The organism is Micromonospora sp. RTBAU3-60 (genome assembly GCF_054963695.1).
Window position 1 is genome coordinate 55740 of the sequence record NZ_JBUEGB010000007.1, and the last position, 183692, is coordinate 239431.

Sequence of the window (183692 nt, forward strand, 5' to 3'; positions counted from 1 at the left end):
CGCACCAGGTTCTGCGCGGCCCTGGTGAAGAGCTCGTAGAAGGCGCCCTCGGTGGGACGGAAGGAAAACTTCACAGCACGGACCTCGTCGTGTCGGTGGAAGGGTGGCCGTCGCCCCGCGGGGCGTCCGCTCTGCGCATGCTAGGTACCCGGCGTAACCGGGCATCCGTCGGCCCACCCCTGGTCAGGGGCGATTCACCACTCGTTCACCTGCCGTTCACCTTGATCTTCTCGCCCCTCACCCCGCAACCGCTCGCGCTCCCGCTCGACGTCGAAATCGGCGGGCGGATACCCCAGATCCAGCCCGTCGAACGTTTCCCGGAGCAGGTGGGCCACCGCCCAGTCGCGGTACCACTTCCGGTCCGCCGGCACCACGAACCAGGGCGCGGCGTCCGTGCCGCACCGGCGGAGCGCCTCGGCGTACGCGGCCTGGTAGCCGTCCCAGCGGGCGCGGGTGTCGAGATCGCTCGGGTTGTACTTCCAGTACTTCGTCGGGTCGGTGAGCCGCTCCAACAGCCGCTCGCCCTGCTCGGCGTACGAGATGTGCAGCATCACCTTCAGCAGGGTGACCGAGTTCTCGGTCAGCTCCCGCTCGAAGGCGTTGATCGCGTCGTAGCGGCCCCGCCAGGTGGCCTCGTCGACCAGCGACTCCACCCGGGCGATCAGCACGTCCTCGTAGTGCGAGCGGTTGAAGATCCCGACGTACCCGGGCGGCGGCAGGGCCCGGCGGATCCGCCACAGGAAGTCGTGCCGCCGCTCCTCCTCCGTCGGCGGCCCGAACGAGCGGATGTGCAGGCCCAGCGGGTTCATCGCGCCGGCCACCCGCTTGATCGTGCCGTCCTTGCCGCCGCAGTCCATGGCCTGGAGCACCAGCAGCACCCGGCGCGGGCGGTCGCCGGCCAGGTACGCGCCGGCCTGGGTCGGGGCGCTGGTCGGCGTCTCCGGACCGGCGGCGGCCTTCGCCCCGGCGTACAACATCTCCTGCTGGCGGCCGAGCGCCACGCCGAGCAGCTCGACCTGCCCGCGCGCCCACTCCTTGCGCCGGCTGCCGCTCCCGGCCGCCACGGGCAGCCCCGGCGTCGACCGGGGATCGATGCCCGCGAGGTCCACGGCCCGGCCGCCCGGCGCCACCCGCAGCAGCTCCCGCATCGCGCCGCCCTCGGGCCGCACCACCTCATCGACTCCGCTCATCCCCCGATCCTCACCCACCGCGCCCACCCCCGCCTCCCGAGCGCGCCCCGCCCCAAGATCCACACCCTGCGCTGATCGTTAACCTGACGGCGGAACGTGGCGACGTGTCACGTTTGGGGGCGGCGGATCGTCCAGAGGTACGGGGAGAATGTGTCTCCGGCGGGAGGGAGCGGACCGTGACGGACCTGGCCACGGAGTTCGAGGCGGAGCGTGGCCATCTCATGGCGGTCGCGCACCGGATGCTGGGCAGCCGGAGCGAGGCCGAGGACGCCGTGCAGGAGACCTGGCTGCGGTACGCGGGCGCGCTCGCCGACCCCGCCGCCCGCGCCCAGATCCGGGAGCTGCGGGCCTGGCTGACCACCACCTGCTCGCGCATCTGCCTGGACGTGCTCCGCTCCGCCCGGGTACGCCGCGAGGCGTACCCCGGTCAGTGGTTGCCGGAGCCGGTGGTGACCGACCTGCCCGCGGCGGACGGGTTCGCCCCCGACCCCGCGGAGCGGGCGGTCCGCGCCGACCAGCTCGGCACCGCGCTGCTGGTGGTGCTGGAACGGCTGAGCCCGGAGCAGCGGGTGGCGTTCGTGCTGCATGACGTCTTCGCTGTGCCGTTCGCCACGGTCGCGGAGGTGCTCGGCACCACCCCGGTCGCGGCCCGGCAGCTCGCCTCCCGGGCCCGCCGGGCGGTGACCGCGCCGGACGTCCCGCGGCACACCGCCGACCTGGCCGAGCAGCAGCGGGTGCTCGCCGCGTTCACCGCCGCCGTGGAGTCCGGCGAGCTGGAGCGGCTGGTCAAGGTGCTCGCCCCGGACGTGGTGCTGATCGGCGACAGCGGCGGGCACTTCCCGGCGGCCCGCCGGCCGGTGGTCGGGGCCGAGGCGGTGGCCCGCTTCATCCTCGGGCTCTTCGGCCAGGCCGCCCGGTACGCCGGTCGGGTCCTGGCCCGGCCCGTGCTGGTGGACGGCACGCTGGGCTGGCACGCGGAGACGGCGTACCGGGACGGGCGGACGATCCGCATGGTCACCTCGTTCGCGGTGCACGAGGGCCGGGTCACCGGCGTCTACAACCAGCTCAACCCGGAGAAGGTGACCCAGCTGCCGGCGGTGGGGACGCAGGCGGGCTGGCCGCCGCACGGGTGAGGCCGGCTCAGACCACCAGGGCCAGCCACTTCCGGTACGACGTGGCGAACGGCTCGGTGCCGTCGCCGAGCGCGCCGAACAGCCAGCGGGCCGCCGCCTCGGCCTCGACGACCACGTCGTCCGGGTAGCCGAAGCGCTCCCGGTGCTCGGCGAACTCGTCCTCGTCGCGCAGCTCGACGACGCCGGTCTCACGGCGGCGCACCACGTCCAGGTCGAGGTCGATCAGGTGGACCGTGTCCTCGCCCTCCCAGTGAGCCGGGGTGGTGATGTCGCAGTAGACCTCGCTGGTCCGCGGCGGCGGGTTGAACATCCCGGTCCACCAGTTGTGCCGGGGCACCAGCAGGACGAACGGGATCTGCTCGACCGACGGCCGGCCGTGGTAGACCGATTCGGTGCCGGCCGGCACGCCGAGCCAGACGCCGAGGTCGTCCTCGGCGAGCCGGCGGGCCGGGTAGTCGCGGTGGGCGCTGCCGTCGTACTTGCGGTAGATCACGCGGACCACGTCGCTCGGCATGACTGGCACCCTAACCGATTCCGGCCACGCGACGCGATCGGCAGGTAACCGGACGCGACCCCGGATCGCGCCACGCGGCCGGATGGGCGGGACCGCCGTCGGCCGCGGCGGGTACGGTCGCACGGTGACCCCGCCCCGTACCGCCACCGGTCCCACCGTCGGAAAGCAACGTCGGGGCACCCGGCCCAGCGGCGACGAGCTGCTGGCCGCGGCGGTCGGCGCGGTCCCCGGCGGCGCGGCGCGACCCGGCCAGCAGCAGATGGCCGAGGCGATCGAGCGGAGCATCGCCTCCGGCGAGCACCTGCTGGTCCAGGCCGGCACGGGCACCGGCAAGTCTTTGGCATACCTGGCCCCGGCGCTGACCGTGGACGGCCCGGTGGTGGTCTCCACCGCCACCCTGGCGTTGCAGTCCCAGCTGGTCGACCACGACCTGCCCCGGCTGGCCGACGCGGTGGAGCCGCTGCTCCGCCGCCGCCCCACCTTCGCCGTGCTGAAGGGCCGGCACCACTACCTCTGCCTGGCCCGGCTGGACAGTTCGGTCGAGGACGAGCCGGAGGAGGCCCTCTTCGACGCGCCCCGGCCCGGCGGCGGCACCAAGTGGCTCGGCGAGGCGGGCCGGCTGGGCAAGCAGATGCAGCGGTTGCGCGACTGGGCAGAGGAGACCGCCACCGGCGATCGGGACGAGCTCGACCCGGGCGTCGACGACCAGGTCTGGCGGTCGGTCTCGATGCCGGCCCGGGAGTGCGTGGGCGCCACCCGCTGCCCGTTCGGCCAGGAGTGCTTCGCCGAGGCGTCCCGGGCCCGGGCCCGCGAGGCGGACATCGTGGTGACCAACCACAGCCTGCTCGCCGTCGACATGCTCGCCGGCCGGCACATCGTGCCGCCGCACAAGCTGCTCGTGGTGGACGAGGCGCACGAGCTGGCGGACCGGGTGTCGTCCGCCGCCCAGGCGGAGCTGGTCCCCGAGCTGATCGACCGGTCCGCCCGCCGGGCCCGGCCGCTGCTCCGCCCGGAGGTCGCCGAGCGGCTCACCGAAGCGGGCGACGCCCTCGCGGTGGGGCTGGCCGAGGCACCGGCCGGGCGACTCACCGCCGGCCTGCCGCCGGCCCTCCGGGAGGCGTGCACGCTGCTCGACGCGGCGACCCGGGCCGCGCTGGAGGCGATCGGCGAGGTCAAGGCCGACGACCCGGACCCGGTCCGCAAGCAGCAGGCGAAGGCGGTGCTGGACGAGCTCTCCACCACCGCGCAGCGGCTGCTGGAGGAGGCCGACCACGACGTCGCCTGGGTGGAGAGGCCGGAGAACGGCAGCCGGCGGGCGCTGGTGGTCGCGCCGCTCTCGGTCGCCGGCACGCTCGCCACCCACCTGTACGACGAGCGCACGGTGGTCGCCACCTCGGCCACGCTGGCGCTGGGCGGCCGGTTCGACACCGTCGCCCGGGCGCTGGGGCTGGAGGCGCCGCCGCCCGCCCCGCCCTCCCCGGCCGCCGCCGCGCTGGCCAGCGCGGCCGCCGCCGGCCGCACCGGCACCGCCGCCGCGCCGGTCGCGAGCACCGCGGGCAGCCGCGCCGCGGTCGGCACCGTGCCTGCCACCGACGGACCCGGCTGGCGGTCGCTCGACGTCGGCTCGCCGTTCGACTACGCCCGGCAGGGCATCCTGTACGTCGCCGCGCACCTGCCCCGGCCCAGCGTCTCCGGGCTGCCCGAGGCGGCCGGCGAGGAGCTGCTGGCGCTGGTCGGCGCGCTCGGTGGGCGTACCCTCGGGCTCTTCTCGTCGCGACGGGCCGCGCAGCAGGCGGCGGAGCTGCTCCGCGCGCGGACCGACCTGCCGGTGCTGCTGCAGGGCGAGGAGGCGCTGCCGCTGCTGGTCCGCCGGTTCCGGGAGGAGCGGGAGAGCTGCCTGTTCGGGGTGATGTCGCTCTGGCAGGGGGTCGACGTGCCGGGTGACGCCTGCCAGCTCGTGGTGATCGACCGGCTGCCCTTCCCCCGGCCGGACGAGCCGCTCGCCGCGGCCCGGGCGGCCGCGGTGGACGCGAGCGGCGGCTCCGGTTTCGCGGCGGTCAGCGTGCCGATCGCGGCGGTCCGGCTGGCGCAGGGCGTCGGCCGGCTGATCCGGGCGACCGGCGACCGAGGCGTGGTGGCGGTGCTCGACTCCCGGCTGGAGACCGCCCGGGGCTACGGCCCGTTCCTGCGGCGCTCGCTGCCGCCGTTCTGGTACACCACCCGGCCCGATGTGGCCCGGGGCGCGCTGGAACGCCTCGGCAAGTCCTGATCCCGGCGTTGCTCCACTCCGGGTGCGGCGGGCGCCCTCCGCACCGCCCTCGGCCAGGTCGCGGCCTCCGGCCGGGCGGCCGCGCCGGGCGGCACCCGGAGTGGCGCGGGACAGGGTGGGTCAGGGGGCCTGGGAGGCGACCACCACGGCGTCCGGTGGGGTGTCCGGCACGGTCCGGGCGGCGAGCCGGCGGATCGCGGTGTTGAGCACGGCGATCAGCGGCACCGCGACGAGCGCGCCGGCGATGCCGGCGAGGACCACCCCGGCGGCGATTCCGATGATCACGGCGAGCGGGTGGATGGCGACCGCCCGCCCCATGATCAGCGGCTGGAGCACGTGCCCCTCCAGCTGCTGCACCCCGATCACCGCGCCGAGGATGATCAACGCGGTCACCGGGCCGCTGTCGACCAGCGCCACCAGCACGGCCACCCCACCGGAGAGCGCCGCCCCGACGATCGGGATGAACGCCCCCAGAAAGACCAGGGCGGCCAGCGGGAAGGCGAACGGGATGTTGAAGACGACCAGGAAGATGCCGATGCCGACCGCGTCGATGAAGGCGACCAGCACGGTGGCCCGGACGTACGCGCCCAGCGTCGACCAGGAGGCCCGGCCGGCGTCGTCGACCTTCCACCGGGCGGCCACCGGCAGCAGCCGGACCAGGAACCGCCAGATCTTGTTGCCGTCGCGGAGGAAGAAGAAGGTCGCGAAGAGCACCAGGACGGTGCCGGTGAGCACTTCAGCCAGCGTGGCCGTGGCGGAGAGGGCGCTGGTGGTGAACGTCTTGGAGTTGCCGCTGATCCAGGTCTGCGCCTCGTCGATGTAGTGGTTGATCTGGCTGTCCGACACGTGCAGCGGGCCGGTCTTGAGCCAGTTCTGGATCTGCCGGACGCCCTGCGACGACTTGTCGCTCAGTTCCGGCACGCCCTGGATGAACTCGTTGACCACCAGGGTGAGCGTGCCGACGACCGCGGCCAGGCCGCCGACCAGCACCACCCCGGTCGCCAGCGACCGCGGGAAGCGGGCCTTGAGCAGCCAGCCGACCGCCGGCGCGAGCAGCGCGGAGAGCAGCAGCGCGATCGCCAGGGGGATGATCACGATGCGGATGGTGCCGATGATCTTGAGCAGCGACCAGGCCACGATGCCGATCACGATCAACCGCCAGGACCAGGCGGCGGCGATCCGCATCGCGTGCGGCACCTCCGCGTCGTCGCGGCTACCGGTCGAGGTGTGCAGGGCGGCCGGGGGCTCCACCCCGACCACCGTCGCCGCAGCGGGAGCGGCCGGGCCCGGCGTGGACGGCGAGGCGGCCCCCGACTCCCCCGGCGCGTGGTCGGGGTCGGTCCGGCCGGCCCGCGCCGAGTGGCGACCGGACTCGTATGCACGGCGGAGCCGTCTGCGCATCCGCTCGAAGCGGCTCAAGCGCACCTCCCGCAAATCTGGTCCGCCCACGCACAGGGGGGACAGGATACGTCCGTCCGTCCCACCCTAGGGCGAGATCGCCACACATTGCCCGTGTCGCGCCCCGATCAACCACGCCGACGGTCAACTCCGGGGCACGCGGTAGCGTCTTCGCGTGACCGCCGACCAGAACCTCGACTCCGGCCTGCCGATCCGCCTGCTGCACGACCGCGTACTGGTGCGTACGGAGGGCGCCGACGGTGAGCGCCGCTCCACCGCCGGCATCGTGATCCCGGCCACCGCGGCCGTGGGCAAGCGACTGGCCTGGGCGACCGCGATGGGGGTGGGCCCGCACGTGCGCTCCATCGTCGCCGGCGACCGGGTGCTCTTCGACCCCGACGACCGCTCGGAGGTGGAGCTGCACGGGCGGGCGTACGTCCTGCTGCGCGAGCGGGACGTGCACGCCGTCGCCGCCGAGCGGGTGGAGAACGAGCCGACCGGATCGACCGGCCTCTACCTGTAACCGCCCGCCCCGGGGTGCCGTTTGCGCCGCTTTCCGCTGGGAAGCCAGGCAACCACCAGCGCCCTGGGGAGGGACCATGCCGGTATTCCTGAAGAAGCTGCTGATCGTGGGAGCGGTCGGCTTCCTGATCTTCTTCATGGCGTTCCGGCCGGACGGCGCGGCGCAACTGTTCAAGTCGATCGGCGCCGTCCTGATGGCCATCGCCCAGGGTCTCGGCGACTTCCTCACCAGCGTGATGACCTGACCCTCCCCACGCTCGGCCGGACGAGGCCGCCAGGCGCCGGGGCGCGGCGTTCTCGGGCCGGACCAGCCGGTGGGCGCCGTCAGGCGCCGGGGGGCCAGGGCGCGGCGGTTCTCGGGCCGTACCAGCCGGGTGGGCCGTAGGCGCCCGGGTGGGGCGGGGGCGGCGGCTGGGTCAGCACCACCGGGATCGGCACCACGGGCTCGTCCGGAGCCGCCACCGGGCGCTGCGAGCCGTCCGGGAACCGCAGGTGGTAGCGCTGCCCGTCCCAGACCCCGACCGGGGCCTGCGGGTCCCGACCCACGAAGAACGCCCGGTACGCGGCGATCGCGTCCAGCAGCTCCCGTTCCTCCCGCAAGGTCCGGTCCCGTTCGGCCGGTTTCCGGTCCAGCCCGCGGCGCATCCCGTCGCGCAGCAGCGCCAGTCGGGTGGCGGCGAACTGGTAGCCCCGCATCGCCTTCACCCCGCCGTCGCCGGCCACCCGCCGGGCCCAGGTACGCGCGGCGTGCCGCCGCCCGAGGCTGCCCAGCGCCGCCACCTCCGGTGGGGTGAGCCAGCCGGCCCGGACGTAGTCCGGCAGGATGCGCTCGGTGAGCCGCCCCTCCCACGCCCGCAGCCAGATGGCCAGCCCGACCATGCCGAAGAAGATCGGCACCATCACGCCGATGTAGCCGTACAGCACGATGATCGGCTGCCCGGTGGCGGCGGCCAGCGACGGGAGCAGGTTCCAGGTGCCGTGCAGCATCATCGCCAGCAGGAGGCCGGCGATCAGGGCGAGGACGCGGATCCGCCGGTCGGCCGTACGGGCGGCGACGCCCAGCCCGACCCCGGTCATCGAGGTGAACAGCGGGTGGGCGAAGCCGAAGAGCAGGATCCGCACGATGAAGATGGCGATCACCTGCTGGGCGCCGGTGGCCGGCCCGTACTCCTCGACGCCGGTGCGGTAGCCGTATCCGCCCAGGTAGAGGATGTTCTCCACCATGGCGAAGCCGACCGCGGAGAGCCCGCAGTAGACCAGCGCGTCGGTGATCCCGGAGAACTCCCGGCGGCGGAAGATCAGCAGCAAGATCGGCCCGGCCGCCTTGGTCAACTCCTCGATGAACGGGGCGACCAGCACGGCGGTCAGCGCCGTCGGCAGCCCCCAGTCCTTGAACAGCCGGGCGCCGGTCTCGTTGACCAGCAGCGAGATGGCGGTGGAGACGAACGCGCCCCAGGCGAAGCAGAAGATCAGGTATTTCAGCGGCTCCGGCTCGTACCGGTCCAGCCAGAGGAAGCAGGAGACCAGCACCGGCACCGGCAGGATCGCCGCGACCACGCCGACCAGCAGGGCCTCGGCACCCAGGCTCTCGCCGAGGGTGAAGACCATGAACACCACGCCGGCGGCGATCAGCAGCACCACCGCGGCGAGCGCCAGGATCCGCCGCCAGCCGAGCCGGCGCAGCGGCATCCGGGGGGTCGACGACCCCGGCGGCGGGAGGGCGGGCGCGGACGGCGGCGGCAGGGCGCCGCCGGGCGGGGTGTCGGCCATGCGGTCAGCGTAGTCACCCGTGCCCCTCTGGTCCGGCCGCATCCGGCCCGCTATGCTGCGGGGCAGGTCACGAGCGCCAGCGTCAAGCCCCGGCTTGCTGGCCGGCAACCCTCGTCGAGTTCGCGGTGGGGTGCCCCGGGTGATGACCGGGCCCAGCCCGAACCGCGTGCTGGGCAAGCGCGGACCCCGTCCCGGTAGCCCACCCCGGGGTCCCCTGGACCCGGGAGATTCCGGCATGACCGTCACCCTCGTACCCTCGCTGCCCTCGCTGCCGGCGCCGACCCGGCCGGACCCGCTGGGCGTGCTCGGCGTACCCGGAGAGATCAACCTCGACCACGCCGCCAGCGCGCCGTGCGCGCAGGCCGCGGCCGACGCGGTGGCCGAGCTGCTGCCCTGGTACGCGAGCGTGCACCGCGGCGCCGGGGCGCTGTCGCGGCGCTGCACCCTCGCCTACGAGCGGGCTCGGCAGACGGTCGCGGACTTCCTCGGCGCCCGCCCGGACGATCACCTGATCTTCACCCGCAACACCACCGACGCGGTCAACCTGCTGGCCCGGGCGCTGCCCGCCGGCACCACCGTGGTCACCTTCGCCGGTGAGCACCACGCCAACCTGCTCCCCTGGCCGCGTGGCTCGGTCCGGCTGCCGGTGCCGGCCAGCCCCGCCGAGGCGGTCCGCGCCCTCGACGCCGCCCTCACCGAGCTGCGCCGCGGCACCGCCACCGGGTCGGGTACGCCGGCCGGGCGGTCGCGGCCGCCGGCCGGTGCCGAGAGCCGGCCGGGCCTGCCGGTGCTGGTCGCGGTGACCGGCGCGAGCAACGTGACCGGGGAACGCTGGCCGGTGGCCGAGCTGGCCCGGGTGGCGCACCGGCACGACGCCCGGATCCTGGTGGACGCGGCACAGCTCGCCCCGCACGTCCCGGTGGACCTGGCCGCGCTGGACGTCGACTACCTGGCCCTGTCCGGGCACAAGCTGTACGCCCCGTTCGGGGCGGGCGTGCTCGTCGGGCGCGGCGACTGGCTGGACGCGGCCCCGCCGTACCTGGTCGGCGGCGGGGCCACCAGCCACGTCGGCACGGCCACCCACGAGGTGCGCTGGGCCAGCGGGCCGGCCCGACACGAGGCGGGCACCCCGAACCTGCTCGGCGCGGTGGCCCTCGCGGCGGTCTGCACCGCGCTGGCCGAGGCGGACCGGGACGCGCTGCACGCCCAGGAGCAGGCCCTGCTGACCCGGCTGCGGACCGGGATCGCAGCCCTGCCGCACGTGGTGGAGCTGCGCACCTTCGGGCCGGACGCGCCCCGGGTGGGCATCGTCTCCTTCGTGGTCGCCGGGCGGGACTCCGCCGAGGTGGCCGCCCACCTGGCCGACGCGCACCGGATCGGGGTCCGGGACGGGCTCTTCTGCGCCCACCCGCTGGCCCGTCGGCTGCTCGCCGAGGCGGCCGCGCGCAGTGGCCGGCGCGACCTGCCGCCGACCGCGCTGCGGGCCAGCCTCGGCCTCGGCAGCACCGCCGCCGAGGTCGACGCCCTCCTCACCGCGCTGGCCACCCTCCCCTGACCGGCCGCCCCGACCACCGGGGCGGGTCAGCCGACCGGGGGTGCGGTGGGGGGCGGGGACGCGCCCTGGTCGGGCTGGCTGGCCGCCCGCTGCTCCCGTTCGCCGAACGCCTGCCGGATCAGCCGGTTCGCCTCCTCCTGGTCGATGCCGGAGGCCACCATGAGGTCACTCGCCGCGGTGCGGACCTGCGCGATCACCACGCTGCCGGAGAAGCCCACGCCCTCGGCGTACGCCCGGCTGGCCTCGCTGACCGCACGCAGCGACCGCTCCCGGGCCTTCTGCGGCTCCTGTCCCGCGGAGAACTCGTGCCGCAGCACGCGGACCGACTCCGCGAGGTGGGCGATCGCGTCGGGCATCGGCTCGGGGATGGGCTCCTCGTCCTCGATCAGGGTGACCGAGCGACGGATCAGGGTGCCGCTGTTGCGCATCGCTCGGTCGATCGGGTCGGCCGCCTCCGCGTAGTGGGTCAGCTCGCTGCGCCGGTGCCAGCGGGCCGGCGAGATGGTGGCGGTCTCCTTGGCGCCCTCGATCGCCTCGGAGAGCGCGGCCAGCTCCTCCTTGTTCTCCCGGAGCCGGAGCAGCGCCTGCTGCGCCGCGTTCCGGTCCCGTCTGCGCAGCGCCTCCGCGCAGGCGTCGAGCTGATCGGAGAGGAGGTCCAACGCCGGCCGGGCGGCCCGGTTGATCACCCGTAACGGGTTCAGCGGCAGCAGGATCGCCGTGACGATCAGCGCGATGCTCCCGCCCACGAACGCGTCGATGAAGCGTGGCACCTCCAGGTTCTTGGTGGACGGGCTCAGCGTCACGATCAGCACGGCGGTGGCCGCCGCCTGGATCACCACGGCCACGCTCGCCCCGGCGAAGATGCTCAGCAGGATCGCCGCGGTCACCACCAGACCGAGCTGCCAGGCACCGGTCCCGAGGAGGTAGACCAGGCCGTCGCCGAGCGCCACCCCGATGGCCACTCCGACGATCAGCTCCACGGTCCGGCGGAACCGCTGGCCGACGGAGGCGGCCAGGGTGCCCACCGCGGAGATCGGCGCGAACACCGGTTGCGGGTTCTTGAGCAGCCGGTGGGAGACCAGGTAGGCCAGGGCAGCGGCGAGACCCGCCTGGACGGCGAGGCCGGCGGCGGTACGCACCCGGTGCAGCCGGTCGTGCCAGGTGGCCTTGCTCCGGTGGCGGAGCTCGTCCATCGCCTCGGCGATCCGGGCCCCGTCGACGTCGACCAGCCCTTCGCGCAGCCGTTTACGCCGCAGGAACGGCAGTCGTCGGTCCCGGGCCCCGGCCATGGCCGGGACTACCCGGTCCGCACCCGGTGAATCCTCCTTCTCGCCGATGGTGGGGCAGACTGCACCGGGTGGAGGAGCTGATCGAGCGGTGGCAGGACGCGGCCCGGGCGGCGGGGGCGGCCGATCCGGCCGCCGTGGCGCGCGCCGGGGCGCGGCTGCTGGCCGGGTGGCGGGAGCCGCATCGGCACTACCACACGGTGGCGCACCTGCGGGCGGTGCTGGACGTGGTCGACGCGTACGCCGGGCAGGCGCGGCGGCCGGAGCTGGTCCGGCTGGCGGCCTGGTGCCACGACGCGGTGTACGACCCGCGGGCTGGCGGGGACGCCAACGAGCGGGCCAGCGCCGAGCTGGCCGGCGACCTGCTCGCCGGGCTCGGGCTGCCGCCGGACGCGGTGGCCGAGGTACGCCGGCTGGTGCTGCTCACCGCCGGGCACGCGGTGCGGGCGGACGACCCGGACGGCGCCCTGCTCTGCGACGCCGACCTGGCGGTCCTGGCCGCCCCGCCCGAGGGGTACGACCGTTACGCCGCGTCCGTCCGGCGCGAGTACGCCCACGTCCCCGACCCGGACTTCCGCGCCGGCCGGGCGGCGGTGCTGGCCGGCCTGCTGGCCCTGCCCGCCCTCTACCGCCTGCCCGAGCCGCACGCCCGCTGGGAGGTCCCGGCCCGCGCCAACCTCACCCGGGAACTCGCGACCCTGCAGGCCGGGTGAGGTGTTTGGGGCGGCGGAGTCCGGCGTCCCGCAGCAGCCGGACGAGGTCCCGGGAGGGGACCACCCGGGCGCCGAGCCAGACGGCCATCGGGAACCGCTCCGCCGGCAGGTCGTAGTGGTCCCGGTCGAAGCCGCGGCGGGGCGCGCCCAGCGCCTCGGCGAAGGCGTGCAGCTCCGCGTACGAGACGTCGCTGATCAGGTGCGACCAGAGCCGTCCCCGCGAGGGCACCGCCGGCCGGTCCAGGTACAGCATGGCGACCAACGGTACGCCCGGTTGATGATCACGACGATCACGACCTAGCCTTCCCGGCATGGCCGCCATCCCCCTCCTCGACGATTTGCGGGCCGCGCTCGGCGACGCCGCCGTGCTGACCGACCCGGACCTGCTCCGCACCCACGAGCGGGACGAGGCCGACCTCTGCACGGCCGGTACGCCGCTGGCCGTGGTCCGCCCGCGCACCACCGGGGAGGTCGTGGCGGTGGTCCGGGCGGCGGCCCGGCACGGCGTACCGGTGGTGCCGCAGGGGGCGCGGACCGGGCTGGCCGGCGCGGCGAACGCGGTCGACGGTGCGGTGCTGCTGAGCACGGTGGCCATGGACCGGATCCTGGAGATCGACCCGGTGAGCCGGATCGCCGTGGTGCAGCCGGGCGTGGTCAACGCCGCGCTGGCCGACGCGGTGGCGAAGCAGGGGCTGTGGTACCCGCCGGACCCGGGCTCGTGGGAGTCGTCCACCATCGGCGGCAACGTGGCCACCAACGCCGGCGGCATGTGCTGCGTCAAGTACGGCGTGACCACCGAGTACGTGCTCGGCCTGGAGGTGGTGCTCGCCTCCTGCGAGGTGCTGCGCACCGGTCGGCGCACCGCCAAGGGGGTCGCCGGTTACGACCTGACCCGGCTCTTCGTCGGCTCCGAGGGCACCCTCGGCGTGATCACCGAGGTGACCGTCTCGCTGCGGCCGGCGCCGGAGGACTCGCTGACCCTGGTCGCGGTCTTCCCCACCACGGCGGCGGCCGGCACGGCGGTCGCCGGCATCGCCGAGCGCGGGCTCACCCCGAGCCTGCTGGAACTGCTGGACCACACCCACCTGCGGGCCATCGAGGCGTACCGGCCGATGGGGCTGCGGACCGACGCGCAGGCGCTGCTGCTGGCGGCGGTGGACACCGGCGGGCGGGCGGCGGACGACCTGGCCGGGATCGCCGAGGTGTGCACGGCGGCCGGAGCGGACGAGGTCTACGCGGCCACCGACGCGGCGGAGGCGGCGGCCCTGCTCCAGGCTCGGCGGCTGGCCCACCCCGCGATGGAGAAGTTCGCCGCCGACACCTTCCCCGCCGGCAACGGCGGCCTGGTCATCGACGACGTGGCGGTGCCGCGCGGCGCGCTGGCGGCCCTGCTCGACGGGGTGGCCCGGATCGCCGAGGAGTGCGGCGTGCCGATCGGCGTGGTGGGGCACGCCGGCGACGGCAACATGCACCCGAACATCGTGGTCGACCGGGCCGACCCGGCCAGCGTGGCGCGCGGCCGGCGGGCCTTCGACGAGATCATGCGGCTCGGGCTGGAGCTCGGCGGCACCTGCACCGGCGAGCACGGCGTCGGGCTGCTCAAGCGGGACTGGCTGGCCCGGGAGATCGGCCCGGTGGGCATCCGGGTGCACCAGGCGATCAAGCAGGCGCTCGATCCGGCCGGCCTGTTCAACCCCGGCAAGGTGTTCTGACGCTCAGCCCTTGTCCTCGGCCGGGGTGACCTGGGTGAGCAGCAGCAGGATCCGGTTGGCCACCGGCGGCTTCTCCTCGCCCGGGCAGTCCTGCGAGGTGATGGTCAGCCCCGGCGGGATCAGCAGGGTGGAGGTCAACGCGTCGATGCAGCTCTGCTTGTAGCGGCGGGCCTCGTCGGTCTCCTGCGCCAGGGCCGGGTCGGCGAGCATCCGCTGCAACCGCCGCGTCTGCTCCGGGTTGAGCGACCCGGTCGATTCGACCCCGTCACCGGCGCAGTCCCGGCACTGCCACCGCCCGCTCGGGTCCACGTCGAGCGTCCGGACCGGGCCGTCGATGCCCAGCCGCTGCACCAGCGAGACGCGTCGGGCGTCCGTGGTGGCGCTCGATGCCTGGCCCGCGTCCGGCGTGGTGGCGCCCTCGGCCGGACCGATCAGCGAGCAGCCGGTCAGGGCGGTCGCCAGCAGGACGCCGGCGGACACGGGGAGAACGCGCGACCATGATGGACGAAGCACGCAGGGAACCTACACTTCCATAGGTAGCGCCGGTACCCTCCGGAGCGACGTTACCCGCTGGTCACCGTGGGGACGACGGAAGCTCGTCCCCGCCCCGGTCCGCCGCGAAGCCGCGGACGTCCGGGGCGCCCAGCCGCGCCGCGTCGGCGGCCACGTCGTCCGGCATCGCCTGCGACCGCCGCTCGGCCTCCACCCGGGCCCGGTAGTGGGCGACCTCGCGGGCCCGGGTCGCCTCGTCCCAGCCGAGCACCGCGCCCATCAGCTCCGCGGCGTGCTCCGCCGACTCCAGGCCGCGGTGGCTGGTCTCGATGGAGATCCGGGTACGCCGGGTCAGCACGTCCTCCAGGTGCAGCGCCCCCTCGGCGCGGGCCGCGTAGGTCACCTCGGCGGCCAGATATTCGGGGGCCCCGGCGAGCGGCGAGCCGAGCAGCGGGTCGGTGCCGACCAGGGCGAGCACGTCGAGGGTGAGCGTGCCGTACCGCTCCAGCAGGTGCTCGACCACGCCGACCGGCACCCCGTGCCGGCGGGCCAGGTCGGCCCGGTCCCGCCACATCGCCGCGTACCCGTCGGCACCGAGCAGCGGCAGGTCGGCGGTACGCGACGGGCGCGTCCAGCCCAACCGGTGCACCGCCCGGTCGACCACGTCCGAGGCCATCACCCGGTACGTCGTGTATTTGCCGCCGGCCACCAGCAGCAGCCCGAGCATCGGCTCGACCACCGCGTGCTCCCGGGAGAGCTTCGAGGTGGAGTCCGCCTCGCCGGCCAGCAGCGGGCGCAGCCCGGCGTACACGCCCTCGATGTCGTCGGTGGTGAGCGGGCGGTCCAGCACCGTGTTGACCTGCTCCAGCAGGTAGTCGATGTCCCGCGCGGTGGCCGCCGGGTGGGACCGGTCCAGCCGCCAGTCGGTGTCCGTGGTGCCGATGATCCAGTGACCGCCCCACGGGATGACGAAGAGCACGCTGGTGGCGGTCCGCAGGATCAGCCCGGCCTCGCCGGTGATCGCCGAGCGGGGCACCACCAGGTGCACGCCCTTGGAGGCCCGGACCCGCAGGCCGGGGCGCAGCCCGACGTCGTTGAGCATCCGCGACATGTCGTCGCTCCACACCCCGGTCGCGGCGATCACCGTGCGGGCGCGTACCTCGAACTCGGCGTCCGGCGAGCCGGTGGGCGCCTCCAGGTCGCGGACCCGGACCCCGGTGACCTCGCGGGCCTGCCGGAGCAGCCCGACCGCCCGGGCGCTGGTCACCACGGTCGCCCCGAGGCTGGCCGCCGTCCGGGCCAGCGTCACTACCAGGCGGGCGTCGTCGACCTGCCCGTCGTAGTAGCGGATCGCCCCGGCCAGCTGGTCGGCGCGCAGGCTCGGGAAGACCCGGCGGGCGCCCTCGCGGGTCAGGTGCCGGTGCAGCGGCATGCCACGGCCGCCGCCGAACACCCCGGCGAACGCGTCGTAGGCGGCCACCCCGGCGCCGTAGTACGACCGGCGGAAGAACCGCCTCGGCAGGTCCCGCGGCCCGCCCTCGGCGGGGAGCGGCACCAGGAACGGCACCGGCCGCACCAGGTGCGGGGCGAGCCGGGTGGCGAGCAGCCCTCGCTCGGTCAGCGCCTCGTGGACCAGGTGGAACTCCAGCTGCTCCAGGTAGCGCAGGCCGCCGTGGATGAGCTTGCTGGACCGGCTGGAGGTGCCCGCGGCGTAGTCCCGCGCCTCCACCAGGGCCACCTTGAGCCCACGGGACGCCGCGTCGACGGCGGCACCCGCCCCGGTCACCCCACCGCCGATGACCAGCACGTCGAAGCGCTCGGCGCGGAGTCGGCGCAGGTCGTCGGCGCGGCGCTCGGCGGAGAGCTGACCGGCCACGGATCGGGACACGTTCGGGTCGCGCACCCGTCCACCGTAACCGTCCGCGCGCTTCGACGACACGTGCCGCCCGGGCCGTACGGTGATGGTCATGGACGTCGGTCCCCCCGCTGCCCCGGTCCCGCCGCCGGCTCCCGCTCCCCGCCAACCCGGGCCGTGGCCGGTGGTCGCCGCCGTGCTCACCGGCGCCTGGGCCGTTCTCGTGACCGTGCCGAGCCAGGTCGCCGGCTGGTTGGTCGACCAGGTGGTGCTGACCACCGGCCTGCCCCGCGCGGTGCTGGCCTGGCCGGTGGTCGCGCTGGCCAGCGTGCTGCTGGTGGGCGCGCCCACCCTCGCGTTGGCGCTGCTGCCCCGGTCCCCGGCGGTCCGCGCCACCGGCCGCGCCTGGCTGGCCGGGACGCTGGCGCTCGGCGCGCTGACCCTGCTGCGGACAGTGCCGCCGGTGCACGAGGAGGCGTACCTGGCCGCGCTGGCCGCCGCGGCCGCCCTGCTCGCACTGGTCGTCGGCCGGCTGTCGCGCGGCCGTGCGGAGGCCGCGCCCGCCCCCCTCGTAGCCGGCCGGGGCGGGCCGGCGGCGGGCCCGGAGCACGGCCCGGCTGGCCCGGTCGGCGGGCCGCCGGGCTCGGCCCACGCGCCGGCGGGTGGCGGTGGGCCGGCCGGCGGGCGGCGGTTCGACGCCGCGACCCTGCTCGCGGTCGCCGCCGGGCTCGCCGTGCTGCTGCCCTGGGCCTGGGTGGGCGCGCTCGGCGGGGCGCTGGAGACGCTGCTCGCCGCCCTCGCCGCCGCCGCGCTCGGCGCGCTCGCGGCGGCCCTGCTCGACGCCGCCTTCTGGGCCCGGTTCGCCGTCGGCGCGCCGCCCCGGCCGGTCCGGCTGGTGCTGGTGGGCGGGCTGGTCGCCGGCGTCACCCTGGCGCTGCTGGCCGCCGCGGCGGGGCAGTCCGGGGCGCAACTGCCGGCGCTGTTCCTGCTGCCGCCGCTCGGCGTCGTGCTGGGCGCGCTGGAGGTCGCGGCCCGGCGTGCGGGCCGGCCAGCCGGCCGCCGTCCGGTCCGCTGGCTGGTCGGCCTCGCGCTGCTCGGGCCGCTGGCGTTCACCGACCCGGAGGAGATCACCGTCCTGCTGGCCGCCAGCCGCGACGTGCCGTACTGGGTGGCGGTGGGGACCGGCGCCGCGTTCGCCGTCGCGGTCCTGCTCGCCGTCGGGTACGGGGTGCTGCTGGCCCGGCCCCGCGCCCGCGCCCCGCGCCGGGGCGCGGCCGGGCTGACCGCCGCGGCGCTGCTCGCCGCCGTGGCCGTGGTGTACCTCGTCCCCGGCCAACCCGGCCTGCACGGCGAGCGGCTGTTCGTGGTGCTGCGCGAACAGGCCGACCTGACCGGGATCCCGACGGCGCCCGGGCGGGCCGGCCGGAACGCACGGGCGGCCGAGGTGTATCGGCGGCTGGTGGCCACCGCCGACCGGACCCAGGGCGACCTACGCCGCGAGCTGAGCCGGCTGCGCCTGCACCCGACGCCGTACTACCTGGTCAACGCCATCGAGACGGACGGCGGGCCGGAGGTGCGGGCCTGGCTGTCCGGGCGGCCGGAGGTCGGCCGGGTGCTGGTCAGCCAGCGACTGCGCCCGTTGCCGGCGGCGGCGCCCCCGGCGCGCGGCAACCAGCCGGCGCCGACCGGTCCGGTCTGGAACGTGTCCCTGATCGGCGCCGACCGGGTCTGGTCGCAGCTGGGCGTGACCGGCACGGGCGTGGTGGTGGGCAGTTCCGACTCCGGAGTGGACGGCCGACACCCGGCGCTGGCCGCCGGCTTCCGCGGCGGCGACGACTCCTGGTACGACCCGTGGGAGCACCGCCGCACGCCGGGTGACCGGGGTGGTCACGGCACCCACACGGTCGGCAGCGCGGTGGGCCGCGGCGGGATCGGCGTGGCCCCCGGGGCGGACTGGGTCGCCTGCGTCAACCTGGACCGCAACCTGGGCAGCCCGGCCCACTACCTCGACTGCCTCCAGTTCATGCTGGCCCCGTTCCCGCCGGGCGGAAACCCGTTCACCGATGGCCGGCCGCAGCGCGCGCCCGATTTGCTGACCAACTCCTGGGGCTGCCCACCGATCGAGGGCTGTGACCCGGGTGCGCTGCGGCCGGCGACCGCCGCGCTGGCCGCGGCCGGCATCCTGGTGGTGGCCGCCGCCGGCAACACCGGCCCGCACTGCGGCTCGGTGTCCGACCCGCCGGCGCCGTACCCGGACGTGCTGACGGTCGGCGCGGTGGACCGGGACCGGCAGCTCACCCGCTTCTCCAGCCGGGGACCGGCCGCCGGGGGCGTCGCCAAGCCGGACCTGGTCGCGCCCGGTGCGGGGGTGCTGTCGGCGTTCCCCGGGGGCGGTTGGACCACCCTGGACGGCACCTCGATGGCGACGCCCCAGGTGGCGGGGGTGGTGGCGCTGATGTGGTCGGCGAATCCCGCGCTCGTCGGCGATCTGGCCCGGACCCGGCGGATCCTCCTCGACACCGCCGCCCCGGCCGGCGTACCACCGGACGCGGCGCGCTGCGGCGGCCCCGCCGACGAGATCGGCGCCGGCCTGGTCGACGCGTACGCGGCGGTCCGCGCCGCGCAGCGGGCCGGGGCCGCATCCTGACGGCGGGTCTCCGGTCGACGGCCGGTCGGGCGGTGCCGGACGGCCGCCGGATGACCTAGGGTCGGCGACCATGGACGCGGAGATCATCGAACTCGGCCCGCACCGCCTGCCCGCGGTCGTCGACCTCTGCCGGCGGGCCCTCGACCTGCCCGAGGACGCGGCCGAGGCGTCGGCCATCGTGGACACCCTCGCCGCCCGCGCGGCGGCCGACCGGCCGGTGCTGCGGCTCGGCGCGGTACGCGGCACCGAGCTGATCGGGGTGCTGGTCGGATCGCGATCCGGACGGGACCCCCGGCTCGGCCACGTGGACCTGCTGGCGGTGGCGCCGGGGGAACGGCGCCGGGGCGTCGGGCGGGCCCTGCTGGCCGAGGCGGAACGGCGGCTCGCCGGGCTGGGCGCGGCCGAGCTGCTGCTCGCCGGGAATCCGCCGTACTACGCCTGGCCGGGGATCGACGTGCGGTACACCCCGGCGGTCTGCCTCGCGCTGCGGCTCGGCTACCGGCAGGACCGTACGGCGTGGAACATGACCGCGGACCTGACCGACGGCGCGCCGGCGCTGCGTACCACGGAACCCGCCGAACGCCGGCTGGCCGACCAGGGCGTCACGGTACGCCGGGCCGAGCCGGCGGACCTGCCGGCGCTGGCGGCGTTCGCCCGGTCCACCTTCGGCGGGGCATGGGACGGCGAGTTGGCCGGTTCGCTGGGGCGGCCGGACGCGGGGACGCACCTGGCCGAACGGGACGGCGAGATCCTCGGCTTCGCCGCTTACGGCTCGTCCCGGCCGAGCTGGTTCGGGCCGATGGGCACGGCCCCGGCGGCCGAGGGCTCGGGCATCGGCGGAGTGCTGCTCCGGCGCTGCCTGCGCGACCAGGCGGCGGCGGGAATCGGCACGGCGCAGATCGGCTGGGTGGGTCCGGTGCCGTTCTATGCGAACGCGGCGGGGGCCCGGATCGAGCGGGTCTTCTTTCTGTACCGGAAAGCGCTGGCCGGACAAGAATGACTAATAGGGCGAAAAGTGCATAGACGCTAATAATGCCATTCCGGCCCGTGGCCATTGACCGCCCCCTACGGTCGAGTCATAAGGAGGCAGCCATGACCACGGACGACGAACGGACCGATGACCAGCCCACGAGCTGGCACCCGGTCGGCGAGGTCTCCGGCCAACTGCCGTTCGACCGGCTCGACTACGGCGACGCCGAGCAACTGGTGGAGATGGCCGGCGTCGACGAGCCGTCCGGCGACGAACCGCTGCAACTGGTGGACGAGCCGATCCGCATCCCACCCCCGTACGAACGGGCGCACAAGCGGCGGAACCAGCGGCGGCTGCCGACGTGAGACACGGAAAGGGGGCGGACCGCTGACGCGGCCCACCCCCTTTCGGCGTGCTGGTGGAGCTGGACTCAGAAGTCCATGTCCCCGCCACCCGGGCCAGCCGGGGCGGCCGGGGTCTTCTCCGGCTTGTCCGCCACGACGGCCTCGGTGGTGAGGAACAGCGCGGCGATCGACGACGCGTTCTGCAGCGCGGAACGGGTCACCTTGGCCGGGTCGATGATGCCCGACGCGAGCAGGTCGACGTACTCGCCGGTCGCAGCGTTGAGGCCGTGGCCCGCCTCGATGTTGCGGACGTGCTCGACGACGACGCCACCCTCCAGGCCGGCGTTGACGGCGATCTGCCGCAGCGGGGCGTCCAGCGCGATCTTGACGATCTGGGCGCCGGTCGCCTCGTCGCCGGTCAGGTCCAGCTTGTCGAAGGCGGTCTTGCCGGCCTGCACCAGCGCGACGCCACCACCCGGGACGATGCCCTCCTCGACGGCGGCCTTCGCGTTGCGGACGGCGTCCTCGATGCGGTGCTTGCGCTCCTTCAGCTCGACCTCGGTGGCCGCGCCGACCTTGATCACCGCAACACCGCCGGCCAGCTTGGCCAGACGCTCCTGCAGCTTCTCCCGGTCGTAGTCGGAGTCGCTCTTCTCGATCTCGGCCCGGATCTGGTTGACCCGGCCCTGGATCTGCTCGGCGTCGCCGGCGCCGTCGACGATGGTGGTCTCGTCCTTGGTCACCACGACCTTGCGGGCGCGGCCCAGCATGTCGAGGCCCACGGCGTCGAGCTTGAGGCCGACCTCCTCGCTGATGACCTGGCCACCGGTGAGGATGGCGATGTCGGCGAGCATGGCCTTGCGGCGGTCACCGAAGCCCGGCGCCTTGACGGCGACCGACTTGAAGGTGCCCCGGACCTTGTTGACCACCAGGGTGGCCAGGGCCTCGCCCTCGATGTCCTCGGCGATGATCAGCAGCGGCTTGCCCGACTGCATGACCTTCTCCAGGATCGGGAGCAGGTCCTTCACCGACGAGATCTTGCTGTTGACGATCAGGAGGTACGGGTCGTCGAAGACGGCCTCCATACGCTCCGGGTCGGTCATGAAGTACGCGGAGATGTAGCCCTTGTCGAAGCGCATACCCTCGGTGAGCTCCAGCTCCAGGCCGAAGGTGTTGCTCTCCTCGACGGTGATGACGCCTTCCTTGCCAACCTTGTCCATCGCCTCGGCGATGATCTCGCCGACGCTGGTGTCACCAGCCGAGATGGAGGCGGTGGAGGCGATCTGCTCCTTGGTCTCCACGTCCTTGGCGAGCTTCAGCAGCTCCTCCGAGACGCTGGCCACGGCGGCCTCGATGCCCCGCTTCAGGGCCATCGGGTTGGCACCGGCGGCCACGTTGCGCAGGCCCTCGCGAACCAGGGCCTGGGCCAGGACGGTCGCCGTCGTCGTGCCGTCACCGGCGACGTCGTCGGTCTTCTTCGCGACCTCCTTGACCAGCTCGGCGCCGATCTTCTCGTACGGGTCCTCGAGCTCGATCTCCTTGGCGATGCTCACACCATCGTTGGTGATGGTGGGGGCACCCCACTTCTTCTCGAGCACGACGTTGCGGCCCTTGGGGCCGAGGGTCACCTTCACGGCGTCGGCGAGCTGGTTCATGCCCCGCTCGAGGCCGCGGCGCGCCTCTTCGTCGAACGCGATCATCTTGGCCATACGGCGTTGTCCTCCTGGACACTCACGGGCCACCCGCGGGGGTGCCCCCCGGATGGGCCGCCTGGTGTACGCACCTTGGGACGCCGCCACCTGGCGACGACGACGTCCGCCGGCCGGGCCGGATAGCCCGCGACGACCGGCCTCGTGCCACCCCGGCGCCATCGAGACACCGGCGTGGCCGTGGCCCTACCGCCCCGACCATTTGGCACTCAACGTACGCGAGTGCCAATGACCTGTTTAGCACTCTCCCTAGCCGAGTGCAAGCACGATGCCCCCGCTCAGCCGAGTTCCGTGGCCAGTCGGGCGGCGTTCACCGGGCCTTCCTGGGCCCGCTGCTCGGCGTACGTGACGACCAGTCCGACCAGCTGCGCCAGGTAGACCGGGGTGACCAGCACGGCGGCCACCAGGGACACCGCGACCGCGCCGGCCGCCGTACCCGGGGCGGACATCGGATCGACCCCGAACGGGAGCTGGCCGACGCCCTCGATGATCCCGCCGACCAGCGAGCCGACGATGACCGCCGCCGCGACCAGCGCCACCCGGCCCAGCACCATCCCGAACCGCTGGTGGAACATCCGGAAGGCGCGGCCGATCGGCTCCTGCCGCTCGAAGAGGTAGACCGGACCGAACAGGGCGACCGCGAAGGCCGCGTAGATCCCCGGCAGCACGCAGAGGCAGAACCCGACCGAGATCAGCAGGGTCGCGACAATGGTCCAGCCCCAGACGCCCAGGGCGCGGCGCCACCCGTACCGGAGGGCGGCCCCGACACCGACCGGCTCGCCGGCCGCCTGGCGGGCCACCACCCAGGTGCCCGCGGCCCAGCCCGCGCTCTGCAGCGGGCCGAAGATCAGGGCGGCCAGCAGGATCAGGCCGTAGAGGGCGAAGATGTCCTGGAAGTAGCCGTCCGGCAGGACCGGCGCGCCGTCCGGCGCGGTGGTGGGCTCCACCGCCGGGACGAGGACGAGCGTGAGGACCGAGATCACCGCCGCCGGGAGCGTCTGGGTGAGCAGCATGATCGGCAGCAACTGACGCCAGCCGCGCTGCATCGCCCCGCTGCACCGGGCGAACCAGCCGCCGATGCCCGCGTGCGGCGGCGTGACCAGCGGGTCACCCGGGTCCGCGCCCGGATACCAGCCGTACGGCTGGCCCGGCATGGGGGCACCCGGCCAGGCGCCGGCCGGCACCGGTCCGCCCGCGGCCGGCCACACCCAGCCCGCCGCCGGCCCGGCCGGATCCGTCGGGTACGTCCCCCAGGGCTGCCCGCCGGGCACGCCATACTCCGGCTGACCCGGCACGGCGTACCCGGGCTGGCCTGGCACGGCGGGTTGGTCGGGCGGCGCGGGCGGCGTGAACTGGCCCGGCACGACCGGCTGGCCATAGTCGCCGGGCACCGGCTGGCCGGGCGGCGCGGCTGCCACGGGCTCGGCCGGCACCACCGGATACCCGGGCTGGCCTAGTTGGCCGGGCACCGCCGGATGCCCGGGCTGGCCGAACTGGCCGGGCACCGCCGGATATTCGGGCTGGCCGGGCGCCACCGGAAACCCGGGCTGGCCGGGTTGCGCCGGCGTGGCCGGGTAACCGGCGGTGGGCTGGGCGGGCACACCCGGCGCTGTCGGGGTGGACTGTCCGGCTGTGGCCGGTTCGCCCGCGTGGCCCGGCGTCGAGGCCGGCTCGTGGGCCGGCGACGTCGACCGGGTCGGGTCGGCCGGAGGACCGGACGACGCCGGGGGGACCGGCTCGGTGGAACCCGACGGGGGCTGGTCGGACATGAACCCTCCTCAGCGTGGCGGCTGGAACGGCTCATGATCTTTCACGGTGCACGCCGGCACCGCAGCCCCTGATCGGGTGGAAAGGCCGCCGGTCGGGCGGCGACGGGGTCAGGCGATGACGCGGACCCGCTCCGCCTGCGGGCCCTTCTGGCCCTGAGCGATCTCGAACTCGACCCGCTGGCCGTCGTCCAGCGCCTTGTAGCCGTCCATCTCGATCGCGGAGAAGTGGACGAAGACGTCCTGCCCGCCGTCGACGGCGATGAAGCCGTAGCCCTTTTCGGCGTTGAACCACTTGACGGTGCCCTGTGCCACGGTGCACTTCCTCACTCTGCGCGGCGTTCCACAACCCGGAGACCGGCGGACCGGCACCGGCGGACCACCCGTTTCGGCGGATCGGTGACGACCGCTGAATCGGTGACCGAAATCGCACGCTACACGAGGCGTGACGACCGCGCACGACCCCAAATCGGGCATATTCGGGCCAGCACTCGACCCCGGCGGGCAGGGACGGTGCCTGGTCCGGTATGCAGGCGACATGAGCAGCGCGCCGATCACGACCATGGCCCGCACCGCGACCGTCCGCCGGGTCCGTGCCGAGGACGCCGCGCGGATGCGGGCGCTCCGGCTGGAGATGCTCGCCGACTCGCCGCTGGCGTTCATGGAGACCGTCGCCGAGGCCGCCGCCCGGCCGCACGCCGACTACGCGGCCCGGATCGCCTCGGTCGCCGAAGGTGCGGTGACCGCCCAGTTCGTGGCCGATCCGGGCGGTCGGCTGGTCGGCCACGCCGGCGGCACGGTCGTGCCGGGCGAGCCGGGGCTGACCGTGATCTATGCCGTCTACGTCACGCCGGCCTGGCGCGGCAACCGGCTGCTCGGCGCGCTGGTGGACGAGGTGGCCGCCTGGTCCCGCGCCTGCGGCCGCCCCGAGCTGATGCTGGAGGTGGTGGTCGGCAACGACCGCGCCTACCGGGCCTACCAGAAGCTCGGCTTCGTCGACACCGGTGTACGCGTCCCACACCCCAAGATCCCCGCCCTCAGGGAACTCCAGATGCGCCGCCCCGCCTAGACCCCGCCCCGCTGACCGAGGGCCCATCCCACGGCGGTCACCCCCGGAGACCACCCGCTGACCGCGGACCTGACCCAAGGCAGCGCCCCTGAGATCAACACCCTGGCCGAAGCGGTGCGCTCAGGGTGACGCGGACGGGTTTCCGGGGCAGGCCGCCTCGCGGAGGGGATCAAGCCTGATCGCCCGGAGCGAGGTGGCCTGCCCCGGAAACCCCAACAGCAACAGGATCAGACGTGCCGGCGCGACTGCACGATCCGGAACCGGTTCGAAACGTACGCCCCGTCCGTCAGCGCGGAATTCGCCGCCGGGTTCGCCCCCGAGCCATGGAAGTCGGAGAACGCCGCCGACTGGTTGACGAAGACCCCGCCGGTCAGGTTGCAGGACAGGTGCACCCCCGCGTCGATCGCCGCCCCCTCGGCCGCGTCGAGCACCGCCTCGTCGGTGGAGTAGACGCCCGCGGTCAGCGCGCCCTTCTCCCCCACCGTGCTGCGCAGGATGTCCAGGCTGTGCGCGGTCGAGTCGGTCGCGATGGCGAACGAGATCGGCCCGAACCACTCCCGCGAATAGGTCGCCGTGTCCGCCGCGTCCAGCTTGACGATGGTCGGCGTACGCACCACGGCGCCGGGGAAGGACGGGTGCTCGACGGTCCGCGACTCCAGCACCGGCTCGCCGACCTTGGTGACCTCCTCCAGCCGCTCCAGCACGCCGTCGTTGACGATCGCGCCGGTCAGCTCCACGCCGCGGGCCGGGTCGGCGGTGAGCTTGCCGACCGCCCCGGCGATGCCGGCGGCCACCTCGTCGAAGCTCTTGTGCCCCTGGTCGGTCTCGATGCCGTCCCGCGGGATCAGCAGGTTCTGCGAGGTGGTGCACATCTGGCCGCTGTAGAGGGTGAGCGTGAAGCCCAGGTTGCGGCACATTCCGACGAAGTCGTCGGTGGAGTCGATGACCACCGTGTTCAGGCCGGCCTTCTCGGTGTAGACGGCGGCCTGCCGGGCGTTGGCCTCCAGCCAGTCGCCGTACTCGGTGGAGCCGGTGAAGTCGACGATCTTCACGGCCGGGTGCAGCGCCAGGGCCGACGCAAGCTTCTCGCCCGGCGCCTCCGGCGCGAGCTGCACCAGGTTGGGGTCGAAGCCGGCCTCGGCGAGCACCTGCCGGGCGTACTTCACGGTGATCGCGAGCGGCAGCACCGCGCGCGGGTGCGGCTTGATGATCACCGGGTTGCCGGTGGCCAGCGAGGCGAAGAGCCCCGGGTACGAGTTCCAGGTCGGGAAGGTGTTGCAGCCGATCACCAGCGCCACGCCGCGCGGCACCACGTGGAAGGTCTTGGTCATCCGCAGCGGGTCGCCCTTGCCGGCGGCCTTCTCCCAGCCGGCCGTCGCCGGGTGGCGGGTCATCTCGGCGTACGCGTAGGCGATCGCCTCCAGCGCCCGGTCCAGCGCGTGCGCGCCGCCGGCCTGGAAGGCCATCACGAACGCCTGGCCGCTGGTGAACTGCACCGCGTTGGCCAGCTCGAACACGTTCCGGTGCAGCCGGTCGAGGATCTCCAGGCAGACGCCCGCCCGGGCCTGCGGGCCCGCGTCCCGCCAGGCCGGCAGGGCGGCGGAGGCGGCGGCCACCAGCTGGTCGGCGGTGGCGTGCGGGTAGCGCACGTCCAGCTCCACGCCGAACGGGCTGACCTCGGTGGCGACCGTCTGCCCGTCACCCGGCTGGTCGAGCGGGAAGTCGGCCTTCAGGTACGCCTCAAACGCCGCCTTGCCGTCCGCGGCGGCGGTCTCGCCGTACACCCGTGGGCTGGGCGACTCGGGGTAGGCGGACCAGTACCCGCGCTCCGTGATGGCGGTCAGCGCTCGGTTGAGGGTGTCGGCGTGCCTGTCGTACAGGGGGTGCGGGGTCTCCGTCATGCCCGCCATCATGCAACAGCGAGCCACCAGATCAGTAGGGGCGTGTCACAAGTCAGATCGTCAGCTGCCAGTCCGTCCAGGCGTCCACCGGCCGGAAGCCGAGTTGCTCGTTGATCGCGATCATGTGCCGGTTCTCGGCGGCGTTCCAGGTGTCGATCGTCCGCAGCGCCGGCTCGTAGGCGAGCGCGTACCGCAGGTTCTCGATCTTGACGAGCAGGCCGAGCCGGTGCCCGCGGTGCGCCGGGTCGACGATGGTGATCTGCTGCCAGGCGTGCCAGTCTGCGCTCGGGCCCAGGTCGATCAGGGTCCAGGCGACCACCCGGCCGGACGCCTCGTGCACCGCCGCCTGGTGGTAGCGGCGGCGTCCCCGGGCGTCCAGGGCCCGTTCGGTCGCCCGCAGCCGCTCGACGTCGATCCGCTCCGGCTCCCACTCCAGGTCGCCCAGCGGCGCGTCGGCCATCAGCCGGCCGTCCAGGTACGCCACGTCGGCGGCGTACTCCTCCGGCGTGTCACCGCGCCAGCGGACCACGCGGTAACCGGTCGCGTGCGCCCGCGCGTCGGAGGCCAGGCGGTCCAGCGCCGCCCGGTCGAGCCGCCCGGTGTCCAGCCGGCGGCGCACCTCGGCGAGCGCCGGCCGGGCCCCCGTGGCGGCGGCGAAGGCATCGCCGGCCTGCGGCCGGGCCACGCCGCCGGGCAGCGCCGAGACGGTCACCCCGATGACCCGCTTGCGGCCGTGCTCGCGCAGCAGGCGCAGGCCGTGCTCGTGCAGCGCCCGCCCGACGCCCCGGCGCCGGTACGCCGGATGCACCACCAGCTCGGCGTCGGCGTTGTCGGTGTTGTCGAGCTGCGGCAGGTCGAGTGCGAGGTAGCCGGCCGGCACCCCGTCGAGCCGGGCCAGCGCCCAGAGCCGCACGGTGCCCGGCATCGGGTGCCGGACGCTGGCGGTGAACCGCTGCCGGCAGAACGGGGGGAAGTCCGGCAGGTCGGCCCGCTCGGCCGCCGCGCCGATCCGGTACGCCGCGTCGATCGCGGCCGGGTCGGCGGCGTCGAACGGCGCGATCGTGATGCCCATGCGTTGAGCCTGCGTCACGCACAGCGAAGGGGCCAGCGGTTTTCCGCTGGCCCCTTCGGACGTTGGTCGGGAGGGACGTCCGCACAACGCCTCCGGCGTTGGGTCGTAAGAACTTGAAGTCTCCGGCGGATGCCCTCCCGCACCGAGCATCTTGCGCCGTCCAATTCCTGCCGTCAAGTCCTTGTCGGCGGGTTTTCCACACTCACAGCGAAAAGCCAGTTACCCGGCGGATCGACCCGATCCCCCGTCCGGGCGATCCGCCCCTCCCCCACCCGGCCCCGGCGGCCTCCCGGTCGCCGCCAGCGGGCCATGATCAACACCAGGTGCGGGACATCGCGGTGTCAGGGCAGCGGGACACCGCACCCGGAGTGGATCACGACTGGGCAGGACGGCCAGGCAGGCCGGACGGGACCCGAGGGGGCCGGGCCCGTCGGCCGGCGAGCGTCGGCGTCAGCTGAGGAGGCCGGCGTCGCGGGCGGCGCGGAGCGACGGCTTGATCCGGTGGGTGGGGCCGACCTGGGCGGCCACCGCGTCGAGGGTCTTGAGACCCTCGCCGGTGTTGAAGACGACCGTCTCGGCCGCCGGGTCAAGACGCCCGGACTCGACCAGCTTGCGCAGCACGGCCACGGTGACGCCGCCGGCGGTTTCCGCGAAGACCCCGGTGGTACGGGCGAGCAGCCGGATGGCCGACCGGATCTCGTCGTCGTCGGCGTACTCCATCCAGCCGCCGGTGCGGCGGACCGCCTCCAGCGCGTAGAGGCCGGCGGCGGGGTCGCCGATGTTCAGCGACTTGGCGATGCCGGTGGGCTTCACCGGCACGATGGTGTCGCTGCCGTTGTGCAGCGCGGTGGCGATCGGGTTGCAGCCGGCCGACTGGGCACCGAACACCCGCCAGCCCCCGGCCGGCGCCTCGACCAGCCCGACCTCGACCAGTTCGGAGAACGCCTTGTCGATCTTCGTGAGCAGCTCGCCGCTGGCCATCGGGATAACCACCTGGGCCGGGATCCGCCAGCCGAGCTGCTCGGCCACCTCGTACCCGAGGGTCTTGGAGCCCTCGGCGTAGTACGGCCGCACGTTGACGTTGACGAACGCGGTGTCCTCAAACTCGTCGGTCTCCACCAGCTCACCGCAGAGCCGGTTCACGTCGTCGTACGAGCCGTCGATGGCGACCAGGTCGCCGCCGTAGACGGCCGTTGTCACCACCTTGCCCTGCTCCAGGTCACTGGGGATGAAGACCACCGACGGCGCCCCGGCCCGGGCGGCGTGGGCGGCCACCGAGTTGGCCAGGTTGCCGGTGGAGGCGCAGGCGTACCGGGTGAAGCCGAGCGCCCGGGCGGCGGTCAGCGCCACCGAGACCACCCGGTCCTTGAACGAGTGCGTCGGGTTGGCGCTGTCGTCCTTGATCCAGAGCGGGGCGGTGAGGCCCAGCTCGGCGGCGAGGTGCGGGGCGGCGACCAGCGGGGTCAGCCCCGGGTTCAGGGTCACCCGGGCAGCCGGGTCCTGACCGGCGGGGAGCAGGCCCGCGTACCGCCAGAGGTTCTTCGGGCCAGCCTCGATCTGCTCGCGGGTGACCGTGGCGAGGGCGGCCGTGTCGTAGTCGACCTCCAGCGGCCCGAAGCACTCGTAGCAGGCGTGCTGGGCGGCGAGCGGGTAGCGCGCGGAACAGCCGCGACAGACCAGGGCGCGGGCCGGGCTGAGCGTGGTGTCGATGCCGGAGCTGGCGGGAAGCGTCGACGTCATGTCGAGGGTCCTCTCATCTTCCCCCGCATCGCCTCGTGCGGCGGGGACGGAATTGGCACCTGCCGGCGTCGCTCGTCGTCGAGCACGCGGGTGGTTGCCGGGGCGTCATCGGGCCGTATCCCTCAGCCCCTCTGGATGAGGTATGCAGTTGTGCCACCGAGTTTAAGCAGACTCCGTCCCGCCGCCGAGCCGGGTTCCCACGCTGTGAGCTACCGCGCCGGATGCGAGCACGGAAAAGAGTGGCCTGCGAGAACGGCAGACCACTCTTTCCGGGCAACTGTCCCCGCCGGTCCCGTCGGCGGTAAGGAGGGTGGCGGTCAGCGGGCCGCGACGGCGACCGGGTCGACCACCGCCGGGTGATCGGTGACGGCGACCCGGGCGGGACCGGCGGCCGCCGGAACGGCGCCGGCGGCCGGGCGCGCCGTCCGGGCACGGCCGGCGAAGTTCGCGGCGACCAGGGCGGCGATGGTCAGGGCCGCGCCGGCCAACTCCACGGCGCCGGGCCGGTAGCCGCGGAGGGTCTGCACCGCGAACGTGGTCACCGGGACCAGGTTCATGAACAGCGCGGCGTCGGCGGCGCCGAGCCGGCGTACCCCGGTGTTCCAGGCGAGCACCGCGAGGACGGCGGCGACCACCACGGCGTACGCGAGCTGCGGGGCGACCGCGACGAGGTCGGCGGCGGCCGGGGCGTGCTGGAGCCCGGTGAGGTCGGCGACGGCGCTGGCGGCCAGCATGGCGACCGTGCCGGCGACGGCGGTCAGCGTGGTGTAGCGCACCGGGGAGTACTCGGGGAAGCGACTCGCGCCGTGGGTGTAGATCGCCCAGCTGACCACCGCACCGATCATGAGCAGCCCGCCGACCCCGAACTGGCCGAGCCCGTCGAGCCGGCCGCGGGTGATCACCAGACCCACGCCGACCAGGGCGACCAGCGAGAGGCCGAGCAGCGCCGGCCGGGGCCGTACGCCGTCGCGCGCCCAACGGACAAGCTGGGTGACCAGGGGCGTGGTGGCGGCGAAGAGGGCGATCTGCTGCGGTGCGGCGTGCCCGAGGGCGAGGTTGGTGAGCACGTTGAAGCCGGCGAACCCGACCACGCCGAGCAGCACCGCCTCGGTCCCGCGCCCGTCCGCGCGCAGCGCGGTCCACCCCTCCCGGGCCAGCAGCAGGGCGACGAGCACGGCGGCGGCGAGGACGTACCGGGCGGTGGTCAGGTTGAGCGCGTCCACCCGGGTGAGCGCGCTGGCCAGGACGGGAAACATGACGCCCCAGCTCAGCACGGCGAAGAGCGGGAAGGCGGCGTGACGAGAGCGCATGTTAGCTCCAATGTTCGAGTATCGTCGAACCAGCACGGCCGACTCTAGGGGCTTGTTCGACGATTGTCGAACATGGGTTACCCTGGTCACATGGAGCTGCACGAACCCGAACTGCGCGAGGTACCGGTCACCGCCGTGCTGGCCGCCCTGGCCGACGACGTACGGCTGCAGATCGTGCGCGCCCTCGCCGAGGGCGGTGAGTACGCCTGCGGCACCTTCGAGTTCGGCGTCTCCAAGGCGACCCGCAGCCACCACCTCAAGGTGCTGCGCGAGGCCGGCCTGACCCGGACCCGGGTGGCCGGCACCAGCCGGTACGTGCGGCTGCGCCGGGACGAACTGGAGCACCTCTACCCCGGCCTGCTCGACGCGGTCCTCAGCCGCAGCACCACGCCCGCCGAGCGCTCCTGACGCGGCGCGCCGACCGCCCCCGGCCCCCCTCGGACGGCGCCTGGCAGGATCGAGCGGGTGAAGGTGACGGCACGGTTCGGCGCACTGGCCGGCACGGCCCTGCTCGCCGCCTGCGCTCCCGGGCCGTCGCTTGACCCCCCGGCCGGCGGCCCCGCCGCACCCGGCCGGTCCGCCCCGGCCGCCACCACCACCGCCCGGCCCGCCGCCGCCTGCTCCCCGGAGGGGATACGGATCACCGAGCTCGGCGTGAGCGCTGCGATGGGCCTGCGGGCAATGGGCCTGGAGCTGGTCAACTGCGGTAGCCGGCCGTACGTCCTGGAGGGTCATCCGGCGCCGCACCTCTGGGACGCCGGCCGGCAGCCGCTGGCCGTCCGGGTCATCCCCGGGGCCGCCCCGATCACCTCCGGTTTCGACTACCCGCCCCGACGGATCGTGCTGCGCCCCGGCGAACGGGCCAGCGCCGCCCTGCTCTGGCGCAACCTGGTAACCGACCCCACGGTGGTCGCGAGCAACGGCGCGTACCTCGAGGTCAGCCCGGTGGCGGGGCAGCCGGCCCAGCCGGTGGACCTGGACGGGCCGATCGACCTCGGCAACACCGGCCGGCTCGGGGTCAGCGCCTGGAAGCGGGACGACCGCCCGGCCCCGACGCCCAGCGCACCGCCCGACGCCCCCGACACCACCCCGACCCCGGACAGCCGCCTCTGACGGCCGACTGGCGCGGTCCAGATCTTGGTAGGAAATGGCCCCTCCAGGGGCGATTTCCTACCAAGATCTCAAAGGAACGGTCAGCTCGTGACGTCCTTGCGGGTGAACCGCCAGAAGGCCAGGCCCCAGAAGACCGTGGCGTAGACGATCGCCGAGATGGCGCCGCGTACCACGTCGTCGGTCTGCATCGGGGTGGAGAGCAGGCCCAGCCAGGCGCTGCTGTAGTGGGTCGGCAGCAGGGCGCGCAGGCCGCCCAGCGCGGTGATCTGGTCCAGGATGCTGGAGAGGATCCAGAGCAGCACCGCCCCGCCGACCGCACCGAGCGCGGCGTCCGTGCTCACCGAGAGCAGGAACGCCAGCCCGGCCACCACCAGCAGGACGACCGCCAGGTAGCCGAGGATCGCGAGCAGGCGGACCAGCCCGTCGGCCGGGGCCAACTCGGCGGCGACCTGGCTGCGCAGCGGGGACCAGCCGTACCGGAGGGTGCCGGCGAGCAGCGCGGTGGCGGCGAGCAGCAGCAGGGCCAGCCCCGAGTACGCGAGCGCGACCAGCAGCTTCACCGTGAGCAACCGAGCCCGGGGCACCGGGACGGCCAGCAGGTAGCGCAGGCTGCCCCAGCTCGCCTCGCTGGCCACCGTGTCGCCGCAGAACAGCGCCACCACCACGACCAGCAGGAACGACGCCGAGACCAGGATGGTGAACAGGGTGAAGTTCAGCCCGCCGGAGGTGGCCAGGTCGGCCAGGCTGGAGAACTCCCCCCGGCCGCTGCGGTCGTCCTCGCCCGAGTTGAACTGGAAGGCGACCAGGATGATCAAGGGCAGCAGCACCATGAACCCGAGCGCGAGCTGGGTACGCCGGCGCGACGCCTGCCGGCGGAACTCGGCCAGGAACGGCAGGGTCGCCGACGGCCGGTAGCCCCGCGCCGCCCCGCCACGGTCCACCGTGGCCACGGATGACGACTGTCCCATCACCGGTCCCCGCTTCCTCGGGAGTTCTCGCCGACCAGGGCGAGGAACGCGTCCTCCAGGCGACGGCGGGGCACCACCCGGTCCACCCCGATGCCGGCCCGGACCAGCTCGGCCACCACCTCGCTGCGGGCCGTGCCGTTGGTGTCCACCACCAGCCCGCCGTCACCGTCCGGCAGCACCCGTACGCCGTGCAGCCGCCTCAGCACGCCGCGCGCCGCGTCCGGGTCGCTCACCTCGAACAGCACGCTCGGCGACTCGCCGACGATCTCCCCGACCGGCCCGGAGGCGACGATCCGCCCCTTGTTGACCACCACCGCGTGGGTGCAGGTCTGCTCCACCTCGGCCAGCAGGTGGCTGGAGACCAGCACGGCCCGACCGTCGGTGGCGTACCGCTGGAGCACCCGGCGCATCTCGGCGATCTGCGGCGGGTCGAGGCCGTCCGTCGGCTCGTCGAGCACCAGCAGCTCCGGCAGGCCCAGCATGGCCTGGGCGATGGCGAGCCGCTGCCGCATGCCGTGGCTGTACTTGCGGGTCTTGCGGTGCACCGAGTCGCCCAGCCCGGCGATCTCCAGCGCCTCGTCGAAGTGCGCGTCCGCCCAGGGCCGCCCGGTCGCCCGCCAGTACGCCTTCAGGTTCTCGAGGCCGGACAGGTGCGGCAGGAAGCCCGGCCCCTCCACCAGCGCCCCGATCCGGGAGAGCACCGGCGAGCCGGGCACCAGCCGGTGTCCGAAGACGTAGATCTCGCCGGCGGTGGGCTGGGTCAGCCCCATCAGCACCCGCAGCGTGGTGGTCTTGCCGGCGCCGTTCGGGCCGAGCAGGCCCATCACCTGACCGGGATGCACCTCGAAGTCCACGTTGGAGACCGCGACGAAGCCGTCCGCGTACTCCTTGCGGAGTTGGCGGACGGCGAGCGGGACGCCCGCGTACTCCGGGTGGACCGAGCTGTCCTGGCGGCGGTGCCGGCGCCGGGCGACCAGGACGACCACGGCGAGCCCGACCGCGATCGCGGCGAGCAGGCCGACCAGCACCCAGCGCCAGACCGTGGCGGTGGTGGGGATCGGCTGGGCGTCGACGGTGGGCAGCACCAGCGGACCGCCGCCGAGGGCCACGGTGTGCACTGCCGGCTCGGCCGGGGTGGCGTACGCCTGGTCGGAGGTGGCCACGACGACCCGCAGCCGGTGCCCGGCCTCGACCCGGCGGACGATCGCCGGCAGGGTGACCGTCACCGGCTGCGCGGCGTCGAGCGTCTTCGGCAGGCCGGTGAGCCGGACCGGCGCGACCAGCCCGTCGGGGAGGGTGGCCGCGCCCTTCGGGTCGACGTCGTAGAGCTTGACGAAGAGCACCGCCTCGCCGGTGGGCGAGGCCGCCCGGGTCCGCACGGTGGGCGCGCCGACCACGTCGACCGCGTCGGTCAGCGGGGCGGACTCGAACCGGGCGTGCTGGCCGGGGATGTCGCCGGCCACCCCGTCCAGCAGCGAGCCGATCGCCCCGGCGAACGGCACCGCGGAGATGGCCGCCGGGTTGCCGTTGGGCGGGTTGGCGATCGACTGGGCGGGTCCGGCCAGGGCGACCTCGTGGCGGCTCTGGCCGGCCACGCCGGGGTAGTCGGTGGTGTGGTAGCCGGTGGCCACCAGGCCCCGGTCGAGCGCGTCGAAGCCGGCGATCCGGGAGAAGGTGAAGGACCCGCCCGGCGCGGCACCGTCGCCCTTGACGTAGTGGTCGAGCCACTGGGCGGTGAGGAACTTCACCCGGTCCGAGTCGGAGGTCGGGCCGGTGCCGCCGTCGTGGCCGCCGGTGAACCAGGCGACCCGGACCGGTGTGCCGGCGGCGGCGATCCCGCGCGCGTTGGCGTCCGCCTCGGTGAGCGGGAAGAGGGTGTCCGCCTCCCCCTGCACCAGCAGGGTGGGCGCCTTGATCCGGTCGAGCACCTCGGCCGGGGAGGAGCGGCGCAGCAGGTCGACCGCCTCGGCGTCGGCCCGTCCGGTGGTGGCGATCCGCAGGTACGCGGCGCAGACGTCGGCGGCGAACCGGCCGCAGGACGGGTCGGCGGCGCTGCCGGGGGCGCGCCCGGAGCCCGTGCCGGGCCCGGCGCCGGGCTGCGGGCTCGGCGCACCGGCCGACGCCGGGGCGCCCTCGGGCTGGCCGGCGCTGGTGCCGGAGATGCCGGCCGGGCCGGAGCCGGCGTTGCCGCCGCCACCGAAGAACATGCCGGCCCAGCCCTTCTTGAACACGCCCTCGGTGGGCGCCTTGCCGGTGCTCTCCGGCAGGAAGGCCCGGGACAGGTCGTTCCAGGTGATCATCGGGACGATCGCGTCGACCCGGCGGTCCTGGGCGGCCAGCAGCAGCGCCAGGCCGCCGCCGTACGAGCCGCCGACCACGCCGACCCGGGGGTCGCCGGCCGCGTCGAGGCGGATGTCCGGGCGGGCGGCGAGCCGGTCGAGCAGTCGCTGGGCGTCCCGCACCTCGTAGTCCGGACTGTCCAGGTGGATCTCGCCGCCGCTGCGGCCGAAGCCCCGGGCGGTCCAGGTGAGCACCGCGTACCCCCGGTCGGCCAGGTCCTCCGCGTCGGAGCGGACCGACTCCTTGGTGCCGCCGAAGCCGTGCGCCAGCAGCACCGCCGGCACCCGGTGCCGGGCCGACGCGTCCCCAGGCAGGTAGAGCGTGGTGTCCAGGTCGACCGGCTGGTCGCCGGCGGGTCCGGAACGGACGGTCACCAGCGCCGACTCGGTCCGGAAGCCGGGTCGCTGCGGCCGGGCCGCCCAGGCCACGGCGGCGGCGACCAGGGCGACCACCACCACCGCGGCGACGACCCGACGACGGCGGGTGGCCAGGGCACGCCGGAGCCGCGCGACGGCGAGCGGTGATCTCATGCGGCACACGCTACGGCCCGGACGCTGAGCGTTCCCTGAGATCCGCCGTACGTCCGTCCGGGTGCACTGTTCGGTGCGCGGGATCCGTCGAACGTGGTCCGTCGAGGCCGGCTCAGCGGGACGACTTCGGATGCCGTGCAATCGCATCTACGTGCGCAAACCCCGTCGATCCCGCCATCCCGGCGACCATCTGCGGAACGCAACGTGCCCGACCGGCCGACGACCGGTCACCCGCCCCGAAGTGACGCTTAGCCGACTCGGTGTCGGGGATCACACCCGAGCCTGTGCTGCTACGTTCCGGTCCGGTGCACGGGACGCTTAGCGCCGAACTGGAAGCCGTCCGTGCTTCGCGCGAGGCCGTACGAGCCGCGGCTCTTCGCCGACCGGCCGGCGGGCCGCTCAGCCCGCGGTAGATCGCCGAGTTGACGAACCCCGCAGCGATGCTGGAGTGGTTTGGCGCGGAACCGGGTACCGGACCCGTCGCTGCCTGCACGGTCCGTTCTCGACGAAAGGGGTGGACACGATGAGAGGCGATCTGGACGAGACCCTGGCCCGGCTGGCGCGCCGCGAGGAGGCCATGCGCCGCCGGGAGGCCGGCGACGGGGCCGAGGCGCCGCCCACGGTGGCGCGGCGGGACGGGCACGGCGCGTACCGGCTGCGCGGCGGGACCGGGCCGGATCAGGTGCACCCGGTCGAGGAGGTGGCCGAGGCGGTACGCCAGGTGGTCGCCGAACACCCCGGGCTGGCGGTCACCCTGCGGGTGGAGCACGGCGGGCAGGCGTACCCGCTGCGGGTCGCCTGGACGGGCCGGGAGGTGACGGTCGGCCCGGTGCCCGCGCCACCGCCGGCCCCGCCGGCCTGGCCGGTGCCGGTGACCCCGGTGCCGGCCCCCGGGCCGGACCGGGAAGGCCCGGACCCGGCGGCCCGGCTGGCCGAGATGGTCCGGCGCGACCCCTCGCTGCTGGAGGACCCGGGCCCGCGCTGACCCGGCGGGACGCGCGCCGCGGACGCCAGTGGTGCCGGCGGCTACTGTCGGGCGGGTGGCGGAACCCGAGCTGACCCTGACCGCGAGCCTGCGCCCGGCGGCGCTGGACGCCCGGCGCGGTGTGGTCCGCCTGCACCCCGAGGTGCTGACCGCGCTGGCGCTGCGCCCCGGCGACCCGGTACGCCTGGCCGGCCGCCGGGTGACCGCCGGCATCGTGGCCGCGGCCGAACCGACCGCGAGCACCGCCCTGCTCTACGCCGACGACCTGCTGCTCGGCAACCTCGGCGTGCGGGATGGCGGGCAGGTGACGGTGAGCCCGCTGCCGGTGGCCCCCGCCCGCCGGGTGGCCCTGAGCGGGCCGGTCGCGATCGTCGCCGCGGTCTCCCCGGAGATGCTCCGCCTCGCCCTGCTCGGCAAGGTGGTCACCGCCGGGGACGACGTCTCGCTGCTGCCCCAGGACGTGCTGCCCGACGCGGCGGTCCGCGGCCTGGTCGAGGCCGCCCGGCGCAGCCTCGCCAACACCGTCGGATACGCGTGGACCAGCACCCTGCTCACCGTGGTCAGGGCGGAACCGGAGGCCGGCGCGCTGGTCACCATGGACACGGTGGTCGGCTGGGAGCACGGCCCGGCCACCCACGGCCCCGGCACCGCCGGCCCGTATCCGAGCGGCCGGCCAGCCGCCGAGCCCGGCCGCCGGGCCCCGGTCAACCGACCGTCCGGCGCCGGGACCGAGTGGGCCGCCCCTACCCCGACGGAGCCCGAACTCGTCGAGCCGGCCGAGGCGCCGGACGTCGACGAGCTGCCCGGGCTGCGGTCCCAGGCCGAGGAGCTGACCGAGCTGCTCGACCTGGGCTTTCACCACCGGGAGGTGCTGCGGCGGCTGGGCACCACGGTCGCGCTGGGCGTCCTGGTCAGCGGGCCGGCCGGCTCGGGCAAATCGGCGCTGGTCCGCGCGGTCGCCGCCCGGGTACGCGCCCGGGTTTGCCCGCTCTGGGCGCCGGAGCTGGCCGCGCTGAGCAACGACGCGGCGGCCCGCCGGCTGCGCGAGGCCGCCGCCGCGGTACGCGCCGACGGAGCCGCCGTGCTGCTGGTCACCGACGTGGAGGCGCTCGCCCCGGCGGACGAGCCGGGCCCGGTGGCCACAGTGTTCCGCCAGGTGGTCGCCGAGACGGTCGCTTCCGGGGCGGCGGTGGTCTGCACCACCGGTCGCCCGGAGGCGGTGGATCCCGCCCTGCGCGCCCCGGACCTGCTCTCGCTGCGGATCACCGTGCCGCTGCCCGACCAGCCGCTGCGCCGGGAGCAGTTGACCGTGCTCACCCGGCAGGTGCCGCTCGCCGAGGACGTCCGGCTGGACGAGGTGGCCGCCCGTACGCCCGGCTTCGTCGCCGCCGACCTGGCCGCGCTGGTCCGCGAGGCCGGCGTACGGGCCGCCCTACGGCAGAAGACGGCCGAGACACCGACGGTGGCGATGGCCGACTTCACCGCCGCGCTGGAGGTGGTCCGGCCCACCACGATGGCCGCGTCCACCCTGGAACTGGCCTCGGTGACGCTGGACGACGTCGGTGGCCTGCACGAGGTCAAGGAGACGTTGACCGAGTCGGTGCTCTGGCCGCTGACCTACCCGGACACCTTCGCCCGGCTGGGCGTGACGCCGCCGCGCGGGGTCCTGCTGTACGGGCCGCCCGGCTGCGGCAAGACCTACCTGGTCACCGCGCTGGCCGGCTCGGGGCGAGCCAACGTGCTGTCGGTGAAGGGTGCGGAGCTGCTCTCCAAGTGGGTGGGCGAGAGCGAACGCGCGGTCCGGGAGCTGTTCCGCCGGGCCCGGGAGGCCGCGCCCACCCTGGTCTTCCTGGACGAGGTGGACGCGCTCGCCCCGGTCCGGGGGCAGGCCACCGACGGCGGTACGACCGACCGGGTGGTGGCCGCCCTGCTCACCGAGCTGGACGGGGTGGAGGCGCTGCGCAACGTGGTGGTGGTCGGCGCGACCAACCGGCCGGACCGGGTGGACCCGGCGTTGCTGCGCCCCGGCCGGCTGGAACGCCTGGTCTACGTACCGCCGCCGGACGGTCCGGCCCGGGCGGAGATCCTCCGCGCGGCGGCCCGGAACGTGCCACTCGCCCCCGACGTGGACCTGGCCGCGCTCGGCGCAGAGCTGGACGACTTCTCGGCCGCCGACTGCGCGGCCCTGGTCCGCGAGGCGGCGCTCGCCGCGATGCGTGAATCGCTGGCCGCCGCCACGGTCACCGCCGCCCACGTCGAGGCGGCCCGCACCCGCGTCCGCCCCTCCCTCGACCCCACCCAACTGTCCGCCCTGGCCGCCTACGCCGCCGCCCACCGCTGACCTGCGTTGATCATGAAGTTGTTGCGCGCCGCACCGGCGTGTCGGGGCAACAACTTCATGATCACCGCGTGAGGGGTCAACCGGGTCAGTCGGTGGGGAGGAGGGGGCCGAGGGGGCCCAGGTCGAGGTTGAGGTCCTCCGGGGAGAGGCCGAAGTGGTCGCGGAGGTGGGCCATCTGCTCCTCCAGGGCCATCAGCGTGGTGCCGATGCGTTCGACCTGCTCCTCGGTGAGGTCACCCAGGTCGACCCGGCGCAATGCCTGGCGTTCCATGAGCTGCCGCAGCAGCTCGATGATCGTGAGCACCAGGCTGGCCAGCCCGCGTTCGACGGAGTCCTGGTCGACGGCGAGCCGGCGGTCCAGCGGCCGGACCCGCGGTTCCTGCCACTGCGCCTCCCCCAGCGCCGCCGCCAGCTCGGCCGCCTCGTCCCGGCGCGCCACCCCCGTGCCCTCCCCGGCCGCGTCGTCCCGGCCGGTCACGGCGCCGCCCTCCTGGTCCCGCCCGGTCACGGCGTCGCCCTCCTGGTCCCGCCCCGTCACGGCGCTGTCCTCGTCGCCACGGCCGGTCCCGACTCGGCCTCCAGAGGCGGCGGCGCCGTCCTCGTCGCCACGGCCGGTCCCGGCTCGACCTCCAGGGGCGGCGGGGCGAGCGCGCCGACCGAGGCGATCAGCGCGCGCAGCGAGATCCGGACCAGGTCGACGTCGGCGATGGCGATGGTGATGTCCCCGGTGATCACCACGCCGGTGGCGAGCACCCGGTCGAGCAGGTCCACCAGGGCCACCGGCCGGTAGGTCAGCGGGTCGTCGGCGCTGCTCGGGACCAGCGAGGTCACGCCCATGCCGACCGCCACGGTCCAGGGCCGCCCGGGGCCGGGCGGGCCGCCCCCGCAGTCACGCCGCCCCCCGGACCGGGTGCGGCTCCGGTTCCGCCACGAAGGAGTACGGCGGCCAGGGGCCGGTCAGCTCCAGCCGGATCTCCGGGTGCCGGTCCGCCAGCGCGCCGATCAGCGCGGAGAAGGCGTCCAGCCCGTCCCGGTCGATCAGGTACGCGCCGTTGAGCACCATGGCCGTGGGCGCGCCCGACAGCCGCCGGTCCTGCGGGGCGTGCCGGCGGGCGGCGACCGCACGCCCGGCGAGGGCGGTGTGCACGGCGGCCGCCGCGTCGGCGGCGATCCGCTGCCCCTCCTCGCGGGCACTGAGCTGGGCCTTGCGCCGCCGCAGGTACGCCGCACCGGCCCCGCCCCCGCCGGCCGGTTCCTCGGCGCGCGGCGTCGCCCCGGGCACCACGTACCCCTTGACGCCCCACTCCTCGCGGCCGGTGAGCCGGGCCAGCGCGCCGGTCAGCTCGTCGCGCCGCTCGACCAGCGCCCGGGCCGCCCGGTCGTCGTCGCGGTAGACGGTGGCCAGCCGGGCCGGCACCACTGCGCCGGCCCGGGACAGCGCGTCGACCACGGCGTGATGACTGCGGGCGGCCCGTTCCAGCCAGGCCAGGTCCTCCAGGTTGCGGCGCAACGCCTCCTCGCCGTACTCGGTCAACGGGGCATCGCTCACCACGGCGACCAGACCGGCGGCGGCAATCGTCCGCACCGGCGTGCCGGCGATCCCGGTGATCCCGGCCAGCGTGGCCGGGTCCGCCTCGGCGACCACGCCGTGCAGCCAGACACCGGTGCCCAGCGCGGCGGCCGAGGTGGGGTCAGCCGTCGTACTCATCCCACTCCTCCCTCGCGGCCCGCTCGGACCGGCCGGCGACCCGCGGCCGGCGGGCCGCCTCGACCTCCTCCGGGTCACGGGGACCCGGCTCGACCGGCGGGCGGGCCCTCGAACTGAGCCACGGGTCGTGCTCCCACCAGTCGATGCCGATCTGCCGGGCCGTGTCCACGGAGGCGATGACCAGCCGCAGCTTGAGCGTCAGCAGCTCGATGTCGAGCAGGCTGACCCGGATGTCACCGGCGATGACGATGCCCCGGTCGAGGACCCGTTCGAGGATGTCCCCGAGGTTCGCCGGTTCGTGCCCGGCCGGCAGCACCTGACCGGAGTTCTGCACCACCGCAGGAGTCCGCCCAACGGTCATCTCAGTCCCCCTTGCCCCGCTGGTAGCGACGCGTCCGCCGGTAGGCGAGCAGGCTGCCGGCCATGTCCAGCTCGACCTCATAGAGGCCGAGCAGGTCGGTCGACGCCGGGATACGGCGGTCCTCGACCACCTCCACCCCGATCAGCCAGCCGTCGTCGGTGGGCTCGATCGAGGTGATCCCGAGCGGGTCCCTGCCGGTCAGCCCGACGATCTGGCGCAGCCCCTCCCGGGCCGCCTCGGCGGCCGAGATCTCCTCGTACTCCTCCTCGTCGGCGTACCGGCCGGCTTCCCGGTCGTCCGGGTCGCGCCGGCGTTCGCGGTCGCCGTCGCCGCGGATCCGTCCTGGTGCCATCTCATCTCCCTCGCCCGCGGTGCGGCCCGTCCCGTCGGCCGCCGGTCCGCCGCCGCACGGGCGGCTGCCGTCGGCCGGCGGCGGTGCCGCGGGACGGGGTCGGGCTGGTGGAGCCGGTGGGCTCGGTCAGCCGGTCCAGCACCCGCTGCTGGGCCCGGTCCCGCTGCCGCGGGCTGATCTCGCCGGCCGCCGCCGCCCGGTCCAGCTCCTCCAGCTCGTGCCGGATGTTGACCGGGTTGTACTGCTGCGACTCCGCCTCCCGGGCGATCACCTTGACCACCACGGTGAGCCCCCGCACCGGGGCGTACGGCAGGGTGAGCAGCCCCCAGAGGATGTCCACGGCTCAGTCCACCAACTGGTGGGCGCTGACGAAGTCGTACGGGGCGAGCGGGCCGAGCAGCCGCATCCGGACCAGGTCCCGCCGCCGCTCGGCGAAGCCCTCCACCGCCTGGATGAACTCGTCCTCGTCGTCCGTGGCGACCAGGAAGGCCACGTTCACCGCGTCCAGCTCGTGGCTGGGCGGGCGGGCGGCGTTCGCCACCGCGTACCGGCCCACCGCGTCGACGAGGTCACGGTTCTCCGCCTCCCGCCGCAGCTCCACGGCCTGCGCGATCATCTCGCCGAGCCGGATCCGCTCCTCCCGGCACTCCACCTCCGACCGGCCGCGCACCTGGTCGGCGAGCGCGGCGGCGGGTGGGTTCTGGGCCAGCAGCCCGCTGATGAACTCCGCCTCGTCGAACCGCCCGTGCACCGTGTACTGCACGCGGTCCTCCAGCTCCGCCAGCGCGGCGGCGAACCGGTCGTGGTGCGCGTCCAGCAGGTCGTCGACCGCGTCCTCGCCGGTGACCACCGTGCCGAACCGCACCGGCAGCACCGGCGCCACCGCCGCGGTCGCGTCCAGCAGCCGCTGGTACGCGGTCAGGTCGGCCGGCCGGCCGATCGGTTCCTCCAGCCCGACCTCGCTGACCAGCACGGCGAGGTCACCCTGCCGGATGGCGGTCACCTCGCCCGGCGGGGAACCGACCCCCTCCGCGTCCGGAGTCGGCTCCACGTCGGACGGCATGATGCCGTAGAGGAACAGGCCGGTCTCGCCGGCCGGCTGCTTCCGCTCGTCGGTCATGTCAACGCTCCTCGTCCCGGCGCCGGCGCGGTCGCTCGTGGTCGGCGTCGCGGTCGCCGAGCGAATCCACCACGGCACCGCTGATCTCCTGGGCCGCCTTGCTGAGGCCGGAGACCGCCTTGCCCTTGGTCGCCGCCCCGGCCGCGTCCCCCACCATGTCGGGCAGGCCCTTCGTGCCCTTCGGGGTGATGCTCAGCCGGTCCACCGTCTCGGCGAACCGCAGGTACGTCTCGACGCTGGCGATGACGATCCGCGCGTTGATCTCCAACAGCTGGATGCCGACCACCGCGACCGACACCTGCGCGTCGATCACCACGCCCTTGTCCAGCACCGTCTCCACGACGTCGGCGAGGCCACCCCCACCGCTGCCGCTGCGCTCCAGGGCGCTACCTGACTGACTTCCGGTCGTCGTGGCTACCGTCATTCGTGACGCTCCTCTCGCCGGCGGCGAACCACCGGCCGTCGGGGGGATTCCGGGGTACGCCGGGCCAGCCGGGACCGCTGCGGCTCCGGGCGCGGCTCCCGCTCCTCGCGGGGCTGCGGGCGGCGGGCGCGCTCGGGCGGCCGGTGCCGCCGCTGCTCCTCCTCGGGCTCCTCGGCGTACTCGTCCTCGTCGTAGTCGTCGCCCTCGTCGTAGGCGTCGTACTCCTCCTCCTGCTCGGGGGGAAGCCGACGCTGCGGGGTACGACCGCGGCCGCGCTCGGCGGGCGGGCGCTCCGCCTCGCGGCCCGCCTGGACCTGCTGCTCCTCGCGGAGGGCGGTCTCGTGGTCCTTGACCACCCGCGAGTCCTCGATCTCGCCACGCCAGCCCTCGACCGCCTCGGGGTCGAGCACGGTGTGGGTCATCACGTGCCGGACGAAGCGCTTCAGCTCCAGCCGCACCCGGCGCCCCTGGGCCCGCCAGAGGTTGCCGGTGCGCTCGAAGAGGCCCTGCGGGTGGTATTCCAGGACGACCAGGATCCTGGTCAGTTCGGGGCCGACCTCGTGGAAGCTGACGGTGCCGTCGACGTGCCCCTTCTCGCCCTTGGACCGCCAGTGGATCAGCCGGTCGGGGACCTGCCGGACGATCGTCGACTCCCAGGTCCGGTGCGACCAGAAGACCTGCGCCTTCCAGGTCATCTTCTCGTCCGACTCGCAGTCGGCCTGCGCCACCTTCTTCATGAAGCTCGGGAAGTCGCCGAAGGTCGTCCACTGGTTGTACGCGACCCGGACCGGCACGCCGACCTCGATCGTCTCGACGATGTTGGTGACCTTGAGCTTCTTGCCGCCCTTGGCACCCTTGCCGCCGCCGCCACCGAACGCCGACATCAACTTCTCCTTACCGCCGGCCAGGCCGGCATGGAACATGGCCTTCATCGGCGAGTGGCCCTCGGCGAGCTTCTGCATCCCGGTGGCGGCGGCGATCAGGCCGGGGCCGCCGCCCTGCTGCGCGTACTCGCTGAGCCGGCCGGTGGCGCCGGTGATCCGGTCGGTGACCACCTGCACGGCCCGTTCGCCGATCGCCGCGGCCAGGTTGCGCAGCTCGTCGCCGAGTTGGTCACGCGCCTTGTCGGCCAGGTTGCTGGTCGCCATGCTCACCGCCTCCGTCGCCGGCTGCCGGCCTCGGCCCGGTCCTCGTCGTCGTCCCTCGCCTCCGGCTGCTGGTCGAGCTCCTGCTCCTCGTCGGGGGCCGAGCGTTCCCCGGCGGCCGCCTCCGTGCCCTGCCGGTCACCGCCGGACCTGCGGCGCAACGCGTCGACACTGCCGCGCAGCTTGCCGCTCAGCGCGTCGATGCCGCTGCCGGCCGCGGCGGTCGCCGCGGCCTTGCCGGCCGTGGCGAGCGGTCCGCCCAGCTTGCTGAGATTGCTCAGCTGGGGCGAGGAGTTCACCAGGTCACTGCCGTACCGAAGCAGGCCGCCGGGGTCCTTGCTGGCCCGCCCGACGGCCACCGCGGCGGCCAGGGTGAGGGCGGTACGCAGCTTTCTGCGGCGGCCGAGGAGGTAGCCGAATCCCACCGCCAGCGCTACCCGTGCTCCGCTCTTCATTCGTTCTCCTTCGCTCCCCGGCGGACGCGGACACCGCTCGTGAGGGGCAGGCCGGAAAACAGCTACCGGGGACCAGCGGAAATGGGCCTGCGACCGGGCGTCCCGTATCAGCGGACCCGGCGGGCAGTACCCGGGACCCCATCCGCAAAACCTGCCCGCGCAATTCGCGAGAGGCGCGTCACCCGGTAATCGGACAGCCGATCATGACCGGGCACCGGGCGGGCAAAGCGGACAGGCGTAGCGCCACGAGCAGGGAGAAGGCGATATCGCCCAGAAAGGAGAGGATGAACTCAGCGGGCAGGAAGCGCGGAATCGAGACACATTTCCGCGCGCAACTTCCCGTCCTTTTCGCGCAATTCTGCGCCGCATTTCTTCAGCACGGATATCGCACCGTGGTTGTCCGGGGTTGTTTCCGCGACCACGGTACGCATGCCGGCCGCGGCGGCGGCGTTCAGCAATTCACGCAGGGCGGCCGCGCCGAGCCCCTGGCCCCGGGCCGAGCGCCCCAGCCACATCCCGGTCTCCACCGTGCCGGGTTCCTCGCAGCGGGTCATCCGGACCATGCCGACCACCTCGCCACCCGCCACGATCGCGAACATCAGGGTGCGGGTGGGGCCGTCCAGGCCGCCGAAGCTGGCCCGGTGAAACTCTCGGAACGCGTCCCGGCGGGCCAGCGACCAGCCAGCCGGGGCCTCCACCGGGGGCATGACGTCCTCCGGCTCCGCCTCGGCCGCTGCTACGGAGAGCAACGGCTCCAGGTTTCCCTCGTCCACCGGCTCCAGTCGAACGGCACGCGTCACGAGCCGCAGTCTGCCGGTCGTACCGGCCCAAGTCCACCCCTTTGGTCCCGGACTGCCGGTCCGGCGGAGCGTACCGGCCGGTCGTACCCCCTCGGTGTTCCGCATCACGCTCCGTTGTCAGCCGACCGGACCTTCTTCAGTCCGCCGGGCCGAACTCGCAGAACACCACCGAGGCGTCGTCGGTCCGTTTGTGCCGACGCAGCCGGTCCGGATGGTCCCGTTCGGCGGCCCGCACCCGGCCGATCAACCCCGCCGGCCCCGCCGCGGCCGTCACGTCGAGCAGGCCCGCCCAGTCGAAGAGGCCGAACTGCTCGACCGCGCAGGACGCGCCGTCGCTGAGCAGCGCCGCGCGCCGCAGCGCCCCCGGCCCGCGCAGCGGCAGCGTCCCGGTCACCGCGTGGTACGCCGCGTCCGGGTCGGCGGCGGCGGCCCAGTAGCCGTGGGTCCGGTTCATCCGGGCCCGCTGCACGGTCACCGACCGGTGGAACCGGGTCGCCGGGTCGATGTCTCCGTCGGGCAGCGCGGCAGCGGCCCGGCGCAGGTCCGCGAGCGCCGCCTCCAGCCGCTCGTCGGAGACCACGCTGACCTCGCCACCGGCGTCCAGCACCAGCGGGCTGTCGCAGAGCACCAGGTAGTCCACCTGCTCGCCGCCCTCCCGGAGCAGGCAGACCGTGGACGACGGGGTCCCCGGGTGGTCGAGGTCGCACTCCCCGCCGTGGTCGGCCCGGACCGCCAGGATCGCCGCCGCGAGGCTGCTCATCAGCGTGGCCGCCGGCCGGGCCGCGACGGCCAGGCCGATCCGGGCGGCCAGGTGCCGGACGTACCAGGCCGGACCGTGCACGCACCCGGTGTCGAAGCCCTCCGGCACGGTGGCTCCGTCGAGGACCCCGACCAGCGGCCCGAACTGGAAGACGACGTCCTCGTTCTCCAGGCGGCCCGGCGCGGGATCGGAGGCGGACCGAACCCGCATCATCGGCGCCGTGCCGACCGGCCGCGCCGGCCGGCTCCCCGTCGGGTACCGGTGATCTGGTGCCCCCATCCGTCAGCTCCCTCCGTACCGGCGCTCCCCCTCGGCGCGGCCGACGCCGCGCAGCACCCCGGGAGCCGTCGCCTCCCCCGGCCTACCCGGAGCGGCGGACGCCATGCGGGCGGTGACCGGGACGGCAGCCCCGCAACTCATTGGCACGCACCCCGACCCCGCCGCCGCCATCCTGCACCGGCCGCACGCGGACGGGAAGGTCAGCGCCGCCGGTTGCGGGCCCGGGAGGAGCGCAACCGCCGCAACCGGCCGATCAGCACCGGCTCGGCGGCCAGCGCGGCCGGGTGGTCGAGCAGCGCGTTGAGCAGCTGGTAGTAGCGGGTGGCGGAGAGCCCGAAGGTGTCCCGAATGGCCTGCTCCTTGGCGCCGGCGTGCTTCCACCACTGCTGCTCGAAGGCGAGGATCTGCCGCTCCCGCTCGGTCAGGCCGTCCGCGCCGTCGGCCGGCTCGGGAGCGCGGTCGGCGGCCTCCGCCGGCCGGGTGTCGGGGGCAGCGGCCGACGGCGGATCGGCGGGCGGTGCCGGATCGGCCTCGACGGCCGGGGCGGAGCGGGGCGGGGGGACGGTGACGCCGGCCTCCCGGCGCGCGACGTCGGCGGGCCCGGACGGCTCGGGCCGGTCGGTGGCGGCCGCGGAGGCGTCGGCGGGCATGGCGCTCCTCGGGAGGCGGACGGCCGGCACGGCGACCGCCGGCCGGGGGGGACCCCAGCCTAACCAGGGCCCGCCCCGGCCGCATCGGACGTGGTGTCCGCGCCGGTCAGCGGCACGGACACCGGCGGGCGGTCAGGAGATGTCCCGCCGCCGCATCAGCCAGAACGCGGCGACCAGCACCAACGCGCCACCGAGGCCGAACACCAGGGCGGAGTCCTGCCAGGTGACCAGCAGCTCGGCGGGTTTGCACTCGCCCTTGGTGAACTCACACGCCCGGAAGTCGAACAGCTTCACCTGCTTCATGAACCACGCCTGGGCGTACGTGGAGAGGACGTACCGTTCGCCGAACGAGACCTCCAGCACGCCGACCGCGATGCGGACGGCGACCTCGCTGATCGCGAAGACCGCCACGGCGGCGCCGAGCGCCATCGCGGTGTGCCGGCCGAGCGAGGCGAGCGCGAAGGCGACCGCGCTGACCGCCAGGATGAGCCCGACCGCCCGCACGCCGTCCAGCCCGATCGAGCGCCAGACTCCGGCGGTCACCTTGGCGGTGGTCCCCTTGTAGCTGCCGATCAGCCAGAAGGCCAGCGTCCAGAACGCGCCGAGCACGACGCTCACCCCGAGCACCGTGGTGAGCAGCGCGGCCAGCTTGGTGCCCAGCACGGCGAGCCGTTTCGGCCGCCAGAGCAGCAGGTTCATCATCCCGCCGGTGCTCCACTCGGCCCCGACGAAGGAGGCGCCGACGATGAACGCGAAGAGCGCCACCGCGCCGGCGAACACGGCGATGAACATGGGAAACTCGGCCCGGAAGTCGAACTGGTATGGCAGGTTCCACTTCGGGTCGAACATCTCCGGCTGCGGCATCCAGTCCCGGCCGCAGTTCGGCCCGTACCGCTCCTCGGTGTTCTGCTCCCCGCGGGCCTTGGCCGCGTCGCAGTCGGCGACGCTCCGCTTCCAGTCCTCGACCGCCTTGCGGTACTGGGTGTCGGCCTCCGCCTGGGCGGCCGCGACCCGTTCCGGGGAGAGCTGCTGGCTGGAGAAGCTGAAGGCGGTGGCCACGCCGGCCAACCCGAGCAGCAGCAGGACCAGCAGCAGCCGGGTGAGCCGGCGCTTGGTCAGCCGGCGCAGTTCGGTGACATAGAGGCTCATGCGCCCCAACCTCCTCCGGTCGAGCCGGAGCCCGGCTCACCGACCTTCGTGGACTGGTCGACCTGCCGGTGCTGGCCGGGGACCGGCGCGGTGGCGGTCAGTTCCAGGAAGACGCTCTCCAGGTCGACCGCGACCGGCGTCAGCTCGCTGACGTACAGGCCCTGCTCGGCGAGGAGGCGACTGACCGTGGCCGGCTTGTCGACGCCGGTGAGCAGCAGATGGTCCGGTTCCGTGGTGCCGACCCGGATCCCGGCCCGGGTGAGCGTGTCGGCGGCCCTGGGCAGGTCGGTGACCGCCTCCAGCCGGACCCGCACGGTGCCCTGCGAGTGGGCCGCGAGCACCTGCTCGACCGGCCCGAACGCGACCCGCCGCCCCAGCGAGATGATGGTGACCGAGTCGCAGATGAGCTGGATCTCGCCGAGGATGTGGCTGGAGAGCACCACGGTCATGCCCGCGGCGGCGAGGTCTCGCATCAGGCTGCGCATCTCCCGGATGCCGCCCGGGTCGAGGCCGTTGGCGGGCTCGTCCAGGATCAGCAGCCGCGGGTTCTTGAGCAGCGCGGAGGCGACCGCGAGCCGCTGCTTCATGCCCAGCGAGTAGGTCTTCACCCGCTCGCCGGCCCGATCCCGGAGCCCGACCAGCTCCAGCACCTCGTCGACCCGCTGCCGCGGCAGCTCGCCGGCCTGGGCCAGCAGGCCCAGGGTGTCCCGGGCCGAGAAGTGCGGGAAGAACTGCGGACTCTCCACGATGGCCCCGACCTGCCCGGCCACGACGGGCAGCGAGTGCGGCAGCTCCTGACCGAGGATGGCCATCCGGCCGCCGTTGGGCTTGATGAGGCCGAGCAGCGTACGCAGCGTGGTGGTCTTGCCCGAACCGTTCGGGCCGAGGAAGCCGTGCACCTGCCCGGCCTCGACCCGCATGTCGAAGCCGTCGAGCGCGTGTCGCACCCCGCGTTTGCGGCTCCGGTACGTCTTGCGGAGACCCTCGATCTCCAGGACAGCCGACAAGCTGACCTCCCCCGATGTGTAGGTGACAGCCGACACCATACTTGGTATGCAGCGGGCGGCAATACCGGGTATGCAGCGACTCGCCCAAGTGAGCTAGTCGAGAGGGGTTTCCTGGCCGATCAGGCGCAGACGACCTGCACCCCGGCGTCCCGGAACGCCTGCACCACAGCTGGGGCCGCGCCGGAGTCGGTTACCAGCGTCTCCACCCGGTCCACCGGGCAGATCCGGGCGAAGGCGTGACCACCGAGCTTGGACGAGTCGGCGATCACCACCACCCGCTTGGCCCGAGCCACCATCAGGCTGTTCATCGCCGCCTCGCCCTCGTGGTGCGCGGCGGCGCCGAGCTGCGGGTCGATCGCGTCCACGCCGAGCAGCGCGACGTCCAGGGTCACCTCGCGCAGCAGCGCCCCGCCCAGCGGGCCGACCAGCTCGAACGACTTGGGCCGAACCACGCCGCCCGCCACCACCACCTTCATCCGGGAGCGGACCAGCAGCTCGTTGGCGATGTTCAGGGCGTTGGTGACCACGGTGAGCTGGGCACCCTCGGCGTTGGTGTTGAGATCCGGCCGCACGGCCAACGCCCGGGCCACCTCGGTGCTGGTGGTGCCGCCGTTCAGGCCGACCACGGTGCCCGGGGACACCAGCGCCGCGGCGGCCGCCCCGATCCGCTGCTTCTCGGCCGAGTGCTTGGCGGTCTTGTAGCGCAGCGGCAGGTCGTACGACACCCCGTTGGCGACCGCCCCGCCCCGGGTACGCGTGATCATCTGCTGCTGGGCGAGCTGGTCGAAGTCACGCCGGATGGTGGCCTGGGAGACGTCCAGCCGCTCGGCCGCCTCCTCGACGCTGACCCGACCGCTGTCGGTCAGCATCTCGAGCAGGGCGTTCCATCGGGCGTACCGGTCCACCGCGGGGGCCTCCACTGACTCTGCACGAACGGTGATTGATTGCGTGCACAGTAGTGCGCGAAACTACCAACACGCAAAACCCTGACCTGCGCAATCTGGGAGGCGGTTGCCACGGCCACCCCGGCTCGCGCAGAATGACGCGCGAAAGGCGGCCATAACGCGCCGTATTGCGCAAGTTCTCCCCTGGCGAGGAGTTGTCATGGCGTACGTGCACGCGGAGATCGCGAGCCAGCCCGACTGCTGGCGGGAGGCGGCGCGGCTCGCCCCGACGGTCGCCGACAGCCTGCCGCGCCCCGGCGAGCGGGTCGCCGTCGTCGGCTGCGGCACGTCGTGGTTCATGGCGACGGCGTACGCCGGGCTGCGCGAACGCGCCGGCCTGGGCGAGACGGACGCCTTCCAGGCCAGTGAATTCCCCACCGGCCGCCGCTACGACCGGCTCATTGCCATCACCCGCTCCGGCACCACCACCGAGGTGCTGGACCTGCTCGCCGCGCTGCGCGGCCAACTCCCCACCACGGTGCTGGTCGGCGATCCGGCCTCCCCGGCGGTGGAGCTGGCCGACGCCGCGGTGACCATGCCCTTCGCCGACGAGCGCTCGGTCGTGCAGACCCGCTTCGCCACCAGCGCGCTCGCCCTGCTCCGCGCCCACCTCGGCGAGGACCTGGGCCGGCTGGCCGCCGACGCCGAGGTGGCCGTCCGGGCCCCGCTGCCGGTCGACCCGGCCGGGATCGAGCAGGTCACCTTCCTCGGGCGCGGCTGGACGGTCGGGTTGGCCCAGGAGGCCGCGCTGAAGTGCCGCGAGGCGGCCACCTTCTGGGCCGAGGCGTACCCGGCGATGGACTACCGGCACGGCCCCATCTCGATCGCCGCCCCGGGCCGGCTGGTCTGGGCGTTCGGCGGGATCCCCGAGGGGCTGCCCGAGGACGTCGCCGCCACCGGGGCCACCTTCGTGCACAGCCGTACCCACGGCTGCCACACCGTGCTGACCAGTTGGGCGGCCGGGCGTACCCCGGTCGACCCGATGGCCGACCTGATCCTCGCCCAACGCTTCGCCGTCGCGCTCGCCACCAGCCGCGGCCTCGACCCGGACGCGCCCCGGCACCTGACCCGCTCCGTGGTGCTCGCATGAGCGAGCGCCAGCGAGCGAATCATCAACTCAGTGCGTTGGTGCCTCACGGCGTCGGCGAGCGAAGCGAGACGACGGCGTGAGCTCAGGCGACGAGGTCGTCGTCGCGCTCGACGTGGGCGGCACCGGGATGAAGTGCGCCCTGGTCCGCTCCGACGGGCGGACCGCGCACACCGAACGGCACGCTACCGGGGCGGCCCGCGGCCCCGAGGCGGTGGTGGGAACCATCCTCGACGTCGCCGAGGGGCTGGCCGAAAAGGCGCGCGCCGATGGCCTGACCCCGGTGGCCTGCGGGATCGCCGTACCAGGGGTGGTCGACGAGGCCCACGGGATCGCGGTCTGGTCGGCGAACGTGGGCTTCCGGGACGTACCGGTGCGGGACCTGGCGCAGGCGCGGCTCGGCCTGCCCACGGCGCTCGGCCACGACGTGCGGTCCGGCGGCCTGGCGGAGGCGCGGCTCGGCGCCGGCCGCGACGGCGGCCACGTGCTCTTCGTCGCGATCGGCACCGGCATCGCCGCCGCCCACGTGGTCGACGGCTCGGCCACCGTCGGCGCGCACGGCGCCGCCGGGGAGATCGGCCACATCCTGGTACGCCCCGACGGCCCGCGCTGCGGCTGCGGCCGCCCCGGCTGCCTGGAGGCGGTGGCCTCGGCCTCGGCGATCGGCCGCCGGTACGCCGAGCTGTCCGGCGCCCCGGCCACCGCGGCCGAGGTGGCGGACCGGTCGGCGGCCGGTGAACCGCTGGCCGGCCGGGTCTGGCGGGAGGCGGTCGAGGCGCTCGCCGACGGGCTCGCCACCGCCCAGGCGCTCTTCGACGTCGAGACGATCGTGATCGGCGGCGGGCTGGCCCAGGCCGGGTCCCGGCTGCTCGACCCGCTGCGCACGGCGCTGCGCGAGCGGCTGACCTTCCACCGGGAGCCGCGACTGGTCGCGGCGGCCCTCGGCGACGAGGCCGGCTGCCTCGGTGCCGCCCTGCTCGCCCTGGACACCCTGGATTAAGGAGAGTCGATGACCCTGCGCGTGACCGGCAAGGTGGTGACCCCGACCGGCGTGATCCGGCAGGGCTGCGTCGAGATCGTGGGTGACCGGGTCCGGGCCGTCGCCGAATACCCGTCGGTGCGCGACGGGCACTGGATCGTGCCGGGCTTCGTGGACATGCACACCCACGGCGGGGGCGGGCACACCTTCACCACCGGCGACGCCGGGTCGGCCCGCGAGGCGGCCGCGTTCCACCTGCGGCACGGCACCACCACCCTGCTGGCCAGCCTGGTCAGCTCCCCGTACGAGCTGATGCGGCAGGCCACCGCCGCGTACCGGCCGCTGGTCGAGTCCGGCGTGCTGGCCGGGGTCCACTTCGAGGGGCCGTACCTGTCGGCGGACCGCTGCGGCGCGCAGAACCCCGAGTTCCTCCGCGACCCGTCAACCGACGAGGTGACCGAGCTGATCGAGCTGGGCGGCGGCGCGGTCCGGATGGTCACCCTGGCCCCGGAGCGGGACGGCGCGCTGGAGGCGATCAAGCTACTCGTCTCGCGCGGCGTGGTGGCCGCGGTCGGGCACACCGACGCCACCTGGGAGCAGACCCGGGCGGCCGTGGCCGCCGGCGCGAGCGTCGGGACGCACCTGTTCAACGGGATGCGCCCGGTGCACCACCGGGAGCCCGGACCGGTGGTCGCGCTGCTCGACGCGTCGAACGTGGTCTGCGAGCTGGTCGCCGACGGGGTGCACCTGCACGACGGCATGCTCGCCTTCGCCACCTCGGTGGCCGGCCCGGAGCGGGCCGCCCTGATCACCGACGCGATGGCCGCCGCCGGCATGCCCGACGGCGAGTACGAGCTGGGCGGCCAGGCGGTCACCGTGTCCGGCGGGGTGGCCCGGCTGAGCCGGGACGGCGCCATCGCCGGCAGCACCCTGACCATGGACGCCGCCCTGCGGCACGCCGTCGCGGCGGGCGTCGCCGTGCCGGACGCCTGCCGCATGGTCGCCACCACCCCGGCCCGGGCGATCGGCCTGGGTGACCAGGTTGGGGCACTCCAGCCCGGGCTCCGGGCCGACCTCGTCGTGCTCGACGACGACTTCAACGTGGTCCGCGTGATGCGCGGCGGCTCCTGGGTGGAGTGACGCTGCGGGCTGCGGGCTGCGCCTTGCGGCGCCGCCGGCAGTTGCAGCTCTTCGATGCCCTACGACCTTGATGACGTAGATGGATCGCCCGGGTCGCGGCGAGCGGCGGCTCCGGCGGCGGGACGCCTGAGTCGTTTACGACATCAAGTTTGTGGGCGACCACCAACCACCCGGCGGCCCGGCGCCACGCCGGGCGAAGCGGGCACTACGCCGTCGGCGAAGGGGCACCGTGCCGCCGCGCGAACAGGGCCGCCGCCGTGCGAAACAGGGCCGCCACGCCGCCACGCGGAGCGGACGCCACATCGCCGCACGAAGCAGGCACCACGCCGCCGCACAAGCGGGGCACCATGCCGCCGGCGTCAGCCGGCGGCGGGGACCTCGACGCCGAGCACGGCCTGCTCGTCCGGGCGGTGCACCAGCACGTCGGAGAGGAACGACTGCATCGCAGGGCCCATGCCGACGTCCCGGCCGGCCCGCTCGGAGAGCAGCCACTTGTGCTCGATGATCTGGGTGAAGAGTTCCTGCGGCTCCAGCTTGCGGCGCAGGTGCGCCGGCACCGCCCGGACCACCGGCTCGAACACCTCGGTCAGCCAGCGGTGGGCCGCCTGCTGCTCGTCGGTCAGGTCGCTCTCCACCCGGTACGCGTCCAGGTCGTTGAGGAGCTTGCGGGCCTGGTTCTCCTCGGCGTCCAAGCCGGTGAGGCGGAGCAGCCGCCGGGTGTGGTAGCCGGCGTCGACCACCTTGGGCCGGACCAGGTACCGGCCGTCGTCGGCGGTGGACATGGCCACCTCGGCGACGTCGAAGCCGAGTTCGTTGAGGCGGCGGATCCGCCCCTCGATGTCGTGCCGGGCGTCCCGCTCGATCTGCTGCTCGTAGGTGATCTCGTGCCAGAGCCGCTCGTAGCGCTGCACGACCTCCTCGCAGACCACCTCCGGGTCGATCGACTCGTGCAGCAGCCCGGCGGCCTGCAGGTCCAGCGCCTCGCCGAAGATGTTGACCCGGGCGATCTCCAGGTCCTCGCCGCGCTGGCCGTTGGAGAGCGACCGGTGCAACGCCCCCGTCTCGGCGTCCACCAGGTATGCGGCGAACGCCCCGGCGTCGCGACGGAACAGCGTGTTGGACAGCGAGCAGTCGCCCCAGAAGAAGCCGGTCAGGTGCATCCGGACCAGCAGCACCGCCAGCGCGTCGAGCAGCCGGTTCATGGTCTCCGGCCGCAGCATCCGGGAGAAGAGCGCCCGGTACGGCAGGGAGAACTGGAGGTGCCGGGTGATCAGCACCGGGTCCAGCGGCTGCCCGTCGTCGGTCTGCCGGTCCGCCACGATCGCGACCGCCTCGACCGATGGGAAGTCGATCCGCTCCAGCGCCCGGAGCAGGTCGTACTCCCGCTCGGCGACCCGCTCGCCGGTCTCCTTCACCGCGTAGACGTAGCCACCGAGTCGGACGAAGCGGACGATGTGCCGCGAGATGCCCTGCGGCAGCGCGACCAGGTGCTGGGCAGGCCACTCCTCCAGCGGGGTCGACCATGGGAGGTCGAGCAGCGCCGGGTCCACGAGGGCCGAGGTGATCCGCACGCCGACAAGTGTGACCCCTTCCCCCGGTGCGGCGCTTCCCGTCGTGGGCCGGCCCACAGCCGCCGACGCCCGCACCGGCCCGGCAACGCCGGCGGCCGGTAGCGTGGTCGCGTGCGGGAGACCACGGGAGTACGCGAGAAGCTGCGGCTCCGGCCCGTCCGGCCCGCCGGCTGGCGGTGGGACGGGCTGCTGCTCGCCGCCCTGGTGGCCCTGACCGTGGCGCTCGCCACCGGCCACCTCTTCGGGGTGGACCGGGCGGTCGCCGACTGGGCCGCGGACCACCGCCCCACCGCCGCCCGGTGGACGGCGATGATCCTGAACTTCCTGGGGCAGGGCACCCCGCTGACGCTGCTCGCGGCCGGGCTGGGCGTGCTGGTGGCGATCCGGCTGCTCTCGGTCCGCCCGGTGCTGCCCCCGGTGGCCGCGTTCGTGCTCACGACCTTCACCATCGGGCCGTTGAAGGTGTGGACCGCGCGGCCGGCGCCCAGCGCCAGCGTCAAGGAGCCGTTCCTGCCGCCCGACCAGACCCTGCCGCTGTTCCAGCACGACCTGCCGGTGCGGTTCGCCCAGTCCTACCCGTCGGGGCACGTGGCCAACGCGATCGTCTGGTACGGCGTGCTCGCCCTGCTCCTGGTGCCGCTGCTGCGCAGCTTCGGCCGCACCGTCCCGCCCCGGCTGGTCACCGTGGTCCGGGTGCTGCCGCCGCTGACCGTGCTCTGCACGACCACGTACCTCGGCTGGCACTGGCTGACCGACTCGGTCGCCGGGCTGCTGCTCGGCCTGCTGCTGGACCGGCTGCTGCACCGGGTGCCCTGGGACAGCCTGCCGTTACCCGGTGCGCTGCGGAACTGGGACCGGCCGTTCATCTCGGCCCCGTAGCCTGCGCCCGTGGCGGAACTGGCGCGGCGGCTGGCCGTACCCGATGCGGTGGTCATCGGTCTGGGGTCGATGCTCGGCGCGGGCGTTTTCGTGGTCTTCGCCCCGGCCACCGCGGCGGCCGGCGGCGTCGGGCTGCTGCTCGCGCTGGCCCTGGCCGGTTTCGTCGCCTTCTGCAACGCGACCAGCTCCGCGCGGCTGGCGGCCCGCTACCCGGAGTCCGGCGGCACCTACGTCTACGGGCGGGAACGGCTGAACCCGTTCGCCGGCTTCGTCGCCGGCTGGGGATTCGTGGTCGGCAAGACGGCGAGCTGCGCGGCGATGGCGCTGACCATCGGGGCGTACCTCTGGCCGGGGCGGGCGCGGCTCGTCGCGGTCCTCGCGGTGGTGGCGGTGACCGCGGTGAACCTGCGCGGCATCGGCAGGACCGCGACCGCGACCCGGATCCTGGTGGGCCTCGTGCTGGCCGTGCTGACCCTGGTCGCGGTCACCGGTCTCGCCGCCGGTCACCTGGTCCCGGCCCGGATCGGTGACCTGGGCGGCACCGGAGTCCGGGGCGTGCTGACCGCCGCCGGCCTGCTCTTCTTCGCCTTCGCCGGGTACGCCCGGATCGCCACCCTCGGCGAGGAGGTCCGCGACCCGGAGCGGACCATCCCCCGCGCGGTGCCGCTGGCCCTCGGCCTCGTGCTGGCGATCTACCTGGTGCTGGCCGTGGTGGCCCTCGGCGTGCTCGGGCCCCAGCGGCTGGCCGCCGCCACCGCGCCGCTGGCCGACGTGGTGACCGCCGCCGGCCTGCCCGACCTGGCCTGGCTGGTCCGGGCCGGCGCGACCGTGGCGGTGACCGGGGTGCTGCTCTCCCTGCTCGCCGGGGTCGGTCGGACCACCCTCGCGATGGCCCGGCGCCGGGACCTGCCCGGCGCGCTGGCCGCCGTGCACCCCCGGTACCGGGTGCCGCACCGCGCCGAACTGGCCGTGGCCGCCGTGGTGGTGGTCGTGGTGGCCGTGGCCGACGTGCGGGGCGCGATCGGCTTCTCCAGCTGCACGGTGCTGGTCTACTACGCGATCGCGAACGCCTCGGCGCTCACCCTGGGTCGCGACCCGGGCCGGAAGATCCCGGTGCAGCTCCTCGCCGCGCTGGGGCTGGTCGGCTGCATCGTGCTGGCGGTGAGCCTGCCGCTGTCCAGCGTGCTCGCCGGCTTCGGCGTGCTCGCCCTCGGCGCCGCCGGGTACGCCCTCCGCCACGCGCTCGGCCGCGCCTGACCGCGGTCAGTCCTCCGACTGGCGCGGCACCGGCGTGCCGGGCGGCTCCGGCGGGAGCGGGGTGGTTTCCCGGAGCAGGGCGCTCAGCCCGGCCCGTCGGGCCACCACGGTCAGCCGGTCCCCCGCGTGGATCACCATCCGCGGGTCGGCGGACCACTCGGTGCGCTGCCCGGCGCGGGTGTACGCGAGCAGGCGCACCTCGCCGGGGCGGGCCACCGCGCCGAGGGGACGGCCGTCCAGCGGCGAGCCGGCCATGACCGGCACGTCGGTGACCAGCAGCGCGTGCCGGCCCACCGGGATGGTGGCGATCACCGCGCGGTCCAGCAGCGCCGCCGCGAACGCGGGCGCCGCCAGGTAGGACACGCTGCGGGAGATGCCGATGCCGAACGCCTGCTGGATCCGCTCGGCGAAGTCGCCGTCGAAGAGCCGCAGCACCACCCGCAGGTCGGGATCGAGGCTGCGGGCGTTCAGCGCGGCACGCAGGTTGGCGCCGTCGTCGGTGGAGACCACCACCAGCGCCTGGCAGGTCGCCACGGAGGCGGCTCGCAGCGTCTCCTCCTGGCCGGCGTCGCCGACGATGAGCGGCACGCCGAGCCGGTGCGCGAGCGCCGCGCCCCGGGCTGCCGGATTCCGGTCGATGGCGACCACCTCGACCCCGAAGTCGTGCAGCTGGGCCATCACCCGGGTGCCGATGTTGCCCAGCCCGACCACCACCACGTGGCCGGCGCGGTCGGGTTGGATCCGCCCGTTGTGCAGGGCGAGCCGGGCGTTGACGATGCCGTCGACCACCGCGGCCGTGATCAGCGGAATCAGCGCCAGCCCGGCCAGGGTGAGCACCACCTGCATGATCTGGGCGGCGACCGGCTTGTCGACGTCCGGATCCTCCCCGCTCAACGTGTTGACCAGGGTGAGATAGAGCGCGTCCGACCAGTTCACGCTTGCGGCGCGGGCGTTCAGCCAGCCGAGGACGGCGATCACCGCCAGCAGCACCAGCACCGCCACGCCGATCTTGCGGGTGGCGAAGCTGCGGACCGCACGGAGCAGCACGAGGAAGGGCTGCCGGCGCCGCCGGGCCCGGGCCAGCCGGCGGGCGGCCAGCTCGGTGCCGGCCGGCTGCCCGCTCGCCTCGGCCAGCACCACGTCGGCCGCCGCCTCGTCGGCGGGCAGCACCCGGATCAGCTCCGGATCGGTGGTGACGGCCAGCCCGGAGAGCACGTCCTGCGGGCGTACGTCGGCGCGGCGGGCCACGTAGAGGGTGCGTCCGGCGTGCCGGAAATGGGTGGGAGCCAGCTCGCCCAGCGCGGCCGCGACGAACGCCGGGGCGGCCATCGAGGCGTCGGAGAGCACCGCCGAGTCGGGGAAGAGCTGCTGCAGGCCGTTGGCGAGGCTGGTGTTGAACATGCGGACCACCAGGCGCAGCCGGGGCTCGACCTCCTGGGCGCAGAGCGCGGCGTGCATGTTGCCCACGTCGTCCTGGTGCAGCAGGGCCAACCCGTCCGCGCCGGCCAGCCCGGCCCGGCGGAAGGCGGTCTCGTCGAGCCGGTCGGCCAGGACCACCTGGACGCCCTCGATGTCCCGGCCGTCCGGCCCGTCGGAGCGGCGGCGCTCGGGCACGATCAGGGTGACCCGGACCTGCCCGGTTGGCGAGTTGGTGGCGAGCAACGACCGGACCACCCAGTACGCCAGCGGGTCGGAGCCGCAGACCACGTAGTGCGGGCGGACGTCGCCGTTCATCCGCAGGCGGCCGGCAGCGCGGCGGGCGCGGTCGCGCAAGGGCTCGGCCATGCCCGGATGGTAGTCACCCGCTCGCGGTGCGCGCAGCCCCATGATCGTGAACGCATGGTGTTTCCGGGTACGGGTAGGCGGTGCGCCATGCAGACGTTCCTCCCGTACCCGGACTTCCTGGCGAGCGCCCGGGCGCTGGACCAGAGGCGGCTGGGCAAGCAGCGGGTGGAGACCATCCAGGTGCTCCGCGGGCTGACCCGGCCGACGTACGGCTGGCGCAACCACCCCGCGGTGAAGATGTGGGCCGGGTACGAGGAGGCGCTGACCCGGTACGGGCTGGACGTGTGCGCCGTGTGGTGCGAGCCGGGGCGCGCGGACACCTGCGCGGCCACGCTGACCACGGATCTCGCCGCCGCCTGCGGCATTACCGCCGTCCGTACCCAGGCGGAGCTGGCCGAGGCCGGGGAGCTGCCGCCCTGGCTGGGCCGGGAGGACCTGCACCGCAGCCACCGGTCGTCACTGCTGCGCAAGGATCCGGCGCACTACGGCCCCCAGTTCGCCGACGTCCCGCCCGACCTGGAATACGTCTGGCCCCCGTCGGATCGTGAGCGCCGCTGCGTGCACTGAAGGGGAAGGGTGCGCGCGTGGCGCTGTCGCGAGTGGCCGGTCCGTTCCCGCGGCCTGCCGGCCGGCCAGGGATCGAAATGCGTTGCCCGCCTCTCCCGCGCGGCTCTACCGTGAGCGCGCAAGGTCAACCACCGCTCCGGGAGCCGTCGATGTCGCTGCCACACCGCACCACCGTGCCGTCGTGGCTGCTCAGCGTCGGTTGCCGAGCCGAAGGTCCCCGCACGGGGTGGCCCGACTGACGCGTACGCCCGTACGCGCCACAGCCGCCCCGTCGCCAGGACCGGGCGGCTTTTTGCTGCCCGCCACCGATCGTGAAGGGAGAGCCCGGTGGACGCCGTCCTCGTTGTCAACGCCGACCTCGGCCCGCTGCACCGGGTCACCGTCCAGCACGCGATCCGGATGCTCTGCCGGCGGGTCGCCGAGATCCACGAGGCCGACCCGGACCAGGTGATCGGGGTCTTCCCGGTCCCCCGGGTGGTCCGTCTCGTCCGGTACGTCGTCACCCGCTGGCGGTTCAGCGCCGGGCCGGCCTGGTCGCGGGGCGGGGTGCTGCGCCGCGACGGCCGGCGCTGCGCGTACTGCGACGCCCCGGCCAGCACGATCGACCACATCCTGCCCCGCTCGCGCGGGGGCCGGAACACCTGGAAGAACACCACCGCCGCCTGCTACGAGTGCAACCAGCGCAAGGGCGACCGGACGCCGGCCGAGGCGGGCATGCCGCTGCGGCGCGAGCCGGTGACGCCGACCTGGGCGGCGCTCGCGGGGCGGTGACGGCCGGCCGGCGGGCACAGGGGGTCGCGTCGGAGGTACGCCTCCGGCGCGGCGCCCGCCGGCCCCGGGACGTTCCCGCTCAGCCCGGTGTCACCGTCCACCACCGGAGACCGTCGTCGGAGAGGTACACGCCGTTCGCGTCGTACCAGAGGTAGCGGCCCTCGTCGGCCGCCGTCGGCGGTGCCAGCGGCTCCGACACCGGCCCGCTCAGCGGCGCGTACGCCCGGCCGTCGGGGCTGACCAGCAGCCCGGCGCCGGTCTCGTGCCGGGCGAGCAGGACGTGCGAGCCGTCCCGGGCGACCAGCGAGGCCCCCTGGAACGACCAGCCCTCCGGGAGCCGGGGCTCCTCCGCTCGCCAGCCGGTGGCGCCACCGCTGCTGTGGTAGACCCGCAGGCCGCCCGACCCGTGGTCGAGGAAGGTGACGAAGACCGTCCGGCCGTCCGTGGTGGCGACGTCGAAGACACACTCGTTCGCCGGCGGCTCCTGGTCGAAGACGTGCATCTCCCAGCTCTGCCCACCGGTGCGGCTCACCGCCACGGCGGGGCGCCGGGTCGCGGGATCACAGCCGCGCATCCAGTAACCGGCGGACGGCGGTGCGGCCACCGGGACGGCGCCGGCCAGCGGCGGCTGCGACCTCAGCAGCGCGAGCGAACCGGCCGCCGGATCGGGGACCACGATCTCGCAGCCCTGCGGGACGTACACCACGCAACCCCAGGTCCGGGTGCCCGGCGCGGCCGCCTGGCGCGCGGGCCCCAGGCCGCCGCCATCCCGCCAGGTCGCACCACCGTCCACGCTGATCCGGCGCACGGTCGGCCCGCTGCCCTTGCCCGGCTCGGTCGACGGCAGGTCCAGCACCAGGAAGGCCGGCCCGAGCACGGTAGGCGCCAGCGGGTCGGCGCCGGCGCGCGCCGGGAACTCCGTGCGCTGCCGCCAGGTCCGCCCGCCGTCGTCCGAGCCGACCAGGCGCTGTGCACAGCCCGCGCAGTCCGCCAATAGGGCGTACAGGTGGTTCCGGTCGCCGGCGCCCGCCCAGATCACCTCGGTCCGGCCACCGGCCGCGGGGCCGGCCGGCACCCGCAGGGAGGCCAGCGACGGCAGTACGGTGACCGCGGCGAACGCGAGCGCGACGATCGCCGCCAGCGTGGTGGTGGCGGCCGCCACCCGGGCCCGGGTACGCAGCCGCCCGGCCCGCCGCACCACCGTGCTGAAGTCGGGTTGCGGCGCGATCCAGTCCAGTTCGTCGCGCAGTCCGTGGAAATTCGGCTCAGGCATGGCGCACCTTCCACTCAGCGGCAGGATCTTCGGTCAGGTGGCGGGCGAGCGCGGCCCGCCCACGGGAGAGCCGGGCCTTGACGGTGCCGACCGGCACGCCGAGCGCCTCGGCGACCTCCACCACCGGCAGGTCGGCCAGGTAGTGCAGGACCATTGCCTCGCGGGTCGGTCGGGCCAGCCGCCGCAGCGCCGCGACCAGGGCCACCCGGTCGGGGGAGAGGCCGGGCACCTGCGGGGCCGGGTCGATCCGCCCGCTGCGCAGCAGCCGGTCGAACAGCCAGCGCCGCCGGTACCGGGTCCGGGCCAGGTTCATCGCCACGGTGCGCAACCAGGTCTCCGGATCGTCCAGGGCGAGGAAACGAGCCGGTCGGGCCAGCGCCCGGGCATAGGCCTCGTGCACCACGTCCTGCGCCTCGGGCAGGCTGCCGGTCAGCGCGCAGAGCTGCCCCACCAACCGGCGATAGTGCGCCCGGTACGCCTCGTGCACCGCCGTCACGCCGTCCATCCGCTCCCCTTCCGACGGTTCTCCCAACGGACCAGCGGCACGGCGGGAAGGTTGCACCCGTCCTGAGGAAAGTTGATCCGGCCGGACGGATCGGCTGCGGAGCCGGATTTGGTGCGGGCCGGCGAGCACGCGGCCGCGGCTGCCGCCGGCCGTCACCCGGCGGTCAGGGGCGGCCGGGTGGTGCCCAGCCGAAGCGCGGCGGCCGGCGTTCGTTGGCCGCCGCCACCCCCTCGCGGGCCTCGCCGCTGGCCCGGACCTGGCCGTGCCACCAGGCGATCCGCGCGTCGTCGGCGCGCCCGTCGATGATCTCCTTGGCCGCGGCGACGGTGAGCCGCGACCGCTCGGCGATGGCGGCGGTGACCACCGCCACCCGGGGAGCCAGCCCGTCGGCCGGCAGCACCTCGTCGACCAGGCCGATCCGCAGCGCCCGCCCGGCGTCGACCAGCTCGCTGGTGAACAGCAGGTGCTTGGCGGCGGACGGGCCGACCAGCCGGGCCAGCCGCCGGGTGGTCGGGGCGGGGTAGACCAGCCCCAGCCGCGCCGGGGGTACGCCGAACCGGGCGTCCGCCGCGGCGAGCCGCAAGTCGCAGGCGACGGCCAGCTGGCAGCCGCCGCCGACGCAGGCCCCTTCGACGGCGGCCACCGTGGGCTTGGCGAACGCGGCCAACCGTTCCTCGGCGGCCACCGCGATGCTGCCGTCCCCGGCCTCCAGCAACTCGTCCAGGTCGCCGAGGTCCGCCCCGGCGCAGAACGTGCCGTCGGCGCCGGTGAGCACCAGCGCGCGCACCGCCGGGTCCGCGTCCAGGCCGTCCAGCACCACGGGGAGCTGCCGCCACATGTCCGGGGTCATCGCGTTGCGGCGGGCCGGGTTCCGGATGACCACGGTCGCCACCGGGCCGGTCACCATCACGGTCAGCTCCGCGTCCGACATGTGTCCCCTTCCGCCGCCGGTCCGGCTGACCATAACGGCGCGGGCCCGACGACCACCCGCGTGGGTGGCCGCCGGGCCCGCCGACGGTACGGTCAGGTCAGGAGACGTTGACCGCGGTGTCGTCGATCACGAAGGACGTCTGCAGCGAGATGTCCTCGGCGCCGGTGAACTTCAGGGTGACGGTCTGCCCGGCGTACGCGGCCAGCGAGAACGACTTCTGGCTGTAGCCGGCGGCCTTGTTCAGGTTCGAGTAGGTGGCCAGGGTGGCCAGCACCGTCCCGGACGAGTTGAGCACCTGCACCCGCAGCGTGTCGTACGCCGTGGTGGTGGTCGACTCGGAGCTGTCGATGTGCAGCCAGAAGCTGAAGTTGTACGACGAGCAGCCGGCCGGCAGGCTCACCGCCTGGGAGAGCGTGTCGGTGTGGGTGGTGCCGTAGCCGTCCAGCCAGGCGTTCCAGGTGCCGCCGTGGGTCGGCTGGCCGCTGGAGCCGTACTGGCCGATGACGCCCGAGGTGGACGCCCAGACCGTCCGGCCGGACTCGAAGCCGGGGTTGCCCAGCTTCTGCCCGGCGCCGGTGCAGCCACCGGTGCCGTTCACGGTCAACTGGTAGGTCGCCGTGTGGTTCACCGAGGTGCCGGTGCCGGTGACGGTGACCGGGTAGGTGCCGGCCGGGGTGCTCGCCGACGTGCTGATGGTGAGGGTGGACGAGCCGCCCGAGGTCACCGAGGACGGGCTGAACGACGCGGTGGCGCCGGTCGGCAGGCCGGACGCGGAGAACGTCACGGTCTGCGCGGTGCCGCTGGTGGTGGCGGTGGACACGGTGGTGGAGACGGCGCTGCCCGGGTTGACCGAGCCGGAGGTCGGCGAGAGCGAGACGGAGAAGTCGTTGCCGGTCGACCCGCAGGGCGCGTCGTTGCCGGCCACGTTCACCGCGGTCCACGCCGCCTGGACGGTCTTGTACTCGGTGGAGCAGTTGCCGTACAGGTCCGTCGCCGCGCGCAGCGTGTACGCCCGAGCGGTGTTCGCCGGGTTGCTGGTGTTGACGTACGAGGTGCTCGAGGTGAAGTACAGGTCGAGCGCCCGGTACCAGATCTTCTCCGCCTTGGCCCGGCCGATGCCGGTCACCGCCGGGGCGGAGCCGCAGAGCGGCGAGGTGCCGTACGCGGTGGAGCCGGTGCCCTCGGCCAGGTTGAAGAAGAAGTGGTTGGCCGGGCCGGACGAGTAGTGCACGTCGACGTTCTTGGTCGAGGTGGACCAGCAGGTGTGCGAGGCACCGTCCAGGCCGGGGTTGTACATGTAGCGCAGCGGGGTCCCGTTGCCGTTGATGTTGATCTTCTCGCCGACGTCGTAGTCGCCCGGGTCGCTCGGTGCGGCGGCGTAGAACTCCACCATGTTGCCGAAGATGTCGCTGGTGGCCTCGTTGAGGCCGCCCGACTCACCGGAGTAGACCAGGCCGGCGAGCGCCTCGGTGACCCCGTGGCTCATCTCGTGCCCGGCCACGTCCAGGGAGACCAGCGGACGGGAGTTGCTGGAGCCGTCGCCGTAGGTCATCTGGGAGCCGTCCCAGAAGGCGTTGACGTAGTTGCTGCCGTAGTGCACCCGGCTCGGCACGCCGGTGCCGTTGCCGAAGATGCCGTTGCGGCCGTGCACGTTCTTGAAGTAGTCGAAGGTCTTCGCGGCGCCGAAGTGGGCGTCGACACCGGCCGACTGCCGGTTGGAGTTGGTGCCGTTGCCCCAGGCGTTGTCGGCGTCGGTGAAGGTGGTGCAGGTCGACGTGCCGTTGTTCATGTCGCAGGTGCGGCCGTTGCCGTGCGACGGGTCGACCATCTGGTAGGTGCTGCCGGAGAGCGTCGTGTCGATGCTGACCGAGCCGGTGTAGATGCCCTGGCCGCTGCCGACCACCGTCTCGATCTCGTCGTACGAGCCGATCACCTTGCCGGTCGTGGCGTCGGTGATGACGTGCAGCTTGGACGGCGTCTGCTTGTCCGCCTTCCAGCCGGCGGCGACGGTCTCCCAGGCCAGGCGGCCCTTGCCGGAGCTGGCGTCGACGAAGAGCTCCGGGGCACCCACCGAGGTGAGCGTGCCGGAGAAGGTCCTGCGGGCGCTCGCCGCGGCCGCGGCCGAGCCGACCTTGGCCGTGGTGCTCAGGGTGAGCGGCGCGTCCAGGCCGACGGAGGCGCCGGTCATGGTGCCGTTCGGCGCGGTGTGGATGACGAAGTCACCGCCGTAGACGCGCAGGCCGTGGTACGTCCGGGTGTAACGGGTGTGCGCCGCCCCGCTCGCGTCCACCTTCGTCCGGACCGCCTGGTACGCCTCCCCGCTGGCGCCCTGGACGGCACCGGGGTTGGCGCGGAGCAGGCTGTCCGCACGAGTTGCGGCAGCGGACTCGGGGGCGGGGGCACTCGGGGTTGCCGCGTACGCCGAGGTGGTGACGCAGGTCAGCACACCGCTGGTGAGCAGAGCTGCGCTGACGGCGGCAATGGGTCTTTTCACGGGCCCTCCTGACAGGAGAAAGTTGTGACGGGGGTAGTCACTGATGTAGATATAGTGATACATCGAAGAAGATGGAAGAGGGCGAGCGCTTTCCTGCCGGCAACACTGGCCGTTCGGAGGAGGGGACGCAGGTTGAAGGAACCGGACGGCCCCGTCGTGCGTCCGACCGGCATGAGATCAGCCCGCGTCGCGGCGGTCCTCCTCGCCGTGCTTCTCGCCCCACTCGCCGGTTGCGCGCAGACCGGTGGCACCACCGCCACGGAGACCGGCCGGCCGACCGCCACGCAGCCCGCCACATCGGCCACCCCGGCCGCTACGGCCACCGGCACCGGCGCGCCGGGCCGCCCCGGCGTCGACGTGGTGCTGACCAAGTCCGGCGGGATCGCCGGGCTGGAGGACACCCTGACCGTGACGCCCGACGGCCGCTGGACCAGGGTCGACCGGGCCGGCGCCTCCCGTACCGGCCAGCTCAGCCCCGCGGACCTGGACCGGCTGCGGCAGCTCACCGCCGATCCGCGCCTGGTCGCCGAGGGGTCCGCCACCACGACGACCACGTGCGCGGACGCCTTCACCTATCGGCTCACCGTGGGCCCGGTGACCACCGGCTATGTGGACTGCCCGCCGGAGGTCACGCCGCCCGCCGCCACGGCCGCCGTGGTCGAGCTGCTCACCGGCCTCACCGACTGACCCCGCGCCCCGCAGCAGTGGAATCGCGCGCAGACACGGAAAGAGTGGTCATCCCGGTTCGGATGGCCACTCTTTCCGTGGGTGGGGCGGCATGCGGGGACGCCCGCTAGATCAGGTAATCGGCGGGGAGGCCGGTGGCGCGCAGGTCGGGCGGCAGGTGGGCCACGTCGTTGAGGGCGAGCAGGTTCGGCGGCCCGGCCGAGCCGTAGCGGATCACGGTGAGCCCGCAGTTGTGGTGGTTCAACCCCAGCCAGCGGCGCTCCGGGGCGTCCAGCGCGTGCCGGACGAGCCAGGCGATCAGGAAGTTGTGGGTGATCACCAGCTCCCGGACGTCCCCCTCGGCCGGTGCCGTCGCGAACCGGGCCACGGCCTCCGCCGTCCTTCGCGGCCCGTCCGCCCGCTCGCGCTCGGTGAAGTCGGCCAGGAAGTCCGCGTACCGCTGGGGAAGGCCGGCCGGGTCGGTGTCGTGCGGCAGGTGGTCCCCGACGCTGTCCGAGACGTGCACCGGGACGCCCGGCAGCGCGGCGGCGACCAGTGCGGCGGTCTCGACCGCGCGGCGCGCCGGTCCGTGGTGGATGGCGGCGAAGGGCTTCTCCCGCAGCCGGTCCGCCAGCAGGGTCGCCTGCCGCCGACCCCGCGCGGAGAGGCCGGTGTCGCCGGCCTCCTCCGTCCCGTCCTGCTCGCCGTGCCGGACCAGGTAGAGAAGTCGACTCGCCATCGCACACCTCACCGTCATCGGGAGGCGCGAGCCTAACCCGCGCCTCCCGAACCCGTGGGGGCCGTCGCTCAGCCGGCCGCCGCGCGCAGTGCCCGCCGGAGCGTGGCCGACACCCAGCCCCAGCCGGCCACCACGGCCGCCGCGAAGGCCAGCATCGCCACCGGGTGCCCACCGGCCATCAGGGCCAGCCAGGCCGCCGCGAAGAAGCCTCCGGTCACTCCGCTGTACGTCGCCCAGCCACGCTCACCGCGCCGGGCGAAGCGGCGCGCGGCGACCAGGCAGGCCGCGATGAGCGCCGTGAAGGCGACCGCCCCGGCACCGAAGTGCGCCACCCCGTGCCAGCTCACCTCGCCCGGGCCGCGCGGCGTACCGGCCGGGAAGCCGTCCAGCGGATCGGCCACGAAGATCCCGGCCAGCACCAGCCCGACGCCGTACTGGCCGATCAGCCAGGCGCCGCTGCCGAGGCCGGGGTGAGGAATCCGCCGCAGAGCCCGCGCCGCCCCGACGCAGAGCAGGCCGGCGACCACGAAGTTGCCGATCTGCACCCAGCCCAGGTCGCCGGTGCTGAGCACGCTCACCGGGTGCCGGCGCGGGTCGAAGCCCTCCCGGTTCAGCGCCTGGACCAGCGCGACCGCCACCCAGAGCGGGCCGGCCAGGACGCCGCCCGCGAGCAGGATCCGCTCGCCCGTCGTCCGGGCCACGGGCCGTGCCACGATCGCCTCGGTCACCGGTCCGCTCCCGTCAGGCCCGCGGGAACATCTGACCGATGCGGATCTTGTTGCCGAAGGGGTCCCGGATGCCGAAGTCGATGCCGTACGGCTGCTCGGTCGGCTCGTCGTAGACGTCCACGCCCTTCGCCACCAGTTCCTCGTACGTCTTGTGGGCGTCGTCCGTGGTCATGAAGAGGTGACCGCCGAGCGCCCCCTTGGTGAGCAGCTCGCGGACCTGCTCGGCGGTGGCCGGGTCGAGGGCCGGCGGGCCGGGCTTCTCCAGCAGGATCTCGCGCTCCGGGTCGCCGGGCAGGTTGACCGTGAGCCAGCGCATGAAGCCGAGGTCGGCGTCGGTGTTGACCTCCAAGCCGAGCTTGCCGACGTAGAAGTCGAGGGCCTCGTCCTGGTCGAGGACGTAGATCTGGGAGCGGGAAATCGCGTTCATCGTCATGCCGAAGACGCTAGGCCAGGCCACCCACCGGCTGCTTATCCAAAACTGATGGATTGGCTGGTCGGGTGGTGGAAGCTCGGGCGCATCCACGCCTTGATGAAGCAGTTCGGCACCGCCGCCGGCACGGTCTTCCGCGTCCGGTAGGCCGACGGCGACTCCCCGACGATCTCCCGGAAGGTCCGGCTGAACGTGCCCAGGCTGCCGAAGCCGACCGCGTGGCAGATCTCGGTGACCGGCTGGTCGGTGCGCACCAGCAGATACATGGCCCGCTCGACGCGCCGGCGTTGCAGGTAGCGGTGCGGGGTCTCGCCGAAGGTGGCGCGGAAGGTACGGATGAAGTGCGCCTCGGACACGTGCGCGATCCGGGCCAGCGCGGGGATGTCCAGCGGCTCCGCGTACGCCCGGTCCATGGCGTCCCGGGCGCGCAGCATCGCGCGGTTGGACTCCTCCACCGCGCGACTCACCCGGCCACCTCCTCCAGACCGTCGACCACCAGGTCGAGTGCCGCGAGCTGGTCCGGATCGGCCACCACCTCGATCCCGATGATCTGGTCGGTGACGGTGAAGCTGAGCGCCAGGGCGATCCGGCCGTCCCGGACCACCACGGCCCCCGCCATCCCGTCGACGAACGCGGGCAACGCGCCCTGGGCGCGGCCGTTGAAGAAGTCGGCCACCGGGGACGAGCCGCGCAGCTCGCCCGTCCCGCCCATCCGCACGGCGGTGGCGTCGGCGCGCAGCACCACGTACGGGTCGAGCAGGGTGACCAGATCGTCGAAGCGGCCCTCCCGCGAGGCGGCGAGGAAGGCGTCGACGACCCGGCGCTGCCGGACCGGATCGGTGCGCGGGTCGGCCGAGCGCGTCTGCACCCGGCGCCGGGCGCGACTGGCGATCTGCCGTACGGCGGTGGAGCTGCGGTCGACCACCGGCGCGATCTCCTCGAAGGAGACGGCGAACATGTCGTGCAGCACGAACACCAGCCGCTCGGTCGGGCCGAGCGTGGTCAGCACCACCTCGAGGGCCCGGCCGACCGACTCGGCGAGCAGTGCCTCCTGCTCCGGGTCCCGCCCGCCGGGCACCTCGGTGGGCGGCGCCTCCCCCGTCACGTCCGCCGCCTGCTCGTGCCGGCTGCTGCCGGACCGGAGCCGGTCCAGGCAGACCCGCCCGACCGTGGTGGTCAGCCAGCCCGGCAGGTTGTCGATGGCGTCCGCGTCGGCGCGGCTGAGCCGCAACCAGGTGTCCTGCACGGCGTCGTCAGCCTCGGCGGCGGAGCCGAGCATCCGGTGGGCCACCGCGCGCAGCCGGGGACGCTGCGCCTCGAAGCGCTGCGCCAGCAGATCGGTGTCGCTCACGGCCTCGCCATTCTGATCCGACCGCGGCCCGGGTGACCGCCGTCACATCTGTCACGCCATCCGCCGGGCGCTCGACATCCCGGTGACGGACGACAACACGCCGGCGGCGAACGCCGGCCAGCCTAACAAGACAGGACGGACGGACATGGCTCTCGAAGCACGGATCCAGAACCCGGCGGCGCTGCTCCCCGACGCGGTGAAGGGGGTCAACCTGCTCTACAAGGCCGCGCACTCGGCGGGCGTACCGGCCAGCACCCTGGAGCTGGTCCACCTGCGGGCCAGCCAGATCAACGGGTGCAGCGCCTGCGTCGACTCCGGAGCGCGCAACGCCCGGAAGAACGGCGAGACCGAGGAGCGGCTGTTCGCGCTGGCCGCCTGGCGCGAGACGCCGTACTTCACCGACGCCGAGCGGGCCGCGCTGACCCTGGCCGAAGCCGCGACCCGGCTCGCCGACCGGAGCGACCCGGTGCCGGACGAGGTGTGGGACGAGGCCGCTCGGCACTTCGGGGAGAAGGAGCTGGCCGCGTTGGTGCTGTGGATCGCCACCACCAACTTCTTCAACCGGCTGAACGCGACGACCCGGCAGCCCGCCCCGCAGAACTGGGGCTGACCCGCGGCGTACGCCCGGCAGGGGGCGGTCGTGGTCGCTCCGGCGACGACGACCGCCGCGCGCGTCAGGACCGGGGGTCGGCCGGCGGCGGGGCGGCCTTCGACGCCTGCCGGGCGGCCTCGATCACCTCGGTGAGGGTGGCGTGCAGCTTCCGGAGGTCGTCGAGCGGCATGCCGAGCCGCTCGACGATGGCCGGCGGGATCCGCTCGGCCTGGCTGCGCAGCGCCCGCCCCTTGGCGGTGAGCGTCACCGCGAGGCTGCGCTCGTCCGCCGGGTTCCGCTCCCGCTGGAGGTAGCCGATCGCCTCCAGGCGTTTGAGCAGCGGCGACAGGGTGCCCGGGTCGAGTTGCAGCAGCCGGCTCAGGTCCCGTACGGAGAGCGGCCCGTGCTGCCACAGGGCGAGCATCACCAGGTACTGCGGGTGGGTCAGGCCCAGCGGTTCGAGCAGCGGGCGGTACACCGCCACCACGCCGCGGGCCGCGACGGACAGGGCGAAGCAGACCTGCTGCTCCAGAGCCAGCGGGTCGTCGATTCCGCTCAGGTCACCCGACCCGGCACCGCTTCTCGCCACGCTGCTACCGTACCAATAGTTGGGGCACCAACCATTTGCCCACCAACGGGCAGACGCGGGACGGAGCGTGGACGATGGCTGCCGAGGAGAAGAAGGCACCCGGCGAGGGCGGACGCATCCTGTCGTGGGTGTTCAAGAACCTGGCCGGCCCACCGACCGTGGAGAACGCCGTGCAGGGCGGCTCCCGGCAGGCCCGCGACCTGTGGAAGGAGGACCTCGAACGGCGTAAGCAGTGGAGCCGGGAGCAGCGCGAGCGCAAGCGCGCCGAACGCGAGGCCCGCCGCTCCCAGTAAGACGGCGGGCCGGGCAGGTGCGAGACCGGCGGTGTGCCAGAGCCGGCCGCCGTGTGCCAAGACCGTGCCAGATCAGGCGCTGACCCGGTGGCTACATCCAGATGTACTCCTCAGCGATGGCGCCATCGCGCCATTTCGCTACCGTCACCATCCGGCTGCCGTCTTCCAACTCGCCCACCACGCAGGTCCACTCCCCCGACCCGAAACCGATGGGGTGCGACTTGATTTGGACCGGCCTGCCACCGGTGTTCTCGGCGAACGCCTTCATGGCGTCGATGTGGTCCTGTACGCCGTGAGTCTGCGGCTGCCCTTTCATGTCCACGAGCACGTCATCGGTGTGGTGGTGGGCGAACACTCCGTTCCAGTCCGCCGGGTTCCAACCCTTGAAGTCGAGTTCGTCCATGCTCTTCAGGTTGCGGGTGACCTGGTCGTCGGTCATGGCACGATCCCCTCCACGGCCCATCAGCAGTACGTCCCGGAGTAAGCCTATGGCGACTTATAGGATCTATCGGGCGAATCGTGAGCCATCGTCCTCAGCTTCTGCTGGCTGGATGGTCGATGGCTCCGCGACGGCGCGCGTCATGACCCGCGTTGCTGTCATCCGGTCGTCTCGTGGCGGCCACCGCCGCGAAACGCCTGGTGGAATTGGAGCCCCCGGCCGGGATCGAACCGGCGACATCTCGCTTACAAGTTCTGGGCGCTTCGTTCAGGGGCGTTCGGGAACGTCCACGACCTCGGGCTAATGTCCGCCGGAGGCCAGACCTGGTCGCCTTCGGCTTGGTCGGTTGCTGTCGCCGCTGCTGTCAGCTCCTACTTATGCCGGTTGCGCTGCACTGGCTTGATCACGTCTCGCCATAGTCCTCGCATCAGGGCTCGATGACGGTTGGTCCCGCCGCGCGGCATCAACCGGTCGACCCGCAGCTTGATCATGCCTGCCCAGCAGAGACACACACCGGCGGCGACCGACAGTGCCGCCATGGCGAACAATGTCATCGTCACCGGCAGGGAGCGAACGAGCGCCGACACGAGGACCAACAGACCAAAGATCAACCCGACGGCAAGGCATCGGTATCCGAAGACCAAGCTACGGTAGCCGCCGCTGGATTGGATCCGCGCAACGGCCTCGTCGAGTCCTGTCGCCGCCACTGCCACCGTCCTCATCCTGGGGCGCTCAGTATGCACCCGCCGGCCTCGCGATGGCGTTCAAGCTGATCGAGGCTGCTCAGCAACGGTGGCGAGCGGTCAACGCACCGCAACTCGTCGCACTCGTACGCGCCGGCGCCCGCTTCGAACGCGGTCGGCTCGTCGAACGGCCCACCGCCGAGCCCATCACGCACTCACTCACAGCCGCCTGATCAAGATTCTCATCCACAAGTCTTGACTATTGCTCCAATGTCCCGCTGTTGGCCGGCGTTGACCTCTGCATCGGGCACGGATCGGGCACGGACTCAGGTGAGGCTGAGGCTTGAACCCCTAAGCCGCGAGGCGGCCGGGGATCAGCCGAAATCGGACTCATCGTCGCTCTGACCTGGCACGCGGCCCTCGGCGTCTCTCGACGTCTCGCATGCGTTTTCGCTGTCGGCTGTGCCGGATCTGTGCCCGATGATCTTGGCAATGCATCAAGTGCCTCTACGCTCGACTCTGGATTGCCGGCCAGCTTTCGGCAGACGTAGGGCGCGTGCCGGTCCAACTTCGATGACTGCTGAGGAGGCGCGGGGTGAACGGGCTACCCGACGAGGTGGTCGCGGCCGTGGGACGTGTCACGATCGCAGCCGGCGACTTGGAACTCATTCTTGCCTGGATCGGGGCCACCCAGACCGACGGCGACGCTTTCAAGATCCTGGCCAAACCTGGTGAGCCGCTGAGGGCCGCTCGTCGCGCCATCGAAGTAGCAGCACCGCTCTATCGAGATGCCTATCTGCCTGCTGTCGACAGTGCCGCCCAACTCCTCGGCAGGCGTCACACGGTGGTCCATGCGATGTGGGTCAACGACGGCCCGGGGCAGGAGTGGGAGTTGCTCCACTACAAGACGCATGTACGGCACCCGGCCGATCCTCAGACACTTGACGAGCTGGCGCGCCACCTCATGGACATCAGGAACCAGTTGGTGCGGATCCTGACGGCGCAAATCAGAAACGCCCCGATAGCTACTACTCCTTGACCCCCAGGCAACCAACACAGCCGCCCGACCTGCCCCACAGCGACAAGTGATCTGCAAGAACAGTCCTCCTGCGTCCACGCCCGTCCGCTGAAGTCCATCCCCGTCGTCACTCGGTTAGTCACCCAGCCCTGGTAGCTGTCGCGGGTCGCTGCCTGCCCGTAGAGTGCCGCCGTGGGCACAAGGTCAAGCAGGACCGTAGGCATGATCGGCACCATCGCGGCGGTTGTTGGCGCGTCCTGGATAGTGCTGCTCGGCGACAGCGGCTACGACGAATGGCGGTTCGTCGCGGCCGTCACGCTGGTAAGCGGGCTGCTGCTGAGGATCGAAGCCGCAGTGCGAGACGGTCGCCGCTTCTGATCGCGGGGAGTTGAAGCGGAACGTAGAGCGGCTGTCCCGCCACCAGCGGGAACGGCGCGCAGCGCCTGCTCGGACGGTGTCTCATGGCTGCCATCATTCAGTGTTACTTGACGTCGTTTCGCGGTGTCTTGTGCCCCATGTGTGCCCCAGAGCGTAGTCAGTCGGGCGGAGGGCTGGGAGCATCCTCGTCGTGATATCTCTACCTCAGCCGGACGACCTCACGTCTCTGGTTCTCCGTACGGACTTCACCGACGACGCTGCATGGGAAGCCCTGAAGACGGCCTTGCACACCTGGGACGGCCACGACAGCGCAACCTTCGTTAGCGACCCGAACTACGCGAGCCTGAGCCCCCAAGAGCTGGCCGACGCGGACAACGCCGCGAGCAACGACGATAAACTGATCTACCTCTTCCTCGCCGATGCAACCACGATGACCGACGTCGAACGCCCGCTGCTCGCCGTCGATCTGGCCCACGAGCCCGGCCGCACCTTCCGGGTGCCGCCCCGCTGGTTCGCGGACGTCTCAGCCAACCTCACCATCGCGAATCTGGACTTTGACGAGTTCGCTGACGCCGCCGACAGCTCCGGCACGTACCGGGGCCTCGACGGGGACTAACGCCCTGGTCTGGGCCTTCGCGTGAAGCTGGTAACCGGAATCGAACCTCCACTATCAGCTTGGGAATCAGGTTGATCTGCACCGTGGGTAGTCGCGCTGCCTGGCGAGTGAGCACGGACCGTTCAGCTTGCGGCTGCCGAGGTGCCGCTGTGGGCCGGTGTTGACCGCTGCATCGGGCACGCATCGGGCACAGCGACCGCTTCGGTGAGGGCTCTCATCGTCACCGTCGGTCAGTTTCCGTATCCCGGCAACCAGGGCAGCGAATCGACCTCGGCCACTCGCCCCTGCAGAACCATCCGGAACAGGTCCAGCATTTGGGGCCGCGAGTAGCCATCCATGTGCAGTGGGCCGCGGACTTCGTCGTGATCCTCCCAGATCACAAGCCCTCGGCTTCCCGCGAACGCCGACACGCTGTAGCCAGCCTCGTTATCGCTGATCCACACGTCAGGGTGCTCCGGGTCGTCGGCCTCTAGCTCCTCAAGCAGAACCCCAAGCTGGTCAACCGAAGAAGCCACCTCGCCGCTTCCCCAACGATGCTGGATCGAGCAGCGAGACGCACTCGGAACGTCAGCCATGGCAGCAATCCTCGCCTACACCGAGACTGCGAGCTGCCCCGGTGCCAATCAGATCGGCCCTGACGCCTTCTGTGTGAAAGAACCAGCACGGCTCCCTGGCCTGCACTGACAGCAAGCCTGACCTGCGGGAACAGTGCAGGTACGTCCCCGCTCGTCCGCCACAGTCCGCGCACGTCGTCACTCATCTGGTCACCCAGGCGAGGACTCGTCACCACCTGCGGAGATTGCAGATATCCCGAGCTGCCTGCCGGATGAGAGCTCCGACCTTCCGGGTGTCGACGTTGCCTCTCGCTGCGCCGGAATAGCGAGAAGTATCCCGCACCAGGAGAACCGCACCAATCCAGCCCACCATGATTCCCAGCGCCATGGCGACAAAGAGCAGCATCACGAGCGGCACAAGAACGCTCTCTGCGACTCCGAGGCGGACCAGCAGCATCAGCAAGGCCGTGACCGGGAAGAGCAACGCAAACCGCATCCCCCTGACGAACAGGCGGTATCTGTAGGACTCCACAATCGTGGACATGCCGGGCCTATCCAACTGGCTCTCCACTCCGACCTCAGGCGCTCGCCACACGATCGCACCCTGAGTCAACATCTGCGCCATCCCGTATGCCGCCGACCCGCCCGCCTGGGGAGCGGGCCGCCGCCCGGCCCGCCACGTCAAGCGGACCTTGACGCAGGTTCGGACGCTGGCGGGTCGGGCGGTGGTCTGCTCGGCTTGCCCGGGTCGGTGGCAGGCGGGATGGCCCTCCGCAACCACCCACGGACCGCGACCGGCCGGCGCTGCCCCGGCCATCCTGGAGCCGTTGTGCCCCCGCCGGAGGCGCAGTAGCCGCAGCCCCGCGACCGCCGCCAGCTCGCCGACGGGGCCGGAGTGCGCTCCCCTGCGCCGCGCGGGTTCGTGGCCGCGCGGCCCGGCCGGCTGCCGGCCCACCCTCGCACCGGTCAACGGCCTGTCGTGCTGCGGCGGCCCTCCGGGCTCCCCGCTGTCCGCGCCAGCCGCGGGCGTCAGGCGTGACGGCCGCAGAGCGACAGCGGCAGCGGCCGGCGCGCGCCCAGGCGGCGGCGCGTGCGGCCCGTTCAGGGCCGCCTTGAAGACGTACAGAAAGTTTGAACAACTTCGCCGGCAGCCGGCTGCCCGGTCTCGGGACCTGCGTGACAGATCGGTATCAGGACCTGCGTGACAATCCGCAGACTGTGTGGTGGCCTGCGCGGAGTCGGCTCTACCCGGCAGCATCAAGAGCGGTCCGGGCCCGGTCCGTGTCACCGGCCCGCGCCTGTCATCCTTCGCCGATGGTCAACGTGTCGATTCACCCCAGCGGCGATGGTGATCCCGCCGTCGTGATGGTGATGCTGCAAGCACCATCGTGGGAGTTCCATTTCTGGGCCCACCTCAGCGAGCTCGCTCGCCTGCGGTCCATCCGCCAGGCCGACTGGTCCGCCCGACGCGCATTGCAGATCGGCGACGCCGCCGGCATACCGGTGCACTGGGCCATCAACGATGACACCGTCACAGCCCTGATCGGCCACGACGACGAGACCTGGCACATCGCTTTCCTCATGCCCGTCGAAACGATCGACCGTCTAGCGGCCGAGGCCGCGGAGCTCTTGCCGGAACCGGACCCGCCGGCTCCGTACCCGGGCCAACTAGAGATCTTCTAGCCGGAAGTGTCACCCACGTCCCGAGACTGATCTGTCACGGAGGTCCTGAGACCCGACATCGCCGGCAGCCGGCCGGTCGGACATGTGTTCGATAGGGGCCGGTGCAGATCGAGGTCGTTACCATCCGAGGCCTCGGTCGTTGCCTTCAGTGCCGGCCCCCCCTGCTTTTCCCTTTGGGGGCCGGCACCACTATTCGGCGTCAGTCGCACTGGTCGGCGGGACATGCCACTGCACTACGTGGCCGGTTGCACCGCCTTCGACGCGCCAACCCTCGTCCTCGCCCGGCTCGCATGCCCACGGGTAATCGATGCCGTCAAGGAGGGGCCTGGTCCCACCACACCGTTCGTACCTGCTCGACTACCGTGGCCCGGGCGCCGCCGGTACTCACCGATGCTCGGCACCACCAAGCCTGAGACGGGGTAAAAGAGTCTCAGCGTAGCCGGGGGTTACTCGTCCGTTAAGCCGAAGATGGCCGACAGTCCGGTGACGTCCAGGATTCGCCGCACGATTGGACTGGGCGTGAGGGTGATTTGGCGGTCTGCGTCGTGGGCGTCGTTGTAGGCGTAGACGAGCGTGCCGAGGACGGTCGAGTCGATGAAGGCTACTCCGGACATGTCGATGCGCAGGCGGGTCAGGCCCGGCCGCCGAAGCTCGTTGTTAAGCAGCTCCCGCATGTGCTGGTTGGCGGATGCGTCCAGTTCCCCGGACAGGGTGATGGTGCTGGTTTCCCCGAGCCGGTCGACGGTGTGCTGCCAGAGGGATGCCTGCATCGGCGCATCTTATCCGCAGAAGTGCCTGTTCATGCCAGGTGCGATGCCAGGCCGGAGCGGCGGCAACATCCCGGCGCAGATCGGCAACGCGGAGGCAAAATCGGGAGGGCTCAGCGGCAGGCGTCGGCTCGGACGTGCACACCGCACCACGGGGGCAGGTCGGCTGCCCACACCCGCCAGCCGCCGGCGTCTCGCCGGGTCTCGAACCGCCACGGGTGGGCTGTGCCGCTGAGGATGGTCCGTTCTTTCCACCAGACCGGGCCGACCTGGATGGTCACCGCCGCTTGGTCGTCGCCCTGGTCCTCGACGTCGATCGGTCCGACCGTCTCCAACTTCGACGGAACATCGGCGCGTTCCATCTCTCCGCGGTACTGACGCCACTGCCGCAGCAGCTCGTCATGACGCCTGGCGGCCAGTACCCGCGACAACCCCAGATGCTCCCCGCTGCTCATCTTGAGCACGTACACCGTCACCGCCGCGTCCGGCGTCGCCTCACCCCGGTCCGCCTCCGCCTGCTTGCGAACAGCCCACGACACCGGCACAGCCACGATCCCCGTACAGAGCACGGCTACGAGCGACAGAACCACCCACGGCCAATGACGATTCGATCGAACCAGCGATCTTCCTGGCGCGGTTCTGTGGCCTGGTAGAGCTAACTCCTGCACCGGTCCCATCCACCGCAAGATAGGCCCTGTGTCGATCTTTGGCTATCCCGGCAGGGCCTGAGGCCGACGCTCAGACGGCTGACCTGAGGAAGAGATCTCGCAACGCGACTGCTCGGGATTCGATGAGGTGCATACGAAGCTGCCATTCCTCAGTGGCTGTCCAGTCGGCTTGTGCCGTGATCTGGTCGGGGTGCTTCCTGTACAGCAAGCCTGGTTCGGCGATGAAGAACCCCTCAGCGACGACCGAAGCGCCAAGCAACAGCCCGGTGTCCTCGCCCCCCGGCAACGCCATCCAACCGCCGAGGGCAAGCGCCAGCTCACGCCGGATACACAGCGTCGCCGGATGCACGGGCAGCCGATAGCCGTTCTGCTGGAAGTAGCCCAGCACGTCATCCCGCCCCAGCGTTCCGCCGGGCGGGTCCGCGTGCTGCCATCCGACGGTCGTTCCGTCGGGCATCAGGTCGAGAACACTCGACGTCGTCCATCCGATGTCAGGTTGGCTGGTCAACGCCTCGATCTCTCGGGCCAATGCGCCGGGGGTGAGTTGGTCGTCGGCGTCGAGAACGCGCAGCAGTGAGCCGCTGCTACGCGCCATAGCCATGTTGCGGGCGACTCCCGGACCGCCCGGCTTTCCCGTTCCGACGAGCACGCGCGGGTCACGCGGTAGGGCAGCTTCCACGGCACCGCTGCGGCCATCCTCCTGGACCAGCCACTGCCAGTCCCACCCGTCCGGCAGCTCCTGCAACCGCAGCGACTCGTATGAGTCTGCGAGGTACGGGATGCTGGGCGTGTGCACCGGTGTGATGACTGAAATGAGGCCGCTCACTCGGACCACCGAGCCAGCTTGGTTGTGTAGACGAACTCGGTTCGGTCGCCAGGAAGAACGACGTTCGACACTTCGACTACACGGTCGTTTGTGTCGATGGAGATCTTTCGGAGAATAAGCACTGACACGCCAGGTGGCAGGCTCAGCGCCTCCGCTTCCTCCGGCCCTGGAGGGCGTGCAGTGATCTCGTCAACGATCCGATCCACTTCGATGCCGATGGTGAGTAGCTGGTGCTGAGTTCCGCCCGGCCACGGCTCGTTGTGGGCGTCGAGCAGCGCGGGATTTTCCGCAACCACGTCGTAGACCATGTATGAGGTGTTGAGACTGAGCGGGACGTTCTCCCGGCGCGACCCGGTCCGATAGATGCGTTGAAGCATCTTCGCGCCTACCGGAACACCAAAGGTCCGTGCCAGCTCGGCGCTCGCGGGCACCGTGTGATACTCCGCTGAGAACTCCAAGTCCTGCATGGTCAGGCCGGTGTCGCGCTCCGTCGCACCGGTTCGGCGCCGCTGGGACTCTGGCAGCCGCGCGCGATTCTTCTCCCACTGGTACCTATCAGGCGAGCGTCGCACGGGCTGACGTGGCGCTCGAACGAAGGTGCCTCGCCCGTGCAGGCGGTCAACCAACCCTTCGGCTTCCAAGGTGTCCAGGGCCTGGCGGACAACCGGCAGGCTCACGTTGTACTCAGCCGTTAACGCCTGCTCGTTCGGCAGCTTGGTGCCCGGCTGAAGTTCACCGGAGTGGATCTTTCCTCGCCAGTCTGCGGCGATCCGCTCCCACTTGGCCACGTCTGAACCCTCCCTCACGTCACTCACCAGTTTAGGTCTTCATGAAGTCTTGACGCAGCGCGCGACGTCACCTTACGGTGTTTATGTCTTCATGAAGACATGAAGACGCCGGAAGTGCACCGATGTCCGGTGCCCCGAACGTCAGGAGACAGGCGTGAAGCTGTACGTGGACACCAAGGCGAAGCAGGTGACGGTGTCGAAGGACCCGGAGCCGAAGAACGACCAGAACGGCAACCAGCGGTCGGAGAAGAACACTGGCCGGCCCATGTGGTCCACCCAGGTCTTCGTTCTCGACGAGACGGGCGGTGAGGTCATCACCATCACCACGGCGGGTGAGAAGCCGGGCGTGATGGTGGGGCAGCTCATCGAGGTCGAGCAGTTGGAGGCCATTCCGTGGGCGACCAACGGGCGCAACGGCGTCGCGTTCCGTGCGATCTCGCTGAAGCCGAAGGCTGGTTCGGCGGCCAAGTAGTCCTTCGCACAGCGTGCTGTGTGAAGCCTCGTGGTGTCTCGCCTGAAGCGGCCAGTGGTCCGCTGATCAACTGAAGAACGGTCCGGGAGTGGTTCCGACTCCTACACTCCCGGCCCGGCCGCCACCTGTGGTGGTGGCATCCCCGCAAGAGCTGGCGCGGGGTCGGTCCGACTCCTACATCTGCCGACCCCGTGCCCTCCAACTCATCCGCCCCAACTCGCATTGGGAGGACTCGTCATGCCAAAGTCTAGCCCTCGCCGCCCCTTCGGCGGCAGAAGCAACGGAACGGTGACGGTCATCGAGGCCCAGGTTCACCGCTCCTCCGCGCGGAACGCCCGGCTGGCGTTCATCCTGACGGCGGTCATCGTCGGCCTTCTCTCGGCCGTCGTGGCCGCTTCCTACATGCACCCCATCCTCGCCCTGTTCCTCGGTGCCCTCATCGGCGTCCCCCTCGGCGGGATCGTCTGGGTCCTCGTTCGGATTTGGCCGGTGCTGCGGCTGCTGTGGTGGTGGCTTTCCGAAATCGTGCTCACCACCGCCGCCATCACCTTCTGGGTGCAGCTGGCCAACCACACCACCGCGCCCGTCACTGCCGTGGTGGTCGCCCTGGTCGTCGGCGTCCCCGCCGCCATCCCGGTCACCCGCCGCGCTCTGTGGGCGTGGGCCTTGTGCCTGTTCGTGCGGCACCGGCTGCGCGTCTGCTTCGCGCAGTTCATCATCGCCAACCGATCCGGCAGCCTGCCGCTGATCCTGTGGGCCAAGCCCACCCCCGTCGGTGAGCGGGTCTGGGTCTACCTGCGCCCCGGCCTCTCACTGGCCGACCTGGAAGGGCGTCTCGACCGCATCGCGGTCGCCTGCCACGCCTCCACCGCCCTGATCGAGCGGGCCTCGGACGGCAACGCCGCCTACCTGCGGTTCGACATCAAACGCCGCGAGGTGCTCACCGCCACCGTGGGTTCCCCGCTGGTCGACGTCATCGACTCCGACAGCACTCCGGCAACCGAGCGGATCACCGGCACCGTGCCGACCGCCCTGGACCTGCCCGACGTCGACGTCCCCACCGTCGCCATCCCGGCCCAGCCCAAGAAGCCGGCCACCACCGCCAACGGCAGCAAGCCCGCGGCTTCGACCTCGCCGGACGTCGACGACGTCTCCGACTGGATCTGACCCATGACCCAGATCGAGTACGACGAGGCCACCGACGGCTTCTACTTCCACTGCTACGCCTGCGGCCGTGAGGGCCGCTCGTGGGACTACCGCCGTGACGCCGAGCTCGACGCCGACCGGCACGACGAGCAACACGACGACGGCCTGATCTAACCCAACCCATCCCGGACGCGAGGAGCCCTACGGGCTCGTTCGTGTGGCTCCTCGCGCCCATTAAGCCCAAGGAGGGCAACCATGACCACCGCTACCGCCCCGGAAACCGGCATACCGGTGGGGCCTGGCCTGTCGATGTTCGACCCCATCTTCGTCGGCATCGACGAGTTCGGTCAGCACGTGAACATCACCCTCGCCTACCGCAACCTCCTCGCTGGCGGCGAACCCGGCGGAGGCAAATCCGGTCTCCTCAACACCATTGCCGCGCACGCCGCCCTCTCCGTGGACTCCCGGCTCGTGCTGCTCGACGGCAAGCTCGTCGAACTGGGCCAGTGGGAGGACTGCGCGGACGCGTTCATCGGCCCCGACATCACCGCCGCCCTCACCGTGCTGAAACGGCTCCAGGTCGTCATGAACAACCGCTACGCCTGGCTCCGCGCCCACGGGCGCCGCAAAGTCACCGCCGCCGACGGCCTGTCCGTCATCACCGTCCTCGTCGACGAGATCGCCTTCTACTCCGCCACCGTCGGCTCCAAGCAGGAGCAGGAAGAGTTCGTTGCCCTGCTTCGCGACCTGGTCGCCCGGGGCCGCGCTGCCGGCATCCCGGTTGTCGCTGCCACCCAGCGGCCGAGCTTCGACATCATCCCCACGTCGCTGCGGGATCTGTTCGGCTACCGGGCCGCGTTCCGCTGCACCACCCCAAACAGCTCGAACATCGTGCTCGGCCACGGCTGGGCCGAGCAGGGCTACACCGCCACCGACATCCAGCCCACCAACCAGGGCGCGGCCTACCTCATCGCCGAAGGCGGCACCCCCCGCCGCATCAAGGTCGCCTACCTCTCCGACGCGCAGATCGCGGCCATTGCCGATTACGCCGCCTGGATCCGCCGACCCAACCGCTTATCCGCCGTCTCCGACGGCTCCCGTCTCGACCTGGGGTTGGCGGCATGACCACTCCGCTTCATGACTGCGCCGACTACATCGAGGTCGTCGACGCCGAGATCGACAAGGCCACCGGCCACCTCTGGGAGTACCTGCGCTGCACCGTCTGCGGCGAGCGAGACGGCCACATAAGCCAGGGCGGCTCCGACACCCTCCACCCGATCCCCGACAACGCCGCCTTCTACACCGATCCCGGCTGGGAGGTGACCCCATGACCACTCGCGAACGCGTCTACGTCCGCGCCAGCAACCAGCGGGCCGCGCAATACACCGAACTGTGGATCGTCGGCAGTCCTGAGGACCTGGCCGTGATGCTCCACGCCGCCGCCCAGACCGGCCGGCTTGTCTACGTCTCCGCCCCGCACCAGATGGGCGCAGACGACACCCGTCACCGCCGCTACCTGCGGCTCCGCAAGCAATAGCAGTCGACGGAACCGGCTCAAGCCCTGGAAAGCGACCGGTTCCGCCGACCTCTACCAACAGCCCCGAAAGGACGTGGCTGCCATGAAGGCTACCCAAAACCCGACCATCGAAGTCCAGGTCACACCCGCTGACCTGCTCCGGTGCGCTGCCCTCTACCTGCGCCGGCACGGCTGGCACCAGGGCACCTACTACAACAACCTCTTTCCCGCCGACTTCCCCACCCCGCCGGCCTGCGCCGTCGGGGCCATCGGCATGGCCTGCGCCGGCCACCGCGTCGAGCACTTCTACGGCCTCGACCTCGACACCCAGGTCACCTTCCGCCAGACGGTCGGCGTCCTCACCACCTACCTCGACGACTGCGAACCCATCTGCGCCATCGACGAGGACGGCTTCCTCATCGACGAGCACACCTCGCCCTTCTCGTGGAACGACGACCCGGCGCGTACCGCCGAGCAGGTCATCACCGCCCTTGAGCGGGCCGCTGACGAGTGGGACCGCCTCCACACCGAGGGAGGCGAGAACCGATGAGCACTGTCAAGCACACCTTGACGCACATCCCGCGATCCCGCCGCCGCCGGGAGGTCGTCGAGAACGACGCCTTCGCGGCCTTCGCCCGGCGCATCATCCGCGCCCACGGCCGCCGCGTCGCCACCGGAGACGTGGAAGCCCTCCGCGACCTGGTCGCCCTCTCGGCCGACCTTGACGACGCCATCGGTGAGGCCGTCGTCGGTCTTCGCGCCTTCGGCTACTCGTGGGCCGAGATCGGCCAGCGTCTCGGCATCACCCGGCAGGCCGCCCAGCAGCGCTGGGGAGGCCAGTCATGACCACCACCTACGACCCGGCCGGCACGGTTACCGGCTTCCCGACCTACCCGTACCGCCTGGCCCCTGGCGGCCTGGCCACTCGTCGGCAACTGCGTGCCGCCGGCCTTCGACCGGGCGGGCATGACCCGGTCGCGCAGATCCTCTGGCGGCGCGGCAAGCGCGTCGCCTACCTCTACCGCCTCGACCTCGCCGCACCCAAACGGGTCGCCACCCCGGCGCAGCGGGAGGCCATCGCCAAAGCCCTGCGTGCCCGCCGGACCTGCCGGGCCTGCGGCCACGTGAAGCCCTACTACATGCCCCGCCGTACCGGCTCCTGCCTCGACTGCACCCCGGGAGGTGCCCGATGACCACCGCCATCACGAACCTCGCCGCCCAGGAGCGGATGACCCCGGACGACTACGTCGTGACCGCCATCGCCCGTGACTTCGCCGGCCGCGGCCCGCTGTCCTTCGAACGCTTCCTCGCCGGCTACTACGCCGAATCGCTCCGCATCATCCAGGAAGCCCACCTCGCCGACTGCACCGCCAGCGACGGCGAGCACTGCGCCACCTGCGACGGAATCCGGGTCGGCCTCGCCGGCCTCATCGCCGAAGAACGCGCTGTCACCGCCGGGGAGGTGACCAGCGATGCCGGGCACTGACCGCACGACCGGCACCCGCGTCGAGGGTGTCGTCCTGGTCCTCATCCTGCTCACCGTCGCCAGCTTCGCCGGTGCCGCCTCGTTCACCCACGTCAAGGACTGGACCCTCGCCAACTCCCCGGCTGGGACCGGGGAGTGGTTCGGCTGGGCCAACGCCGTCATCTCCGAACTCGTCCCCATCGCCTCGCTGTTGACCATTCGCCGTCGCCGCCGTGCTGGCGCTCCAATCGGCTACCCGCTGTTCCTGCTCATCGCCGCCGCCGGCCTGTCCCTGGCCGCACAGTTGGCGGTCGCCAAGCCCGGCCCGTCCGGATGGCTCCTCTCGGCCGTTCCGGCCCTCGCCTTTATGGCCCTGGTCAAACTCGTCCTCGCCCCCGCACCCGTGCGGGATGACGCCCCGCCGCCGGCTGAGCTGGCCGCACCGATCCACGTCCAGGTGGCCGAGCAGGTCACCACCGAACCGCCGGCCGCCATCACCCCGGCACCCGAACCGGTCGCCGAACCGGCCACCACGCCGGCCGTCGTCGAGCCAGAGCCCGTCACCGCGCCGGCCTCGGAGCCGGTCGACGTCCCTACCCACCTGCTACCCATGGCCCGCTTCGCGGCCGTGCAGCACGAACAATCCACCGGCACCCCGATAACGCCGGCCGAGCTGGCCGACCGGCTCGACGTCGCCCCGGCCGTCGCCGGACAGCTCCTCACCACCATCGCCGGTGGTGCCCGATGACCATCTACCTCGTCGACATCGTGCACACCCTGCACACCTGCCCCGCCGAACCGGAACCGCACCCGTACGACACCCGCCGCGTGCTCGTCGACGTTACCCCCGGCGGATCCTGCCGGGCCCCGATCACCATCCGCTGCGGCCAGGTGACCACCACCATCCCCTGCCATCGGCACGAGCCGGCCAAGCGCCAATGCGGCGCCTGCCGGGTCATCGTCACCGAACGGACCATCACCAACCACCACCCCACCGGGGTGGCGGCTTGATGGCCTCGACGCTGGACCTCACCCCCCGAGCCACGGCCCGGGGGGTGGGCTCGAACGCCGACACCATCCCGCCCGTCTTCGGCTACACCGCCGCCGGCTCCGCCTTCGAACGCGCCACCCAACCCGACTACTTCGGCTGGCTGGAACACGTCCGATCCGCCGCCGGCTGCACCCGCCCGATCCGCCTGGCCGGCCAGCTCCTCACCGTCGACGCCTCCACAGGCCGGGTCCTCGGCCAGCGGCACACCGACGGCATGCCCGACGCCGCGATCTACACCGCCTGCGGCAACCGCCGCGCCACGGTCTGCCCGTCCTGCGCCCAGACCTACCAGCGCGACGCCTTTCAACTCCTGCGCGCCGGCCTCGTCGGCGGCAAAGGCGTCCCCGAATCGGTCGCCGAGCATCCGGCCGTGTTCCCCACGTTCACTGCCCCGTCGTTCGGGCCGGTCCACGCCCGGATCGTGCGCAAGCACACGTGCGGCAACCGGAAGCGCTGCGACTGCCGGGCCGAGCCGTGCCACGCTCGCCGGACCACCGACCCCGCCGCCGGCCTCTGCCCCCACGGCCAGCCCGCCGTCTGCTGGGCACGCCACGAAACCGGGGATGCGACGCTGGGGCGGCCGTTGTGCCTGGACTGCTACGACCACGACCACCAAGTCGTGTGGAACCTGTTCTCCGGCGAGCTGTGGCACCGCACCAAGCAAGCCGCGGAACGGTGGCTCGCCACGCTCGCCCGCCGCCGCGGCATCCCCCGCGTTGAGGTCGCCACCGCCTCCGGCAACACGCGGAAGGTCGCCCCGGTCCGGCTGTCGCCCGGGAAGGTCGCCGAACTTCAGGCGCGGGGAGCGGTCCACTTCCACGCCATCGCCCGCCTCGACGGCGTCAACCCCGACGACCCCGACGCGATCGTCCCCCCGCCGGCCGGGTTCACCGTCGACGACCTCGTCGACGCGTTCCAGCACGCCGCCGCCCAGATCGCCTTCCACACCCCGCCGCACCCCGACCGGCCCGACGGTTGGCTCATCACCTGGGGCGAGCAGCTCGACATCCGCCCCATCACCACCGGCCTCGACGGGGACGTCACCGACGGCATGGTCGCCGGCTACCTTGCCAAGTACGCCACCAAGAGCACCGAGGCCACCGGGCACACCTCCACCCGCCTCGACGCCGACAGCATCGGCGACTACGCCGACCCCGACGGCGACCACACCGCCCGCCTCATCGACGCCTGCTGGCGCATCGGCCGCCCCAACGGCACCCCAGTCCCCCTGTCTGAGCGGCCCCGCGAGCCCCGGCCCCGGCCCGGCTTCGTCGACCACTGGGAGTGCCCCGACTGCGGCACCCACACCCGATACGCCGCCTGCCCCACCTGCACCGCCGCCCGTCAAGCCGCCCTTGACGCTCAACCGACGAAACCAGCGACGGCCAACCCGTACGCCCGGCTACGCCGGTGGGCGCACATGCTCGGCTACGGCGGCCACTTCCTCACCAAAGGCCGCCGCTACTCGGTCACCTTCCAACTCCTGCGCGACACCCGCATCGCCTACCGGCGGCACGAGGACCAGGCCCACGAGCACCCCGCCGCCGGCAGCTCACCGGTTGACCACGTCGCCGAGGACACGACGCTCATCGTCGGCACCCTCACCTTCGCCGGCGTCGGCTGGCACACCACCGGAGACGCGCTGCTCGCAAACACCGCCGCCGCCATGGCCAGAGAACGACGAACCACCGGCCGCGAGGAACTCGCCCACGAAGTCAGCACCGCCCCGGCTGGCGCTGCGCCGGCTGCCGCCTGATCCCGGTCCCGCCACACGAGGAAGGCCAACTGTTGGACAAACCCTCTCCGATCACTCCTCGCGTGCTGCGCGTCGAGGAAGCCGCCCGAGCGCTCGGCATCGGCCGTTCGCTCACCTATGACCTGATCCGCTCCGGCCGGCTGCGCTCCTTCAAGGTCGGCAGCCGCCGCCTCATCCCCGCCACCGCGATCGACGAGACGATCAACATGCTCACGGAAGAAGCCGCCTGATGCCCAAGCAACCCAAGCCCCGCCAGACCAACGCCCGCCGCAACCCCAACGGCGAAGGCTCCATCTATCAGCGCTCCAGCGACGGTCGCTGGGTCGGACAGGCATACGTCCTCGCCACCGACGGCACCCGCAAACGCAAGTTCGTCTACGGGGCCACCTGGGAGGAGGCACACGCCAAGCTCGTCGAGCTGAAATCACGATCACAGCGCGGCATCCCCGTGCCCGACCGAGCCTGGAAGCTCGCCGACTATCTGCCCTACTGGCTGGCGGCCTACGTCACCGACCTCAAGCCCACCACCGCCCGTGGCTACGAGAGCGCCGTCCGGCTGCACCTGATCCCGGCGCTCGGCACCAAACGCCTCGACAGCTTGCAGGTCCAGCACGTCAAGGCGTTCATGGACGACTTCCGGCGCAAGTGCCTCTGCTGCACCAACGGCCTCGACAAGATCCGCCCTGCTGACCGGCGGTGCTGCTCCGTTGGCCGCTGCTGCCAGAGCTACCCCAGCGCCCGACAGATTCAGTTCGTGCATGCGGTGCTGCGCAACGCGCTCCAACACGCCATGCGCGAGGAGCTGGTGTCCCGCAACGTCGCCAAGCTCGTCCGGGTTCCCTCGCCTCGCTACAAGGTCGGTAAGGGCCTATCCGTCGACCAGGTGCGCAAGATCCTCGCCGCCTCTGCTGGTCACCGGCTCCACGCGCTCTACGTCGTGGCCGCCACGATGGGCCTCCGGCGCGGTGAACTGGTCGGGCTCCGCTGGTCGGACGTCGACCTGGACGAAGGCACCCTGCGGGTTCAGCAGACCGTCCAGCGGGTGGCGGGACAACTCCACGTCCTGGACGCCAAGACCGAGGACTCGGAGGCGGTGTTGCCGCTGCCCGAGGTCACCTGGCTCGCTCTGCTTGAGCACCAGGAGCGCCAGCAGGCCGAACGGGCTGCGCTCGCCGAGGTCTGGGAGGACCACGGCTTGGTCTTCCCCTCCGAGCGGGGCACCCCGTTGGAGCCCACCAACCTCAGCCGCTCGTTCGCCCGGCTTCGGGAGACCGCCGGTCTGCCCGGTGTCCGCCTGCACGACCTGCGGCACACGGTCGTCTCGCTGTTGATGGAGTTGGGCGTCCCACCGCACGTCGTCCAGGCCATCGCTCGGCACGCGGACGTGAAGATCACGCTCAAGGTCTACGCTCACGCCAACCTTGATGCAATGCGTCAGGCGCTCGGCAAGCTGGACGGGCGGCTGTCATGAACCGCGTTGCTGTCAGCGTTGCTGTCATCGGACCGTCTCGTGGCGGCTACCGCCGCGAAATGCCTGATGGAATTGGAGCCCCCGGCCGGGATCGAACCGGCGACATCTCGCTTACAAGGCGAGTGCTCTGGCCAGCTGAGCTACAGGGGCGTGTGGTGCCGTGGTCAGCATAGCGACTGAGGCCCGGAAATCCCGTTCGGCAGGGCTCCCGAGCACGGAAAACGTCGATTTCGTGACCTCCACCCCGACGGACCCACGCCGGGCCGACCGGGAACGGTGGGGATTGATGCCTCGCCGTGCCCGACTGCCCGGAATGCGAATGCGGTCCGTCCCATCCCGCACACCCCGTCTTGGCACGATCGCAAAACCCGTTTACGGTGCAGTGACACGGACGACACTCCGGTCCGCCTCGGCTGCCCGGGTGACCGCCCGTTGGCCGGCACCGTGGGTGCCGGTCGCTCCTTCCACTCGGATCGTCCGGCACGTTCCTGCCGGTGAAAGGAAGCGCTCCACCATGGCTACGGTCACCTACGCGAAGGCATCCCGGATCTACCCGGGCACCGAGCGCCCCGCGGTCAACAAGCTCGACCTGGAGATCGGCGACGGGGAGTTCCTCGTCCTGGTCGGCCCATCGGGCTGCGGCAAGTCCACCAGCCTGCGGATGCTCGCCGGCCTGGAGGACGTCGACGACGGCGCCATCTACATCGACGACCGGGACGTCACCCACCTGCCGCCGAAGGCCCGCGACATCGCGATGGTCTTCCAGAACTACGCCCTCTACCCGCACATGACGGTGTACGAGAACATGGCGTTCGCGCTCAAGCTGCGCAAGACCTCGAAGTCGGAGATCGACCGGCGGGTCAAGGAGGCGGCGGCGCTGCTCCAGCTCGAGGACTTCCTCAACCGCAAGCCGAAGGCGCTCTCCGGTGGCCAGCGCCAGCGGGTCGCCATGGGCCGCGCGATCGTCCGCGAGCCGCAGGTCTTCCTCATGGACGAGCCGCTGTCGAACCTCGACGCCAAGCTCCGGGTGCAGACCCGTACGCAGATCGCGTCGCTCCAGGCCAAGCTGGGCGTCACCACCGTGTACGTGACGCACGACCAGGTCGAGGCCATGACCATGGGTCACCGGGTCGCGGTCATGCTCGACGGCGTCCTCCAGCAGGTGGACACCCCGCGGGCGCTCTACGACACCCCGGCCAACGTCTTCGTCGCCGGCTTCATGGGCTCCCCGGCCATGAACATCAAGACGGTGCCGCTGACCGAGCAGGGCGCCGAGTTCGCCGAGATGCACGTGCCGCTGACCCGGGAGCAGGTCGAGGCGGCCAAGGCCGAGGGCGGCGACGGCAAGGTCACCGTCGGCTTCCGTCCGGAGGACTGCGACCTGGTCAGCCCGACCGAGGGCGGCATGCCGGTCGTGGTCGAGCTGGTCGAGGACCTGGGCTCCGACGCCAACGTCTACGGCCACGCCGCGCTCGGCGGCAACTCCGAGCGCTTCGTCGTGCGGACCGACCGCCGCACCATGCCGAACATGGGTGACACCGTGTTCGTCAAGCCGCGCCAGGGCCGCAGCCACGTCTTCCACGCCACCACCGGCAACCGGATCTGACGTACCGAAAAAGGGGCGGTCCGCCACGGCGGACCGCCCCTTTTCGTGTCCTCCGGGAAGGCTAGGCCTCGACGGCGCGGCGCCGGGCGACCTCGGCGAGGGTGACCGCCGCGGCGACGCTGGCGTTGAGCGACTCGACGTCGGAGACCATCGGGATGCTCACGGTCAGGTCGCAGGTCTCGCCGACCAGCCGGGACAGCCCGCGACCCTCCGAGCCGACCACCACGACCAGCGGGCCGACGGCGGCCTCCAGGTCGTACAGGTCGGTCTCGCCGTCGGCGTCCAGGCCGACCACGACGAAGCCGGCGTCCTTGCACGCCTTCAGCGACCGGGTCAGATTGGTGACCTGGGCGACCGGCACCCGCGCCGCCGCGCCGGCGCTGGTCCGCCAGGCGGTCGCGGTGATCCCGGCGGCCCGCCGCTCGGGTACGAAGACGCCCTGCGCGCCGAATGCGGCGGCGGACCGGATCACCGCGCCGAGATTGCGCGGGTCGGTGACCCCGTCCAGCGCGACCAGCAGCGGGCACGCCTGCTCCAGCGCCGCCGCCATCATGTCCTCGAACGGCTCGTAGGCGAAGGGCGGGACCTGGAGGCCGACGCCCTGGTGCAGCACCCCGCCGGTCATCCGGTCCAGCTCGGCCCGGCTGACCTCAAGGAGCGCGATGCCCCGGTCGGCGGCCGTCCGGACGATCTCGTTGACCCGGTCGTCGACGTCGATGCCCTGCGCCACGTAGAGGGCGGTGGCCGGCACCTGGGTGCGCAGCGACTCCAGCACCGGGTTCCGCCCGACCAGCAGCTCCGGGCTGTCCTTCGCCGGGTTGGACCGGCGCCCCGGGGCGACCCGGGGACCGCCGCGGGCCGCCGCCTTGCCCTTGCCGCCCTTCAGCGGGACGCCGGCGCGGCTGCCCTTGCCCCAGGTGGTGTCCTTGGTCCCCGGCTGGCCGATCTTGGGGGCGCGCCCCTCCTCGGCCGCCGTGCGGCGCTCCTTCTCCTGCTTCCAGGCGGTGCGCTGGGGCAGCTTCTCGGTGCCCGAGTATGCCTTGTGCCAGGGCCGCTCGTCGGCGGGCAGGGTGCGGCCGCGGCCCGCGAGGGCGTCCCGCCCCTTGCCGCCGGAGCCCTTCGGGGCGCTCGCCTTCGGCGTCAGCCGCCGGCCACGGCGCTGCGAATTGCCGGCCATCAGTCCTGCTCTCCAATAGTCCAACGGGGGCCCTGGGGGGTGTCCTCGACCACCACGCCGGCCTGCTTGAGCTGGTCGCGTACGGCGTCGGCGGCGGCCCAGTCCTTGCGGCTGCGGGCCTGCGCGCGCTGCTCCAGGGCGAGCGCGATCAGGTAGTCCACCACGCCGCGCAGGTCGCTCGCGCGGCCGCCGCCCGTCCAGGCCGAATCCAGGGGGTCGACGCCGAGGATATCCAGCATCGCCCGCGTGGCGGCCAGGGTCGTGCGGACGGTCACATCGTCGCCGGCGGTCAGCGCGGTGTTGCCGTCCCTGACCACCTCGTGCAGCACGGCCAGGGCGGCGGAGGTGTTGAGGTCGTCGTCCATCGCCGCGACGAAGCCGGCCGGCAGCTCGCCGAGCTGCCCGGCACCGACCCGCTCGGCCGCCCGCTGCACGAAACCCTCGATCCGCCGGTACGCGACGGCGGCCTCGCGCAGCGAGTCCTCCGAGTAGTCGATGCGGGACCGGTAGTGCGCCGCGACGTAGTAGTAGCGCAGCTCCACCGGGCGCACCCCGAGGGACGCCACGTAGTCGAGGTCGAGGGTGTTGCCCAGCGACTTGCCCATCTTGGTGCCGCCGATGCCGAGCAGGCCGTGGTGCACCCAGTAGCGGGCGAACGGCAGGTCGGCCGCCTGCGACTGGGCGATCTCGTTCTCGTGGTGCGGGAAGGTCAGGTCGAGCCCGCCGCCGTGGATGTCGAACTCCGCGCCCAGGTAGCGCCAGCACATCGCCGAGCACTCGATGTGCCAGCCGGGCCGGCCCCGACCCCACGGCGACGGCCAGTACGCGTCCGCCGGCTCGTCCGGCTTGACGCCCTTCCACAGCGCGAAGTCGCGCGGGTCGCGCTTGCCCCGCTCGGGCGCGTCCCCGGCGGGCTGCATGTCCTCCGGCGACTGCCCAGACAACGACCCGTACGCCGGCCAGGAGGCCACGTCGAAGTAGACGTCGCCGGAGCCGTCGGTGGCCGGGTAGGCGTGCCCGGTCTCGATCAGCCGGGCGATCAGCTCGTGCATCTCCGGGATGTGCCCGGTGGCTCGCGGCTCGTAGGTCGGCGGCAGCACGTTCAACGCCCGGTAGGACTCGTCCAGGATCTGCTCGTTCGCGTACGCGATCGACCAGAACGGCCGCTCCTGCTCCGTCGCCTTGACAAGGATCTTGTCGTCGATGTCGGTCAGATTGCGGATGAAGGTGACCTCGAAGCCGGAGGCGAGCAGCCAGCGCCGCAGCACGTCGTAGTTGACGCCGGAACGAAGGTGGCCGATATGCGGCGGGGCCTGGAGGGTGAGACCACACAGGTAGACCCCCACCTTGCCGGCTTCCCGCGGGACGAAGTCCCGCACCGATCGGGTGGCGGTGTCATACAGGCGTAGCGTCACCGTACAAGGGTAGCCGTCCCGTGGGTTTCGAGGTTGTGCGGAGCCGGGTCGTACGCTGCGTGCTGTGGACACGGCGGCACGGGCAGGAGAGACGGCCCAGACCCTGGACCGGGGGCTGCGCCTGCTGCACCTGGTCGCGGACGCGCCCGGCGGGCTGACGGTCACCGAGGCGGCGAACCGGCTGGGCATCGGCCGGGCGGCGGTCTACCGGCTGGTCGGCGCGCTGACCGGGCACGGCATGCTGCGTCGGGACGGCGCGGGCCGGCTGCGCCTCGGCGCGGGCGTCCTGCACCTGGCCCGGCGCGCCCAGCCGCTGCTCGCCGAGGGGGCGCTGCCGGCGCTGCGGCGGCTGGCCGAGCAGACCGGGGCGACCGCTCACCTGACCGTGGTCGAGGGAGGCGAGGGGGTCGCCCTCGCCGTGGTGGAGCCGAGCTGGACGTCGTTCCACGTGGCGTACCGGACCGGGTCCCGGCATCCGCTGGAGCGGGGCGCGGCGGGGCGGGCCATCCTCGCCGGCAGGTCGGGCGCCGCCGGCCCGGTGAGCAGCAGCGGGGAACTCCAGTCCGGGGCGTACGGGGTGGCCGCGCCGGTGCTCGGCGTGCCGGGGCTGGAGGCGAGCGTCGGCGTGGTGTCGCTGACCCCGCTCGACGTGGCCGTGGTCGGCGACCAGGTCACCACCGCCGCCCAGGCCATCACCACCGCCCTCGCCTGACGTCCCCGCCTGGCGCCGGATCCGCGAAGCGGCGGTGTCCGGCCCCGGCTGGCGCCAGGTCGGCGAAATGGCGGCATCCAGCCCCCGAGAGGCCACCGGATCGGCGAAGCGGCGATCCAGCCCCGGCTGGCACCGGATCGGCGAAGTGGCGGTATCCGGGAGCTCGGGAATCCGCCGGATCGGCGAAAAGGCGGCGGGGCGCGGCCGCGACCCACCGGAAGGTGGCGGCCACCAACGGGGCGGAGGGTCGTCTACCACAGGTTGCGGGGGACATGGCGGTTGTCCACAGGGCACGGCGACACGACCGGTCATGGTTGTCCACAGGGGTGTCGCTCGCTCTCCGCCCGCCGCCAGGCTGGTCGACATGCCTCCTCATCCGCACCGACCGGCCGAGTTGGCCTGGCAGGTCTTCCGTGGCTCGGACGTGGTCCGGCGTGGGCTGCTGGCCCGGCATCAACTCCGGGGCGCGTCCTGGCTCCGCCTGCGGCACGACGTCTACGCCGATGCCCGGCTCGACCGGGACCACGCACTGGCCTGCCGGGCCGCGCTGCTCCGGCTGCCGCCGGGCACGCTGATCGCCGGGCCCTCGGCCGCGTACCTGCACGGCGTGGAGCACGCCGCCGGCTTCGCCGACGACGTGCACGTTCTGCTGCCGCCGACGGCCCGAGCCGACGCCCAGCCCGGGATCCGGGTCCACCGCATCCGACCGGACGTGTCCCCCACCTGCGCAGGCCTTCTCGACGTTGGCAGCAGCGCCACCAACAGCGTCGTACGGACCAGCAACGACAGGACCGCCGGTGGGACGGACCGCCCGGTGGACGATGCGAGGCCCTTCCGGCCCGTTCCGGGGTCGGCTCTCGCCACCGCCGCACGGCCGGTCAGGCGGGCGGCCCCGCCGGCCGTCCGCCAACCCGATCGGGTCGGCCGAGATCACCTCCTGCCTGGCCCGCTGTCTTTGCTGCCGCGCAGCGCCCCGGCGGCGTGTGCCTGGGAGACGGCGGTATGGGCCGACCCGGTACGGGCGGTCGGCGTCATCGACGCGCTGCTGGCCCAGGGTCTGGTCAGCCGGGGCGCGCTCGCCGACGTGGCGGACCGCAATGGTGGACGGCCCGGTGGCCGGCGCGCGAGCTGGGTGTTCGGCCTGGCGGATCCGGCGGCGCAGTCCCCGCCGGAGTCGCACCTACGGGTCCGCCTCGTGCTAGCCGGCCTACCGCGACCGGTCGCGCAACACCCGATCCGGCTCGCCTCCGGGCTGGTCCTGCATCCTGACCTGGCCTGGCCGCAGTTCCGTGTCGCGGTCGAGTACGACGGCACATGGCACGCCGACGCCGACCAGTTGCACCGCGACCGGCAGCGGCTCAATCAGTTCGTCGGTGCCGGCTGGGTGGTGCTGCACGTGACCAGCCGCCGGCTGCATCGGGACTTCGCCGCCGTGGTGCGCGAGGTCCGGGCCGCTCTCGTGGCCCAGGGATGGCGAGCGTGATGCGCCAGTACGCCGACGTGGCGGGATCCCGAGCACCCGAATACCGCCACGTCGCCGACCTGGTGCGCGGCCCGGCCGAAGGCCGGGCCGGCCCGCCGGGGTCCACCGCCGGCTCGCCTCGGGCACGGCCTCCAGCGCGCCGGTGACCGCCGGGCGCAGGTCGATCAGGGTCTCCTCGGCGTCGAAGACGACCGGGTGCGCGGTTCGCTATCGCTCGCCGGCCAGCGCCGGCTCGGCCGGGGTCGGCGGGGCCGCCTGCGGCGCACGCAGCTCGTCCAGCCGGACCAGAGCGACTCCGACCACGATCAACGCCCCGCCGAGCAACTGGACGGCGGTCGGCAGCTCGCCCAGCACCAGCCAGGCGATCAGCACCGCGAACATCACCTCGGTCAGCCCGACGAAGGACGACAGCCGCGCGCCGAGCAGCCGGGCTCCCGCGACCCCCGACAGGTACGCGACCACCGCGGCGATCAGCGACAGCCCGGCGATCGGCACCAGCCAGCTCACCTGGTGCCCGGCGAAGGTGACGTCGGCGGTGTCGGCCCGCAGCGGCAGCAACCGGGCGAAGCCGAGCAGGGCCAGCGCCAGCGCGCCGACGACCATCCCGCCGCTGGCCATCACCACGGACGGCAGCGCGGCGTCGACCCGACCTGCGATGACGAAGTAGCCGGCCAGCCCGACCCCGGCGCCCAGCCCCCAGAGGACCCCGATCGGGTCGAGCCGCCCGCCGCCGGTCAGATCCAGCACGAACACCAGTCCGCCGAGCGCGGTCAGCGACCCGATCACGGTGAGCAGTCGGGGCCGCTGGCCGTGGACCAGCCACATCCAGCCGACCACCAGCACGATGGCCAGGTACTCCAGCAGGAGCGCGACACCGACCGGCAGGTAGCGGACCGCGTTGAAGAAGCACGCTTGGGCCACCGCCACCCCGAGCAGTCCGAACACGACGACCCTGCCGGCGTTGCGCCGGAGTACCGACCACCGTCCGCGCAGCGCCAGCAGCGCCGGCACGGCCAGCACCAGCGCCGCGATGCCGACCCGGGCCAGCACCAGCGCCTCGGCGGACCAGTCGCCGGCGATCAGCGAACGGGCGAAGGTGCCGGAGGTGGCGAAGGTGAGCGCGGAGAGCAGGGCCAGGCCGAGGCCCATGCCAGACCGTTCACGCATCGACAGCTCCTTGGATCGAACGACCGGTCATGGGTGAAACCTGGTTATGCTGATGACGCTAGGCCGGCATCCTGACAGGAGTCAAGTTGCTCTTCGCCCATGACACCGAATGTGGCCTGGTCGCCGCGGCAGGGCTGGTGAACAGCGCCGGCCCGGACCGGGAGGGGCTGCCCGACGTGGCTGCCCTCGACGAGTTCATCGCCGCGCACGGCTGGACCGGCCGGCACGAGCACACCGACACGGAACTGCGCGAGGTCCGCGCCCTGCGACCCCGGCTCCGCCGGATCTGGTACGCCGACACCGACGAGCTGGTGAGCATCGTCAACGGCCTGCTCCGCGAGTCGCACGCGCTGCCCCAGCTCATCCGGCACGACGGCGAGCCGTACCACCTGCACGCCGTGCCGCGCGACGCGCCGCTGGCGACTCGGATGGCCGTCGAGGCCGCCATGGCGATCGCCGATCTGGTCCGGATGGGCGAGCTCAGCCGGCTGCGCCTGTGCGACCACCCGGACTGCGACAAGGTGCTGGTCGACCTCTCCAAGAACCGGTCCCGCCGGTTCTGCGACGCCAGCTGCGGCAACCGCGCCGCGGTGAGCGCCTACCGGGCCCGCAAGGCGGCGGCCCACTCCTGACGCACCGGTGGCCAGTCTGCCCGGCGCCGAACAACCCGCACTCCCTTTCGGCGAGGTGGCGGTGTCCGGGGCAGGGTGACACCGCCAGATCGGCGATCCGGAACCGGAACCTCGGTCAGGGGTGGGTCATCCGCAGCAGGTCCAGCGCCTCGTCGAGCTGGGCCTCGCTGAGCTTGCCCGATTCGACGTGGCCCCGCGAGATCACCACCTCCCGGATCGAGACCTGCCTGGCCAGCGCCTCCTTGGCGATCGAGGCGGCCTCGTCGTATCCGAGGTGACGATTGAGCGGGGTGACGATCGACGGCGACCCCTCCGCGTACGCCAGGCAGACCTCGGCGTCCGCGACCAGGCCGACCACCAGGCGGTCGGCGAAGAGCCGACTCGACGCGGCCAGCAGCTTGATCGACTCCAGCAGGTTGCGGCCCATCACCGGGAGCATCACGTTCAGCTCGAAGTCGCCCTGCGAGCCGGCGAACGCGACCGCGGCGTCGTTGCCGATCACCTGGGCGCAGACCTGCCGCATCGCCTCAGCGACCACCGGATTCACCTTGCCCGGCATGATCGACGAGCCGGGCTGGAGGTCGGGGATGCGCAGCTCCCGCAGGCCGGCGCGCGGGCCGGAGCCCATCCAACGGATGTCGTTGGCCATCTTGTAGAGCCCGACCGCGACGGTGCGGAGCTGGCCCGAGGTCTCCACCAGCGCGTCCCGGGCACCCTGCGCCTCGAAATGATTGCGCGCCTCGGTCAACGGCAACCCGGTCGACTCGCGCAGCTTCTCGATCACCCGGGCGGCGAAGCCGAGCGGCGTGTTGATCCCGGTGCCAACGGCGGTGCCGCCGAGCGGCAGCTCGGCCAACCGCGGCAGCGCCGACTCCAGCCGCTCGATGCCGTAGCGGACCTGCGCGGCGTACCCGCCGAACTCCTGGCCCAGGGTGACCGGGGTGGCGTCCATCAGGTGGGTACGCCCGGCCTTGACCACGGTCTCGAACTCGGCCGCCTTCTCCTCCAGCGCCCCGGCCAGGTGCTTCAGCGAGGGGATCAGATCCTCCACCACGAACTGGGTGGCGGCCAGGTGGATCGACGTCGGGAACACGTCGTTGCTGGACTGCGAGGCGTTGACGTCGTCGTTCGGGTGCACGTTCCGGCCCAGCTCGCGGCTGGCCAGCGTGGCGATCACCTCGTTGGCGTTCATGTTGGACGACGTGCCGGAGCCGGTCTGGAAGACGTCGACCGGGAACTGGTCGTCGTACCCGCCGTCGGCCACGTGCGCGGCGGCGGTGGCGATCGCCTCGGCCACGTCCGCCCCGATCACCCCCAGCTCGCCGTTGACCTGCGCGGCGGCCCCCTTGATCTGCGCCAGCGCCTTGATCTGGGCGGGTTCCAGACCCCGTCCGGAGATCGGGAAGTTCTGCACCGCGCGCTGGGTCTGCGCCCGCCACAACGCCTCGGCGGGCACCTCCACCTCGCCCATCGAGTCGCGTTCGATCCGGTATCCGGCTGCCTCTGGAGTCGTCACGCGTACCATCCTGCCGCGCGGGTCGCCGGCCCGCAGCGAAAGCCGGCCGCACCGGCACGGGCTCAGCCCAGCTCGGCGAGGAGCTGCTCCACCTCGTGCCGCTCGGGTGCCTCGAACTCACGGAACAGCTCCAGCGCCCGGATCCAGTGGGCGCGGGCGGCACCCGGATCGGGGCCGCGCAGGCAGGGGGCAATCCCGTCCAGCGCCCGGGCCTGCTCGTACCGCGCGTCCAGCTTCGTGGCGTCGACGAGCACCCGCCGGTGCAGGTCCAGCGCGCTGGTCACGTCGCCCTGGTCGAGCAGGGCCCGAGCCAGCAGGTTTCGGGATGCGCACTGCCCGTTGCGGTCGCCCGCCTCGGTCATCACCACCAACGCCTCATGGTGCAGGTCCATCGCCGTTTCCGGGTGACCGCTCGCCCGTTCCACAGTGCCGATCTCGTTGAGCAGCTCGCCGACGCCGTACCGGTTGCCGAGCCGGCGCTTGATCGCCAGCGCGGCCCGGAGCCGACGGAGAGCCGGTTCGCCGTGCCCCATCCTGGCCCGGGCCATCGCGAGGTGGCCCATGGCGTTGGCCGTGTCGTACAGGGTGCCCAGCGTGCGTGCCAGCATCAGGTGCATACGGGACACCGCCAACGCCTCGGCCAGCCGCCCGGAGAGCAGGAGGGCCCCCGCCTGGTTGGTGAAGAGCGCGACGACCCCGACGTCGTGCCCCTCATTGCGGAGGATGTCCAATGCCTCGGCCAGGTGCCGCAACGCCGCCGGGACGTTGCCGTGGATGCTGTGGACGGCCGCGATGTTCTTGTGCGTGCCGGCCTGTCCCACCCGATCCCCCAGCCGGCTGCGCAGGCTGAGGGCGATCTCCATCGACGCCAGCGCGTCGCCGTAGCGAGCCAGCCGGTAGTAGCCGGAGGCGAGGTAGTTGTGCATGGTCGCGACCGCCGCGTCGTCGCCGAGGCGCTCCGCAGCCCGGAGCCCGATCGTGTGCGTCTCGATCAGCTCGTCCAGGTGGCCGTACGCGAACCAGTAGCTCCATCCGGCATGGGCAAGCTGCCAGCAATAGGCGTCCCGGCCCGTCTGCTCGGCGAGCCGGATCATCGCGATGAGGTTCGCTCGGTTCTCGTCAAGCCACTCGACCGGCAGCGCCTCCGCCTCCAGATCGGGCCGGAGCACCGGGATCCGCGGTAGCGGTGCCGGGCTCGCCGAGCGATTGAGCTGGCGGGACGCGGCCGTGACCAGGTGCAGGTGGACGTTGAACATCCGGTCCAGGGCCGCCGACCGCTCGACGGCGAACGCCGGATCCGCCATCAGCTGCCGCGCGTAGTCGCGTACGAGGTCGTGGAACCGGAACCGGCGCTGATCGACCTCCTCAGCGAGGTGCGCGTCGACCAGCTCCTCGAGCAGATCCTCCGCCTCGGGCAGCGGCGCGTCGGCCAGCGCGGCGGCAGCCCACCCGTCGAACTGCGTTCCCGGGTGCAGCCCGAGCAGCCGGAACATCCGCTGAGCGGCCGGCGTGACCTGCGCATACGACAGGGTGAAGGCCTGGCCGACGGAGCGGTCGCCGGCCACCAGCTCGGTCAGGACGTCTCGTCCGTCGGCGAGCCGTGCGGCGAGGTCGGCGATGCGCCAGCGAGGGCGGTGCGCGAGCCTCGCCCCGGCGAGCCGGATGGCCAGTGGCAGTTGTCCGCACCGGCGGACCACCTCGGCGGCGGCCTCCGGCTCGGCGGCCACCCGTTCGGCGCCCACGACCCTCGCGAGCAGCTCGATCCCCTCACCCGGCTCGAGCACGGCGAGCGACGAGGGATGCCCCTCGTCCAGGCCGATCAGCCGACGCCTACTGGTGATCAGGGTCAGCGTGTCCCGGCCGCTGGGCAGCAGCGGCGCCACCTGGGCGGCGGACGCCGCGTTGTCCAGCACCACCAGCGCCCGCCGGTCGGCCAGCTCGCTGCGCCACAGGGCGGCCCGCTCGTCGACGTCGGCGGGTATGCGTTCGCCGGGCACGCCGAGCTGGCGCAGCAGCGCGGCGAGGGCCGCGGCCACGGGCACCGGCTCCCGCTCGCTGTGCCCGTGCAGATCGATGAAGAGCTGCGCGTCGGGGTAACGCTCCGCCAGCGCCGTGGCGAGGTGGATCGCCAATGTGGTCTTGCCGCTGCCGGCCATACCGTCGATCAGCTGGACCCGGGCACGCTCATCCGCAATTTCCTTGATCAGCCGCGCGAGGGTCTCCTGCCGACCGGTGAAGTCGCTGATGGCCCGGGGTAGGCAGCGGACCGGGGCGGCGCGGACGTTCGCCGGGCCGGCCAGCGCCAGGTCGCCGGCGAGCACCCGCTGGTGCAGCTCCTGCAACGCGGCACCGGGCTCGATGCCCAACTCCTCGGCGTAGATGCGGCGGCCCTCGCGGTAGACGGCGAGCGCGTCCGCCTGCCGGCCGACCGCGGACAGGGCGAGCATGAGCTGGCCGCGCAGCCGCTCCCGCAGCGGATGCCGGTCCACGCTCTCGGCCAGTTCGTCGATCAGGTCGGCTGCCTGGTGCAGTCGCAGTTCGACGTCGACGCACTCCTCCAGGGCGGCGATGCGCTGCTCGTCGAGGGCCTGCGCCCGGCGCCGGACGGGCCGGCTGGCGATGCCGCTCAACGCCGGGCCACGCCAGAGCGCCAGCGCGGCCCGGTAGTGCCGGCGCGCCTCGGTCGGCTGCCCGGCGGCCACCGCGACCCGACCGGCCTCGACCGCGCGGGCGAAGACCTCCGCGTCCAGTTCGGCCGGATCGACCCGGATGCCGTAGCCGACCGGATCGGTGACGATGGACTCCGAGGACAGCCCGAGCCGGGCGAGCCGCTGCCGCAGTCGTGACACGCAGATCTGGAGCTGGGCCCGGGCGGTGGCCGGCGGGCTCTCCTCCCAGACCGCGTCGACCAACTCCTCGACGGACACCACCCGGCCGGCGCGCAGCAGCAGCATGGCGAGCACGGTCCGGTCCCGTCCCGCGGTGACGGTGGCCTCGCCACCACCCACCCTCAGGGGCCCCAGGATCCCGAACCGCATCTGCTCCCCGTACGCCTTCCGGTGCAACTTCCAGCAGGGTAGCCCGGCGGTCACGGATCGCCGCGCCCGGACGATAGCGATGTGATAGCGGATCGACAGGGCCAGCCCGCAGACTCGTCCCGGGTTGTCGGCGACGACATCCGACGGGGGCGGTGCGCCCGCTGGGAATCCCCCCTCCCGGCGGGCGCACCGATGTCGATGGACGGCGCACAGTGCGGGGCACTCGGCCACCCGGGCTCGACCGAAAGTCGGGCGCTCAACAGGCACTCATGTACCTAAGATCATGGAAGTCTTCCCACTCTCTTGGAGGCTTCCACCTTGTTCGACAACGGGGGTTCCACCGGCGTGTCCACGGCACGCCACCGGCGCATACCGCGCCGGTTCCTCATCGCGAGTCTGGCGGCCGTGCTGGCCAGCACGGGAGCCCTGGCGGTGACCGGCCAGCCAGCCGCCGCCGCCCCAACCCGCTGGGTCCTGCCGACCAGCACTAGCTACACCGACGCCCGGCAGCCGACCGCGGCCTTCCCCACCACCGGCAGCGAGGACCTGCCGGTGGGCACCTGGGAGGCCGACGGGGTCAAGCACACCTCGCGGGCCTACTTCACCTTCGACCTCACCCCGTACCGGGGGAAGGAGATCATCAGCGCCCAGCTGCAGACCGGTGAGGCGTCGGTCGACGACTGCGATAAGCCGCGGGAGCTGGAGCTCTGGCGTACGGACACCCCGGCCACCGCGCCGACCTGGGCGAACGCCCCGGCGGTGCACGAAAAGGTCGGTGACCTCGGTGCCACCGCGACCCACTGCCCCGCCGGCTACCTGGAGTTGCTGGTCACCGAGGCGGTGCAGCGAGCGGTCGACGAAGGGCGGGACTCGCTCACCCTGATGGCCCGGATCGCCGGCGACCACGAGGAGGCCAAGCACTTCGGCCGGCGGATCGAGCGGCCGGGCATCTCGCTCGACGCGAACGCGGCGCCGAACCTGCCGGGCAAGCTCACCGTACACGGGCTGGCCTGCGCCGACGGGCTGCTGATCGGCACCACCACGCCGATCCTCTCGGCTGAGGTGACCGACCCGGACAAGGTGGACGGCTACGCGGGTGACCTGGTGACCGCCACCTTCGCCTGGTGGCCGGTCGACCGTCCGGCGGAGCGGACCGAATGGACCTCCTACGGGCTGTACGCTCCCGACCGCTTCACCTACTCGGTGCCGAGCGGGCTGATGAGCAACGGGGGCACATACGCCTTCGCGGTGAAGGCCGCCGACCAGCACGCCAGCTCCGACTGGTCGCCGGAATGCCGGTTCACGGTCGACACGCAGGTCCCGCCGACCCCCACGGTGTCCTCCACCGACTACCCGTCCGGCTGGAACCCGCCCGGCTACGGCGGCCCGGGCATCCCGGGCCGGTTCACCTTCACCTCGGCGGCCGACGACGTCGCCGGTTACCGGTGGGGCCCCAGCGGTGCGACCACGTACGTCGCCGCGGACGCGTCCGGCGCGGCCACCATCACCTGGACCCCGACCGACTACGGCCTGAAGCGGCTCTACGTCCAAGCCGTGGACCGGACGGGCAACCGCTCGACCGTGACCACGTACGAGTTCCGGGTGCGCAACACCGCGCCGACGGTGACCGACGGCAATCCGGACGGGCGGCTGGGCGAGACGCGCCCGTTCACCTTCGCCCCGAACATGACGGACGTGGTGGAGTACGTCTGGCAGCTCAACAGCGGTGCCGAGCAGACCGTCGCGGCCGATGCCGACGGCCGGGCCACGGTCCAGGTGACGCCGACGACCGCGACCAACACCCTGCACGTCCGCAGCCGTACCCGGGACGGGCTGCTCTCCGGCGACGCCGGCTACCGGTTCACCGTCCGCACTGAGCCGTCCGTCAGCTCCGCACAGTGGCCGCTGGACGGCACGGTCGGCGCACCGGTCGGCACCGCGGGCAGCTTCGTCTTCACCCCGGCCATGGATGGCGTCACCGAGTACGTCTACTCGTTCGACTACGGCGAACGGCGGACGGTCGCGGCCGGCGCCGACGGCACCGCCACGGTCAGCTACACCCCGACCGAGGCGTACCAGCACTCGATCCAGGTGTTCAGCCGCACCGGTGACGGCATCCAGTCGGCGACCGCCTACCGGTCGTTCCAGGTGGCCTCGCTCGCCCCGAGCGTCGAGTCGACGGTCTACCCGCGCAACATGACCGGCGGCGGCCCGGGGGTGACCGGCACCTTCACCTTCCGGCCGCACGCCGGAAGCACCGACATCACCTCGTACGTCTACACCTTCCGCGGTGAGGCAGAGCGTACCGTCGAGGCGGGACCGAACGGCACGGCCACCATCGAGTGGACGCCGAGCAACATCAACGACGAGTGGGGCGGCTGGAACGAGCTCCAGGTACGTGCCCGTACCGCCGCCGGGACGACCACGGACCCCGAGTTCTACTCCTTCCGGGTCGACCCGCTAAGCCCGATCGTCTCCTCCGACGTCTTCGTCTGGGGCGGGAACGCGACGGTCGGCCAGACCGGTGAGTTCGTCTTCACCGTCCAGCTTCCGGGCACCACCGAGTTCGTCTACTCCTTCGACGAGGGCCCGGAGCAGACCGTGGCGGCCGACGCGGCCGGCACGGCCCGGGTCAGCTGGACCGCCGACTCGCCGTACAACCACAGCCTGACCGTACGCAGCCGCACGGCGAGCGGCGTGACCTCCGGGGCGACGTACTACAGCATCTGGATCGACGGCTGATCCGGTTGACGCGGAAAGGGGCGCCGGGTGGGATCCCGGCGCCCCTTTCGCCTACGCGGGACGTCAGCGCCGGCCGACGGTGAGCACCGGCTTGGTGACCTCGGCGAAGAAGTCGTTGCCCTTGTCGTCGACGACGATGAAGGCGGGGAAGTCCTCCACCTCGATCTTCCAGACCGCCTCCATGCCCAGCTCGGGGTATTCGAGCACCTCGACGTGCTTGATGCAGTCCTGGGCGAGCCGGGCGGCCGGGCCGCCGATCGAGCCGAGGTAGAAGCCGCCGTGCTGCTGGCAGGAGCGGGTAACCTGGGCGGAGCGGTTGCCCTTGGCCAGCATCACCATCGACCCGCCGGCCGCCTGGAACTTCTCCACGTAGGCGTCCATCCGGCCGGCGGTGGTTGGGCCGAACGAGCCGGAGGCGTAGCCCTCGGGGGTCTTGGCCGGGCCGGCGTAGTAGACGGCGTGGTCGCGGAGGTACTGCGGCATCGGCTCGCCGGCGTCCAGCCGCTCAGCGATCTTGGCGTGCGCGATGTCCCGGGCCACCACCAGCGGGCCGGTCAGCGACAGGCGGGTCTTCACCGGGTACTTCGACAGCTCGGCGCGGATCTCGTCCATCGGCCGGTTCAGGTCGACCCGGACCACCTCGGACGTGTCGAGCTGCGCGTCGGTCACGTCGGGCAGGTAGCGCGCCGGGTCGGTCTCCAGCCGCTCCAGCCAGACCCCGGACGGGGTGATCTTGGCGACGGCCTGCCGGTCCGCCGAGCAGGAGACGGCGATCGCCACCGGGCAGGAGGCGCCGTGCCGGGGCAGCCGGACCACGCGTACGTCGTGGCAGAAGTAGCGACCGCCGAACTGCGCGCCGATGCCGAAGTTGCGGGTCAGCTCCAGCACCTCGGCCTCCAACTCCAGGTCGCGGAAGCCGTGCGCGCTCATCGAGCCGGAGGTGGGCAGGGTGTCCAGGTATTTGGCCGAGGCGTACTTGGCGGTCTTCAGCGCGTACTCGGCGGAGGTGCCGCCGATGACGATGGCCAGGTGGTAGGGCGGGCAGGCCGCGGTGCCGATCAGCCGCAGCTTCTCCTCCAGGAACTGCATCATCCGCGTCGGGTTCAGCAGCGCCTTGGTCTCCTGGTAGAGGTACGACTTGTTGGCCGACCCGCCGCCCTTGGCCATGAACAGGAACTTGTACGCGTCCGGGTGCCCGTCCGGGTCCTCGGCGTAGAGCTCCACCTGGGCGGGCAGGTTGCTGCCGGTGTTCCGCTCCTCCCACATGGTCAGCGGGGCGAGCTGCGAGTAGCGCAGGTTCAGCCGGGTGTACGCCTGGTAGACGCCGCGCGAGATGGCCTCGGCGTCGGTGCCGTCGGTGAGCACGTGCCGGCCGCGTTTGCCCATCACGATGGCGGTGCCGGTGTCCTGGCACATCGGCAGCACCCCGCCGGCGGCGATGTTGGCGTTGCGCAGCAGGTCCAGCGCGACGAACCGGTCGTTCGGCGAGGCCATCGGGTCGTCGATGATCGACCGGAGCTGGGCCAGGTGCGCCGGGCGCAGGAAGTGGGCGATGTCGTGCATCGCCTCGGCGGTCAGCGCGGTCAGCGCGGAGGGCTCCACGGTGAGGAATCGACGGCCACCCGGGCCGTTGACGACGTCGACCCCCTCGTCGGTGACCAGGCGGTATTCGGTCTGGTCGGGACCGGTCGGCAGCAAGGGGGCGTACGAGAACGCGGCGGCACTGCTCATGACGGAAAAGCCTAGGGCAGAGCCGTCGATCGGTGGCACCCGCCGGGGGCGTCCTGGGACGCCGCTCTCACCCGCCGTCGCCCTGCGGGTCGCAGAGCTCCCGCTTCGGTCCGCAGTTCCCCTGGCCGGACGGGGGGCCGTCGGTGCTGCCACCCGGGCCGGGCGCGCCGCCGTTGTCGCCCACGGGCGGGGGCGGCACCGACGTCCCGGCGCCCCAGCGGACGTACCCGATCTCCCGGCCCTCCCCGATGATCATGCCGGTCGGCCCGACCGCCAGGGCGTTCGCCGAGGTACGCAGCACCGCCAGCTCCCGCCCGGTGCGCGGGTCGACCGCGATCAGCCGGGACGGCTTCTCCTCGGCGATCACCGCCGCGTACGGGGTGAGGGCGGCGCCGCTCTTGGCTCCGGCGGCCCGGGTCCACGCGTTCCGGTCGACCGACAGCTCCCGGCCCACGATCGAGCGCTTGTCGGCGCTGCGCACCAGCGCGTACCGGTCGTCGACGGCGAGCAGTTTCTCGCCGTCCGCACCGACGTGCAGCAGCCGGCCGTCGTACCCGTCGAGCACGGCCTCGCGGCCGTCCGGGGCGACGCCGATCAGCACGTTCCGGGCGCCCTGCGGGTCCTCCCGCTGCACGCAGCCGGCGTAGTCCGCGGTCCGCAGGTTCACCCCGGTGCGCTGCCACACCTGCCGGCCGGTCGCCGGGTCGACCGCGGAGATGACGAAGTAGCAGCTACCGTCCCGGGAGGTGGCGCTGATCCGGAGCAACCGGCCGCCGACCACCGCCAGCCGCTCCTCCCGGCCGGGCTGGACATTCTGCAGCACCCGGCCGGTGGCGGTGTCCACCACGTGCACCCGCCCGTCGACCGGGAAGCCGAGCAGCGGCGGGACGCCCTCCGGCCCGGCCACGCCGCCGTCGATCCGCGGGGCGCTCAGCCGCCGGGTGCCGAGCAGGTCCGGGTTGTCGGCGAGCAACCCGCTGTGCACGCCGGGCAGGAACGCCGTCCACAGCGGCCTGGTCCCGCGCGGTTCCCAGGCGCTCAGCGTGCAGTCGGTGGCCGCCACGCAGTGCGCGTCGAGCAGCAGGTTCCGGTAGGTCCAGACCGCCACCGCCCGGTCGTCGCTCCGGCGGACCGCGCCGCTGGTCGGGTCGAGCAGCTCGTACCCCTTCACCAGGAGCTTGCCCACGGCGACGACCGGGTCCCGGTCGCCGCCGGCGACCGCCGCCCAGTCCGCCTTGCGCTCCCAGAGCTGGGTGCCGGTGGCCAGGCTGCGCGCCTCGACCCGGGTCCGCTGCTCGACGATGACGGTATCGCCGGCGATGGTGACGCTCTTCGGGGTGCCGCCGACCCGCTGCTGCCAGACCACGTCCGGCTGGGAGATCGGCTCGCTCCGGTCGACCCAGTCCCACATGCTCGGGAACGGATTCCACACGCCGGTGGCGGCCAGCACGATCACGGTGATGAGCCCCAGCAGCAACCAGCCGCGTACGCCAAGGCCCTTCACACCGCCCACGGTAGCGACGATCACCGCGCCGCCGAGCCCGCGCGGGTGCGTGTCGCGCCGCTTTCTCCACCCCGTGACGTGTTAGGAGGGGACCGGACGCGTCAGGAAGGGGCCCTTCCTTCCCTGGCGGCGGAGCGGACCAGGGGGAGCGTGCGGTAGGGGATCTGCTGGGCGAGCGCGATGATCGTGGAGGCGCGCCGGATCCCCTCGGAGGAGACGATCTGGTCGATCACCCGCTGGAGGTCGGTGTTCGACCGGGCCACGATCCGGCAGAGCAGGTCGCTGGAGCCGGTGATGGTGTGCGCCTCCAGCACCTCGGGGATGGCGGCCAGGTGCGCGGTGACCGGGTCGTGGCCGTGCCGCTGGCTGATCTCCAGGGTCACGAAGCTGGTCACCCCGAAGCCGATGGCGGCCGGGGAGATGTCCGGGCCGAAGCCGGCGATCACCCCCCGATCGACCAGCTTGTCGAGCCGGGCCTGGACGGTGCCCCGGGCCACGCCGAGCCGGCGGGAGCACTCCAGCACCCCGATCCGCGGCTCCTCGGCGAGCAACGTGAGCAGTCGCGCATCCAGCTCGTCGAGCTGTACATCCTGACCAGCGTTCATGGGGTTTCACTTTACCGAATGCACAACCTGACCAGCATTTTGGCCAACTGTTGCCCAACCATCGGCGGGAAAGCGATGCTCGCCACAACAGCATCCAACGGCGGCCCACGAGGCCGGCCGGTACGCAAGGGAGGCCACCATGACCCAGGCGATCGACCGACCCCAGTCGACCGAGGAGGTCGACGTCGACGCCCTCGTCGGCGCCGTCGACCACGACATCAGCCGGGACCCGTTCCCGGTCAAGGGCCTCGACCACGTGCACTTCCTGGTGGGCAACGCCAAGCAGGCCGCCCACTACTACTCCACCGCGTTCGGCATGACCTGCGTGGCCTACCGCGGCCCGGAGCAGGGCTACCGGGACCACGCCCAGTACGTGCTGACCAGCGGCTCGGCCAGGTTCGTGCTGACCGGCGTGGTCCGCCCCGACGTCGAGGGCGCCGAGCACGTGGCGAAGCACAGCGACGGTGTCTCCGACATCGCGCTGGAGGTACCGGACGTGGACGCCGCGTACGCGCACGCCACCGCCCAGGGCGCGACCGGCCTGGTCGAGCCGCACGACGTCGCCGACGAGCACGGCACCGTCCGGCTGGCGGCCATCGCCGCGTACGGCGACACCCGGCACACCCTGGTCGACCGGTCCCGCTACACCGGCCCGTTCCTGCCCGGCTTCGTGGCCCGTGGGCCCATCGTCGACCGGCAGCCGATGATCGACGCGGGCATCCAGCCGAAGCGCTTCTTCCAGGCCGTCGACCACGTGGTCGGCAACGTGGAGTTGGGCCGGATGGACGAGTGGGTCGAGTTCTACAAGCGGGTCATGGGCTTCAGCAACATGGCCGAGTTCATCGGTGACGACATCGCCACCGACTACTCCGCCCTGATGAGCAAGGTGGTCGCGAGCGGCACCCGCAAGGTGAAGTTCCCGCTCAACGAGCCGGCCCTCGCCCGCAAGAAGAGCCAGATCGACGAATACCTGGAGTTCTACCAGGGGCCGGGCGCTCAGCACATCGCCGTCGCCACCAACGACATCCTGGCCAGCGTCGACGCCATGCGCGCCGCAGGCGTCGAGTTCCTGGACACCCCGGACTCCTACTACGACGACCCGGAGCTGCGCGCCCGGATCGGCCAGGTGCGGGTGCCGATCGAGGAGTTGAAGTCCCGGAAGATCCTGGTCGACCGGGACGAGGACGGCTACCTGCTGCAGATCTTCACCAAGCCGGTGCAGGACCGCCCGACCGTCTTCTTCGAGCTGATCGAGCGGCACGGCTCCCTCGGCTTCGGCAAGGGCAACTTCAAGGCCCTGTTCGAGGCGATCGAGCGGGAGCAGGAGAAGCGCGGCAACCTGTAACACTGTCCGCGTGACCCAGCCTCCCTCGACCACGCAGCCGCCGCCCGCCGGGCCCCCGCCCGCGGGCGGCGGCTTCGCGCCCCCCTCCGGACCGCCGTACGCGCCCCCCACGCAGTACGCCCCGCCGACGTACGCCGGGCTGCCGGGCCACCCCCTGCCCGCGCATCCGCCGTTGCCGGGTCACCTGCCGCCACCGCTGGCGCCGAACGGTCAGCCGCTCGCCGGCTTCGCCGACCGGCTGCTCGCCTGGCTGATCGACATCGCGGTGGCGAGCGCGGTGGCGATGGTGCTCTTCGTGCCGGTCTTCATCTGGATCTTCTTCCGCACGTTCAACCTGATGGAGGTGAACCCGGACGGCACGGTCCTGGAGCCGGGCCCGGCGGCGATCTTCACCGACATCTTCCTGCCGCTGCTGCTGGCCGAGGCCGGGATCCTGCTGCTGATGTTGGTCTTCTACTGGATCTACCACGTCGAGTACGCCCGCCGGACCGGGCAGACGTTGGGCAAGAAGGTGATGAAGATCCGGATCGTCCCGGTCGAGCCGTCCGCCGCCCTAACCCGGGGGGCACTGGGCCGGCGCTGGCTGGTCGAGTTCGTCGCTGGCTCGCTGGTGCCGTTCCTCAACTACCTCGACGGGTTCTGGCAGCTCTGGGACAAGCCCTGGCAGCAGTGCCTGCACGACAAGTTCGCCGGCACGGTCGTCGTTAAGGTTGCACCGTGAGTGTGAGGAGTGAGCCGGGCCTGCGAGCCCCGGAGCCGCGAACTGAGATGACGCCGTGAGCGTGAGGAGTGAGCCGGGCCTGCGGGCCCCGGAGCCGCGAACTGCCGTGAGCGGACGCAGCGAGGCACGACCGTGAGCGTGGCACCCGGCTGGTACGTGGACCCCGCCGATCCCGAGACCCGGCGGTACTGGGACGGCGAGGGCTGGATCGGCGCGCCGATCCCCGTCGACGCCACCCCGCCCGAGGGCCCGCCGCCCCCCGAACCGGCTCCCGCCGCGGCGCCGGCCCCCACCACACCCGCCCGCCACCCAGGCCCGCCCGCCGGGCCGCACCCCGGCCAGCCGGTCAGCGGGCCGCACCCCGGACAGCCGGCCGCCGGGCCGTATCCCGGGCAGCAGCCGGTCAGCGGGCCGTACCCGGGGCAACCGGCCGGCGGGCCGGCCCCGTGGCCGGAGCAGCCGACCGGACCGGGTCAGCCGGCGGGGCCGCCGCCGGGCTGGCCGTACCCGACCTGGCCGGTACGCCCGCCCGCGCCGCGGCCGCACGGGCTGCCGCTCGCCTCGTACGGCGCGCGGCTGGTCGCCCGGCTGATCGACATCGGCGTGGTGTTCCTGCTCAACGTCGTGGTGAACGGCTGGTTCGTCTGGCGCTACTTCGAGGAGATCTCGCCGTACCTGCGCGAGTCGGTGCGCCGGTCGCTGGCCGGAAACACCTCCACCGAAGGGCTGCCCCAGCCGGGCGAACAGGCCGCCGGGCTGCAGATCGCCATCCTGCTGATCGCCACCGCGCTCTGGTACGCGTACGAGGTGCCCTCGATGGCGGCCCGGGGCCAGACCTTCGGCAAGCGGGTGATGGGCGTCCGCGCGGTGCCGGTCGAGGCCGACCAGCCGCTCGGCTTCGGCCGGGCCACCCGCCGGTGGAGCACCCTCGGCCTGCCCACGCTGCTCTGGTACTGCTGTGGCTTCGGCCTGCTGCTCCAGTTCGTCGACGCGGTCTCCCCGCTCTTCGACCAGCCGCTGCGCCAGGCCCTGCACGACAAGCGGGCGCAGACCGTGGTGGTCCAGCTCCCCCGCACCAGGCCCGACACCCGTACCGCCTCGCGCGACAGCGCCAATCCCCCGGGAGACACCCCATGACCGACACCGGACGTCACCAGCCTCCGCTGCGGCTGACCCGCGCCGACCTGGACGCGCTGCCCAGCTACGTGCCCGGGCGCAGCCCGGCCGACCTGGCCCGCGAGCTGGGCCTGCCCGAGGCGATCAAGCTGGCCAGCAACGAGGTCCCGTACGGCCCGCTGCCGGGCGTGGTGGAGGCGGTCGCCGAGGCGGTGGCCGGCTCGCACCGCTACCCGGACATGGGCGTGGTGGCGCTGCGCCAGGCCCTCGCCGAGCGCTATGGCGTGGACCCGGAGCGGATCGCCACCGGCTGCGGCTCGGTGGCGCTGGCCGAGCACCTGGTCCGGGCCACCTGCCTCCCCGGCGACGAGTTGCTCTACTCGTGGCGGTCCTTCGAGGCGTACCCGATCATCGCGGCGACCAGCGGCGCGACCAGCGTGCGGGTGCCGAACGACGCCGGCCACGGCCACGACCTGGCCTCGATGGCGGCGGCGGTGACCGACCGGACCCGGATGATCCTGGTCTGCAACCCGAACAACCCGACCGGTACGGCGGTCCGCAAGGCGGAGCTGGACCGCTTCCTCGACGCGGTGCCGGACGACGTGCTGGTGGTGATCGACGAGGCGTACCGGGAGTTCGTCACCGACCCGGAGGTGCCGGACGGCCTGAGCTACCTGGACCGGCCGAACGTGGCCGTGCTGCGCACCCTCTCCAAGGCGTGGGGGCTGGCCGGCCTGCGGATCGGCTGGCTGGTCGCCGAGCCGACCGTGGCCGCCGCCGTCCGCAAGGTCGTCACGCCGTTCTCCACCAGCCTGGCCGCCCAGGCCGGCGCGCTCGCCGCGCTGGCCCAGGCCGACGAGGTCGAGCGCCGCTGCGCGCTGGTCATCGCCGAGCGGGACCGGGTCACCGAGGCGGTCCGCAAGCTCGTCCCCGACGTGCCGTCCAGCCAGGCCAACTTCGTCTGGCTGCCGCTCGGCGAGCAGGCCGTCGAGTTCGGCAAGGCGTGCGAGGCGCGGGGCGTGATCGTCCGGCCGTTCCCCGGGGACGGGGTGCGGGTCACCATCGGCACCCCGGCCGAGAACGACGCCTTCCTGGCCGCCGCCGAGGCGGCGCTGGCCTGAGCCGACAGGAGGGGCCCCTGGTCAACGCCGGGCGTTGTACCGGGGCCCCTTCCGCACAGCTGGCGGGGCGTCAGCTCGCGGCGAGCAGCACCGCCTCCGGCATCAGGAAGTACGCCTGGTCGTCGTCGTCCGGGCCGGCCCGCTCCCGGACCCGCTCCACGGCCACGTAGCCGTCCCCCGCGTACGCCCGGCCGGGCACCCAGCCGGTCCCGTCCCGGCCGATGTCCATCGGGAAGCGGGACCGCTCGGCCCCGGTGGCCGGGTCCAGGGTGACCAGATCGTTCCGCTCGGTCAGCAGGTGCACCCGGCCGGGCTGGACCGCGAGGATCCGTACCGGCCCGAGGTCGGGGCGCCGCCACAGCTCCGCGCCGGTGCGGGCCGACCGGCCGGTGAGCACTCCCCCGTGCACGCCGACCACAAGCTCGTCGGCGAGTTCGGCGCCCGGCCCGTCGAGGGCGGGCGCGGCGGCCGGCTCGCCCGCACCGATCAGCCAGCCCCGGCCGGCGTCGTCCCCCGGGCCGGCGGTGCGCAGCCCTCGGCACTCCGAGCGGACGTTCCGGCAGCCCACCAGGGTCACCGTCAGCTCCGGCGGGCCGCCGGGCGGCTGCCAGCGGGTGCGTACCTGGCCGGTGGCGGCGTCCCGGAACTCGACCGTCGCCGGTCCGGCGCAGGCGTCCACCGCGAGCAGCTCGCCGGCCGCGGTGGTGCCGACATCGGTACGGCAGTCGTCCCCGACGTCGGCCCGCCAGAGCTGCCGGCCGTCCGCCAGCGCGTACCCGGCGACCCGGCCCGGACCGGCCGCGACCAGCACCCGCCGGCCGTCGGCGGTAGCGGTGACGTGCAGGCCCGCCGGGTCCCAGACGGTCGAGGCGTAGGTCCGGCGGGGCTTGGCCACCGGCCCCGGCGCGGGCCCGTCGGCCCGCCAGGCGACCCGCCCGGTACGCGCGTCGAGCGCCACGAGGAGCCCGTCCGACCAGCGGCTGACCACGGTGGTGTCGTCGGCGAGCACCCCGACGAGCTGCGCCGGCCAGCGGCGGTACGACCAGAACGGGGTCACCCGGTGCCGCCCGTCGACCGGCTGGTCGGCGTACACCTGGCGGGCGCCGGCGTAGACGCGGAGCCGGCCGTCCACGACCAGCGGCGCCACCGGCAGCCGGCCGATCACCCCGGCCTGCGGGGTCGGCGCCGCCGGGTACGCGCCCCGGGCGACCGTCTCGACCTCGGCGGGCGCGAGCACCCGGTAGATCACGGTGGCCGCCGCGCCGACGCCCAGCACCGCCGCGAGCGCCAGGATGATCCACCGCCGCCCCACGGGCCACCTCATGCCGCACCTCCGCGAGGCACCCTACCCACCGAACGGCGTCAGGTCCCAGCGGCGGGCCGCCGGGCCCAGCTGGAGCCCTCGGGGCTCGGTGAGGTGGGGCCGGGTCGGCTCAGGCGGCCTCTGCGGAGCGGGTGGGCTCGACGGCCAGCGCCAGGTCGGCGAGGTCCCGCCGGAGGGCGCCCTCCACCGCACGGGCGGCCAGGCCGCCGAGGATCAGGGCCAGCATCCGCCCGTACCGGGCGGTCGGCTCGGCCTCCTGCTCGACGGTGACCTCGGTGCAGCCGCGACGCCGGCGCTCGACCGTCCGCAGCCTCCAGGTGATCCGGTAGTCCGCGCCGGCGCCCCGCGAGCTGAGCACCAGCCGTTCCGGGGCGACCATCTCGACCACCACGAACTCCTCCGGCACCTCGGCGCCGTCCGGCCGGAGCCGGGTCTCCCGCCAGGCGGTGCCGGGCCGGAAGTCGCCGGGGGTGAGGACGTCGACCGCGCCGACGGCGGACAGCCACCGGGCCCGGGCGGGGAGATCGGTGAGGAGCCGCCAGACGTCGACGTCCTGCGCTTCGATGAATGCGGTAACTGTCACCGTCGACATGGCACCTCCCGTGTTGTCCACGGTACGGCGCGTGAACCCGAAACGGGGAGCCCGCGGTGACATTTCCACCACCGGCGCCCCGCCCGGGCACCGGGCGTGCGGCGACCGAGGGTCAGCGGCGGAAGGCGTCGGCCCGGATCGCGGTGACGAACGCCGTCCAGCCCGACGGGCTGACCACCAGCGTCGGCCCGCTCCGATCCTTCGCGTCGCGTACCCCCACCACGCCGTACACGGCGGCCACGTTGGTCGCCACCTCGACACAGAGGCCCTGATCGTTGGAGCGGCTGCTGGTGCGCCAGACGGCGCCGGTCAGCTCGGGCATCCTCGTTCCCTCCTGTTCCACGCGGGTGCGCCCCGGCCCGCACCACCGGGGCGTACCGGATCCGGGACGATCAACGCGGGACGCAACGGCCCCGGTCGCACAGCGGGTGCGACCGGGGCCGGAGGGTGAAGCCGCTGCTCAGCGGGGCGGGAGGATGGTGCCGGTGACCTCGCCGAGGGCGATGGTGGTGCCGTTCGGGCCGGGGGCCGTGGCGGTGACGGTGACGGTGTCGCCGTCCTCCAGGAAGGTGCGGGTGGTGCCGTCGGCGAACTTGACCGGCTCGCTCCCACCCCAGGTCAGCTCCAGGAACGAACCGACCTGGCCGCGCTCCGGCCCGGAGACGGTGCCGGAGGCGTAGAGGTCGCCGGTACGCAGCGACGCCCCGTTGACCGTGATGTGGGCGAGCTGCTGGGCCGGCGTCCAGTACATGGTGGCGAAGGGCGGCTCGCTGACCCGCTCGCCGTTCCACTCCACCGACAGGGCCAGGTCCAGCCCGAGGTGGGGCGTGTCCCGCAGGTAGTCCTGCACCGGCGGGTCCTGGTCGGGGGCGGGCACGAAGGCGTCGGCCAGCGCGTCCAGCGGGGTCACCCAGGCGGAGACCGAGGTGGCGAAGGACTTGCCCAGGAACGGGCCGAGCGGCTGATATTCCCAGGCCTGGATGTCGCGGGCGGACCAGTCGTTGACCAGCACCACACCGAAGACGTGGTCGGCGAAGTCCGCCACCGGGACCCGGTCGCCGAGCCGGCTCGGCAGGCCGACCACGAAACCGACCTCGGCCTCGATGTCCAGGCGTACGGAGGCACCGGTGGTCGGGCCCTGCGCGGTGGCCCGCTGCCCGGTGGGACGGACCACCGGGGTGCCGGAGACCACCACCGTGCCGGCCCGGCCGTGGTAGCCGATCGGCACGTGCTTCCAGTTGGGCAGCAGCGGCGGCTGGCCCGGCCGGAAGATCTGCCCGATGTTGGCCGCGTGGTGCTCGGACGAGTAGAAGTCGACGTAGTCGGCCACCTCGAAGGGGAGCAGCAGCTCCACCTCGCGCAGCGGCACCAGCAGCGGCTCCACCGCCGGCCGGTGCCCGGCGTCGGTGAGCAGCTCGGTGACCCGCTGCCGGACGGCGCTCCACTGCGGGCGGCCGAGCGCCATGAACTCGTTCAGCGTGGGCCGGCCCAGCGCCCCGGCCGCCAGCACCAGGCCGGCGGCCTCCGCGCCGGCCAGGTCCAGCACGAAGTCGCCGATGCGTACGCCGATCCGCGGCTCGCGATCGCCGTGCCGGAACACCCCGTACGGCAGATTGGTCACCCCGTACGGCGAACCGTCGGCACCCGTCACCCAGGTCATTCCTCGAAGCCCCCGTTCACCAGCCCCAGCCGGATCAGATCGGTCAGTGGTTCCTCGATGCTGCACGAGCCGTACCCCACCCAGAGCGGGCGCTCGGTGTCCCGGCGCGCCCGGACCAGCTCGACCACGCGTACCGGGTCGGTGGCGGCGAGCAGCTCGGCGACCGCGTCCACCTCGCCGCCGGCGGTGGCGGCGAGGGTCGCGGCGAGCACGTTGACGAAGCCGTGGTGGGTGAAGCCGGTCTCCGGGTCCCGGTGGCGGATCGCGTGGTGCAGCCCGGCGGTCAGCTTGAACGGCAGCTGCCGATCCCGGCAGGCGCAGATCACCGCGGCCAGCTCGACCGGGGTGGGAAAGAGTTCGGCGGCCAGCCCGCCGGTGCGGAACTTGGCGGCGACCGGCAGCCCGCCGGCCCGCGCCTCGGCGAGCGCGTCTAGGGCACCCAGCAGCCCGAAGGTCAGCGGGATCTCGGCGTAGACCGGCGTGCCGTCGAGCCGCTCGGCGAGCTTCAGCAGCTCGGTCAGCCCGGGCTGCGGGTCCTCGCCCCGCTTGGCGACCGGCACCTCGATCTGCCGGGCGGTGACCCGGTCCGGTGCCAGAAACGACAACGCCGACGGCACCCCCTCGACGCCGGTGTCGCCGATGAGCCCGATGACGAACCCCTCCGCAGGATCGACCAGCCCGCTGAGTTCACCGGCGGTGACGGCGGAGGCGGGCAGCAGGAGCGGGCCGACGAGGTCGGCGTACCAGGCGGTGCGATGCCGCCGGTGGGCGACCACCGCGTCCGGCAGCGTGGCGCTGCCGGGCGGGAAGACCGCGGCGTCGTCGACCAGGCCGGAGAAGAGGCGGGGCACCTGCGTTGACACGAGACAAGAATGTACGGGACGCTACGGTGAACGGACAACCGCGTCCGATTATCGGACGCCCCCGGCCGGAGAACGGGACATATCGGGAGGCGAGATGCCGTACTACCGCAGGGTCGGCGAGGTGCCCCGCAAGCGCCACACCCAGTTCCGTCAGCCCGACGGCAGCCTCTACGCGGAGGAGCTGGTCGGCCAGGAGGGCTTCTCCTCCGACTCGTCGCTGCTCTACCACCGGCACGCGCCGACCGCGATCGTCGCCGCCGAGGAGTTCACCCCGCCCGCCGTCACCCGGGTGCCCAACCTGCCGCTCAAACCGCGCCACCTGCGTACCCACAAGCTCGACGGGACCGGGGCCGACCCGGTGCTCGGCCGGCAGTACCTGCTCGCCAACGACGACGTACGGATCGCGTACGTGCTCGCCGACCGGCCGTCCCCGCTGTTCCGGGACGCCACCGGCGACCACTGCCTCTACCTGGAGTCCGGGTCGATGCGGGTCGAGTCGCCGTTCGGTGTGCTGGACGCGGTGGCCGGCGACTACGTCATCATCCCCACCTCGACCATCCACCGGCTCGTGCCCACCGGCGACGAGCCGACCCGGCTGCTCGCCATCGAAGCGGCCGGCCACATCGGCCCGCCCAAGCGCTACCTCTCCGTACGCGGACAGTTCCTGGAGCACTCGCCGTACTGCGAGCGGGACGTCCGGGGGCCGGACGCGCCGCTGCTGGTGGACGACGAGGACGTCGAGGTGCTGGTCCGGCACCGTCGGGGCTGGACGAAGTACGGCTACGCCCACCACCCGTTCGACGTGGTCGGCTGGGACGGACACCTGTACCCGTGGGCGTTCTCCATCCACGACTTCGAGCCGATCACCGGCCGGGTGCACCAGCCACCGCCCGTGCACCAGACCTTCCAGGGCCCGAACTTCGTGATCTGCTCGTTCGTGCCGCGCAAGGTGGACTACCACCCGGACGCCATCCCGGTGCCGTACAACCACCACAACGTCGACTCGGACGAGATGCTCTTCTACACCGGCGGCAACTACGAGGCCCGGCGCGGCTCCGGCATCGAGCAGGGCTCAATCTCGCTGCACCCGTCCGGCTTCACCCACGGGCCACAGCCGGGCGCGGCCGAGCGCTCGATCGGGGTGGACTTCTTCGACGAGCTGGCGGTCATGGTGGACACGTTCCGCCCGCTGGACCTCTGCGACGCGGCGTCGGGGTGTGAGGACTCGGGGTACGCCTGGACCTGGGCGCGTCGGGTCTGAGCGCTCCTTGGGTTTCGCCGGAGCCCGACCCACTCCGGGCGGTCAGGCTTGATCCCTCCGTGGGTCGGGCTCCGGCGAAACCTGACGTGGTGCAGCTAGTCACGCTGGTCACCCTTCGCGGTACTGCCCAGCGTTGAGTGACCTGTCGGGGCGCTACCTTGCGTTGAGTGAGCCTGTCGGGGCGCTGCCTTGCGTCGGTTACCTGGGGGTGCGGGTGAGGGCGGCGAATTCGGCGAGCATCGCCACGGTGATGGCGGCGACCAGCGGCCAGGGACCGCCGACCAGCGCGTAGAGGACCAGCAGCAGGGGCGCGGCGGCGACCGCGTAGACCGCCAGGGCGAGGGCGCGGTCGGCGCGCAGCAGCCCGGGCAGGATCGTGTGCAGCAGGCCCGGAATCCGGGCCGCGTACCGCCAGACCACCAGCGCCCCGCCGAGCGCGGCCAGCACCGCGAGCAGCCGGGAGAGACCCGGCGCGCCCGGGGCCAGGAAGGTCACCACCACGGTGGCGACCAGGGACCAGCCGGCGCCGTAGAGCACCAGCCGGCGCAGGCCCGCGGAGATCGTCCGACCGGCGTCCACGCGCGCCGGATCCATCGCCGCCGCCTCCGTCAGGTGCTCCAGCGCCTCCGCGTAGCGGCGCTGTTCCAGCCGGATCACGCCCATGTCGTGCCGCGCCTCGGCCAGCTGCGGGTCGAGCCGCAGCGCCTCCCGGTAGGCCCGCTCGGCCAGGTCGTACAGCTCCAGCCGCACGGAGACCAGGCCGAGCACCAGGTGCGCCTGCGGGGCCTCGGGGGCCAGCTCCACGCCGCGCCAGGCGGCGTTGAGCGCCTGCTGCCCATTGCGTGAGCCGGCCAGGATCGCGGCGGCGCTGCGCTGCGCGTACGGGTCGGTCGGGCCGAGCGCCAGGATCTGGTCCGCGGTGCTCGCGGCGGCCTTCCACCGTTCCAGGTCGACCAGGGCCATCCCGCACGCCACCAGCGGCGGTACGGCCCCCGGGGCGGCGGCCACGGCCGCCTCGGCGGCGTCGAGCGCCTCGCCGGCCCGGTCGGCGGCGAGGTGCACCTGGGCCAGCATGGTGAGCGCCTCGGCGTTGCCCGGGTCTGCCGCGAGCGCCCCGCTGAGTTCCCCGGCGGCCTCGTCGTACCGGCCCAGCTCGGCGAGGAGCTGCGCGCGCTGGAGGTAGCCGTCGGCGGCGGACTGGTCAGGGGCGGCGTCACTCGGCATCCCGGCGAGCGTAGCCGCCCGCGTCCCGCCCCGCCGACCTACTCCGCCGGAGCCTCGTACACCAGGGCGACCGCGATGCCGGTCAGCCCCTCGCCACGGCCGGTAAAGCCGAGGCCGTCGGTGGTGGCGGCGGAGACGGTGACCGGGGCGCCCACCGCCGCGGAGAGCACCCGCTGCGCCTCTTCCCGGCGCGGACCGATCTTCGGCCGGTTGCCGATCACCTGGACGGACACGTTGCCGATCCGGAATCCGGCCGCCCGGACCCGCCGGGAGCTCTCGGTGAGCAGGGCTACGCCGGAGGCACCCGCCCACTCCGGCTGGTCGACGCCGAAGTTCGCCCCCAGGTCGCCGAGGCCGGCGGCGGAGAGCAGCGCGTTGCAGGCGGCGTGCGCCGCCACGTCGGCGTCCGAGTGACCGGCCAGGCCGTCCTGGTCCGGCCAGTGCAGGCCGGCCACCCAGCACGGCCGCCCCGGCGCGAAGGCGTGCACGTCGGTGCCGATGGCCACCCGAGGAACGATCATGCGCCGAGGGTACGCCCGGATCAGTCCAGCCAGCCGGACCGGGCCGCCACGACACCGGCCTGGAACCGGGTACGCACGGCCGGCCAGGTCGTCGCCCCACTTCAGCGGAAGCGCGGCGTGCTCGCCCAGCACGTGGTAGCCGCTGGGCAGCCGGCGCGCTGGAGGTGATGCTGGGGGCGTCCGACTCCGCGGCGGTGACCTGAAGGGTCTCGCCGTGGACATCGCGAAGCTGGCGCTAACCCGCCTGACCGGCTGAGAGCAGGTACTCGGCGAGGGCCAGGTCGAACGGCCGGGTGACCTTGAGGGCGTACTCCGAGCCGGGGACGCAGATCACCGGCACGCCCTGCTTCTCCACCAGGCCGGCGTCGTCGGTGAGCGGGTCGCTGGTCGCCGCGTGGGCGGCGGCCAGCACCGTCCGGCGGAAGCCCTGCGGGGTCTGCACGGCCCGCAGTGCGGACCGGTCGACCGTGCCGAGGACGAGTTCGCCGGTGCCGACCTCCTTGATCGTGTCGACCACGGGGAGCACCGGGATCACCGCGTCGTGCCCGGAGCGGACGGCCGCGGCGACCGACTCGATCAGTGCCGGCGGGGTCAGCGCGCGGGCCGCGTCGTGCACCAGGACGATCTCCGGCCCGGTGGGGACGGCAGCCAGCGCGGCGGCCACGGACGCCTGGCGGTCCGCGCCGCCGGGCACCACGATCACCGGGGCGACCGGCGCGAGCATCGCCCGGACCGGCTCGACGTCGGCGGCCGGGGCGGCCACCACGACGGTGTGCACCGAGGGCGCCGCCGCGATCCGGCGTACCGCGTGCACCAGCAGCGGCTCGCCGGCGAGCGGCCGGAGCGCCTTGGGGGCGCCGGGGCCGAGGCGTACGCCGGCACCGGCCGCAGGAACAAGGACCGCGACGTCACCGCGCGGATTGAGCTGCGCGGTCACGTCGCGGTCCTCGGATTTCTTTGCTACGGGGTGGGTACGACGATGCTGTGGAACTCAGGCCTCGGTCAGCACCTTGTCGAGCAGCGTCTCCGCCTCGTCCTTGGTGCTCTTCTCGGCCAGCGCGACCTCGCCGACGAGAATGTCGCGGGCCTTGGCGAGCATGCGCTTCTCACCCGCGGACAGACCCCGCTCCCGCTCCCGGCGCCACAGGTCGCGGACGACCTCGGCGACCTTCAGCGGGTTGCCGGAGGCCAGCTTCTCCAGATTCGCCTTGTAACGCCGCGACCAGTTGGTCGGCTCCTCGGTGTGCGGTGCGCGGAGCACGTCGAAGACCTTGCCCAGGCCCTCTTCGCCGACCACCTCACGCACACCCACGATCTCGGCGTTCTCAGCGGGCACCCGGACCGTAAGGTCACCCTGCGCGACCCTCAGGACGAGGTACTGCTTGGGCTCGCCCTTGATGACCCGAGTCTCGATTGCCTCGATGAGTGCGGCCCCGTGGTGGGGGTAAACAACGGTCTCGCCGACACTGAAAACCATAGGTTCGAAACCCCTTTCGCTGTGTCTAGGGTAACACGCTCAGGCACCGATGTCTCACCGCTGTCCTGACCGTTGGCGCAGCTCAGGGGCCCTGTGAGAGGTATTTCTTCAGCTTGACAGGCGGTCAAACCGACGCTTTCGACACGCTCCGTGACCAGCGGATGACAACCCGGTGCGGGTGACGGAAGCGTGGATGTCTAGGGCGATGCGCTCCTCCCATGGTAGCCCCGGAATCCGGAGTGCGCCCAGGTGTGGCGGTACGCCGAGCGGTGCGGGAGGCTGGAGGTGGACGCGACGTCCGCTCACCGAGACGGTTCCTGGGGGTCCGATGGGCATGCCTGACGCTGAAGGCCAAGGGCCACCGGACGGGCTGCCCGACCTGCCCCCGGAGTGGGGGCGGGTGGTCATCCCCGATGACGCCTCGGCGCTCGCCCACGAGGCCCGGCAGGTCTGCCGCGAACTGCGCCGCCTCCGCCGGCGAGTGGGCTGGCGCCGCCGGCTCGGCCTCACCCCCCGGCCGGACGGCCGCCCGCCGCTCGGGCTGCCGGTCCTGGTGCTGCTGGTGTCCGTGTTGATCACCCTCACCGGGCTGGCGGCGGTCACCTGGCCCCGCTCGTCACGCTCCGGCGGCAGCCCGACCGTCCTCCCGTACCCGACGGCCACCCCGGTCGCGGTCGGGCCACTCCCCGCGCTCGACCTGGTCGGCGCCGGGGAGTCCCCGGTGCCGCTACGCAGCCTGCTGCCGGCGATGATCGTCCTGGTGGACGCCTGCGCCTGCGCGGAACAGGTCACCCAGGCGGCGGCCGCCGCACCCCCGAGCGTCACCGTGGTCACCGTCACCGAGGGCCGCCGGGTCGAGCCCGCCACCGCACCCGGGGTACGCGCGCTCGCCGACCCGGCCGGCGGGCTGCGCGCCTACGCCCACCTCGCCGCCCGCCCAGGTACGGCCCCCGCGCTGCTGGTGGACCGGGACGGCACCCTGGTGCGGATCGTCCCCGAGCTGGGCGCGGTCGAGCAGTACCGCGACGACCTGGCTCGCATCGCCGGCTGATCGGGCGTTCAGAACAGGGCCACGAGCCGGGCGTCCAGGTCGACCGCGCCGCCGGCGACGGTGAACCGCACCAGCAACGGGCCGCCGGCGGCGTCGATCCGGCGGGCGAGCGGCGTCTCCGCACAGGTCGTGGTCAGTGGCGTGCCGTCCTGGTCCGAGCCGGAGTAGGCCACCGTCAGCGTCCCCGGGCCGCTGCAGGACACCGTGAGCAGGTGGCGCTCGCCGGCCGAGGGGTTGGCCTGCCGGACCAGTGGATCGTCTCCCGGGGCGAGCTGGGACCGCTCCGCCCAGATGGCGTGCGAGCTCAGCATCTCCGCGGCGGCGCCCGGCTCCTGGTGCACGACCAGGCCCGCGTCCGGATCGGCCTCCGGCCCCGGGAGCACCTGCCCGGTCTCCGGGTCGACGGTCACCCGCCTCGCATCCGGGTCGGCGGTCACCCGCCTGGTGTCCGGGTCGGCCAGCCGCACCCCGGGCTCGAGGAAGGCACCCGCCGACGGGCTGGGTGAGGCGCCCGTCTCGCCGAGGGCCGGCGCCGACCGCTGCCACCACCAGCCACCGGCGGCCAGCGCGGCCACCGTCAGCCCGGCCAGCAGCGCACCCCGTACCCGGTCGTCGGCGCCCATCCGGTCAGGGTAGCCGCGCGACCCGGCCGGCACCGTCCCGTGGGACCGGCCGGTCATCCGGTGCGGTCGAGCAGGGCGGCGTACAGGGTCAGGCCCGGTCCGAACGCGAGCATCACGATCCGTTCCGGCGGGGTCTGGGCCCGGCGGAGCCGGTCCAGGATCAGCAGCACCGTGGGGGACGAGCAGTTGCCGTGCTGGTCCAGCGTGGTCCGGGACGCCGCGAGGGCGTCCGGCGGCAGAGCCAGCTCGCGGTCCACCACGTTGAGGATGCGCGGGCCGCCCGGGTGCACCGCCCAGCCGTCCACCTCGGAGACCGTCCGCCCGTGCCGGGCCAGCAGCTCGTCGACCAGCCGCCGGACGTGGCGCGAGAGCACCTGCGGGACCTTCGGCGACAGCCCCATCCGGAAGCCGGTGTCGGTGACGTCCCAGGTCATGTGGTCGGCGGTCGAGGTGTCGGTGACCGAGGCAACTTCCCGCAGCGCGTACCCCCGGCCGCCGGGGACGAGCACGGCGGCGACCGCGGCGTCCGAGAAGAGCGCGTGCGAGACGATCTGCTGGGTGTCCACCCGGACCCCGGCGGGCTGGATGTGCAGGCTGGTCAGCTCGGCGCAGAGCAGCAGCGCCGGGCGGCGCCGGGCGGTGACGAAGTCGCTGGCCGCGCCGAGCCCCGGCAGGGCCGCGTAGCAGCCCATGTGGCCGACGAACATGCGCTGGGTGTCCGGGGCCATGCCCAGATCCCGGGCGAGCAGGATGTCCAGCCCCGGGGTGGCGTACCCGGTGCAGGAGCAGACCAGGAACAGCCCGATGTCACCGGCGTCCAGGCCGGCGGCGGTGAGCGCCCGGCCCACCGCCTCCTTGCCGAGCGGCAACGCCTCGACCTGGTAGCGCCGCATCCGGCGCTCGGTGGGCCACTCGGAGACGTCTTCCAGCAGCGGGTTCACCGCCGCCTGCCGGCGGGACACCCCGGAGTTGGCGAAGATGCGTTCGGCCAGGGCGTGGGTGGTCCCGGAGAAGTGTTTCGCGAAGAAGCCGTCCCAGAGCTCGTCCTGCCCGGTGGCCGGCGGCAACGCCGTACCCACCCCCGCGATCACCGGCACGGCCATGTCGCCCACCTCTCGTTCCCGATCCCACGCTTCACCAACGACCATCTCCCGTTCGCGACTGCGGGGCACGCAAAACCGGCTCACTCCTCGCGCTCACCAACGACCATGTCCCGCTCGCGACTGCGCGGCCGGCTCGCCGCGCTCATCGGCGACCCCGGTGGGCGGCCGTCGACGCTCACCAGCGGGGCGTCGAGCCGTCACGGTCCGGGTCGCCGCCGAGCGCGGCGATGCCGAGCCAGTCGGCGCAGACGTCGGAGGTCGCCGGATGCAGCGAGCCGCACCGGGCGTCCCGGTAGAGCCGCTCCAGCGGGTGACCCCGGCGGGTGGCCGAGGTGCCGGCGGCCTCCAGCATGGACGCCGCCACGTCGGCGGCGGTGGTGCCGGCGAGCAGCTTGGCCCGCCACACCCAGCGGTTGGTCTCCGCGTCGCCGGGCGCCTCGTCGACCCGGCGGGCCGCCTCGGCCACCACCAGCTCCGCCGCCGCGACCGCCGCGTCCGCCCGGCCCAGCCGGGCCCGGACCGCCGGCAGACCGGCGAGGTTACGGGCGTTCAGGTGCTCGGCGGCGGCCTCGATCGCCGCCCGGGCCACCCCCACGTACACGGCGGCGTAGCTGGCCACCAACCAGTGCGGCATGAGCTGGGCGACCACCAGGGCCAGCCCCTCCACCCCACCGAGCAGCCGGTCGGCGGGCACGGTGACGTCCAGGTGCAGGTCGTGCGAGGAGGTGGCGCGCATGCCGAGCGAGTCCCAGGTGGGCTCGACGGTGATCCCCGCGCCGGCCGGGACGAGGAACTGGGAGACCACCCCCTGGTCGGCGGCGCTGCGGGCGGCCACCAGGTAGCCGTCCGGGTGCCCGGCACCGGAGCAGAAGGTCTTGCTGCCCTTGATGTGCCAACCCCCGTCGACCGGCTCGTACACCGTGCTGAGCTGGGACAGTCGGGCACCGGCGCCGCGCTCACTCATCGCCACCGCGTACCAGGCCCCCTCGGCCGCCGCGCGGAGCAGCCGGTCCCGGGCGGCCAGCGCCTCGTCCGGTACGCCGAGCGCCTCGGCCAACTCCTCGGTGACCGCGCCGAGCGCCCCGGTGACCGAGGCGTGCATGTTGAACACCAGCGCGGTGGCGCCGTTGCCCCGGGCCAGCTCGGTGGCGACGGCGGCGTACCCGGCGAAGCTGGCGCCCGCGCCGCCCAGCTCCCGGGGCACCATCAGCCCGAACAGCCCGGCCTCCCGCAGGTCGGCGAAGTCGTCGACCGGAAAGGAGCCGTCCCGGTCGTGGTCCGCCGCGCGGGCGGCCAGTCGCGGCGCCAACCGGCGGGCCGCCTCCAGCGCGTGCACAGTCATGTCGCCCCCTTCTCGGCGTCCCTCTACCCCGGCCGGCCCCGGCTATCCGTGCCGGACCCCCTGGCCCTGGTAGAGCACGGCTCTGGACCAGGTCGGCACGATCCGGGGCGTCCGCCCGGCCGGACGGTCGGTGGCGCCGCTCCGCATCCGGCGCAGCAGCCAGGCCAGCGTCCCACCCAGCTCGGGACGGATCCCGCGCAAGCGCAGCGCCACGCCGTGTCGGGCGCACTCGGCGACCAGCGCGCGGGCGTCCACGAACAACCGTGGATCGTGGATGCCGCGCGGCACGGTGGGCAGCCGTTCGCCGATCTCCACGGCGACCAGCCGGGCCAGCACGGTGTCGTTGAGGGTGTCCAGCACCAGCAGGCCGCCCGGCCGCAGCAGGCGGCACGCCTCGGCCACCGCACGTCGCCAGTCCGGCACGTGCTCCAGCAGCTCGCCGGCGGACACCACGTCGGCGCAGCCGGCCGCGAGCGGGACCGCGGTGGCGTCGGCCCGGACCGCGGTCACCCCGTGCGTGGCAGCCTGGTCGAGGGCGGAGCGGGTGAGGTCCACCCCGATGTGCCGGTAGCCCTTGCCGACCAGGTGCGGGGCGAGCAGTCCGGCACCGCAGCCGAGGTCGACCAGGACGGCGTCCCTCCTGGACGCCGGGGGCACCAGGTCGGCCCGGGCCCGGGCCAGCCAGTGCAGCATCGCGAACGCGCCGTCCGGGCGCCACCACTCGCCGGCCAGGTCGTCGTACTGGCGGGGATCGTTGGGCGGCAGCACCCGGGGCGAGGTGGACACCGCGGGTGCGTCTCGCATGGACAGAGCGTGGCACGACTCCCCGGTAACGACCAGACTTCTCTTATGTCGTCGTCGGTGTTAGGGCTGATCAGGGCGAGCCATCCAGAGCCGGCCGCCGCGGTCACCGTGGTGGCCGGGCTGCTGGCCTGGGGCGTCGGGCACCGGCCGGCCGGGATCGCCGCCGTGGTGCTCACCGTGCTGGCCAGCCAGCTCGCCGTCGGCTGGAGCAACGACCTGATCGACGCCGACCGGGACGCCACGGTGGGACGTACCGACAAGCCGGTGGCCAGCGGACTGGTCGGGCGGCGTACTCTCGCCCGCGCCGCCGTCGCGGCCGCCGTCGCCACCCCGGTGGTGGCGCTGCTCACGGGCGGTGTGGCGGCGCTCTGCGTGACGCTCGGGCTGGTGTCCGGGCTGCTCTACAACTGGCCGCTGAAGTCGACCCCCGTCTCGGTGCTGCCGTACGCGGTCTCCTTCGGCTCACTGCCCGCGTTCGTGGTGCTGGCCCTGCCGGGCGCGCCCACGCCCCCGGTCTGGCTGGTGGCCGCCGCCGCCTGCCTGGGCGCCGGGGCCCACTTCGCCAACGTCCTGCCTGACCTGGCCGACGACGCCCGCACCGGGGTGCGCGGGCTGCCGCACCGGCTCGGCCCGGCGGGCAGCCGGTCGGCCGCCGCCGGGCTGCTCCTCGCGGCCACCGTCGTCCTGGTCGTCGGCCCGCCCGGGCGTCCGTCGTGGGCGGGCCTGTCGGCGGTCGCCGCCGCCGTCCTGGTGCCGGCCCTCGGCTGGTACGGCGGACGGGTCGCGACCCGGCCCGGGGGCCGGCCGGTGGCCGCCTTCCGGGCGGTGATGCTGGTGGCGCTCATCGATGTGGTCCTGCTGGTGGCGAACGGTCGGGTGGTCTGACGGGTCACCGGGAAGGTGGCATGTCCGGGTCGGCGTGCGGGCCTCGATCAGCTACAACTACCCTGGAGCGCGGTCTGCGCGGGTATGGCCACCCCGTGTCCGGCGTACGGCCGGGTGGGGATCGTGACGAGGAGGACCGACGTGACGCGCTCGATCAGGGGTTCCCGGCGGGCGGCCCTGTTGCTGGCTGGTACGGCGGCGGCGACGAGCCTGCTGCTGTCCGGGTGTGGCGCCGGCCAGGTGGCCGAGACCGCCAAGAAGATCCCGTCGGTGCAGGGCGTCGCCGTCCAGACCCCCGACAACCTCTACGCGGTGCGCGGCCTGTACGTGCAGTTCCCGGGCGTCGAAGGCTACCCGGCGGGCGGCAACGCGGCGCTCAACATGGTGATCTACAACGACAGCCGGTCCGCGGTCACCGTTACCGTCACCACCGAGAGCGCCCGCGACGTCGTGCTGAACGGCGGCACCCCGAGCGGCGCCCAGGCGAGCCCGAGCGAGTCGGCCACCGAGCCCATGTCGGCGTCGCCCAGCCCGACCGAGCCGTCGGCCTCCGCCAGCGCCGCCGAGTCGGCCAGCCCGTCGGCCTCGCCGAGCGAGTCGGCCACGCCCACCGAGCCGGCCCGGATCGAGATCCCGGCGCTCGGCTACGCCCAGCTCAACAGCAGCAACGGGCGGTTCCTCCAGCTCGTCGGCCTGAACGACAAGCTGCTCTCCGGCCAGCAGGTCGTCCTGACCTTCGACTTCGGCAATGGCAAGACCATCAAGACCGCCGCCCCGGTCGGCGTCCCGCTGACCCCGGCCGCGCGCCCCTCGCCGGTCGTCCAGCCCCGTGAGGAGGGCGGCGCGGGCCACCCCGGAGGCCTGGAGGAGGGCGGCGCCACGGGCGTCACCCACAGCTGACCGACCCATTCGTCGACGACACCGCCGGTGTGGCCAGCGCCACGCCGGCGGTGTCGTCGTTTCCGGGTGGGCTTTCGTCGTACCGCCCGGTTAGCGTCCTGACGTGAGCACCTCCCGATCGACGTCGTCCCGCACCTCCACCACCGCCGCCGGCCGAAGCCGGGGCGCTGGCCGTGAGCCGCGCCCGGCGTACGAGTGCGACGCCTGCGGCCACCAGCCGCCCAAGTGGGTCGGGCGCTGCCCGGAGTGCGGCGAGTGGGGCTCGGTGGTCGAGTGCACCGTCACCGGCCCGCTGGTCTCCGGCCGGGTGGTCAGCTCCCGGATGCCCGCCGAGCCGGCCCGCCCGATCGCCACCATCAGCGCCGCGCCGGCCCGGGCCCGGCCGACCGGGGTCAGCGAGCTCGACCGGGTGCTCGGTGGTGGCCTCGTGCCCGGCGCGGTGGTGCTGCTCGCCGGCGAGCCGGGGGTGGGCAAGTCGACGCTGCTGCTCGACGTCGCCCAGCAGTGGGCGGCCAACGCCGGCAGCCCGTCCCTGGTGGTCAGCGGCGAGGAGTCGGTCAGCCAGGTGCGGCTGCGCGCCGAGCGGATGGGCACCCTGCACGAGCAGCTCTACCTGGCCGCCGAGAGCGACCTGTCGGCGGTGCTGGGCCATCTCGACGCGGTCAAGCCGGGGCTGCTGGTGCTCGACTCGGTGCAGACCGTCTCGACCACCGGTGCGGAGGGCGTGCCGGGCGGGGTGACCCAGGTCCGGGCGGTCACCGCGGCCCTGGTGGCGGTCGCGAAGGAGCGCGGCATCGCCACCGTGCTGGTCGGCCACGTGACGAAGGACGGTCAGGTCGCCGGCCCCCGGGTGCTGGAGCACCTGGTCGACGTGGTGCTGCACTTCGAGGGCGACAAGCACTCGTCGCTGCGCATGGTCCGGGGGGTGAAGAACCGGTTCGGCGCGGCGGACGAGGTGGGCTGCTTCGAGATGCACGAGGGGGGCATCAGCAGCCTGGCCGACCCGTCCGGGCTCTTCCTGACCCGCTACGCCGAGCCGGTGCCGGGCACCTGCGTCACCGTGGCGATGGAGGGGCGCCGGGCCCTGGTGACCGAGGTGCAGGCACTGATCGGGGCCACCGTCGCCGGCTCGCCCCGGCGCACGGTCTCCGGGCTGGACGGGGCCCGGCTGGCGATGGTGCTGGCGGTGCTCCAGCGGCGGACCGAGCGGCTGACCCTGCACGACCGGGAGGTCTTCGCCGCCACGGTCGGCGGCATCCGGGTGGTCGAGCCGGCGGCCGACCTGGCCGTGGCCCTCGCGGTCGCGTCCGGCGGCCTCAACCTGGCCATCGCCCCGCATCTGGTGGCGATCGGCGAGGTCGGGCTCACCGGCGAGGTACGCCGGGTCGGCGCGGTCCCCCGCCGGCTGGCCGAGGCGGCCCGGCTCGGTTTCCGGCTGGCCCTGGTGCCACCGGGCTGCGGTCCGACCAGCAGCGGGGTGGCCCCGGACAACATGACCGTGATCGAGGTCACGGACGTGCGCGCCGCGCTCCAGGCGGCCGCCCGTGCGTCCGCCGAGTGAACCGTGGGGCGGCGGGGGCGGCACCGGCTGGGCGATTTCGGACAGCGCGCGCATCCGGTCGTCGATCACCGAAGCAGGACATCGTGACACATCACAGTAACCACGAGAGCACCCACCGCAGGGCAGTCCGTAGACTGTGCCCGTGCCGATCGACCGCGATGCCACCAAGCCCGCCGCGGCGACGCCGCACGCCCGCACCGGCGCGGTGGGCTCCCCCGCCCGTCCGATCAACGTGACCGTCACCGGAGGCGTCGGCGCCGGCGGGGATCCGCTGCGCGCCAACCTCGCCCTGATGGCGCCCGGCACCGCGCTGCGCGACGGGCTCGAACGCATCCTGCGCGGCCGCACCGGCGCGCTCATCGTCCTCGGTTACGACAAGATCGTCGAGCAGATCTGCACCGGCGGCTTCCCGCTGGACGTGGAGTTCTCCGCCACCCGGGTCCGGGAGCTGTGCAAGATGGACGGCGCCGTGGTGCTCTCCAGCGACGGCACCCGCATCGTCCGGGCCGCCGTGCACCTGATGCCCGACCCGTCCATCCCCACCGAGGAGTCCGGCACCCGGCACCGCACGGCGGAGCGGGTGGCCCGGCAGACCGGCTACCCGGTCATCTCGGTGAGCCAGTCCATGCGGATCATCAGCCTCTACGTCAACGGTCAGCGGCACGTGCTGGACGACTCGGCGGCCATCCTGTCCCGCGCCAACCAGGCCCTGGCCACCCTGGAGCGCTACAAGCTCCGCCTCGACGAGGTGTCCGGCACCCTCTCCGCCCTGGAGATCGAAGACCTGGTGACCGTACGCGACGCGGTGGCCGTGGTGCAGCGGCTGGAGATGGTTCGCCGGATCGCCGACGAGATCGCCGGATACGTGGTGGAGCTGGGCACCGACGGCCGGCTGCTCGCCCTTCAGCTCGACGAGCTGATGGCCGGCGTGGACGCCGACCGCACCCTGGTCATCCGGGACTACCTCCCGATCGGCCGCAAGTCGCGCACCCTGGACGAGGCGCTGGTCGAGCTGGACCTGCTCGGCGCCACCGAGCTGATCGACCTGGTCTCGGTGGCCAAGGCGATCGGCTACCCGTCCGCCTCCGACGCTCTCGACGCGGCGGTGAGCCCGCGCGGCTTCCGGCTGCTGGCCAAGGTGCCCCGGCTCCCCGCGGCCGTGGTCGACCGGCTGGTGGTGCACTTCGGCAGCCTGCAGCGGCTGCTCGGCGCCACGGTGGAGGACCTGCAGGCGGTCGAGGGGGTGGGCGACGCCCGCGCCCGGGGCGTCCGCGAGGGGCTGTCCCGGCTCGCCGAGGCGTCCATCCTGGAGCGGTACGTCTGAGCCGACCCCGGTCGGCCAGTCAGCTGGCCGCCGGTCAACCGGTGATGGTCAGCTTCACCGGATCGCTGAGCTTGGTGCCCACCCGGGCGAAGACCTGGTAGGTGCCGGGCTGCGCGTAGGGGCCGTCGGCCAGGCCGTTCGCGCACTTCGTGCTGTACCGGCTGTTCCAGCCCAGCTCGTAGAAGCGCTCGAAGTTCGGCGTGAACGACTGCACGTCCGAGCCCTTGCCGGTGCCACACGTGTCCGAGGACCAGACCTTCTCCGCGCCGGCCTTGACGAACAACTCCTGCAGGTCGGCACCGACGTCCCGGCTGCAGGTACGGGTCGACACGTTCTTGATCTTGAGCCGGAGGGTGACCACCGTCTGCTGCTGGGCAGTGGCCGGCACCGCCACCGGGGTGACCTTGATCTCGGAGTCGGCGCAGGTCCCGTCATCGACCACCGGGGCGGCCGGCACATCGTTCGACCCGCCGACGCTCTGCCCGGCGTCCGAGCCGCCGCCAGCGTCGCCCGGGGTCGGGGACGGGCTGTCGGACGTCGGCGTCAGCACCGACCCGGTCGGCTGCGCGGCCGGGGCGGACGCCTTCGACGAGGGATCGACACCCGTCGCGTTGGTCTTCTTCGGGTCCGGACTGGTGCAGGAGTAGAGCAGGACAATCAGGAAGAGAAGCCCCGCTCCGAAGACGACGGCGCGACGCCGCCAGTACACGGCGGGTGGCAGGGGGCCGACCGTCATACGCATAATGCGTTCACCGTAGCGGCGTACCGCGCGCGGCGGGGTGCGACGCGCCGGTGCGGACAGACCGGGCCGAGCAGGCCCTCCACAGTCGACATCCACCGGTCACCGAGCGGCTCCGGGCGGGCGCGCAGCGCCACGCCGACTGGCAGGCGGACGCGGCCAGCGACCGGCTGAGCGAGGTGATGAGCGACGCCGGCCAGCAGGGCTCAGAGATAGACCTTGCGCTGGTAGACGGCGTGCGCCCCGGCGACCCGGTCAAGGAACAGCAGCCCGGCGCAGTGGTCGATCTCGTGCTGGAGCGCCCGCGCCTCGAAGCCGTCCGTCACCAGCCGCACCGGCGCGCCGCTGCCCGGCAGCACCCCCTCGACCACGAGCCGGCTGGCCCGCTTCACGTCACCGGTCAGGTCGGGCACCGACATGCAGCCTTCGCGCCCGGCCTTCCAGCGGGACGCCTCCACCACCTTCGCGTTGCAGAGCACGAAGGTACCGTGCACCGTGACCGCCTTCGGGTGGCCGGTGATGTCCACCGCGAACACCTGGGCACTCACCCCGACCTGCGGCGCGGCGAGACCCACACACCCCGGGGAGACCCGCATGGTGGCGACCAGGTCGGCGGCGAGACGGACCACCTCGGCCGAGGCCGGGTCGACCTCCGGCCCGGGGCGGCTGAGCACCGGGTCGGGCGCGGCGACCACTCGGCGTACCTCGCCGGGCACGCCCAACGCCTCGGGGGTCCAGCCGCCCAGGCCGACGTACTCGGCCGTCACAGCAGGTCCGGGTCCGCCGGCCGGAGGCTGACGCCCACGCCCAGCTCGGCAGCGGTACGGGCGAGCCGGCCGGCCACCTCGTCGGAGCTGCCCGGCGGCAACTCCACCTCGGCGACCACCACGTAGAGGGACCCGGTCAGCCGGGTGCTCAGGTCGGTGACGTTGCCGCCCGCGTCGGCCAGCACCCGGGTCATCGCCGCCACGATGCCCATCCGGTCCGCGCCGTGCACCGCCATCACGTACGGCTCACCGGCCGGCGCGGTCCGCCCGTCGGGGGTGACCGCGCGTACGGTGGCCAGCAGTTGGCCGTCCGCGGCGAGCGGGGCCAGCGCGGCCTCGACCTCGGCGGCGGCCGGGCCCACGCAGATCAGAGTCATCGCGAAGTGCCCCCGCAACCGGGTCATCGTGGAGTCGGTGAGGTTCGCGCCGAGCCGCGCGAGGGCCTCGGCGACGTCGGCCACGATGCCCGGCCGGTCCCGGCCGATGACGGTGATCGCGAGCTCGTTCATCCGGACATTCTGCCCCGTCGGCCCTGGTCGGCCGCGTGGGCCCGGCCAGCCCGCCCATCCTGCGGGAAAGCCGTCCGTGACATGATCGGCAGCGCGATGTCTGAGCCCACCTTCGCCACCCTGGTCAGCCGGTGGTACGAGCGGAACGCCCGCGACCTGCCGTGGCGCAAGCCGGGCGTCGGTGCCTGGGCCATCCTGGTCAGCGAGGTCATGCTCCAGCAGACTCCGGTGGTCCGGGTGCTGCCCGCCTGGGAGGCATGGCTGTCCCGGTGGCCGGTGCCGCTCGCACTGGCCGAGGACACCCCGGCCGAGGCGATCCGGATGTGGGGTCGGCTCGGCTACCCCCGCCGGGCGGTACGGCTGCGGGACTGCGCCGTGGCGATCGTGGAGCGGCACGGCGGCGAGGTGCCGGACCGGCTGGACCAGTTGCTGGCCCTGCCGGGCGTCGGGACGTACACGGCTCGGGCGGTCGCGGCGTTCGCGTACGGGCAGCGGCACCCGGTGGTGGACACCAACGTGCGACGGGTGGTCTGTCGGGCGATCGCCGGGGAGCCGGACGCTGGCCCCGCCACCCGCCCCGCCGACCTGGTGGCCACCGAGGAACTGCTGCCGGCGGAGCCCGCCGCGGCGGCCCTGGCCAGCGCGGCGTTCATGGAACTCGGGGCCATCGTCTGCACCGCCCGCACCCCCCACTGCACGGCGTGCCCGGTCGAGTCCGTCTGCGCCTGGCGCGCCGCCGGCCAGGAGGCCCCGGCCGGCCCGACCCGCCGCCCCCAGCGGTACGCCGGCACCGACCGGCAGGTGCGCGGCCTGCTGCTCGCGGTGCTCCGCGAGGCGACCGGCCCGGTGCCGCACCAGCGGCTCGACCAGGTCTGGCACGACGACGTACAGCGGGCCCGGGCCCTGGCCGGGCTGGTCACCGACGGGCTGGTCGAACCCGTCGGCGAGGAGTCCTTCCGCCTGATCGGCGACGGCCCCCCGATCCCCCTCCGCCACCCCTGATCCCACGCTGGACAGGCTTCGTGGCGATGCCAGGTCGCCGACCTGGCGGCATCATGCCGCCCTCGACACCACCACATCGCCGACATGGCGGCGCGAGCCCCGGGTCGCCGACCTGGCGGCATCATTCCCCGTCCACACCACCACATCGCCCACCCGGCGGGGCCGAGCGCCGGGTCGCCGACCTGGCGGCATCATTCCCCCTCCACACCACCACATCGCCGACCCGGCGGGGGCGAACGCCAGGTCGCCCACCTGGCGGCATCATGCCGGGCAGGCTTCGTGGCGATGCCAGGCCGCCCACCTGGCGGGGCCGAGCGCCAGCTCGCCGACCTGGCGGCATCACACCTCCCTCGACAGCACCACATCGCCAACCTGGCGGCATCGTGCCGCCGTCGACACCACCACATCGCCGACCCGGAGCCGATCAAGCGCGAGGGCGGGGCGGGCGGGGCCGGACCGGCGCCGCGCCTGGCCGGCGGGCCAGGCCGGCGCGGCGGGGCGGGGCGCGAAAAAGCGACGGCCCCGGCGGCTTTCGCCTGCCGGGGCCGTCGCCCTGTCGCTGGGTCTTACTCGTCCGCACCCGCGGTGGCGGCGCCACCGAGGTCCGCCGGGACGGCGTCCGGCACGGCCACCGGCCGGTCGGCGCCCCGGAAGACGAGCTTCGACTTGTCGATGTTGCTCGGGTCGCCCTCGCAGTCCACCACCACGATCTGACCCGGGGTCAGCTCGTTGAAGAGGATCCGCTCGGAGAGGTTGTCCTCGATGTCGCGCTGGATCGTGCGACGCAGCGGCCGCGCGCCCAGCACCGGGTCGAAGCCCTTCTTCGCCAGGTACTTCTTGGCGTTGTCGGTCAGCTCCAGACCCATGTCCTTGTTCCGCAGCTGGGTCTCGATCCGCTGGATCATGATGTCCACGATCGAGAGGATCTCCTGCTCGCGCAGCTGGTGGAAGACGATGGTGTCGTCGATCCGGTTCAGGAACTCGGGCCGGAAGTGCTGCTTGAGCTCGTCGTTGACCTTCTGCTTCATCCGGTCGTAGTTCGACTCGGAGTCCTCAGAGGCCTGGAAGCCCATCGAGACCGCCTTGGCGACGTCCCGCGTACCGAGGTTGGTGGTCAGGATGATGACCGTGTTCTTGAAGTCCACGATCCGACCCTGGCCGTCGGTGAGCCGCCCGTCCTCCAGGATCTGGAGGAGCGTGTTGAACACGTCCGGGTGGGCCTTCTCGATCTCGTCGAACAGGACCACCGAGAACGGCCGACGACGCACCTTCTCGGTCAGCTGCCCGCCCTCGTCGTAGCCGACGTAGCCGGGAGGGGCACCCACCAGCCGGGACACCGTGTACCGGTCGTGGAACTCGGACATGTCCAGCTGGATGAGGGCGTCCTCGCTGCCGAACAGGAACTCGGCGAGCGCCTTGGACAGCTCGGTCTTACCCACACCGGACGGGCCGGCGAAGATGAACGAGCCGGACGGGCGCTTCGGGTCCTTCAGGCCGGCCCGGGTACGCCGGATCGCCTTCGAGACCGCCTTGACCGCGTCCTCCTGGCCGATGACGCGCTTGTGCAGCTCGTCCTCCATGCGCAGCAGGCGCGAGGTCTCCTCCTCGGTCAGCTTGTAGACCGGGATGCCGGTCCAGTTGCCGAGCACCTCGGCGATCTGCTCGTCGTCGACCTCGCTGACGACGTCCAGGTCGCCGGCCTTCCACTCCTTCTCCCGCTGGGCCTTCTGGCCGAGCAGCTGCTTCTCCTTGTCGCGGAGCTGAGCGGCCCGCTCGAAGTCCTGCGCGTCGATCGCGGACTCCTTGTCGCGGCGCACCTGGGCGATGCGCTCGTCGAAGTCGCGCAGGTCTGGCGGCGCGGTCATCCGGCGGATCCGCATCCGGGCACCGGCCTCGTCGATCAGGTCGATCGCCTTGTCCGGCAGGAAGCGGTCGGAGATGTACCGGTCGGCCAGGGTGGCGGCGGCCACCAGGGCGGCGTCGGTGATGCTCACCCGGTGGTGCGCCTCGTAGCGGTCGCGCAGGCCCTTGAGGATCTCGATGGTGTGGGCCAGCGAGGGCTCACCCACCTGGATCGGCTGGAAGCGGCGCTCGAGAGCGGCGTCCTTCTCCAGGTGCTTGCGGTATTCGTCGAGGGTGGTGGCGCCGATGGTCTGCAGCTCGCCACGGGCCAGCATCGGCTTGAGGATGCTGGCGGCGTCGATCGCGCCCTCGGCGGCACCCGCACCCACCAGGGTGTGGATCTCGTCGATGAACAGGATGATGTCGCCGCGGGTGCGGATCTCCTTGAGCACCTTCTTCAGGCGCTCCTCGAAGTCACCGCGGTAGCGCGAGCCGGCCACCAGGGCGCCGAGGTCCAGCGTGTAGAGCTGCTTGTCCTTCAGCGTCTCGGGCACCTCGCCCTTGATGATCTTCTGGGACAGCCCCTCCACCACGGCGGTCTTGCCGACGCCGGGCTCACCGATCAGGACCGGGTTGTTCTTGGTACGGCGGGAGAGCACCTGCATGACCCGCTCGATTTCCTTCTCGCGCCCGATGACCGGGTCCAGCTTGCCCTCGCGGGCGGCCTGGGTCAGGTTGCGGCCGAACTGGTCCAGCACGAGGCTGGTCGACGGCGCGGCCTCACCCGGCGCGGCGCCCGCCGCGGCCGGCTCCTTGCCCTGGTAGCCGGAGAGCAGCTGGATCACCTGCTGGCGGACCCGGTTGAGGTCCGCGCCGAGCTTGACCAGCACCTGGGCGGCGACGCCCTCACCCTCGCGGATCAGACCGAGCAGGATGTGCTCCGTGCCGATGTAGTTGTGGCCGAGCTGCAGCGCCTCACGCAGCGACAGCTCCAGCACCTTCTTGGCCCGCGGCGTGAACGGGATGTGCCCGCTCGGCGCCTGCTGGCCCTGGCCGATGATCTCCTCGACCTGCTGACGGACGCCCTCGAGGGAGATGCCGAGGCTCTCCAGGGCCTTTGCCGCGACACCCTCACCCTCGTGGATCAGGCCCAGCAGGATGTGCTCCGTACCGATGTAGTTGTGGTTGAGCATCCGGGCCTCTTCCTGGGCCAGGACGACAACCCGTCGCGCTCGGTCGGTGAACCGCTCGAACATGCCCTCGTGCTCCTCACGTGCCGTGCGCCTTGATGGTCTAGATCTTGGCGGGGCCGGTGCGCGGACGTCCGGGACGGGCGTCCGTGCCTCCTTACTCTATCGCCGCGGACCGACTCCGCTGAGGTCGTGCGACCCCGCGAATGCCGGTTCACGCGTCGTTTCTGACAACCGTCCACGCTCAGGAGGTGTTCCGGTACCCCTGCCTGTACGCGCAGAGCGAAATTCGATCGTCGGTGGAAAAGCCCGATCGGGGGGCTCCCCGGAGGTGTCCGGGGCGGGGCGGGCGGCGTCGCTGCCGACCGCCGGTCATCCACAACCTGTGGACAGGTTCTCCACTGCCTGTGGACAACTGCCCCCGGCACGGTTTTCTTCCCCGGTCCCAGCCGAAGTTTCGTGGGCACCCGCCCGGCACGCCACCGGCGGGGGCGGACCGGACAGACGGCGCGGCGGGGCGGAAACGGCGACGCCGGCCCGGAGTGGCACTCCGGTCCGGCGTCGGTGTCGCCCGCTGCGGCTCGTCGGCTCAGTGGCCCGCCTTCGCGTGGTACTCGTCCACGATCTCCTGCGGGATGCGGCCCCGGTCCGAGATGTCCTTGCCGGCCTTCTTCGCCCAGGCCCGGATGGCCTTGTTCTGCTCGCGGTCGGCGGTCGCGCCGCCGCGGCCACGCGCGGCCCGGCCACCGACGACCACCCCGCCGCGCCCGACCTTCGTGCCGTGCGCGATGTACTGAGCGAATACGTCGCGCAATTTCTCGGCATTGGGAGCCGACAGGTCGATCTCGTACTGCACGCCGTCGAGCGCGAACTTGACGGTCTCGTCAGCGTCCCCGCCGTCCAGGTCATCGACCAGCTTGTGAATGATCTGCTTGGCCATCCCCACATTCCTTTCGAGCAGGGTGGTGCTCCTGTTTATACAGGAGCACAATAACCCCCTCGATGCTTGCCGCGTCAATAGGATCCGGTAACGACGCGGCGCTGCCTCGCGGCTACTCGGGGCGGACCAACGGGAACAGGATGGTTTCCCGAATTCCCAGGCCGGTCAGCGCCATCAACAGCCGGTCGATTCCCATTCCCATACCGCCGGCCGGCGGCATTCCGTACTCCATCGCCCGGAGAAAGTCCTCGTCCAGTCGCATGGCCTCGTCGTCGCCGCGGGCGGCGAGCTGCGCCTGGGCCACCAGCCGCTCCCGCTGCACCACCGGGTCGACCAGCTCGGAGTACGCGGTGCCCAGCTCGAAGCCGAGCACGTAGAGGTCCCACTTCTCGGCCAGGCCCGGCTCGGTGCGGTGCGCCCGGGTCAGCGGGCTGGTCTCCTCCGGGTAGTCGCGCACGAAGGTGGGCGCCTGCAGCGACGGGACGACCAGCTCCTCGAACAGCTCCTCGGCCAGCTTGCCCGGACCCCACTTGGGGTCGACGGAGAGCCCGACCTTCTCCGCGTACTCGACCAGGCGCGGCCTTTCGGTGCGCACGGTGACCTCCTCACCGAGCGCTTCGGAAAGCACACCGAACAGCGTCACCGACCGCCACTCGCCGCCCAGATCGAACTCGCGGCCGTCGGCGTGGGTGACCACCGTCGAGCCGGCGACCGCGAGCGCCGCCTGCTGCACGAGATTACGGGTCAGCTCGGCCATCGTGTTGTAGTCGCCGTACGCCTGGTAGGCCTCGAGCATCGCGAACTCCGGCGAGTGCGAGGAGTCGATGCCCTCATTACGGAAGTTGCGGTTGATCTCGAAGACCCGGTCCACACCGCCGACCACGGCGCGCTTGAGAAACAGTTCCGGCGCGATTCGCAGATACAGATCGGTGTTGAGCGCATTGCTGTGGGTCACGAATGGGCGGGCCGCCGCGCCACCGTGCAGCAACTGGAGCATCGGGGTCTCCACCTCGACGAACTCCTGCGCGTGCAGGGTGTCGCGGAGGCTGCGCACCGCCGCGGCCCGGGTGCGTACCATCTGCCGCGCCTGCGGCCGGACGACCAGATCCACGTAGCGCTGGCGGACCCGGGCCTCCTCGCTGAGCGGCTTGTGCGCCACCGGCAGCGGGCGCAGCGCCTTGGCCGTGACCGCCCACTCCTCGACCAGCACCGACAGCTCGCCGCGCCGGCTGGTGATCACCTCGCCGGTGACCCCGACGTGGTCACCGAGGTCGACCAGGCGCTTCCAGTCCTCCAGCCGCTCCGCGCCGACCCGGTCCAGCGAGAGCATCGCCTGGAGTTCGGTGCCGTCGCCGTCCCGCAGGGTGGCGAAGCAGAGCTTGCCGGTGTTGCGTACGAAGATCACCCGGCCGGTGACCGAGACCCGGTCGCCGGTGGCGGTGTCGGTGGGCAGGTCGGCGTACTGCGCCCGGATCCGGGCCAGCGTGCTGGTCCGGAGGTATCCGACCGGGTACGGCTCGACGCCCTCGGCGAGCATCCGGTCCCGCTTCTCCCGGCGGACCTTCATCTGCTCCGGAAGGTCGTCGGCGGGGTCGACTGGCAGGGCGTTCTGCTCGCTCACGGCACGCTTCCTCAGGAAAGGAGTTATCGGCGGGGTCAGGCTCCGAGCGTACTCAAGGCCCTGGGTGGGCGTTACGGGATAACCTGCCGCTCATGACGGACCCCACTCAGGCGCTCTCCTTCGGCGTCGCCGCCGCGGCGTACGACCGGTTCCGCCCCCGCTATCCGGAGGAGGCTCTGCGCTGGGCGCTGGACGGGCTGGCCACGCCCGCGCGGGTGGTGGATCTGGGCGCGGGCACCGGCATCCTCACCCGCGGGGTGCTCGCGCTCGGCCACGACGTCGTACCCGTGGAGCCGGATCCGGGGATGCGGGCGCAACTGGCGGTCGCGACCCCGGGCACGACGCCGCTGGCGGGCACGGCCGAGGCGGTGCCGCTGCCGGACGGGTCGGCGGACGCCGTGCTGGCCGGGCAGGCCTACCACTGGTTCGACAAGGAGCCGGCGCACGCGGAGATCGCCCGGGTGCTCCGGCCGGGCGGCACCTTCGCCCCGATCTGGAACACCCGCGACGATCGGGTCGGCTGGGTGGCGGAGTTGGGCCGGGTCGCCCACCTCGGCGACACCGCCGGCGACGTGACCGAGAAGTACGGCGACTTCGGCCCCGCCTTCGAGCCGGTCGAGCTGGGCGAGTTCGCCCACACCACCACGCTCACCCCGGACGAGGTGATCGGCATGCTGCACACCCGCTCGTACTGGCTCACGGCCGGTCCGGACGAGCAGGAGCGGGTCGACCGGAAGCTTCGGGAACTCTTCGCCACCCACCCCGACCTGGCCGGCCGGGAAACCGTCGAGCTGCCCTACCGCACGTTCGTCTTCCGCTCCCGACGGCGCTGAACCAGGAGGGGTTTCCGGGCAGCCCGACCGGCGGAGGGATCAAGCCGGACCGACCGGAGACGGTTGGGCTCCCCGGAAACCCACGAACGATCAGAGGTTGCGCTCGTAGACCATGCGCAGGCCGATGAGGGTGATCATCGGCTCGTGGTGGGTGATCGTGCGGCACTCGTGGAGCACCAGCGAGGCCAGGCCGCCCGTGGCGATCACCGCCTTCACCTCGCCCAGCTCCTCGGTCATCCGCTCGACGATCCGGTCGACCTGGCCGGCGAAGCCGAAATAGAGGCCGGCCTGCAGGCACTCCACGGTGTTCTTGCCGATCACCGAGCGGGGCTTCGTCGCCTCCACCTTGCGCAACTGGGCGGCGCGGGCGGCCAGCGCGTCGAAGGAGATCTCGATGCCCGGCGCGAAGGCGCCGCCGAGGAACTCGCCCCGGCCGCTGATCACGTCGAAGTTGGTGGTCGTGCCGAAGTCCACCACGATCGACGGCCCGCCGTAGAGGGTGTACGCGGCGAGGGTGTTGACCACCCGGTCCGCGCCGACCTCCTTGGGGTTGTCGATGGCGAGCTGCACCCCGGTGCGTACCCCGGGCTCGACGATCACGCTCGGCAGGTCCGCGTAGTAGCGGGCCAGCATGGTACGCAGCGAGCGCAGCGCGGCCGGCACGGTCGAGCAGGCGGCCACCCCGGTGATCTCCACGGCGTCACCGGCCAGCAGCCCCCGGAACATCAGCCCCAGCTCGTCCGCGGTGGAACGGGCGTCGGTCTTGATCCGCCAGGAGTGCACCAGCTTGTCGCCGTCGAAGGTCGCCAGCACGGTGTTGGTGTTTCCGATGTCGATGCAGAGCAGCACGCTGGCAGCCTAGACGGCGGTCGCGCCGGGTGAGCGCGAGGAGTGAGCCGGTTTGCGAGCCCCGCAGTCGCGAACGAAGACCAGCTCAGCTCATTCCTCGCGCAGATCCAGGGCGATGTCCAGGATCGGCGAGGAGTGGGTGAGCGCGCCCACCGAGAGGAAGTCCACCCCGGTCGCGCCGTACTCGGCCGCCACCAGCAGGGTCAGCCCGCCGGTCGCCTCCAACTCGGCCCGGTCGCCCACCGCCGCGACCACCTCGCGCAGCTGCGCCGGGGTCATGTTGTCCAGCAGCAGGAAGTCGGCGCCGGCCTCGACCGCCTCCACCGCCTCGGCCAGGGTGTCCACCTCCACCTGCACCGGCACGTCCGGGAACGCCTCCCGAACCCGGCGGTAGGCGGCGGCGATCCCGCCCGCGGCGACCTTGTGGTTGTCCTTGATCATGGCGACGTCGTGCAGGCCCATCCGCTTGTTGGTGCCGCCGCCGGCGCGGACCGCGTACTTCTCCAGGGCACGCAGGCCGGGGGTGGTCTTGCGGGTGTCCAGCACCATCGCCTTGGTGCCGGCCAGGGCGTCGGCCCAGGCCCGGGTGTGGGTGGCCACCCCGGACATCCGGCAGAGCAGGTTGAGCGCGGTCCGCTCGGCGGTGAGCAGCAGCCGGGTCGGGCCGGTCACCGTGGCCAGCACGTCGCCGCGCGCCACCCGCTGCCCGTCCTGCGCCACCAGCGACACCTCGACCGTACGGCCGGCGCCGGTCACCTCGCCCACCAGCTCGAACACGGCCGCGGCCACGGCCAGCCCGGCCACCACCCCGTTGGCCCGGGCGACCAGGTCACCGGTGTCGGCCTGCGCGGCCGGGATGGTGGCGACGCTCGTGACGTCGAGGAAGTCCGGACCCAGGTCCTCGGTGAGCGCGTCGACGATCACCCGCCGTACCCGCTCCGGGTCCAGGCCACCGGCCCGCAGGGCCCGCTCCGTCGACTCCCTCATGGCAGTTCCTCCCACCGCGCGGTCAACCGTCCCTCGGTCCCGACCCCCGCGACGAGGTGGCCCAGCCACCGGTCGTCGGCCGTCGGGAAGTCCTCCCGCCAGTGGCAGCCCCGGGTCTCCCGGCGGGTGTACGCGGCGGCGACCAGCGCCGACGCCACGGTGACCAGGTTCGTCGCCTCCCAGTCGGCGGTGCGCGGCGCGCCGCGGCCCAGACCCAGGTCGGTGAGGGCACCGGCCGTCCCGGCCAGGCTCTCCGCCGAGCGGAGCACCCCCGCGCCCCGGGTCATCGCCCGCTGCAGGGCCGGCGTGGTCGCGGCCGGCACCACCCAGCCCTGGCCGCCCACCCAGGCGCCGGTCTCGGCCGGCTTCGCCTGCTCGGGCAGCCCGGTGGCGACGTCCTCGGCGATCCGGCGGGAGAAGACCAGCCCCTCCAGCAGCGAGTTGCTGGCCAGCCGGTTGGCGCCGTGCACCCCGGTGCAGGCCACCTCGCCGCAGGCGTACAGGCCGGGGATCGAGGTGCGGCCGTGCAGGTCGGTACGGACACCGCCGGAGGCGTAGTGGGCGGCCGGGGCGACCGGGATCAGATCGGTCGCCGGGTCCACCCCGATGGCCAGGCAGGACGCGACGATGGTCGGGAAGCGCCGGGCCAGGAAGTCCCCGCCGAGGTGGCGGGCGTCCAGAAAGACGTGGTCCGCGCCGGTGGCCAGCAGCACCCGGTGGATGCCCTTGGCGACCACGTCCCGGGGGGCCAGCTCGGCCAGCTCGTGCTGGCCGACCATGAACCGCTTGCCGTCGCCGTCGACCAGGTGGGCGCCCTCGCCGCGCAGCGCCTCGGAGACCAGCGGCTGCTGGGCCCGGGCGGCGCCGGACGCGCCGGCCGGCACGATCAGCGCGGTCGGGTGGAACTGGACGAACTCCACGTCGGTGACCGCCGCGCCGGCCCGCAGGGCGAGCGCCACGCCGTCGCCGGTGGAGACCGCCGGGTTGGTGGTGGCCGCGAAGATCTGGCCCATGCCGCCGGTGGCCAGCACCACCGCCCGGGCGAGGATGGCCCCGACGCCGTCCTCACTGCCCTCGCCGAGCACGTGCAGGGTGATCCCGCAGGCCGGGCCGAGCCCGTCCGGGCCGTCACCGGGGGCGCGCAGCAGATCCAGCACCAGGGCGTGCTCGACCAGCCGGATCCACGGGTCACGATGGACCGCCGCGTGCAGCGCTCGCTGCACCTCGGCCCCGGTGGCGTCGCCGCCGGCGTGCACGATCCGGTCGGCCCGGTGGCCGCCCTCCCGGGTGAGCATCAGCGAGCCGTCCGGGTTCCGGTCGAACTCGGCCCCGATCCGCATCAGCTCGCGCAGCCGGGTCGGGCCCTCCTCCACCAGCACCCGGACCGCCGCCGGATCGCACAGCCCGACCCCGGCCACCTCGGTGTCGTACGCGTGCGCGGCCGGGGTGTCGGTCGGATCGAGCACCGCGGCGATGCCGCCCTGTGCCCAGCGCGTCGAGCCCTCGTCCATGTTGACCTTGGTGACCACGGTGACGTGCAGCCCCGCCTCGCGCAGGTGCAGCGCGGCGGTCAGGCCGGCGACCCCGGAGCCCACCACGAGCACGTCGGTGGTCTCCACCCAGCCGGGTGCGGGCGCGGCCAGCAGCCTGGGCAGGGCCGGCAGGTCGACGGTCGGAAGGTCCATGAGCACAGTCAACCCGAACGTCCCTCGCCCCGGGCGGCGGGGGCGGGACGAGTGGTTTCGGCTACCTCGTCCGCACCGGCAGGCCGGCTGGCCCGGCGCCCTTGAGGGAGGCGGTCACCGTCCGGTCGCTGAGCCACAGATAGCAGCGGACGCCCCGGTCACCGACGGCCCACCGGCCGGCGGCGGGCGGGCGTACCACCACGCCGCTGCGGAAGCGCAGGGTCGCGTCGTCGGGCACGCCGACGTAGCGGGCGAGGACGCTGTTGCAGCCGGCGTAGAGCGGGGCCCAGTCGGCGTCCTTCGTCGGGTACGGGCGGTCCGGCGCCGGCCACACCCCCACGAACTCGGCGTCGTGCGCGGTGCCACAGTCCACCGGGGTCAACGTCTGCACCCGGCGGGCATCGCCGCCGGTGCGCTGGCAGCCGAGCCGGAGCGCGGCCGGCCCCTTCAGCGCGTCCCGCAGGCTGCCCGTCCGGGTCACCACCTGCGCCGCCGCCTCGACCGTGGTCAGCTCGGTCAGGTCGCAGCGGTACCACCGGGAGCCGGCCGCCCAGCCGGGCCCGGTGGGCAGGGCCACGGCCAGCCGCAACCGCCCGGCCCGCCAGTTGTCGCCGACGTACCCGCTGGCCCGGGTGTCGCAGTCGGCGAAGGCCGTACGCAGCTCCGGTGAGCCGAGGGGCGGCGGGGTGGCCCGGTCGCCGGGGAAGGCGCCCACGTGCACCGTCTCCACCCGGTGCGGCAGGTCGCAGCCCACCGGGTCGTACGCGGACAGGCTGACCGTGGCGGTGAAGTCGGCGACCTGGCACACCCCGGCCGCCGGGGTGAACGCCCGGGCCGGCGGCAGCGCCGCCCAGTCGTCCGCGAGGTCGCCGTCCAGCCCGCCGGCTCCGGCGCAGCCCGCCAGGGCGGCCCCCGCGACCAACGCGGCGACCAGGCTCGTCATCGCACGGCGCATCGCGGCCTCCCCCGACCGACGACCGTCAACCCGACGGTCCGCCCAGGGTAGCCGGAAATGACCTTCCGGTGACAGGCCGTGCGGGTGGGCCGGATCAGCGCAGGCTGGCGGCCAAGGGGTTGGGGACGGGGTCGCCGGCGGTGCCGGGGACGGCGGTGGTCGGGTCGGCGGTCAGGTCGACCACCCGGTTGTCCGCGTCGACGTGCACCACCCGCGGCTGGTAGGTCCGCGCCTCGGCGTCGTCCATCTGCCCGTACGAGATGAGGATCACCAGGTCACCGGGGTGCACCAGGTGCGCGGCGGCGCCGTTGATGCCGATCACGCCGCTGCCCCGCCGCCCCGGGATCACGTACGTCTCCAGCCGGGCCCCGTTGGTGATGTCCACGATTGCCACCTGCTCGCCGGGGAGCAGGTCGGCCGCGTCGAGCAGCTCCTCGTCCACGGTCACCGAACCGACGTAGTGCAGGTCGGCCTGGGTCACCGTGGCCCGGTGGATCTTCGACTTGAGCATGGTCCGGAGCATCGGGTGCCTTTCCGCGGAATGTGGTGGTGGGGTCAGGAGCGCGGCGCGAGCCGGAGCGCCGTGTTGTCGATCAGGCGGGTGGCGCCGACCCAGGCGGCGATCAGCAGCCGCGCCGGGCCGGCGACCGGTCCCGGCTCCAGGTCGGCGTCGGTGAGCACCAGGTAGTCGAGGCGGGCGCCGGACGTACCGGAGTCGAAGGCGCGGTGGGCGGCGGCCAGCACCGCGCCCGCGTCCGCGCCCTGCTCGGCGGCCTCGACGCCGGCCCGCAGCGCGGCCGACAGGCTCAGCGCCGACGCCCGCTCCTCCGACGAGAGGTAGCGGTTGCGGCTGGACAGGGCCAGGCCGTCCGGCTCGCGTACGGTCGGCACGCCGACGATCTCGGTCGGCACGTCCAGGTCGCGGACCATCCGCCGGACCAGGGTGAGCTGCTGGTAGTCCTTCTCGCCGAAGAAGGCCAGGTCGGGGCGGGTGAGCTGGAGCAGCTTCATGACCACGGTGAGCACCCCGTGGAAGAAGCCGGGGCGGCTCAGCCCCTCCAGGTCCTCCCCGAGCGGGCCCGGGTTCAGCCGGACCGTCGGCTGGCCGTCCGGGTACATGTCGGCCACCGCCGGGGCGAAGACCACGTCCGCGCCGGCCCGCCGGCAGATCTCCAGGTCGGCGTCGAGGGTGCGCGGGTAGCGGTCGAAGTCCTCGTTCGGGCCGAACTGGAGCGGGTTCACGAAGATCGTGACGAGGACGTGGTCGGCCCGCTCGCGGGCGGCCCGCAGCAGCGTCTCGTGCCCGGAGTGCAGCGCACCCATGGTCATCACCACGCCGACGGTGCCGGTCAGCGCGTCCCGCGCCGCCGCCAACTCCTTGCGCGTGTGCACCAGCTCGGTCATGCGGCCACCTCCCCGTAGATCCCCGTCAGCACGTCCAGCAGCGACTCCGCGTCCGCCGGGCGCAGCCGGCCGGCCGCGATGGCGCGGTCCGCCGTCCGTCGGGCCAACGCCAGGTAGGGGGCCACGGATTCCGGCGCGGTCGCCGCCAACCGCTCCAGGTGCCGGCGTACGGTGCCCGCGTCGCCCCGGGAGACCGGGCCGGTGAGCGCGTCGTCGCCGAGCCGCAGGGCGTTCTCCAGGGCGGCCCGCAGCGGCGGGGCGAGCACCTTCTCCGGCCGGTCCACCCCGGCGTCGCGCAGCCGGTCGACCGCCTCGTTGACCAGGGTCACCAGGTGGTTGGCGCCGTGCGCCAGCGCCGCATGGTAGAGCGGGCGGTCGTCCTCCGCCACCCACTCCGGCACCCCACCGAGGTCGGCGACCAGCCGGGCGGCGAGCGGGCGCAGCTCCGCCGGGGCGGTCACCCCGTACGAGATGCCGGGCAAGCGGGTCAGGTCATCCGGCGTACCGGTGAAGGTCATCGCCGGGTGCAGCGCGAGCGGCCGGGCGCCGACCGCGGCGGCCGGGGCGAGGACGCCCAGCCCGTGCGCGCCGGACGTGTGCGCGACCACCTGGCCGGGGCGCAGCGCGCCGGCCTCGGCCAGCCCGGCGACCACGCCGGCCAGGGCGTCGTCGGGCACCGCCACGATCAGCAGGTCGGTGGCGGCGCGGGCGACCGCGGCCGCGGACCGGTTCGGGGTCTGCGGCAGCAGCAGCGCCAGCCGGGCCTTCGCGGCCCCGGAGGCGCCGGAGGCGGCGACCACCCGGTGGCCGGCGGCGGCGAGGGCCGCGCCGAGCACGGCACCGACCCGGCCGGCGCCGAGCACGCCGACGGTGAGGGTGCGCGGAAAGACGAGCGGGGCGCCGGACGGGGCGCCACCCGACGGTACGGCGGGCCCGCGCGGGGCGGCCGGGCGCGGGCGCAGCGGTGCGCTCATGACAATCGATCCAGTCCTCGACGGGGGTACCGGTCGATCGCAAGTATGCGCCGGGGCCACGGACGCTGAACAAGCATGTGTGAAAACCTTCACGGAGCGTGTGGAACGAGGAATTCTGGGCACGGTGTCGGCCTCGTCCGGCTCGTGGCAGCCGGCGGTCGTACCGTCATCGGGTGACCTTCCGCGAGCAGCCGCTGCCCTGGCGGCAGGCGATGGAGTCGGCCCTCTACGGGCCGGACGGCTTCTTCGTCTCCGGGGCGGGGCCGGCCGCCCATTTCCGCACCAGCGTGCACGCCTCCCCGGTGTTTTCCGCGTGCCTGCTACGGCTGCTGCACTCTCTTGACGAGGCTCTCGGTCACCCACCGGTCCTCTCCGTCGTGGACGTCGGGGCTGGTCGCGGGGAGCTGCTGCGTTCGCTGCTCGCTTCCGTGGGGGTCTCCGGGGAGCCCGCCGGCTCCGGGCGGTCAGGCTTGATCCCTCCGCGGGCGGGCTCCCCGGAAACCCTGACCACCGCGGCCGCCGTCCGCCCGTCGCCCTCCGGGCTCGGGTCGCTCTCCGCCGGGCCGTCGCCCACCGCCCCGCTTCCGCTCGCCGATCGGGTACGCCTCACCGCGGTCGAGAAGGCATCCCGCCCCGAGGACCTCCCGGCTGAGATCGCCTGGCTGGACGAGATTCCTGCGGGGATCACCGGACTGCTCGTGGCCACCGAGTGGCTGGACAACGTGCCGCTGGACCTGGCTCTGCACACGCCCGAGGGCTGGCGGTGTCTGCTGGTGGACCCGACGACGGGTGAGGAGTCGGTGGGTGACCCCGTCGACGCCGAGGATGCCGACTGGCTGGACCGGTGGTGGCCGCTGACCGGAAGCGACGAGACCAGCCGAACCGAGTCGGGGTTCCGGGCGTCCCGACCGGCGGAGGGATCAAGCCTGACCGCCCGGAGCCGGTCGGGCCGCCGGGAACCCCCCACCGGCGCGAGAGCCGAGATCGGCAGGCCCAGGGAAGAGGCGTGGGCTGAGGCAGTCCGAAAGATAGAGCGAGGGCTAGCGCTGGCCGTGGACTACGGGCACCTGAAGGGCGAGCGGCCGGTGGACGGGACGTTGACCGGGTATCGGGGTGGGCGGCAGGTGCCGCCGGTGCCGGACGGGACGTGTGACGTCACCGCGCACGTCGCCATGGACGCGGTCGCCTCCGCCGGTGAGCGGGTCGCCCGGTGTGCGTACGCCCTGGTCTCGCAGCGGGAGGCGCTGCGGGCGCTCGGGGCCGACGGCGGGCGACCGCCGCTGAGCCTGGCCTCCCGCGACCCCGCCGGGTACGTCCGGGCGCTCGCCGCCGCGTCGGCGGTGGCCGAGCTGACCGACCCGGCCGGCCTGGGCGGGCACTGGTGGCTGCTGCAACCGGTCGACGTCGCGCTGGCTCCCTTCATGGCACGATGACGGGCATGACCACGGACGCCGGCGATCTCCGCGAACTGACCGTCGGCACCGGCGCCGGCGGGGAGCAGCTCGGCACCGACATGGTGCTCAACATCGGCCCCCAGCACCCCTCCACCCACGGCGTGCTGCGGCTGCGGCTGGTGCTCGACGGCGAGCGGGTGGTCTCGGCCGAGCCGATCGTCGGCTACATGCACCGGGGCGCGGAGAAGCTCTTCGAGGTACGCGACTACCGGCAGATCATCGTGCTGGCCAACCGGCACGACTGGCTCTCGGCCTTCGCCAACGAGCTGGGCGTGGTGCTGGCGGTGGAGCGGCTGATGGGCATGGAGGTGCCCGAGCGCGCGGTCTGGCTGCGGATGGCCCTGGCCGAGCTGAACCGGGTGCTCAACCACCTGATGTTCCTCGGCTCGTACCCGCTGGAGATCGGCGCGATCACCCCCGTGTTCTACGCGTTCCGCGAGCGGGAGACCCTCCAAACGGTGATGGAGGAGGTCTCCGGCGGCCGGATCCACTACATGTTCAACCGAGTCGGCGGCCTGAAGGAGGAGGTGCCGGCCGGCTGGACGGGCCGGGCCCGGGCGGCCATTGGCGAGGTGCGCCGGCGGATGCCGGACCTCGACCACCTGATCCGGCGCAACGAGATCTTCCTGGCCCGGACCGTCGGGGTGGGCGTGCTGTCCGCGGCGGACGCCGCCGCGTTCGGCGCGTCCGGGCCGGTCGCCCGGGCCTCCGGCCTGGACCTGGACCTCCGGCGGGACGAGCCCTACCTGGCGTACGACCAGCTCGACGTGCCGGTGGTGACCAAGACCGCCGGCGACTGCCACGCCCGCTTCGAGGTGCTGCTCGATCAGGTGTACGCGTCGCTGGACCTCGCCGAGCAGTGTCTGGAACGGGTGGACCGGCTCACCGGGCCGGTGAACACCCGGCTGCCCAAGGTGGTCAAGGCCCCGGAGGGGCACACCTACGCGTGGACCGAGAACCCGCTCGGCATCAACGGCTACTACCTGGTGTCCCGGGGCGAGAAGACGCCGTGGCGGCTCAAGCTGCGCACCGCCTCGTACGCGAACGTGCAGGCGTTGGCGACGCTGCTGCCCGGCTGCCTGGTGCCGGACCTGATCGCCATCCTCGGCTCGATGTTCTTCGTGGTCGGCGACATCGACAAGTAGCCCGTCACACGGCCGGCGGCGTCAGCGCCAGCGGTCGGCGGAGCGGGGGTTGCCGGCGTGGGGGTTGCCGGCGTGGGGCGTCTCGTCGCGCGGCGGGTAGCCGTACCGGGCCGGCTCCGGCTCGGCCTGGCGCCACTCGGGCTGCCCGCTGCGCTGCGTCGGGGGGCGCCACTCGTCGGGTACGGGTACCCCGCCGACCGGCAGGGCCGGCCGGTTCTCCTCCGCCCAGCCGGCTCCCGCGCCGGCCGCCTGACCCCGGTGCGGCTCGCGGACGGACGCCCAGCGGTCCTCGACCCGGTACTCGCTGCCGGCGCCGTCGGCGTGCACCGCGGCGTGCCGCTCCCCGACCCGGACCTCCCGGCCGTGCTCGTCGTCGCGGACCGACGCCCAGCGGTTCCCGGCGCGCAGCTCGGACCAGTACTCGCCGTCCGGATCGTCAGAGACGGCGGCCCGGCCGGACGGCGCGGGCGGGGCCCCGGCACGGCCGTCCGGCGACGGCCGGCCCACCGCCGGGCCCACCGCCGGGCCCGCCCAGTAGCGCTCGTCCTGCGGCGCGGACCAGGACTGCTCGGCACGGCCCCCCTCGCGGCCGGTCGCCCAGGACCGGTCGTCGCCGTCCCGGCCCGCCGACCAGGACCGCTGGTCCGGCGGGCCCGCCTGAGAAGCCGGCCAGGACCGCTGGTCACCCGGCCCGGCCGGTTCGGTGGACCCGGTTCGGTCGTCGCCGCCGGCCGGCCACCCGCGGTCGTCAGCGGACGCGCCCGCACCGCCGGCCCGGGCCGCCCACCGCTGCTCCGACGCCGGCGTGCCGGACCAGGAGCCGTCCTCCCAGGACGGGGCCTCCCCGTGGTTCCGCTCACCGCCCGGCCCGGACCAGGCGCCGCCATCCCGCGGCCCGCCCGGCCCGGACCAGGCGGCGCCGTCCCGTCCCTCGCCGTGGCCGCCCCAGCGGTCGCCGGACGACCAGGCGCGGTCGTCCGCCACCTCCCGGTGGCCGGACCGGGGGCGCTCCTCCGGCTCCGCGCCGCTCCACGGCCGCTCCTCCGGTGCCGGGGACCAGCGGCCGGCGTAGCCGCCGTAGCGGCCGCCCGCGACCGGATCCGCCGCACCGTCCACGATGGTGTGCCGGGTGGTGACGTGCACGGTCTCGGTGTGATGCACCACCCCGACCGGCCGCGGTTCCGGGCGGGCGTCCGGCTCCTGGGTACGCGGAGCGCCGTAGACGCCGGGCTGCGGACGATCGGCCGGTGGGGCGGGGCGTTCCGCGCGGGTGCCGGACTGCGGGCGGCCCGCCGGCTCGTCCTCGTCCCGGCCGGCGGGCTGCCCCCAGCCCGGCTGCTCCGGGGTGGCGTAGCGGGCCCGGCCATCGTCGTACGTCTCGCCGGACGGCACCCGGGCGCGGCCACCGGCGGGTTCCTCCGCGGCCGCCGCGCTGATCCCCGCGGCGGCGGCCGCCGTGGCGTCCAGCCGGCGCCGCAGCGCGATGACCGTCTCCTGGGTCCGGTGCGCCTGATCGAGCGCCTGGTTGCCGCGCTGCGCGGCGGCCACGATCTCGCTGCGCAGCTCGCGGCGGAGCTGCTCGATCTCCTCGCGCATCGACTCGCTGCCGGCGACGTCGCCGCTGTTGTCGGGGCGCAGTGCGATGGAGAGACCGATCAGCACCACGGCGAGGATCGCCAGCACCGCGCCGACCCGCAGCGACCCGTCGCCACCGGCGACCAGCAGGGTCAGCGCCGCAAGGGGCGCGAGCCCCACCCCGATCCAGAACAGGACGGTCAGCAGCGATGGACTGCGCTTTTCGGCGGGGGCGACCGGGGCGGGCATGGCTGTGCAGACTACCGAGAGTTGCCCCGCTAGGGAACGGGCCGAAAGCACCGACTGTAACGGCGGTGACCAGGCTTTCCCTGGCGGGCCGCCGGGCCGGTCCCGGTCGCCGACGGATCGGGCTGGTCCGTCGGCGACCGGCGACCGTTCCGGGTCGCGGCGTGGCACGCCGGAACGGTCGGTGCGGTCAGCTCGCCGCGAGCGCGGCGTCGGAGGAGAAGACCAGGCCGACGCTGGCCGCCCCGGTCTTCAGCGCGTTCTTGGTCTGCGGGCCGCCCGCGTCCAGCGAGCTGAACGAGCCGGCCTTGAAGTCGTAGACCTGGACGAGGCCGGCCTGGCACTTCGGCCGCTGCGGGCACTCCGGCGGGCCGGCCAGCACCGTCGCCTGGCCGGAGCACTTGCTCGCCAGGTCGGAGAGCGTGGCGACCTGGTACTTGTCGGCGAAGGCCTTGGTGACCGCGAAGGCGTTCTGGTCCTGGGCCTGGGACGGCTGGCCGAAGGTGATGCCGACCTTGTCGCCCGCGGCCTTCAACGCGCTGACCGTCTTGTCCAGCTCCGGCGAGGAGACCGGCGCGGCGTCCTTGCCGTTGGCCTTGGTGTTGAGGAACTCGGCCATAGTGGCCGCGTACTCGGGGACGACCTGGATCTCGCCCTTCTCCAGCGCCGGCTCGTAGAGCTCACGGTTGCCGATGGTCTGCACCTTGACCTGGTAGCCGGCCGCGGTGAGGGCGATCTTGTAGAGCTCGGCGACGGTCTGGCTCTCGCTGAAGTTGCCCGCGCCGACCGTGACCTGGCCGCCCGGGCCCTTCGCCACGCCCTGGGTGACGCCGTTGGCGTCGGCGAACTCCTTCGCCGCGACCTGTGGGGTCTTGCGGTCGACGTCGACCGCCCGGTTCAGCTGGATCAGCTTGGGGGTGTCGAGCTTCGCGGATACCTGGTCCAGCGCGGCCACCAACTGCGGGGTGGCGGCCTTCGCGTTGATCGCGGGGAGGACGTTGTCGGTGTTCTGCAGCTTCTTGTCGTCGGTGAGGACCGTCAGCTGGTCGCCCGCGACCGGGGCGCAGCCGGCCCCGGAGGCACCCTGCTGGGGGGCGTCGGTGCCCGAGGAACCGGCGTCACCGCAGCCGGTGAGCAGGCCCGCCGCGGTGAGGGCGCCGAGCGCCCCGACGGCCAGGCGTGTACGTGCGCGCATGTGTGCCCGCCTTCCGTGTCCCGGCGCGACCCGTTTCGGGCCGGCCGCGTGTCCGACGGGCGATCCGGTCGGCCGCCCGCGAGTCCAGCCAATATCCTCCGGGTCGGACCGACAAACTCCGAGCCGATTTCGTGACTGGATCGTCACCGGGCGCGCGGTTTGGCCCGGTTCAGCTGCCTGCCGTGGCGTCGGCCGCGCGCCGATTCGCCGCGCCCCGGGCCCGCCGCAGCGGGCGCGGCGTGACGCCCCGCTCCACCAACGCGAGGACCCCCTCGACCAGCAGCGCCAGCCCGGCGACCAGCACCCCGCCGGCGATGATCTGCCCGCCGCCGGCCGCGATGTCCAGCCCGAAGCCGGCCCGGATGATCTGCCCCAGCCCGCCGCCGTTGACGAAGGAGGCCAGCGCCGCGGTGGCGACCACCTGCACCGCGGCGGTACGGAACCCGGCGGCCAGGTACGGCACCGCGAGCGGCAACTCCACCCGGCGCAGCAGCTGCCCGCCGGAGAGCCCCATGCCACGGGCCGCGTCCCGGGCCTCCGGGTCGGCCTGCCGCACCCCGGTGTACGCGTTGGCCAGCAGCGGCGGCACCGCGAACACGGCGAGCGCGACCACCACGGCCGGCCGGCCGAAGCCGAGGAAGGTCAGCGGCAGGATGGTCAGCAGCGCCAGCGTCGGCACGGCCAGCGTGACGTTGGACACCAGCAGCACCGCCCCGCCGCCCCGGCCGCTGTGCCCGAGCCAGAGCCCGACCGGCCAGGCCACCAGGCAGCCCAGCAGCACCGCCAGCGCGGAGATGGTCAGGTGTTCGCCGAGCCGGTCCAGGATGCCGCCCGGATTCGTCCAGTTCAGCGGGTCGTTCAGCCAGACCACGGCCTGCTCGACGGGGTTCATGCGGGCAGCCTTCCGTTCGCGACTGCGGGGCTCCGCTGCGCTGCACTCCTCGCGCTCACGATGCCCGCCGGCGGAGCCAGGGGGTGAGCAGCCGACCGACGCCGGCGAGGAGCAGGTCCAGCACCAGCGCCAGCAGGACGCAGAGCACCGTGCCGGTCATGATCTCCGCCTTGTAGAAGTTGTTCTGGAAGCCGGCGAAGATGAGCTGGCCGAGGCCGCCCCGGCCGACCACCACGCCAACCGTGACCAACGCCACCGTGGAGACGGTGGCCAGCCGTACGCCGGTGAGGATGCCGGGCAGGGCCAGCGGCAGCTCGATCCGGAACAGCCGGCCCCAGCGGCCGTACCCCATCCCCTCGGCGGCCTCCCGGACCTCGGGCGGCACCTGGTTCAGCCCGGCCAGGGCGTTGCGCACGATGACCAGCAGCGCGTACAGCGCCACCACGCTGAGCACGGTGATCGCGCCGATGCCGAGGTAGGGCGCGAGGAAGGCGAACAGGGCCAGCGACGGGATCGTGTACAGCGCCCCGGCCAGCGCCAGGATCGGCCCCGACAGCGACCGGAACCAGTACGCGGCCACCGCCAGCGGCAGCGCCACCAACGCGGCGATCAGCACCGCCCGGCCGGTGAGCCAGGCGTGCTCGCGCAGCGCGGCGAGGATCGTGTCAGAGTTGTCCCGCACGTACTGCCAGGAGAACCACGGGTTACCCGGCGCGGCCCGGTAGCTGAGGTGGAGGGACACACGTGGACGTTACCCCGGGATCCGCCGGTGGACCCAGCGCGGCATCGATCACCCTCGAGCGCATCCGCAAGCGCTACCCGGACGGCACCGAGGCGGTCCGGGAGCTGAGCCTGGAGGTGAAGGCCGGCGAGCTGGTGGTGCTGATCGGCCCGTCCGGCTGCGGCAAGTCCACGGTGCTTCGCATGATCAACCGGCTGATCGAGCCGACCGACGGCCGGATCCTGCTCGGCGACGACGACGTCACCCGGGTCGACCCGGTGGCGCTGCGCCGCCGCATCGGGTACGTGATCCAGAACGTCGGCCTCTTCCCGCACCAGACGGTGGCCGCCAACGTGGCGACCGTGCCGGGGCTGCTCGGCTGGCCGCGCGGGCGGACCCGGGACCGGGTGAACGAGCTGCTGGAGCTGGTCGGCCTCGATCCGGCACAGTTCGGTCGCCGCTACCCGCACGAGCTCTCCGGCGGCCAGCGGCAGCGGGTGGGGGTGGCCCGGGCGCTCGCCGCCGACCCGGTGGTGCTGCTCATGGACGAGCCCTTCTCGGCGGTCGACCCGATCGTCCGGACCCGGCTGCAGGAGGAGTTCCTGCGGCTGCAGGCCGAGGTCCGCAAGACCATCGTGCTGGTCACCCACGACCTCGACGAGGCGGTGCGGCTGGGCGACCGGATCGCGGTGCTCTCCGAGGGCGGCCGGCTGGAGCAGTACGACACCCCGGCCGCCCTGCTCGGCTCGCCCGCCTCGCCGTTCGTACGCGAGTTCGTCGGCGCCGACCGGGGCATCCGCCGGCTCGCGGTGACCCCGGTCACCCGGGAGGTGCTGGAGCCGCTCCCGACCGGCGACGGGTCGGACCTGCCGGCGCTACCGCTGGGCGGCTCGGCGTACGACGCGCTGGGCGCACTGCTCAGCTCGGCCGCCGAGCGCGCCGTGGTCACCGAGGACGGGCGGCCGGTGGGGCTCCTCAGCCGGTCCCGGCTGCTGGAACTGGGCGCCGTGGCGGACTGAGCGGCGGCGGGACCGTGCGGCGGGCGCGGGACCGCGCGCCGGGCACGCGGGAGCGGGACGGTGCGGCGGGCGCGGGACCTCTCGGCCGGGGGCGGGCGCGGGGGCCTGAGCTGCCTCAGGCGCGGCCGCCGAGGCTGGCCAGGCCGATGATCCAGCCGGCGAAGAAGCCGTAGCCGGCCCCGGTGCTGGCCGCCTGGAAGGCGGCGAGGAGCGACCCGTCCGGCCCGAGGAGGGTGGCCAGCAGCCCGGTGCAGCCGCCGGCCAGGGCGTACGCCGCCCAGCCGGAGAAGAACTGGCTGGCCGAGCCCTGCACCCGGGCCACCTGCGCGGCGGGCAGCAGGTAGAGGAGGGCGGCGGCCAGGATCACCAGCAGGATCGCCCGCAGGTCGGCGGCGAGCACCCCCTGGGACGGGTCGTCGGCGTGCAGCCGCCAGGCCGGCCAGGCGAGCAGCCGCAGGAACCAGCCGCCGGCCCCGTTCGGGTCGGTGTGGTCCTGGACCCAGCCCACGTACATCGGGCTGCCGCACACTCCGACGAGGAGGAGCACGGCGAGGGTGCCGGTGCCGGCGGCCGTGCCGTAGCCGCTGACGGCCCGGGCGCGATTGGTGAGGGCCATGGGGCGGCCAGTGCCCGGCCCACCCCGCCGGGCAAACCTGCGCGCCACCGCCCTGGGACGGCGGGTGGACATCCCTCAGTGCTTCAACAGGTAGTCGATGAAGGCGGCCCGCAGCAGCGGCGCCGATTCCTCGTAGCCGTGGCCGGTGAGCTCCCGCCACAGCGCGTTGGCCTCGTCGATGGTCGGCCCGACGGAGTTGGGGGCGCCGTCCAGGGCGGCGGCCTCGTCCGAGTTGGGCAGGTGCCGCAGCACCGACCAGAAGAACCCGACGTCGCGACGCTCCCGGGCCAGGGCGAACGCCCGCTCGCGCAGCTCCTCGGTGGAGAGCTTGTCGAGCTCGTCGAAGGTACGGCCGCCGGCGCCGGGAGTCTCGCTCATGCCGCCACCTCGCTCCGCTCGGCGACGACATGAGACACCACCGCGCTGTGCTGATGATTCGCTCGCTGACGCTCGCTCATGCGCCGAGCCTAGCCGCCGAGATCAGGTTCGGCCCGTCATCGCGTGGGCGTCGCCGGCCGGCGATCCGGGTGCGGTCAGCGGTCGTCGGCGTCCCAGCGCCGCGGCTCGCTCTCCCAGCGCGGCGCGTCCCACGCGTCGACCGTGGTGTCGGTCCGGACCGGCAGCACCGAGGGCCAGGCGTCGGCCGGCTCCGGCGGCCGGGTCAGCGCCCAGCCGGTGCTGATCGTGCCGTCGCCGGACGGCCCCACCTCGGCCGGCACGAAGGCCTGCCGCGGCCGGCCGAACGCCTCGACCAGCCGGGTGACCAGCAGCCCGATGCCGAGGGTGGCCCCGCCGACGGCCCACCGGCTGATCGTCCAGCCCTGGGCCGCCGCCCAGACCAGGAAGACCTCCACCAGGCTGACCGCGAACAGCGTGCCGAAGATCCCACCGCGCCGGCCGTACGCGCTGGTGCCGGCGAACATCGCCGTGCCGATCGCCAGCACCGACCAGTCCAGCCCGGACCTCGGCGCCACCGGTCCGTTCCCGTTCGCGACGATCAACACCCCACCGAGCGTGGCCAGCACGGTGGAACCGATCAGGGCCAGCGCGGCCACCGTGGCAGCGACGCCACCCCGGCGTCGGGCCGGGTCGGCGACCGGCCGGAACCGCCCGACCAGCCGGCGGACCGGCCGCATCGCGCCGAAGAGCCCACCGAGCACGGCCACCGCGGCGAAGCCGATGAACAGGTAGAGGGCGGTACGCCGGAAGTCGTACCCGCCCTGGAGCACGACCGGGGCGGTACGCCGCTCGATGTAGACGACCACGCCGGCCGCGCCGGCCAGGCTCGCCGCCCAGCCGGGCACGTGCAGCACCACCACCGCCAGGGCCAGCGCCAGCCCGCCGAGCGCCGCCACCACCAGCGCGGGGAGCAGCGCCTCCCGGACGCCCCGGTCGCTCTGCTCGGCGAAGTGCAGGGCGGCGGCCACCGCGACCGGGCCGACCGCCAGGTTGGCCACGGCGGCGCGCAGGCTCAGCCCGGCGGCCAGGGTGAGCAGCCCGAGCCCGGCCACGTTGACCAGGAGGGTCTGCAGGCCGGTGCCGCGCAGCGCGTCCGCGTCGTCCCGCCAGAGCAGCCAGGTCAGCGCGGCCAGCCCGGCCAGCAGCAGGAACTCCCAGACCACATGGACGGCGATCCGGTCGCGGCCGGGTTCGCCGTGCGCGGGGTCGTCGAAGACGTTCTCCAGCACGGCGGCGGGCACGGACTCACCCTGGGCCGTTTGGTCGTACCCCATGACCCGCGCCTCCCACGTCGCCCGGCCGTGCCGTCCGACGCGCGGGCGGACCGGCGGCGGCCGTTGCTCTCCGGTCGCCAGGCACGGTACCTGCGGGCGCGGGTGGTGGGAACCCCTGATCAGAGGCGGCCGCGCGGAGTCTCCCGATCACCCGGGTCGCGGTCCTCGTCGTCCTCCTGCTCCGGCACCCGGCAGGACCGCTCCAGCCAGAGCGCCGCCGCGACCAGGGCGAGCGAGGCGAGCAGCCCGGCGCCGGCGGCCGGCCGGTCGCCGACGGCGGCGGCGGTGCGCTCGACGAAGAGCCAGCCGGTCAGCCCGGCGTAGAAGCCGGTGAAGATCGCCCCGGCCAGCGCGGACGCCTTGGCCAGCACCACGAACCGGGCGACCAGCAGCGGATTCACCGGGTCCCGCCCGGGTCGGCGCTCGATCCGGCCACGGGTGTTGATCGCCGCGTACCCCTCGAGCACCGCGAGGGCGGCCAGCGTGACCACCGGCAGCCACGGCAGCCTCGGCGCGCTGGGGTAGTAGAAGCTGCTGATCAGCAGCCAGGCCACCGCGGCGGCGGCGAGGCCGGCCACCACCAGTGTGGAGATCCGGGTGGGGCCCATCCGCCATCGTTCGGGATCGCGCGGGAACTGCGCCTGACTCATGCCGTCCGGCTCCACTGGGTCATGTGTCCGACTGTATCGCCAGATCCGGTCGAGGGCTGAGTTCCAGGGCGTCCCCGGCCAGCGGCTCGGCGTTGAGCAGGTCGGTCAGCCAGCCGTGTCCGGGCAGCCGGCCGTGCGGTTCGATATCGATCCACGGCCGCAGCACGAAGGCCCGCAGGTGGGCGCGGGGGTGCGGCAGGGTCAGCTCCGGATCGTCGCTCAGCACGGGCGCACCGGCGTCGTCCCAGACCGCGATGACGTCGACGTCGAGGGTGCGCGGCCCGTACCGGCGCTCCGGGTCCCGGGTCCGCCCGGCCGCCCGCTCGGCGGCCCGGGCCCGGGCCAGCCAGTCGCCCGGGGTCGCCGCCGGATCCGCGACCAGCACCGCCGCGTTCAGGTACGCGGGCTGCTCAGCGTCCCCCCATGGTGGAGTCTCGTAGACGCCGGAGACCGCCAGCACGGCGTCGTCGAAAGCGGCCACCGCCGCACGGAGGTGGGCGAGCCGGTCGCCAAGGTTGCTGCCGATCGACAGCACGGCCCGGCTCATCGGGTACGCCGCATCGTCACGGCCACGTCCCGGAAGGCGTGCGGGATGGGGGCCTCGGGCTTGTGGACGGTGACCGTGGCGGCGGCGACCAGCGGCTCGGCCAGGCAGACCGCGAGCAGCCGGTCGGCGAGCGTCTCGATCAGGTTGACCGGCTCCCCGGTGATCACGGCGACCAGCTTCTCGGCCAGCTCACCGTAGTGCACGGTGTCGGTCACCTCGTCCGAGCGCGCGGCCGGGCCGAGGTCGAGTTCGAGCACCGCGTCGACCACGAACTCCTGCCCCTGGGCGCGCTCGAAGTCGTACACCCCGTGCCGGCCGTGGGCGCGCAGGCCGGTCAGCTCGATCCGGTCCGTCACCGTGCCCCCTTCGTTCGCGACTGCGGGGCTCGCAAAACCGGCTCACTCCTCGCGCTCACCGGTCCCCCTCGGACATCGTGGTCACCAGGCACGGGCGGCCGGTGGCCCGCCAGACGGCGAGCGCGTCGGCGGTGCCCCGGACGTCGTGCACCCGTACCCCCCAGGCCCCGGCCGCCACCGCGAGCACGCTGGTGGCGACGGTGGCCGCCTCGCGTCCCGAGGTGGGCCGGGGCGTGCCGTCGGCAGCGGCGAGCAGCCGGCCCAGGTACGACTTCCGGCTCGATCCGAACAGCACCGGGAAGCCGAGGTCGACCAGCTCGGGCAGCCGGGCGCTGAGCTCCCAGTTGTGCGCGGCGGTCTTCGCGAAGCCCAGCCCGGGATCGATGATGATCCGCTCGGCGGCGATTCCGGCGGCGAGCGCCTCATCGACCCGCTGGCTCAGCTCGGTCCGGACGTCGGCCACCACGTCGCCGTAGCTGGCCAGGTCGCGCATCTGGCGCGAGTGCCCCCGCCAGTGCATGAGCACCCAGGGGCAGCCGGCGTCCCGGACCACCCGGGCCATGTCCGGGTCGGCGAGGCCGCCGGAGACGTCGTTGACCACGTCCGCACCGGCGGCGAGGGCGGCCTCCGCCACCCGGGCGCGGCTGGTGTCGATGCTGACCGGGATGCCGGCGGCGTGCAGCTCGCGGATGACCGGCAGCACCCGGGCGATCTCGGTCTCCGCGTCGACCCGCTCGGCGCCCGGCCGGGTGGACTCGCCGCCCACGTCGACCAGGTCCGCGCCCTCCGCGTGCAGTCGCACTCCGTGTCCGACGGCCGCGTCGAGATCGGCGTATCTGCCGCCGTCGGAGAAGGAGTCGGGCGTGACGTTGAGGACGCCCATCACCACCGGGGCCTGCGCCCGCACCAGATCGGTCACGACCCGACAGTACCGGTCGCCAGCAGGGCTTCCGGCGGCCCGGGCGGCAACCCTCCACGACGGTCCTGACATGGGAATTGGAACAGGTGTACGATCGGTCGTCCGGGTCGCTCCGGGTCGACTCTTCGCGGGTTGTCGCAAAGAGGGCCGGCCCGTACGCTTTGGAATTGCCCAGCATCGAGATGGCGAAGCCTGGAGGGAGGGCCGAAGCGGGAAGAATCCCCCCAAAGCTCACCACTCTCCGTGGTGGGTGACGAACGCAGCGTCGCGCACGCTGTGTCGAATGAGCACCATCCCGCCAGGCTTGCCTACTGCACCGCCGCGGCGCCGCCGGCCGCGACATGGGGAGGTTTCCAGTGATCGCCACCGAGCTCATGGGGGCGGCGAGCGCAGCCGTCGACCACGCGCTCCACACCCTGGCGTCGACTCCACTCGCCGAGCCGGCCCCCAAGGGCATCGACACCAACAGTGTCGTCAGCTTCTTCGCCAGCAAGATCGCGCCGATCCTGCTCGCCGTGCTCGGCGTCATCTTCATCGGGCGCGCCAGCCGGGGCGAGATCTCGAAGGTGCTGACCAGCTCGGCCATCGCCATCATCGGCCTGGCCTTCATCGCCGGCGCCGCCACACTCTTCTTCGTCGGCGATTACCTGATCAACCTGATCTTCGAATAGGCGCGGGCAACCATGCGGCTGCGCACCGACGACGACATCTACCGGGCTCGTCTCGTCTATCTCGGGCCGCCCGGATACACCCTTCCCGTCCACCTGCCGTACGCCCAGTACGGCTTGTTCATGCTGCTCGTGCCCCTCTACATGTTCATCCACTGGTTGTTCACGTTGCAGGTCGAGCTCTTCCCCGCGTGGGAGATCTCGCTCGCCATCGTGACCACCTCGTTCATCTTCCGGTACGTCGACCCGGACCGACCGGCGCGAATGGTCATCCGGACCGCGCTGACGGACTGGCGACGCACCCGGGAGCCGGCCGCCGAGCTGCGCGATCCGCGGCTGGTGGCGAGCCGGATCAGGATCCGGGAGGAACTGGCATGACCGGGCGTACCCCGACGGGGCGGACGGACGACGCGGGTGAGGCGGTCGCATGAGTCGCTCTTCCACGCCGGGTTCCCCGGCCGGACGTCCGGCCGGGCCGCACGGTAACCGAGCGCGATCGTTCGATCACCCGCAGGACGAGGAACTGGACGAGGTCGCTCTCGACCCGGCTCTGGTCACCAGCCCCGGGCACGGTCGGGTCGGGGTCTTCCAACCGCCCCGCCCGGCGACGACCCGCACGCCGGGCCCCGAACAGCGGCCGGCGCCCGGCGACAGCGGCGACATCGACTCACCGTTCCTCGACCTGTTCGGCGGCGCGCAGCCCGGCGGCCGGCGCCCGGCCCGGCCCGCGAGCCCCCCGGCCGGCCTGCCCACTGGGGCGGAGCCGACGCCGGTGGTGGCGCCGCCCCGCCGCGGGGTCGGGCGGGAGGCGCTGCCCATCCCGCACCAGCCCGCCGCCCCGACCGAGCCGCCCCCCTCGATGACCGACCAGGGTGGCGCGCCGGAGGAGGAGCCGCCGAGCGTCCGGCTCCGGGAGACCGCCCCGGGCGTACGGCCGGTGGGGCGCCCCCGGGAGGCCCCCGAGGCCAGCCACCTGCCGTCGTACCCCGCCGAGCCGGCGGAGCGGCTCGCCGGTCGGCCGGCCGCCCTCGACCCGGCGCCCACCCGTTCCCGGGTCCCCCACCAGGCCGGCGACCGGCTGCCCGCGCTCCGCGCGACGACGGAGCCGGAACTGGCCGAGCCGGAGGCCCCGGCCCGCCCGGCCCGCCGGGGCGACCGGCGGGCGGAGGCGGGGGGCCGGTCGAGCGGCCGCGAGGTCGCCACCGCGCCGAGCCGGGAGGTGACCCCGCCGCGGCAGCGGTCCGCGGCGCGGAGCGGCAAGCCCGTGAAGCCGGTCCAGGTCCGCCCCCCGAAGATCAAGTTCGGCGATCGGGACCCGTCGGTGGAGCTGGCGATCACCGAGATCGCCGGTCACCTCACCTTCACCCCGAACACGGTCACCGCCTGGTACTGGCTGCCCGAGGTGCGCTGGGCGTTCCGCCCCGACGCCGAGCGCGAGGCGCTGCTCTCGGCCATCTCCGAGCAGTACGCCGGCCTGGCCGGCTTCCGGCTGCACCTGCGCCGCACCACCCGGCCCTTCCCGGCCGACGAGTGGGCCCGCACCATCGACGCGCACACCGCCGCGCCGCTGCCCGACGTGCCCGGCACGCCCGGCTGGGCCGACCACCTGGTCGCGGCACAGCGGCACCTGATGGCGGTCAACCACGCCGAGGGTCAGACCTACCTCGGGGTCACCTTCGCCCGCCGATCGCTGGGCGACTCGCTCACCGAACGGCTGCTGCGCACCTTCGGCCGGGGCACCGCCGACGGCGAGCGCCGCCGGCTGGGCCGCACGGTCGAGCAGTTCGACGAGGTGCTCGGCGCGTTCGGCATGCGGGGCCGTCGGGTCACCGCGCAGGAGCTGGAATGGCTGCTCTACCGCTCCGTCGCGCTGTGCATGGCGCCGCCCGGCGCGCTGTCCCCGGTGACCAACGGGCGGTGGGAACGCGGTGACCTGCTCGCCCTCACCGAGCAGGTCGAGCGCTACCGCACCCCGTACGGCTCGACGGTGAAGCTGGTCAACCGGATGACCGGCGAGGAGCGGCACGTGGCCGTGCTCGCGGTCGGCCGGATGGAGCCGCTGGAGATCCCCGAGCGGCACGAGCCCTGGCTGCATTTCCACGAGCGGCTGCCGTGGCCGATGGAGCTCTCCACCCGGGTGGACATCCTCGGCCCCGGCGACTCCTTCCGAAACCTGGAGCACCGGCTCCGAATGATCCGCTCCCAGCAGCTCGACTACGCCGAGCACGGCATCGACGCCCCGCCGGAGCTGGAACGGCTCGCCAAGCGGGCCCTGGTGATCGGCGACGAGATGACCACCGGCCTGCCGGTCGACTCGGCCCGCGCGCACGGCTGGCACCGGATCGCGGTCGGCGGCCGGACCCGCGAGGAGTGCCTGGAGCGGGCCCGGCGGCTCATCCAGCTCTACTCCCGCGAGCTGCGGATCTCGCTCCAGCACCCGAAGAACCAGGACTGGCTGGCCCGCGAGTTCATCCCCGGCGAGCCGATCGCCAACACCGGCTACGTCCGCCGGATGCCGGTCAACCTGCTCGCCGCCGCGCTGCCACAGGCCGCCTCCACCGTCGGCGACCGGCGCGGCGACCTGATCGGCCGGACCGCCGGCACCTGCCGCCGCCCGGTCTTCCTCGACCTGCACTTCCCCATGGAGGTCCGCGAGCGGTCCGGACTCGCCGTGTTCGTCGCCGAACCGGGCGGCGGCAAGTCCACCCTGCTCGGCGCGCTCGGCTATCTGGCCGCCCGGCGCGGCGTCCAGGTGACCCTGCTCGACCCGTCCGGCCCGCTGGCCCGGCTGTGCGCGATGCCGGAGCTGGCGCCGTACGCGCGGGTGCTCAACCTGACCGGCTCCGAGCAGGGCACCCTCGCCCCGTACGCGCTGATCCCGACGCCGCTGCGCAGCGAGTTCAGCGCCGGGTCGGCGGGCGACCGGGAGTTCGAGATCGCGGTCTCCAACGCCCGCGCCGAACGCCGCATGCTGGTGCAGGACATCTGCATGATGCTGGTGCCGCCCCAGGTGGCCCGGGAGGCGTCCACCGCCACCCTGTTCCGGCACGCCGTACGCCAGGTGCCGGCCGAGGAGACCTCCACCCTGGACGACGTGGTCGCCTGCCTGCAGGGGTTGGACGACGACGCCGGCCGGGAGCTGGCGAACCTGCTGCTGGACACCGCCGAGATGCCACTGGCCATGCTCTTCTTCGGCCGGCCGCCGGAGGGGCTGCTCGGCGCGGACGCCGCGCTCACCGTGATCACCATGGCCGGGCTGCGACTGCCCGACCTCAAGATCGAGCGGGAGTACTGGTCGGCCGAGGAGGCCCTCGCCCTGCCGATGCTGCACACCGCGCACCGGCTCGCCGTCCGCCGCTGCTACGGCGGCTCGATGTCCTCCCGAAAGCTGGTCGGCCTGGACGAGGCACATTTCATGGAGGGATGGCGTTCCGGGCGGTCGTTCCTGGTCCGCCTCGCCCGCGACTCCCGCAAGTGGAACCTCGCCGCCCTGGTCGCCTCGCAGAACCCCAAGGACATCCTCGGCCTCGACGTGCAGAACCTGGTCTCCACCGTCTTCGTCGGCCGGATCGCCGAGGACACCGAGATCGCCTCCGAGGCGCTGCGGCTGCTGCGGGTGCCGGTCGACGACGGCTACGAAGCCACCCTGGCCTCGCTCTCCCAGGCGGACTCCGGATCGGCCTCCCGGCTCGGCTTCCGCGAGTTCGTGATGCGCGACGTCGACGGGCGGGTGCAGAAGGTCCGGGTCGACGTTTCGTACGTCGACGGGCTGCTGGAACACCTGGACACCACCCCCGCCGCGGCCGCCCAGGCGGCCGGGCAGCTGCCGACCGTCCTGGCTGATCTGGAGGCGTGACATGGCGCGGGCACGGATCGCGGCGCTCCTCCTCGCGCTCGGCGTACTCGCCGTGGCCACGATCGCCTGGCCGGTGGTCGGAGCCACACCCGCGTACGCCACCCCGGTCGCTCAGGCTCGGGCCGAGCTGTGCAGCACCAAGGAGTGGCAGGCCGACTTCCGCGCCTGCGTGGCGAAGCTCGACAAGGTGGCGTCGGAGCGGGCGGAATGTCTTGAGCCCCCTACCCCCGGAGCCCCTGATTCGGGCCTGGCCGGCTGGTTTGCCAGCGCTCCGCCAAAGTCTGCCAACGGAGTGACGGGCCAGTACAGCCTTTACGGGTACGCCGGTTACAACTACACCACCTACGACGTAGACGGTGGCTGCGCGTCAACTGTTCTCCATCCTGACTACAAGTTCACCACGACAGTGGCGAACGGCGAATTCATGTTCGCCACAGCGATAATCGGGGCCTCGAACGCCCTGCGCGAACGGGCCTGGGACCCGCGCTCGATGTGGGGCTGGGCGGATCCGCTGGTGGAGCAGGCCACGAAGGCCGTCTACCAGAAGGTGTTCAGCGTCTTCGGCATCATCACGCTCTGCGTGGTCGGCCTCTACCTGCTCTGGCGCTCACGTCAGTCGGACATGAGCAACGCGATGACCACGGCCGGTTGGGCGTTGCTGGTGATGGTGGCGGTAACCGCCCTCGCCGCCTGGCCGGTGAAGTCGGCGAACGTTGCCGACAACACCCTGATCGCCACGCTCAGCGTGGTACACGATGCCGTCGGGCCGCAGAAGCAGGACCCGAGGCCTGGACGCTGCATCGATGACAACCCCGCCCGCTGCAAGGACCTGCGTCCGCCTGAAAATCGGAAGGTCGGCGGTTCGACCCCGCCCCTGGCCACATAGCCTTTCGCCGGGCTACAACGGTCCTCACCTTCGGAAACGTCGGTGGGGACCGTTTGGCGTCTGGGCCTGCCGTCTGGCCCCCCACGGAGGCAGCTTTTGCTGGGATACTGCTGCGATGTTGATGTGGATCGGGCGGGCCGCGGCTCTGCTTGTGGCGCTCGCGTCGGCGGTCTTCGGTGTGCTGTTTGTCTACGGCTCTTGGAACGCCTGGGACGGTCTGTCGCCGGATGGGCCGCCTCTCGGCGATGCTGATCGGATCTATGAGGTTGGCATCGCCTTGTTCGGTCTGAGTCTCCTGGCCGGCGGCATCTGGCTCGCTGTCCGAGTCGCCCGCGGCGTGCGCCAGCGCACAGCGTGACCTGAACCCCCGCTTCTGCAGCTCCGCTCCAACTCGCCCCCTCACCTCCCACCACCTCCACCCCTCCCCTTCCTGGGGCCTCAGCGGCCCCGTACGGACCATTCGGCAACTCCGTCCACCCGTGATGGCCTCCGGCCCTCGTGGCGCCTCTGGAACGTCGAGAACGGGTGAAGCCGTCTCCGCCTGGCCCCGGTCATCTCCGGGACTCGTCACCGGGTCACCTCACTGATACCGGCGGCCGCGCGGGGCGGGGCGTGGGGTTCGGGCCGGCTGGACCCTCGGCTACCGCTCCGGTGGCTGCGGGCCGTGCTGGCCCATGCCGCCCTGGATCGCCTCCCAGACGCTCCGGCCGGCCTGGCGCAGCGTCTCCCCGGCCTGGCCCGCGAGGTGGGCCGCCCCGAACGGCCCCGCCGGCCGTCCGCCCGGTCCGCCGCCGGATACCTGCTGCTCCGGTCCCGCCGCCCGGGACGGCTGGCCGCCCGCCTTTCGGCCTGGCTGGCCGCCCCGCTCCCCGGACGGCGGGGCACCGGCCGCCTCCGGCCACACGGCCTCGGCCGACGGTCCCGGGGGTTGCTGGCCGCCGGGGCCGATCGGCGGCTCGGGGTGCCGGGTCCCGGCGGCGGACGGCGGGGGCGCGGGCTTGGCGACCCGCTCGCGTGGTGTCCGGCGGGCCTCCACGCCGACCGTTCCGGTCCGCTGCCCGCCCTCGTCGACCACGGGCGCGCCCTCGCGGCCGGTGAGCTGCCCGGCCGCCCGGTTCACGTCCGCCATGCCGGCGCCCACCGTCCGGGCCAGCGCGTCGATCAGCTGCGGGTTCCCGTCGATGGTGGCCAGCGCCCGGTCCAGGATCCGCACCAGCCGCTCCAGGCGTACCTTGAGCAGCGCTTCCGCGCTCACGCCGGTGACATCCAGCTCCACCCCGGTCAGGCGTACGCGGACCCCGGCGTCGAGTTCCAGCAGGTTCGCCAGCCGGGCGCGCAGCGACAGGTCCGCGTCGAGCCCGTCCGCCGCCAGCCGGAGCTGGTCGACCGTGACCTCCGGGATGTCGAGCAGCACGTCCTGCTCCGACGATTCAGCCCGATGGTTGCGCCGCTCGCTCGGGTCCGGCTCCCGCTCGGTCGCTCCGCTCTTGCTCATGCTCCCCGCTCCCCGCTGGCCCGGTCCGTCGGGCCGGATCAGCCGCGGATACCCGGTTTCCGGCCGGGCACCCGTCCTGCCCCCGCTGTCCCGCCTGTGCCCTGGCCACGCCCCATCGACCGGCGACCCCCGCTTTCAGCACTGTCAGGAAACCCCTCTCCTGGTGTCGGGAAGCGGGCGCTCGCGAAGCTGCACACCCGGGCATCAGCCGGTATGGTCCGGGCCTATGGGACAGGAGATGGCCGATCCGGATGAGGTTCGTCAGGAATTCGACCGGTTCAGTCTCCGCAGCCGCCTCCTCGCCCCAGCGTCCGCCGAGCTGGCCTTCGCGGTCTTCACCGGGTCGCTGGCCGACTGGTGGGTACGCGAATACACCTGGTCCGGGCCGGAGGCCCTGGCCGACCTGGGGATGGAACCCCGGGCCGGCGGCATGCTCTACGAGATCGGCCCGTACGGCTTCCGCAGCGACTGGGGCCGGGTGCTGACCTGGGACCCGCCCCGACGGCTCGTCTTCACCTGGCAGATCGGACCGGACCGGGTGGCGGTGCCGGACCCGGCGCGGGCGAGCGAGGTCGAGGTGCTCTTCCAGCCGGCGGGCCCGGAGCGGACCCAGGTCGACGTCGAGCACCGCTACTTCGACCGGCACGGTCCGGCCGCCGAGGGTTACCGCGAGGCGCTCACCGCCGGCTGGCACGAGCTGCTCTGCCGCTACCTGGCCACGGTCGCCCGCACCACGGCCTGACCGCCGCCCTCGCCTCGGGCCGGCGGACCAGAGTCACCGCGGACTCGGGCGGACCGGGCTCACCGCCCGATGCCCCGGGCCACGGCGCCCCGGCCGGTCACGCCGGTGCCGCCCAGGTCGGCCCGGCGACCCGCCGCCGCACCCGGACCGAACCCGGTGCCGGCGAGCCGGCGGGGCGGCGCCGTACGCAGTCGCGGGTAGACCTCGGCGAGCCGGCGCTGGACCCGGTCGGAGCGGTCGGCCAGCACCAGCGCCGTCGTGGGCGTGCCGGACTCGGCCACCGCGCCGGCCTCGGCCGCGCGCAGCCGATCCGCCACCACGTGGGCGAAGCCGGCCAGCCAGGTACGCCGGAACGCGGCCGGATGCTCCCCGTCCGGTACGGCGGCACCGGCCAGCCCGTGTGCGGCCTGCACCAGCAGCGAGCGGCGTGCAGGCCGGGTCCTCGGCCTGGGCGAGCAACTTGCGGACCTTGCTCAGCATCGCCTCGGACATGCCCCAGAGCTATCACAGTGGCGGACCGGTCGGGCGCGACGGTCGCGGCGCGCCGGCCCAGCCCGGGCGGCGGCCCGCCGGGCCCGGTCAGGCCGCCCGGCTGCGCAGCGTGGCGATCGTCGACCCGGCGAGGGTGAGCAGGCAGTCCGGTAGCAGCCCGTCGGCGGCCGCGGCGCCGAAGAGCGCCTCGCCGGTGTCGGCATCGTGGTTGGCGTACGCGCTGACGAACCGGGCCACCCACCGGGTGTCGTAGTCGGCCTGGTCGATCCCGGGGAAGTCGAGCGCGCAGCCGCCCGCCGGGGCGTCGTCACCGACCATCGTGGCCGCCAGGCACCACGCCACCCCGTACGCCCCGGCCAGCCCGGAGCGATCCACCACGGCGTCGAAGGTGCCCACCACCGCGTCGCCGTCACCGGCCAGCGCCGAGCGGAGCACGGCGGTCGCATCGTCCAGCGTCTGCTGTGCTTCGTCGGTCACCTGCCGAACAGTAGGACCGAGGGTCAAGCGGTGACCCGGGATCGGCCCGGCCATCACGGTGCGTGATATCGGCAGTCGGGCTGCCGACGGAGCCGCCTCCACGGTCCCAAGGGCCGCGCCGGCACGCTAATGTGCGCAGCGGACCTTCGCCGGAGGAAGGACGACAATGCCCGTATCACGCGCGTCGCGCGCGGCCATCTCGATGGCCTGCGCGGCGCTCCTGCTCGCCACCAGCGCCTGCGGGAGCGACCAGCCCGAGGAGGCGACCACCGACACCCAGGTGCGCCTCTACGGCACCGACGGCAACATGCAGAACTCGTACGCGGCCGAACTGAAGGGCCGCGCGGACCTTCTGAACGGCATGAAGGGCACGATCCCGCTCGTGCAACTGCCGGAAAGCTTCAAGGAACGGCTACGCACCGTAGACCCGAAGCTGACCGACTACCTCTACTCCGCCGAGTCGTACGACGCGGTGGTGATCAGCTCGCTGGCCGCCCAACTCGCCGGCACCACCCAGCCGACCGAGATCGCCAAGCAGATCGTCGGGGTGACCAACGGGGGCCAGCGCTGCGAGGACGCGGCGACCTGCCTGCGGCTCGCCCGCACGGGCCAGGACATCGAGTACCGCGGGGTGACGCTGACCCGGGCCGGGTTCACCGACGCCGGCGAGCCGGCCACCGCCAGCTACGCCACCCTGCACTTCGATCACGAGCGGATCAACGACGGCAAGACCGAGTTCGTCGGCGCCGGCGACGAGTCGGGGGCGAGCACCAAGACCCCACCGCCGGGCCGGAAGCAGCGCGAGGGCAAGCCGGCCGGGCCGCTGGTCCTCGGCGGCCTGCTGCCGAAGACCGGTGACCTGGCTCTGGCGTACCCGCCGATCGCGGCGGGCGTGGCGCTCGCGCTCCAGGACGTCAACGCCGCCGGCGGTGTGCTCGGCAAGCCGGTGACCTGGATCGACGGTGACGACGGCACCAACCCGGCGATCGCCAAGGCGACCGTGGCCTCGCACGTGCAGAAGGGCGTCCACGTCATCATCGGTGCGGCCGCGTCCGGCATCTCCCGGGCCGTGCTGCCCGACGTGGTGGCCGCCGGCCGGGTGCTCTTCTCCCCGTCGAACACCGATGCCGGGCTGACCACGATCGACGACAAGGGCCTCTACTTCCGCACCGCCCCGTCGGACATCCTCCAGGGCCGGGCCCTGGCCGACGTGATCATGCGGGACGGCCCGCACAAGGTCGCCATCGTGGCCCGGAAGGACTCCTACGGTGAGGGCCTCCAGGAGAACGTCCGCGCCGAACTGGAGCGGGCCGGCCTGGGCGGCGACCGGGTGAAGCTGCTCTCGTACGAGCTGCCGGCCGACGCGCAGGCGCCGCCCGTGGACTTCTCCGCCGTGGCCAAGCAGGTCAAGGACGACGGGGCGGACGCCGTGCTGATCATCGGCTTCGGCGAGTCGCTGAAGGTGATCACCGCGCTGGACGACGCCGGGGTGCAGCTCCAGCACTGAGCGCACGACGAGGGCCGCACCGGGCGTACCGGTGCGGCCCTCGTCCTGTCTCGGGCCCGATCAGCGGGACCGGCGCCGCTCCAGGAACTCGGTCATCCGGCGGTGCTTCTCCTCGTCCTCGAAGAGCACCGCCTGGCTGAGCAGGTCGAGCTGCGGGTGGGCGGCGGCCGGGGCGTCCACGGCCAGCTTGGTCAGCCGGAGCGCCAGCGCCGAACCCTTCGCCATCTCGTCCAGCAGGCCGTGCGCGGCGGGCAGCAGCTCCGCCGGCTCGGCCACCACCCGGTTGACCAGCCCGATCCGCAGGGCCTCGTCGGCGTCCACCCGGCGGCCGGTGAAGAGCAGTTCCTTGGCCCGGGCCTCCCCGATCAACGCCGGCAGCCGGTAGGTCGCGCCGGCGCCCGCGAGGATCCCCAATCGCACCTCGGGCTGGCCGAACACCGCGCGCGCCGTGCACACCCGCAGGTCGCAGGCGTACGCCAGCTCGGCGCCCCCGCCCAGCGCCGGGCCGTCCACGGCGGCCACGGTCGGCATCGGGAGCGCCCGGATCCGGGCGAAGGCGGCCTGGTTGATGGCGGCCAGGGCGTCCAGCCGGCCGCGTTCGCGGAGCTGGCCGATGTCCGCCCCGCCGGCGAAGATGCCCTCCGTTCCGCCGGTGAGCAGGAGCAGCCGGGGCCGCGCCTCTAGCTCGGCGCAGACCGCGTGCAGCTCGGCGATCAGGTCGGCGTCGATGGCGTTGCGCTTCTCCGGCCGGTCCAGCGTCACCACCAGCCGGTCCGGCAGCTCCTCGATCCGCAGGCCGCTCACTGTGCTGGCCTTTCGTTCGCGACTGCGGGGCTCGCGAGCTCACTCCTCGCGCTCACGGTGCCAGCCTTTCCTGTCGCGGCTGCGGGGCTCGCGAGCTCACTCCTCGCGCTCACCGCTTCACCCCGCCTTCCCACGTGTAGAAGCCCTGGCCGGACTTCTTGCCCAGCTTCCCGGCGGCCACCATCTCCACCAGCAGCGGCGGTGGCGCGAACCGGTCCCCATACGCGGCCTGGAGGGTGCGGGCGATGTCGAGGCGGACGTCCAGCCCGACCAGGTCGGTCAGCTCCAGCGGGCCGACCGGGTGCCGGTAGCCGAGCACCATCGCCTTGTCGATGTCGGCGGGGCTGGCCACCCCGTCGGCCACCATGCGGATCGCCTCCAGCCCGAGGGTGACGCCGAGCCGGGAGGTGGCGAAGCCGGGCAGGTCGCGTACGACGACGGGGTCCTTGCCCAGCCGGCCGGCGAGCGCGACGGCCGCCTCGGTGGTCCCCGGCGCGGTGGCCGGGCCCACCACGATCTCGAGCAGCGCCATGGCCCAGACCGGGTTGAAGAAGTGCAACCCGAGGAAGTCGGCCGGCCGGTCCAGCCCCTCGGCCAGCTCGACGATCGGGATGCTGGACGTGTTGCTGCCGAGCAGGGCGGGCCGCCGCGCCTCGGCCTCCCGCAGCACCGAGCGCTTGAGGTCGAGCCGCTCCGGGACCGCCTCGACGATCACGTCGGGCCCCTCGGCGACCTCGCCGAGCCCGGCCCGCAGGGTGACCCGCGCCCGGTTCGCCGTCGCCTCCTCGGCGGTCAGCTTGCCGCGCTGCACCCCGCGCTCCCACAGCTCGCCGAGGCGCTGCACGGCGGCGGCGCCGCGGGCCGCATCCACCTCGACCAACTCCACCGCGTAACCGGCGCCGGCCGCCACGTACGCGATGCCGAGGCCCATGGTGCCGGCCCCGACGACCACAAAACGACCACTCATGACGTCCCCTCGCTGCGGGCGGCGCGCGGGGTCTCCGCCGCGCCGGCCCGCACACTCCGCTCGTTCCTGGGTGCGACCCTATGCAGGGCCGGCCCGGGCGGCGTGCGTGGGGGCGCGCCGGATCGGGTACGACGGCCGTCGAAGCCGACAGGGAAGGACCGAGATGAGCCAGGCACCGGAGAGCGCGGAGAGCACCGAGACCGTGGAGACCCGCGGCGACGAGCGGGTGGACCTGCTCCGCGCGGACACCAACCAGGACGGGCGGACGGACGTGTGGGTGGCGGACACCGACGGCGACGGGACGGCCGACCTGTTCCAGTTCGACACCGACGGTGACGGCAAGGTGGACATCACCATGGTGGACATCGACGAGGACGGCACCCCGGACGAGGTGGTCGACGGCGACGGCGGCCTCCCGCCGGAGCACCACTCCCCGACCGTCCAGGTGTGAGGCGTGCGGACGGGCCCTTGTCGTCGGCGCGCGATTGCCGGGGCCCGTCCTTACCCCCGCGCTCAGGCCAGCTTCAGCGTGGCCAGGTAGTACGGGCGGTCCCGGTCGTCCACGTCGACCAGTCGCCATGGCGAGCCGTGGACCAGCTCGGCCAGTTCGTCGACCGAGCACACCAGATAGTCGAACCACTCGGTGCCGAGCAGCCGGTAGCGCAGCCGCAGCCGGAGCTGGCCGCCCAGCCGGCCTCGCCGCCGGTTGCGCTCGTGGTAGCCGGTGTGCACCGGGTCGGTGGTGCCGTACGGGTCGGTGCCGTGCGCGATGACCTCGGCGCCGGGACGGGCCAGAGCGGCGAGCGCGGCCAGGAACCCGGGTGCCCGCTCCCGTCCCTCGATCAGCCCGAGGTTGTTGCCGAGCAGCAGGAATGTGTCGTACCGGTGGCCGTCGGCGACGTGCTGGTCGACCGTGCCGTGCACGAGGTCCCGTACGCCCCGGGCGCGGCAGACCCGCAGCGCGCCGGCCGAGGTGTCCAGCCCAGTCGCCGGGACCCCGCGCTGCTGCAGGTGCAGGGCGATCCGGCCGGCACCGACCCCGACGTCCAGCACGTGGCCGCGCACCCGGTCCACGGCCCGGTGGTCGTGCGGCTGCCACGCCTCGGGTGGGTCCAGGTAGTGCTGGGCGGGGGCGCCGTTGACCAGGCCGTCGTCCCGCTCGATGATCTCGATCACCGGCCGGGGCAGGCGCCCGCCGGCCAGTGGCCGGGGTCCGACCCCGGTCGCCACCGCGTACGCGTCGCGGATCATCTCGCCGAACACGTCGCCGATCGTGGGTTCCCCGGTCACGGGCGCTGTCTCTGTTCGCGACTGCGGGGCTCGCAGACCCGGCTCGCTCCTCGCGCTCACGGCGATCACGCTATCTGGGCTCGGCCGGGCTGTCGCGGCCGTATCCTGAGCGGCGTGACCGACCTGGACCGCCTGGCGGCGGAGAAGTACGTGCTGCTCACCACCTTCCGCAAGGACGGTCGGGGAGTGGCGACGCCGGTCTGGGCGGTGCGGGACGGCGACGCGCTGGCGGTGTGGACGGCGTCGGACTCCGGCAAGGTCAAGCGGATCCGGCGCAACGGCCAGGTGACGGTGGCCCCGTGCGACGTCCGCGGGCGGCCGCGCGGCGCGGCGATGCCGGGGCACGCGACGATCTGCGACCTGGTCGAGACCCGACGGATCCGCGGGCTGTTGAAGCACAAGTACCGCATGATCGGCCGCCTCAGCCTGCTGGGCAGCCGGCTGCGCCGCGGCGAGCGGGGCACGGTGGGGCTGCGCGTCCTGCTGGACTGACGAACCCCGGACACGATTAAGGGCGGCGGATCGACGCTCGCGCGTACGTCCGGCCGCCCCTGATCGGAACGCCTGAAAAGCGTCCGGTGGTCAGTCGCCCTGACGCTGCTGGGGGATCTGCCCCTGCAACAGGGCTCGAACCTCCGACTCGCGGTAACGGCGGTGGCCGCCCAGGGTCCGGATGGCGCTGAGCTTGCCAGCCTTGGCCCACCGGGTCACCGTCTTCGGGTCGACACGGAACATCGACGCCACCTCGGCCGGTGTGAGTAGCGGCTCTGGTTCGTGCGTTCGCGATGCCATCGGGGTCACTCCTCCACATGTATAGACATCGGCCGGGGTCCCGCCGGCCGACGCGTCTCCCATGGTCCGGCTAGTCCCCGATGTCCGACATGGGCCGAACGGCTGAAGGTCCCTAGACGGACGGATGAACCATGCCCGATTTTTACGACTTTTACGCCGCAGAAAGTACCTTATTGGGACTCATGATCACGGTTCGTGATGCGTCAACTACGAGACACTCTCGCATCGAGAGGCCTCTATCGGACAATTCGGGCTAGTTGCAGCGTTCCAGCAACTGCACCGCCCGCCACCGGGCGACGAGCTTGTCGTACGCCGCCGACGCCTCCTCGGCCTCGCCGCGGGAAAGCCCGGCCAGCCCCGTCGCGACCAGCTCGGTCGAGTCGTCGGCGGCCAGCGTCTCGTCCGGCAGCAACTGCACCAGGCCGCCGTAGTCCAGCTCCACCACCGAGCGCGGGTGGAACTCCTCCAGCCAGCGGGCGGCCTCCTCGACCGCCTCGGTGATCGGGGCGTCCCCGACCGACTTGCGCAGCACCGACAGCGCCCGGGACGACCGGCGACGCGCCTTGGAGATCTCCGTCCGGTAGCGCAGCGCGCGCCGGTCCGGCTCGGTCACCAACTGCCGCTCCTGCCGGTCGAAGAGCACGAACCAGCGCAGCGGCACCCCCCAGGTGGCGATCTGCTCGTGCACCCGGGGCACCCCGTGCTCCAGCACCCGCGCTCCGCTGCGCCAGTCGTCCACCACCGCCTTGGCCTGCCCGGCCAGGGTCGGCGGAACGAACGCGTCGGCCAGCACCGACGGCACCCCGTCCCGGGCGCTCAGCGCCGCCTCCGCCACCCGGATCCGCAGGTTCCACGGGCAGACCAGCAGCGTGTCGTCGGTCTCCAGCACGTACGCCTCGTCCGGCAGGTCGGGCAGCCGGGTCCAGCCCGCGCCGAGCGCCTCGATCACCGCGGTGCGCTGTCGGACGGGACCCTCCAGCGGGGCGACCGCCCGGCCCTCGTTGACGTACCGGCGCCAGAACGACTGGCGGTCACGGTCGAAGGCGGTCAGCGGCTCGTACACCCGCAGGTAAGAAGCGAAGAGCGACGGCACGGGGCGATCCTCCCACGAGACGGGACCCCTGCGTCCCCGGCGTGACGGGGGGCCGTGACGTGCACGACAGTACGGTTCCGGCCGATATTAGGCTCACCAGCGCCGGCACCATCCCGCCGGCACGCCACCAGGTCCGCGCCCCACAAGGACGCACACCGACACAGGAGTCAGCAATGGGCGTATTCGCCAGCACCGAAGACCCGGGATCCACCGGTCACGAACAGGTCGTGTTCTGCCAGGACACGCAGTCCGGCCTCAAGGCGATCATCGGGATCTACTCCACCGCGCTGGGCCCCGCGCTCGGCGGCACCCGGTTCTACCCGTACGCCAGCGAGGAGGAGGCCCTCGCCGACGTGCTCGACCTGTCCCGGGGCATGGCGTACAAGAACGCTCTCGCCGGCCTCGACCTCGGCGGCGGCAAGGCCGTCATCTGGGGCGACCCGGAGCAGATCAAGAGCGAGGCGCTGCTGCGCGCGTACGGCCGTTTCGTGGAGTCCCTGGGCGGGCGCTACTACACCGCCTGCGACGTCGGCACCTACGTCGCCGACATGGACGTGATCGCCCGGGAGACCCGCTACGTCACCGGACGCAGCGTGGAGCACGGCGGCGCCGGCGACTCCTCGATCCTGACCGCCTGGGGCGTCTTCCAGGGCATGCGGGCCGCCGCCGAGCACGTCTGGGGCAGCCCGACGCTGTCCGGCCGGCGGGTCGGCGTGGCCGGCCTGGGCAAGGTCGGCAAGTACCTGACCGGGCACCTGCTCGGGGACGGGGCCGAGGTCGTGGCGACCGACGTCAACCCGAAGGCGCTGGAGTGGGTGCGCGCCACCCACCCGCAGGTCGAGCTGGTCGACGACAGCGCCGCCCTGATCGCCTCCGACATCGACGTGTACGCCCCGTGCGCGCTCGGCGGCGCCCTCAACGACGACACGGTGCCGGTACTGCGGGCCAAGGTGGTCGCCGGCGCGGCGAACAACCAGCTCGCCCACCCGGGCATCGAGAAGGTCCTCGCCGACCGGGGCATCCTCTACACCCCCGACTACGTGGTGAACGCCGGCGGCGTGATCCAGGTCGCCGACGAGATCGAGGGCTTCAACTTCGAGCGGGCGAAGCTGCGGGCGACCCGGATCTACGACACCACCCGGGAGATCCTGCGACTCGCCGACGCCGAGGGCGTGCCGCCGGCGGTGGCCGCGGACCGGCTCGCCGAGCGGCGGATGGCCGAGGTCGGCCGGCTGCGGACGATCCACCTGCGGTGAACGTCACGCCGGGGGCGGGGCACCGTTCCGCCCCCGGCTCGCGCAGCGCGGCATGCCGGCGTTAAGCTGGAAATTAGAGCGCTTCGCGATGGTTTGTCCGGTGTCACGGCCAGTCACGGCACCCGCTCCTTACCAGGTAGACTTTGTGACGGCCGGATCACTGCGACGCGCAGGGCCGGCTGACGGTAACCCGAGGTGCCGAACGATGGCATACCCATGTACCGTAAGAGCCACGAGAGATGCCTGACGTCATCGGGGCCCGCCTTCGGGCTGCCCCGCATTCTGTGCGAGGGGGTCGAGCCATGGGGCGCGGCCGTGCTAAGGCCAAGCAGACAAAGGTGGCCCGGGAGTTGAAGTACCACTCCCCGAACACCGACCTCGCCGCCTTGCAGCGAGAACTCGGCGGCAGCGGCAAGTCGGACCACGACTTCGACGACGACTACAAAGAGTATGTCGACGACGATGACGAGGACCACGCGGACGACGACCCGGACACCTGGGCCCGTCCGACCCGCTGACCTCCGGTCACATCTGAGCACGCGGTAGCCCCCGCGTGCTCACGCATGTGCTCAGCGGAAGCCGGCGTACCGACCGACGATCAAGGACCTGCCGCACCGGGCCGCGCCCGGGCGCACCGGCAGGTCCTTGATCGCGGACGCTCGGCGTCAGCGCGGCCGGTTGTTCCAGTTGTAGAACGTCGGGATGTTCTCGAAGTGGTTCCACGCGCACACCGCGCTGGCCCCGTCTCCGCCCGACACCTCCGCCCGCAGCAGGCGCGCGGCCTCGGCCTCGTGGAGCAGAGCGGTCAACCCCACGGCGGCTTCCCGCACTCGGTCCGCCACCGGGTCCGGTGCGGCTTCTCCGACACGCTCAGGCTGCCGGCGACTCGTGGTCTCGGGCATGCTCCAACACTCCCTCCAGTAGGCGGATCTTGCTGTTGCGGCAGTGCTCGGTCTCCGTACCGTCGAAACGCCCCAGCTCGAAGTAACGGTTGGCGGCGTGCCCGCCGCCGCAGAAGCCGAAATAGGGGCAGGACGACCGGCACCCCTCGACGCCGGCCAGGAACTCACCCACCCAGGGCGTACGCCCCGCACCGGCGAGGATCTCGGCCAGCGGGGTGGTCAGCACGTTGCCGCTGCTGAAGTCCCCGTACCGGGGATCGGTGAAGCCGGCCAGCTCCGGGGAGAGCACCACCACCGAGCCGTCATGGGCGACGGTGGGGATCGGGTCGAGCTGGCGGGGCAGCAGGTCGTCGGCCGTGCCGGCCAGGACCGCTCCGGCGTACCGCAGCGACCATTCGACCTCGCGCAGGTGGATCCGGGGATCGCGACGCCACGCGCCCACCAGCTCCGCCCAGAATCCGGTCACCGCGGCGGCCTCCCGGGCGTTGCTCCGGGTGTTGACCCCCTCGGTCTCCTCGATGTTGACGCCGAGCACGTCGCAGCCGAGGTCGAGGAAGTAGTCGTACAGCTCGGTGGCCAGGCCAGGGGCGGGCCGGGACACCACGGCGAGGGCCGAGAAGGGTAGCCCGTGCCGGCGCAGCGCCGCGACCCCGGCCAGGATCCGGTCGTACGCCGGGCGGCCGCCCCGGGTGACCCGCTCACCGTTGCGCTCCCGCGGCCCGTCCACGCTCACGCTGACCCGGATGTCGTGCTCGGCGAAGAACGCGCACCAGGCGTCGTCGATCAGCGTGGCGTTGGTCTGGACGTGGTGTTCCACCTCGGGGCCGAAGGGGGCCAGCAGGGCAGCCAGGTGCTCCCGTCCGGCCGCCAGGGGCTCCCCGCCGTGCCAGACCACGGAGAACCGCCCCGCGGCCGCCCACGGGTTCACCGAAGCCGCCACCGCCTCGGCGACCGCGACCGGCATCCGCCGGTCCACCGCCCGCATCGGCAGGTAGCAGTAGGCGCAGTCGAGATTGCAGAGCGTGGTCGGCTGCATCACCACGTACGAGGGGACGGCGGCGATGCCGCGCATCCCCGGGTGCGTACGAGCAGCCATCAACCCTCCCCCGTCAGCCCGAAGTGCCCTTCAGGCTAGGCGGCGCTGGCTACTCGGGTGAACCCCCGATCAGGTGCCCGGATGATCACCGGAACGTGATCACCCGCGGGTGTGGTGCCCGATCATCTGCACGTTGCCGGAGCCCTCGATGATCTCGCCGGCCTGCCAGGCGTCGACCCCACGGCCGGTCAGGGTGGCCAGCGCGCGGTCGGCGTCCTCGGCGGAGACGATGGCGAACATGCCGACGCCCATGTTGAACGTCGCCTCCATCTCCGGGTCCTCGATCCGACCCTTCGACTGAATCAGGTCGAAGATCGGCTGCGGCTTCCAGGTGGAGCGGTTGACCACCGCGTCGACGTGCTCCGGCAGGATCCGGACCAGGTTGCCCGGGATGCCGCCACCAGTGACGTGGGCCAGCGACCGCACCTCGGCCTCGGCGATCAGCTTGAGGCAGTCCTGGGCGTAGATCTTGGTGGGGGTGAGCAGCTCCTCGCCGAGGGTCCGCTGCCGGCCGAAGTCCTCGATCACCACGTCCAGCCGCATCCGGCCGGCGCCGAGCAGCACGTGCCGGACCAGCGAGTAGCCGTTGGAGTGCAGGCCGGAGGAGCGCATCGCGATCACGACGTCGCCCACCTCGACCCGCTCGGGGCTGAGGATCTCGCTCTCCTCCACCACGCCGACACCGGTGGCGGAGATGTCGTACTCGTCGGGACGCAGCACACCCGGGTGCTCCGCCGTCTCGCCGCCGAGCAGGGCGCAGCCCGCGTACCGGCAGCCGTCGGCGATGCCCGCGCCGATCTCGGCGACCTTGTCCGGCACGACCTCGCCGGTGGCGATGTAGTCGAGCAGGAACAGCGGCTCGGCGCCGCAGGCGACCAGGTCGTCGACCACCATGGCGACCAGGTCGATGCCGACCGTGTCGTGGATATCGAGCTGCTGGGCGATCACCAGCTTGGTGCCGACCCCGTCCGTCGAGGAGGCGAGGATCGGGTTCTTGTATTTCTTGGTGTCCAGCCGGAACAGGCCGGCGAAGCCGCCCAGGTCACCCAGGACCTCCGGGCGCCGGGTCTGCTTGACCTTGGACTTCAGCAGCTCGACCGCGCGGTCGCCCGCCTCGATCGACACCCCGGCGTCGGCGTAGGAGACCGAGCGTTTGCGCGTCGTGCGGCTGGTGCCGGCCGTCCAGGGCTGGCGGTCGCCGCCGGCGCCCGACGGGCTGGTTCCTGCGCCGCTGCGCTCGGACACGTGCGTCACGGGTTCTCCCCTTTGTGGTTCTCGCGGGCCGCCGTTGCGGTGAGCGACCCGCGTCGGAGGTGCTATGGCTGGTGGGTAGCGGCCGACGGCTTCAGGTCGGGGCGCGCCTCCAGACGCGCCGAGCTGAAGTTGTCGCTGAGTTCGGCGGTGGCCTCGGCGGCGACCCGCCGGCCCACGCCTTCGAGCACGTGCTTGCCGATCAGGTGCCCGGCCGGCAGTTCGATCGGGTACTCCCCATCGAAGCATGCCCGGCAGAGCCGTGTCTTCGGCTGCTCGGTCGCGGCGATGAGGCCGGCCAGCGAGACGTAACCCAGCGTGTCCGCCCCGATCGACCGCCGGATGCCCTCGTTGTCCAGCCCGTTTGCCAGCAGCTCGGCGCGGGTGGCGAAGTCGATGCCGTAGAAGCAGGGCCAGCTCACCGGCGGGGAGGAGATCCGCACGTGGACCTCCAGGGCGCCCGCCTCGCGCAGCATCCGCACGATGGCCCGCTGGGTGTTGCCGCGGACGATCGAGTCGTCCACCACGACCAGGCGCTTGCCCCGGACGTTCTCCCGGAGCGGGTTCAGCTTGAGCCGGATGCCGAGCTGGCGCAGCGTCTGCGACGGCTGGATGAAGGTGCGCCCGACGTACGGGTTCTTCATCAGGCCCTGGCCGTAGGTGATCCCGGACTCCTCGGCGTAGCCGATGGCGGCCGGGGTGCCGGACTCCGGCACCGGGATCACCAGGTCGGCCTCGACCGGGTGCTCCCGGGCGAGCTGGCGGCCGATCTGCACCCGGGCCGAGTGCACGTTGCGCCCGGCGATGGTGGCGTCCGGGCGGGCGATGTACACGTACTCGAAGAGGCAGCCCTTCGGCTCCGGCGCGGCGAACCGGGTGGACCGCAGCCCGTCCTCGTCGATCGCGATCAACTCGCCGGGCTCGACCTCGCGGACCACGCTCGCGCCGACGATGTCCAGCGCGGCGGTCTCGCTGGCGACCACCCAGCCGCGCTCCAGCCGGCCGAGCACCAAGGGACGCACCCCGTGCGGGTCGCGGGCCGCGTAGAGGGTCGACTCGTCCATGAAGACGAAGCTGAACGCGCCGCGCAGCTGGGGCAGCACCTCCAGCGCGGCCGCCTCGACCGAGAGATCCGGCCGGCTGGCCAGCAGCATGGTCACCAGCGAGGTGTCGTTGGTCGAGCCGTCGGAGTCCATGCCGCGCGCGGCCGCCTCGCGCTGGAGTTCGGCGGTGTTGACCAGGTTGCCGTTGTGGGCCAGCGCGATCGTGGTGCCGGCAGTGGTCGCCCGGATGGTCGGCTGGGCGTTCTCCCAGGTCGAACCGCCCGTGGTCGAGTAGCGGGCGTGGCCGATCGCGACGTGCCCGCGCAGGCTGGCCAGGGTCGGCTCGTCGAACACCTGGGCCACCAGGCCGAGATCCTTGTAGACCACCACCCCCGAGCCGTCGCTCACCGCGATGCCCGCAGCCTCCTGGCCACGGTGCTGCAGGGCGTACAGCCCGAAGTAGGTCAGGTTGGCGACCTCCTCCCCAGGGGCCCAGACGCCGAAGACGCCGCACGCGTCCTGGGGGCCGGGTCGTTGGGGGTCAAGGTCGTGGCTCAGCCGGCCATCGCCTCGGGGCACCTGCCGCTCCCTCATGCTGGTCTGGACCGGCCCGGCGGAGGCGGGGGCAACTCCGCGCGATCGGCCGGGGCCGTCGTCGCCTGACAGTGTACGCGAACAGCAGTCGACACTGACAGTCACCATTCGCCCGCCCACTGTGACGACGAGCGGAGGGTACGCCCAGCTAGAGCGGGAGGTACGCGGAGAGGTCGGCGCGGATCCCGCTGACCCGTACGCGACCCTCGGTGATCGCCTCCGCCCAGGCGAGGCGGCCGGTGGCCAGCGCGAGCCAGGTCTCCGGGTCCATTTCCACCACGTTTGGGGGCGTTCCTCTGGTGTGTCGCGGCCCGGCCACGCACTGCACGGCACCGTATGGTGGAACGCGCACCTCCACCGATCGGCCGGGGGCGCGCTCCGTGAGGGCGGCCAGGAGAGCACGCACCGCCTCCCGGAACACCGGTCGTTCGGGCGTACGCCCCTCATCCAGCGCCGTCAACGCGGCGGCGACCGCGGCGGACTTGGTATGCGGAGAGGACACGACGGGACGATACGATTCGACGGCACCGCGGTCGACGCTGGCCCTGGGTAGAGATGATCCGGTAAGACAAGGCATAGTTGCCGACGGCGTATTCGTACCGTGAGTGATCGTCCCCGGCCCGGCGCCGGCCGGCGGGGAGAGATCAGACCCGGAAGGCGGTGGACGTGTCAACACACCGACGTGCCTGGAAGCAGCGGGCCGGTGTGGTCGTGGCGCTGGTCGTCGGCGCACTGCTCGCCGTCCCCGCCATACCCGCCTCCGCCGCCAGGATCACCTCAGCCGACGACTCGGTGACGATTGATGCCGGCAAAAGCAGCTCGGTCAGCGTCACCGTCACACCGGAAGCTGGCGAGAACTCAGCGACGATCGACATCACGGGTCTACCCAACGGAGTCACCTGCGCGGGATGCGGGAAGAAGATCGACTTCCCCGGGGGCATCCCGGCCCCGCAGTCGGTGACCCTGACTCTGTCAGCGGCAGCCAACGCACCTGCTGCCGACGGAACCCGAGCGACGATTCGGGTCGAGGGCAACGGTAACGGGGGGTCGGACTCCGGTTCCCTCAGAGTCACCGTCAAGGCGGCGGCGCCCCCGACGCAGGAGCAGCCGCAGACGGTCAAGTCGATCTCCGGCAAGGTGGTGATCGCGGACAACAGCGAGCCGATCGCGGGTGCCGTGGTCATGCTCCGTGACAGCCGGGGCACGCGCCAGACCAACACGGACAGCAGCGGTAACTTCCGGTTCACCGGCACGGCCTCGGAGCCGATCGCGCCCGGACGGCTCGACCTGGGGGCCAGCAAGGACGGCACCAACGGCTACAAGTCGATCGACGCGGCGGCCGGCCAGGCCGTGACCGGCGTGCGGATCAGCGTGCCGATCAAGGTCGAGAAGAGCCCGAGCCCGACGCCGTCCGCCAGCGAGGAGCCCCTGCCGACCGACGACGCGACCGACGAGGCCACCGACACGCCGACCGACGCGGCGGCCCAGGGCCAGCAGCCCGCCGCCCAGCAGGACTCCGGCGGCTTCGGCAACTGGCTGCTGATCCTGCTCGGCGGTCTCTTCGTGGCCGTGGGCGTCGGCACCATCGTGCTGCTCTACATGAAGCGCAAGAACGAGGGCGACGACACCGACGGTGACGGCCTGGGTGGCCCGGTGGGTCCGGGTGGCCCGGCGGGGGCGGCGGGCGCCGTGCCGGGCGCCCGGGGCGCCTACCGGGGCGCCGACGACCAGACCCGGGTGGTCAACGGCATGGGCGCCGGAGCGGCGCCGACGATGGTCGGCGGCACCTCGCTCAGCGACGCGCCGACCATGATGCACCGCCCGGTCGTGGACGACGTCCCGCCGGACCCGTACGGCGCCCCGCCCGGCCCTGGCTACGGCGCCGGCGGCGGGCAGGACGGCTGGGGCGGCACCGGCTACGGCGACGAGGCGCCCGGCCAGGGCGCCTACGGCAACAACGGCTACGGCAATGCGCCCTCCTCGGGTGGCGGCTACGGCAACGCCCCGTCCTCGGGTGGCGGCTACGGCAACGCGCCCTCCTCGGGTGGCGGCTACGGCAGCCGGGACTACGGGGCTGGTGGCTACCCGCCCGCCCAGGGCGGCGGCTACGGCGGCGAGCGGTACGACGAGCCGACCGGCCGCTACACCGGCGACAGCACGCAGTACGCGCCGCCGGCCGACCCCTACCCGACCAGCACCTACCAGCCGGACCAGGGGCGGGGCTACGACCAGCCGGGCCAGGGCCAGTACGGCCGAGGGTCGGAGCCGGGCAACGGCTACAGTGCGGGCGGCGGCTACGGCGGCCCCTCGGGCGGCTACGACAACGGCCCCTCGGGTGGCTATGACAACGGGCCGTCCGGCGGCTACGACGGCGGCCAGCAGGGCTACGAGCAGCGTGGCGGCGGCTCGCAGCGCGGCTACGACGGCTACGACCAGCGCGGCGGCGGCTACGGCGGCGGCGACGGTTACGGCCAGCCGCAGCAGGGCGGCTACGGCCAGGAGCAGCCGCCTCAGCAGCGGACCGGTGGCTACGACAACCAGGGCTACGACCAGGGCGGCTACTACGGCGACCCGGCCCAGGCCGGCCGGGGTCGACCCGACGGCCCGCAGGAGCGCGGCGGCCGCCGCCTCGACTGGCTGGACGACTGACCACCGGGGCTGCACCTAGGGGACGAATA

Annotated in this window: 187 protein-coding genes, 2 tRNA genes, 3 pseudogenes and 2 riboswitches (1 of these 194 only partly in view); of the genes and pseudogenes, 77 read left to right on the forward strand and 115 right to left on the reverse strand. The window is 73.2% G+C overall.

Translation table 11 applies throughout. The annotated features are described in order from the left end of the window. Positions 1 to 74 carry the 5' portion of a DUF47 domain-containing protein gene (locus tag ACY34I_RS09325; RefSeq protein ID WP_148793247.1) on the reverse strand. The gene continues 553 nt to the left of window position 1, outside the view, so the window shows 74 of its 627 coding nt (coding positions 1-74); it begins with the start codon at positions 72 to 74; the stop codon falls past the left edge of the window. 120 nt (positions 75 to 194) lie between these two features. Continuing rightward, positions 195 to 1190: a PPK2 family polyphosphate kinase gene (locus ACY34I_RS09330; protein WP_462754200.1), complete on the reverse strand. Its 996-nt coding sequence runs from the start codon at positions 1188 to 1190 to the stop codon at positions 195 to 197. 176 nt (positions 1191 to 1366) lie between these two features. On the opposite strand from ACY34I_RS09330, the gene sigJ reads away from it, so the two are divergent. Beyond that, on the forward strand, positions 1367 to 2323 hold the full coding sequence (gene sigJ, locus ACY34I_RS09335) for an RNA polymerase sigma factor SigJ (protein ID WP_462754201.1): 957 nt from the start codon (positions 1367 to 1369) through the stop codon (positions 2321 to 2323). A 7-nt stretch (positions 2324 to 2330) separates the two neighbouring features. On the opposite strand, the gene ACY34I_RS09340 is transcribed toward sigJ, so the two are convergent. Continuing rightward, positions 2331 to 2837: a DUF402 domain-containing protein gene (locus ACY34I_RS09340; protein ID WP_462754202.1), complete on the reverse strand. Its 507-nt coding sequence runs from the start codon at positions 2835 to 2837 to the stop codon at positions 2331 to 2333. Between the two features lie 82 nt (positions 2838 to 2919). Here ACY34I_RS09340 and ACY34I_RS09345 point away from each other — a divergent pair, with 82 nt between their 5' ends. Next, on the forward strand, positions 2920 to 5106 hold the full coding sequence (locus ACY34I_RS09345) for an ATP-dependent DNA helicase (protein WP_462754203.1): 2187 nt from the start codon (positions 2920 to 2922) through the stop codon (positions 5104 to 5106). Positions 5107 to 5226: 120 nt separating this feature from the next. Here the strand turns inward: ACY34I_RS09345 and ACY34I_RS09350 are convergent, their stop codons facing one another. Continuing rightward, the gene (locus tag ACY34I_RS09350; protein WP_462754359.1) at positions 5227 to 6507 is read right to left on the reverse strand and encodes an AI-2E family transporter; all 1281 of its coding nucleotides are present in this window, start codon (positions 6505 to 6507) and stop codon (positions 5227 to 5229) included. A gap of 172 nt (positions 6508 to 6679) precedes the next feature. Here ACY34I_RS09350 and ACY34I_RS09355 point away from each other — a divergent pair, with 172 nt between their 5' ends. Together ACY34I_RS09355 and ACY34I_RS09360 are read left to right on the forward strand one after the other, a co-directional pair. Next, complete coding sequence (locus ACY34I_RS09355; protein WP_462754204.1) at positions 6680 to 7027, forward strand: GroES family chaperonin; 348 nt, start codon at positions 6680 to 6682, stop codon at positions 7025 to 7027. 76 nt (positions 7028 to 7103) lie between these two features. Further along, entirely contained in the window at positions 7104 to 7271 is a 168-nt protein-coding gene (locus ACY34I_RS09360) for a hypothetical protein (RefSeq protein ID WP_462754205.1), read from the forward strand. Between the two features lie 79 nt (positions 7272 to 7350). Here the strand turns inward: ACY34I_RS09360 and ACY34I_RS09365 are convergent, their stop codons facing one another. Next, entirely contained in the window at positions 7351 to 8838 is a 1488-nt protein-coding gene (locus ACY34I_RS09365; protein ID WP_462754206.1) for a PrsW family intramembrane metalloprotease, read from the reverse strand. A gap of 23 nt (positions 8839 to 8861) precedes the next feature. Then, a riboswitch (SAM riboswitch) is annotated at positions 8862 to 8982 on the forward strand. A gap of 49 nt (positions 8983 to 9031) precedes the next feature. Here ACY34I_RS09365 and ACY34I_RS09370 point away from each other — a divergent pair. Next, entirely contained in the window at positions 9032 to 10351 is a 1320-nt protein-coding gene (locus ACY34I_RS09370) for an aminotransferase class V-fold PLP-dependent enzyme (protein ID WP_462754207.1), read from the forward strand. 26 nt (positions 10352 to 10377) lie between these two features. On the opposite strand, the gene ACY34I_RS09375 is transcribed toward ACY34I_RS09370, so the two are convergent. After that, the gene (locus ACY34I_RS09375; protein ID WP_462754208.1) at positions 10378 to 11640 is read right to left on the reverse strand and encodes an FUSC family protein; all 1263 of its coding nucleotides are present in this window, start codon (positions 11638 to 11640) and stop codon (positions 10378 to 10380) included. A 68-nt stretch (positions 11641 to 11708) separates the two neighbouring features. On the opposite strand from ACY34I_RS09375, the gene ACY34I_RS09380 reads away from it, so the two are divergent. Next, on the forward strand, positions 11709 to 12350 hold the full coding sequence (locus tag ACY34I_RS09380) for an HD domain-containing protein (protein WP_462754209.1): 642 nt from the start codon (positions 11709 to 11711) through the stop codon (positions 12348 to 12350). Here the strand turns inward: ACY34I_RS09380 and ACY34I_RS09385 are convergent. Next, the gene (locus ACY34I_RS09385) at positions 12316 to 12603 is read right to left on the reverse strand and encodes a DUF4031 domain-containing protein (RefSeq protein WP_462754210.1); all 288 of its coding nucleotides are present in this window, start codon (positions 12601 to 12603) and stop codon (positions 12316 to 12318) included. The genes ACY34I_RS09380 and ACY34I_RS09385 overlap by 35 nt on opposite strands. 58 nt (positions 12604 to 12661) lie before the next feature. On the opposite strand from ACY34I_RS09385, the gene ACY34I_RS09390 reads away from it, so the two are divergent. Next, positions 12662 to 14062, forward strand: a complete 1401-nt coding sequence (locus tag ACY34I_RS09390; RefSeq protein ID WP_462754211.1) for an FAD-binding oxidoreductase — start codon at positions 12662 to 12664, stop codon at positions 14060 to 14062. Between the two features lie 3 nt (positions 14063 to 14065). On the opposite strand, the gene ACY34I_RS09395 is transcribed toward ACY34I_RS09390, so the two are convergent. Next, the gene (locus ACY34I_RS09395) at positions 14066 to 14542 is read right to left on the reverse strand and encodes a hypothetical protein (RefSeq protein ID WP_462754212.1); all 477 of its coding nucleotides are present in this window, start codon (positions 14540 to 14542) and stop codon (positions 14066 to 14068) included. A gap of 94 nt (positions 14543 to 14636) precedes the next feature. Beyond that, positions 14637 to 16442 carry a glycerol-3-phosphate dehydrogenase/oxidase gene (locus ACY34I_RS09400; protein WP_148793697.1) on the reverse strand — a complete coding sequence of 602 codons (1806 nt, stop codon included), beginning with the start codon at positions 16440 to 16442 and terminating at the stop codon, positions 14637 to 14639. 73 nt (positions 16443 to 16515) lie between these two features. Between ACY34I_RS09400 and ACY34I_RS09405 the strand changes: the two genes are divergently transcribed. The 3 genes from ACY34I_RS09405 to ACY34I_RS09415 all read left to right on the forward strand — a co-directional run bounded on the left by ACY34I_RS09405 (position 16516) and on the right by ACY34I_RS09415 (position 20391). Then, positions 16516 to 19056, forward strand: a complete 2541-nt coding sequence (locus ACY34I_RS09405) for a S8 family serine peptidase (RefSeq protein WP_462754213.1) — start codon at positions 16516 to 16518, stop codon at positions 19054 to 19056. 70 nt (positions 19057 to 19126) lie between these two features. Next, positions 19127 to 20056 (forward strand): GNAT family N-acetyltransferase, encoded by a 930-nt coding sequence (locus tag ACY34I_RS09410; RefSeq protein WP_462754214.1) that lies wholly within the window; start codon positions 19127 to 19129, stop codon positions 20054 to 20056. Between the two features lie 92 nt (positions 20057 to 20148). Further along, positions 20149 to 20391: a hypothetical protein gene (locus tag ACY34I_RS09415; protein WP_148793234.1), complete on the forward strand. Its 243-nt coding sequence runs from the start codon at positions 20149 to 20151 to the stop codon at positions 20389 to 20391. Between the two features lie 65 nt (positions 20392 to 20456). Here the strand turns inward: ACY34I_RS09415 and groL are convergent, their stop codons facing one another. From groL to ACY34I_RS09430, 3 genes are all read right to left on the reverse strand, one after another. Beyond that, complete coding sequence (gene groL / locus ACY34I_RS09420) at positions 20457 to 22079, reverse strand: chaperonin GroEL (RefSeq protein WP_148793233.1); 1623 nt, start codon at positions 22077 to 22079, stop codon at positions 20457 to 20459. Between the two features lie 278 nt (positions 22080 to 22357). Further along, positions 22358 to 23848: a hypothetical protein gene (locus tag ACY34I_RS09425; RefSeq protein ID WP_462754215.1), complete on the reverse strand. Its 1491-nt coding sequence runs from the start codon at positions 23846 to 23848 to the stop codon at positions 22358 to 22360. 108 nt (positions 23849 to 23956) lie between these two features. After that, positions 23957 to 24160 (reverse strand): cold-shock protein, encoded by a 204-nt coding sequence (locus ACY34I_RS09430; RefSeq protein ID WP_013288855.1) that lies wholly within the window; start codon positions 24158 to 24160, stop codon positions 23957 to 23959. Between the two features lie 223 nt (positions 24161 to 24383). Between ACY34I_RS09430 and ACY34I_RS09435 the strand changes: the two genes are divergently transcribed. Next, positions 24384 to 24914 carry an N-acetyltransferase family protein gene (locus tag ACY34I_RS09435; RefSeq protein ID WP_462754216.1) on the forward strand — a complete coding sequence of 177 codons (531 nt, stop codon included), beginning with the start codon at positions 24384 to 24386 and terminating at the stop codon, positions 24912 to 24914. Positions 24915 to 25141: 227 nt separating this feature from the next. Here the strand turns inward: ACY34I_RS09435 and paaN are convergent, their stop codons facing one another. From paaN to ACY34I_RS09455, 4 genes are all read right to left on the reverse strand, one after another. After that, entirely contained in the window at positions 25142 to 26815 is a 1674-nt protein-coding gene (gene paaN / locus ACY34I_RS09440; RefSeq protein WP_462754217.1) for a phenylacetic acid degradation protein PaaN, read from the reverse strand. A 52-nt stretch (positions 26816 to 26867) separates the two neighbouring features. Continuing rightward, the gene (locus ACY34I_RS09445; RefSeq protein WP_462754218.1) at positions 26868 to 27887 is read right to left on the reverse strand and encodes a GNAT family N-acetyltransferase; all 1020 of its coding nucleotides are present in this window, start codon (positions 27885 to 27887) and stop codon (positions 26868 to 26870) included. A gap of 450 nt (positions 27888 to 28337) precedes the next feature. Further along, on the reverse strand, positions 28338 to 29627 hold the full coding sequence (gene thrC / locus ACY34I_RS09450; RefSeq protein ID WP_462754219.1) for a threonine synthase: 1290 nt from the start codon (positions 29625 to 29627) through the stop codon (positions 28338 to 28340). Between the two features lie 10 nt (positions 29628 to 29637). Further along, a riboswitch (SAM riboswitch) is annotated at positions 29638 to 29769 on the reverse strand. Between the two features lie 175 nt (positions 29770 to 29944). Then, the gene (locus ACY34I_RS09455) at positions 29945 to 30937 is read right to left on the reverse strand and encodes a DMT family transporter (protein WP_462754220.1); all 993 of its coding nucleotides are present in this window, start codon (positions 30935 to 30937) and stop codon (positions 29945 to 29947) included. 90 nt (positions 30938 to 31027) lie between these two features. On the opposite strand from ACY34I_RS09455, the gene ACY34I_RS09460 reads away from it, so the two are divergent. Both ACY34I_RS09460 and ACY34I_RS09465 read left to right on the forward strand, forming a co-directional pair. Then, positions 31028 to 31345 (forward strand): ArsR/SmtB family transcription factor, encoded by a 318-nt coding sequence (locus tag ACY34I_RS09460; protein WP_462754221.1) that lies wholly within the window; start codon positions 31028 to 31030, stop codon positions 31343 to 31345. A gap of 57 nt (positions 31346 to 31402) precedes the next feature. After that, positions 31403 to 32050 carry a DUF4232 domain-containing protein gene (locus tag ACY34I_RS09465; RefSeq protein WP_462754222.1) on the forward strand — a complete coding sequence of 216 codons (648 nt, stop codon included), beginning with the start codon at positions 31403 to 31405 and terminating at the stop codon, positions 32048 to 32050. An 80-nt stretch (positions 32051 to 32130) separates the two neighbouring features. Here ACY34I_RS09465 and ACY34I_RS09470 read toward each other — a convergent pair whose 3' ends face one another. The 3 genes and pseudogenes from ACY34I_RS09470 to ACY34I_RS09480 form a co-directional block, all read right to left on the reverse strand. Next, complete coding sequence (locus ACY34I_RS09470) at positions 32131 to 33018, reverse strand: ABC transporter permease (protein ID WP_462754223.1); 888 nt, start codon at positions 33016 to 33018, stop codon at positions 32131 to 32133. Next, positions 33018 to 35066: pseudogene (locus tag ACY34I_RS09475) on the reverse strand (ATP-binding cassette domain-containing protein); the annotation flags it as partial. The gene ACY34I_RS09470 and the pseudogene ACY34I_RS09475, both read right to left, overlap by 1 nt. A gap of 114 nt (positions 35067 to 35180) precedes the next feature. Next, positions 35181 to 35888: pseudogene (locus tag ACY34I_RS09480) on the reverse strand (alpha/beta hydrolase); the annotation flags it as partial. Positions 35889 to 36411: 523 nt separating this feature from the next. On the opposite strand from ACY34I_RS09480, the gene ACY34I_RS09485 reads away from it, so the two are divergent. Together ACY34I_RS09485 and ACY34I_RS09490 are read left to right on the forward strand one after the other, a co-directional pair. After that, a complete protein-coding gene (locus tag ACY34I_RS09485; RefSeq protein WP_462754224.1) occupies positions 36412 to 36873 on the forward strand; it encodes a hypothetical protein in 462 nt (153 codons plus the stop codon). A 55-nt stretch (positions 36874 to 36928) separates the two neighbouring features. After that, a complete protein-coding gene (locus ACY34I_RS09490; RefSeq protein ID WP_462754225.1) occupies positions 36929 to 39214 on the forward strand; it encodes an AAA family ATPase in 2286 nt (761 codons plus the stop codon). An 85-nt stretch (positions 39215 to 39299) separates the two neighbouring features. Here the strand turns inward: ACY34I_RS09490 and ACY34I_RS09495 are convergent, their stop codons facing one another. From ACY34I_RS09495 to ACY34I_RS09570, 16 genes are all read right to left on the reverse strand, one after another. After that, complete coding sequence (locus tag ACY34I_RS09495) at positions 39300 to 39752, reverse strand: gas vesicle protein K (protein WP_462754226.1); 453 nt, start codon at positions 39750 to 39752, stop codon at positions 39300 to 39302. Continuing rightward, positions 39749 to 40051: a gas vesicle protein gene (locus ACY34I_RS09500; RefSeq protein WP_462754227.1), complete on the reverse strand. Its 303-nt coding sequence runs from the start codon at positions 40049 to 40051 to the stop codon at positions 39749 to 39751. Before ACY34I_RS09500 ends, ACY34I_RS09495 begins: the two co-directional genes overlap by 4 nt. Positions 40052 to 40103: 52 nt before the next feature. Then, positions 40104 to 40922: a GvpL/GvpF family gas vesicle protein gene (locus ACY34I_RS09505; protein WP_462754228.1), complete on the reverse strand. Its 819-nt coding sequence runs from the start codon at positions 40920 to 40922 to the stop codon at positions 40104 to 40106. Beyond that, complete coding sequence (locus tag ACY34I_RS09510) at positions 40906 to 41283, reverse strand: gas vesicle protein (protein WP_357443372.1); 378 nt, start codon at positions 41281 to 41283, stop codon at positions 40906 to 40908. The genes ACY34I_RS09505 and ACY34I_RS09510 overlap by 17 nt, the downstream gene beginning before the upstream one ends. Before the next feature lies 1 nt (position 41284). After that, a complete protein-coding gene (locus tag ACY34I_RS09515; RefSeq protein WP_462754229.1) occupies positions 41285 to 41635 on the reverse strand; it encodes a gas vesicle protein GvpO in 351 nt (116 codons plus the stop codon). Between the two features lies 1 nt (position 41636). After that, positions 41637 to 41975, reverse strand: a complete 339-nt coding sequence (locus tag ACY34I_RS09520) for a gas vesicle protein GvpG (protein ID WP_462754230.1) — start codon at positions 41973 to 41975, stop codon at positions 41637 to 41639. Between the two features lie 3 nt (positions 41976 to 41978). Continuing rightward, positions 41979 to 42755, reverse strand: coding sequence for a GvpL/GvpF family gas vesicle protein (locus ACY34I_RS09525; protein ID WP_462754231.1), 777 nt, complete (start codon positions 42753 to 42755; stop codon positions 41979 to 41981). Between the two features lies 1 nt (position 42756). Then, on the reverse strand, positions 42757 to 43179 hold the full coding sequence (gene gvpJ, locus ACY34I_RS09530; RefSeq protein WP_462754232.1) for a gas vesicle protein GvpJ: 423 nt from the start codon (positions 43177 to 43179) through the stop codon (positions 42757 to 42759). Next, positions 43176 to 44327: an SRPBCC family protein gene (locus ACY34I_RS09535; RefSeq protein ID WP_462754233.1), complete on the reverse strand. Its 1152-nt coding sequence runs from the start codon at positions 44325 to 44327 to the stop codon at positions 43176 to 43178. The genes gvpJ and ACY34I_RS09535 overlap by 4 nt, the downstream gene beginning before the upstream one ends. Before the next feature lie 2 nt (positions 44328 to 44329). Beyond that, positions 44330 to 44779, reverse strand: coding sequence for a hypothetical protein (locus ACY34I_RS09540; RefSeq protein ID WP_462754234.1), 450 nt, complete (start codon positions 44777 to 44779; stop codon positions 44330 to 44332). 290 nt (positions 44780 to 45069) lie between these two features. Then, positions 45070 to 45579, reverse strand: coding sequence for a GNAT family N-acetyltransferase (locus tag ACY34I_RS09545; protein WP_462754235.1), 510 nt, complete (start codon positions 45577 to 45579; stop codon positions 45070 to 45072). A 136-nt stretch (positions 45580 to 45715) separates the two neighbouring features. Further along, the gene (locus ACY34I_RS09550) at positions 45716 to 46618 is read right to left on the reverse strand and encodes a hypothetical protein (protein ID WP_462754236.1); all 903 of its coding nucleotides are present in this window, start codon (positions 46616 to 46618) and stop codon (positions 45716 to 45718) included. A gap of 200 nt (positions 46619 to 46818) precedes the next feature. Next, on the reverse strand, positions 46819 to 47268 hold the full coding sequence (locus ACY34I_RS09555; RefSeq protein ID WP_462754237.1) for a DUF3263 domain-containing protein: 450 nt from the start codon (positions 47266 to 47268) through the stop codon (positions 46819 to 46821). Between the two features lie 132 nt (positions 47269 to 47400). Next, on the reverse strand, positions 47401 to 48417 hold the full coding sequence (locus ACY34I_RS09560; RefSeq protein WP_462754238.1) for an ABC transporter permease subunit: 1017 nt from the start codon (positions 48415 to 48417) through the stop codon (positions 47401 to 47403). Next, a complete protein-coding gene (locus tag ACY34I_RS09565; RefSeq protein WP_462754362.1) occupies positions 48414 to 49364 on the reverse strand; it encodes an ATP-binding cassette domain-containing protein in 951 nt (316 codons plus the stop codon). Before ACY34I_RS09565 ends, ACY34I_RS09560 begins: the two co-directional genes overlap by 4 nt. Before the next feature lie 179 nt (positions 49365 to 49543). Further along, entirely contained in the window at positions 49544 to 50329 is a 786-nt protein-coding gene (locus ACY34I_RS09570) for a DeoR/GlpR family DNA-binding transcription regulator (RefSeq protein ID WP_148793694.1), read from the reverse strand. Between the two features lie 199 nt (positions 50330 to 50528). Here ACY34I_RS09570 and ACY34I_RS09575 point away from each other — a divergent pair, with 199 nt between their 5' ends. From ACY34I_RS09575 to nagA, 3 genes are all read left to right on the forward strand, one after another. Beyond that, positions 50529 to 51458 carry an SIS domain-containing protein gene (locus ACY34I_RS09575; RefSeq protein ID WP_148793208.1) on the forward strand — a complete coding sequence of 310 codons (930 nt, stop codon included), beginning with the start codon at positions 50529 to 50531 and terminating at the stop codon, positions 51456 to 51458. 76 nt (positions 51459 to 51534) lie between these two features. After that, positions 51535 to 52455, forward strand: a complete 921-nt coding sequence (locus ACY34I_RS09580) for an ROK family protein (protein ID WP_462754239.1) — start codon at positions 51535 to 51537, stop codon at positions 52453 to 52455. 9 nt (positions 52456 to 52464) lie between these two features. Beyond that, positions 52465 to 53574 (forward strand): N-acetylglucosamine-6-phosphate deacetylase, encoded by a 1110-nt coding sequence (nagA, locus tag ACY34I_RS09585; protein ID WP_462754240.1) that lies wholly within the window; start codon positions 52465 to 52467, stop codon positions 53572 to 53574. Positions 53575 to 53933: 359 nt separating this feature from the next. Here nagA and ACY34I_RS09590 read toward each other — a convergent pair whose 3' ends face one another. After that, positions 53934 to 55145: a DUF4032 domain-containing protein gene (locus ACY34I_RS09590; protein WP_148793205.1), complete on the reverse strand. Its 1212-nt coding sequence runs from the start codon at positions 55143 to 55145 to the stop codon at positions 53934 to 53936. Positions 55146 to 55286: 141 nt separating this feature from the next. Between ACY34I_RS09590 and ACY34I_RS09595 the strand changes: the two genes are divergently transcribed. Both ACY34I_RS09595 and ACY34I_RS09600 read left to right on the forward strand, forming a co-directional pair. After that, a complete protein-coding gene (locus ACY34I_RS09595; protein ID WP_462754364.1) occupies positions 55287 to 56024 on the forward strand; it encodes a phosphatase PAP2 family protein in 738 nt (245 codons plus the stop codon). 9 nt (positions 56025 to 56033) lie between these two features. Beyond that, entirely contained in the window at positions 56034 to 57281 is a 1248-nt protein-coding gene (locus ACY34I_RS09600) for an APC family permease (protein WP_462754241.1), read from the forward strand. A gap of 6 nt (positions 57282 to 57287) precedes the next feature. Here ACY34I_RS09600 and ACY34I_RS09605 read toward each other — a convergent pair whose 3' ends face one another. Further along, the gene (locus tag ACY34I_RS09605; protein WP_462754242.1) at positions 57288 to 59066 is read right to left on the reverse strand and encodes an NAD-binding protein; all 1779 of its coding nucleotides are present in this window, start codon (positions 59064 to 59066) and stop codon (positions 57288 to 57290) included. An 87-nt stretch (positions 59067 to 59153) separates the two neighbouring features. Here ACY34I_RS09605 and ACY34I_RS09610 point away from each other — a divergent pair, with 87 nt between their 5' ends. Next, positions 59154 to 59633 carry an MSMEG_6728 family protein gene (locus tag ACY34I_RS09610; protein WP_462754243.1) on the forward strand — a complete coding sequence of 160 codons (480 nt, stop codon included), beginning with the start codon at positions 59154 to 59156 and terminating at the stop codon, positions 59631 to 59633. Between the two features lie 327 nt (positions 59634 to 59960). Next, positions 59961 to 60404: an HNH endonuclease gene (locus tag ACY34I_RS09615; RefSeq protein WP_462754244.1), complete on the forward strand. Its 444-nt coding sequence runs from the start codon at positions 59961 to 59963 to the stop codon at positions 60402 to 60404. A gap of 79 nt (positions 60405 to 60483) precedes the next feature. On the opposite strand, the gene ACY34I_RS09620 is transcribed toward ACY34I_RS09615, so the two are convergent. The 4 genes from ACY34I_RS09620 to ACY34I_RS09635 all read right to left on the reverse strand — a co-directional run bounded on the left by ACY34I_RS09620 (position 60484) and on the right by ACY34I_RS09635 (position 65607). Beyond that, entirely contained in the window at positions 60484 to 61677 is a 1194-nt protein-coding gene (locus tag ACY34I_RS09620) for a beta propeller repeat protein (RefSeq protein ID WP_462754245.1), read from the reverse strand. After that, entirely contained in the window at positions 61670 to 62182 is a 513-nt protein-coding gene (locus tag ACY34I_RS09625; RefSeq protein WP_462754246.1) for a SigE family RNA polymerase sigma factor, read from the reverse strand. The genes ACY34I_RS09620 and ACY34I_RS09625 overlap by 8 nt, the downstream gene beginning before the upstream one ends. A 163-nt stretch (positions 62183 to 62345) precedes the next feature. Further along, complete coding sequence (locus ACY34I_RS09630) at positions 62346 to 63113, reverse strand: enoyl-CoA hydratase/isomerase family protein (protein WP_462754247.1); 768 nt, start codon at positions 63111 to 63113, stop codon at positions 62346 to 62348. A 97-nt stretch (positions 63114 to 63210) separates the two neighbouring features. Beyond that, positions 63211 to 65607: a M4 family metallopeptidase gene (locus tag ACY34I_RS09635; RefSeq protein WP_462754248.1), complete on the reverse strand. Its 2397-nt coding sequence runs from the start codon at positions 65605 to 65607 to the stop codon at positions 63211 to 63213. Positions 65608 to 65778: 171 nt separating this feature from the next. On the opposite strand from ACY34I_RS09635, the gene ACY34I_RS09640 reads away from it, so the two are divergent. After that, positions 65779 to 66294, forward strand: a complete 516-nt coding sequence (locus ACY34I_RS09640) for a hypothetical protein (RefSeq protein WP_462754249.1) — start codon at positions 65779 to 65781, stop codon at positions 66292 to 66294. 106 nt (positions 66295 to 66400) lie between these two features. On the opposite strand, the gene ACY34I_RS09645 is transcribed toward ACY34I_RS09640, so the two are convergent. The 5 genes from ACY34I_RS09645 to ACY34I_RS09665 form a co-directional block, all read right to left on the reverse strand. Then, positions 66401 to 67012 carry a histidine phosphatase family protein gene (locus ACY34I_RS09645; RefSeq protein WP_462754250.1) on the reverse strand — a complete coding sequence of 204 codons (612 nt, stop codon included), beginning with the start codon at positions 67010 to 67012 and terminating at the stop codon, positions 66401 to 66403. A gap of 68 nt (positions 67013 to 67080) precedes the next feature. Then, positions 67081 to 67740, reverse strand: coding sequence for a DUF998 domain-containing protein (locus tag ACY34I_RS09650; RefSeq protein ID WP_462754251.1), 660 nt, complete (start codon positions 67738 to 67740; stop codon positions 67081 to 67083). 13 nt (positions 67741 to 67753) lie between these two features. Further along, positions 67754 to 68173, reverse strand: coding sequence for a VOC family protein (locus tag ACY34I_RS09655; RefSeq protein ID WP_462754252.1), 420 nt, complete (start codon positions 68171 to 68173; stop codon positions 67754 to 67756). A 35-nt stretch (positions 68174 to 68208) separates the two neighbouring features. Next, the gene (locus tag ACY34I_RS09660) at positions 68209 to 68637 is read right to left on the reverse strand and encodes a helix-turn-helix domain-containing protein (protein ID WP_462754253.1); all 429 of its coding nucleotides are present in this window, start codon (positions 68635 to 68637) and stop codon (positions 68209 to 68211) included. Then, positions 68634 to 69521 (reverse strand): sigma-70 family RNA polymerase sigma factor, encoded by an 888-nt coding sequence (locus ACY34I_RS09665; protein WP_462754254.1) that lies wholly within the window; start codon positions 69519 to 69521, stop codon positions 68634 to 68636. The genes ACY34I_RS09660 and ACY34I_RS09665 overlap by 4 nt, the downstream gene beginning before the upstream one ends. Before the next feature lie 145 nt (positions 69522 to 69666). Here ACY34I_RS09665 and ACY34I_RS09670 point away from each other — a divergent pair, with 145 nt between their 5' ends. Then, complete coding sequence (locus ACY34I_RS09670) at positions 69667 to 70131, forward strand: carboxymuconolactone decarboxylase family protein (protein WP_148793193.1); 465 nt, start codon at positions 69667 to 69669, stop codon at positions 70129 to 70131. A 64-nt stretch (positions 70132 to 70195) separates the two neighbouring features. On the opposite strand, the gene ACY34I_RS09675 is transcribed toward ACY34I_RS09670, so the two are convergent. Continuing rightward, positions 70196 to 70663: a MarR family winged helix-turn-helix transcriptional regulator gene (locus ACY34I_RS09675; protein ID WP_462754366.1), complete on the reverse strand. Its 468-nt coding sequence runs from the start codon at positions 70661 to 70663 to the stop codon at positions 70196 to 70198. 113 nt (positions 70664 to 70776) lie between these two features. Here ACY34I_RS09675 and ACY34I_RS09680 point away from each other — a divergent pair, with 113 nt between their 5' ends. Next, positions 70777 to 70995, forward strand: a complete 219-nt coding sequence (locus tag ACY34I_RS09680; protein ID WP_462754255.1) for a hypothetical protein — start codon at positions 70777 to 70779, stop codon at positions 70993 to 70995. Positions 70996 to 71086: 91 nt separating this feature from the next. Here ACY34I_RS09680 and ACY34I_RS09685 read toward each other — a convergent pair whose 3' ends face one another. Both ACY34I_RS09685 and ACY34I_RS09690 read right to left on the reverse strand, forming a co-directional pair. After that, on the reverse strand, positions 71087 to 71434 hold the full coding sequence (locus ACY34I_RS09685; protein ID WP_462754256.1) for a hypothetical protein: 348 nt from the start codon (positions 71432 to 71434) through the stop codon (positions 71087 to 71089). 371 nt (positions 71435 to 71805) lie between these two features. Continuing rightward, positions 71806 to 72147: a hypothetical protein gene (locus ACY34I_RS09690; RefSeq protein WP_462754378.1), complete on the reverse strand. Its 342-nt coding sequence runs from the start codon at positions 72145 to 72147 to the stop codon at positions 71806 to 71808. A 32-nt stretch (positions 72148 to 72179) separates the two neighbouring features. Between ACY34I_RS09690 and ACY34I_RS09695 the strand changes: the two are divergent. From ACY34I_RS09695 to ACY34I_RS09710, 4 genes and pseudogenes are all read left to right on the forward strand, one after another. Continuing rightward, positions 72180 to 72350 (forward strand): annotated as a pseudogene (locus ACY34I_RS09695) (IS256 family transposase); the annotation flags it as partial. Positions 72351 to 72712: 362 nt separating this feature from the next. Beyond that, the gene (locus tag ACY34I_RS09700) at positions 72713 to 73156 is read left to right on the forward strand and encodes a hypothetical protein (RefSeq protein WP_462754257.1); all 444 of its coding nucleotides are present in this window, start codon (positions 72713 to 72715) and stop codon (positions 73154 to 73156) included. Positions 73157 to 73357: 201 nt separating this feature from the next. Further along, complete coding sequence (locus tag ACY34I_RS09705; RefSeq protein ID WP_462754258.1) at positions 73358 to 73513, forward strand: hypothetical protein; 156 nt, start codon at positions 73358 to 73360, stop codon at positions 73511 to 73513. 190 nt (positions 73514 to 73703) lie between these two features. Then, entirely contained in the window at positions 73704 to 74129 is a 426-nt protein-coding gene (locus tag ACY34I_RS09710; protein WP_462754259.1) for a DUF6924 domain-containing protein, read from the forward strand. A gap of 230 nt (positions 74130 to 74359) precedes the next feature. Here ACY34I_RS09710 and ACY34I_RS09715 read toward each other — a convergent pair whose 3' ends face one another. Beyond that, positions 74360 to 74704, reverse strand: a complete 345-nt coding sequence (locus tag ACY34I_RS09715; RefSeq protein WP_462754260.1) for a hypothetical protein — start codon at positions 74702 to 74704, stop codon at positions 74360 to 74362. Positions 74705 to 74912: 208 nt separating this feature from the next. Beyond that, positions 74913 to 75227 (reverse strand): hypothetical protein, encoded by a 315-nt coding sequence (locus ACY34I_RS09720; RefSeq protein ID WP_462754261.1) that lies wholly within the window; start codon positions 75225 to 75227, stop codon positions 74913 to 74915. 770 nt (positions 75228 to 75997) lie between these two features. On the opposite strand from ACY34I_RS09720, the gene ACY34I_RS09725 reads away from it, so the two are divergent. Beyond that, positions 75998 to 76366 carry a hypothetical protein gene (locus ACY34I_RS09725; protein WP_462754262.1) on the forward strand — a complete coding sequence of 123 codons (369 nt, stop codon included), beginning with the start codon at positions 75998 to 76000 and terminating at the stop codon, positions 76364 to 76366. A gap of 446 nt (positions 76367 to 76812) precedes the next feature. On the opposite strand, the gene ACY34I_RS09730 is transcribed toward ACY34I_RS09725, so the two are convergent. The 4 genes from ACY34I_RS09730 to ACY34I_RS09745 form a co-directional block, all read right to left on the reverse strand. Next, on the reverse strand, positions 76813 to 77136 hold the full coding sequence (locus ACY34I_RS09730) for an STAS domain-containing protein (protein WP_462754263.1): 324 nt from the start codon (positions 77134 to 77136) through the stop codon (positions 76813 to 76815). A gap of 110 nt (positions 77137 to 77246) precedes the next feature. Next, positions 77247 to 77678, reverse strand: coding sequence for a hypothetical protein (locus ACY34I_RS09735; protein ID WP_462754264.1), 432 nt, complete (start codon positions 77676 to 77678; stop codon positions 77247 to 77249). Positions 77679 to 77871: 193 nt separating this feature from the next. After that, positions 77872 to 78627: a glycosyltransferase family 2 protein gene (locus tag ACY34I_RS09740; RefSeq protein WP_462754265.1), complete on the reverse strand. Its 756-nt coding sequence runs from the start codon at positions 78625 to 78627 to the stop codon at positions 77872 to 77874. Beyond that, positions 78624 to 79415, reverse strand: coding sequence for a GntR family transcriptional regulator (locus tag ACY34I_RS09745; protein ID WP_462754266.1), 792 nt, complete (start codon positions 79413 to 79415; stop codon positions 78624 to 78626). The genes ACY34I_RS09740 and ACY34I_RS09745 overlap by 4 nt, the downstream gene beginning before the upstream one ends. Before the next feature lie 154 nt (positions 79416 to 79569). Here ACY34I_RS09745 and ACY34I_RS09750 point away from each other — a divergent pair, with 154 nt between their 5' ends. From ACY34I_RS09750 to ACY34I_RS09820, 15 genes are all read left to right on the forward strand, one after another. Continuing rightward, positions 79570 to 79887: a hypothetical protein gene (locus tag ACY34I_RS09750; protein WP_124811937.1), complete on the forward strand. Its 318-nt coding sequence runs from the start codon at positions 79570 to 79572 to the stop codon at positions 79885 to 79887. A gap of 237 nt (positions 79888 to 80124) precedes the next feature. Next, entirely contained in the window at positions 80125 to 81054 is a 930-nt protein-coding gene (locus ACY34I_RS09755) for a hypothetical protein (protein WP_462754267.1), read from the forward strand. Positions 81055 to 81057: 3 nt separating this feature from the next. Then, on the forward strand, positions 81058 to 81207 hold the full coding sequence (locus tag ACY34I_RS09760) for a hypothetical protein (RefSeq protein WP_462754268.1): 150 nt from the start codon (positions 81058 to 81060) through the stop codon (positions 81205 to 81207). A gap of 81 nt (positions 81208 to 81288) precedes the next feature. Next, positions 81289 to 82158 (forward strand): FtsK/SpoIIIE domain-containing protein, encoded by an 870-nt coding sequence (locus ACY34I_RS09765; RefSeq protein ID WP_462754269.1) that lies wholly within the window; start codon positions 81289 to 81291, stop codon positions 82156 to 82158. Next, entirely contained in the window at positions 82155 to 82364 is a 210-nt protein-coding gene (locus ACY34I_RS09770; protein ID WP_462754270.1) for a hypothetical protein, read from the forward strand. The genes ACY34I_RS09765 and ACY34I_RS09770 overlap by 4 nt, the downstream gene beginning before the upstream one ends. Next, positions 82361 to 82570 carry a hypothetical protein gene (locus ACY34I_RS09775; RefSeq protein ID WP_462754271.1) on the forward strand — a complete coding sequence of 70 codons (210 nt, stop codon included), beginning with the start codon at positions 82361 to 82363 and terminating at the stop codon, positions 82568 to 82570. Before ACY34I_RS09770 ends, ACY34I_RS09775 begins: the two co-directional genes overlap by 4 nt. 82 nt (positions 82571 to 82652) lie before the next feature. Then, positions 82653 to 83099: a DUF6197 family protein gene (locus ACY34I_RS09780; protein ID WP_462754272.1), complete on the forward strand. Its 447-nt coding sequence runs from the start codon at positions 82653 to 82655 to the stop codon at positions 83097 to 83099. Beyond that, positions 83096 to 83395, forward strand: a complete 300-nt coding sequence (locus ACY34I_RS09785) for a hypothetical protein (RefSeq protein WP_462754273.1) — start codon at positions 83096 to 83098, stop codon at positions 83393 to 83395. Before ACY34I_RS09780 ends, ACY34I_RS09785 begins: the two co-directional genes overlap by 4 nt. Next, complete coding sequence (locus ACY34I_RS09790) at positions 83392 to 83742, forward strand: RRQRL motif-containing zinc-binding protein (RefSeq protein ID WP_462754274.1); 351 nt, start codon at positions 83392 to 83394, stop codon at positions 83740 to 83742. The genes ACY34I_RS09785 and ACY34I_RS09790 overlap by 4 nt, the downstream gene beginning before the upstream one ends. Continuing rightward, positions 83739 to 84035 (forward strand): hypothetical protein, encoded by a 297-nt coding sequence (locus ACY34I_RS09795; protein WP_462754275.1) that lies wholly within the window; start codon positions 83739 to 83741, stop codon positions 84033 to 84035. Before ACY34I_RS09790 ends, ACY34I_RS09795 begins: the two co-directional genes overlap by 4 nt. Continuing rightward, a complete protein-coding gene (locus ACY34I_RS09800) occupies positions 84022 to 84762 on the forward strand; it encodes a hypothetical protein (protein ID WP_462754276.1) in 741 nt (246 codons plus the stop codon). Before ACY34I_RS09795 ends, ACY34I_RS09800 begins: the two co-directional genes overlap by 14 nt. Further along, the gene (locus tag ACY34I_RS09805) at positions 84759 to 85025 is read left to right on the forward strand and encodes a hypothetical protein (protein WP_462754277.1); all 267 of its coding nucleotides are present in this window, start codon (positions 84759 to 84761) and stop codon (positions 85023 to 85025) included. The genes ACY34I_RS09800 and ACY34I_RS09805 overlap by 4 nt, the downstream gene beginning before the upstream one ends. Continuing rightward, positions 85025 to 86821, forward strand: a complete 1797-nt coding sequence (locus ACY34I_RS09810) for a replication initiator (RefSeq protein ID WP_462754278.1) — start codon at positions 85025 to 85027, stop codon at positions 86819 to 86821. The genes ACY34I_RS09805 and ACY34I_RS09810 overlap by 1 nt, the downstream gene beginning before the upstream one ends. Before the next feature lie 62 nt (positions 86822 to 86883). Then, positions 86884 to 87051, forward strand: a complete 168-nt coding sequence (locus ACY34I_RS09815) for an excisionase family DNA-binding protein (protein ID WP_462754279.1) — start codon at positions 86884 to 86886, stop codon at positions 87049 to 87051. Next, positions 87051 to 88292, forward strand: coding sequence for a tyrosine-type recombinase/integrase (locus ACY34I_RS09820; protein WP_462754280.1), 1242 nt, complete (start codon positions 87051 to 87053; stop codon positions 88290 to 88292). The genes ACY34I_RS09815 and ACY34I_RS09820 overlap by 1 nt, the downstream gene beginning before the upstream one ends. A 73-nt stretch (positions 88293 to 88365) precedes the next feature. Here ACY34I_RS09820 and ACY34I_RS09825 read toward each other — a convergent pair. Continuing rightward, positions 88366 to 88442: transfer RNA gene (locus ACY34I_RS09825), tRNA-Thr, on the reverse strand. 364 nt (positions 88443 to 88806) lie between these two features. Here ACY34I_RS09825 and ACY34I_RS09830 point away from each other — a divergent pair. Next, a complete protein-coding gene (locus ACY34I_RS09830; RefSeq protein ID WP_462754281.1) occupies positions 88807 to 89898 on the forward strand; it encodes an ABC transporter ATP-binding protein in 1092 nt (363 codons plus the stop codon). Positions 89899 to 89959: 61 nt separating this feature from the next. Here ACY34I_RS09830 and rlmB read toward each other — a convergent pair whose 3' ends face one another. Further along, complete coding sequence (gene rlmB / locus ACY34I_RS09835) at positions 89960 to 91075, reverse strand: 23S rRNA (guanosine(2251)-2'-O)-methyltransferase RlmB (protein ID WP_148793190.1); 1116 nt, start codon at positions 91073 to 91075, stop codon at positions 89960 to 89962. Continuing rightward, positions 91075 to 92490: a cysteine--tRNA ligase gene (gene cysS / locus ACY34I_RS09840; protein ID WP_462754282.1), complete on the reverse strand. Its 1416-nt coding sequence runs from the start codon at positions 92488 to 92490 to the stop codon at positions 91075 to 91077. The genes rlmB and cysS overlap by 1 nt, the downstream gene beginning before the upstream one ends. Before the next feature lie 64 nt (positions 92491 to 92554). Between cysS and ACY34I_RS09845 the strand changes: the two genes are divergently transcribed. Continuing rightward, positions 92555 to 93202, forward strand: coding sequence for an IclR family transcriptional regulator (locus ACY34I_RS09845; protein WP_148793188.1), 648 nt, complete (start codon positions 92555 to 92557; stop codon positions 93200 to 93202). 364 nt (positions 93203 to 93566) lie between these two features. After that, the gene (locus ACY34I_RS09850; RefSeq protein ID WP_462754283.1) at positions 93567 to 94685 is read left to right on the forward strand and encodes a hypothetical protein; all 1119 of its coding nucleotides are present in this window, start codon (positions 93567 to 93569) and stop codon (positions 94683 to 94685) included. Between the two features lie 207 nt (positions 94686 to 94892). Here the strand turns inward: ACY34I_RS09850 and ACY34I_RS09855 are convergent, their stop codons facing one another. Further along, on the reverse strand, positions 94893 to 95852 hold the full coding sequence (locus ACY34I_RS09855) for an EamA family transporter (RefSeq protein ID WP_462754284.1): 960 nt from the start codon (positions 95850 to 95852) through the stop codon (positions 94893 to 94895). A gap of 86 nt (positions 95853 to 95938) precedes the next feature. Between ACY34I_RS09855 and ACY34I_RS09860 the strand changes: the two genes are divergently transcribed. Then, entirely contained in the window at positions 95939 to 96484 is a 546-nt protein-coding gene (locus ACY34I_RS09860) for a CGNR zinc finger domain-containing protein (protein WP_462754285.1), read from the forward strand. Between the two features lie 115 nt (positions 96485 to 96599). Here ACY34I_RS09860 and ACY34I_RS09865 read toward each other — a convergent pair whose 3' ends face one another. Next, positions 96600 to 98009, reverse strand: a complete 1410-nt coding sequence (locus tag ACY34I_RS09865) for a class II fumarate hydratase (RefSeq protein WP_462754286.1) — start codon at positions 98007 to 98009, stop codon at positions 96600 to 96602. A 53-nt stretch (positions 98010 to 98062) separates the two neighbouring features. Continuing rightward, entirely contained in the window at positions 98063 to 101038 is a 2976-nt protein-coding gene (locus ACY34I_RS09870) for an AfsR/SARP family transcriptional regulator (protein WP_462754368.1), read from the reverse strand. Between the two features lie 345 nt (positions 101039 to 101383). Between ACY34I_RS09870 and ACY34I_RS09875 the strand changes: the two genes are divergently transcribed. Further along, positions 101384 to 103780 carry a DNRLRE domain-containing protein gene (locus ACY34I_RS09875; protein ID WP_462754287.1) on the forward strand — a complete coding sequence of 799 codons (2397 nt, stop codon included), beginning with the start codon at positions 101384 to 101386 and terminating at the stop codon, positions 103778 to 103780. A gap of 63 nt (positions 103781 to 103843) precedes the next feature. Here the strand turns inward: ACY34I_RS09875 and ACY34I_RS09880 are convergent, their stop codons facing one another. The 3 genes from ACY34I_RS09880 to ACY34I_RS09890 all read right to left on the reverse strand — a co-directional run bounded on the left by ACY34I_RS09880 (position 103844) and on the right by ACY34I_RS09890 (position 107620). Further along, positions 103844 to 105511, reverse strand: coding sequence for a fumarate hydratase (locus ACY34I_RS09880; RefSeq protein ID WP_462754288.1), 1668 nt, complete (start codon positions 105509 to 105511; stop codon positions 103844 to 103846). A 67-nt stretch (positions 105512 to 105578) separates the two neighbouring features. Next, positions 105579 to 106973 carry an outer membrane protein assembly factor BamB family protein gene (locus ACY34I_RS09885; protein ID WP_462754370.1) on the reverse strand — a complete coding sequence of 465 codons (1395 nt, stop codon included), beginning with the start codon at positions 106971 to 106973 and terminating at the stop codon, positions 105579 to 105581. A 143-nt stretch (positions 106974 to 107116) separates the two neighbouring features. Continuing rightward, the gene (locus ACY34I_RS09890) at positions 107117 to 107620 is read right to left on the reverse strand and encodes an Lrp/AsnC family transcriptional regulator (RefSeq protein ID WP_148793181.1); all 504 of its coding nucleotides are present in this window, start codon (positions 107618 to 107620) and stop codon (positions 107117 to 107119) included. 139 nt (positions 107621 to 107759) lie between these two features. On the opposite strand from ACY34I_RS09890, the gene hppD reads away from it, so the two are divergent. From hppD to hisC, 4 genes are all read left to right on the forward strand, one after another. Continuing rightward, on the forward strand, positions 107760 to 108965 hold the full coding sequence (gene hppD, locus ACY34I_RS09895; RefSeq protein ID WP_462754289.1) for a 4-hydroxyphenylpyruvate dioxygenase: 1206 nt from the start codon (positions 107760 to 107762) through the stop codon (positions 108963 to 108965). Positions 108966 to 108975: 10 nt separating this feature from the next. After that, on the forward strand, positions 108976 to 109686 hold the full coding sequence (locus tag ACY34I_RS09900; RefSeq protein WP_462754290.1) for an RDD family protein: 711 nt from the start codon (positions 108976 to 108978) through the stop codon (positions 109684 to 109686). A 132-nt stretch (positions 109687 to 109818) separates the two neighbouring features. After that, positions 109819 to 110823, forward strand: a complete 1005-nt coding sequence (locus ACY34I_RS09905) for an RDD family protein (RefSeq protein WP_462754291.1) — start codon at positions 109819 to 109821, stop codon at positions 110821 to 110823. Next, positions 110820 to 111923: a histidinol-phosphate transaminase gene (hisC, locus tag ACY34I_RS09910; protein WP_462754292.1), complete on the forward strand. Its 1104-nt coding sequence runs from the start codon at positions 110820 to 110822 to the stop codon at positions 111921 to 111923. Before ACY34I_RS09905 ends, hisC begins: the two co-directional genes overlap by 4 nt. 70 nt (positions 111924 to 111993) lie before the next feature. Here hisC and ACY34I_RS09915 read toward each other — a convergent pair whose 3' ends face one another. The 5 genes from ACY34I_RS09915 to ACY34I_RS09935 form a co-directional block, all read right to left on the reverse strand. Further along, on the reverse strand, positions 111994 to 113247 hold the full coding sequence (locus tag ACY34I_RS09915) for an outer membrane protein assembly factor BamB family protein (RefSeq protein ID WP_462754293.1): 1254 nt from the start codon (positions 113245 to 113247) through the stop codon (positions 111994 to 111996). Between the two features lie 109 nt (positions 113248 to 113356). Then, positions 113357 to 113839 carry an SRPBCC family protein gene (locus ACY34I_RS09920; protein WP_462754294.1) on the reverse strand — a complete coding sequence of 161 codons (483 nt, stop codon included), beginning with the start codon at positions 113837 to 113839 and terminating at the stop codon, positions 113357 to 113359. Between the two features lie 112 nt (positions 113840 to 113951). Further along, complete coding sequence (locus ACY34I_RS09925) at positions 113952 to 114161, reverse strand: DUF397 domain-containing protein (protein WP_462754295.1); 210 nt, start codon at positions 114159 to 114161, stop codon at positions 113952 to 113954. 138 nt (positions 114162 to 114299) lie between these two features. Next, positions 114300 to 115499, reverse strand: coding sequence for a fumarylacetoacetase (gene fahA, locus ACY34I_RS09930; RefSeq protein WP_462754296.1), 1200 nt, complete (start codon positions 115497 to 115499; stop codon positions 114300 to 114302). Then, on the reverse strand, positions 115496 to 116362 hold the full coding sequence (locus ACY34I_RS09935) for a hypothetical protein (protein WP_462754297.1): 867 nt from the start codon (positions 116360 to 116362) through the stop codon (positions 115496 to 115498). The genes fahA and ACY34I_RS09935 overlap by 4 nt, the downstream gene beginning before the upstream one ends. A 94-nt stretch (positions 116363 to 116456) precedes the next feature. Here ACY34I_RS09935 and ACY34I_RS09940 point away from each other — a divergent pair, with 94 nt between their 5' ends. Continuing rightward, positions 116457 to 117623, forward strand: a complete 1167-nt coding sequence (locus tag ACY34I_RS09940) for a homogentisate 1,2-dioxygenase domain-containing protein (protein ID WP_462754298.1) — start codon at positions 116457 to 116459, stop codon at positions 117621 to 117623. A gap of 198 nt (positions 117624 to 117821) precedes the next feature. Here ACY34I_RS09940 and ACY34I_RS09945 read toward each other — a convergent pair whose 3' ends face one another. From ACY34I_RS09945 to ACY34I_RS09960, 4 genes are all read right to left on the reverse strand, one after another. Continuing rightward, positions 117822 to 118847 carry a tetratricopeptide repeat protein gene (locus ACY34I_RS09945; protein WP_462754299.1) on the reverse strand — a complete coding sequence of 342 codons (1026 nt, stop codon included), beginning with the start codon at positions 118845 to 118847 and terminating at the stop codon, positions 117822 to 117824. 38 nt (positions 118848 to 118885) lie between these two features. Beyond that, complete coding sequence (ispF, locus tag ACY34I_RS09950) at positions 118886 to 119368, reverse strand: 2-C-methyl-D-erythritol 2,4-cyclodiphosphate synthase (RefSeq protein WP_462754300.1); 483 nt, start codon at positions 119366 to 119368, stop codon at positions 118886 to 118888. Positions 119369 to 119603: 235 nt separating this feature from the next. Continuing rightward, the gene (gene ispD / locus ACY34I_RS09955) at positions 119604 to 120305 is read right to left on the reverse strand and encodes a 2-C-methyl-D-erythritol 4-phosphate cytidylyltransferase (protein WP_462754301.1); all 702 of its coding nucleotides are present in this window, start codon (positions 120303 to 120305) and stop codon (positions 119604 to 119606) included. 54 nt (positions 120306 to 120359) lie between these two features. Continuing rightward, positions 120360 to 120845, reverse strand: coding sequence for a CarD family transcriptional regulator (locus tag ACY34I_RS09960; protein WP_007073334.1), 486 nt, complete (start codon positions 120843 to 120845; stop codon positions 120360 to 120362). 328 nt (positions 120846 to 121173) lie between these two features. Between ACY34I_RS09960 and ACY34I_RS09965 the strand changes: the two genes are divergently transcribed. Next, positions 121174 to 121896: a hypothetical protein gene (locus tag ACY34I_RS09965; protein WP_462754302.1), complete on the forward strand. Its 723-nt coding sequence runs from the start codon at positions 121174 to 121176 to the stop codon at positions 121894 to 121896. Between the two features lie 8 nt (positions 121897 to 121904). Here ACY34I_RS09965 and ACY34I_RS09970 read toward each other — a convergent pair whose 3' ends face one another. The 4 genes from ACY34I_RS09970 to ACY34I_RS09985 form a co-directional block, all read right to left on the reverse strand. Beyond that, positions 121905 to 122519 (reverse strand): hypothetical protein, encoded by a 615-nt coding sequence (locus ACY34I_RS09970; protein ID WP_462754303.1) that lies wholly within the window; start codon positions 122517 to 122519, stop codon positions 121905 to 121907. A gap of 53 nt (positions 122520 to 122572) precedes the next feature. Further along, positions 122573 to 123622, reverse strand: coding sequence for a type III polyketide synthase (locus ACY34I_RS09975; RefSeq protein ID WP_462754304.1), 1050 nt, complete (start codon positions 123620 to 123622; stop codon positions 122573 to 122575). A gap of 175 nt (positions 123623 to 123797) precedes the next feature. After that, the gene (locus ACY34I_RS09980; protein WP_462754305.1) at positions 123798 to 124964 is read right to left on the reverse strand and encodes an acyl-CoA dehydrogenase family protein; all 1167 of its coding nucleotides are present in this window, start codon (positions 124962 to 124964) and stop codon (positions 123798 to 123800) included. A gap of 42 nt (positions 124965 to 125006) precedes the next feature. Continuing rightward, positions 125007 to 125768, reverse strand: coding sequence for a methyltransferase domain-containing protein (locus tag ACY34I_RS09985; protein WP_462754306.1), 762 nt, complete (start codon positions 125766 to 125768; stop codon positions 125007 to 125009). Between the two features lie 45 nt (positions 125769 to 125813). Between ACY34I_RS09985 and ACY34I_RS09990 the strand changes: the two genes are divergently transcribed. The 4 genes from ACY34I_RS09990 (at position 125814) to disA (ending at position 130438) form a co-directional block, all read left to right on the forward strand. Further along, the gene (locus ACY34I_RS09990) at positions 125814 to 126653 is read left to right on the forward strand and encodes a UbiA family prenyltransferase (RefSeq protein ID WP_462754372.1); all 840 of its coding nucleotides are present in this window, start codon (positions 125814 to 125816) and stop codon (positions 126651 to 126653) included. A 141-nt stretch (positions 126654 to 126794) separates the two neighbouring features. Further along, positions 126795 to 127553, forward strand: a complete 759-nt coding sequence (locus ACY34I_RS09995; RefSeq protein WP_462754307.1) for a hypothetical protein — start codon at positions 126795 to 126797, stop codon at positions 127551 to 127553. Positions 127554 to 127656: 103 nt separating this feature from the next. After that, entirely contained in the window at positions 127657 to 129114 is a 1458-nt protein-coding gene (gene radA / locus ACY34I_RS10000) for a DNA repair protein RadA (RefSeq protein WP_462754308.1), read from the forward strand. Between the two features lie 142 nt (positions 129115 to 129256). Further along, the gene (gene disA, locus ACY34I_RS10005) at positions 129257 to 130438 is read left to right on the forward strand and encodes a DNA integrity scanning diadenylate cyclase DisA (protein WP_148793158.1); all 1182 of its coding nucleotides are present in this window, start codon (positions 129257 to 129259) and stop codon (positions 130436 to 130438) included. A gap of 34 nt (positions 130439 to 130472) precedes the next feature. Here disA and ACY34I_RS10010 read toward each other — a convergent pair whose 3' ends face one another. The 3 genes from ACY34I_RS10010 to ACY34I_RS10020 all read right to left on the reverse strand — a co-directional run bounded on the left by ACY34I_RS10010 (position 130473) and on the right by ACY34I_RS10020 (position 132453). Continuing rightward, positions 130473 to 131180: a hypothetical protein gene (locus tag ACY34I_RS10010; RefSeq protein ID WP_462754309.1), complete on the reverse strand. Its 708-nt coding sequence runs from the start codon at positions 131178 to 131180 to the stop codon at positions 130473 to 130475. Between the two features lie 203 nt (positions 131181 to 131383). Continuing rightward, on the reverse strand, positions 131384 to 131944 hold the full coding sequence (locus tag ACY34I_RS10015; RefSeq protein ID WP_462754310.1) for a peptide deformylase: 561 nt from the start codon (positions 131942 to 131944) through the stop codon (positions 131384 to 131386). Beyond that, positions 131941 to 132453 (reverse strand): glycine cleavage system transcriptional repressor, encoded by a 513-nt coding sequence (locus ACY34I_RS10020; protein WP_357439579.1) that lies wholly within the window; start codon positions 132451 to 132453, stop codon positions 131941 to 131943. Before ACY34I_RS10020 ends, ACY34I_RS10015 begins: the two co-directional genes overlap by 4 nt. Before the next feature lie 96 nt (positions 132454 to 132549). Between ACY34I_RS10020 and ACY34I_RS10025 the strand changes: the two genes are divergently transcribed. Next, positions 132550 to 133455 (forward strand): HhH-GPD family protein, encoded by a 906-nt coding sequence (locus ACY34I_RS10025; protein ID WP_462754311.1) that lies wholly within the window; start codon positions 132550 to 132552, stop codon positions 133453 to 133455. Positions 133456 to 134021: 566 nt separating this feature from the next. On the opposite strand, the gene ACY34I_RS10030 is transcribed toward ACY34I_RS10025, so the two are convergent. From ACY34I_RS10030 to lysS, 3 genes are all read right to left on the reverse strand, one after another. After that, positions 134022 to 136553: an ATP-dependent Clp protease ATP-binding subunit gene (locus ACY34I_RS10030; protein ID WP_462754312.1), complete on the reverse strand. Its 2532-nt coding sequence runs from the start codon at positions 136551 to 136553 to the stop codon at positions 134022 to 134024. Positions 136554 to 137076: 523 nt separating this feature from the next. Continuing rightward, the gene (locus ACY34I_RS10035; protein ID WP_148793152.1) at positions 137077 to 137427 is read right to left on the reverse strand and encodes a histone-like nucleoid-structuring protein Lsr2; all 351 of its coding nucleotides are present in this window, start codon (positions 137425 to 137427) and stop codon (positions 137077 to 137079) included. Positions 137428 to 137539: 112 nt separating this feature from the next. Beyond that, on the reverse strand, positions 137540 to 139048 hold the full coding sequence (gene lysS / locus ACY34I_RS10040) for a lysine--tRNA ligase (RefSeq protein ID WP_462754313.1): 1509 nt from the start codon (positions 139046 to 139048) through the stop codon (positions 137540 to 137542). A 92-nt stretch (positions 139049 to 139140) separates the two neighbouring features. Between lysS and ACY34I_RS10045 the strand changes: the two genes are divergently transcribed. Then, positions 139141 to 139881 carry a class I SAM-dependent methyltransferase gene (locus ACY34I_RS10045; protein ID WP_462754314.1) on the forward strand — a complete coding sequence of 247 codons (741 nt, stop codon included), beginning with the start codon at positions 139141 to 139143 and terminating at the stop codon, positions 139879 to 139881. Positions 139882 to 139971: 90 nt separating this feature from the next. Here ACY34I_RS10045 and ACY34I_RS10050 read toward each other — a convergent pair whose 3' ends face one another. The 7 genes from ACY34I_RS10050 to ACY34I_RS10080 all read right to left on the reverse strand — a co-directional run bounded on the left by ACY34I_RS10050 (position 139972) and on the right by ACY34I_RS10080 (position 146735). After that, a complete protein-coding gene (locus tag ACY34I_RS10050; protein WP_148793149.1) occupies positions 139972 to 140730 on the reverse strand; it encodes a type III pantothenate kinase in 759 nt (252 codons plus the stop codon). Positions 140731 to 140820: 90 nt separating this feature from the next. Then, a complete protein-coding gene (nadC, locus tag ACY34I_RS10055; RefSeq protein ID WP_462754315.1) occupies positions 140821 to 141717 on the reverse strand; it encodes a carboxylating nicotinate-nucleotide diphosphorylase in 897 nt (298 codons plus the stop codon). Further along, positions 141714 to 143402: an L-aspartate oxidase gene (locus tag ACY34I_RS10060; protein ID WP_462754316.1), complete on the reverse strand. Its 1689-nt coding sequence runs from the start codon at positions 143400 to 143402 to the stop codon at positions 141714 to 141716. The genes nadC and ACY34I_RS10060 overlap by 4 nt, the downstream gene beginning before the upstream one ends. Before the next feature lie 61 nt (positions 143403 to 143463). After that, a complete protein-coding gene (locus ACY34I_RS10065) occupies positions 143464 to 144357 on the reverse strand; it encodes a septum formation family protein (RefSeq protein WP_462754317.1) in 894 nt (297 codons plus the stop codon). Between the two features lie 94 nt (positions 144358 to 144451). Continuing rightward, entirely contained in the window at positions 144452 to 144880 is a 429-nt protein-coding gene (gene panD, locus ACY34I_RS10070) for an aspartate 1-decarboxylase (protein ID WP_148793145.1), read from the reverse strand. A gap of 32 nt (positions 144881 to 144912) precedes the next feature. Next, positions 144913 to 145761 carry a pantoate--beta-alanine ligase gene (gene panC / locus ACY34I_RS10075; protein WP_462754318.1) on the reverse strand — a complete coding sequence of 283 codons (849 nt, stop codon included), beginning with the start codon at positions 145759 to 145761 and terminating at the stop codon, positions 144913 to 144915. After that, complete coding sequence (locus tag ACY34I_RS10080; RefSeq protein ID WP_462754319.1) at positions 145758 to 146735, reverse strand: DUF2520 domain-containing protein; 978 nt, start codon at positions 146733 to 146735, stop codon at positions 145758 to 145760. The genes panC and ACY34I_RS10080 overlap by 4 nt, the downstream gene beginning before the upstream one ends. Positions 146736 to 146947: 212 nt before the next feature. On the opposite strand from ACY34I_RS10080, the gene ACY34I_RS10085 reads away from it, so the two are divergent. Together ACY34I_RS10085 and ACY34I_RS10090 are read left to right on the forward strand one after the other, a co-directional pair. Next, positions 146948 to 148168 (forward strand): SAM-dependent methyltransferase, encoded by a 1221-nt coding sequence (locus ACY34I_RS10085; protein ID WP_462754374.1) that lies wholly within the window; start codon positions 146948 to 146950, stop codon positions 148166 to 148168. Then, entirely contained in the window at positions 148165 to 149334 is a 1170-nt protein-coding gene (locus ACY34I_RS10090; RefSeq protein WP_462754320.1) for an NADH-quinone oxidoreductase subunit D, read from the forward strand. Before ACY34I_RS10085 ends, ACY34I_RS10090 begins: the two co-directional genes overlap by 4 nt. A 21-nt stretch (positions 149335 to 149355) precedes the next feature. Here ACY34I_RS10090 and ACY34I_RS10095 read toward each other — a convergent pair whose 3' ends face one another. The 4 genes from ACY34I_RS10095 to ACY34I_RS10110 form a co-directional block, all read right to left on the reverse strand. Next, complete coding sequence (locus ACY34I_RS10095) at positions 149356 to 151158, reverse strand: hypothetical protein (RefSeq protein WP_462754321.1); 1803 nt, start codon at positions 151156 to 151158, stop codon at positions 149356 to 149358. 187 nt (positions 151159 to 151345) lie between these two features. Continuing rightward, complete coding sequence (locus tag ACY34I_RS10100; protein WP_462754322.1) at positions 151346 to 152350, reverse strand: glycine betaine ABC transporter substrate-binding protein; 1005 nt, start codon at positions 152348 to 152350, stop codon at positions 151346 to 151348. A 169-nt stretch (positions 152351 to 152519) separates the two neighbouring features. After that, on the reverse strand, positions 152520 to 153242 hold the full coding sequence (locus ACY34I_RS10105) for an ABC transporter permease (protein WP_462754323.1): 723 nt from the start codon (positions 153240 to 153242) through the stop codon (positions 152520 to 152522). A 55-nt stretch (positions 153243 to 153297) separates the two neighbouring features. Then, positions 153298 to 153984, reverse strand: coding sequence for an ABC transporter permease (locus ACY34I_RS10110; RefSeq protein WP_462754324.1), 687 nt, complete (start codon positions 153982 to 153984; stop codon positions 153298 to 153300). 2 nt (positions 153985 to 153986) lie between these two features. Here ACY34I_RS10110 and ACY34I_RS10115 point away from each other — a divergent pair, with 2 nt between their 5' ends. Continuing rightward, on the forward strand, positions 153987 to 154982 hold the full coding sequence (locus tag ACY34I_RS10115; protein ID WP_462754326.1) for an ABC transporter ATP-binding protein: 996 nt from the start codon (positions 153987 to 153989) through the stop codon (positions 154980 to 154982). Positions 154983 to 155097: 115 nt separating this feature from the next. Here the strand turns inward: ACY34I_RS10115 and ACY34I_RS10120 are convergent, their stop codons facing one another. The 7 genes from ACY34I_RS10120 to folP all read right to left on the reverse strand — a co-directional run bounded on the left by ACY34I_RS10120 (position 155098) and on the right by folP (position 159803). Then, positions 155098 to 155598 carry a hypothetical protein gene (locus ACY34I_RS10120; protein ID WP_462754327.1) on the reverse strand — a complete coding sequence of 167 codons (501 nt, stop codon included), beginning with the start codon at positions 155596 to 155598 and terminating at the stop codon, positions 155098 to 155100. Between the two features lie 75 nt (positions 155599 to 155673). After that, on the reverse strand, positions 155674 to 155976 hold the full coding sequence (locus tag ACY34I_RS10125) for a hypothetical protein (protein WP_148793136.1): 303 nt from the start codon (positions 155974 to 155976) through the stop codon (positions 155674 to 155676). A gap of 155 nt (positions 155977 to 156131) precedes the next feature. Continuing rightward, complete coding sequence (locus ACY34I_RS10130; protein ID WP_462754328.1) at positions 156132 to 157331, reverse strand: ABC transporter permease; 1200 nt, start codon at positions 157329 to 157331, stop codon at positions 156132 to 156134. A 119-nt stretch (positions 157332 to 157450) separates the two neighbouring features. Next, positions 157451 to 157939, reverse strand: a complete 489-nt coding sequence (locus ACY34I_RS10135) for a DUF3180 domain-containing protein (RefSeq protein WP_187413298.1) — start codon at positions 157937 to 157939, stop codon at positions 157451 to 157453. Between the two features lie 61 nt (positions 157940 to 158000). Continuing rightward, entirely contained in the window at positions 158001 to 158528 is a 528-nt protein-coding gene (gene folK, locus ACY34I_RS10140) for a 2-amino-4-hydroxy-6-hydroxymethyldihydropteridine diphosphokinase (protein WP_148793133.1), read from the reverse strand. Next, positions 158525 to 158884, reverse strand: a complete 360-nt coding sequence (folB, locus tag ACY34I_RS10145) for a dihydroneopterin aldolase (RefSeq protein WP_148793132.1) — start codon at positions 158882 to 158884, stop codon at positions 158525 to 158527. Before folB ends, folK begins: the two co-directional genes overlap by 4 nt. A 55-nt stretch (positions 158885 to 158939) precedes the next feature. Beyond that, a complete protein-coding gene (gene folP / locus ACY34I_RS10150; RefSeq protein WP_462754331.1) occupies positions 158940 to 159803 on the reverse strand; it encodes a dihydropteroate synthase in 864 nt (287 codons plus the stop codon). A 356-nt stretch (positions 159804 to 160159) separates the two neighbouring features. On the opposite strand from folP, the gene ACY34I_RS10155 reads away from it, so the two are divergent. The 3 genes from ACY34I_RS10155 to ACY34I_RS10165 are packed head-to-tail and all read left to right on the forward strand — an operon-like array spanning position 160160 to position 164327. Beyond that, positions 160160 to 160474 carry a hypothetical protein gene (locus ACY34I_RS10155; protein WP_148793130.1) on the forward strand — a complete coding sequence of 105 codons (315 nt, stop codon included), beginning with the start codon at positions 160160 to 160162 and terminating at the stop codon, positions 160472 to 160474. 12 nt (positions 160475 to 160486) lie between these two features. Then, positions 160487 to 160849 carry a hypothetical protein gene (locus tag ACY34I_RS10160; RefSeq protein WP_091317037.1) on the forward strand — a complete coding sequence of 121 codons (363 nt, stop codon included), beginning with the start codon at positions 160487 to 160489 and terminating at the stop codon, positions 160847 to 160849. 49 nt (positions 160850 to 160898) lie between these two features. After that, positions 160899 to 164327: an ATP-binding protein gene (locus ACY34I_RS10165; protein WP_462754332.1), complete on the forward strand. Its 3429-nt coding sequence runs from the start codon at positions 160899 to 160901 to the stop codon at positions 164325 to 164327. A gap of 612 nt (positions 164328 to 164939) precedes the next feature. On the opposite strand, the gene ACY34I_RS10170 is transcribed toward ACY34I_RS10165, so the two are convergent. Further along, entirely contained in the window at positions 164940 to 165065 is a 126-nt protein-coding gene (locus ACY34I_RS10170; protein WP_462754334.1) for a hypothetical protein, read from the reverse strand. A gap of 47 nt (positions 165066 to 165112) precedes the next feature. Here ACY34I_RS10170 and ACY34I_RS10175 point away from each other — a divergent pair. Continuing rightward, positions 165113 to 165208 (forward strand) — tRNA-Phe (locus ACY34I_RS10175). Between the two features lie 120 nt (positions 165209 to 165328). Beyond that, positions 165329 to 165571 (forward strand): hypothetical protein, encoded by a 243-nt coding sequence (locus ACY34I_RS10180; RefSeq protein WP_462754335.1) that lies wholly within the window; start codon positions 165329 to 165331, stop codon positions 165569 to 165571. 282 nt (positions 165572 to 165853) lie between these two features. Here the strand turns inward: ACY34I_RS10180 and ACY34I_RS10185 are convergent, their stop codons facing one another. Then, positions 165854 to 166708 carry a hypothetical protein gene (locus ACY34I_RS10185; protein WP_462754337.1) on the reverse strand — a complete coding sequence of 285 codons (855 nt, stop codon included), beginning with the start codon at positions 166706 to 166708 and terminating at the stop codon, positions 165854 to 165856. Between the two features lie 226 nt (positions 166709 to 166934). On the opposite strand from ACY34I_RS10185, the gene ACY34I_RS10190 reads away from it, so the two are divergent. Further along, positions 166935 to 167450: an SRPBCC family protein gene (locus ACY34I_RS10190; protein ID WP_187413322.1), complete on the forward strand. Its 516-nt coding sequence runs from the start codon at positions 166935 to 166937 to the stop codon at positions 167448 to 167450. 59 nt (positions 167451 to 167509) lie between these two features. Here ACY34I_RS10190 and ACY34I_RS10195 read toward each other — a convergent pair whose 3' ends face one another. Together ACY34I_RS10195 and ACY34I_RS10200 are read right to left on the reverse strand one after the other, a co-directional pair. After that, complete coding sequence (locus tag ACY34I_RS10195) at positions 167510 to 167863, reverse strand: hypothetical protein (protein WP_462754338.1); 354 nt, start codon at positions 167861 to 167863, stop codon at positions 167510 to 167512. Between the two features lie 166 nt (positions 167864 to 168029). After that, on the reverse strand, positions 168030 to 168419 hold the full coding sequence (locus tag ACY34I_RS10200) for a hypothetical protein (protein WP_462754340.1): 390 nt from the start codon (positions 168417 to 168419) through the stop codon (positions 168030 to 168032). Positions 168420 to 168585: 166 nt separating this feature from the next. Between ACY34I_RS10200 and ACY34I_RS10205 the strand changes: the two genes are divergently transcribed. Then, entirely contained in the window at positions 168586 to 169926 is a 1341-nt protein-coding gene (locus ACY34I_RS10205; RefSeq protein ID WP_462754342.1) for an ABC transporter substrate-binding protein, read from the forward strand. 60 nt (positions 169927 to 169986) lie between these two features. Here ACY34I_RS10205 and ACY34I_RS10210 read toward each other — a convergent pair whose 3' ends face one another. Continuing rightward, complete coding sequence (locus ACY34I_RS10210) at positions 169987 to 170730, reverse strand: enoyl-CoA hydratase/isomerase family protein (protein WP_462754343.1); 744 nt, start codon at positions 170728 to 170730, stop codon at positions 169987 to 169989. 109 nt (positions 170731 to 170839) lie between these two features. Beyond that, a complete protein-coding gene (locus ACY34I_RS10215; RefSeq protein ID WP_462754345.1) occupies positions 170840 to 171697 on the reverse strand; it encodes a 3-hydroxyacyl-CoA dehydrogenase family protein in 858 nt (285 codons plus the stop codon). Between the two features lie 163 nt (positions 171698 to 171860). On the opposite strand from ACY34I_RS10215, the gene ACY34I_RS10220 reads away from it, so the two are divergent. Then, positions 171861 to 172148, forward strand: a complete 288-nt coding sequence (locus ACY34I_RS10220; RefSeq protein ID WP_462754347.1) for a hypothetical protein — start codon at positions 171861 to 171863, stop codon at positions 172146 to 172148. A gap of 62 nt (positions 172149 to 172210) precedes the next feature. Here ACY34I_RS10220 and ACY34I_RS10225 read toward each other — a convergent pair whose 3' ends face one another. After that, the gene (locus ACY34I_RS10225; protein ID WP_148793954.1) at positions 172211 to 172987 is read right to left on the reverse strand and encodes a class I SAM-dependent methyltransferase; all 777 of its coding nucleotides are present in this window, start codon (positions 172985 to 172987) and stop codon (positions 172211 to 172213) included. A 114-nt stretch (positions 172988 to 173101) separates the two neighbouring features. On the opposite strand from ACY34I_RS10225, the gene ACY34I_RS10230 reads away from it, so the two are divergent. Next, positions 173102 to 173479, forward strand: coding sequence for a PPOX class F420-dependent oxidoreductase (locus ACY34I_RS10230; protein WP_462754349.1), 378 nt, complete (start codon positions 173102 to 173104; stop codon positions 173477 to 173479). 90 nt (positions 173480 to 173569) lie between these two features. Here the strand turns inward: ACY34I_RS10230 and ACY34I_RS10235 are convergent, their stop codons facing one another. Both ACY34I_RS10235 and ACY34I_RS10240 read right to left on the reverse strand, forming a co-directional pair. Next, positions 173570 to 173779, reverse strand: a complete 210-nt coding sequence (locus ACY34I_RS10235) for a BldC family transcriptional regulator (RefSeq protein ID WP_007073996.1) — start codon at positions 173777 to 173779, stop codon at positions 173570 to 173572. Between the two features lie 253 nt (positions 173780 to 174032). Then, entirely contained in the window at positions 174033 to 174872 is an 840-nt protein-coding gene (locus ACY34I_RS10240) for a hypothetical protein (protein WP_148793952.1), read from the reverse strand. Positions 174873 to 175045: 173 nt separating this feature from the next. On the opposite strand from ACY34I_RS10240, the gene ACY34I_RS10245 reads away from it, so the two are divergent. Both ACY34I_RS10245 and ACY34I_RS10250 read left to right on the forward strand, forming a co-directional pair. Beyond that, entirely contained in the window at positions 175046 to 176128 is a 1083-nt protein-coding gene (locus ACY34I_RS10245) for a Glu/Leu/Phe/Val family dehydrogenase (protein ID WP_462754351.1), read from the forward strand. A 302-nt stretch (positions 176129 to 176430) separates the two neighbouring features. Further along, positions 176431 to 176646 carry a DUF3073 domain-containing protein gene (locus ACY34I_RS10250; protein WP_073834995.1) on the forward strand — a complete coding sequence of 72 codons (216 nt, stop codon included), beginning with the start codon at positions 176431 to 176433 and terminating at the stop codon, positions 176644 to 176646. A gap of 147 nt (positions 176647 to 176793) precedes the next feature. Here the strand turns inward: ACY34I_RS10250 and amcA are convergent, their stop codons facing one another. The 5 genes from amcA to ACY34I_RS10275 form a co-directional block, all read right to left on the reverse strand. Beyond that, complete coding sequence (gene amcA / locus ACY34I_RS10255; protein WP_148793950.1) at positions 176794 to 177030, reverse strand: multiple cyclophane-containing RiPP AmcA; 237 nt, start codon at positions 177028 to 177030, stop codon at positions 176794 to 176796. After that, positions 176999 to 178102: a cyclophane-forming radical SAM peptide maturase AmcB gene (gene amcB / locus ACY34I_RS10260; protein ID WP_462754376.1), complete on the reverse strand. Its 1104-nt coding sequence runs from the start codon at positions 178100 to 178102 to the stop codon at positions 176999 to 177001. The genes amcA and amcB overlap by 32 nt, the downstream gene beginning before the upstream one ends. Positions 178103 to 178225: 123 nt before the next feature. Further along, positions 178226 to 179380: a phosphoribosylformylglycinamidine cyclo-ligase gene (purM, locus tag ACY34I_RS10265; RefSeq protein WP_148793948.1), complete on the reverse strand. Its 1155-nt coding sequence runs from the start codon at positions 179378 to 179380 to the stop codon at positions 178226 to 178228. A 62-nt stretch (positions 179381 to 179442) separates the two neighbouring features. Further along, on the reverse strand, positions 179443 to 180999 hold the full coding sequence (gene purF, locus ACY34I_RS10270) for an amidophosphoribosyltransferase (RefSeq protein WP_462754352.1): 1557 nt from the start codon (positions 180997 to 180999) through the stop codon (positions 179443 to 179445). Positions 181000 to 181162: 163 nt separating this feature from the next. Beyond that, positions 181163 to 181516 carry a sterol carrier family protein gene (locus ACY34I_RS10275; RefSeq protein WP_462754353.1) on the reverse strand — a complete coding sequence of 118 codons (354 nt, stop codon included), beginning with the start codon at positions 181514 to 181516 and terminating at the stop codon, positions 181163 to 181165. A 164-nt stretch (positions 181517 to 181680) separates the two neighbouring features. Here ACY34I_RS10275 and ACY34I_RS10280 point away from each other — a divergent pair, with 164 nt between their 5' ends. Further along, positions 181681 to 183663, forward strand: a complete 1983-nt coding sequence (locus ACY34I_RS10280) for a carboxypeptidase-like regulatory domain-containing protein (RefSeq protein ID WP_462754355.1) — start codon at positions 181681 to 181683, stop codon at positions 183661 to 183663. Positions 183664 to 183692 lie beyond the last annotated feature (29 nt).

What these genes read in the sequence shown, in the direction of transcription:
- ACY34I_RS09410 (WP_462754214.1), top strand. Translation starts at nt 19,127, where the DNA reads ATGGACGCGGAGATCATCGAACTCGGCCCGCACCGCCTGCCCGCGGTC.
- ACY34I_RS09795 (WP_462754275.1), top strand. Translation starts at nt 83,739, where the DNA reads ATGACCACCGCCATCACGAACCTCGCCGCCCAGGAGCGGATGACCCCG.
- ACY34I_RS10250 (WP_073834995.1), top strand. Translation starts at nt 176,431, where the DNA reads ATGGGGCGCGGCCGTGCTAAGGCCAAGCAGACAAAGGTGGCCCGGGAG.
- ACY34I_RS10135 (WP_187413298.1), bottom strand. Translation starts at nt 157,939, where the DNA reads ATGGGCCCCACCCGGATCTCCACACTGGTGGTGGCCGGCCTCGCCGCC.
- ACY34I_RS09510 (WP_357443372.1), bottom strand. Translation starts at nt 41,283, where the DNA reads ATGACCGTTGGGCGGACTCCTGCGGTGGTGCAGAACTCCGGTCAGGTG.
- ACY34I_RS09830 (WP_462754281.1), top strand. Translation starts at nt 88,807, where the DNA reads ATGGCTACGGTCACCTACGCGAAGGCATCCCGGATCTACCCGGGCACC.
- ACY34I_RS09390 (WP_462754211.1), top strand. Translation starts at nt 12,662, where the DNA reads ATGGCCGCCATCCCCCTCCTCGACGATTTGCGGGCCGCGCTCGGCGAC.
- ACY34I_RS10120 (WP_462754327.1), bottom strand. Translation starts at nt 155,598, where the DNA reads ATGGCCCTCACCAATCGCGCCCGGGCCGTCAGCGGCTACGGCACGGCC.
- ACY34I_RS09505 (WP_462754228.1), bottom strand. Translation starts at nt 40,922, where the DNA reads ATGAGTACGACGGCTGACCCCACCTCGGCCGCCGCGCTGGGCACCGGT.
- ACY34I_RS09960 (WP_007073334.1), bottom strand. Translation starts at nt 120,845, where the DNA reads ATGGTTTTCAGTGTCGGCGAGACCGTTGTTTACCCCCACCACGGGGCC.
- ACY34I_RS10160 (WP_091317037.1), top strand. Translation starts at nt 160,487, where the DNA reads ATGCGGCTGCGCACCGACGACGACATCTACCGGGCTCGTCTCGTCTAT.
- ACY34I_RS09810 (WP_462754278.1), top strand. Translation starts at nt 85,025, where the DNA reads ATGGCCTCGACGCTGGACCTCACCCCCCGAGCCACGGCCCGGGGGGTG.
- ACY34I_RS09330 (WP_462754200.1), bottom strand. Translation starts at nt 1,190, where the DNA reads ATGAGCGGAGTCGATGAGGTGGTGCGGCCCGAGGGCGGCGCGATGCGG.
- ACY34I_RS10235 (WP_007073996.1), bottom strand. Translation starts at nt 173,779, where the DNA reads ATGGCATCGCGAACGCACGAACCAGAGCCGCTACTCACACCGGCCGAG.
- ACY34I_RS09670 (WP_148793193.1), top strand. Translation starts at nt 69,667, where the DNA reads ATGGCTCTCGAAGCACGGATCCAGAACCCGGCGGCGCTGCTCCCCGAC.
- ACY34I_RS09620 (WP_462754245.1), bottom strand. Translation starts at nt 61,677, where the DNA reads ATGCCTGAGCCGAATTTCCACGGACTGCGCGACGAACTGGACTGGATC.
- ACY34I_RS09610 (WP_462754243.1), top strand. Translation starts at nt 59,154, where the DNA reads ATGCAGACGTTCCTCCCGTACCCGGACTTCCTGGCGAGCGCCCGGGCG.
- ACY34I_RS10090 (WP_462754320.1), top strand. Translation starts at nt 148,165, where the DNA reads ATGACGGGCATGACCACGGACGCCGGCGATCTCCGCGAACTGACCGTC.
- ACY34I_RS09855 (WP_462754284.1), bottom strand. Translation starts at nt 95,852, where the DNA reads ATGCGTGAACGGTCTGGCATGGGCCTCGGCCTGGCCCTGCTCTCCGCG.
- ACY34I_RS09645 (WP_462754250.1), bottom strand. Translation starts at nt 67,012, where the DNA reads ATGGCGAGTCGACTTCTCTACCTGGTCCGGCACGGCGAGCAGGACGGG.
- ACY34I_RS09575 (WP_148793208.1), top strand. Translation starts at nt 50,529, where the DNA reads ATGGCGTACGTGCACGCGGAGATCGCGAGCCAGCCCGACTGCTGGCGG.
- ACY34I_RS09625 (WP_462754246.1), bottom strand. Translation starts at nt 62,182, where the DNA reads ATGGACGGCGTGACGGCGGTGCACGAGGCGTACCGGGCGCACTATCGC.
- hisC (WP_462754292.1), top strand. Translation starts at nt 110,820, where the DNA reads ATGACCGACACCGGACGTCACCAGCCTCCGCTGCGGCTGACCCGCGCC.
- ACY34I_RS09705 (WP_462754258.1), top strand. Translation starts at nt 73,358, where the DNA reads ATGATCGGCACCATCGCGGCGGTTGTTGGCGCGTCCTGGATAGTGCTG.
- ACY34I_RS09370 (WP_462754207.1), top strand. Translation starts at nt 9,032, where the DNA reads ATGACCGTCACCCTCGTACCCTCGCTGCCCTCGCTGCCGGCGCCGACC.
- ACY34I_RS09940 (WP_462754298.1), top strand. Translation starts at nt 116,457, where the DNA reads ATGCCGTACTACCGCAGGGTCGGCGAGGTGCCCCGCAAGCGCCACACC.
- ACY34I_RS10100 (WP_462754322.1), bottom strand. Translation starts at nt 152,350, where the DNA reads ATGCGCGCACGTACACGCCTGGCCGTCGGGGCGCTCGGCGCCCTCACC.
- ACY34I_RS09985 (WP_462754306.1), bottom strand. Translation starts at nt 125,768, where the DNA reads ATGCGAGACGCACCCGCGGTGTCCACCTCGCCCCGGGTGCTGCCGCCC.
- ACY34I_RS09725 (WP_462754262.1), top strand. Translation starts at nt 75,998, where the DNA reads ATGGTCAACGTGTCGATTCACCCCAGCGGCGATGGTGATCCCGCCGTC.
- ACY34I_RS10080 (WP_462754319.1), bottom strand. Translation starts at nt 146,735, where the DNA reads ATGAGCGCACCGCTGCGCCCGCGCCCGGCCGCCCCGCGCGGGCCCGCC.
- ACY34I_RS09540 (WP_462754234.1), bottom strand. Translation starts at nt 44,779, where the DNA reads ATGAAGAGCGGAGCACGGGTAGCGCTGGCGGTGGGATTCGGCTACCTC.
- ACY34I_RS10105 (WP_462754323.1), bottom strand. Translation starts at nt 153,242, where the DNA reads ATGAACCCCGTCGAGCAGGCCGTGGTCTGGCTGAACGACCCGCTGAAC.
- ACY34I_RS09425 (WP_462754215.1), bottom strand. Translation starts at nt 23,848, where the DNA reads ATGTCCGACCAGCCCCCGTCGGGTTCCACCGAGCCGGTCCCCCCGGCG.
- ACY34I_RS10030 (WP_462754312.1), bottom strand. Translation starts at nt 136,553, where the DNA reads ATGTTCGAGCGGTTCACCGACCGAGCGCGACGGGTTGTCGTCCTGGCC.
- ACY34I_RS09555 (WP_462754237.1), bottom strand. Translation starts at nt 47,268, where the DNA reads ATGCCCGCCGACGCCTCCGCGGCCGCCACCGACCGGCCCGAGCCGTCC.
- rlmB (WP_148793190.1), bottom strand. Translation starts at nt 91,075, where the DNA reads ATGGCCGGCAATTCGCAGCGCCGTGGCCGGCGGCTGACGCCGAAGGCG.
- ACY34I_RS09485 (WP_462754224.1), top strand. Translation starts at nt 36,412, where the DNA reads ATGAGAGGCGATCTGGACGAGACCCTGGCCCGGCTGGCGCGCCGCGAG.
- ACY34I_RS09790 (WP_462754274.1), top strand. Translation starts at nt 83,392, where the DNA reads ATGACCACCACCTACGACCCGGCCGGCACGGTTACCGGCTTCCCGACC.
- ACY34I_RS09870 (WP_462754368.1), bottom strand. Translation starts at nt 101,038, where the DNA reads ATGCGGTTCGGGATCCTGGGGCCCCTGAGGGTGGGTGGTGGCGAGGCC.
- ACY34I_RS09915 (WP_462754293.1), bottom strand. Translation starts at nt 113,247, where the DNA reads ATGAGGTGGCCCGTGGGGCGGCGGTGGATCATCCTGGCGCTCGCGGCG.
- ACY34I_RS10095 (WP_462754321.1), bottom strand. Translation starts at nt 151,158, where the DNA reads ATGCCCGCCCCGGTCGCCCCCGCCGAAAAGCGCAGTCCATCGCTGCTG.
- ACY34I_RS09970 (WP_462754303.1), bottom strand. Translation starts at nt 122,519, where the DNA reads ATGGGCGCCGACGACCGGGTACGGGGTGCGCTGCTGGCCGGGCTGACG.
- ACY34I_RS10130 (WP_462754328.1), bottom strand. Translation starts at nt 157,331, where the DNA reads ATGGGGTACGACCAAACGGCCCAGGGTGAGTCCGTGCCCGCCGCCGTG.
- ACY34I_RS09360 (WP_462754205.1), top strand. Translation starts at nt 7,104, where the DNA reads ATGCCGGTATTCCTGAAGAAGCTGCTGATCGTGGGAGCGGTCGGCTTC.
- ACY34I_RS09550 (WP_462754236.1), bottom strand. Translation starts at nt 46,618, where the DNA reads ATGGGGGCACCAGATCACCGGTACCCGACGGGGAGCCGGCCGGCGCGG.
- ACY34I_RS10045 (WP_462754314.1), top strand. Translation starts at nt 139,141, where the DNA reads ATGACGGACCCCACTCAGGCGCTCTCCTTCGGCGTCGCCGCCGCGGCG.
- ACY34I_RS09535 (WP_462754233.1), bottom strand. Translation starts at nt 44,327, where the DNA reads ATGGCGACCAGCAACCTGGCCGACAAGGCGCGTGACCAACTCGGCGAC.
- groL (WP_148793233.1), bottom strand. Translation starts at nt 22,079, where the DNA reads ATGGCCAAGATGATCGCGTTCGACGAAGAGGCGCGCCGCGGCCTCGAG.
- ACY34I_RS09455 (WP_462754220.1), bottom strand. Translation starts at nt 30,937, where the DNA reads ATGCGCTCTCGTCACGCCGCCTTCCCGCTCTTCGCCGTGCTGAGCTGG.
- ACY34I_RS09435 (WP_462754216.1), top strand. Translation starts at nt 24,384, where the DNA reads ATGAGCAGCGCGCCGATCACGACCATGGCCCGCACCGCGACCGTCCGC.
- ACY34I_RS09805 (WP_462754277.1), top strand. Translation starts at nt 84,759, where the DNA reads ATGACCATCTACCTCGTCGACATCGTGCACACCCTGCACACCTGCCCC.
- ACY34I_RS10180 (WP_462754335.1), top strand. Translation starts at nt 165,329, where the DNA reads ATGTTGATGTGGATCGGGCGGGCCGCGGCTCTGCTTGTGGCGCTCGCG.
- ACY34I_RS10165 (WP_462754332.1), top strand. Translation starts at nt 160,899, where the DNA reads ATGAGTCGCTCTTCCACGCCGGGTTCCCCGGCCGGACGTCCGGCCGGG.
- ACY34I_RS09640 (WP_462754249.1), top strand. Translation starts at nt 65,779, where the DNA reads ATGAGATCAGCCCGCGTCGCGGCGGTCCTCCTCGCCGTGCTTCTCGCC.
- ACY34I_RS09685 (WP_462754256.1), bottom strand. Translation starts at nt 71,434, where the DNA reads ATGACCGACGACCAGGTCACCCGCAACCTGAAGAGCATGGACGAACTC.
- ACY34I_RS10035 (WP_148793152.1), bottom strand. Translation starts at nt 137,427, where the DNA reads ATGGCCAAGCAGATCATTCACAAGCTGGTCGATGACCTGGACGGCGGG.
- thrC (WP_462754219.1), bottom strand. Translation starts at nt 29,627, where the DNA reads ATGACGTCGACGCTTCCCGCCAGCTCCGGCATCGACACCACGCTCAGC.
- ACY34I_RS09715 (WP_462754260.1), bottom strand. Translation starts at nt 74,704, where the DNA reads ATGGCTGACGTTCCGAGTGCGTCTCGCTGCTCGATCCAGCATCGTTGG.
- ACY34I_RS09345 (WP_462754203.1), top strand. Translation starts at nt 2,920, where the DNA reads ATGGGCGGGACCGCCGTCGGCCGCGGCGGGTACGGTCGCACGGTGACC.
- paaN (WP_462754217.1), bottom strand. Translation starts at nt 26,815, where the DNA reads ATGACGGAGACCCCGCACCCCCTGTACGACAGGCACGCCGACACCCTC.
- ACY34I_RS09340 (WP_462754202.1), bottom strand. Translation starts at nt 2,837, where the DNA reads ATGCCGAGCGACGTGGTCCGCGTGATCTACCGCAAGTACGACGGCAGC.
- ACY34I_RS09630 (WP_462754247.1), bottom strand. Translation starts at nt 63,113, where the DNA reads ATGTCGGACGCGGAGCTGACCGTGATGGTGACCGGCCCGGTGGCGACC.
- ACY34I_RS10185 (WP_462754337.1), bottom strand. Translation starts at nt 166,708, where the DNA reads ATGAGCAAGAGCGGAGCGACCGAGCGGGAGCCGGACCCGAGCGAGCGG.
- ACY34I_RS09925 (WP_462754295.1), bottom strand. Translation starts at nt 114,161, where the DNA reads ATGCCCGAGCTGACCGGCGCCGTCTGGCGCACCAGCAGCCGCTCCAAC.
- ACY34I_RS10060 (WP_462754316.1), bottom strand. Translation starts at nt 143,402, where the DNA reads ATGGACCTTCCGACCGTCGACCTGCCGGCCCTGCCCAGGCTGCTGGCC.
- ACY34I_RS09800 (WP_462754276.1), top strand. Translation starts at nt 84,022, where the DNA reads ATGCCGGGCACTGACCGCACGACCGGCACCCGCGTCGAGGGTGTCGTC.
- nagA (WP_462754240.1), top strand. Translation starts at nt 52,465, where the DNA reads ATGACCCTGCGCGTGACCGGCAAGGTGGTGACCCCGACCGGCGTGATC.
- ACY34I_RS09945 (WP_462754299.1), bottom strand. Translation starts at nt 118,847, where the DNA reads ATGCCGAGTGACGCCGCCCCTGACCAGTCCGCCGCCGACGGCTACCTC.
- ACY34I_RS09920 (WP_462754294.1), bottom strand. Translation starts at nt 113,839, where the DNA reads ATGTCGACGGTGACAGTTACCGCATTCATCGAAGCGCAGGACGTCGAC.
- ACY34I_RS09755 (WP_462754267.1), top strand. Translation starts at nt 80,125, where the DNA reads ATGCCAAAGTCTAGCCCTCGCCGCCCCTTCGGCGGCAGAAGCAACGGA.
- ACY34I_RS09385 (WP_462754210.1), bottom strand. Translation starts at nt 12,603, where the DNA reads ATGCTGTACCTGGACCGGCCGGCGGTGCCCTCGCGGGGACGGCTCTGG.
- ACY34I_RS09765 (WP_462754269.1), top strand. Translation starts at nt 81,289, where the DNA reads ATGACCACCGCTACCGCCCCGGAAACCGGCATACCGGTGGGGCCTGGC.
- ACY34I_RS09365 (WP_462754206.1), bottom strand. Translation starts at nt 8,838, where the DNA reads ATGCGGCCGGACCAGAGGGGCACGGGTGACTACGCTGACCGCATGGCC.
- ispF (WP_462754300.1), bottom strand. Translation starts at nt 119,368, where the DNA reads ATGATCGTTCCTCGGGTGGCCATCGGCACCGACGTGCACGCCTTCGCG.
- ACY34I_RS09980 (WP_462754305.1), bottom strand. Translation starts at nt 124,964, where the DNA reads ATGACTGTGCACGCGCTGGAGGCGGCCCGCCGGTTGGCGCCGCGACTG.
- ACY34I_RS09350 (WP_462754359.1), bottom strand. Translation starts at nt 6,507, where the DNA reads ATGCGCAGACGGCTCCGCCGTGCATACGAGTCCGGTCGCCACTCGGCG.
- ACY34I_RS09865 (WP_462754286.1), bottom strand. Translation starts at nt 98,009, where the DNA reads ATGGTACGCGTGACGACTCCAGAGGCAGCCGGATACCGGATCGAACGC.
- ACY34I_RS09560 (WP_462754238.1), bottom strand. Translation starts at nt 48,417, where the DNA reads ATGAGCCTCTATGTCACCGAACTGCGCCGGCTGACCAAGCGCCGGCTC.
- ACY34I_RS10215 (WP_462754345.1), bottom strand. Translation starts at nt 171,697, where the DNA reads ATGAGTGGTCGTTTTGTGGTCGTCGGGGCCGGCACCATGGGCCTCGGC.
- ACY34I_RS10025 (WP_462754311.1), top strand. Translation starts at nt 132,550, where the DNA reads ATGTCTGAGCCCACCTTCGCCACCCTGGTCAGCCGGTGGTACGAGCGG.
- ACY34I_RS09890 (WP_148793181.1), bottom strand. Translation starts at nt 107,620, where the DNA reads ATGAACGCTGGTCAGGATGTACAGCTCGACGAGCTGGATGCGCGACTG.
- ACY34I_RS09655 (WP_462754252.1), bottom strand. Translation starts at nt 68,173, where the DNA reads ATGACGATGAACGCGATTTCCCGCTCCCAGATCTACGTCCTCGACCAG.
- hppD (WP_462754289.1), top strand. Translation starts at nt 107,760, where the DNA reads ATGACCCAGGCGATCGACCGACCCCAGTCGACCGAGGAGGTCGACGTC.
- ACY34I_RS09525 (WP_462754231.1), bottom strand. Translation starts at nt 42,755, where the DNA reads ATGACCGACGAGCGGAAGCAGCCGGCCGGCGAGACCGGCCTGTTCCTC.
- ACY34I_RS09760 (WP_462754268.1), top strand. Translation starts at nt 81,058, where the DNA reads ATGACCCAGATCGAGTACGACGAGGCCACCGACGGCTTCTACTTCCAC.
- ACY34I_RS10245 (WP_462754351.1), top strand. Translation starts at nt 175,046, where the DNA reads ATGGGCGTATTCGCCAGCACCGAAGACCCGGGATCCACCGGTCACGAA.
- ACY34I_RS09770 (WP_462754270.1), top strand. Translation starts at nt 82,155, where the DNA reads ATGACCACTCCGCTTCATGACTGCGCCGACTACATCGAGGTCGTCGAC.
- folK (WP_148793133.1), bottom strand. Translation starts at nt 158,528, where the DNA reads ATGAGCCGGGCCGTGCTGTCGATCGGCAGCAACCTTGGCGACCGGCTC.
- ACY34I_RS10085 (WP_462754374.1), top strand. Translation starts at nt 146,948, where the DNA reads ATGGAGTCGGCCCTCTACGGGCCGGACGGCTTCTTCGTCTCCGGGGCG.
- ACY34I_RS10065 (WP_462754317.1), bottom strand. Translation starts at nt 144,357, where the DNA reads ATGCGCCGTGCGATGACGAGCCTGGTCGCCGCGTTGGTCGCGGGGGCC.
- amcB (WP_462754376.1), bottom strand. Translation starts at nt 178,102, where the DNA reads ATGCGCGGCATCGCCGCCGTCCCCTCGTACGTGGTGATGCAGCCGACC.
- ACY34I_RS09975 (WP_462754304.1), bottom strand. Translation starts at nt 123,622, where the DNA reads ATGGCCGTGCCGGTGATCGCGGGGGTGGGTACGGCGTTGCCGCCGGCC.
- ACY34I_RS09780 (WP_462754272.1), top strand. Translation starts at nt 82,653, where the DNA reads ATGAAGGCTACCCAAAACCCGACCATCGAAGTCCAGGTCACACCCGCT.
- ACY34I_RS10190 (WP_187413322.1), top strand. Translation starts at nt 166,935, where the DNA reads ATGGGACAGGAGATGGCCGATCCGGATGAGGTTCGTCAGGAATTCGAC.
- ACY34I_RS09405 (WP_462754213.1), top strand. Translation starts at nt 16,516, where the DNA reads ATGGTCATGGACGTCGGTCCCCCCGCTGCCCCGGTCCCGCCGCCGGCT.
- amcA (WP_148793950.1), bottom strand. Translation starts at nt 177,030, where the DNA reads ATGCCCGAGACCACGAGTCGCCGGCAGCCTGAGCGTGTCGGAGAAGCC.
- ACY34I_RS09965 (WP_462754302.1), top strand. Translation starts at nt 121,174, where the DNA reads ATGGGCATGCCTGACGCTGAAGGCCAAGGGCCACCGGACGGGCTGCCC.
- ACY34I_RS09605 (WP_462754242.1), bottom strand. Translation starts at nt 59,066, where the DNA reads ATGGCCGAGCCCTTGCGCGACCGCGCCCGCCGCGCTGCCGGCCGCCTG.
- ACY34I_RS09460 (WP_462754221.1), top strand. Translation starts at nt 31,028, where the DNA reads ATGGAGCTGCACGAACCCGAACTGCGCGAGGTACCGGTCACCGCCGTG.
- ACY34I_RS10205 (WP_462754342.1), top strand. Translation starts at nt 168,586, where the DNA reads ATGCCCGTATCACGCGCGTCGCGCGCGGCCATCTCGATGGCCTGCGCG.
- gvpJ (WP_462754232.1), bottom strand. Translation starts at nt 43,179, where the DNA reads ATGACGGTAGCCACGACGACCGGAAGTCAGTCAGGTAGCGCCCTGGAG.
- fahA (WP_462754296.1), bottom strand. Translation starts at nt 115,499, where the DNA reads ATGACCTGGGTGACGGGTGCCGACGGTTCGCCGTACGGGGTGACCAAT.
- panD (WP_148793145.1), bottom strand. Translation starts at nt 144,880, where the DNA reads ATGCTCCGGACCATGCTCAAGTCGAAGATCCACCGGGCCACGGTGACC.
- ACY34I_RS09500 (WP_462754227.1), bottom strand. Translation starts at nt 40,051, where the DNA reads ATGGGCGTGACCTCGCTGGTCCCGAGCAGCGCCGACGACCCGCTGACC.
- ACY34I_RS09820 (WP_462754280.1), top strand. Translation starts at nt 87,051, where the DNA reads ATGCCCAAGCAACCCAAGCCCCGCCAGACCAACGCCCGCCGCAACCCC.
- ACY34I_RS09515 (WP_462754229.1), bottom strand. Translation starts at nt 41,635, where the DNA reads ATGGCACCAGGACGGATCCGCGGCGACGGCGACCGCGAACGCCGGCGC.
- ACY34I_RS09730 (WP_462754263.1), bottom strand. Translation starts at nt 77,136, where the DNA reads ATGCAGGCATCCCTCTGGCAGCACACCGTCGACCGGCTCGGGGAAACC.
- ACY34I_RS10220 (WP_462754347.1), top strand. Translation starts at nt 171,861, where the DNA reads ATGAGCCAGGCACCGGAGAGCGCGGAGAGCACCGAGACCGTGGAGACC.
- nadC (WP_462754315.1), bottom strand. Translation starts at nt 141,717, where the DNA reads ATGAGGGAGTCGACGGAGCGGGCCCTGCGGGCCGGTGGCCTGGACCCG.
- ACY34I_RS09990 (WP_462754372.1), top strand. Translation starts at nt 125,814, where the DNA reads ATGTCGTCGTCGGTGTTAGGGCTGATCAGGGCGAGCCATCCAGAGCCG.
- ACY34I_RS09415 (WP_148793234.1), top strand. Translation starts at nt 20,149, where the DNA reads ATGACCACGGACGACGAACGGACCGATGACCAGCCCACGAGCTGGCAC.
- ACY34I_RS09680 (WP_462754255.1), top strand. Translation starts at nt 70,777, where the DNA reads ATGGCTGCCGAGGAGAAGAAGGCACCCGGCGAGGGCGGACGCATCCTG.
- ACY34I_RS09775 (WP_462754271.1), top strand. Translation starts at nt 82,361, where the DNA reads ATGACCACTCGCGAACGCGTCTACGTCCGCGCCAGCAACCAGCGGGCC.
- ACY34I_RS09785 (WP_462754273.1), top strand. Translation starts at nt 83,096, where the DNA reads ATGAGCACTGTCAAGCACACCTTGACGCACATCCCGCGATCCCGCCGC.
- ACY34I_RS09375 (WP_462754208.1), bottom strand. Translation starts at nt 11,640, where the DNA reads ATGGCCGGGGCCCGGGACCGACGACTGCCGTTCCTGCGGCGTAAACGG.
- ACY34I_RS09720 (WP_462754261.1), bottom strand. Translation starts at nt 75,227, where the DNA reads ATGTCCACGATTGTGGAGTCCTACAGATACCGCCTGTTCGTCAGGGGG.
- ACY34I_RS10020 (WP_357439579.1), bottom strand. Translation starts at nt 132,453, where the DNA reads ATGAACGAGCTCGCGATCACCGTCATCGGCCGGGACCGGCCGGGCATC.
- ACY34I_RS09470 (WP_462754223.1), bottom strand. Translation starts at nt 33,018, where the DNA reads ATGGGACAGTCGTCATCCGTGGCCACGGTGGACCGTGGCGGGGCGGCG.
- ACY34I_RS09850 (WP_462754283.1), top strand. Translation starts at nt 93,567, where the DNA reads ATGCCTCCTCATCCGCACCGACCGGCCGAGTTGGCCTGGCAGGTCTTC.
- ACY34I_RS09445 (WP_462754218.1), bottom strand. Translation starts at nt 27,887, where the DNA reads ATGGGCATCACGATCGCGCCGTTCGACGCCGCCGACCCGGCCGCGATC.
- panC (WP_462754318.1), bottom strand. Translation starts at nt 145,761, where the DNA reads ATGACCGAGCTGGTGCACACGCGCAAGGAGTTGGCGGCGGCGCGGGAC.
- ACY34I_RS09880 (WP_462754288.1), bottom strand. Translation starts at nt 105,511, where the DNA reads ATGAGCAGTGCCGCCGCGTTCTCGTACGCCCCCTTGCTGCCGACCGGT.
- ACY34I_RS10125 (WP_148793136.1), bottom strand. Translation starts at nt 155,976, where the DNA reads ATGAGCGAGACTCCCGGCGCCGGCGGCCGTACCTTCGACGAGCTCGAC.
- ACY34I_RS10010 (WP_462754309.1), bottom strand. Translation starts at nt 131,180, where the DNA reads ATGCGTATGACGGTCGGCCCCCTGCCACCCGCCGTGTACTGGCGGCGT.